The organism is Bradyrhizobium sp. CCBAU 51753 (genome assembly GCF_015291565.1).
Taxonomy (GTDB): Bacteria; Pseudomonadota; Alphaproteobacteria; order Rhizobiales; family Xanthobacteraceae; genus Bradyrhizobium; species Bradyrhizobium ivorense.
The window spans coordinates 3,260,190-3,490,875 of the sequence record NZ_CP030037.1 but is presented as its reverse complement, the minus strand read 5'-3'; the positions used below and the strand labels follow the sequence as shown (position 1 = coordinate 3,490,875).

Sequence of the window (230,686 nt, the reverse complement as noted above, 5' to 3'; positions counted from 1 at the left end):
TGAAGATCCTGCAGGCCTCGACCTCCGAGATTTATGGCGATCCTTCAACGCATCCTCAAACCGAAGCGTATTGGGGGAACGTCAACCCGATCGGGCCCCGCTCGTGCTACGACGAGGGAAAACGCTGTGCCGAAACCCTGTTCTTCGATTATCGACGTCAACATGGCATGCCCATCAAGGTTGCGCGCATCTTCAATACCTATGGACCGCGCATGCACCCGAACGACGGTCGCGTGGTTTCGAATTTCATCGTCCAGGCGTTGCGTGGGCAGGACATCACGGTTTACGGCGATGGCCTGCAGAGCCGGGCGTTCTGCTACGTCGACGATCTGATCGATGGGCTGGTGCGCCTGATGCAGTCGCCTGACGAGGTCACCGGACCATTGAATCTCGGCAATCCGCATGAGATCACCATGCGCGAGCTCGCGGAACTGACGATCGAATTGACCGGCTCTCACTCGAAAATCGTCCATCGTCCGCTCCCGCAAGACGATCCGCGGCAACGCCAACCTGACATTTCGCGCGCCAAGGCCATGCTCGGGTGGGCGCCACGGACGGCGATCCGCCAAGGTCTCGCACGCACGGTCGCCTATTTTGAGGGACTGCTCACGGATGCCGACGGCCGGCTCGCTCATGGTCCGTCGAGGCGTCCGCATGCAGGCAGCCGGGGCATCGCGATCCCGGCAACTTAGGTAACCGGGCCAGGACCGAAGGGTCCGGCTCGGCCTGATGCACGGCGGCGTCCGGCCTCATGGTGACGCGCGAGCCCGCGCCGTGGCCCGCGGTGACTCCTCGCGCGACAAGCACGGTTGCCCCGCTCGCTGCGAAAGCTTAGGATCGCGGCGATCCGGCGGAGCCAAGGTCATGTCGCTCGCTTGCACCAAGGCCTGACATGCGCATAACGATGGTCGGGACAGGTTACGTCGGCCTGGTCTCCGGAGCCTGCTTTGCCGATTTCGGCCATCAGGTCATCTGTGTCGACAAGAACGCCGACAAGATCGCGGCGCTCCATCGCGGTGAGATTCCGATCTTCGAGCCGGACCTCGACCGCCTGGTGGCGACCAATGTCGGCGCCGGCCGCCTGACCTTCTCGACCGAACTCGCCGACCCCGTCAGCAAGTCGGACGCGGTGTTCATCGCGGTCGGAACGCCCTCGCGGCGCGGCGACGGCCATGCCGACCTCAGCTATGTCTACGCCGCCGCGCGCGAGGTCGCGGCGAGCCTCAAGGATTTCACCGTCGTGATCACCAAGTCGACGGTGCCGGTCGGCACCGGCGACGAGGTCGAGCGGCTGATCCGCGAGGCCAATCCCGCGGCCGACGTCGCGGTCGCATCCAATCCGGAATTTCTGCGCGAAGGCGCCGCGATCCGCGACTTCAAGCACCCCGATCGTATCGTCGCCGGCACCGACGACGAGCGCGCGCGCAAGGTGATCGCCGAAATCTATCGCCCGCTCTATCTCAACCGGGCGCCGGTGATGTTCACCGGGCGGCGCACCGCCGAGCTGATCAAATATGCGGCGAACGCCTTCCTCGCCACCAAGATCACCTTCATTAACGAGATCGCGGACCTCGCCGAGAAGGTCGGCGCCGACGTGCAGGAGATCGCGCGCGGCATCGGCCTCGACAACCGGATCGGCACCAAGTTCCTGCACGCCGGTCCCGGTTTCGGCGGATCGTGCTTCCCGAAGGACACCCGCGCCCTGATCAAGACGGCGCAGGATTACGAGGCGCCGGTCCGCATCGTCGAAGCGGTGATTGCGGTCAACGAGAACCGCAAGCGCGCGATGGCCCGCAAGGTCGCCGCCGTGTTCGGCGGATCGCTGCGCGGCAAGACCGTGGCGCTGCTCGGCCTGACCTTCAAGCCGAACACCGACGACATGCGCGAGTCGCCGTCGATTCCCTTGGTCACCGCGCTGCAGGATCTCGGCGCCACCATCAAGGCTTATGACCCCGAGGGCATGGAGCAGGCGCGCAGCGAGCTGTCCGACGTGACCTACTGCGACGGCCCCTACGAATGCGCCAAGGACGCCGACGCGCTGGTGATCGTGACCGAATGGGAGCAGTTCCGCGCGCTCGACCTCGCGCGGCTGAAGCGGGAGATGGCCTGCCCGGTGATCGTCGACCTCCGCAACATCTACCGTCCGGACGAGGTCACCGGCCACGGTTTTCAGTACGAAAGCGTCGGCCGCCGCTCTCGGCCGCAGATGTAACGAGCCCTTTAGACGCGGTGATAGTCGCGATACCAGGCGACGAATTTCGCCACGCCGTCCTCGATCCTGGTCTGCGGCCGGAAGCCGATATCGCGCGCAAGGTCGGTGATGTCGGCGAAGGTTGCGGGCACGTCGCCCGGCTGCATCGGCAGCAGATTCTTCTCGGCTTGCCGGCCGAGCCCCTGCTCGAGCAGCCCGACCACGTGCATCAGCTCTTCCGGCTTGTTGTTGCCGATATTGTAGATCCGCCACGGCGCCTTGCTCGTGCCCGGATCGGGATGGTCGCCCGACCAGGCGGGATCACCCTGCGGCGCACGGTCGAGCAAGCGGACCATCGCTTCGGCGACGTCGTCGACATAGGTGAAGTCGCGGCGCATGTTGCCGTTGTTGAACAGATTGATCGGCTGTCCCTTGGTGATGGCGTTCGCGAACAGATAGAGCGCCATGTCGGGCCGATACCACGGCCCGTACACGGTGAAGAAGCGCAGGCCGGTGGTCGGCAGCCGATACAGATGACTGTAGGAATGCGCCAGCAGCTCGTTGGCCCTCTTGGTCGCCGCATACAGGCTGACCGGATGATCGACATTGTCGTGGACCGAGAACGGCAGCTTGGTGTTGGCGCCGTAGACCGACGAGGACGAGGCGAACAGCAAATGCCGGCACGCATTGTGCCGGCAGCCTTCCAGCACGTTGAGGAAGCCTTCCAGGTTGGAATCCGCGTAAGCATGCGGGTTCTGCAGCGAATAGCGCACCCCGGCCTGCGCCGCGAGATGAACCACAACCTCGAAACGGTGGCGCTCGAACAATTCGCGCATCGCCGCCCGGTCGGCCAGATCAACCTGCAGGAAGCTGAAGCCGGCCCCCTGATTGAGGCGATCGAGCCGCGCGCGCTTGAGCGCGGGATCGTAATAGTCGTTGAGGTTGTCGACGCCGACGACGGGCTGCCCTGCCCGCAACAGATGCTCGACCAGGTGAAAACCGATGAAGCCGGCACACCCCGTGACCAGCAGATTGCCTTGAAGCGCTAAGCCTTGGATCGCCATATCTCTGCTCGCACCCTCGCCTGCGGGCTCGCGACCGCCACCGACACGCGGGGTCACGCGAAGCGCACCTGCGCATCAACATGGCGGACGAAGGACGCGGAACTTGGTAATCGGGCGGCGCGGCCGGTTCAAGGCTTGAAATCGGGAAACCGGCTCAGCACCGCGGCTTTCATGAACTTGAAATGCGAAATTTCGGTCGCCAATTCCTTCAGGCGGCGCTGCCCGTTCAGGATCTCCTTATCGAAGAGATCCTGGTGGTAGTTGTCGAGCGCCTCACGCTCCAGATATTCGTCGGTGCCGTTGCCAAGCGTCACGGCCGCGCGGGCCAGCACGTCCTCGACCCGGCGGCTGAGCCCGGCCTGCTCGCTTTCAGCCGCCTCCAAAGCCGCGTCGATCGCAGCCATGATCGAGCCGATCCGGCCGCGGTCGGTCTCGGCATCCCGCTCCGGCGAGCGCGCCTTGAAGGCCTCGCCGCCAAGCCGCGACTTGACGAGGTTTTGCGCGCGGGACTGCAAAAACAGCTGAAACATCTGGGCAAAATCCGATTCAGGCCTGGTCGGTCTGCGTCTTCCAAAATCACCCGGCCTTAGTTAAGGACTGGTAAATTCCGCTCCCGGCGCCCGCGTAGGTCGGCGATCCATCGGAGCCAGGCCACGTCGTGCTTGCCGTACAGTTCGCGCCATCGCCGTTCCGGGTTCGACAGCGGTTGATCGGGCCCCGCGCCATCCCGCTGCAGCACCTGGAAGCTGGCCTCGAGCCGTTCGAATTCCGAGGTCTCCTCACGGGAGAGACCGACCAGAACACGGTGGCCATTGCCGTCGACGACATAACGCCTGGGCGCGTTACTGGCCGGATCACTCATCGTGCGACACCTCTCGTGCGACCGAGGCTGCGTTCCGCGATCATGCGTCAGGCCACGCTAGTGGTCAAACCTGCGCTCGCCCCGCATGATCCTCTCGTTCTCGTCCAGATAGTAGCTGTGCAATTTGCCCAGGATCAGGACAATTGCACCAGCCAGGATCACGATCAGCACGGTATGCAAGCAACTCACTCCACCGAACACTACACAACCTTGACGCGCGCTGATGTGGCTTACTCGTTGGCTCAATCCGATTGATCAGCAAGTGTCATGCCAATCGCAGTTCACCGACGAGTTCGATCCATTCGATCTAGAACGCGCGCCGCGGATGGCCGAACGTGCTGCTCTTGGCGTTCGGCTTCGGCGCGCCGCCCGACGACATCTGATACGGCGCATACATCTGGTAGTGGGCACGGCGCTTGTGGGAGCGCAAGGCACGCATCCAATAGCCGGCGAAGAATCCCGCAGCAAACGCTGCTGCAAGGGTGAGGAGAGCAGTAGCCATCGCAGTTGTCCCGGTTCGGAATTTTAGTTTGTTGAACTTAGAGTCCGAAGATGTGACCACATGATGGTTCAGCGCGCCGAAAGATTGTTCATCGGTTGAATTTATTGTGCAACCGAGCGCTGCAAAAGTGATCAATGCAAATGATGCCGATTCTCAGGAAAAGAACCAGAGAACGAATCTAACAAACATCGAACTCAGCAGATAAATCCATCCCACCATCGCGAGCACCGTCAGCGCGACGAAAGCGCCGGAAAGCCCCTTCTCCTTGAACCGCAACAGCAGCGATATCTTTTCCGGTTGAGACGACATGGTGAAGCTCGGGTGCAACGATTCGGGTGTCCTATCAGTCAAATCCGATAGTCTCGTGACGCAATTGTGCGCAAGCCGGCCCGCTTCGAGTTGCGAGTCGGAAAAGCAAAATCGATCTCGACGCTAGCGTTGAGAAACAGCCCCTCGAAGAGATCTGCAATTCAACCTGACTGATCGTGGTTACCGGAGAGACGGAGCTGATGCTTCGACAAGCTAGCGGCGATCATTCCGAAGCGATGTGAGCGCGTCCACACCTCAGCATGCTTAAGCGCGCGGCGTGTTGGAATGCGCGACATGCGCACCGGAATCTCACCTCGGCAACGAACGGCGGCATTGCACATGCTACGGCGGGCGGGCGCGGTCCGGCCTGACGCACGCAGCAAGCCCCGGCGGGGCCCACGGGCGACGGCAAATCCGGCCAACAGCCCCCTTCCGCAGGTAAAATCTGTGCTAGAGCTTAGGCTTGGGGCAACCCTCAATCCTGAGGCGAGAGGTGAGATGAAGGGGATAATTCTTGCGGGCGGAACCGGGACACGGCTCTATCCCGTGACCACGGTGGTCTCCAAGCAATTGCTGCCGGTGTTCGACAAGCCGATGATTTACTATCCGCTGTCGACGCTGATGCTCGCGGGAATCAAGGATATCCTGATCATCACCACGCCGGAGGATCAGCACCTGTTCCGCCGGCTGCTCGGCGAAGGCAGCGAGATCGGCCTCAAATTCTCCTATGCGGCGCAGGAGCGGCCGCGCGGCCTCGCCGACGCCTTCGTGGTCGGGCGCGAGTTCGTCGGCGACGACAGCGTCGCCCTGATCCTGGGCGACAACATCTTTTATGGTCACGGGCTGGGCGACAAGCTGAAGCGGGCCGGCGACCGGGCCAAGGGCGCGACGATCTTCGGCTACACGGTATCCTCGCCGCAGAGCTACGGCGTCGTCGAGCTCGACGCGCGGGGCCGGCCGATCTCGATCGAGGAGAAGCCGGCGCATCCGAAATCGGATGTCGCGGTGACCGGCCTGTATTTCTACGACAACACCATCCTCGATATCGCGGCCTCGGTGAAACCGTCGGTCCGCGGCGAAGTCGAGATCACCGACGTCAACCGCGTCTACCTGGAACGCGGCGAGCTCTCGGTCGAGATGCTCCATCGCGGCTTTGCCTGGCTCGACACCGGCACGCACGCCTCGCTGGTCGAAGCCAGCCATTTCGTCCAGATCCTGGAGCAGCGGCAGGGGTTGCGGATTGCCTGCATCGAGGAGATCGCGCTGCGGATGGGAAACATCACGCTCGATCAATTCCACGATCTGGCGCAGCGATCGGCCAGGAGCAGCTATGGCGAATATCTGCTGTCGGTCTATCACAGTTTCGCGAAGTCGCAGCGATAGCGGTGCTCGGGCATGAGCCAGAACCGATCAACGATCTTCGTGACGGGCGGAGCCGGCTTCATTGGTTCCGCCGTGATCAGGCATTTTCTCGACACCACCGATGTTGCGATCGTCAACATCGACAAGCTGACCTATGCATCCAGCCTGGATTCGATTCCGCAGGCCGCGGCGCAGTCGGCGCGCTATGCGCTCGCCGCAACCGACATCTGCGACGGCGCGGCGCTGCAGGCGCTGTTTGCCCGCTACCGGCCACAGGCCGTGATCCATCTCGCCGCCGAAAGCCACGTCGATCGCTCGATCGATGGTCCGCAGGCGTTCATCACGACCAATATCAACGGCACCTTCACGCTGCTGCAGGAGGCACTGCGCCACTGGCGCACGCTGACGCCGGCGGAACGCAGATCGTTCCGCCTGCTGCATGTCTCCACCGACGAGGTGTTCGGCTCGCTCGGCCCGGAGGGTGCGTTCACGGAACAAAGTCCCTACGCGCCGAACTCGCCCTATTCCGCCAGCAAGGCCGCATCGGATCATCTGGTGCGCGCCTGGTGCGAGACCTACGAGCTGCCCTGCCTGATCTCGAACTGTTCCAACAATTACGGGCCGTATCAGTTTCCGGAGAAGCTGATCCCGCACATGATCATCAAGGCGCTCGCCGAGGAACCGCTTCCGGTCTATGGCGACGGGCAGAACATCCGCGACTGGCTCTTTGTCGAGGATCATGCCCGCGCGCTGCATACCATCCTCGCGCATGGGCGGATCGGCGAGACCTACAATGTCGGCGGCCGCAACGAGCGGACCAATCTCGATGTCGTCGAGACCCTGTGCGGGCTGCTCGACCGCCAGCAACCGTCAGACCACGGCGCACGGAGCCGGCTGATCTCCTTCGTGACTGACCGCCCCGGCCACGACCGCCGCTACGCGATCGACGCCACGAAGCTCGAACGCGAACTGGGCTGGCGTGCGACCGAGAACTTTGACAGCGGGCTCGCCAAGACTGTCCGCTGGTATCTCGCCAACAGGCCTTGGTGGCAGTCGATCCAGAACTCCGGCTATGAAGCGAAACGCCTCGGGCTTGCGGCACCGGACCGGCGATCCGGGGCCTGAGAATCCGGCCACCCAGCCGACCAGGGCCCCTCACGGATGGGGCCGGCAGCTGGCGTCGGCCGCTCCGCTACATGCGGAAGAACGAGAACCAGATCACGCCGAGGATCAAGACGGCGAGGCTGGTCGAAGCCGTGAGCAGCGCGAGAACCGAAGGGCCCGGCTCGGCCTGACGCGCTTCGGTCGGGGTTTCGATGGTCTGGCCGTGTCGTTCCATAGCCATGGGGATTTCTCCGCTTAAGTACCTGTTATTCCGGGCAATTGCCCGCTCCCCTTCGAACAGCCAACGCACCATCCGGTGCGATGTTCCGGCTCCACAGGCCCCTCGCCGGCATGGCGCGCTTGCGTCAAACGGGCGCAGCACCAAACCACGGTTAACGCCGTTGCGAGATTCACCGGGCCCTGTTGTTTCAAACTGGGGTTCCCGGTGTTATCCTTGACCGTTCCGTCGGTTGCGTAATCGGAGTTTTGCCATGGCCCCCCGCGCCAACTGGAAGGGCTTTTTGCGCCTTTCGCTCGTGACCTGCCCGGTTGCCCTGTACCCGGCGACGTCGGACACCGAAAAGGTCTCGTTCAACCAGATCAACCGCAAGACCGGCCACCGCATCAAATACGCCAAGGTCGACGCGGAGACCGGCGAGGAAGTGGCCTCCGAAGACATCATGAAGGGCTACAAGGTCGACACCGACAGCTACATCGAGATCACCAAGGAAGAGCTCGACGACATCGCGCTGGAGTCGACCCGCACCATCGAGATCGACGAGTTCGTGCCGCGCTCCGAGATCGACAGCCGCTATCTGATCCGTCCCTATTATCTCGTTCCCGACGGCAAGGTCGGCCACGACGCCTTCGCGGTGATCCGCGAGACCATCCGCAGCCTGAACAAGGTCGCGATCGGCCGTGTGGTGCTGACCAACCGCGAGCACATCATCGCGCTCGAGCCGCTCGACAACGGGCTGATGGGCACGCTGCTGCGCTACCCCTACGAGGTGCGCAGCGAGAAGGAATATTTCGACGACATCCAGGACGTGAAGATCACCAAGGACATGCTGGATCTCGCCAAGCACATCGTCGAGCAGAAGTCGGCCGAGTTCGATCCGGAGGAGTTCGAGGACCGCTATGAAGAGGCGTTGATCGAGCTGATCAACCAGAAGCGCAACGGCATCAAGGTGACGAAGCCCGCGGCGAAGGCCAGCGGCAACGTCATCAACCTGATGGACGCGCTGAAGAAGAGCCTCGCCAACGAGAAGGAGGCGGCGCCCGCCGCCAAGGCGGCAAAGGGCAAGAAGCCGAAGAAGCGCGCCGAGGGCCAGCGCGAAATGCTGCTGCCGATCTCGGGCAGCGGCAAGCGCGAGCCCAAGGAAGCGGCAAAACCCGAGCCGAAGAAGGCCGAGAAGCCGGCACGCGCGCAAGGCACCGCTGCGCGGAAGAAGGCGGGCTGATCGGAGCCCGCGGCGGCAAACCATGATCGCGATTTGCCGCCTCTAAGATGCCCTGGTCGACGCCCTTCGACGAACCGATCGCGCTGCGGCGCGGCAGCCTCGTGACGCTGCAGCAGGCGGCCGACTACATCATGAAACTGCCCGAGGACGCCCAGCAGGAACCGCGCTGGCAGATCGCGGTCGAGCACCTGATCAATGCGGCCGAAACCGGCGGCGGCTGGCTGATGTTCGCGCGCATCGCAATGCTGCGCGCGTTGAACGGCGACGGCGACGACTAGGCTAAATCGTATTGCGGTTGAACAGCCGCGCTTACTTCAGCGCCGAGCTGTAGGACTGGAAGCGGCCGGCCACATTGAGGCCGATGCCATTGACCACGGCGACGATCACGATGCTGATGCCGCCTGCAATGACCGCATATTCGATGGCGGTTGCAGCGCCCTCATCGCGCAAGAATCCTGCAAGCAACGCACGCATGAAAAGCTCCTGTCGACGCCTGCGGTTTTCGCTCGCGCCGTAGAAATATTCCAGCAAAACTAGGTCACATTGGTTGACGCCCCATTGATGGACAGGATGAACGATCGCTTAACGGTTGTACGGAATCACGTCACATCCTTCATGATCCGGCCGCATTCAGCCAAGCCTGCTCAGCAATTGGCCCGCATCCTTGAGGTCCGGCAGATCGACGCCGTCCGGAAATCCACGATAGACCGAAAGCAGAACCGTTCTGGCCTCCTTATTGCGGTTTTCCGAACTCCGCAGATTTGCCAGATCGTATGCGGCGCGCAATTCCCATAATTTGGCGTCCTGACTTCGTGCGCAACTCTGTGCGGCCTGGAAGCAGCTTTCCGCCTGTAGGCGGTTGTTGGGAGCCAGCTTCAGCAATATCTCGCCCCGTATTCTGTGCGCTTCGGCGGCCCACCAGCAGTCACCGGTTCGCTCCACCTCCTTGATGGCCTCATCCGCGTAGCCCAGCGCGCGATCCCCGTCACGCGTCCCGGCATAGGCCTTGGCGAGGCAAGAGAGATTGAAGCCACTCTGGAAATTCGCCCCTGTCTTTCGATGCGCGGCGAGCGCCTGCTCCATCAAGGCAATCCCCTCGCTGTCGTTCCCGCTTTCGATGAAGGTGACGGCTCTCAGAATGTTGGCCCGCGAGACGTGATAGGGACTGCGCTGCTCGGTCGCGATTGCGAGGCCTTCATCGATGGCCGCGATTGCAGCCCTTGGATCGCGTGTATGAATGCGAAACCGGGCCTCCGCCAGCAGGGCTGACACCAGTGTGAAGGGATGCGAGCGGCTTCGCGCGTCCTTGATGGCGGCCGCGATCGCTTCGGTCGCCCGCTCGATCTCGCCGAGATACAGATAGGCCAGGCTAAGCCAAATCAACGAAAATGACTGGATATGATGGCTAAGCATGCCGATGGGACGGCAGGCCGTTTCGTCGTAGAGCGAAAGGGCTTTCTCGAGATGAAATACTGCGTCCCTAAACCTGCCGATATGCAGGCAGGCAGTTCCGGACAGATGATGCACGATCGTGGCGCCCAGTCGATCGTTCTGCCTTTGCAGATACGGCTCGAGAAGACGCAGGCTTTCCATCGACTCCGATCGCATCAAACGGTAATTGAACAGCCCCCAAAGTGCGCGCAGGCCCTCGAGCGGATGAATGGATTCATCGATGAGCTCGCGCGCTTTCAACAGGGCGGCTGCGACTTCGGGCGAGGCGAATCCTCGGGTCTGAATCAGGGTGTCGCCCAGCGCGTTCTGCACCCGGCCCTCGAGTTGGCGACGCGTCGCGTCGTCCTCGATCTGCGAAAGCAGGCCCATCGCCCGTTCCACGTGCGCATGCGCCTCCGCAGCGGCTGACCGATCGAGCGACATCCGGGCCGACCTCAGCCAAAACCCGATAGCCTTCACGAAAGCGCCGGCCTCGGTGCAGTGATGGGCGAGCACGTCCGGATTGCGCTCCAGCATTTCGCGTGCTTCGCCTTCAAAGACCTCTACGATGCGAGCGTGCATCTGCTGTCGTTGACCCTTGAGCATGGTGGCATAGGCCGCCTCCTGCACCAGCGCATGCTTGAACGTATACATTGCGTGCGGAGCCGTGCCGCGCCGTCGTACCAACTCGGACGCGACAAGCTGGTCGAGCATCGGATTCAGTTCCGCATCGCTCAAGTTGCAGACGGCTCGAAGCAACGGATAAGAGAACTCGCGTCCCAGTGCCGCTCCGGCCTGCACGACCGTGCGCAGATGTGACAGCCGATCCAGCCGGGCCACCAGAGAGGCCTGCAGCGTGCCAGGCACGGAGAGAACCGGCGATCCTTCCGCGAGAACGTAAGCGCCATCCCGTTCACGCACGATGTTGCTCTCCAGGACGGACTTGGTCATCTCCTCGACGAACAGGGGTATGCCATCGGTTCGCGAAATGATCTGTTCAAGCAGGCACGATGGAAGTTCTGCTTTCGCCACGCTGCGAATGAGAGCCGCGTTGTCGCGACGGCCGAGCTTGTTCAGCGTCAGGACCGTCACATGTGACTGACCGAGCCAGGGCGGAGCAAATTCCGGCCGGTAGGTCACGATCAGCAGAACGGGAAGCGTGCGGATGCGATCAACGAGAATATCGAACAGTTCGAGACTTGTGGGATCTATCCAATGCGCGTCCTCGAATTCGATGAGTATCGGCTTGCCGGCCGCAAGGCTCGCGATCCGCTCGATGAATCGCTCTATGATCAGCTCCTTTCGCCGCTGAGGACTTGTCGAGAGAAACGGAGATTCGGCATGCCTTCCGAGGCAGAGCAGGTCGGCAAACAACGCGGCGTCATTGCCTGGCCCCTGCAACATGGCGGCGAACAGCGCCTCCAGCTTCCCGAACTTGACGGCGTCGTCATCGCCGGCCGCGAAGCCAGCCGCATGTTCGAGCTCACCGATGACCGGATGCAGCGCGGTGCGGGTTCGATGCGGTGAGCATTGAAAGCGTAGACAATGGTGCGCGCCGCTCTTGAGAGTCTCCCGGAGGGCGAAAACGAGGCGGGATTTTCCGATACCGGGCTCTCCATAAATCAGCACGACCCGACCTTCGCCTGTCCTGGCCTGTCGCCAGCGCCGCTGCAGGAGCACCAGTTCCTCCTGGCGCCCGAGCAGCTTGAGGGGTCTGGAATGCAGGGCTTCGAAGCGGCTTGCGGTGGCGCTTTCACCAAGCACCCGCCAGGTCTTGATCGGCTCGACGCTGGACCTCACACTGAATGCTGCAGGTTCACCGTAGTTGAAGAGGTCGCCGAGCAGGCGGTGCACGCCGGCTGAGATCACCAGCGTGCCGGGTGGGGCGCACGCCGCAAGTTCAGCTGCCAGCGGGAGTGCACCACCGATCGCCGTATGATCGGCCGTAAATCCGAGGTCATGAAAATCGCCGACGACGGCGAGGCCGGCTGCAACACCGACGCGCAGCTGCGGCGATTTTTGCTGTAGCTTGCCGACCGTTCCGACGGACTTGATTGCCGCCAGTCCCGCGAGCACTGCCCGTTCTGCGTCATCTTCGCGGGCACGCGGATAGCCGAAATAGACCACGATCTCGTCGCCCAGCGACTTGGCGATAAAGCCGTCATGGGCGGCGATGACTTCCTTGATTTTGCCATGGCACGCCGACACCGGTTCCAGCAGGCTCTCCGGATCCCGGCTTGAGCGAAAATCGATGTCGGCCAGTTTGCAGACCATGACCGACAGTTGCCGGCGTTCAGGCCCGCTCGCGTCGTTGAGCGGCTGTTTCGCTCCGTCCGTGCCGTCCGTGACCAGGTCGATCTTCGGATCCCCGCATCGTTCCTGTACCTCGCCGACGAAGCGAAATCCCTTGCGGGCAAAGGTACGGACAAGGTCCTGCCGCTCGCCGCTGTCACCGATGGCGGAACGGACGGCCGCGATTTGACTGCTGAGCGTGGATTCCGAAACGATGCGGCCATTCCACACCGCCGCAAGCAGGCCGTCCTTGCTGACGACGCGTTGTCGGTTTTGAATGAGATGGAGCAACAGGTCGAAGGTTTGCGGCTCTGTTCCGACGAGAACGGTGCCGCGCCGCAATTCCCGGCAATCGGTATCTAAAACAAAATCCCCAAAAACATAGATCATTGAAATTGACCGGGGTGCGCTTTGCAAACAAAACCAGCGAATTCCCAAGGCAAAGCCAAGCCTATCCCAAAGACGGGCGCGTTCCCACGGGTTTAAATGACCCCGCCCCCAAGCATGGAGGTGGCCGATGGACGCACTTCTCACCGCAATAGCGATCTGGATTTCGACCAACTACGGGCTTCCCGCCGATTTCGAGCATCCTCGCATCGAGCGCGCCCCCTCGGTTGCAATGGCAGGGTTACGAGAGAAAGGTCTCGTTTCACCGTTGCAGCGCGAAGCGTCCGTCCTCGAGACCCAGGATGATCCTCCGCGCGACGTCATCGCGGTGTACAACGATCGGACAAGGACGATCCATCTTTCGGACCGATGGTCCGGCCGTACGCCGGCAGAGCTGTCGGTTCTCGTTCACGAGATGGTCCATCATCTGCAGAACGAGGCCGGCGCCGCGTACGAATGCCCGGCAGAGCGCGAGAAGCTCGCCTATCAGGCGCAGGACAAGTGGCTGAGCCTGTTCGGCACAAGTCTCGAGAATGAGTTCAAGATTGATGGATTTACGCTGCTGATTTCGACGTCGTGCGCAATGTCAATGGGCCTTCATTAGCAGAAGGCGACCGCTTGGCTCCTCCTGACCGGGGCTGCGCTGCGGTTGCTGGTCGACGGGCCTGCTCCCCTCTGACCGCATCGTTCCGCCGGCCAGCAAGGGCGCCGGCCCCGCCATCGCTCGCAAACGCATATCAGAACTACCTGATCCGGCCCCGGCTGCGCTTTACCGAGCCTGCAAAATCCTGTTCCCTTGGCAGAGAGGACGACAACGAGGCCGGACCAAACCGGCCGCATCCAGGGGAGACCGTCATGAAGCTCGGCACAGCGATCGCGGAAATCATGAAGCGCGAGGGCATCGAGATCCTCACGGGCTATCCGGTCAACCACCTGATCGAATACGCCGCCAATGCCGACATCCGCCCGGTCATGGTGCGCCAGGAGCGCATCGGGGTGCACATGGCGGACGCGATCTCCCGCGTCACCTCGGGCCGCAGCATCGGCGCATTCTGCATGCAGCACGGCCCGGGCGCCGAGAATGCGATGGGCGGCGTCGCGCAGTGCTACGGCGAATCCGTGCCGGTGTTGGTGCTGCCGATGGGCTATGCGCGCCGGCTCGCCAACATCGACCCGAACTTCAATTCCAGCCAGGCGATGAAGGCGTTTTCGAAGTCGTCGGAGCCGATCAATATCGCGGCCGAAGTCTGCAACATCTTCCGGCGGGCGTTCACGAAACTGAAGAACGGCCGCGGCGGGCCGGTGATCGTGGAAATCCCCGCCGACATGTGGAACGAGGAGGTGCCGGAACCGCTGAACTACACGCCGGTGCTGCGCACCCGCTACGGTGCCGACCCGGTGCATGTGAAGGAGGCCGCCGCCCTCCTCGTCAACGCAAAGCGCCCGGTGATCTATGCCGGTCAGGGCGTGCACTATGCGCAGGCCTGGCCGCAACTGAAGCGTCTTGCCGAGCGGCTCGCGATCCCGGTCACCACCAGCCTCGGCGGCAAGTCGTCCTTCCCGGAGACGCATCCGCTGTCGCTCGGCTCCGGCGGCCTCGCGGTGCCGCGCGCGGTGCCGAAATTTCTCGGCGACGCCGACGTGATCTTCGGCATCGGCTGCTCCTTCACCGAGACCTCGTTCGGCATCGCGATGCCGAAGGGCAAGACCATCATCCATTCGACGCTGGATCCGAACCACATCAACAAGGATGTCGAGGCCAAGGTGGCTCTCGTCGGCGACGCCGGCCTGGTGCTCGATGCGCTCTTGGAGGAGATCGGCAAGACCGTGACCTCCGACCGCAACGCCAGCGCGGTCGCCGAGGAGATTGCGGCGTCACACAAGGAGTGGCTCGCAAAGTGGATGCCGAAGCTGACGCACAACGAGGCGCCGCTCAATCCCTACCGCGTGCTGTGGGACCTGCAGCACACCGTCGACATCCACAACACCATCATCACCCATGACGCCGGCAGCCCGCGCGACCAGCTCTCGCCGTTCTGGAAATCGGTCGAGCCGCTGTCCTACATCGGCTGGGGCAAGACCACGCAACTCGGCTACGGCTTGGGATTGGCGATGGGCGCCAAGCTGGCCAAGCCGGACAAGCTCTGCATCAACGTCTGGGGCGATGCCGCGATCGGATTCACCGGAATGGATTTCGAGACCGCGGTGCGCGAGCGCATCCCGATCATGTCGATCCTGCTCAACAATTTCTCGATGGCGATCGAATTGAAGGTGATGCCGATCTCTACGGAAAAATACCGCTCGACCGACATCTCCGGCGACTACGCCGCAATGGCCCGCGCCTTCGGCGGCTATGGCGAGCGGGTGACCAAGCCGGAAGACATCATCCCCGCCATCAAGCGCGGCATCCAGAAGACCAGGGAAGGCGTGCCGGTGCTGCTGGAGTTCATCACCAGCAAAGAGACGGAAGTCTCGCGGCCGGGGACGTGAGACTGGCCGCATCGGTGCTCTGCTCCCTCGCCCCGCTCTCTTGTCCGCCGAAGCCCGCCTTCGGGCGAAGGCGGATGCGGGGAGAGGGTTGGGGTGAGGGGCTGTCTCCGCAACGTCGGTGAGCGACGGACTGGTGGTGAGTCCCCCTCACCCGGATCGCATCTGGCGATGCGATCCGACCTCTCCCCGCAAGCGGGGCGAGGTGAGAGGACTCCCGTAGCCCGGATGAAGCGGAGCGCAATCCGGGAATCGCGCTATCCGGCGATAGCGGTCCCCGGATTTCGCTCCGCTTCATCCGGGCTACAGGTACTTGATTTGACCTTGCCCGAACGGGCAAGCTCCCTGCCGTCAGGCAGGAGGGAAAGATGGCGCGCATCCTGGTGCTGGGAGCAGGCTTTGCCGGGCTGTGGGCCGCGCTCGGCGCGGCGCGCAAGCGCGACGAGATCGGCGCGCGGGCTGATGATACCGAGATCCTGGTCGTCGACCGCAACGCCTATCACAACATCCGGGTGCGCAATTACGAGGTCGATCTCAGCGACGTCGCGCTGCCGCTGGCCGGCCTGCTCGATCCCGTCGGCGTCCATCACATGGTGGCCGAGGTCGAGGCGATCGATCCGGCCGCACGGCAAGTCGCGGTGAGCAGCAGCTCCGGTAAGCAGGTTCTCGCCTACGACCGGCTGGTGCTGACGACCGGCAGCGAGCTGGTGCGCCCCGCCATTCCAGGCCTCGCCATCCATGGCTTCGATGTCGATACCTATGACGCCGCGATCGAACTTGAAAAGCACCTCGCGGCGCTTGGCAACCAGCCGCCATCGCTGGCGCGTTCGACGGTGGTTGTTGTCGGCGCCGGCTTCACCGGGATCGAGGTCGCGACCGAGATGCCGGCCAGGCTTGCGCGCGCCGGCATCACCACTGACCGCCGCGTCATCCTGATCGATCCCAACCCGGTTGTCGGCGCGACTTTTGGCGCGCACGGACGCCCCGTGATCAACGAGGCGCTGTCGGCGCTCGGCGTCGAGACCCGGCTGAGTGTCAGGGTCAACGCCGTCGACGCCGGCAGCATCACCTTGAGCTCGGGCGAGACCATTCCGACCGAGACTGTGGTGTGGTGCGCCGGCATGCGCGCCAGTCCGCTCGCCGCGGCTCTTGCGGTCGAGCGCGACGGGCTCGGCCGCCTCGCCGTCGACCACTTCATGCGCGCCGAAGGCCTCACCGGCGTATTCGCCGCCGGCGACGTCGCCGCCTGCCTGATCGACGGCACGCATCCGACCGTGATGTCCTGCCAGTTCGCGCGGCCGATGGGCCGCTTCGCCGGCCACAATGTGGTCGCCGATCTCTTCGGCGAAAAACTGCTGCCGCTCACCATCGACTGGTATGTCACCGTGCTCGACCTCGGCGCCTGGGGCGCGCTCTACACCACCGGCTGGGACCGCGAGGTGCACACCACGGGCGCGGCAGCCAAGGTGACCAAGCAGACCATCAACCAGCAGCGCATCTATCCGCCGCGCGACGGCGACCGCGCCGCGCTGCTCGCCGCGGCGGCGCCGACGATCCAGACCGCGCCAAAGACGAAGACGTAGTTTCCGTCGCTCGTGTTCTCCCCGCCGTCATTGCGAGGAGCGAAGCGACGAAGCAATCCATCTACCCCGAGTGGAGTGATGGATTGCTTCGCTTCGCTCGCAATGACGGTGGTGAGGCTTTTCCTTACTGCGACAGCTTCACGAAGTTCGGAAACTTCATCTCGCCCTCGGCGATCGCCTTCGGCCAGACCGTGATCTGCTTGCCGCCCTGCCACTGGAACACCAGGCCGGTCACCGCGCCCGGGCCGGACTTGATGCCGTGGGTGAACTCGTCGCTCTTGCCGTAAAACTGGATCTTGCCGATCGTGCCCTCGAAATCGGTCTTCTCGAGCTCGGCGATCATCTTGTCCGGATCGGTCGAGCCGGCGCGCTGGATCGCTTCCGCGATGATGTAGACCTCGTCATAGGCGGTGTAGCCGGTATAAGCCGGCGGGGTGCCGAACTTGGCCTTGAACGCCGCCGCAAACGGTTTGGTCTTCGGCGTCACCGCAACGTCGGGGGTGGCGACCGCGAGCGACGGCACGCCCTCGGCGGCGGCGTTGGTGTCGGCCCAGAACGTCGGGCTGAGCGCCTGCGCACTGATGCCGAACATCGGGATCGGCACCTGCTGGTTCTTCCACTGCACCGTCGGCTGCACGCCGACATGCGAGATGCCGGTCACGATCACGTCGGGCTTGGCCGCCTCGATCTTGTTGAAGATCGGCGTGAAGTCGGTGGTATCGGGCGAGAAGCGGATGTGCTCGACCACCTTCAGCCCGGCCTTCGGCAGGCAGGCCTCGTAGCCGACGTCGAGCGGCTTGGTCCACGCCGCATCCTCGCTCATGATCGCCGCCGACTTGAACTTGAGCTTGTCGGCGAGCAGCTCCTTGGCGGCATCGCAGACCAGTTGCGCCTGCGCGGCCGACGTCAGGTAGCCGTGGAAGGTGTACTTGTTCTTCTCATAGTCGTTGTGAATCGCCTTGGTGATCTCGTTCGACGCGGCGCCGGGCGTGATCAGCGGCATCTTCAGCCGCGCCGCCCATGGCTCCAGCGCCAGCACCACCTCGCTGATGTAGCTCGCGATCACGGCCGAGACCTTGTCCTCGCTGACCGCGCGCTGGAAGGCGCGCACCGAGTCCGCCGACGACGACTTGTTGTCGTAGGTGACGATTTCGATCTTGCGGCCCATCACGCCGCCCTTGGCGTTGATCTCGTCGGCCGCGATCTGCGCGCCGCCCGGTGTCGCCGCGCCCGCGATCGACTGCACCTCGGCGATGACGCCGATCTTGATCGGATCCTTGGACTGCGCATAGGCCGGCGCCGCGAGGCATAGCGCGAGCGCGGAGGCCAGCAGGCTCGCGCGGGCGGCGGTTGAATGGATGGACATCATGATCTCCCTTGCTTTGCTTTGTTGTTAATCTTCCAACGTCAGAGAAAATCCTTGCCGGCCTCCGCGGCGAACCGGCCGGGATCGCCCTCCCACACGATCCGCGCGTGCTCCAGCACATAGACGCGGTCGGCATGGGGAAGCGCGAAGGTCACGTTCTGCTCGCCGAGCAGCACCGTGATCCTGGTGGTCTGCCGCAGCTTCTCCAGCGCCTTCGACAGCAGCTCGAGGATCACGGGCGCAAGCCCCAGCGTCGGCTCGTCGAGGATCAGGATCTGCGGCTGCATCATCAGCGCGCGGCCGATCGCCAGCATTTGCTGTTCGCCGCCGGACAGCGTCTGCGCCATCTGGCCCTGCCGCTCCTTCAGGATCGGGAACAGCTCGAACAGCCAGGCCAGCTGTTTGGCCCGCGCGGCGTCGTCGAGATGCTGGCCGCCAAGATCGAGATTTTCCCGCACCGTCATCTCGCCGAACAGCTCGCGCGATTCCGGGCACTGCACAAGGCCCGAGCGGGCGATCTTGGCGGGACCCCTGCCGCGCAGCTCCTGGCCGCCGCGGAGGATCTCGCCGGTGTACGGCAGGAAGCCGGAGATGGTGTTGAACAGCGTGGTCTTGCCGGCGCCGTTGAGCCCGACGATCGAGACGAACTCGCCCTCATGGACGTGGATCGAGACGTTCTCCAGCGCCTGCGCCTTGCCGTAATGCACGCTGACGTCATCGACCTGCAGCAGCGGCACCTTGTCCTTGAACGAGGTTTCGGGGCGCGCATGGGTCTCGATCGCGCCGCCGAGATAGACCCGCCGCACCGTCTCGTTCTTCATCACGTCCTCGGCGCGGCCGGTCGTGATCTCCTCGCCGAGATACATCGCGAGCACGCGGTCGACCAGTGCCGCGACGCTCTTGACGTTGTGGTCGACCAGCATCACCGCGCGGCCCTCGTCGCGGAAGCTGCGGATCAGCGCGGAGAAGGTGCCGACCTCGGCGCTGGTGAGGCCCGCAAACGGCTCGTCGACCAGCACCACCTTTGGATCGCGCGCAATGGCTTTCGCCAGCTCCAGCCGGCGCAGATCGGCGAACGGCAGCGTCGGCGGGCGGCGGTCCATCACCGCCCCGAGCCCGACGCGCTCGGCGATCCATTTGGCGCGCTCGGTCAGCGCCTTGTCGGGAAACAGCATGAACAGGCTGTCCGGCAGCAGCGCGACCATGATGTTCTCCAGCACGGTCTGCCGGTTCAGCGGCCGCGAGTGCTGGAACACCATGCCAAAGCCCTTGCGCGCGATCTTGTGCGCCGGCAGGCCGGCGACGTTCTCGCCCTCGAACAGCACTTCGCCTGCAGTCGGGCGCTCGATGCCCATCACGCTCTTCATCGCGGTCGACTTGCCGGAGCCGTTCGGCCCGATCAGGCCGAGGATCTCGCCGGGATGCAACTCGAAGGAGAGATTCTTCACGGCCGTGAGGCCGCCAAATCTCTTGGTGAGTCCGCGAACGCTGAGGGTTGCAGTGGTCACAGTCTGGTCCATCAGGAGCGCGCCTCGCGTGACAGGGCCGCTCCGAGGAAACCGCCGGGGAAGAACAGGACGACGAGCAGCGCCACCGCCGAGACGATGAAGGTGGCAAGCTCGCCGGTCGGACGCAGAAATTCACCGGCGACGATCAGGAAGATCGCCCCCAGCGCCGCGCCGAGCACGGTGCGCCTGCCGCCGAGCACGGCGGAGACGATCACGTTGACGCCGACCGCGACGTCGACGACGGTGCCGACCGAGGCGGTGCCGAAGTAGAACACGAGCAGCGCGCCCGACAATCCCGAGAAGAACGCGCTGACGATGAACGCCGCGAGCTTGTGCTTGACGATGTTGAAGCCGAGCGCGCCGGCCTGCACCGGATCCTGCCCGCTCGCCTGCAGCACCAGGCCGACCGGCGATTGCGAAAGCCCGTAGAGGATCGCGGCGCTGATGGTCATGAAGCCGAGCGCGATCCAGTAGTTGGCGCCGGCATTGATGGTGATGACGTCAGGAATGGTCAGCCCGATCTCGCCGCCGGTGAGATCTGCGAACACGACGACAAAATTCTGCAGCATCAAGACCGCGACCAGCGTGGTGAGGCCGAAATACGGCCCCCTCACCCGCAGCGCCGGCAGCGCGAGGACAAAGCCCGCGACCACCGAGGCCAACGCGCCGAGCAGGATGCAGAGATAGACCGACCAGCCGAACTGGTTGTTGAGGATGCCGGCTGTGTAGGCGCCGGTGCCAATCAAAAAGGTCGGGCCGAAATTGACCTCGCCGGCGAAGCCGAACAAGAGATCCCAGGCCATCGCGAACACGCCGAAATAGAACGCGACGGTGAGCAGCCCGAGGACATAGCCGGAGACATAGAGCGGCAGCGTCGCGGCGACCACGACGCAGGCGAGCGAGATGAAGAACAGCCGCGAGGTGAAGAACGTGGCCATCTCAGCGCCTCCCGAGCAGGCCTTGAGGCCGGATATACATCACGAACACCAGCAGCAGCAGCGCCGGAATGGTGCGGTAGGCCGGCGAGATCAGATAGGCCGTCAGCGTCTCGAGATAGCCGACCACGAACGCTGCGATCAGCGAGCCGGACACGCTGCCGAGGCCCCCTAACACCACGATCGAGAACGCGCTCGCGGTGAGCGGCCCGACGCTGTAGGAGCTTACGCCGAGGAACATGCCGAGCAGCACGCCGGCGATGCCGGCGAGGATGCCGTAGATCGCCCACACCACAATGTAGATCTGGGTGAGCTCGAGCCCGAGCAAGGTGACGCCGCGCGGGTTCATCGAGGCCGCCAGCACCGCCTTGCCGGTGCGGGTGCGGTTCACCAAGAGCCACAGCAGGCCGATCACGAGGCAGCACACCAGCGCGGTGAAGATATTGTTGCGCGGTGTGCGGTTGCCGAAGATATCGACGACGCCCTCGACGATCGGCAGCACCGTCTTGGCGTTGTTGGTGAAGAAATAGGCGATCAGCTCCTGGATCATGATGCCCCACAGCAGGGTGCCGGTGAGGACGAAGATTTCCTTCTCCTCGTTGGGGATCCGCCTGGAGTTCTGGATCGGCTTCACCACCGCGAAATAGGTCGCGAACGAGACGACCAGCGCCACGCCGACACCGAACAGCGCGCCGCTGTAGATGTCGAGGTGCAGCACGCTGGCCGCGGCCCAGGCCGCCACCGCCGCGGCCACCATGATGGCACCGTGGGAGAGATTGAGCACGCCGGAGACCCCGAAGATCAGGGTGAAGCCGGTGGCGCCGAGGGCATAGAGGGCACTGATGGCAAAGCCATCGATCAGGATTTGTAACGCAAGCATCTCATACTGGCCGCGGCAGCGGCGCTGCCTGTTGTGGAGGACGCGGAACTGAATAGCGATGCTCCCGGGCGAGGCCCGGGAGCACGATCATCAGTCAATTGGTGGTCGCCTTGACGAAGCTCGGGAACTTGAGCTCGGCCTTGGCCACTTCCTTCGGCCAGACCGCGACCTGCTTGCCGCCCTGCCACTGCAGCATCAGCCCGGTGATCAGGCCCTTGCCGTATTTGATCGAATGGGTGAACGGATCGTCCTTGCCGTAGAACTGGACGCGCCCGATGGTGCCTTCCCAATCGGTCTTTTCCAGCGCCGCGACCATCTTGTCGGCCTCAACAGAGCCGGCGCGTTTCACTGCGTCGGCGATGTAGTAGACCTCGTCATAGGCGGTGTAGCCCGCATAGGACGGATAGTTGCCGAACCGCTTCTTGAAGGCTTCCGCGAACGGCACCGACTTCGGCGTCACCGCGACGTTCGGGCCCGACACGCCCTGATACAGCACGCCCTCGGCGGCGTCGTTGGTGTCCTTGCCAAAGGTCTCGTTGGTCGCCTGCGAGGAGATGCCGAACATCGGGATCGGCACCTGCTGGTTCTTCCACTGCACCGTCGGCTGCACGCCGACATGCGAGATGCCGGTGATGATGACGTCGGGCTTCGCCGCCTCGATCTTGTTGAAGATCGGCGTGAAGTCGGTGGTGTCGGGCGAGAAGCGGATGTGGTCGACGACCTTGAGCCCGATCTTCGGCAGGCACTCCTCGTAGCCGACGTCGAGCGGCTTGGTCCAGGCGGCGTCCTCGCTCATGATCACCGCGGTCTTCATGTGCTTCTGATCGACCAGGAGATCCTTGGCGGAATCGCACACCGACAGCGCCAGCGCCGCCGAGGTCAGATAGCCGTGGAAAGTGTACTTGTTCTTCTCGTAGTCGGCGTGAACGCTCTTGCTGATCTCGTTGGAGGCCGCGCCCGGCGTCACGAACGGCGTCTTCAGCCGCGAGGCCCACGGCTCGAGCGCCAGCACCACCTCGCTGATGTAGCTGGAGATGACTGCGTTGACCTTGTCCTCGTTCACCGCGCGCTGGAACGCGCGCACCGAGTCGGCCGAGGACGAGTGATTGTCGTAGGTGACGATTTCGATCTTGCGGCCGTCGACGCCGCCCTTGGCGTTGATCTCATCGGCGGCGAGCTGCGCGGCCTGCGGGATCGACGCGCCGGCGATCGCCTGGGCTTCGGCGATCACGCCGATCTTGAGTGTATCCGCGGCCAGCGCACCACTCGGGGCTGCCGCCACCAGGCCCAGAACAGCTACTCCCGCGAGTTGTTGCAACGCATGAAACGGCACTCGGGATGTTTTTCTCACCTTGTTTCACTCCTTCTTGTTCTTCGGCTGCTTCGAGCTCTCTTGGGCCCGCTTGGGCCTTTCTTTGGGCCGCGACTATAGCCGCGACAAAATGCGCAGCAAGTGAAACCGCACGCAGATCGCCATGCGTTGATGGCAACTAAAGTAGTGGGTCGATGCCGACGGATTGAACAAGGAGTAGGCAGCACCGGACATATCGTGGGACGAGCTAGAATCGTTGGGCGGATGAACGAAGCGTAATCCGCCCGACGGAACGCGAGAGCAAGGACCGTAGGATGGGTGGAGCGAAGCGAAACCTATCATCTCACCGCGGACGAATTGATGGGTTTCGCCGAGTTTATCATCGGGCCGCGCGCAGCGCGAACCCGTTGGCTCTACTCCATCCCACAAGTGTGACGGACTGTGACCGCCCGACGGGCAAGTCAGCCCAAAAACCTGTCAATCCCCGCGCGCAAAAATATTTCGCTTTTTCGGAAGGACAACTCGGTGTATGGTCTGCCCGTCTCACCCGATCGAGGGGCGCTGCGCATCGTCATAGTGTTGCGGTGAGATGCGGTGGACGTTTCGCATGTCAGTGACGACAGCATGCGAGGCGGACGGTGAAGTCGTGCAGGCCTGACGCCCTAGTGGCAGGTGTCCTCTCGCAAAACGCGCAAGCGTTTTTGCGAAAGCGGTGACAAAAAAGCCCAGTCTCGCCGGGGAGAGCACGTATAAGCCGTAACCCATCGCGCAGGGAAAGCCGGGTTGTTTCCGGTTACACCTGTGGTCCTACCCCGGTGCTTTTTTGTTGCACCGGGCCCATGGGTGCGATCGGCACCCGGCTTTCCCTGCGCCCTCTGTTCTCAGAGCGGCGAAACGAAAAGCAAAGCTCGGACAAATCATGTCGCGAGATGGCAACACTGCGTCCCCACCCACAACTGTCATCGCCCGGCCTGTGCGCAATTGCGCACATGGACCGGGCGATCCAGTACGCCGCGGCCTCTCGGCTCAATCACGACCGTCTCTGGAATGGATCACCAGCTGTTTGAAACGTGAAGCCGCGCCAGGCGAATTTTGCGTCGCGGAAACGTGAATGTGCGCACGCAAACGACCGCAATCGCACGACAATCGCGGTCCCGTTCCGGCTTGCCCGGCGGCTATTTTTGGCGCTAAAGCCGCTGGCGCAGCATGGATTCCCAACCGGCGCGGGAGATTCGACGACCTCGGCCGGCCGGCTGTCCGCCGCCCCTGGCGTCGCACCCGCTCACGTTGCGGCGCCGAACAGACGATGAATGACCAACCCATGGACGCCGATCTGAGGCGCAGGATCGACGAGCTCGAACAGCAACTGCAATGTGCGGTGGTCGAGACCGGCCGCGTGCAAGGCGAGCTGGCGGCCGCGCGCGACCGCGAGGCCCAGGCGCTGGAATGGCAGACCGCGACCGCCGAGATCCTGAAGGTCATCGCCGCCTCACCCTCCGACGCGCAGCCGGCATTCGAGGCGATCGCCTCGAACGCCAAGCGGCTGCTGCGCGGCTTCTCGGCCACCGTGCTCCGCTTCATCGGCGACGAGCTGCATCTGGTGGCGTACACGCCGACCAGCCCCGAGGCCGACGCCGGCCTGCGGGCCTCGTTCCCGCGCCACATCGCGGCGTTCCCGACCTTCGCATTGGTCCGCGGCGGCGAGACCGTGCAATTCCCCGACAGCGAAGCCGACGAGGTTCCGGAGCCGAACAGGCGGCTGGCGCGGCTGCGCGGCTTTCGCAGCGTGCTGTTCACCCCGCTGATGAACCGCGGCACCGCCGTCGGCATGATCAGCATCACGCGCGCGGAGCCCGGCGCCTTTGCCGCCCACCACGTGCAATTGCTGCAGACCTTTGCCGACCAGGCCGTGATCGCGATCGAGAACGCGCGCCTGTTCAACGAAACGCGCGCGGCGCTGGAGCGGCAGACCGCGACCGCCGAGATCCTCAACGCCATTGCCAGTTCGCCGACCGATGTGCGCCCGGTGTTCGACGCCATCTCCGAAAGCGCGCGGCGGCTGCTCGCCGGCCAGACCGCGCTGGTGACGCGCGTCGTCGGCGACATGCTGCATCTGGCGGCGTGCACGGCCGGAAGCTCGGAGGGCGACGCCGAGATCCGGATTTCGTTCCCCTCCCCGCTCAGCTCGCGCGCGATCCACAGCCGGGTCGCAGAGACCGGGAAGATCGCATTCCGCACCGATGTCGAAACCGAACCCGACGTTCCCCAGGCCGTGAAAGACATGGCCCGCGCCCGCGGCTATCGCAGCATCCTCGTGGTGCCGATGCTCCGCGAGGGCGTCGCAATCGGCACCATCGGCGTCTCGCGCGCCGAGCCGGGTGCGTTCCCCGAGGCCCAGATCAACCTGCTCAAGACCTTCGCCGATCAGGCCGTGATCGCGATCGAGAACGCGCGGCTGTTCGAGCAGTTGCAGGCGCGCACGGCCGAGCTCGCAAGATCGCTCGACGATCTGCGCGCCGCGCAGGACCGCCTGGTGCAGACCGAGAAGCTCGCCTCGCTCGGCCAGCTCACCGCCGGCATCGCGCACGAGATCAAGAACCCGCTCAACTTCGTCAACAATTTTGCCGCGCTCTCGGCCGAACTGACGGACGAGCTGAACGAGGTGCTCGCACCCGTCGCGCTCGCGGACGGCGCCCGCGGCGAAATCGATGAGCTGACCGGGCTATTGAAGGGCAACCTGCAGAAGATCGTGCAGCACGGCAAGCGTGCCGATTCCATCGTCAAGAACATGCTGTTGCATTCGCGCAGCGGCAGCGGCGAGCACCGGCCGACCGACGTCAATGCGCTGGTCGAGGAAAGCCTCAACCTCGCCTATCACGGCGCGCGCGCCGAGAGGCCCCAGTTCAACGTCACGCTTGGGCGCGCGTTCGATCCCGAGGCCGGCGCGATCGAAGCGTTTCCGCAAGAGATCACGCGGGTGCTGCTCAATCTGATCTCCAACGGCTTCTATGCCGTGGACAAGCGTTGCAGCCGGGGCGAGGCCGGATTCGAGCCCACGGTGAGCGCCAGCACGCGAAGCCGCGGCGATTTCGTCGAGATCAGCATCCGCGACAACGGCGTCGGCATCCCGCCCGAGGTCAAGGACAAGATGTACAATCCGTTCTTCACGACCAAGCCGCCGGGCGAAGGCACGGGGCTCGGGCTCTCCATGAGTCACGACATCATCGTGAAGCAGCACGGCGGCAGGATCGATGTCGCGACCGAACCCGGAGAATTCACCGAGTTCACTATTCTGCTGCCGCGCAGGAGCAGTTTTTCCAACGGTACCAGGGGATAAACGTGAGTGTATTGGTTCTGGTGGTGGATGACGAGCCGGACATCGAGGTCCTGTTCCGGCAACAATTCCGCCGCGACCTGCGCGCCCAGCGCTTCATGATGGATTTCGCCCATTCGGCGACACAGGCGTTGAGCCGGATCGGCGATACCGGCGAGCGAACGCTGATCCTCATCCTCTCCGACATCAACATGCCCGGGATGAGCGGGCTCGAGATGCTGCCGGAGGTACGCTCCCGCCGGCCCGACGTTCCCGTCATCATGATCACCGCCTACGGCGATGCCGAGACGCGGCGCAAGGCTCTGGAGCACGGCGCCGAGGGCCTGCTGACGAAGCCGATCGATTTCGGTCAGGTCCGCCAGGAGATCGAGGCGCGACTGGAGCGGGCCGCATGACCTCGACCGTTCTCGTGGTCGACGACGAGCCCGATCTGGAAGCGCTCGTCCTGCAGCGATTCCGCCGGCAGATTCGCGACCGGCGCATCGACTTCGTATTCGCGCGCGATGGTGTCGAGGCGCTGCAGTCGATCGAGCGGCATCCGCATGTCGATCTCGTGGTGCTCGACATCAACATGCCGCGGATGGACGGGCTGTCGCTGCTGGCGCGGCTGCAGGAGCGCGAGGACAAGAAGTCGGCCATCATCGTCTCGGCCTATGGCGACATGAGCAACATCCGCACCGCGATGAATCGCGGCGCGTTCGACTTCCTGACCAAGCCGATCGATTTCGCCGACCTGGAAGCGACCATCCTGAAAACCCTCGGGCATATCGAGGTGCTGCGCGAGGCACGCCGCCGCCAGGCGGAGGCCGAACGTGCCCACGCCTCGCTGTCGCGCTATTTCTCGCCCGAACTCGCCAAGCGCCTTGCCGCCGGCGATGACGGCGATGAGATGCAGGTGCGCTGGCGCGACGTCGCCGTGATCTTCACCGACATTACCGGCTTCACCTCGCTGGTCGAGAGCGCCGAGGCCGAGGTGCTGGCGGAACTGCTCAACGAATATGTCGGCGGTCTCACCGATGTCGTGTTCGCCCATGACGGCACGGTGGCGAAGGTGATCGGCGACGCCATCCAGGTGCTGTTCAATGCGCCCGGCGACCAGGCCGATTACGCCACCCGCGCGATCGCCTGCGCGCAGGCGCTCGATCTCTGGGCGGAGGCGTTTCGCGCCCGTTGGAAAGACAAGGGCGTCGATTTCGGCGTCACGCGGATCGGCGTGCATGCCGGCCCGGCGCTGGTCGGCAATTTCGGCGGCGACCGCTTCTTCGACTACACGGCCTATGGCGACACCATCAACATCGCCGCAAGGCTCGAGGCCGCCAACAAGGTGCTGGGCACGCGGATCTGCGTCAGCGACACCGTCGCGAACACCGCCGAAAAGTTTCGGGGGCGGCCGGTCGGAGATCTCGTGCTGCGCGGCCGCAGCGAGCCGCTGCGCGCCCATGAGCCGCTATCGCCGGCCGCGTTCGACGGGGCGGCCGCGGCGCAATACGCAAGCGCCTTCGCCAAGCTCGAGTCCGGGGATATCGCGGCGATGCCGGCGTTCGCCGCGCTGGTCGGCATCCATGCCGACGATCCGCTCGCGAGCTATCATTTGCGGCGGCTGCTCAACGGCGCCAAGGGCGCGCGCGTGCAACTGGAGTGAGGCGCAATGAACCGCCGGCCCCTACTCCGCCATCTCGACCGGTGCCGTGCCGGGCCCGGCGAGCGGGCGCTCTTCCATGATGATCATGCAGACCGCGGCGGTGGTCAGCAGCGCGGCGGCGGCGGCGAACACGTAGCGAAACGCGGTGATCATGTCGGCGACCGGGATGGCGCTCACCGCGCCCGCGGCATGATGCTCGCTGGCGAGCGAGATGTCGGAGCCCAAAGTCATCAGCAGGATCGTGGTGAAGGCGGCCACCGTGAACGAGGCCAGCAGCGCGCGGAAGAAGTTCATCGCGCCGGTCACGGTGCCGACCTGCGCCCGCGCCACCGAGTTCTGCAGCGACACCACGCTGACCGGGAACGTGGTGCCGAGCCCGAGCGCGAACACGCCCATCAGCGTCAGCAGGCCCCACAGCGGCAAGGTCGTCACCGCCATGCCGACGGCGCAGATCGCGGCAACCGAGGTGCCGACGATCGCGACGCGCTTGTAGTGCTTGGCCTTCGCCATGGTCCGTCCGGCGATCGCCGCACCGCAGGTCGAGATCGCGGCGAGCGGGATCAGCGCGAGGCCGGCCTCGCTGGCGCTGAGATGGTAGACCACCTCGTAGTAGAGCGGCAGGTGCACGGTCAGCCCGACGATGGCACCGAGCGCGCAGCCGCCGGCGCACATCGCGAACGGCACCACCGAACCGCCGAGCAGCGACAGCGGCAGGAACGGCTCATCGGCCCGGCGGGCGTGCCAGACGAAGGCGCCGGCGAGCGCGATCGAGGCCCCGAGCATCGCGGTGATGGTCGGCGACAGCCAGGACAGGCGCGTGCCGCCCCAGGTCAGCACCAGCATGAACACGACGGCCGATGCCATCAGCAGGATGCCGCCAAGCCAGTCGACCTCGCGCTTGCGGTGGAACACCGGGATCTTTTTCATCTTCGGCAGCAGCAGCGCCAGCCCGGCGGCTGCAAGCGGCAGGTTGATCCAGAAGATCATCGACCAGTGCAGATGCTCGGCAAACACGCCGCCGATCACGGGACCGAGAATGCCGCCGGCCATCCAGACGCTGGAGAAATAGGCCTGGTAGCGGCCGCGCTCGCGCGGGGACACCACGTCGGAGATCACGGTCTGGACCACAGGCATGATGCCGCCGCCGCCGAGACCTTGCAGGCCGCGGGCGAGGATCAGCATCGTCATGCTCGGCGCGATCGCGCACAGGATCGACCCGACCACGAACAGGCTGAGCGAGGTGATGATCATGGCGCGGCGGCCGTAGATGTCGCTCAAGGTGCCGAACACCGGCGCCACGGCGGTGGACGCCAGCAAATAGGACGTGATCACCCAGGACAGATTGGTGACGTCGCCGAACTGGCGGCCGATGGTCGGCAGCGCGGTCGCGACGATGGTCTGGTCGAGCGCGGCCAGGAACATCGTCAGCATCAGGCTGATGACGATGGTGCGGACTTCGTCGTGGGTGAGCGGGACCGGCGGCGCCAGCGGCGGCGCGTCGCTCAGTTCGATCACCTCGCTCGGGAGACGGGACAGCTCGTCGGCAATGTCGTCAGGCAAAGTCTGCTGGTCGGCAGGAAAACGGCTCTGCCGTTCATACTTGTTCATCTGGGGCGTAATACTGGTGTCACGCAGCCCGTGGCCGCGATGGAATCATTCTCTCATCGGCAATTTACGCAGCAATTCGATGCTAAGGCAGGCCCCCGCGCGCATAGGTGCATCCCGCACCTGCAGCATCGCAAAGCCGTGATTGGACACAACAAAGTCCCTGGACCGCCGTCACCTATGACGGCCCAGGGCAAGGCGGGAGAAAGTCCTGCGTATCCGTCAGGAATACATCAGCGCGGTTTCGCCGGTCGGTCCCGGATGCACGAGGCGCAACCGCGCAATGTAGCTGCGTCCCTCGAACAGCCGGTGCGTGATCTTGGCGTTGCGCTCCTCGCCGCTGTCGTCGTCGCCGGTGAGATAGCGCGATGTCCCGTCGACGTCCTCGAACAGCACCAGCGTCGTGTCGGAAGCGCCCTTGGTCTCGACGGTGTATTTTCGTGTCGCCGTGGGCTTGATCGCGTAGTCCATCTGCTGGCCCGCGGCCAGGGTGGCCACCGCCGGCTGGAACGGCGCCAGCGTTGCCAGCGTCGGCTGCAGCGGCGGATACCATTTCTGCACCCATGTCTTGTCGCCGGCGGAGAGCGTGGCCGGCGGCGTGATGCCGTCGGTCTCATATCTCTTCGGTTCGGCGATCAGGCCGGCCTCGAACTCGTACTCCATGATCGAATCGGGATCCCAGGTCGACCCCTGGACCTGCTGCGGCGTCAGCTTCTCCAGGATGTTGTGGAAGATGGTCTGGCGATCCCAGCTGTTGGGTGGCGCGCTCAGCGATTGGTAGACGGCGTCCTCGTGCCACTTGATGCCGGCAAACGGATTCTGATGCTCGTGCTCCATGCCCAGCACGTGTCCGATCTCGTGCAGCGCAGTGCCGGCTCCGTAGTGCGAGGTCAGATCCCAGCCATAGACCGTGGTCGGCTCGTTCGCGGGCACGTCCAGCACGTCGCGTCCGACCGACGATGCGGACGAGCCGTCCGCCGTCGAGTAGCCGATCCGCACCTCGGCTTCGCTGAGCTGACTGACCTCCTTGAAATCGAGGCCGATGCCGATCGCCTTCCACTTCTTGAACGCCTCGCGCACCGCGTCCGCCTGGGTCGTGGGGACCGCGAAATGGCCTGCGGTGTAGAAGCAATAGTGCAGCACCGTTCCGTTCACCCATTTGGTCCTGGTCCCGATGATGGCGCGCGCCCGGTTGGGATCGCCCATCACGATTGGGCTGAGCGGCGGCGGGACCCGGGGTGCGTTCCGGCAGAACGGACGGGCCTGAGCTTTGACGATCGGGCTTTTGATGACCGCGGACTTCTTTGCATAGTTGCGGGTTCGGGATCGCGCCATGGCTGGCTCCATGAATATGCGCCCGACGGCGGAATCGATGTGCCCGACGGCGGGGCGCCAATGAACAATACGAGTTCAGAAAAATTGCACCCCAGGATAGCATCGATCTCAGAATGCAAGTGTGAACGCCGCCACACTCCGCTCCGCGGGAACAACGCCCGGATCTTGCGGTCAGGTCTTGTTGTGTCTGATCTTGGGACGTTACGTCTTGGGACGCTTCTTCAGCCGCGCCCGCTTCGGCAGCAGGCCCGGCCAGCGCACGATGTGATCCTCGAGGTCGGCGTCGTTGACGTCGAGCTCGGTGCCCTCCACCCGGCCGCGCACCGAGACGCCGGCCTCATGGACGGTGTTGGGATCGCCGGAGATCAGGGGATGCCACCAATAGAGGTCCCGCCCCTCGGCCACCAGCCGGTAGCCGCAACTCGGCGGCAACCAGTTCAGGGTGCGCACGTTTTCGGGCGTCAGGCGGACGCAATCCGGAACCTTGTCGGAACGGTTCGGGTAGTCCTTGCAGGTGCACAGGCCGGCGTCGAGCAGCTTGCAGGAGATGTGGGTGAAATAGATCTTGCCGGTGTCCTCGTCCTCGAGCTTCTCCAGGCAGCAGCGTGCGCAGCCGTCACACAGGCTCTCCCATTCGGCGTTGGACATCTCTTCCAACGTCTTGGTTTTCCAGAAGAATCCCGTCTGGTCCGATGGGTGCTTGGGCGGTGCGGTCATGATTCCCTGTTAAGGTCGATGCGGTTCTTCTTGGGGTGCCGGCCGCAGCCGCGCAAGGGGGTGGTTTTGCGGGGCCGCAAAAGGCGGTGGGCAGCGTTAGGGGTTTCATTAAATTCGCCAGCCGCGCCATTGGTTTATGACGGCCGCTCGGATAGAACAACGAACAAGCCCCCAACGACGCAAAAGCGCCTTGGGTTTGCCGCAACATCGAAGCATGACGCGCGTTTGAGTGCCTCGCCGGGCGCTCGGAACGCTCAACCGATCAAGGGCTCTGGTGCCTAGGTTCCTGCCAAACGACTGGATAAGGCGGTTCAACAATCTCCGCCTCGATCTGGATGCACGGTTCGACTCGGCGCTGTTCCAGTCGGCGCGCGGCCTGCGCGAGCTCTACGAGCGCTACTCCACCTTCATGGACCGCTTCTATATCGGCCGCTGGAAGCGTTGGGTGTTCATCGAGCCGCTGTCGGAGGCCGCGACCCTCGGCCTCGGCGGCATGATCCTGCTGCTGACGCTGGCGATCCCCGCCTTCCGCGAGACCGCCGACGAGGACTGGCTGAAGAAATCCGACCTCGCGGTGAGCTTCCTCGACCGTTACGGCAACCCGATCGGCAGCCGCGGCATCAAGCACAACGACTCGATCCCGCTGGAAGATTTTCCCGACAACCTGATCAAGGCGACGCTCGCCACCGAAGACCGCCGCTTCTACGATCATTTCGGCATCGACATTCCGGGCCTGGCGCGCGCGCTGGTCACCAACGCGCAGGCCGGCGGCGTCCGCCAGGGCGGTTCGTCGATCACCCAGCAGCTTGCGAAAAATCTGTTCCTGAACAATGAGCGCACCATCGAGCGCAAGGTGAAGGAAGCCTTCCTTGCGATCTGGCTGGAGACCCGCCTCACCAAGAACGAGATCCTGAAGCTCTATCTCGACCGCGCCTATATGGGCGGCGGCACCTTCGGCGTCGACGGCGCGGCGCATTTCTACTTCAACAAGTCGGTGCGCGACGTGAACCTCGCGGAGGCCGCGATGCTCGCCGGCCTGTTCAAGGCGCCGACCAAATACGCTCCGCACATCAACCTGCCGGCCGCGCGTGCCCGCGCCAACGTCGTGCTCGACAACCTCGTCGATGCCGGCTTCATGACCGAGGGCCAGGTGTTCGGCGCCCGCCGCAATCCGGCGGTGGCGGTCGACCGGCGCGACGAGAACTCGCCGAACTACTATCTCGACTACGCCTTCGACGAGATGCGCAAGCTGGTCGACACCTTCCCGAGATCCTACACCGAGCGCGTGTTCGTGGTGCGCACCGCGATCGACATGAACGTGCAGAAGGCGGCCGAGGAAGCCATCGAGAACCAGCTCCGCCAGTTCGGTCGCGATTATCACGCCACCCAGGCGGCGACCGTGGTGTCCGATCTCGACGGCGGCATCCGTGCCATGGTCGGCGGCCGCGACTACGGCGCGAGCCAGTTCAACCGCGCCACCGACGCCTATCGTCAGCCGGGTTCGTCGTTCAAGCCCTATGTCTATACGACGGCGCTGCTGAATGGCTACACGCCGAACTCGAAGATCGTCGACGGCCCGGTCTGCATCGGCAACTGGTGCCCGCAGAACTATGGCCATTCCTATTCCGGATCGGTGACGCTGACGCAGGCGATCACCCGCTCGATCAATGTGGTGCCGGTCAAGCTTTCGATCGAGCTCGGCAAGAACATCGGCGGTCCGAAGGCCGGCCGCGCCAAGATCATCGAAGTGGCGCGCCGCTTCGGCATCAAGGCGCCGCTGCCCGACACGCCGTCGCTGCCGATCGGCTCGGACGAAGTGACCGTCATCGAGCACGCGGTTGCGTATGCGACCTTCCCGAACCGCGGCAAGGCGGTGACGCCGCATTCCGTGCTGGAAGTGCGCACCGGCGCCGGCGATCTGGTGTGGCGCTGGGACCGCGACGGGCCGAAGCCGCGTCAGGCGATCCCGCCGAATATCGCCGCCGACATGGCGGGCATGATGAGCCACGTGGTCAGCGAAGGCACCGCGCGCCGCGCTGCGCTCGACGGCATTCCGACCGCGGGCAAGACCGGCACCACCAACGCCTACCGTGACGCCTGGTTCGTCGGCTACACCGGCAACTTCACCTGCGCGGTCTGGTACGGCAATGACGACTATTCGCCGACCAACCGCATGACCGGCGGCTCGCTGCCGGCGCAGACCTGGCACGACATCATGGTCGCCGCGCATCAGGGCGTCGAGGTGCGCGAGCTGGTCGGCGTCGGCATGGGCCAGAAGCTGCCGCAGCAGCCGGCGCAGGCCAATGCCCAGGCCAATGCCGCGCCGAAGATTCTGGAGACCAAGCCGGGTCCGCCGCCGGTGTTGACCAAGCGCGGCGCCGATGTCCTGGTGCGGGTCGAGAAGCTGCTCGACGACGCGGCCAGGACCGCCGACAAGGCCAGCGGCAAGACCACGCTGAACGACCCCAAGGCCGGCAAGGCTGAATCGTCGAGCGCGCTGGCGTTCCCTGAAAACTACATCGCCGCAGCCGGGCCGGACGGCGCCACCGGCACCACCACGGCGACCGTGCCACGCAAGAACTGACGTGCGGCTGATCCTCACCACCCTGCTGGCGCTCGTGATCGCCGCCGCCGTCGGGCTCGGCCTGACCTATGCGACGGCGACGCGCGGCACCGATCTCGGCACGCTGAAGATCGGCGCCTGGACCGCGCGGCCGAAGAACGGCACCTCCGACGTCGATCCCTATTCGCGCGCCACCATCGCCCGCAGCGGTGAGCTGCCGGTCGGCACCGGCGACGGCATCGCCTTCACCGCCACCACCGACGACAAGAACAAGCCGCTCGACGGCCGCTGCGACGTCGTAGTCAGCGGCGTCACCCCGGCGGCGCGGTTCTGGACGCTGACGCTGTTCGACCGCAAGGGCCATCTCGTCGCCAACTCGCTGCAGCGCTACGGCTTCACCAGCCAGGAGATCATCCGCGCCTCCGACGGCACCTTCGAGATCCACATCGCCTCGCGTTCGCGCGCCGGCAACTGGCTGCCGACCGGCGGCATCGAGCGCTACGCGCTGATGTTGCGGCTGTACGACACCCCGGTCGGGGTTGCGACCCGCACCCAGCGCGACGCGCCGATGCCGGCCGTTGCTACGACGGGGTGCCCATGATCCGCATCGTGTTCACCATCCTGGCGGGCGTGCTGCTTGGCGGCGTGGTGCATCTCGTCAGCGTGCTGGCGCTGCCGCGGATCGCTTCGCAGGACGCCTATTCGCGGCTGACGCCGATGACCAAGCTCAACGAGGTGACGCAGCTGCCGCTGGCCGATCCGAGCAACTCGCCGATGCCGCTGATGGACCCGGCGTTCGCGGTGGCGATCTGCCGCTACGATCTGTCGGGCGGACCGCTCAAGCTCACCGTGCCGGTGAGCCAGGCCTATACCTCGGTGTCGTTCTACACCCGCAACGAGGTCGCCTATTACGCCATCAACGATCGCTCCGCCGGCAAGAAGGTGATCGAGCTCGATCTGATGACGGAGGCCCAGCACAACGACATCCCCGAAGACGAGGAAGTCACGGCCGCCGACCGCCTGATCATCGACTCGCCGACGACGACGGGACTGATCCTGTTGAAGGCGCTGGCGCCCGAGCCCGGCCTGATGCCGCAGGCGCGGGCCTCGCTGGCGGCCTCGACGTGCAAGCCGCAGACCGAGCCGGTGGCAGCCAAGCAGGAGGCGCCGCCGCCCCCGCCCGCTCCGGCGCCGCCGCCGCCCGCGCCGCGCAAGCGCTAGGCCGCCGCAGCCGCGTGCCGGCCGCAGCGGCAGGTCTCGTAGTCGACGGGATCGTGGCTGTTGACGATGGTGACGGTCGCGCCATGCGCCGCCTTCAGCTGGCGCAGCCGCTCCTGGTTCCGGATGCGCGTCGCGCGATCCATGTCCGCCCGGCGCTGGAACATGCCGAGCACCAGCGGCATCCGCGGCCTGGCATCGAGCTGCGCGTGATGGAAATAGGCATCGCCGGCGTGCAGCAGCCACCCGCCATTGTGGCGCACCGCGATCCCGCAATGCCCGAGCGTGTGGCCCGGCAACGGGATCATCAAGATATCCGGCTCGCGGTCGCCGAGCGCGCGCACGCCCGCAAAGCCGAACCAGTCCTCGCCGCCCTCGCCGTATAACGCCCAGTCCGGCCCATGCTGCCATTGCGCCGTGATGTAGCGCCCCACCGGCGGCGCGACCTGACGCGTCACCGCCATCTCGTACTCGCGGCGATGGACATGCACCTTCGCGTTCGGAAAGTCCGGTACCCCACCCGCATGGTCGCGATCGAGATGCGTCAGCAACACGTGACGCACGTCGCTCGGTGCGAAGCCGAGCGCCTGCACCTGGCGGACCGCGGTCTCGGCCGGGTCGAGCCGCGGCGTAGTCTGCCGCACCCATTTGCGCCCGAGCCGCGGCGGGTCGGCGATATCGTCGAGACCGATGCCGGTATCGACCAGCACCAGGCCGTCATTGCGCTCGACCAGCAGGCAATGACAGACCATCCGCGCCCGCTGAAAGATGCTGCCGTCACCGTTCACGAGCCGCTTTCCGATCGGGCACATCGTGCCGGTGTTGAGATGATGAATGCGCATGACAGGCCCTCCGCTGAACTCGGGTGCAGGCTTGCCAGCGGCAGCGCCATAGGTAAAATATTGTCTTCCTATCCATTCAATAGGTCTGGACTATGGATATCCGCGAGCTCCGCTATTTCGCTGCGGTCTACCGCGAGCGCAACCTGACCGCGGCGGCGCGGCGCTGCTTCATCTCGCAGCCGTCGATCTCGGCGGCGATCACCGATCTCGAGGCGGAGCTCGGCACCACGCTGTTCATCCGGCACAAGAAGGGCATGGCGCCGACCGAGTCGGCCGCGCAGTTCCACAGCATTGCCCGCAGGATCATCGACGAGGCCGACGCGGCGAAGAACCTGTTTCGCAAACCGGTGACGCAGAAGGCGCTGACGCTCGGATTGTTGCGGACGCTCGATCAGGCGCGGACCATCGCCTTGCTGAAACCGCTGACCGGCAACGCCGACCTCGCGCTGCGGCTGGTCGGCGCCGGCGAGAAGGCCGACGCGCGGATCGTCGCACGGACGATGATCGGGGCAAGCGAGCACTTCATTCCGCTGTGGAGCGAGCGCTACGTCGCGGCGCTGCCGCCGTCGCATCCGCTTACCTTGAAGGAGACGCTGCGGACCACCGACTTCGCCGGCGTTCCGATGATCGACCGCTGCCATTGCGAGCAGCAGGATTTCTTCAAGCGCACCGCGCCGCCGCGCAAGCCGGTGGCGATCGCCGAATCGGAGGAATGGGCGATGGCGCTGGTTGCAGCCGGGGTCGGCGTCGCGATCGTTCCCGAGGGCGTGGCGCGCGGCAATCCCGACGTTGCGGTGCGCGCGATCGAGATCGATGTGAGGCGCGAGATCGGCCTCGCCTATCCCTCGGCCAAGCCGCCGTCGGATGCACTGAAGGAATTCATTGCCAGCCTGCCGCGGCAACAAGCGAAGCGCAGCGCGCGAGCGGCAAGGGGGAAAGCGAAGCCGACTTAACCCTTCGACACCGCCACCGCCGCCTGGCACGCGGCCGGCGGCGTGGTGCCGGCGAGCCGGGCAAGCTCGTTGATCTGGCGTTCGGCGTCGGCAGCCATGCCGTCCGGCGCCTGGATCACCAGCCGCTCCAACGCCCAGCGATAGGACGAGATCCGCCGCTCCAGGCTCACCTGCACCCATTGCACGATCAGCGCGTTCTCCTCCATCCGCGCCACCGCATCCGCCCGCTCGCGCGGCGACACGTCGGCAATCGCCTTGAGGCTGGCGCTGCGCTTGCAGTCCAGCGCGATCACCTGCGCCGCCGTGGCGAAGAACGGCTCGAACCGCGTGATGTCGTCGCGGACGTGGTCGATCAGCAGCGAATAGCGCGAGGCGAACGAGCGGTGCGGCTCGTCGATCAGATTGCGGCCGTAGGCGGTGCGGTCGAACACCACGTTCTGCCGCCACGGCGCCGGCAGCCTCTGGTAGTCGCCGAACACGCTCTTCCATGCCGGCCGCGACAGCGGCGACTCGATGAACTGGTAGGCCAGATCGCGCAGCTGCCGTTCATGCTCGGTGAGCTGGAATTGCGAGGCCTTCATGCCGACGCTGCCGTTCGCCTCGGCGCCGAGCCAGCGATGCATGTCGTCGTTGCGGAAGTCGGCGCGGGTGCGGCCGAAATCGCCGCCACTGCAGCCGCCGAGCGCCGCGCCCGCCAGCAGCAGGATCAGCGCCGGGATGATCGGCCGCGCACGCTCCGGCATTGCTCGATGTCCTAAGGGTCAGGAGCGCCGGCGCCGGCGGCGGCCCGGTGCGGTCCCCTGCTCCGGTCCGCGATCGCCGCCGGTCTCCTCGACGGTTCGCTCGATCCGCACCACGGGGAGGATCAGCACGGTGCCGACACGTTCGCCTGCGGCGTCCGTCACGCTCGGCCGCCGCGTCGCCGCATCCGCCGGAAATTCGACGATGGTGCCCATGTTCCGCTCTCTCTGGCCCCGCACGGACATGATTTGCCCCGCGCTGGCCGAGTTAAGAACGGGCATGGTTAACGACATCTTAAGCCGGCACTACGGACGGTTACGGATGTGGCGCTGTGCCCAATTCGACACGCGCAATTCGAGCGTTCGGCTTCACGACCTGTTTTCCTTAACTGCCCCTTAAAACAGCCCGCGTAGGCTCGCCTCGACAACGATTTCCAGAACTCGAAGCTTTACCCAGTCGCGTACGCCTGAATGAGCGCAGCTCCACTATTTCCGGGTTTCGATGGGCTGATGACGCTCTCCCGTCGCGAGGGCGTCGACATTCGCCCGACCCTGCTGCGCGTGCTGACCGACCTCTATGTGCAGGCAAGTGCCCACTCCGCGGACGAGGAGCGGCAATTCGTCGAGCTGACCTCGCGGTTGATCGACGAGGTCGATGACGCGACGCGCGCCGCGGTGCGTGCCCGCCTTGCGGTCTATCCGGCGACACCGGCCATCATCCTGGACAAGCTCGGGCTGCGGCGCGCCGATGCCGCGCAGCCAGCGACGGCGGCCGCGCCGATTCCGATGCCCGCGGCGGCCGCGCAATCGGCCAGGGCTCCGACCGATGTCGAGTTGCGGATGGCGGCGAGCCTGTCGATGCGGCCGAACGATGCCGCCGAAATCTCCGACATGTTCTTTGCCGCCAGCACCAGCGAGCGTGCGCAGATCCTGCACAATCTGCAGGATACGCCGCTGAAGGCCGCGGCGCGGATTCCCGCCGCCCGCGCCGCGCGCGCGATCCATATCCTGGAGATGGCCGCGTTCGCCGAGGACATCGACAATTTCGCGCTCGAGCTCGGCGAAGCCTTGATCCTGCCGTCGCGGATCGCGGCGCAGGTGGTGAGCGATCCCGGCGGCGAACCGCTGGCCTGCGCGATGCGCGCGCTCGACGTATCGGGCGCCGCGTTCCAGCGCATCCTGATGTTCCTCAATCCGGAAGCGGGTTCGTCGGTCAACTATGTCTATCGGCTGTCGCGGCTCTACGATCGCCTCAGCGAACGCTCGGCACTGGTGATGCTGGCGGCATGGCGCGGCTCGACCATGGCGGTGGCGCGCGCGAAATATCGCTCGTCGCTCTACGACGACGAGCACCATCGCGTCCGCGCGACGCCGGCACAGACGCGACCGGTGGTGCAGCCCGGCAGCGCGCCGGCAATCCGCAATCGCAAATCCTAGTTCTTCGCCAGATCGAGAAAGTGCCGCCCGGCGCGGTCCTCGGTCTCGACGATCCACGCATCGGGATCGAAGCGGAGCTCCTTGGCCAATCGCTGCTCGACCGTCGGCTCGGGCACCGGCTGCGGCGCGGTCGGCACGAACAGCCGCTCGACCGGACGGCTGTCGTCATAGACCGTCTGCGGCGCCGGCGCATACAGCACGGCGTTGCCGTCCATCAGCGCCACCTTGACGAACACCGCGCCGGCCTCCTCGGCGCCCTTCTTGCGGACCGCGCCGAACACGCCTTCGGTCTGGCAGCGGCGCAGATAGGCCGCGACCCAAATGGAAGTTTTCAATCGCATGCGGCGACCTATAGGCCAGCGACGCGGCCTCGTCCAATCATCAGATCCCAGCGCCTTGACCGTCCGACCAGCCGCTCATATCCTTCCCCTCGCGGTGCAAGCCGCACCCGGGTCCACGGGAAGGGTTGAACCCACTTGCAGCCTCCAAGCGGCAAACTAAGCCTTTGTGCAAGCCGGTTTTGTGGACCATCGGCGATTGATGCACGGAGGTTTCCATGAATCGATCGTCCGACCGATCGCCCGCGCGATTGAATCTCGAACATCTGAAGAAGCAGGCCAAGGAGCTCATTCGCCAATACCGGCGACAGGCGCCGGAGGCTTATGCGCGTTTTCGCAGCGCGCTTCCGGCGGCGACCGGGCGCAGCGACGCCGCCATCGCAGCGCTCGATCTGCGGCTCCACGATGCGCAGTCCTGCGTGGCGCGCGATCTCGGCTTTGCCTCATGGCCCGACCTCAAGCGCTATGTCGAGGCGCAGTTGCCGCTCGGCAAAAGCAAGGACGATCGGGTGCGACGCTGGCTGCAGCTGGTCTACGCCGGCGACGTCGACGGCACCGCCGATCGCGCCAATCCACGCGTTGCGGCGCGGATGCTCGCCGAGGATCTCGATCTCGCCGCTGACGATCCGTATCTTGCCTGCGCCATCGGTGATGAAGACAAGGTGCGGCAGGCTGCGGCGAACGATCCGAGTTGGGTGAACCGGCCGGGCGGTCCGCTAAAATTGCCGCCGCTGGTCGCCGTGACGCATTCCAGCCTGCTGCAGATCCCGGAATTTCGCGCGCGCCTGCATCGCTGCGCGCGCCTGCTGCTGCAGGCCGGCGCCGATCCCGATCAGCACATCAGCAGCCGCTGGCCGCCGGGTTCGCTCGAGCAGCCCGACGATCAAAATCCGCTGTCGGCGCTGTATGGCGCCGCCGGGCGCAACCACGATCTCGAGCTGACCAATCTGCTGCTCGAGGCCGGCGCCAACCCCAACGACAATGAGTCGCTGTATCACTCCCTCGAAGGCTTCGTGACGACAGGCGCCCTGCTCGCGCACGGCGCGCGGATCGCGGGCACCAATGCGATGTACAAGGTGCTCGACGGCGAAAACGTCGCGGCGCTCGAATTGCTGCTCAAGCACGGCGGCGACCCGAACGAGCCCGCCGGCACCGCGCCATTGACCGATTGCGGCTCGCCGCTGATGTGGGCGATCCGGCGGCGGCGCTCGCGCCGTTGCATCGCGACGCTGCTCGATGCCGGGGCCGATCCGCATGCCAGGACGCCCGACGGCCTCGGCGCCTACCGCTTCGCGCTGCAATTCGGACTGACCGATGTCGCCGATCTGCTGCGCGAACGCAGCGGCGCAGAGACACTCCCCGACGACGAGCGGTTCGTCGCCGCCTGCGCCCGCGGTGATGAGCGTGAGGCGCGCCGCATCCAGGCCGAACGGCCCGATCTTCCCGGCGCGCTGTCAGCGCCGCAGTTGCGTTTGCTTCCCGAGCTCGCCGCGGCCGGTGCCGATGACGGCGTGCGGCTGATGGTCAGCTTGGGCTGGCCGATCGCGGTGCGCGGCGGCGATTGGGATGGCTCTGCGCTCAATCACGCCGTGTTCCGCGGCAATGCCGGACTGACGCGCTTCCTGCTCGAGCACGGTGCGCAATGGACCGAGCAGCACGGCTTTGGCGACAACGCATCCGGCTCGCTGTCCTGGGCCTCCTGCAACGAACCGGTCGAAGGCGGCGATTGGGCCGGCTGCGCGCAGGCCCTGCTCGACCACGGCATGCCGCGCGCCACACCGGATCCCAACGATCCGGAATGGGTTTTGGTTGCCGGGCGCAGGAAGCTGTTCTCCGACGAGGTCAGAGACGTCCTGCTCGGCGACGCCGCGTAAGGGGCAGTGAATGCATTGAGCCGTCATTGCGAGGAGCGACAGCGACGGAGCAATCCATCGCTCCGCGTGACCGGTGAGATGGATTGCTTCGCTTCGCTCGCAATGACGTGGATAGAGCTCAGCGGTAACTGCCGCCGTCGCGTGAGGAGCTGAGCTACTCGATCGAATGACCGATCATCGCGGTGAGTTCGTGCACCAGGCGATCGGACATCTGACCGGTCACCGGCAGCTTGCGGGCGCGCTCGAACTTCGCGATCGCGGTCTGGGTGTCCGCGCCGATGGTGCCGGTCGGCTTGAGCTGGCCGTAGCCATATTGCGTCAGCGCGCGCTGGACCGCGGCGATCCGCTTTCCGGCCGCGTTCTGGTGCGCGGTCGGCGCGGTCGGGATCGGCGCCGGCGGACGGATGACGCTGGACGGCGCGGCAGCCGCTGCCGGGGCGGTCGACTTCGTCACCAGATTGGCCATCGGGTCGGAAGGCTTGCTCTCGGCCGGCCTGGGTTCGACCGGCTTGGCGTCCTGTCTGGCTTCGACCGGCTTGGTTTCCACGGCCCTGGTCTCGACCGGCTTCGGCAGCTCCACGGCAGCCGGCTCGGCCGGACGCGCGGCAGCTTCGGCCGGACGCGGGCGCGGCAACGGACTGGCGACGGCCGCGGCCGGCGCCGGCGGAGGCAACGTCACAACCGAACCGCCGAACATCGGCGACGGGTGACGGCCGGCCTGCAGGAACAGCGCGTTGGTCAGGATCGCGACAATGGCGGCCGCGGCGAGCACGCCTGCGACCATGTCCTTTGGACTGTACAGCAGCACGCGCAGCAGCAGGCCGCGCTCCTGCTCGGCCTCGATCGCCACCGCCTTGGCGCCGCGGCGACGGCGCGGCGCTTCATCGTCATCCAAAGTCTGTCTAGGCACTCTTCTTCACCTGCTGAGCTTGCTCTTGTAGTCCGGACCGCAGCGCGGGCTTCAGCGTCGAGACGTTGCTGGACGGCTCGCTCGCGGCCTGCGGCGTGAACGCCAACGGCAGCGCGACCGAGACCGTGGTCCCCTCGCCCACCTTGCTTTCCACATTCAGTTCGCCGTTGTGCAGGCCGACCAGCCCCTTGACGATCGACAGGCCAAGGCCGGTGCCTTCGTGGCGGCGCTGATAGGTCTTGCCGGCCTGGAAGAACGGGTCGCCGATCCGCTTGAGGTCGTCGGCGGCGATCCCGACACCGGTATCGGAGACGCGCAGCACCAGCCGCGATCCCTCGACCATGGCCGACACAGTGACCTTGCCGCCGCGTTCGGTGAACTTGATGGCGTTGGAGACGAGATTGAGCACGATCTGCTTGAACGCGCGCGGGTCGCCGTTCAGGTTCGGCAGATCGTCCGCCACGCGGGTGACGAGGTCGACGCCGCTCTCGCGCGCCTTCAAGGCCACCAGGTTGCAGCAATTGAGCAGCGCCGGCCGTGGCGCGAACGGCTCCGGCGAAATCTCGAAATTTCCGGACTCCATCTTCGACATGTCGAGGATGCCGTTGACCACCGACAGCAGATGCTGGCCGGAATCGTTGATCAGCTGCGCGTATTCCTTGCGGCGCGCGGCATCGAGCCCGAGCACGTCTTCCTGCGCGATCATCTCGGAGAAGCCGATGATGGCGTTGAGCGGCGTGCGCAGCTCGTGGCTCATGGTGGCGAGGAAGCGCGTCTTCGACGCATCGGCCTGCTCGGCGGCGTTGCGCGCCTGCTCCAGCGCCTGCTCCTGCGTCTTGCGCTCGGTGATGTCGCGGATCACGGCGACGACTTCGGCGTCGGCGTCGGCAGCGGCCTGATCGAGCGGACGGCAACGCATCTCGACCCAGATGAAGTCGGTGCCGCCGCCCTGGCTCCACGCCGCGTCGCGGCGCAGCCGAAACTCGACGCTGCGCGACTCGCCGCCGCGCGCGGCGTCCGACAGCGCGGTGAGATAGGCCGGGCGATCGGCGACGTGAACGCGGTCGAACAGGCCGTGGCCGAGCAGCCTTGATGCCGGCACGCCGAGCATGATCTCGGCCGCCGGCGAGATGAAGCGCACCGCGCCGTTGCGGCTGTGCCGCGACAGCACGTCGCTCATGTTGTGCGCCAGCAGGCGGTAGCGGTCTTCCTCGACATAAAGCAGCGCCACGCTGGTGCGCGCCAGCGACTCGGCGCCGAAGGCGAGCCCGGCCGCATAGAAGATCGCGGACACGACGCCGAAGCCGACCAGCATGCTGCTCGCCGCCACCGCCGGATCGGCGGGCGGCAGCACGTGATAGTGTCCGAGCACGCTGAGCAGCGCCGCGCAGATCATCGCCAGCGCGAAGGCAAACGCCACCACGCGCCGCGACGCCGACAGCGCCGCCTCGAGCGGAATCACGATCAGCCACACCGCGGCGAACGAGGTGATGCCGCCGGTGGTCGCGGCAATGGTCATCACGAGGCCCGCGAGCGCGAGCGACGACAGCACATGCGCGCCTTCATAGCGGCCGGTGCGCGACAGGAACCATGACAGCAGGATCGGCGCGGTCAGCCAGGCGAACGCCGCGACCTCGGTCGCGGTGGGCGCACCGCGCATCGCAAGAAACACCGGGAAGGATGCGAGCGCCGCCAGGCTGCCGAGCAGCCGCGGCGCCATGAAGGCACGATGGCGTGCGCGCGTCAGCGCATCATATTGCGCCGACGGATGCAGCAGCGCATCCAGGCAATCGCGGATCAGACTCACAATACTCACAGCACTCGCGCTTCGGCTCGATCGTCAGACAGACGCGCCGGAACGCCTCCTTCGTGATTGCAGGCCAACGTGTCAGAGCGAACTTAAGCGAACGCTAAGGCGGGGCGGCCTGCCGCCAAACACCGTGCATTGGCAGCCCTCCGGCCGGCTATTCACCGCGCATTTGTCGGGGATGGTGAACGAGGGGTTTCCGGATGCGAGGATCTATGGTTTCGAATTGGTGGACGCGGCGCAAACTGCACATCCGCCCCGCTTGCCGCCATCAATCGAAAATTTACGCCGAATCAAATCAGGCGGATTTTTCGCGATTCTTCGGCGGATTTACTTCAATGCAAATACTTCCGATTTAGCGAGCGATGCTAGGCGTAAAGCCAACCGCGGCATCGACCGCAAAAGAGAAGACAGACGACCGGGATCGCGCCATGTTTTTCCTGCTGCGTTTGGCATTCTGGCTCGGGCTAGTGCTCGTGCTGCTGCCCAGGGACAAGACACCAGAATCGGAGAAGGTGCCGCAGGTCAGCGCGTCCGACGCGGTGTCGGCGGCGACCGCGACCATCAACGACATGGGCCAGTTCTGCAAACGCCAGCCCGCGGCCTGCGAGGTCGGCGGCCAGGCCGCGACCGCGATCGGCCAGCGTGCGACCGACGGCGCGCGCAAGATCTATCAGATCATCACCGACAAGAAGCCGCCCGACCACACCGGCTCGATCGGCACCGAGGATGCCGACGTAGCCCTTGCCGCGACCCGCGACACGCTGACTTCGGACGATCAGGCGATCGAATTCCGCGCTCCGCCGACGCCCTAACTCGCAAATTTAGCCGCGGAACCGGTTCCATTTCCGTCGCTTTCGTGGCCCGCCTTCCCTATATAAGCCGGTAAGAACGGGACGGGCCACGGATGACGACGACGATCGACGAAATCAGGGACAACTTTGCGCTGCTCGACGAGTGGGACGACCGCTACCGCTATGTCATCGAGCTCGGCCGCACGCTCGAGCCGTTGTCCGAGGCGGAGCACTCGGCCGAGAACAAGGTGCAGGGCTGCGTCAGCCAGGTCTGGCTGTCGAAGCGGATCGACCGCGACGGCAAGGGCGAGCCGCGGCTGATCTATCTCGGCGACAGCGACGCTCACATCGTGCGCGGCCTGGTCGCGATCGTGCTGACGCTGTTTTCCGGCCATACGCCGAAGGAGATCCTCGGCACCGACGCGCTCGCGCTGTTCGAGGAGTTCGGCTTCCGCGACCATCTGACGCCGCAGCGCTCCAACGGCCTGCGCTCGATGGTCGAGCGCATCCGCAACGATGCGCGCGAGGCGCTGGCGTCCGCGGCGTGAGGCAAATGGCCTGACGCCTTTTCGCGAAGTGGCCTACTTCTTCTTCCGCGCCTGCTGGCCCAGCCCCATCTTCTTGGCGAGCTGCGACCGCGCCACCGCGTAGTTCGGCGCCACCATCGGATAGTCGGCCGGCAGCCCCCATTTCTCGCGGTATTGCTCGGGGGTCATGTTGTACTGCGTGCGCAGATGGCGCTTGAGCGATTTGAAGCGCTTGCCGTCCTCGAGGCACACCAGATATTCGGGCGTGATCGACTTCTTCATCGACACCGCAGGCTTGGCCGGCTCGAGCGGCGTTTCGGTGCGTCCGGTCGAGACGCGCAGCAGGGCGGCATGGACCTGGCCGATCAGGCTCGGAATATCGGAGGCCGGCGTCGGATTGTTGCTGAGATAGGCCGACACGATGTTTGCGGTCAGCTCGACCGGAGTTTTGCTTGACGTCTCGGACATGGCTCTACCTTCCCTATGCAATCGAACGGCGCGGCCCAACACGCCGGCCCGGACAGTATCCGGGCATAAAAATACATTAACAGAATCGCGTACTACTTCGCTGATATGAGCGGATTACAGGAATCGCGACAAGAACGGCCGTATTTCTGCATCGAACGGCGGCCGTTGGCAAGTATTGGCAGAACTTAAGGCCGCTGCTCCAGATGCGACCTGAGCTCGTCGATCGAGGCAAACCGCATCATGCCCTCGGGCATCTGCGCTTCGATCGATCCGTCCGAATAGAGCGAATAGGCCATGCCGTCGACGACGCCCGACTTGAGCACGGTCACCGCGGGCTGTTCCGGGGGCGCCGGCGGGTGGCTGGGCGACGGCGGAGCTGAGGGCGGGGTCTGGGCCTCGCCGAAGGTCGAAGGCGAGCGGGCGCTGCGCCGCGGGGCAACGTCGACCGATCTCGGCCGCTCCGCCCTCGGCCAGGCATCGTCAAACGTCGCCGGCGCGGGCTCTGCGGCCGGGTTGGGACGCAGCTCCGGCGACAGCAGGTCCGGCGTCAGCGGCTCCGCAGCGCGGCCCTGGGCGCGTTCGCGTTCCTTCCGTGAGGTCGAGGAAAACAGCAGGTTGCGCCGCTTGGGCGGCGCCGAGGCGTCAGCTGCGGCGGCGCTCGGCTCCGCCGCCGGGCTCTCCTCGGTATTGCCGCCACGCGCGGCGATCTCCTCGTGCCAGGGCGGTGGAGCGGCCGCCGGCGCGGGGGGCGGCGCCGGGGCCAGCGGCGGAGGCTGCAGCGGCGGGAAGGCGATCTCGCCGGCAGCCGAGCTGCGCGGGGAAGTTGCAGGCGCCGGGAACTCGGGGCTGGCGCCGGTGGCAAGCGGGCCGAGCCGCCGGGCGATGGCCTGCAGCTCCCGGATCGCCACCGCGAGCGCCAGCACGATCGCGCCGGTGCAGACGCCGGTGACGCCGGACTGGATCAACAGGCCGCCGACGCTGAATTCCTTGTATTGGATCCCGAGGCCGATCGCCGCCAAACCTGCCAGGACGAGGCCCGCGCCGACGACCAACAAAGCAACCATCATCGAACTAACCCCCGGGAGAGCCGCCGGAAAATCGGCGCAGCCACCGACGGCCACGATACCGTCATATTGCCCACACCGCCAACCGGCAATTGTGGACAGAGTTCCTGAAAAGCAGATTTTGCCGGTATTTCGGCCTCGTCGGCATCGCATCAGGCCTGCCGGACAAGTCGCTCCCGTAAATCTACTGACCTACGAAATACTGCCAATATATTGCAATGCATCTGGGAAATTACGCCACAATTGCCAATTACTTGGAAACGGAACTGCGCTATATGGATGCCGGGGAATGAGGCCCTAAAGCGCCAAAACGGGCCAAGGGACGCCGGTACCATTAGCCATGTCATCGATTACGACGTCTGCCATCGACACGCCTGCGCGTCGCTCGGTGGAGAAGACCTGCGACGATCTCGCCCTTATTGTCCTCGGCGCGGTCGCCTTGATCGCCGGTCTCACATTTCGCGATTACGGCCTGGGCTGGGACGATTACACCCACGCTGAGTATGCCGATCTGTTGCTGCGCATGTACGGTTCCGGTTTCAAGGACACCGGCGCGCTGTCGTTCGCCAATCTCTATATGTACGGCGGCGGCTTCGATATGGCCGCGGCGCTGCTGCACAAGGTGATCTCGCTGGAACTGTTCGAGACGCGCCGGCTGGTCGGCGCGATCGTCGGCGTCATCGGCCTTGCGGTCACCTGGCGGCTGGCGCGGCGCGTCGGCGGTCCGGTGGCCGGACTGGCCGCGCTGCTGCTGCTGGCGCTGTGCCCGACCTTCTACGGCCACATGTTCATGAACCCGAAGGACGCGCCGTTTGCCGTGGCAATGGTGATCCTGATCCTCGGCCTGGTCCGCCTGGTGGAGGAATATCCGGCGCCCTCGCCGCGCACCATCCTGATCGTCGGCCTCGGCGCCGGCCTGTCGATCGGCTGCCGGGTGCTCGGCGGACTGGCGCTGGTCTATGCGGTGGTCGGTTTCCTGCCGCTCGGAATCGAGGAATTCCGCAAGCAGGGCGCCCGCGAAGCGACGCACCGCTTTGCCCATGTGGTCTACGTGCTGCTGCCCGGCCTTGTGTTCGGCTATCTCGTGATGGGCCTGATCTGGCCGTGGTCGATCATGGAGCCCGGCCATCCGCTCGAGGCGGTGACCTATTTCTCGCATTTCTTCGAGAAGCCGTGGAAGGAGATGTTCGACGGCGCGCTGGTGTCGGTGCCGGACATGCCATGGTCCTATCTGCCGACGCTGTTCGCGCTGCAGCTGCCCGAGGTGCTGCTGTTCCTGCTGATCGCGGCCGTCGTCATCACCCTGACGTCGCTGTCGCGCGACGACGTGCCGGCGAAGCGCAAGACCATCATGCTGATGCTGACGCTGGCGGCGATGCTGCCGCTGGTGATCGCGATGGTGAAGCGGCCGGCGCTCTATAACGGCATCCGTCATTTCATCTTCGTGATCCCGCCGATGACGGTGCTCGCCGGCGTCGCCTTCGCGCGCGGCATGGACTGGCTCGGCGAACAGCGCCGCGCCTGGCAGCCTGCCGCCGTCGCGGTGTTCGCCTTCGGCCTGCTGCTGCCGCTCAGCGAAATGATCCGCCTGCACCCGTATCAATACACGCACTTCAACCATATCGCCGGCACGGTGCGCACCGCCGACAACTACTTCATGCTGGACTATTGGGGCCTGGCGCTGAAGCAGGCCTCCGACGGCTTGCGCGAGCAGCTCGCCGAACGGCAGGAAGTGCCGCCGCAGAACCGCAAGTGGAAGGTCGCGGTGTGCGGACCGCAGCGTCCGGCGCAGGTCGCGCTCGGGCCCGACTTCACCATCGGCTGGGACAGCAATGCCGCCGACTTCGCGATGACGCTCGGCGAGTTCTACTGCAAGGGCCTGGCCGCGCCCGTGATGGTCGAGATCAAGCGCGACGACGTCGTGTTCGCTCGCGTCTACGACATCCGGGGCCGCAGCATCTCGAGCCTGCTGGCGATCCCGGCGCCGTAAGCTACGGCAAGCCAGTCGATTCGCTGCCCACTTTCTCCGTGCCGGAGCATGATCTTTCCGGATCGTGGGCCAGCCTTCACATGCCGGCATGACTGTCACGCCGGTACGCCGCCTTGCTGCGCTAACGCGGCAGCGCTAGGCTCCGACAAATCACACCAACGGAGCAAACGGCCATGTCCCCAGCGGAAGCACGCCTGAAGGAAGTCCCCGCGGATATCAGCGCCGCGGAATGGGAGCAGCGGATCAATCTCGCCGCCTGCTATCGCCTGGTCGCGCTCTATGGCTGGGACGATCTGGTCGACACCCACATCTCGGCGCGCGTGCCGGGACCGGACCATCACTTCCTGATCAATCCCTACGGGCTGATGTTCGACGAGATCACGGCGTCGAGCCTGGTCAAGGTCGACCTCGACGGCAACCAGCTGTCCAAGAGCGACTACAGCATCAACCCGGCCGGCTTCACCATCCATTCGGCGATCCACGAGGTGCGCGAGGATGCCGGCTGCGTGCTCCATCTGCACACGATCGACGGCACCGCGGTATCGTCCGACCCCAAGGGTCTGCTGCCGCTGAACCAGACCGCGCAGCTCGTCACCCACGACCTCGCCTATCACGACTATGAAGGCATCGCGCTCGATCACGACGAACGCCCGCGCCTGCAGCGCGACCTCGGCAGCAAGAACCACATGCTGTTGCGCAACCACGGCACGCTGACGGTCGGCCGCTCGGTCGCCTCCGCGTTCGAGCGCATGTATCATCTGGAGCGGGCCTGCTCGATGCAGGTGGCGACCCGCGCGCTCGGCGGCGCCGCCTATCCGGTCGACCAGCTCGCGATCGACAAGAACACCGAGCTGCTGTCCAACCCCGACCGTGCCGAGCTGCGCTCGACCCAGCTGGTCTGGCCGCCGCTGCTGCGCAAGCTCGACCGGGTGAACCCCGGCTACCGAGATTGAATTTTCACAATCTTCGGGTAAGATTCGCGCCAACACCCTCTGCACTATCGGAATCAAAACGCCGCCCAATCCCGGGCGGCGTTTTTACGTACGGTAGCTTTCGTAGGATGGGTAGAGCGAAGCGAAACCCATCGCCTTTACCCACCGCATCAAGACCGCTCGCCGAATCCCCCATCCAGTCTCGTGCCGTCGCCAGCCCAGTCTTCGGGGTAAACTCCAAGCCGGACCATGCGATGGAACGACGAATGCGGCCAATCTTTCACTCGCTCCACAAGACCGTGTTTGAGGGGATTGATGTGGACGTAATCGATGTGACGAGCAAAATCATTCTCGTCCCGGATCGTGTGCTCCCAATACCGCCGCTGCCAGATGCCGCGTTCGCGTTTGGCAAGCCGGCTGCCGGAAATGAGCTCGCAAGCTGGGAGACTTCGCGAGAACGCCGACTTTATTTGCCGCCAACGGGTCGAAAAGTCGGCATCGTCTTCCGGCAAGGTCCACACCGTGTGGAGGTGATCTGGCAGGATGACAATCGCCTCGATCGTGAAAGGATGCCGTTCGCGCGTCTCACGGAACGCCGCGCGCAGTTGATCGATGTGTTCGGTGAGCAGTCGCAACCGCCGATCTTCCAGGTTGACCGTGAAGAAGAAGCTCGCCCCGGCAACGAAATTGCGACGATACGTGGTCATGACAGACGATGGTGGCGAGGCGATGGGTTTCGCTTCGCTCTACCCATCCTACAGCAAAATCAAACGCCGCCCAATCCCGGGCGGCGTTTTTACTTTCCGGTTCGCTTCGTAGCCCGGATGGAGCGCAGCGTAATCCGGGGCGGCGTGTCCGCGGATCGACCTGTCCAGGCTGCGCGCTGGCGGTCCGGTCGGAGTGATGGGTTTCGCTGCGCTCTACCCATCCTACGAGTGCTGCGTTCGTGCGCTAGGCGGCCTCGGCGAATGCGGCGAGGATCCGCGCCCAGGAGCGGATGCCCTTGTGAAAACTCTTGAGGTCGTACTTCTCGTTCGGCGAGTGGATGTTGTCGTCGTCGAGGCCGAAGCCGATCAAGACGCTGTCGAGGCCGAGGGTGCGCTTGAAGTCGGCGACGATCGGGATCGAGGCGCCGGAGCCGACCAGCAGCGCTTCCTTGCCCCACTCATCGGTCAGCGCGCGCTTCGCCGCCGCTAAGGGCTTCATGTTCCAGTCGAGCGCGATCGCCGGCGCGCCGGAATGCTCGGTGAACTCGGCCTTGCAGTCCGCCGGCACGCGGGCCTTCACATAGGCGCGGAACGCCTCGCGGATCTTTTCCGGGTCCTGCCCTTCGACCAGGCGGAACGAGACCTTGGCTGACGCCTCGGCCGGAATCACCGTCTTCGAGCCCTCGCCGGTGTAGCCGCCGACGATGCCGTTAATGTCGCAGGTCGGACGCGACGACACCTGCTCGATCAAGAGCCGATCCGTCTCGCCGGCCGGCAGCGACAGGCCGATCGGCTTCAGAAAACTGTCCGCCGTCATGTTGAGGTTCTTCCACTGCGCCAGAATGTCCGGCGGCAGATCCTTCACGCCGTCGTAGAAGCCGGGGATGGCGATGTGGCCGTTCTCGTCATGCAGGCCGCCGAGGATGCGCGTCAGCACGCGGATCGGATTCTGCGCGCCGCCGCCGAACACGCCGGAATGCAGGTCGCGATTGGCGGCCTTGATCTTGACCTCGTCATAGACCAGGCCGCGCAGCGCGGTGGTGATCGCCGGCGTGTTGGGATCCCACATGCCGGTGTCGCACACCAGCGCGAAGTCGGCCTTCAGCTCGTCCTTGATCGCCTCCAGGAACGGCACGAAGTTCTTCGAGCCGATTTCCTCCTCGCCCTCGATGACGATGGTGATGTCGATCGGCAGCGATCCCGTCACCGTCTTCCAGGCCCGGCAGGCTTCGACGAAGGTCATCAGCTGGCCCTTGTCGTCCTCGGCGCCGCGCGCGACGATGATCTTGCGGCCGTCGGCGTGGTCGGTCACCACCGGCTCGAACGGCGGGCGATGCCAGAGGTTCAGAGGATCGACCGGCTGCACGTCGTAATGGCCGTAGAACAGCACGTGCGGCCGCCCGTCGGTCGAGCCGTTCAGCTTGCCGACCACGGCCGGATGGCCGGCGGTCGGGCGCACCTCGGTCTTGAAGCCGAGCGAGGCGATATCCTTCGCGAGATGATCGGCGGCCGCCTTGCAGTCATCGGCAAAGGCCGGATCGGCCGAGATCGATTTGATCCGGAGCAGCGTGAACAGCCGCTCGAGGCTGTTGTCGAAATCGGCGTCGATGCGGTCGAGGACCGGCTGCAGCTTGGCGTTGGACATCGCGGATATCCTGTTGGTTGGACGGTTGCGCCGGGTTGTAGCGCGCCGGCCGCGGGAGAGCAAAGCGGCGCTCCCGCCCAACGTGTATGACTATCTGCGCAGCAACCCGCCCAGCGCGCCGCGCACCAGCGAACGGCCGATCGAGCCGCCGATCGAACCGCCGACCGACTTACCGAGATCGGCGACCACGCCGCCGATCACCTTATCGGTGACCGAACGGGTGACGTTGCGCGCAATCACCTGCCCCGTCGACAGCCGGCCGCGCTTGACGTTGGTGCCGAAGATCGTGGCGGCGATCGAGCCGATCTGGCCGAGCAGGCCGCCGCCTCCCTCGCCGTCCGCCGGCGCCGCCGTGCCGGCGATCCGCTTCTGGATGATCTCGTAGGCCGACTCGGCGTCGACCGCGGTGTCGTATTTGCCCTTCACCGGGCTCGCATCCATGATCGCCTTGCGCTCTTCCGGCGTGATCGGTCCGATCCGCGCCGATGGCGGCCGCACCATGACGCGCTCGACCATCGACGGCGTGCCGCCGCCCTCCAGGAACGACACCAGCGCCTCGCCCTTGGCGAGCTCCATGATCACGCGCGCGGTGTCGAGCTTCGGATTGGGCCGGAAGGTCTGCGCCGCCGCGGCCACCGCCTTCTGGTCGCGCGGGGTGAAGGCGCGCAGCGCGTGCTGCACGCGGTTGCCGAGCTGCGCCAGCACCTTGTCCGGCACGTCGATCGGATTCTGGGTGACGAAGTAGACGCCGACGCCCTTGGAGCGGATCAGCCGCACCACCTGCTCGATCTTGTCCATCAGCGCCTTCGGCGCATCGTTGAACAACAGATGCGCTTCGTCGAAGAAGAACACCAGCTTCGGCTTCGGCAGGTCGCCGGCCTCCGGCAATTCCTCGAACAATTCCGACAGCATCCAGAGCAGGAACGTGGCGTAAAGCCGCGGGCTCTGCATCAGCTTGTCGGCGACGAGGATGTTAACCATGCCGCGGCCGTCGCGGTCGGTCTTCATGAAATCCTTCAGCGTCAGCGCCGGCTCGCCGAAGAATTTGGTGCCGCCCTGGTTCTCGAGCACCAGCAGCTGGCGCTGAATGGTGCCGACCGTCGCCTTCGACACGTTGCCATAGCTTTGCGCCGCCTTGCGGATCGGCGCCAGCGGATCCTCCTCGTCGTCGGCGGCCTTCTTGCCGCCGTTGGGCGCGATCGCATCCAGCAGCGCGCGCAGATCCTTCATGTCGATCAGCGTCAGGCCGTTTTCGTCGGCGACGCGGAAGGCGACGTTGAGCACGCCTTCCTGCACGTCATTCAGATCGAGCATCCGCGACAGCAACAGCGGGCCCATCTCGGTGACGGTGGCGCGCACCGGATGGCCCTGCTCGCCGAACACGTCCCAGAACACGGTCGAGAACTGATCCGGCTGGAAATCGAGCCCCATCTCCTTGGCGCGCTTGACGATAAAATCCTTGGCCTCGCCGACCTCGGAGATTCCGGAGAGGTCGCCCTTGATGTCGGCCGCGAACACCGGAACGCCGGCGCGCGCAAATCCTTCCGCCATGACCTGGAGCGAGACCGTCTTGCCGGTTCCGGTCGCGCCGGTCACAAGGCCGTGCCGGTTGGCCAGCGCAAGCGTCAGCCACGCTGTCTCCTCGCCCTTGCCGATAAAAATCTTTTCATCGGTATCGGCCAGTTTATTGCCGGAGGTCGCCATCGCTTCGCCTCTTCGCGCAGATTAGATCGGTTCGAGTTCGAACCCGGTTCGATATCGAACCGGTGCCATCATAATGTATCTTGCAGGACGAATGAAACCATCGCCCGATGCCGACGTATATCGCGGCCCTATAAGTTCCTCATACTTTAATTCTTTGCCAATTGATCTTCGCCAAAAGAATTCTGACGAGCCTTATCCAAGTGAACTTTGCCAACAAAACAAAGCCATTGCGCATTGCGACAAGATGGCGTGAATCCCGGATTTACTCTTGCATCGATGCAACACCTTCAGCGCGATCGAAAAAGAAAGACGCAGTGCGTGCCCGGATCGCTTGTATTTCGCGGCACAGGCGCTCAAGATAAATCTTCAAGAAATATCCGGTAAGAACCGGTTGAGGCGGGGCAATATGGACGAATTGGTTGGACGGCTGGCCGACAAGGCCGGCATCGATGGTGCTGTCGCTGAAAAAACCATCGGTATCGTTCTGGGCTTCCTCCGGAACGAGGGGCCTTCAGACAAGGTCCAGGCTCTGATCGACCAAATCCCCGGCGCAGAAGCGGCCATTGCCGCCTCCAACAACAGCGGTGGTCTATCGCGATTGATGGGCGGCGGGCTGATGGCCGTCGGCACCCGGCTGATGGGGCTTGGTTTGAGCATGAGCGAGATTCAGAGCGTGGCGCGTGAACTTTTCAGGTTCGGCCGCGACAAAATCGGAGCGGATCAAATGGGCGAGATCATCTCGGGGACGCCGGGCCTCAGCCAGTTTGCCTGAAGCATCCCCCAACGACGCCCTGTTGCGCAGACGCGCCTTTCTACCTGCATACGAGTATCATGACATACCCCCTCTCCGAGATCGAAGGCCTGTCCGCCTATTGCGCCAACAAACTGAAGTCACAGGGAATCCGCACGACCGAAGCGCTGCTTGAAGCCGCCCGCACCGTCAAGGGACGCAAGGGGCTCGCAGCCAAGACCGGGATCAGCGAACAGCAATTGCTCGAATGGGCCAACATCTCCGACTACATGCGGATTCCCGGCATGGGCAAGGCGAAGGTTGGGCTGATGCGCGCCGCCGGCGTCACCACCGTGCGCGAGCTCGCGCACCGCAATCCGTCGCGGCTGGCGCAGAGCATGAAGGACGCCAACGTCAAGCGAAAGCTGGTCCGCGTGATGCCGTCGGAGAAGTCGGTCGAGCTCTTGATCGAACAGGCCCGCAAGCTGCAGCCCAAAATCACTTATTAAGATCACCCATTAAGGTCACCTGTTAAGGTACAGGTCGCGGCCCACCCCGGCCGCCGCTGCCCACACCTTGACTCGGCGGCGCCGCCAGCGCAAAGCCACCGCATGATGGCAACCTCGCTTATTGCGTCAGCGGCAGCCGGCTCGGCCGGACGCGCGCTGCTGCCGGCATTGCTGTCAAAGCCCTATCCGGCGGTGATGGGCGTCCTCAACGTGACGCCGGATTCATTCTCCGATGGCGGGCAATTCATCGCCCCCGAGCAGGCGCTGGCGCAGGCCCGCAGACTGGTCGCCGACGGCGCAGACATCATCGATATCGGCGCGGAATCGACCCGCCCCTACGGCTCGCAGCCGGTCACGGCGGACGACGAGCTGCGGCGGCTCGAACCGGTGCTGGCCGGCGTCATTGCACTCGGCGTGCCGGTCTCGATCGACAGCATGAAGTCGGAGGTGGTGGCCTGGGCGCTCGGCCAGGGCGCCGTGATCGCCAATGACGTCTGGGGCCTGCAGCGCGATGCCGGCATGGCCGCCCTGGTCGCCGCGCGCGGCGTGCCCGTGATCATCATGCACAACCGCGACCGTGCCGATCCGGCGATCGACATCATGCAGGATATCGCGGCGTTCTTTGCCCGCTCGCTGGAGATCGCGGCGCGCGCCGGCGTATCGACCGACCAGATCGTGCTCGATCCCGGTATCGGCTTCGGCAAGACGCCGGAGCAGAGCATGATGGCGCTGGCGCGGCTGTCCGAGCTCAGCGCGTTCGGCCTGCCGGTGCTGGTCGGCGCCTCGCGCAAGCGCTTCATCAGCACCATCGTGCCGTCGGAGCCGCAGCAGCGCATCGGCGGCTCGCTCGCCGCGCATCTGATCGCCGCTCAGAACGGCGCGCGCATCATCCGCGCGCATGATGTGGCGGAAACCGTGCAAGCGCTGCGGGTGGCCGCGGCAATCAGGGAACAGCAATGACCGACACGATCTTCATCACCGGGATCGTCATCCATGCCCGCCATGGCGTGATGGAGCATGAGACCGAGGTCGGGCAGCGCTTCGTCATCGACCTCGAGCTCTACACCGATCTCTCGGAGTCCTCGCGCACCGACCGCCTGTCCGACACGGTGTCCTATTCCAACGTGGTGGCGACCGCCACCTCGGCGTTCAAGAACACCAATTACAGGCTGCTGGAGCGCGCCGCCGGCGCGGTGGCCGACGACATCCTCGCCGCATTCCCGCGCGTCAGGGCGGTCAAGGTCACCGTGCACAAGCCGCACGCGCCGATCGCCGCGATCTTCGAGGATGTCGGCGTGGTGCTGACGCGCTCGCGGCATCAGCTTCCGCCGGCGCAAAGCTGAGCGCCCAGATTGAACACTCATGGCGAGCGTCCTGATCGCACTCGGTGGCAATGTCGGCGACGTCCGCGCGACCTTCCGCAAGGCGATCGCCAATATCTGCGGCATGACGCAGGCGGCATTGCTGGCGCGCTCCTCGGACTATTCGACGCCGCCCTGGGGCGAGGAGGCGCAAGGCAGCTTCATCAATGCCTGCGTCGAGATCGAGACCAGCCTCGACCCGCATGCGCTGCTGTTCACGCTGCACAAGATCGAGACCCGGTTCGGCCGCGACCGGGCCAACGAGCAGCGCTGGGGCCCGCGCACCCTCGACCTCGACCTGATCGCCTATGACGACGTCACGCTGAACAAGCCGGAACTGACCCTGCCGCACCCGCGTTTGTTCGAGCGCGCCTTCGTGCTGGTGCCGCTGGCCGAGATCGTTCCCGACCGCGTCATTGCCGGCCGCCGCGTCGCCGATGCCCTGGCCGGGGTTTCGACCGACGGTATTTTCCGCCTGCCGGACCTCGATTGAGGCCAAGTGAGGCCAAGTGGCCTCAGAGCGGGACCGCAAAACAACCGTTTGGCTTGGCCGCCCGCCCGTGGCAATTTCCGGCCAAATCAAGGGGCCCGCATCGGGCCGGCGAAGGATAATTTGGGCGGATGACGACCACGACCGACGATTTGCCACTTGCTGCGGATTTTCCGCCGGCGACCTATGACGACTGGCGCAAGCTGGTCGACGGCGTGCTGAAGGGCGCCCCGTTCGAGAAGCTGGTCGGCAAGACCTATGACGGCGTGAGGATCGATCCGATCTACCGCCGCGCCACCAACACCGGCCCGATTGCCGGCCGCGCCGCCGCCGCGCCCTGGCAGATCCTGCAGCGGGTCGACCATCCCGACGCCGCCGCGGCCAACGCGCAGGCGCTGCACGATCTCGAGAACGGCGCCACCGGCCTCGAATTCGAGTTCGCCGGCGGCCCCGGCGCCCGCGGTTTTGGTCTTGCCGACGCCAGCAAGGCGACGCTGGCCAGGGTTTGCGACGGCATCCATCTCGATGCCGGCATCATGATCGCGCTCAACCCGGTGCTCGGACGCGAGAACGCCGGCGAGACCTTTGCCGACCTGGTCGAAGCCCGCAAAATCGATCCGGCGAAGGTCGACCTGCACTTCAACTATCAGGCGCTGAGCACGGTTGCGGTGCGTGGCGCTGCTGCGGCGGCCTGGGCCGAGTACCAAAAGCCGTTCGGCCAGGTGGTCAGCGGACTGATCAAGCGCGGCTTCAAGGGGCCGTTCGCGCTCGCCGACGGCCGGCCGGTGCATGATGCCGGCGGCTCGGAGGTGCAGGAGCTCGCCTTCACGCTCGCGGTCGCGCTCGCCTATCTGCGCATGCTGGAGGCTGGTGGCATCGACCTCGATGCAGCGCGTGCAGCAATCTCGTTCCGGCTTTCCGCCGACGCCGACCAGTTTTTGACGATGGCAAAATTCCGCGCGCTGCGGCTGTTGTGGGCGCGGGTCGAGCAGGCCTGCGGGCTCGTGCCGAAGCCGATCTTCGTCAACGCGCAGACCGCATGGCGCATGCTGACCCAGCGCGACGCCAACGTGAACCTCCTTCGCGCCACCATGGCGACGTTTGCCGCCGGCCTCAGCGGCGCCAACGCGATCACCGTGCTGCCGCACACGCTGGCGCTCGGCCTGCCGGACGATTTTGCACGGCGCGTGGCGCGCAACACGCAGCTGGTGCTGCTCGAGGAATCCAACCTCGCAAAAGTCTCCGATCCGGCGGCGGGCTCCGGCGGCATCGAGACGCTGACGTCGCAGCTGAGCGAGGCGGCCTGGGCCCTGTTCCAGGAGATTGAGAAGGCCGGCGGCATCTTCGCTGCGCTCGAGCAAGGGCTGCTCCAAAGCAAGGTCGTCGCGACCCGCGCCCTGCGCGAGACCAACGTGGCCAAGCGCCGCGACGTGCTGACCGGCGCCAGCGAGTTCCCGAACCTGCACGAAGCCGAGATCGCGGTGCTGGATGTGAAGCCGGCTGCGCTCAGTCCCCTGCCCGAGCCGAAGATCAAGTTCGACGCACTGGCGCCGATGCGCCTTGCCGAGCCGTTCGAGGCGCTGCGCGACCGGTCGGACGCAGCGCTGAAGGCGCATGGCGCGCGGCCGCGGATCTTCTTGGCCAATCTCGGCACGCCGGCGGATTTCACCGCCCGCGCCACCTTCGCAAAGAGCTTCTTCGAGACTGGCGGCATCGAGGCGATCGACAGCGAGGGTTTTGCCGATCCGGCGGCGCTGGCGAGCGCCTTCAAGGCCTCCGGCGCCGCGGTGGCGTGCATCTGTTCCTCGGACAAGGTCTATGCCGGCAGCGCCGCTGACGCCGCCAGGGCCCTTCAAGCAGCCGGCGCAAGGCATATCTATCTGGCAGGGCGGCCCGGCGACCAGGAAGTGGCGCTGCGGGCCGCCGGCATCGGTGAGTTCGTCTTCGCCGGCGGCGATGCCCTGGCGACATTGCGCGACGCCTATCGTCGGATGGAGCGAGCATGACGGCTGAGACCCCAGCGAAACCCGTTTTGACCGGCGGCTGCCAGTGCGGCGCGGTCCGCTTTGCCGTGTCGGCGCCACCGACCCGGATCAGCATCTGCCACTGCCGGATGTGCCAGAAGGCCTCAGGCGCGCCGTTCGCCTCCTTTGCCGACATCGAGCGAACCGACTTCACCTGGACGAGGGGCAAGCCGGCGGCATTCAGATCCTCCTCGATCGCCGAGCGTGATTTCTGCGCCGCCTGCGGCACCCCGCTCAGCTTTCGCCGGATCGACGGTCCCCGCATCGAGATCATGACCGGCACCTTCGACCGGCCCGACCGGGTGGTGCCGACACGGCAATACGGAACCGAATCCCGCCTCGGCTGGGTGGTCGGCATCGCCAATCTGCCGAGCCAGACCACGATGCAGAATTACGGACCGGAGAAGATGGCGACTATCGCCAGCCACCAGCATCCGGACCATGATTGAGAGCGCCGCAAGCCGACCGCCAATGATACGATGGACACCATGACCAAAATTCCCAATTTCGCCGATGTCGCCTTCCAGCCCGTCGCCAGCGCGGCGCAGGCGGCGAGCGCCGAGCCGTGGCTGACGCCCGAGGGCATTCCGGTCAAGTCGATCTACAGCGAGGCCGACCTCGAAGGCATCGACTTCCTCGAGACCTGGCCGGGCATTGCGCCCTATCTGCGCGGCCCCTACCCGACCATGTACGTCAACCAGCCCTGGACCATCCGGCAATATGCCGGCTTCTCCACGGCGGAGGATTCCAACGCCTTCTATCGCCGTAACCTCGCGGCCGGGCAGAAGGGCCTGTCGGTCGCATTCGACCTCGCCACCCACCGCGGCTACGACTCGGATCATCCGCGCGTCTCCGGCGACGTCGGCATGGCCGGTGTCGCGATCGATTCGATCTACGACATGCGCACGCTGTTCGCCGGCATCCCGCTCGACCAGATGAGCGTGTCGATGACAATGAACGGCGCGGTGCTGCCGATCCTCGCGCTGTTCGTCGCTGCGGCCGAGGAACAGGGCGTGCCGCCGGAAAAGCTGTCGGGCACCATTCAGAACGACATTCTGAAAGAATTCATGGTGCGCAACACCTACATCTATCCGCCGGTGCCCTCGATGCGGATTATCTCGGACATCTTCGCCTACACCTCGCAGAAGATGCCGAAATACAATTCGATCTCGATCTCCGGCTATCACATGCAGGAGGCCGGCGCGACGCAGGATCTCGAGCTTGCGTACACGCTCGCCGACGGCGTCGAATATCTGCGCGCGGGCCTCGCCGCGGGCCTCGACGTCGACCGTTTTGCACCAAGGCTGTCGTTCTTCTGGGCCATCGGCATGAACTTCTTCATGGAGGTGGCAAAAATGCGCGCGGCGCGGCTGCTGTGGGCCAAGCTGCTGAAGCCGTTCAACCCGAAGGATCCGCGCTCGCTGTCGCTGCGCACGCACTGTCAGACCTCGGGCTGGTCGCTGACCGCGCAGGACGTCTTCAACAACGTGATGCGCACCACGATCGAGGCGATGGCGGCTACCCAAGGCCACACCCAGTCGCTGCACACCAATGCGCTCGACGAAGCGCTGGCGCTGCCGACCGACTTTTCCGCGCGGATCGCCCGCAACACGCAGCTGTTCCTGCAGCAGGAAAGCGGCACCAACCGCATCATCGATCCCTGGGGCGGCTCCTATTACGTCGAGCGGCTGACCCGCGATCTTGCGGCGAAGGCGTGGGGCCACATCCAGGAGGTCGAGGAGCTCGGCGGCATGGCCAAGGCGATCGAGGCCGGCGTGCCGAAACTGCGGATCGAGGAAGCCTCGGCCAAGACCCAGGCCCGCATCGATGCCGGCCGCCAGGCGGTGATCGGCGTCAACAAGTATAGGCCCGAGAACGAGAAGCCGATCGACGTGCTGAAGGTGGAGAACTCCACCGTGCGGCGGCTGCAGATCGACAAGCTGGCGCGGCTCAAGAAGGAGCGCAACCAGAAGGACGTCGACGCAGCCTTGGCCGCCCTCACCCGTTCGGCGGGCGAAGGCAACGGCAACCTGCTGGCGCTGGCGATCGACGCCGCGCGCGCCAAGGCAACCGTCGGCGAGATTTCAGACGCGATGGAAAAGGTGTTCGGCCGCCACCGCGCCGAGATCAAATCCATCACCGGCGTCTACAAGCGAGAGGCAGCGGCGATGTCCAACAAGGTCGCAAAGGTGCAGGAGCTGATCGACGCCTTCGAGGAAGCCGAAGGCCGCCGCCCGCGCATCCTGGTGGCAAAAATCGGCCAGGACGGCCATGACCGCGGCCAGAAGGTGATCGCATCGGCCTTCGCCGATGTCGGCTTCGACGTCGATATCGGACCGCTGTTTGCGACCGCGGAGGAAGCGGCCCGCCAGGCGGTCGAGAACGACGTCCACATCCTCGGCGTCTCCTCGCTCGCCGCAGCGCACCTCACCGCGGTGCCGGAGCTGAAGGCCGCGCTGAAGAAGCACGGCCGCGAGGACATCATGATCATCATCGGCGGCGTGGTGCCGCCGCAGGATTACGATGCGCTCTACGCCGCCGGCGCCGAGGCGATCTTCCCGCCCGGCACCGTGATCTCGGACGCCGCCGAGGAGCTGATCCGCAAGCTCAACGCAAGGCTCGGCCATAGCGAGGCGGCGGAGTAGGCCGCCGCTCTATTGATTGTCCTCCTTCAGGGAAGCATTCCATGCGCGCCGCTCGCTTGATGACGCCTGCCCGCATCGTGGGCCTTATCGGGACGCTTGCGTGCCTCAGCTTCCCCGCCCTCGCCGCCGACCCGAAGCCCGATGCCACGGTCAAGAGCAAGAGCATCGAAGCCAGCGTCTATCTCGACGACAAGATGAAGGCCGACCCGGCGCTGGCTGCGGATTGCCTAGCCGAAGGCAGGAAGTGGATCGACAAGCAGGCTGCGGAAGCGGCTGCCGCGCGCAAGCAGGAACCCGACCTGTTCAAGGATCGCGGCGGCTATTCATTCGAGCGCAAATACTTGGTGCGTTCCATCATCGACAGCCGCTATGTCAGCATCCTTCGCGACGACTATATGGACACGCTCGGCGCTCATCCGAACTCCGACGTCGACACGATCCTGTGGGATACGACCGCGAAGAAACGCATCAGCATCCGCACCTTCTTCACCGAGACTGCAGACAACGGCCCGACCATGAAGGCCATGCTCAAGGCCGTCATCGCGTCGCTGACCGTGGAAAAGAAGAAGCGTGCCGAAGGCGAGCCCATCGCGGCCAACTGGCACGACGGCCTGAAGCCGAGCCTGCTCAAGATCGGCGCCGTGACGCTGGCGCCCTCGACCGAAGCCGGCAAGAGCTCCGGCTTAACCTTCCACTACCCGCCCTATGCGCTCGGTGCCTATGTCGAAGGTCAATATCTCGCTTTTGTACCCTGGGAGACACTGAAGCCATATCTGAGCCCGGAAGGCGCAAAGATCTTCGGCGGCGCCCGCCCGAAGGCCGATACGGACGATCAGCAATAGTTCGTAGCCCGCATCAGCCAACGGGTCGCGCGAACGCGCGCCCGATGACAGGCTGAGCGATATGCGGGACCGGTTTCCCCGGGTATCGCTGGCGCTCACCCGGGCTACGGTGACCGCGATTGCCATAGCGCGTGCACACAGGGCTCCGCCGTTGTAAACCAAGGCCATGATCGTCTCGAAATCCGCCTCCCCTGATATCAAGACCATTGCCAAGGCGCTCCGCGCCGGCCAGCGCGCGGCGCTGGCGCGGGCGATCACGCTGGTCGAGAGTAGGCGTAGCGATCACCAGGCCTCCGCGCGCGAGCTGGTGCAGGCACTGCTGCCGGACACCGGCAAGGCGGTGCGGGTCGGCATCACCGGCTCGCCCGGGGTCGGCAAATCCACCACCATCGATGCGCTCGGCATGTTCCTGATCGAACGCGGCCACAAGGTCGCGGTGCTGGCGGTCGATCCCTCCTCGGCGCGCACCGGCGGCTCGATCCTCGGCGACAAGACGCGGATGGCGCGGCTCGCGGCCTCCGATGACGCCTATATCCGTCCCTCGCCCTCGTCGGGCACGCTCGGCGGCGTCGCGGCAAAGACCCGCGAGGCGATGCTGCTGTGCGAGGCGGCCGGCTTCGACGTGGTGCTGGTCGAGACCGTCGGCATCGGCCAGTCCGAGACCGCGGTCTGCGACATGACCGATTTCTTCCTGGCCCTGATGCTGCCCGGCGCCGGCGACGAGCTGCAGGGCATCAAGAAGGGCCTGGTCGAGCTCGCCGACATGATCGCGATCAACAAGGCCGACGGCGACAATCTCAATCGCGCCAACCTCGCCGCCGCCGACTATCGCAGCGCGCTGCATATCCTGGCGCCGCGCTCCGAACACTGGCATCCGCCGGTCGAGACCTATTCCGCGCTGACCGGCGCCGGGCTCGACAGGCTCTGGCAAAAGATCCTCGAGCACCGCACCGCAATGAACGCCTCCGGCGAATTCGCCGCGCGGCGCCGCGAGCAGCAGGTGAAATGGATGTGGTCGATGCTGGAGAGCCGGATCATGGCGCGGCTGCGCAGCGATGCTGCGATCCGCGCCAAGGTGAAGAAGATGGAAGCCGAGGTCGCCGACGGCCGCATCTCACCCGCGGTCGCCGCCGAACAGATCGCGGAGCTGCTGCGATGAGCGAGAAGCTGCGCGTCCTCGTCACCGGGTTCGGCACGTTTCCCGGCGCGCCGTTCAACCCCACCATGCCGCTGGTGCAGCGGCTGACCGCGTTGCGGCGTCCGGCCTTCGACGACGTGGCGCTGACCAGCCACATCTTCCACGTCACCTACGCGAGCGTCGATCGCGAATTGCCGGAGTTGATCGCAAGGCATCGTCCGCAGGCCCTGCTGATGTTCGGCCTCGCCGGCCGCACCCCGCATCTGCGTATCGAGACCCGGGCCCGCAACGCCGTGACGACGCGCTTTCCCGACGCCGGCCGCCAGCATGCGTGCAAGGGCTCGATCGAGGACGGCGCCGACGCGCGCGCCTTCGGGCCACACTCGGAAAAGCTGTTGCGCGCCGCGCTGGCGACCGGCATCGACGCGCAGCTGTCGCGCGATGCCGGCAGCTATCTCTGCAACTATCTGAGCTGGCGCGCCATCGAGGCGGTCAACCGCGACGACGGCCCGCGCCTTGCGCAATTCATCCACGTGCCGCCGCTCGCGCATGACGGAACGGCGGCGCGCGCCACCTCGGCGATCACGCTCGAAGCGCTGGTCGATGCCGGCGAAGCGATGCTGCTGGAGCTGGTGAAGCTGACCCGGCAGGCCGCGCGCGCCTGAGCGACGCGTCAGGCCGCGCCGCGTACAGCATGACTGATGCGATCGGACAGTTGGTCGCCATGCTGGCCGGCTGGCACGAAAATCATTTGAGCCGAGGATGAGACAAGGATATCCTGGAACCGTTCATCTGATTTGATTTTTCCGTCTCGGAAACGGCTACCCGATCGTGGCTGCGAAGTATCGCACAGAGGCGGGACAGATATTTCGAGTTGCCCCAGGCTGTTCGGCGGGAGGGTCTCATGAAGATTGCACTGTTGTCGATGGTGATGATCGGAAGCCAGCTGGTGATCCCGGTCAGTGACCGCATTCCGAAACTGGACGTCGAGGCGACATGCAAGGCAACCGTCGCGGCGGATAACGCAGCGAATCTGGTTCTTTCCCAAGATTACGCGGGTTGCATGCGCGACGAAAATGAAGCGCAAGCGCAGCTCGCGGGCGTCTGGTCTACGAGCCCAGACAGCGTCAGGAATACATGCGTGGATGAGGCGACCGCAGGCGGAAACGACAGCTACGTCGATCTGCTCGTGTGCATGCAAATGGCCGGCTGGGCGTCTCCGCCGGCCGCTCCCCTGAAAGGGGCGAGTAAAGTCCGCAACAAAAAGTGAGCTGCGCGCCGCCTGGTGAGACAACGGCGTTCGCTTCGCTTCCCCGTCCCGCAGGCGCTAATTGGCGGTAGAGCCCTCGACGGCAAACGTGTGGTACGTGGCGTATTTCTCGCCGACGGCGCGCACCTGCACGTAGGCTGGATCGTTTCGCCAGGCACGAAGCGCCTCCATGTTCGGATACACGTAGATGACGACGCGCCGGGGTGGATTTCCGTCAACCGCAACGACCTGTGAACCGGTTGCCGCAGCGCCTGCGGCCGCGACCAGCTTGCCGCCATGTGCCTTGATGATCTCCCGTGCCTTCGGCAGATACTCCCTGGCATAACCGTCGGGGTCCGTGACGTCGATCTGGCCGATCAGATAGGCCGGCGGCCTCGCCTCGCCATGGAGCGCTTCGCTGCCGAGCGCGCCGAGCGTGGTACACGTCACCATCACGAGACCGATCCTGCATCCGGAATTCATGTGGGCCTCCTCGCATGCCTTGCCGCGCGCGCTGACCGGGGACTCTCCACAGGAGTTCAATAGACGTCCAATACATATATCCTCTCAAATCCTATGCTCGAATGCTATAAGCGAGCATGAACCTTCGGCAGGCCCTCACCTTCCTGACCGTGGCCGAGCTCGGCACCGTCTCAAAGGCGGCTTTGCGGCTCCGGGTCGCGCAACCCGCTCTGTCCAGGCAAATCATCGATTTCGAGCAGGAGCTCGGCTTGCGGCTGTTCGACCGGGTCGGGCGCCGGCTGCTGTTGACCGGCGAAGGCGAGCAGTTGATCGAGGGTTGCCGGCTGCTGCTCAACAGCGTCAGTTCGCTGAAGGAGCAGGCTCAGCTGCTCCGTCAAGGAGACACCGGGGTCTTGAGGATCGCCGGCTCGCCGCAGCACATCGAGAGCGTGCTGTCGCAGTTTCTCCACCGCTACGCGGAGCGATATCCGCGGGTCGAGATCAGGATCAGGGAGGGCACGGGCAGCGAGATCATGGCGATGCTCGAACGCGGCGAAGTCCATCTCGGCCAAAACCTGCTGCACGCAGTCAGGCTGAACGAACAGCATTTTGGCAGCCTTCCGCTCGGCGCCGTGCAGTTGCTGGCGGCCGGCCATCGCTCGATGCCGCTTGGCCCACATCGCACCATCGAAATAGCCGCCCTCGCCGGGCAACCGTTGCTGCTGCTCGATAGTGGCTTCGGATTTCGCCGTGCCTTCGATGCGGCAAGCCGCATGGCGGGACTGAAGCCGACGATCATGTTCGAGAGCCGCAACCCGCACACCTTGCTGGCACTCGCCGAGGCCGGGCACGGCATCGCGATCGTTCCCTCCCAATTGCAGTGTTCGCGTTACAAATTGAGAGTTGTCGGCCTCACTCATCGACGCCGCGTCTTGCAGGAGCCGCTGACCATCTCATGGGACAAGCGGCGCCCGCTGCCGCGTTTTGCCACCGATTACTGTGCGATGCTGGCCGCGCATATGCGCGAGACGTTTCCGATCACCCGCCCGACGGAGCCGGCGAAAGCAAGACGGAGCGATCGGATCCGACCAAAGCGTGCCTCACGGACGACCTGACGTGCAACCGGGCCCGTAGGACCCGCGCGCTTCATGTCCGCTTTCGGCGTATCACCTCGTCTGCGATTGCGGTTCAGCGCTGAAACACGACCTGGCCGCCTACCAGCGTCATGTCAGCCTTGATGTCCTTGATCTGTGCGTCCGGTACCGCCATGTAGTCGGCGGAGAGCACCACGAGGTCGGCAAGTTTCCCGGGCTCGATCGTCCCCTTGCGCGTTTCCTCGAATGTGTAGCGCGCGGCCGCGCTGGTGTAGAGGCGCAGGGCCTGCTCGCGACTAATCGCTTCCGCCGCGCCGTAGACGTTTCCATTCGGGTCCTTCCTGGTCACCATGATGTACATGTTGAGGAAAGGGTCGATCGGATTGACGGGGAAGTCCGTTCCTGCGCCGAGATTGTCGAGCCCCATTTTCGCGATCAGCGTCCTGGTCGGCACGGCGCGGTCTGCGGTCGCCCGTCCCAGAAAACGCTCGACGGTCGCGGCCTTGTCCCACATGAAGACGTTCTGGAAGTCGATGCGGACTCCCAGCGCGTGCGCACGCTCCATCTGCTCCGGTCTGATCAGACTGGCGTGGATGAGGACGAAACGGCGATCCCGGATCGATTTCTCCTTGTCGGCGGCTTCGAGCGCATCGAGCACCTGGTCGACGCCGAGGTCGCCGACGACATGCACGCCGACGCGCCAGCCGTAGCGGTTGCAGATCGAGATGAGCTGCTTCAGCCGTTCGGGTGTCTGCTGCGCGATGCCGCGATAGTTGTCATGTGAATCGGGATAAGCGTCGCGCATCAGCGCCGTCTTCAGCGTCATGCCCCCGTCGTAGAAAATCTTGATCCCGGCGAATTTCAGCCAATCGTCGCCGAACCCCGACGCGGCCCCGTTGCCCGACATGATCGCTTCCCATGCGGTCAGATCGGCAGGCGGCTCCGGCCGGAACATCAAGCCGACGCGCAAAGTCGCTTTTCCCGAGGCGGCAAGTTTCTGCAACGTGCGGATATCCCGGGCTTCCGTTGCGCCTTCGACTGCGCTCGTGATTCCAAAACGGTTCAGCACGCCCTCGGCAATTGCGAACTGCCGGATTTCGTCGTCTTCCGTCCACGGCGGCACGGCTTTCTCGACCCGATCGATCGCCGTCTCGACGAGGACGCCGGTCAATTCACCGGCAGCGTCGCGCTCGAAGGATCCGCCGCTCGGATTCGCGGTGGTCTTGTCGACCCCTACCGTTTGCAGCGCCATGGTGTTTGCCATCGAAAAATGCCCGACGGTGCGCAGGTAGACCGGATTGTCAGGGGCGACGCTGTCGATCTCCTGTCTGGTCAGATAACGCTTCTCGGCGAGCTGCGACGGCGGATGCCACGCGCCACCGACGATCCACTCGCCTGGCCTCTTCCTGGCCGCGAATGCCTTGATCGTCTCGAGGGCTTCCGCGACCGTCTTTGCCCGGCCCATGGTCACGACATAGTCGGCAAGACCGGCCGCCTTGAAGTGAGCGTGGGTATCGATCAATCCGGGAATGACGGTCTTGTCGGACACGTCGAGCACGCGGGTCTTGGCGCCGGCAAGCGCCTTGATCGATGCACTGCTCCCGGTCGCGAGAATCTTTCCGTCCCTGACCGCGACCGCCTCGGCCACGGTCGATCGTTCGTCGAGCGTCAAAACCCTTCCGTTGACGAGGATGAGATCGGGTGCGTTGACATCTCCCTGCTGGGCCAGCGCCGGTGCAACGCCGGCGAACCACAGTCCCGCACCCAAAATCGCAAGCGCCCTCAACTTGCAAACCATCACGCCCTCCCGGTCCCCGTTGTTCAATAGGCGAACATTTGTTCTATTTTACGAGGGTAGCTGCAAACCGAGGGATGTTCAACGCTTCCTGGACAAAGCTGACGCAAGCCAAGCCGTGCAAGCCAAGTCCTGCAAGCCAAGTCCTGCAAGCCAAGTCCTGCAAGCCAAGTCCTGCAAGCCAAGTCGTCAGCTTGGTCAGAAACGGACTTCGCATTCAGTGTATGACTTCCTCGTCTCACCCGATCGAGGGGCGCTTCAAAGCGTCGGTCGTGCCTGACGCCAAAGGCACGCCGGATGATCGCGTTGATCGCGGCGGCGCAAGATCCTGGATAAAGTCTCTCAGTGCCTCGGTATCGAATGGCTTGCGGAGTATTCTTAGATTTGGCGGAGCTGCCTTTGCAGCATCGCTGTAGCCGGTTGTGAGGGCTATCGGCAAACCGGGATATCGCGACCTGACTTCTCTCGCGAGCCCGACGCCATCGATGGTCCCCGGCATGACGATATCGCTGAACACGAGATCGATCTTTGTTCCACCTTCGAGCAATTTGAGTGCCGCTTCGGCCGAGTCTCGATAGATCGTGTCATAGCCCAGATGCTCGAACAGCGAGGATGTCACATCCGCCACTTCGGGGCTGTCGTCGACGACGAGAACCGTCGGCCGCGGCGCTTGCCTTGCTTTCGCTCTGGCAGCGGCGAGCTCCTTGCTGGCGATCTGCTCGTCTGCGCAAGACGGCAAATAGATCGTGATCGTCGTTCCCTGTCCAACCTTGCTGTCTGCCGTCACCGTTCCGCCCGCCTGGTGCGCAAAGCCATAAACCTGGGACAAGCCGAGCCCGGTGCCCTTGCCGACCTCTTTGGTCGTGAAAAACGGATCGAACATCTTGGACAGAAGATGTGGTGGGATGCCGGTGCCGGTGTCGCCAAGCGCGATCGCAAAGAAGGCCTTGGCGCGGCGATCGCCGCCGGTTTCCTGGTCCGCGGTCACCGCATGGACGGACAGGTTGAACGTGCCGCCGCTTGGCATTGCATCGCGCGCGTTGACGGCGATGTTGACGATCGCAAGTTCCAGCTCGGCGAGGTCCACCTTGACCGGCGCCGTGCCCTCGCCGACGTTCTCGTCGTACACGATGTTCCCGCGCAGCGAACTCTCGATCATGGTCCGCATGTTCTTGATGGCCGCATTCAGATCGACGACCGTCGGGCTGAGATGCTGATGCCGCGAGAACGTCAACAATTGGCGTGTGAGGCTCTCGCCGCGCTTGGCGGCGGTCTGGATGGCTTCGATTGCTCTCGGCAGCTTTGGATCGAGCAGGCGGGTAAAGATCTGGGCACTGCCGCCGATGATCATCAATAGATTGTTGAAGTCGTGTGCAATCCCGCCGGTCAGCTTGCCGATTGCCTCCATTTTCTGCGACATCGCGAGCTGTTCGCGGGCCTGAACCAGCTTCTCCTCGGCGTCGCGGCGCTCGGTTGCATCCCGCAGGATGCTGATGAAGCCGATCAGATTTCCCGCATCATCGCGGCTCGAAGCGACCGAGCCGGTGATGAAGAACGGCGTACCATTCTTTCTGATGCGCCAACCCTCGACCTCGTGCTTGCCTCGCTCGATTGCCGACTCCAATGCGTGGGCCGGCGAACCCGCGCGGCGTTCATCCGGCCGATAGAAGATCCCAAAATGCTTGCCGATGATTTCTTCCGGGCTGTAGCCGGTGATTTTCTGAGCGGTGCTGTTCCAGCTGGTAACGTGTCCCTCTTGATCGAGGGCAAAGATTGCATAGTCGACGACGCCTTCGATCAGGCTCTGGAAGTGGCGCCTCACGTTGCCGAGCGCCACGGTCTTCCGTTCAAGCTGACTGTTCAGCTGGTCCTGAACCGAACGCAAATGGGCTTCGATGCTCTGGCGGGTCGCAATTGCCGCAGCCAGCGCAAGCGGTGGTGCCGATACGCTGATTGAGAGCACGAGCAATGACAACAGTGCTCCGTTTGGATCCACCCTCGAAAATGGATCATTCCCCACCGCGAATCCCCACACGGCCATTGCGGTGAAAACCAGCGCGGCCGTCGCCACGGTGCATCGATTGCCGTGCAGAGCAGCCCAGATCAACGGCAGCAAAGCCAGAAAGCCGAGAAGCCCGCGATGCGGCAGCGGCACGTCGAGATCGCTGCTGATGAGGTCACTGCCGATCAGCGGGCTGTAGGCGACGATCCCGATGATGCCGGCGAGAGCGGAGACTGCGATCGATTCCAACAGATCCCATCTGGAGGAAATCCGCAAAGGCATCATCGCCCAGAGCACGATGACCGGAGCAATCACCAGGGTCGCGGCTGCGTCTGCAAGCCACCAGGTCACCCCGGCGACGACGGCATCGAAAATGCCCGGTTCGTTGACGAGAATGAATCCGGCCAAAGCGATCAAGGAACTGATCATCGTGGTCGGCGCCAGGGAAAGGAGTGCAAACTTTGCGACACCGGAAGGTGTGGCAAACGTCTGGCAACCGTTCGACCAGCGGTCGATCAGCCAGGCCCCGGCAAAGGCAGCAAGGAGGGTGCCGATCCCGGCGGCGCCAAACTCCAGCAACGATCGGTCGGATATGAAGTAAGGCGCGACGGTGCCCAGCAGGATCGCGGGCCAAATCCGGTAGCCGCGCAGCAGAACCAGCGCGAGCGCAACCCCGGTCGGCGGCCACAGCGGTGTCGCGGCTGGATTGATCGCGGGAAGCAGGTGCGCGGAGGCGGCAAGGCCACCATAGATCGCGGCGACGATCAAAACCTCGACCGCGTAGGTCACAGCGCTTCGAGTATCGCCAAATGCGAATATACCGGCCTTATCGAACCTTGCCCGTTCCATCACAAGCCTTTGCGGTGGGCACCTCAAGAATGCGGCAGGGAGCGACCCGGCACCCGGTCAGATATCACCCGAACGAGGGCAATTGCATTTTTTCACCATGTCGGCGCCCCCTGCCAAACACTCAACGCAGTTTTGACCAAAGCATGGCCGCTGGATCGAGAGTAGAGGGGTACGTGGCACCTTCGGAACCAGGAACCCATCGGGCAGCACCATTGACCTAACAGTGATTGCTGCGTTCGAAATGCTCGTAAATGCAGCTATTCGATCACCCGATCGGCGCGGCCGAGCACCAATCATTCGGGCAACCCCGCTTTCCGAAGACCCTCAATCAGCAGCTTCGCGTTCAAGTACCCGCCCCGGGCGATCAACGCAGATATTGTAAAGGCGGGATCGAGCTGAAGCACGAGCGCCGCCGCCTCGCGCGCCTCGACGTCGCGCCCAAGATGGGCGAAGGCGGACGCGAGACAACGGTAAGCCGTCGAGTAGGAGGCGTTCTGACGTCGGCTCTTGTTCGCTGCGACGATGGCCTCGTCAAAGCGGCGAAGCTCAACAAAGGCCATCCCCATCGCAACAAACGTTATGGGTAGCCGCGGGTCTACCGGGCTCAGGCGGATGGCGCGTTCGAAGCTCCGGACCGCTTCCTCCGGAAGCCCTGCAATTCGATAGACTTGGCCTCTGCAGTGCCATGCGCGATATGAATTTGGGTTGAGCGCGACCGCCTGGTCAGCCATTTCGACCTCACTTTCGCTGTCGCCGACCATGTACGCCGAGATGAGGGAAACCCATGCCAACGTTTCCGAATCACCATCGTCGATGCTCAATGCCAGGCGAAGAAACCGCACGGCTTCCTTACGGTCGAATTGAGGATCGATCGCATGACCCCAAATGACGTTCCGCATGTGACAGTGACCTGCCAGAGCAGCGACAAGGCCGAACCTCGGGTCAAGCTCCAGAGCACGACGCGCCAGCCTGATCGCCTCCGCCAACCCTTCGGGGGTCATGAGGTAATACTGCTGCATGGCGCGGAGATAGAAATCATAGGCGGTGAGGTTCTCCGGTCGCCGCCGTGCCGACAGGTCGATTTCTGTCTGAAGCAGTTTTGGTTGAATGGCCGAGACAACGGCAACCGTCACCTCGTCTTGGAGAGCAAACACGTCCGTCAGGTCACGCTCGAACCTGTCTGCCCAAATGTGCGCTCCGGTCACCGCATCGATCAACTGCCCGGTGATCCGAACTTTCCCGGCCGCCTTGCGCACAGAGCCCTCAAGGACATAACGGACGCCAAGCTTGCGTCCGACCTCCTTGATGTCGACGGCTCGGCCCTTGAAGGTGAAGCTTGAATTTCGCGCGATGACGAACAGCCATTTGAAGCGGGACAGCGCGGTGATGATCTCCTCGACCATTCCGTCCGCGAAGTATTCCTGCTCGGGGTCGCCGCTCATGTTTTCGAACGGCAGCACGGCGATCGACGGCTTGTCCGGGAGCGCCAGAGCTTGCATGCTTTCGGGCGGCTCGGTTGGCGCGGCCGCCGAACCACCTGCATTGATCCTCAACCGCCACGCGCGCATCGGTTCAGCGATGTTTTTCAGGTTCTGCGAGCCCATGTCCTCGCAGGCGGCATCGATCTTGCCGCGGATTTGACGTTGCGCGTCGTCCGAGATGCAGATCCCACCGGGCTCCGCGATGCCTTCAAGGCGCGCGGCGATATTGACGCCGTCTCCAAAGATATCGTTCTCATCGACGATGATGTCGCCGACGTGGATGCCAATGCGGAATTCGATCCGCTTGACCTGCGGCACCGTGGCATTTCGCTCAGCCATACCGCGCTGAACCTCGATGGCGCAGCGCACCGCATCCACGACACTGCAGAACTCGGCAAGCACGCCATCGCCGGTGTGCTTGACGACCTTGCCACGGTGTTCGCTGATCTTGGGATCAGCGAGTCCACGCAGACGCTCCCGCAGCCGGAGGTGTGTCCCTTCCTCGTCCAAGCCGGTCAGGCGGCTATAGCCCGCCACATCAGCCGCAAGGATAGCTGCAAGCCGCCGTTCAACGCGATTGCCGGTCAAAACGGCCTCCCGAGATCGGTCGATCCGCCGGGCATATTAAAGCATAGGGCGTTGCCCTCGGGCTAGGGGCCCATGCTCGCGGGCCCATGTTCGCGCGGGTCGTAAGCGGCGATCGGCTGACGGCCACTCGCCGGCATCTGACGCTTCAAGAAAATCTCAATGGCCTGCCCGCGGTGAGATGATGAGTTTCGCTTTACTCTACCCATCCTGCGGAGCAGTCTCCCAGAGTGTTGCGCATTCGACACGACGGGCAAGTCACCGGCAAAATCCGTCAAGCCCTCATCGCAAAAATATTTCGGTTTACACGAACGGAAAATTATCCTATGGTGCGCCGGTCTCACCCGATCGAGGGGCGCTTCGCGATCGTCACGAACGTTGCGGTGAGATGCGGTGGCCGCTGCGGCGCACGAGACGAACGTGCCGCAGGGGACGGTGAAATCGTGCAGGCCTGACGCCCTAGTGGCAGGTGTCCTCTCGCAAACGCGCAAGTGTTTTTGCGAAGGCGGTGACAACAAAGCCCAGTCTCGCCGGGGTGAGCACGTATAGGCCGTAAAACCATCGCGCAGGGAATGCCGGAGTGCCTCCGCTGAACCTGTATGCTCGTGTGCGTCACTTTCTACCCACTGGCACACGAGACCGCGGGTGCAGCGCGCCCCCGGCATTCCCTGCGCCCTCTGCTTCCAGCGAGGGCGAAACGATAAACAAGGCTCGGACGAAACACGTCGCGAGAATGCAGATGCACGCTCAAACCCATCACCGTCATCGCCGCAACGATCGCAGAGCGCCGTCAGTTGCACCGGCGATTAACCCTACCGCCAACAATCGCCCTGCTGCGTCGGTGTATTCACCATGCGGCGCTGCATTTCGCGCTACCTAGCAGGGGCGAACGTCATGCTCGCTGTTCAGCGAGGACCACGGATTATGGACGTCAACCGCCGTCACCTGATCGGAGCTTCCGCCGCCGCCGGCGTCGCCGGCGCGCTTGCCATGTCGTCCGACGCCGCCCGCGCGGCGCAAGCGACCGGCTCGCTCGGCCGCGACGTCACGCAATATGGTGCTCGTCCGGGCAGCCCCGACGACCAGACCCGCAATTTGCAGCGCGCGATCGATGAGGCTGCGCGTGCGCAGGTGCCGCTGGCGTTCCCGCCCGGCGTCTATCGCACCGGGCCGCTGAGTCTCGCGCCCGGCAGCCAGCTGATCGGCGTGCGCGGCGCCAGCCGGCTGGTGTTCAATGGCGGCGCCTCCATGCTGGTTGGCGAAGGCGCCGGCGGCATCGTGCTGATGGGCCTCACCTTCGATGGCGGCAAAATTCCGCTGCCGAACCGGCGCGGCCTGGTGCATTGCCTGTCCGGCCGCGACATCCGCATCACCGACTGCCAGTTCATCGGCAGCGGCGGCAACGGCATCTGGTTCGAGCAGATCTCGGGCGACGTCAGCAACAATTTCTTCACCGACATCGCGACCACGGCGCTGGTGTCGTTCGATGCGCTCGGCCTGATGGTCGCGCGCAACACCATCAAGGGCACCAACGACAACGGCATCGAGATCCTGCGCACGGCGATCGGCGACGACGGCTCGATCGTCGCCGACAACCGCATCGAGGACATCAAGGCCGGCCCCGGCGGCTCCGGACAGTACGGCAACGCCATCAACGCCTTCCGCGCCGGCAACGTGATCGTGCGCGGCAACCGCATCAAAAACTGCGACTTCTCGGCGGTGCGCGGCAATTCGGCGTCCAACATCCACATCACAGACAACAGCGTCAGCAATGTCCGCGAGGTCGCGCTCTATTCGGAGTTCGCCTTCGAGGCCGCGGTGATCGCCAACAACACCGTCGACGGCGCCGCGATCGGCGTCTCAGTTTGCAATTTCAACGAGGGCGGCCGCATCGCGGTGGTCCAGGGCAACATCTTCCGCAATTTGCTGCCGAAACGCCCGGTCGGCACCGACCCCAACGACGGCGCCGGCATCGGCATCTATGTCGAGGCCGACACCTCGGTCACCGGCAACGTGGTGGAGAACGCGCCGACCTTCGGCATCGTCGCCGGCTGGGGCAAATATCTGCGCGACGTCGCGATCTCCGGCAACGTGATCCGCAACGCCCCTGTCGGCATCGGCGTCTCGGTGGTGCCGGGCGCCGGCACCGCGCTGATCAACAACAATGTGATCTCGGAAACCCCGCGCGGCGCGATCGTCGGGCTCGATCACGCCCGCCCGATCACGACCGACCTCGCGGCCGGCGGCGCCCAGCAATATGCGCAGCTGACGGTGGGTGCGAACGCGGTGCGGCGTTAGCGCATGATCCGGAAAATGATTGCTACAGCGTGTTGCGCAGCAGCGGATAGCGCGCCTTGATGGCGTCGAGATCGAGCACCGGCGCGGGCATCTTCAGCGGCGGCGCGTCGGCCACGGCGGGCGCCTCCTCCAGCACCGCGGTCACCGTTTCGAGCGCGGCCGCGACCGCCGTCATGGTGGCTTCAGCCAGCGCGGCCGCCTCCGGCCGGCGCTCCGGTGCCGGCGCCGGCATGACGGGGCGCAGCGGCAGCTTTGAGGTGCCGCGGCCGAGCCAGGACAGGTCGATCGGCGAATTGTCGAGCGAGGCCTCGCGGGTCAGCAATTCGCGCCAGGTATCGACCGCGGCGCGCGCTTCCTTGATGTTTTCGAGAAATGCCTGCTCGGTGTGATAGCGCCGCCAGCGCCCGGTCTCGAACAGTTCGGTGAGGTGTTCCAGACGTTGCTCGGCCAGGTTGCACCAGCGCGCAACGATCTCCTGGCCTCTGGCCACGTCAGTCCGGTGTGTCATTCCACTTTGCCCGCAGGGAGAGAAACGGACGCAGACGCAACCGAACCGAATCAACTCGACGTGACATCGATATTCTGTGGAAAAGGTAAATAAAGTCTAACTAAATTCTTAATCGACGCCGGGTGACGAAAGAAGTCCGCACCACTACGGGGTTTCTCGCCTTATCCTCAGTCAAGTCATCGGCTTGCCTGGTGGCGATGCGCAGCGCTTCCACCGCAGGGCGTCGCTGAACGATCCACACCATTTCGTCGCAGCGGGCATCACGCGACTGATGCGCGGGATCGATTGATCGGCCGCATCTCGTCTGTCGTTGCGCATGGCATACCCCAGAAATGAAAGACCCGTCCGGGGGGACAACCGGACGGGTCAAAGCCATATGGGCGCTTGGGGTGGATGGGCGCTCGCGCCTGATATAGCCGGGGAGGGTAAACCGCTCCCACGCATATAAGTCGTGAGAGCAGCGCCGACGTTCAAACCCCCCGCCATTTTTTTAACCTTCGCGCTGCGCGGTTCCAGCGCATCGTTTCGAGCGTTCAACGTCGAAAATCACTGCGCAGCAGGGCGTTTTGCGCTGGATTCGTCCAGCGCCATCGACGGTGCGGTATCATTCAACGCGCGGCTCACGGAAGTGTTATTGCCATCGGGCATCGGCGCTGGCTGCGACGGTTTGTCCACCACCGCCAGCGGAGCGCCGGCCGTGTTGATCGCCGCCATCACGGCCGCGAGAGCATCCGCCTCGCCTGCCCCGAACAGATCGTCGCGGCCGGGCGCCCTAACCCTGATGTTGAGATTGATCCGCAGCCGCGCGGCGCGGCACTCCCAATGCCTGGCTGCATGAAGTCCTGGGCGTGCGCCGAACCTGCAAGGTCGCCCAGCAATCGAGCGACAGCCGCGTCGCTTACGGCGTCTCGGCGGCGAAGTTGACGATCTTCTCCTTCTGCAGTCGGGCGATGGTCGCCGCGACGTCGTCCTTGCTCAAGGTGCGGTTGCCGAACTGCACCCGGAACACGCCGCCTTTGGCGCCATCGATCGTGGCCTGATAATTGTCGAGCAGCGCGGTGATGTCGGCGACCCGTGCATCCGGCGTGAAGCGCAGCAGCAACCGGGTCGGCGCAGCGGTTGCAGGCGCAGGTGCAGCCCGGAGGTCGCGGGTGATCGGCGCATTCGGCGCGGCGGCGCGGTCGTCAAACTGGATCGACGCTGTCTTGATCGGGGCCGGCTGGTTCTGCATCTGCATCAGCACCGCACCGATCACGCCGGCCTGCAGCAGCACGACGATAGCGCCCGCGCTGGCCGACCAGGCCAGCGTCCGCGGCGACAATTTTGCAAAGAATTCGGAAACAGAGGCCGAGATCCGTGCGGAGGCCGACGGCTTGCGCTCGGGCTCGGCATCGATCGCCGCGAACAGCTTCTGCATGGCGCGGGCCGACGGCGCACCGAGGCTCTCGTTGAGCCGGATGGTCTCGGCATATTCCTCGCGGATGACAGCATATTGCCTGGCGAGCTCCGGATCGCGGGCGAGCGCATCCTCGACGCGGCGGGCGTCGCGTGCGTTCAGCGTGCCGGCGGCATGCCAGGGCAGCAGCATCTCGATATCGCCGGGCTCTTGATCCAGCACCTTGTTGCTCGCAGCCTTCATGGCCAACCTCGTTCGATGCCCGCCGCCTTCAGCAGTTCGGCAAGTTTCTTGCGCGCATAGAACAGCCGCGTCTTCACGGTGTTCTCCGGAATCCCGACGATCTCTGCGACGTCTTCCACGGATTTCTCGTGATAGTAGACAAGATCGACGATCTCCCGATGTTCCGCGGACAGTCCCTTCAGGCACTTACGCAGCGCGTCACCGGTGTCCTTCTTCTGCACCACCGTTTCCGGATCGTCGGACGTGTCCTCGATCGCGTTCGCGGCCTCATCATCCAGCTCGGCGTCCTTCCTGCGCCGGAGCGCAGACAACGCCTTGAAGCGGGTAATCGCCAGCAGCCAGGTTGAAACGGCGGAACGTCCCTCGAACTTGCCCGCCTGACGCCACACATCGAGGAAGACCTCGCTGATGAGATCCTCTGCGACCTGTTCGTCCCGCACCAGCCGGAGCCCGAAGCGGAACACCCTGACATGGTGCCGCCCGTACAGCACCTGCATGGCGAGCCGGTCGCCTTGAGCGATCCGAGCGATCAGAACGTCGTCTGAAGCCGCCTGTGTCGCGCTCAATGGCCGTCTCGCAAAGTTGGTCTGAGGGGGATGGCGCGTGGTTCGACGCGAGAGCCAAGATTCTTCACATTACGGCAATGTCCTGACCGCATGTGTGATCTATGCCACAGACGGCGATCCGATCGCAGAAAAATCGCCGAATCCCCCAGAAACGGTATCATAGTAACGACGCTCTTCCAGATGCCACGCCAACCGGCGCGACCATAGCAAGCCTTTGCCGGCAGGCCAGTGTCAGTTGCGGAGCCCGATATCGCCCATGAAATCGGCGGGCCCGCTTCGAACCACGCGGTGGCGGTCGGATTTCCCTTATGAAACAAGGGTCTCGACCGGATAAATTCGGGTTCCGAAAGATACCAAACCTAAAGGCTTTGCCCCGTAGATTTTCGCCGCATTTCCAGCAACGGCGAGACTATGGGCAGCGCTGCATCGTCAATTCCGCGACCGGTGACGGGCACGCTGGATAGCGGCCGTCCCAAGCTGACCGCGGAGCGCCTGGCGCGCCGGACCCGGCAGCGCCGCCAGATCCAGTCGATGATCGCCAGCTGCTTCGTGCTCGATGCGGCCGTGCTGCTGCTCTACGCCCATGCCGGCACCACGTCGGTGCTGGTCGCGACCGGCTACGCGACGACCGGCCTTGCGCTGGTCGCGGCCTATGTTCTGCTCTCGGAGTTCGGCTTCCACGAGCGCTTCCGCGACCACTATCTGGTCGCGCCGCAATCGGCCATCAACATGGTGAACCTCTTGCTGTTCACCTATCTCGCGCCGGAAGTCGGCGTGCTGTTCCTCTGCAACCTGTTCGTGGTGTTCGGCTTCGGCGCGCTGCGCAGCTCGGCGCGGCAGAGCGCCGTCGTCTGGACCATCATGGTTCTGGGCCTGGCCGCGCTGTTCCTCGGAACCAACAAGCCGATCGCAATGCCGATGGGCAGCATGATCGACCGCCTGGCCACGATGCTGGTGTTCGCGCTGACCATCGGGCGCTGCATGGCGCTCGGCATCTTCTCGAGCTCGATGCAGCAGTCGCTGTATCAGAGCGGCGTCAAGCTCAAGCAGGCCTACCGCCGCATCGAGGAGCTCGCCGAGCTCGACGAGCTGACCGGCGCCTTCAACCGCCGCTGCATCATGCGCATGCTCGAGGAGGAGATCGCGCGCTGCGCCCGCAGCGGCAGCACCTCGGCGGTCGCGCTGATCGATCTCGACCATTTCAAGCGCATCAACGACGTCTACGGACATCCGATCGGCGACGAGGCGCTGCGCACCTTCGCCATCAGCATGTTCGCCAATCTGCGCAGCATCGACCGCTTCGGCCGCTACGGCGGCGAGGAATTCTTGCTGGTGCTGCCCGACCTGTCGCAGGATCAGGCGGTGCGCGCGCTCGAGCGGCTGCGCGTGATTATTGCCGATCTCGACTGGAGCGCGTTCTCGCCGGGCATGAAGCTGACGATCTCCGCCGGCGTCACCACACTGCGTCCGCACGAAAGCTCCGACACATTGCTCGCCCGCGCCGACGGCGCGCTCTATTCAGCCAAGGCCAGGGGACGCAACCGCATCGCCAGCGCCTGATCACTCGATTTCCGCACCCGGTGCCGGAGAAACCGACGCCACCGCTCCAGGACAGAAGTTCATGAGTTCGAAGACCGCGACCGCCCCCGAAAGTCTGCTCGATGAGCTGCAGACGACGCTTGCCCACGGCACCGTCGCGCGCCGTGTCGAGACGCTGCGCCGCGTAACCGATCTCTTCATCAACGGCTCGGTGAACTATTCGGACGAGCAGATCGGGTTGTTCGACGACGTCTTCCATTGCCTGCTCGAGCACATCGAGAGCTCGGCCAAGGCGCTGCTCGCCAACCGCCTCGCCCCGATCGACACCGCGCCGCCGCAGACGATCCGCACCCTCGCCTTCGACGACCTGATCGAGGTCGCCGGCCCGGTGCTGGCGCAGTCGACGCGGCTCGACGACGACACGTTGATCGAGACGGCGCGCAGCAAGAGTCAGGCGCATCTTCTGGCCATCTCCAACCGAACGACCTTGAGCGGCGCCGTCACCGACGTGCTGGTGCTGCGCGGCAATGACGAGGTGATCCAGAGCACGGTCAACAATCCCGGCGCCGAATTCACCGAGCGCGGCTTCAGCCGCCTGGTCAGCCGCGCCGAGGGCGACGACAATCTGTCGACCTGCGTTGGCCTGCGCCCGAGCATCCCGCGGCATCTCTATCTCAAGCTGGTTGCCAAGGCGTCCGACGCCGTGCGGCAGCGGCTCGAGGCCGCGATCCCGCAGCAGGCCAAGGAGATCCCGATCGCAGTGAAGGAAGCGACGCGGCGCGCCCGCTCGGCGCCGAGCGCCGTCACGGCAGACACCACGATCGCGCACGCCTTGGTCAGGTCGCTCTACCAGGACGGCCGGCTCGACGAATTCCAGCTCGCCGCGTTCGCCGAGGCCGGCAAGTTCGATGAGACCAACGCCTCGCTGGCCGCGCTCGCCAATGTCACGGTCAACGTCGCCGAGAACATGATGATGGAGACCCGCGCCGAGGGCGTGATGATCCTGGCGAAGGTGTCGGGCCTGTCATGGTCGACGGTGCGCGCGATCATCAATCTGCGCGACGACATTTCCGGCGGCGAACCGACCGACCTGCAGGCCTGCAAGGAGACCTATGAGCGGCTGCGGCCCTCGACCGCACAGCAGGTGCTGCGCTTCCACCGCATGCAGCAATCGGCGCCGGCGGCCTAATTTCCCGGATGGAGCGAAGCGTAATCCGGGATTCTGCGCCCGCGTAGGGTTCCCCGGATTTCGCTTCGCTGCATCCGGGCTACGATCAACTCAATATCTCAACACCTGCTTCCCTGCGATCGCGCCGACGCTCGCAACGATCGCGGTTGCCAGCGTGTACCAGGTCGCGACGAACAGCGGCGAGTCATCGGTGCAGTGCGACGCATAGATCGTCGCAGCCAGCCCTGCAGACAGCAGCCCCGCCACCGCGCCGGCCACCGCAGGCTGCGCCGGCGCGCCCTGCCGGAGCCCGTACAACGCGCCGGCGAGCAGCGGCAGCGACATTGCGGGGATCGCGGTCATGCAGGCCACCGAGTTCTTGCCGATCAGACGCGTCATCATCGGCGTCCGCTGCGGCATCATCATCTCGCCGCTCATGGCGGCCATCAGGATGCCGGCCGGGACCAGCAGCCACCAGCCGAAGCTGCGCAGCGAGGCTTCCGGGCGCGACAGATGCAGGCTGACCGCGATCGCCGCGGCGGCGAGCGCCAGCGTGACCGCGAACTTCAGGTCGAAGAACGGATTGCGCATCGCGGTCATCACGTCGGGCCGGACGCCGAGTTCGGCAAAGAAGATCAGCAGCGAGACCGGCGCCGCCGCGAGCAGCGCCAGCATCAGCGCGAGTCCGATCGGGCGCGGGCGATAGGCGTTGTCGGCGGTCAGAGTTCGAATGAGTTGATCGGTATCCATGCTCACTGATCCCTGAGTTTTGCGGTGAGGCTCGCCAGTCCGCGATGCAGCGCGACGCGCACCGCGCCCTCGCTCATCGAGAATTTCGCCGCCGTGTCCTTGATCGAGGCGCTGTCGACGGCGATCGACTGCAGCACCTCGCGCTGCCGCGGCGGCAAGGTCTGCAACTGGGCGGCGACCTCGCCCGCCGACGCGGTCGGTTCCGGTGCCTCCCCCGGCAGCGTCTCGGCGAAGTCATCGATATTGACGAAGATGCGCCTGCCGCGGCGGCGCAGCGCATCGATCAGCTTGTTGCGCGCGATCGCGAACAGCCACGGGGCAAACGGGGCGCTGGTGTCCCAGGTCTGCCGCTTCAAATGCACCGCAAGCAAGATATCCTGCACGATGTCCTCGGACTGATCGACCGGTTGCCCTGCGCGCGCCAAGCCGCGGCGCGCCGCAGCACGGAGTACCGGCGTGATGGCCTTGAGCAGGCGATGATACGCTGCGTCATCGCCTGAAATGGCCGACCGCATCAGGCCGGTCCATTCATCCTCACGTTCGCGCACGCAGGCTCCTGAATTGCAATTCGGCCAATCCTTCAATTCGTTACGCCGCTGCCAGTGATCACGAATTCGTGATCCCATTCGTGATCCATGGTTCGGACGGGGCCGCACCGATGACCGGCCTCAAAGAATCGCTCCGGCGGGGTTCTCCAGACACCGTGGCTCATAACATCGATCGGACCGACAAGCATCGGGGCTGCTTTCGCCACGCGCGTCCGCACGATGAAATTGCCCAGCTTTTGCCCCTGAAGGCCCGAAGATTCCCTGTTTCTGCCCCGGTGTAGACACGCGGCGGGGTCTCTGTTCGCCCGGCGGGCAGGCATAATGGGGAGATCATCAGAATGAAGATCAAAGCCAGTGGGCGCTTGGCCTTGATGGTTGCAGCAGGTTTTTTCGTGTGTCTCGCCGGTCCGTTGCCGGCCCACGCGGCCGGCGCGGACACCTCAGCGGACAAATCCGACAGCGCCACGCCGGACAAGACCGTCCGGCAGAGTTCGCGGCCAGCCAAGCGCTCCGCGCAGCACTCATCTTCCGGGACCGCCGCCAAATCAGCGACCAAGAAGGCCGTCGCGGGCGATGCCGGCAGCGTGACGTCGACGGGTATCCCCGCCTCGGTCGCCAACGCCAATGCCGAACTGACCTCCGGTGACAACGCGACAGCCATGCCGGCGCAGGCCAATGGCGTGCTGGCGGCGGCCGACAAGCCCGCCGATGACGGCAGCGTGGTCGCGTCCGATCAGCTCAATGACGTCGATCGCGCCCTGCAGCAGGAGCAGCCGGCGGAACCGCAGCAGCAGGCCCAGCAGCAGACGACCCAGCCGCAGATGGCCCAGCAAGAGACCCCGCCCGTCCAGCCGCAGGCCGCCGCGGCGGCGCCCCCCAAGCCGGCGCCGGTGCTGGCCAGCAGCGAAAGCTCGAGCCTCGACCAGACGTCGTTGATCGGAAAGATCTTCATCGGCTTCGGCGCCCTGCTGACGGTGGCCTCCGCCGCGCGCATGTTCATGGCATAGCCCGCCCTGCGCTCGCGGCTGCGGCGGGTAGCGCCGCACCGCGGGCCAAGGGCCGCGTCAAGAGACCCGTTTCAGCCACTTGAAGCGCATCCCGTCAGCGGGCACATTGCCGGGCAAATCAGGCACGGGATTGCGTCCATGGCTACGTTCGAATTCATCATCGTCGAGAGCAAGGGGCCGGTCGGCATCATCACGCTGAACCGGCCGAAAATGCTGAATGCGCTGTCGTTCGGCGTTTTCCGCGAGATCGCGGCGGCGGTCGACGATCTCGAGGCCGACGACGCCATCGGCTGTCTCCTGATCACCGGCAGCGAGAAGGCCTTCGCGGCCGGCGCCGACATCAAGGAGATGCAGCCGAAGGGCTTCATCGACATGTTCAACAGCGACTTCACCGCGATCGGCGGCGACCGCGTCGCGCGCTGCCGCAAGCCGACGATCGCGGCGGTCGCCGGCTACGCGCTGGGCGGCGGCTGCGAGCTCGCGATGATGTGCGACATCATCATCGCCGCAGACACCGCCAAGTTCGGCCAGCCGGAGATCACCCTCGGCACCATCCCGGGCATCGGCGGCACGCAGCGGCTGACGCGCGCGATCGGCAAGTCGAAGGCGATGGATCTCTGCCTCACCGGGCGGATGATGGACGCCGCCGAAGCCGAGCGCTCCGGCCTGGTGTCGCGGATCGTCCCGGCCGACAAGCTGATGGAAGAAGCGCTGGCCGCGGCGGAGAAGATCGCCTCGATGTCGCGTCCGGCGGCCGCGATGGCCAAGGAAGCCATCAACCGCGCCTTCGAGACGCCGCTGTCGGAAGGCATGAATGTCGAGCGCAATCTGTTCCACTCGACGTTTGCGCTCGAGGATCGTTCCGAAGGCATGGCGGCGTTCATCGAGAAGCGCAAGCCGGTCAACAAGAACCGCTAAAGCATGATCCGGAAAAGTGCGAAGCGGTTTTCCGAACAAGATCATGCTCAAATAACCAGCTAAAGCGCGATAATCTTATCGCGCTTTAGCGGCTCCGCTGCAGGGCTGCGTTGACCAGCGCGCGATAGGCGCGCTCGGAAAAATGCGTCGGCTTGTCGAGGTCGAGCCGCGCCAGGCATTCCCGATTCGCAACATCAGGCGGATGCCGCATGCCCTGCCAGAGCAGGCCCGCGAGTTGCAGCGGCGTGCGCTGCGCCTGCTGCAGGATCTGCAGCGCGGGGATCAGCCGCTGCTCGACATCGGTGAAATCGCTGCCGAACGGGAATAACGGCAACAGGCCCGCCTCACGCGCGGGCTTCAAAGCATCGCGAATGCGCTCTGGAAAGTTTTCGCGGTAGGCCGCGGGCAGCTCATAATTGCGCGGCAGCTTGCCGGCGTCCTTGGCCTGCCGCATCAGCTCGCCCTGGAAGCGGGAATCCGCGACCTGCAGCATCGCGGCAATCACGTCGGCATCGGACTTGCCGCGCACGTCGGCGACCCCATACTCGGTGACGAAGATGTCGCGCAGGTGCCGCGGAATGGTTTCGTGGCCGTAGGACCAGCGGATGTTCGACTGTCGTCGTTTGCCGGACGGACGCGTCGCCTCCAGCGCCAGCACCGAGCGCGCGCCTTCGAGCGCGAACGCCTGTGCCACGAAATTGTACTGGCCGCCGACGCCGCTGACGACCTGGCCGTTCTCGAGCCCGTCAGAGATCGCAGCACCGAGCAGCGTCGCCATCATCGCATTGTTGACGAAGCGTGCATCGACGCGGGCGCGGCGCTTGCTGTCCGCGTCGGCAAAGATCTCGTTGGTAAAGGACACCGGCACCATCTGGATCCGCGCCAGCTGATCGGCGGGCATCTCGCGCAGCGCGCGATAGAATGATTGCGGCCCGAGGAAAAATGCGCCGTGCAGGATCACCCCGTCGACGTCGCGCTTGAGGATGCCGGCATCGATCAACCCGAGGAATGCCTCGAACACCATCTCGCTGACGCCGTAAAGGCCTTTCTCGAACGGCGCGGTCTCTGCCGCGGCTGGCTCGGTGCCGGGCGCAAGCCGCTTCATGATGCCGTGGAACCGGGCGTTGTCGCGATGGCGAACGATCAGGCCCTGCGCCAGCGCATCGCCGACCTGGCCGATCCCGATCTGCAGCGTGCCGCCGTCACGGACCAGGCCCGCGGCGTGCAGTCCGATGGCATATTTGGTGTCGCTGATCGGCTCGGACGGTGGCGCGAACAGCGGGAAGTCGGTGTCGGGACTGTCGAGCACCGCAGCGAATTCATCGGCCGGCAGATCGCCGGCGCCCGGCATGAACGGCAGTTCTGAATTGACCTGCCCGATCAGCTTGAACGACGCGCGCCCCTGCGCGCGGGCGCGCAGCACATCGAGCGTGGTGTCGGTGTTGCAGCTCAGGCTGTAGCGCGTCGCGCCGTCGACCACGCGCTTCGCAACAAGTTGCGGCACGACGTTCAGCCCGCGCGACAACAGATACGACGCCGCATGGGTGTAGTTCGCCGAAATGAAGTTCTGTTGCGCGACCGGCCGATACAGCCATTGCCCGGCGAGGAAGAAGAACTCGATCACCTCGATGTTGGGCGGCAGCGCACCGGCGCGCAGCGCATCGGCGTAGACGAGATCGGGATAGCCGCCGAACAAACGGTCGATCACCGGACCGATGAAACGCTGCTCGAGCAGGCTTTTCGGCTTCGGCTTCTCCAGCGTCAGCGCGGAGAACAGGGTCAGCTTGATCGAGCGGTCGGCGACGGCGCGCGCATAGAGCGCATTGACGATGTGGTTGGCCTTGCCGAGGCCGAGTGGCAGCCCGACCACCAGACTGGTTCCGACATCACGAATGACATGTTCCGCGATCGCCTCCGGATCGGTGAAGATGTTCGGCATCAGCAATCAATCCAGCGGGCTGTGGATAACCGGCGACGAGCGGCCGGCGGTCCAAGCTTATACTTCATGCGGCGTTCACCTGCGCCTGTGACGTGGCGGCAACAGACAAGAACTGAAATGATGTGCTGATGTCGCGCGGCGGTTTGCCTGTGGCGGCCCCGCCCCCTAAACAGGTAGATGTGTCGAGGGCATTGGCGGGGGCGCACTGCCGGGGTTTGTTTTGCGGGATCACATGGTTGAGCGTGCCGCCACAGTTGGCGAAGTCAAGATGCGCGTACTGTTGTCGGGCATCTGCCTTGGCGCGTTGGTATGCAGCCTGCTAGCCGCACCTGCCGCCCGCGCCGAGAGCCTGCCGGAGGCACTGGCCAAGGCCTATCAGACCAATCCGCAGCTCAACGCCGAACGGGCCCGCCAGCGCGCCACCGACGAGAACGTGCCGCAGGCGCTGGCCGGCTACCGGCCGCAGATCGTCGCCGGCCTCTCGGTCGGCCTGCAGGCGGTGCGCGACCAGTTGCCTGGCAACGTGATCCAGACCGCAACGCTAAAACCCTGGCAGATCGGCGTCACGGTGACGCAGACCCTGTTCAACGGCTTCAAGACCGCCAATAGCGTGCGGGTCGCCGAGTTGCAGGTGCGGTCCGGCCGCGAGGCGCTGCGCAACGTCGGCCAAGGCGTGCTGCTCGACGCCGTCACCGCCTATACCAACGTGCTGGCCAACCAGACGCTGGTCGAGGCGCAGCGCGCCAACGTCGCCTTCCTCAAGGAGACCCGGGCGATCACCGAGCGGCGCCTCAATGCCGGCGATGTCACGCCGACCGATACCGCCCAGGCCGAAGCCCGGCTCAACCGCGGCCTCGCCGATCTCAACGCCGCCGAGGTCAACCTCGCGATCAGCCAGGCCACCTATGCGCAGGTGGTCGGCAACGCACCGTCGCAGTTGCGTCCGGCCGAGACCACCGACCGGCTGCTGCCGCGCAGCCGCGAAGACTCGATTGGGCTGGCGTTGCGCGAGCATCCGGCTGTGATGGCGGCGGGCTTCGACGTCGACGTCGCCTCGACCTCGATCCGCGTCGCCGAGAGCAGCCTGATGCCGAACGTTTCCGTGCAGGGCAGCGTCAGCCGCGCCCGCGACAACGACTCCACGCTCAGCACCTTCGGGACGGATCAAGCCTCCGTGATCGGCCAGGTGACGCAGCCGATCTATGACGGCGGCACCGCGGCATCGCAGACCCGGCAGGCCAAGGAAGTCGCAGCACAGAGCCGGCTCGTGCTGGATCAGGTCCGCAACCAGGCCAAGACCGCCGTGGTCAGCGCGTGGGTCGCCAATGAGGGCGCCAAGATCGCGGTGTCGGCTTCCGAGTCCGAAGTGAAGGCCGCCGAGGTTGCGCTGGCCGGCGTGCAGAAGGAAGCCGCCGGCGGGCAGCGCACCACGGTCGACGTGCTCAACGCGCAGCAGGATCTGATCACGGCCCGGGCGCGGCTGATCGGCGCGCAGCGCGATCGCGTGGTCGCCTCCTATACGCTGCTCAGCGCGGTCGGGCGCCTCGACGTCAAGACGCTCAATCTGAAGACGCCGGACTATTTGCCCGAGGTGCATTACCACCAGGTGCGCGACGCCTGGCACGGCCTGCGCACGCCGTCGGGGCAATAGATGTCGCGGAACCGCACGCAGCGCGCGCATCGAGCCCTTCCCGCCCGCACCGTCCCCCGATAACCTCCCCGCCGCCGGCGATGCATAACGCCGGGGCGCGGACATCGCGCATAACAGATGAGCATGCAGGGAGACGTCCAATGCTGACGCGACGCAGTATGATGCTTGCCTCCATCGCGGCGGGAGTGACCATGAACAGCAGCAACGCATTTTCCAAGGCAGCGCAGCCGGCGACGGCGGTGAACTTCGACGTGCCGCCGGGGGCGTGCGACTGCCACACCCACATCCATGGCGATCCCGAGAAATTCCCGTTCTTCGCCGGCCGCGTCTACACGCCGGAACTGGCCTCGCCGGAGGAGATGAGCGCGCTGCACAAGGCGCTGAAGATCGAGCGCGTGGTGATCGTGACGCCGAGCATCTACGGCCCCGACAATTCCTCGACGCTGTTCGGCATGACCGCGCGCGGCGCGACCGCGCGGGGCGTCGCCGTGATCGACGACAAGACCAGCGAGAGCGACCTCGACGCGATGCAGAAGGCCGGCTTCCGCGGCATCCGCCTCAACCTTGCGACCGGCGGCGTTAACGACCCCAATGTCGGCCGGCAGCGGTTCTCCGCCGCGGTCGAGCGGATGAAGGCGCGCGGCTGGCATGTGCAGCTGTTCACCAGCCTCGCGATGATATCAGCGATCAAGGAGCTGGTCTTAGCCTCCCCGGTCCCCGTCGTGTTCGACCATTTCGGCGGCGCCGAGGCCGCGCTCGGCGTAGGCCAACCGGGATTTGCCGACCTCGTCGAGCTGGTCAAGTCGGGTAAGGCTTACGTCAAGATCTCCGGCGCCTACCGCGCCTCCAAGCGAGGGCCTGACTATGAGGACGCTGCGCCGCTGGCGCAGGCGCTGATCGCGGCCAATGCCGAGCGCATCGTCTGGGGCACCGACTGGCCGCATCCGGATTCGGTGACGCCGGCCGGCAAGAAGATCAGCGATGTGACGCCGCTGTTCCAGATCGACGACGGCCGCCTGCTCAACCAGCTCGCGGTCTGGGCGCCGGACGCCGCGGTACGCAAGAGGATCCTGGTCGACAATCCGGCACGGCTCTACGGCTTCACCTGATGCTCTTTGTTTTGAGCGTGATCTTGTCGGAAAACCGCTACGCACTTTTCCGGATCACGCTCAGCGCTCCTTCGGCCGGCGCGAGAAATAGGAGATCAAGACCGGCAGCGTGATCAGGATCACCAGCGGCGCCAGCAGCATGCCGGTGACGACGACGATGGCGAGCGGCTTCTGCACCTGCGAGCCGATGCCCTCCGACACCGCCGCCGGCAGCAGGCCGACGCCGGCGACGACGCACGTCATCAGCACCGGACGCAGCTGCAGCTCGCCGGTGCGGATCACCGCGCGCATCCGGTCATAGCCCTCGTCGATCAGCTGGTTGAACTGCGACAGGATGATGATGCCGTCCATCACGGCGATGCCGAACAGCGCGATGAAGCCGATCGCCGCCGAGACGCTGAACGGGATGCCCGAGATCAACAGGCCGAGCACGCCGCCGAAGATCGCCATCGGGATCACGCTCATGGCCAGCATCGTGTCGACCATCGAACCGAAATTGAAGAACAACAGCACCGCGATCAGCGCCAGGCTGATCGGCACCACGATCGACAGCCGCTTGATGGCGTCCTGCAGATTGCCGAACTCGCCGACCCATTCGACATGGGAGCCGGGCGGCAGCTGTACCTGCTCGGCGATCTTCTGCTGCGCCTCCTGGATCGCGCTGCCGAGGTCGCGCTCGCGCACCGAGAACTTGATCGGCAGATAGCGCTCCTGCTGCTCGCGGTAGATATAGGCCGCGCCGGAGATCAGGTTGATCGAGGCGACCTCGCTGAGCGGAATCTGCGTGATCCCGCCGTTCGCATTCGCAACCCCGATCCTTAAGTTGTGGATCGCCTCCGCGCTCTTGCGATATTCCGGCGCAAGGCGAACGATGATCGGGAAGTGCCGGTCGCTGCCGGGCTCATAGAGGTCGCCCGCGGTGTCGCCGCCGACCGCGACCTTGATGGTGGCGTTGATGTCGCCCGGCGACAGGCCGTAGCGCGCGGCGCGGGCGCGATCGACGTCGATCTGGATCGTCGGCTGGCCGAGCGAGGTGAACACCGCAAGGTCGGTGACGCCCTGCACCGTCGCCAGCACGGACTTGATCTTGTTGGCGGTGTCGGTCAGCGCCTGCAGATCGTTGCCGTACAGCTTGATCGAGTTCTCGCCCTTCACGCCGGACACCGCCTCGGAGACGTTGTCCTGCAGGTATTGCGAGAAGTTGAATTCGACGCCGGGGAATTTCTCCTGCAGCTGCGCCAGCAGTTGCGCGGTGAGCACGTCCTTGTCGTGGGTATCCGGCCATTCGCTGGCCGGCTTCAGCGGCGCGAAGAACTCGGCGTTGAACAGGCCGGCCGCGTCGGTGCCGTCGTCGGGACGGCCGTGCTGCGACACCACAGACACCACCTCCGGCCGGCTGCGGATCATGCGCCGCATCTCGTTGACGTAGGCGTTGCCCTCCTGCAGCGAGATGGTCGGCGGCAGCGTGGCGCGGATCCACAGATTGCCCTCTTCCAGCTTGGGCAGGAATTCGAGGCCGAGGAACCGCGCCAGCACGATGGTGGTGACGACGAGCGCCGCGGCGCCGGCCATCACGATCTTGCGGTTGGCGATCGCCCAGTTCAGCACCGGCACGTAGATCGCATCGAGCTTCTTGACGATCCAAGTCTCGGTCTCGTGGATATGCGCCGGCAGGATGATCGCGCTCAGCGCCGGCGTCACCGTGAACGTCGCGAGCAAGCCGCCGGCCAGCGCGTAGGCATAGGTGCGCGCCATCGGGCCGAAGATGTTGCCCTCGACGCCGCTCAGCGTGAACAGCGGCAGGAAGGCGGCGATGATGATCGCGGCGGCAAAGAAGATCGAGCGCGAGACGTCGGCTGCCGCCGACAAGATCGCGTGGCTCTTCATGCCCATCACCGTGTCCTCGGAGATGTGGCTGCGCTCCTCCTCCGACAGCGCCGTGGTCTGCGACAGGCGGCGGAAGATCGCCTCCACCATGATCACGGTGGCGTCGACGATCAGGCCGAAATCGATCGCGCCGACCGACAGCAAATTGGCGGATTCGCCGCGCAGCACCAGGATGATCACGGCAAAGAACAGCGCGAACGGGATCGTCGCGCCGACGATCAGCGCGCTGCGGAGATCGCCGAGGAAGATCCACTGCAGCAGCACGATCAAGAGGATGCCGACCACCATGTTGTGCAGCACGGTGTGGGTGGTGAGCTCGATCAGGTCCTTGCGGTCGTAGATCCGTTCGATCTTCACACCCGGCGGCAGCAGCGAGGAATTGTTGATCTGGTTGACCAGCTGCTCGACGCGGGAGATCGTCGGCGAGCTCTGCTCGCCGCGGCGCATCAGGACGATGCCCTGCACGATGTCGTCGTCATTGTCGAGGCCGGCGATGCCGAGCCGCGGCTTCTCGCCGATCGTGACATGGGCGATGTCGCGCACCAGCACCGGGTTGCCGCCGGACTGCGACACCATGGTGTTGGCGAGGTCCTCGACCGAGCGGATCAGGCCGACGCCGCGCACCACCGCCGACTGCGAGCCGATGTTCACGGTGTTGCCGCCGACATTGATGTTGGCGTTGCCGACCGCCTGCAGCACCTGCGGCAGCGTCAGGCCGTTGGCGACCAGCTTGTTGAAGTCGACCTGGATCTCGTAGGTCTTGGTCTTGCCGCCCCAGCCGGTGACGTCGATCACGCCGGGCACCGCGCGGAAGCGGCGCTGCAACACCCAGTCCTGCAGCGTCTTGAGATCGAGCACGCTGTAGTTCGGCGGGCCCTTCAGGCGGTAGCGAAAAATCTCACCGATCGGGCTGAGCGGCGAGATGCCGGGCTGTACGTTGCCCGGCAGCGGCGTCAGCTGGGCCAGACGGTTGAGCACCTGCTGCAGCGCCTCGTCATAGGTGTAGTCGAACGAGAATTGCAGTTTGACGTCGGACAGGCCGTACAGCGAGATGGTGCGGATGGTGCGCAGGTTCTTCAGGCCGGCGACCTGGGTCTCGATCGGGATCGTGATGTAGCGCTCGATCTCCTCCGCCGAGAGGCCCGGGCTCTGCGTCACGATGTCGACCATCGGCGGGGTTGGATCGGGATAGGCCTCGATGTTGAGCTGCTTGAAGGCGAGCACGCCGCCGATCAGCACGGCGACGAACAGGGCCACCATCAGATAGCGGCGATTGACGGCAAGGGCGACGAGACGATCCATTCAGATCGAGGCTTTCAACTCTGAGGGGCTTTATGACTGAGCATGATGTCTTCGGAAAACCGGTTCCCACTTTTCCGGATCATGCTCTCACGTGCCTGACGCGGCGCGGTCGATGAAGAGGCTTCCCTTCGTCACGATCTGCTCGCCCGGCTTCAGATTGCCGGCGACCTCGACGAGCTCGCCGTTGATGAGACCGGGCTTGATCTGGCGCAGCTCGATGGTCTTGTCGTCGGGCCGGGCGACCCAGAGGCGGACCTGGTCGCCTTCGTAGATCAGCGCCTGCTTCGGCACCCCGACCGCCGGGTGATCGCCCTTGGAGAACAGCGTCACATTGGCGAACATCTCCGGCTTCAGCCGGTTGTCGACATTGTCGATGGTGGCGCGGACCAGCAGCCGGCGCGAGGTCGGATCGATCGCGGTGGCGACATAATTGACCCGGGCGTTCAGCACCTTGCCGGGCAGCGCCATCACGCTGAAGGTGAGGTCCTGCCCGACCGCGACGCTGTCGGCGTCGGATTCGCGGACGAAGGCGATCAGCCACACCGTCGAGAGATCGCCGATCACGTAGACCGGATCGCTGGCGCCGGTCGCAACATACTGGCCGGGACCGGCCTTGCGCTGCACCACGGTGCCGCCGATCGGCGCGTACACCGTCGTCTCCGGATTGAGGCGGCCCTTCTGCTGCAGCGTCGTGATGGCGTCGTCGCCGAAGCCGAGGATGCGCAGCTTGTTCTGCGCCGCTTCCAGCAGCGTCTGCGCCGAACGGGCATCGTTCTGCGCCTGCACCAGCGCCGCCTGCGCCTGCTGGTAATCCTTCAGCGGGATCGCCTTGCCTTCGGACAGGTCCTTGGCGCGCTTCTCCTGGATCTGGGCGAGGTCGAGCGTCGACTGCGCCTTGTTGAGGCCGTTCATCGCCGCGACATAGTCGTTTTGCGCCTGCACGGTGTCGGCGGCCTCGATCACGAACAGCGGCTGGCCCTTCACCACGGCATCGCCCGGCCGCACCAGGAGACGGGTGACGCGGCCGGTATAGGGCGAATAGACCGGGGTGGAGCGGTCCTCGTCGATCCCGATCTTGCCCTCGGTCACCAGTTCGGAGCGGAAAGTATGTTCCTTGACGGTCTGGAAGGTCAGGCTGGCCCACTCGGCCTGCGTCGGTGCGTAGCGCGAGGCGCCCTTGCGCGACTGGCTGGATACTTCTGAAGGTGTCTGTTTTGCTGTGCTGAAACGCACGTAGCCGTAGCCGCCCGCGCCAACGATCGCCAGCAGCACCACGGCCGCCGCCAGTCGCGGGCGGCTGAAGCTCTGCATTGTCCTGGTAAGGTCTTTAAGCATGCGGTCCGGGGGTCGATCGTTGCGGCTGCCGGCGTGACGGCCCCAGCGCTGCGCTAATAGTGCCGAATTGGCGTCGCGAACAATCGAAAAATCGCAGTTCCGCGGCGGCAGCCGTTAAAATCTGGATAGCATGAACGGCGCCTGAATGGCTCATCCGGGAAACTCCGGGGGATTGCTGCCGAGCGGCATGGCCGGACGGGACCAATGGGCCGGCGTTTGTGACAGCAGGGCAGCGTGCCTGACCGAGCTCAGGGTGCCAAACCCGGACGGCAGCTGCTCGATCAGGGGCGTCACCGCATCGGCCTTCAGGTCCTCGGTCGATAGCCCGCCGGCAATGCGGCCGAGATTCCACAGCCAGCGCCCGGTTTGCGCCAGCGAGACCCGGACGTGCCAGCTGCCGCCCTCGCGCGCCTGGCGGGCCTTGGCCATCATGGCGCCGAACGCCATGAAATATCCGGTGGCGTGGTCGAGCATCTGGGCCGGCAGCTCCTTGGGCCCATCGACCCCGGCGGCCTGGCCCTCGGCATGGTTGAAGCCGGTCGTGGTCTGCACCAGGGAGTCGAAGCCGCGGCGCTCCGCCCATGGCCCGGCGTGGCCATAGGCCGAGAGCGTCACATAGACGATGCCCGGGTTGATGCGGGCCGCCTGCTCCGGCGAGAAGCCAAGCCGCGCGATCGCCTGCGGGCGATAGCCCTGCGAGAGGATGTCGGCCTGCGCGACCAGGCGCTCCATGACGCGACGACCCTGCTCGCTCTTGAGTTCGAGGAAGCTCGTGAGCTTGCCGCGGCCGGTGTCGATGGTCAGCCACGGAATCGCCGGCAGATCCGGACCGGAGATCAAGAGCACGTCGGCGCCGTGCACGGCGAGCGTCCGGCCTGCAACGGGACCGGCGATCACGCGTGACAGATCGAGCACGCGGATGCCGGCCAGCGGCCGGTTGCCCGCGGGCCATGGTTTCGGCGCGGCCTCGCCGATCTTCTCGATCGAGATCAGCGGCAGCTCTGCCAGCGCCTTGGCATGCGGTGTCGCCGACCATTCATCATATGAGCGCATCAGGGCGACGACACCGCCGCTCGCATAGGCCGCGGTCTCGAACGCCTCGCCGTCCCACTGCATGAGCGCGGCCTGGACGTCGTCACGCTCGGCGTTGCAGTTCAGGACCTTGCAGACGGCCTCGCGATGATGCGGAAAGTTGGTGTGGAGGCGGACGAAGCGGTTGTCCTTGACGCGGTAGACGCCGGCGATCTTGTCCCAGGTCGGTGGCGGCGGCTTGTCGTCGACGCGCAGATAGCGCTCGCTGCGGCATTCGACGACGGCATGGCGCATGTCGACCGCGACCTGCTGGGTCGCGCCAGTGCGCGCCCGCCAGATCTCGGCGGCGGCAAGACCGGCCGCGGCGATCGAGACCTGTGCCGCCGCGCCGACGCGAAACGTCGACGGCAGTTGCGGCTCACTGCCGGTCAGCTTGACCATATCGAGTGCGGACGCTGCGCCGCCGGCGCCGGTCCAGATCCCGGCGAGGATGTCATTGACGTTTTGCATGCGCGTTTCCCTTTGCGGTTGTTCTATGCCCGAGCATGATGACAAAAAGGCGGAGTCTTATTGTCTCGTCATGTCCCGCTCTGCCCGACCTGAACAGGAGTTGCAATGGCTGTCATCGATCCCCTCACCGCCGGCGCCGTCTTCCTCGCAACCGCCGGCACCGATGCCGTCTATGTCATGTTCACCTCGGCGGTGGTCGCCCGCAAGCGGGTGCCGGCGGCAACCTGGAGCAGCATCTGGTATCTGCTCTCCTCCTATGCGGTGATCAGCTACACCGAGAACTGGGTCTACGTCGCCTTCGCCGCCGCCGGCTCCTGGGTCGGCGCCTACGCCTCGCTCACCTTCCTGCACCGCCCGCCGGGTGGGCCACCGGTCGGGGCGGCAGTGGAGTAGCGGGCGGCCAGATGTGCATATGCGCGCTACGGTCAGTCCCGTCATCCTGAGGTGCGAGCTCTTGCGAGCCTCGAAGGATCGACGGCCACCAGCGGGGCCGATTCATCCTTCGAGGCTCGCCGAAGAGGCTCGCACCTCAGGATGACGGTATTAGATCTCCATGCGTCACAGCCATCTCGTCTGCCTCAATGAAAATCCCGTGACGGCGGCAGGATGCGGACGTTGCGGGGGTGGCGGATTTTCTGCGCCGGTGTGTCGGCGTGGTCGCGGCGGTCATCGTTGAGCGGCTCGATCAGCGCGGGACCTGCAGGCACCGGGTGCTTGCGCGAGAGAGATTCGTTGGCGAGGCCGATCAGATCGTGGGAGCGGTCGATCATGCGCTGCGCCACCAGATGAGTGACGCCTTCCGGGCTGCTCTGGATGTAGCCCTCGACCAGGATCAGGCGCGCGCCCATCACCTCCTTGCGGTACTGCTCCATCACCTTCGGCCACACCACGATGTTGGCGATGCCGGTCTCGTCCTCCAGGGTCATGAACACGACGCCCTTGGCGCTGCCCGGCCGCTGCCGCACCAGCACCACGCCGGCGCAACGGACGCGGCGGCGGTCGCTGTCGCGGTTGATGGTGTGGCAGGCGACCACGCGCTCTTTCGTAAACATCTCGCGCAGAAATTCCATCGGATGGCCCTTCAGCGACAGGCGGATGGTCTGATAGTCGGCGACCACCTGCTCGGGGCGCGGCATCTCCGGCAGCGGCTGAGCGCCCTCATCCGGCTGCTCGCGCGCGACTGCCGCCTCGAACAGCGGCAGCGGCACGTCGTCGGGCAGCCGCCGCACCGCCCACAACGCCTCGCGACGGTCGAGCCCGAGCGAACGGAACGCATCGGCATCCGCAAGCAGGATCAGCGCGCGTTTCGGCAAGCCGGTGTCGCGCGCGAACTCTTCCAGCGAGGTAAAAGGTTTTCGGTTGCGCGCGGCGACGATGCGGTCGGCCCAGTCGGGTTCATCTCCATCCAAGGCCACGCGGGAGGTGGGTGGGTTCCCTCCCCCCTTGAGGGTTAGGGAGAGGGGTAAGCCGCACGGGCGGTGGTCGTGGCTTACCCCTCTCTCCAACTCTCCCCCGCAAGGGGGGAGAGAGCCCAACCGTTCGTGCCTCCCTGACGCACGCACATTTACGCTTTGCATCCTTCGCAACGCCTGATCGCGCTTCAGCCTCTCCTCATCCTCATCGAGCCAATGGAAACCGTCGATCTGGCGAAAACCCAGCCGCACCGCGCAATATTTTCCGTCGCGCTTTTCCAGCGTGTTCTGCGCGAAGCTGTAGGAGACGTCGACCTCGCGCACGGTGACGCCGTTCTTGCGGGCGTCGCCGACGATCTGGGCCGGGGCGTAAAAGCCCATCGGCTGCGAATTGAGCAGGCCGCAGCAGAAGGCGTCGGGGTGATGGTGCTTCAGCCATGAGGAGATGTAGACGAGCTGCGCGAAGCTGGCGGCGTGACTTTCCGGGAAGCCGTAACTGCCAAAGCCCTTGATCTGGTCAAAACAGCTGCGGGCGAAGTCGGGCGAGTAGCCGCGCGCGACCATGTTGCCGACCAGCTTCTCTTCGTAAGTGCCGATGGTGCCGAGGTTGCGGAAGGTCGCCATCGAGCGGCGCAGGCCGTTGGCCTCCTCGGAGGTGAACTTTGCCGCCTCGATCGCGATCCGCATCGCCTGCTCCTGGAACAGCGGCACGCCGAGCGTCTTGTGCAGAACATTGTAGAGCTCGTCCGGTGGGCCGTGCTCGGGCGCCGGCGATGGATAGGTCTCTTTTTCGACGCCGTTCCGCCGGCGCAGATAGGGATGCACCATGTCGCCCTGGATCGGGCCGGGGCGGACGATTGCGACCTCGATGACGAGATCATAGAAGGTGCGCGGCTTCAGGCGCGGTAGCATGTTCATCTGGGCGCGGCTCTCGACCTGGAACACGCCGAGCGACTCCCCGCGGCACAACATGTCGTAGACGCGCTTGTCGTCCTGCGGGACGGTGGCGAGTTCCCAACGCTCGTTCTTGTGCAGGTCGATCAGATCGAAGCATTTGCGGATGCAGGTCAGCATGCCCAGCGCCAGCACGTCGACCTTCATCATGTTGAGCGCGTCGACGTCGTCCTTGTCCCATTCTATGAAGGTGCGGTCGTCCATCGCGGCATTGCCGATCGGCACATAGGTGTCGAGCCGGTCCTGGGTCAACACATAGCCGCCGACATGCTGCGAGAGGTGGCGGGGAAACTCGATCAGCTCGGTGGCGAGCTCGACCGCGAGGTTGATCATCGCATTCTTCGGATCGAGGCCAGCCTGCCGCACCTGCATCTCGTTGAGGCCCTTGCCCCAGCTGCCCCACACGGTGTCGGCGAGCGCCGCGGTGACGTCCTCAGTCAGCCCGAGCGCCTTGCCGACGTCGCGGATCGCGCTGCGCGGGCGATAATGGATGACGGTGGCGATAACAGCGGCGCGGTGGCGGCCGTAGCGGCGGTAGACATATTGCATCACCTCCTCGCGCCTGACGTGCTCGAAATCGACGTCGATATCGGGCGGCTCCAGCCGCTCCTTGGAGATGAAGCGCTCGAACAACAGATCGACCTTGGTCGGATCGACCGAGGTGATGCCGAGCACGTAGCAGACGGCCGAATTCGCCGCCGAGCCCCGCCCCTGGCACAAAATACCCTGGCTGCGCGCGTAACGTACGATGTCGTGCACGGTGAGGAAGTAATGCGCGTATTTCAGCTCGGCGATCAGCGCGAGCTCCTTGTTGAGGGTGGCGCGCAGTCTGTCGTCGATCTGGCCGTCGAAATAGGTGTCGACGCCGGCCCAGGTCAGGTCCTCCAGATGCTGCTGCGCGGTCTTGCCCGGCGGCACCGGCTCGTCGGGATACTGGTATTTGAGCTGGTCGAGCGAGAAGTCGATGCGCGCGGCGAAGCGCATGGTCTCGGCGATCGCCTCCGGCCAGTCGCGGAACAACCTGATCATCTCATGCGCCGGCTTGAGATGCCGCTCGGCATTGGCCTCGAGCTTGCGACCAACAGCCTCGATGGTGGTCTTCTCGCGGATGCAGGTCAGCACGTCCTGCAGCGGGCGACGCGCCGGATGATGGTAGAGCACCTCGTTGGTGGCGAGCAGCGGCACATCGGCCTCCGCGGCGAGCGCATGCAGCCGCGCCAGGCGGCGCCTGTCGTCGCCGCGGTAGAGCAGGCTTGCGGCAAGCCAAACGCCGTCGGCAGCACTGGCTTTCAGTTGCGCGAGCAGGTCGAGCGCCTTTGCCGCGTCGAAGCGATGCGGCAGCGCCAGCACCAGCAGTTGGCCCTCGGCGAACTCGATGAGATCGGACAGCGTGAGACGGCAATCACCCTTCTCGATCCGCACGATATCATCGCCGCGCTTGCCGCGGGTGAGCAACTGGCACAACCGGCCATAGGCGGCGCGGTCGCGTGGGTAGACCAGAATGTCAGGCGTGCCGTCGATGAAGACGATGCGGGCGCCGATCAGGAGTTTTGGCGGATGCAAAACCTTGTCGCTATCGAGCTCCTTGTAGGCGCGCACCACGCCGGCCAGCGTGTTGTGGTCAGCGATGCCGATCACGGGAATTCCCAGCTCGCTCGCCTGATGCACATAGGCGCGCGGATCGGAGCCGCCGCGCAGGAAGGAGAAATTGCTGGTGATGCCGATCTCGGCATAGTCTGGAATTCGCTGAATTCCGGATGGCGCCTTCATGCGAACAGCCCGTGCACATACCAGTTGGCCGGCCTTGGCTCGCCGTCGTCGTCCTTCAGCTCGCTCTCATAGAGACCGTCGCGAAAAATCCAGAAGCGCTGGCCCTCGGCATCCTCGACGCGAAAATAGTCGCGCGTCAGCGACCCGCCGTCCCGCTTCCACCATTCCATCGCAATGCGCTCGGGGCCCTCGACCCGCACCACCGCATGCAGCGCGCGCCGCCAGGTGAACTGATGCGGCGGACCGTCGGGCACGGTCGCGAACGGCACTTTGATGGGCTCGGGCCGCTCGAACAGTCGCAACGGCCGCAGCGGCGGCTCGCCGGTGACGCGTTCCGGCCAGGCCGCGGCGCTGGCGGCGGCAAGATGATGCTGCGCCGGCACGGCGAGCGCTGCACGCTCCGGGATATGGCTTTCCAGCGGCAGATGCACGACGACGCGCTTGCCGCCGATGCGGGCGGCGATGCGGTCGATCAGCGCCGACAGCTGGTCATTATCGTGCACGTTGGCGTCGAGGTCGCGCTGCTGCTGCACCACGATCTCGGTACGCCCGGCGGCGAGACGAATGAGATCGAAGCCGAAGCCAGGATCGAGCGGATCATTGAGCGCCTCGAGCCGCTCGCGGAACAGGCGGTCGATCAGCTCGGGCTGCGTCACCGGACGCCCGGTCTCGACCATGATGCTGCGTACCGCGCCGTCGGTGCGGAAGAAGCTCGCTTCCAGCTGCCGAGCGCCCTTGCCCTGCTTGTCCATCGCCGCGACCAGCATTTTGGCGAGGCTTTGCAGCGTCAGCATGATCACAGTGTCGGTGGCAACAGGTTCGGGAAAGCGCTTCTCGACGATGTAATCGGGCAGCGGCTTGCGCGGGCTGATCGGGGCATCGCCGCGCCCGAGCGCGTGGCCGAGCAAGGTGGTGAAGGCGGCGCCAAACCGCGCCGAGATCTCGTGCGGCGCGCGCGCGGCGACATCGCCGATGGTCTTCAAGCCGGCGCGACGCAGGCCGGTGATGATGGCGGGATCGGCGCCGAGTGCGGACACCGGCAGCGGGCCGACCGCCGCCGCCTCCTCGCCGTCGGCCACGATCGTTCCCGAGGCGCAGCGCGTCAGCGTGCGCGCCGCGATCGAGGTGCCTGATATCGCCGCGCTGACGGCAAAGCCGCGCTGGCGCAGCGCATTGGTGACGATCTGCAGCAGCGCGCGCTCGCCGCCGAACAGATGCGCGCAGCCGGTGATGTCGAGGAACAGGCCATAGGGTGGATCGAGCGCCACCAGCGGCGTAAAGCGGTCGCACCAGTCGGCGATGTCGTTCAGCGTCTTGCTGTCGGCGGCGGGATCGGCGTCGTAGACGGTCAGCTCCGGGCAGATCGCGCGCGCATTGGCGAGCGGCAGCCCGATCGACAGCCCGGCATGCACCGCGGCCTCGTCGATGGAATGCAGCAGGATGGCGTTGTGATCCTTTGCCACGACCACGCTGGGGATGTCTTCCCTTGCCTCTCCCGCTTGCGGAGGAGGCCGGATCGCATCGCGAGATGCGATCCGGGTGGGGGCTCTCTCCTCAGCGGGACTCGTGGAGAGACCCCCACCCCAACCCTCCCCCGCAAGCGGGAGAGGGAGCCCGGCCGATGTGCTCGCCTCACAAGAAGAAGCGTTTGCCATCTCATCCGTGAGGGACGCACCAGCGGATGGGTTCCCTCCCCCCTTGCGGGGTCCGAGGCGAGCGGAGCTCGCTCTCGAGGTTAGGGAGAGGGGTGAGCCGCATACGCCGGCGTCCGTGGTACCCCTCTCTCCAACTCTCCCCCGCAAGGGGGGAGAGAGCCCTACCGGTGTGCTCACCTCACATGAAGCATCAGCTTGCGAGACGGACTGCGCGAGCTGGCGCTTGATGCGATCGATGGGCAGGCGTGGCAGCCAGAGGCTGAGGATACGCCGGCGGTTCACTGAACTGGCACTCATCACATTTCCATTCCATGATCCATCGCCCGACCGGGCCATGACGGTTGCGCACGAGTTGGGCGTCGAAGCGCGGCGCGCCCCAGGCGCTAGCGGAGGACCCCGGCGGCGAATGCGCGGCGCGCACGATCCAGCGCGTCTCCGCGGTCGAGGGGATCGGCGTCGCTGCGATCCGCAGCAGCAGCGCTGACACGCCGGAGGCTTGCGCGGCGAGCGTCAGCTTGCGGCTGGCGACGAGGTCGAGCTGGCGCACATTGCCCCAGATCTCGATCACGACCGCGCCAAGCGCATCGCAGGCGAGCGCGTCGGCCGCGGTGCGCAAGGCGGCATCGACATCGGCGGCGCGCACGGTGACGAGCAGGCGCGGATCGAGGCCGAGCTCGCACAACCCGCTCATCGACAGCGCGCCGTTTTCAACATCGGAAAAATCCTGCCGCACCCAGACCAGCGGCTTGCGCGGCGACAGCCGTCCGGCCAGCCCCGTGATGAAGCCGGTCGCAGCTCCCGCTTGATGGCCGTCGGCGAACACCTCATGCAGGGTGGCCGGCGCCAGCCCGCCGTGCAGCATCGCGTCAGCACTGGGGTGGCCGAGCGCGATGCGGTTCGACAGACCCGCATCCAACCCCGCGTCGATGGGCGCCTCGATGCGCGCGATGCTGCCGCGCAGGGACGCAAGCGTACTCATGCGTGCGCCGTTCATGATGCGCCGCTCCTTCCCAATCAAAATTTTGAGGCCGTCACTGGTCTGAACAGAGAACCAGGGACTGGCTCATTTGTTCATGATATGTTCTAATATAAAGCTAACAGGGCCGGCGGAGTCAACCGGATTGGTGGGCTCTCCGATTCATCAGCGGAATCAAAGGGATTCAGGACTGATCCGAACCGGACGCAGTGCCTCCCCGCGGCATCGGCCGCGGGCGCTCGAAACGACGGCGTGACGACAACGGAGCAATTGCATGCGCATCATCACGCTCGACAGCGACACCGATTTCGAAGGCTGGCGCAAGGCCGCGCGGCGCCTGGCGGTGAATGCGGTGAAGCCATCCGACGTCACGTGGACGGTGCGCGGTGCGGTCGGATCGTGTGCCGCATTCGGCATCGACGATCTGCCCGATGCGCCGCAGGCGTTCAACGTGCCCGCCACCTTCGTCGAGCTGGCACGGACCACGATCCTGCATCAAAGCCGCGAGCGCTTCGCCCTGCTCTATCGCCTGCTGTGGCGGCTGCGCAGCCATCATGATCTGCTCGGCGCGACCACCGATCCTGATGTCGCCGAGGCCAACGCGATGGCGCGCGCGGTCTATCGCGACATCGACAGGATGCACGCGCTGCTCCGCTTCCGCGAGATCGGCCGCGAGCAGAACGCGCATTACGTCGCCTGGTTCGAGCCCGAGCATCACATCGTCGAATGCGCCGCGCCGTTCTTCGCCAGCCGCTTCGCCGACATGCCGTGGTCGATCCTGACCCCCGACGTGTCGGCGCATTGGGATGGCCATGCGATCTCGATCACATCAGGCATCGACAAGGCCGAAGTGCCGAGCGAGGAGAAGCTCGAGGAAGCCTGGCGGCGGCATGGCAGCGGCCTGTTCAATCCGGCGCGACTGAAACTGATGGAGGCGCCGCAGGCCTATTGGAGGAACCTGCCTGAGGATTCGATCATTAGGCCCCTAATCGAAGACGCGATGCGAATGACGAGCGGCCCCTTCATCGCCCGCAAGGCGACGGAGCCGCGTCAGCCCGAGCAGCAACGGCAGGATGAGCCGATGGCGAGACGAGAGGCCCACGACACGCTTGCGGCGCTACGCCAGGAGGCCGCCGATTGCCGCGCCTGTCCGCTGTGGAAAGACGCGACCCAGACCGTGTTCGGCGAGGGCCGGCAGACCGCGTCGATGATGCTGGTCGGCGAGCAGCCCGGCGACAAGGAAGATCTCGCCGGAAAACCCTTCGTCGGCCCGGCCGGACTGATGCTCGATCGCGCGCTGGAGGAGGCCGGCATCGATCGCCGCAAAGTCTATGTCACCAACGCGGTAAAGCATTTCAAATTCGTGCCGCGCGGAAAAATCCGGCTGCACCAGAAGCCGAACACGCCGGAGATCCGCGCCTGCCGGCAATGGTACGAACGCGAGCTCGCCGCCATCAAGCCCGACCTCGTGGTGGCGCTCGGCGCCACTGCGGCGCAAAGCGTGCTGGGCAAGATCACGCCGATCAACAAAAACCGCGGCCGTCCGATCGAGCACGATGGAACCAAGGTGCTCGTGACCGTGCACCCCTCCTATTTGCTAAGACTGCCGGATGAGGAGGCCAAGGCGCGGGAGTATCAGCGTTTTATAGACGATCTAAAAATCGCGGCGGGCCTGCTGCGCCGCGCGGCGCACGCCGCGTGACATGCAACCGTATGGAATCCCTGTAGAACCAACGCTTGCGTGAGACCGTTGGTGAGAATGTTATAAAGACTCACAAACCACTACAACCTTTAATTGATCTGTGCTACGATAGCATTTCCAAGGATCGGGCGTCATGTTCACGCCATGACGTTCCCTGAGGTTCGCGCGCCGCACGGTTCGACTAGCCCCAGCTGCGCGGCGCGCGACCTCGCTTCCGCCCCCTCCCCGCGATGCCGCCGTTTCCCGCCACGGGCGCGATCTGCGCCGGATGGCGGCGCGTGTTTCATGGCAATATTCATGACGTGATGCGGCGCGTGCGGCCACGACGCTCAGACTGTGCGAACGTTATCAAGGGGAAGCACGAAGATTCAGCGCATCGAGCGCGGCGCCCGCCCAGATGCTTGCTGCAGCTGCACAAATCAACGTTGCTACTGTCATCTAACCTTCAAGTCCCTCAGTCAAAACTGGGCCTCACACTGTATGTGAGGGGCGTCAGAATGACCGATATTACAGCCAATTCTTCGATGGCCGACGGAGCGCCGATCCAACCGGCGTCACGGCCCAATCTCGACAAGGGTTTTAACCCGCTCACCATGATCATCTTCTTCGGCATTCTTGCCGTGGGGCTCTTGTACGTTGCCTACAGCATCTACGCCGACGTCGATGCCACCGGCACCAGGGTCACCTCCTACCTGCCCTACATTCTGCTGCTCGTTGCGCTGCTGATCGCGCTCGGCTTCGAGTTCGTCAACGGCTTCCACGACACCGCCAACGCGGTGGCCACCGTGATCTACACCCACTCGCTGCCGGCGGAAGCCGCGGTGATGTGGTCCGGCCTGTTCAACTTCCTCGGCGTGCTGACCTCGAGCGGCGCGGTGGCGTTCGGCATCGTCTCGCTGCTGCCGGTGGAGTTGATCCTGCAGGTCGGCTCCAGCGCCGGCTTCGCCATGGTGTTCGCGCTGTTGATCGCCGCGATCCTGTGGAATCTCGGCACCTGGTATTTCGGCCTGCCGGCCTCCTCCTCGCACACGCTGATCGGCTCGATCATCGGCGTCGGCGTCGCCAACGCGCTGCTGCGCGGCCGCGACGGCACCTCGGGCGTGGACTGGGGCAAGGCGACCGAGATCGGCTACGCGCTGCTGCTGTCGCCGCTGGTCGGCTTCATCTGCGCCGCCGTGCTGCTGCTGCTGCTCAAGATGATCGTCAAGAACCCGGCGCTGTATGCCGCCCCTGAGGGTCACAAGGCGCCGCCGCTCTGGATCCGCGGCCTCTTGATCCTGACCTGCACCGGCGTCAGCTTCGCCCACGGCTCCAACGACGGCCAGAAGGGCATGGGCCTGATCATGCTGATCCTGATCGGCACCGTGCCGACCGCCTACGCGCTGAACCGCGCGCTGCCGGACAGCCAGGTGGTCAAGTTCCAGCAGACCTCGGAGGCCGCCTCCAAGGTGATCGCGACCAAGGGCGCCGGCCACAACATCATCGGCGATCCCCGTCCGGCGGTGACGCAGTACGTCTCCTCGCACCACATCAGCGAAGGCACCTATCCCTCGCTGTCGGTGCTGGTGAAGGACATCGGCGACCAGGTGCAGAAGTACGGCTCGCTCAACAAGGTGCCGTCGGAAGCCGTCGGCAACACCCGTAACGACATGTATCTGACCTCGGAAGCGATCCGCTTCCTGATGAAGGACAAGGAAAACGATCTCAACAAGGAAGAGGTCGCGACCCTGAACGCCTACAAGGCCTCGCTCGACAGCGCCACCAAGTTCATCCCGACCTGGGTGAAGGTTGCGGTCGCGATCGCGCTCGGCCTCGGCACCATGATCGGCTGGAAGCGCATCGTCGTCACCGTCGGCGAGAAGATCGGCAAGACCCACCTGACCTACGCGCAGGGTGCCTCGGCCGAGCTGGTCGCCGCCGCCACCATCGGCGCCGCCGACGTGTTCGGCCTGCCGGTGTCCACCACCCACGTGCTGTCGTCGGGCGTCGCCGGTGCGATGGCGGCCAACGGCTCCGGCCTGCAGGTCGCCACCATCCGCAACATGGTGATGGCCTGGGTGCTGACGCTGCCCGCCGCGATCCTGCTGTCCGGCGTGCTCTACGTGATCTTCGCCCGGGTGTTCTGATCCCGCGCGAGCCACGGCTCACAGATGCGAAGGCCCGCGCCACCGGCGCGGGCCTTTTGCTTTGGGGACCACTCACATCGCCATCGCGTTCGACGCGGCCATCACGGCTTCTTCGGGGCGGGATCGGCGCGGTTCACATCCGCGGGCGGATAGGTCGCGGCGGACAGGCAGTCGCGCATCCACTCCTGGTCAGCCAGCTCAACAGACGTATCGGGGTCGTATTTCCAGAGATCACTTGCGTGCGGTGTCGGCCGTTCGTTGGAAGGAACCGGATTCGTATTCCAGCGCGCATTGGCCTTGAGTTCAGCATCGTCGTCGGCGTCCGGGCATCGCTCGGTCGTCTCGGCGTAGCCGATTGAGCAAGTCGCTACCGGCTTGGGGGCACCGTCTTTCACGATGCTGACAGTCCGGTATTCAGTCCCGTGACCGGTCGCCCAAGTCAGTTCGACGCTGCAAATCCTGTCGCTGTTTTGGCGGCGGCCCTCGCCAAAGCAGCCGTAAACCCAGCCATGAGGTGGCGGCAGCAGATAGCAGGCCGTCTTGTATCCGGCGAACGCGCCGCCGCTGTCCTTGGACGCGACACCCCGCTGTCGCTCCATTCTGCGGACCAGTTCGCCGGTCTGCAGGCTCTTCATGCGGTCGCGCGTCACCTTCAACAGCGCCTCGCGCTCCGCTATTTCTACATCGTCATCCTCCTGAGATCCGCGGGCGCCTTGCGAACGCACCTCCAACCATCGCCGCTGGCTGCGGATCAATGCGTCGTGAAATTCGCGGTCCGTGGTTGCGCGAAGCAGCTTGAAATAGGCCGCGCTCATCGCGGCGTCGGCCTTCCGCAGAGAAGGCGACGCGCAGATCACTTTGTCGACACGCGCGGGTGCCTTCGCACAATCCAGCGCGTGAGCCGGCGACACGGGGGCGACGGCCGTCATTGCGAGAAGCAAAGCGCCGAAGCAATCCATGCCCGGCAAGCGGTGCGATGGATTGCTTCGCTTCGCTCGCAATGACGGTTGGGAGGGCAGCACCGAGCCCTCACGCCGCCAGCGCGTTCTCCACGATCTTGACGAAATACGAGGTGCCGAACACGATCGCCTCGTCGTTGAAATTGTAGGCGGGGTGGTGCAGGCCGGCGCTGTCGCCGTTGCCGCAGAAGATGAAAGCGCCGGGGCGCGCTTCCAGCATGTAGGAGAAGTCCTCTGCGCCCATCAGCGGCGGCATCTCGTGCACATTGGCCTCGCCCGCCACCTCCCGCGCGATGCGGGAGGCGAATTCGGTCTGCGCATCGTGATTGACGGTGACCGGATAGCCGTGCTCGTAGGTGAGATCGATCTTGGCGCCGGTCATTTTGGCGACGCCGTCGACCACTTCGCGCACCCGCTTCTCGACCAGTTCGCGGACCTCCTTGGTCAGGGTGCGCACGGTGCCGCGCAGCTCCGCGGTCTGCGGGATCACGTTGCGGGCGTTGCCGGCGTGGAATTCGCACATCGAGATCACGGCTGAATCCAGCGGATCGATGGTGCGCGCGACGATCTGTTGCAGCGCGGTGATGAGCTGCGCGCCGACCAGCACGGAATCGATGCATTTGTGCGGCCGCGCGGCGTGGCCGCCGTGGCCCTCGATCTTGATGTCGATCGCATCGGTCGCGGCCATGATCGGGCCGGAGCGGATCGCGAACGAGCCGATCGGAATCCCCGGACCGTTGTGCATGCCGTAGACCTGCTCGATGCCGAAGCGGTCCATCAGGCCGTCCTTGATCATGGCGGCGGCACCGGCACCGCCCTCCTCGGCCGGCTGGAAGATCACCACAGCATCGCCGGCGAAATTGCGCGTCTCGGCGAGATAGCGCGCCGCGCCGAGCAACATCGCGGTGTGGCCGTCATGGCCGCAGGCGTGCATCTTGCCCGGCGTCTTCGAGGCGTATGGCAGGTTGGTCTGTTCCTCGATCGGCAGCGCATCCATGTCGGCGCGCAGGCCGATCACCTTGACGTCGCCCTTGGCGGGTCCCTTCCTGCCCTTGATCACCCCGACCACGCCGGTCTTGCCGAGGCCGGTCGCGACCTCGTCGCAGCCGAACTCCCTGAGCCGGTCGGCCACGAATGATGCAGTGCGGTGCACATCGTAGAGCAGTTCGGGATTCTCATGGATGTCGCGGCGCCAGGCCTGGATATCGGGTTGCAGATCGGCGACGCGGTTGACGATGGGCATGTGAGTTCGGACCTCGGGGTTGGACGACAGTGTCTTGTCTAGCATGCAAGAGCCGATCCACCCAACAGATGGTGGCATGCCGCAGCCCGGGGCCCGTATTCGCAAAATGTGATGGAGCGGCCAGGATCACTGCCTTCGTCGGCCGCATTCCGCGCCGATCTGACACCCATTGCCAAAATGCCGAAAAACAACCCCATGCAAAGTAGCCGGCAGCTGGCGCTCGACCAGGCACTTGACACGTCGGGCAAGTCACCAGTACCCTTCCAATATTCCGAAATTGCGCAAATGCCCCGTCGCCCGGGCTATCGCATGTGATGCTCTAGGCCAAGATCATCTGGCCGTGGATCTGCGGCGCAGCAGGAGGAGGCACGATGGCGCAAGCAGAAAGTTCTGCGGCCGGCTCGTTCGAAACCGATTTCTGGAAGGACGCGAAGCTGCGCAAGATGTGGGACGAGATCGTTCCCGGCGAACCGCGCAAGACGCTGCCCTACAGGCTGACGCAGGAGGCGATCGCGCTGTATTGCCGCGCGGTCGGCGAGACCAACCCGCTCTATCTCGACGAAGCTGCAGCGAAGGCCGGCCCCTATGGCGGGCTGGTCGCGCCGCCCGCGATCCACATCCTCCTGATGTTCGCCTGCACGCCTGCGGACGACTGGATGCGCTCGCCCGGCACCGTCAACGCCGGACAGTCCTGGAGCTACAACATCCCGGCCCGCCCCGGCGACACCATCACCCTGCAGGCCCGCGCGCTCGACAAGTTCATCAAACGCGAGCGGCTGTTCGTGGTGCACGACAACGTCTTCTTCAACCAGCATGGCGACGTGATCTGCTCGGGTCGCGGCCAGACCATCCGTCCGATGTGAGGAGCCCACGATGACCCCAGCGAATTTCGATTCCCTCAAGGCCGGCGACAGCATCGAGGGCCCGGCGTTTGCCGTGTCACGCGAATCCATCCGCCTGTTCTGCGATGCCTCGCTCGACTACAACCCGCTGCATCTCGACGACGACTACATGAAGGGCGATTTCGGCAAGACCAATTTCGGCGGCATCATCATGCACGGCATGAACAATTTTGGCCTGATCACGCGCATGCTGACCGACTGGGCAACGCCCGCGGGCGCGATCCATCGCCGGCTGGAGACGCGCTGGCTGAAGCCGGTGAAGCCCGGCGACACCATCCGCCCCGCCGGCACCATCAAGGCCAAGCAGACCACCGCCAAGTCGCGCTGGGTCGTAGTCGACGTCGCCGTGCAGAACCAGCGCGGCGAAACCGTCGCCGCCGGTGAAGCGATGCTGGAGTTTCCAACAAGCTAGCGCACATCGCGCAATTCGCGGGAACGGCCCCACTTCGCCTCTCCCCGCCTGCGGGGAGAGGCCGGAACGCATCGCAGATGCGTTCCGGGTGAGGGGGAGCCTCCGCGAACGCAGCTACCTCCGCTGATGCGGAGACAGCCCCTCACCCCAATCCTCTCCCCGCATCCGCCTTCGCCCGAAGGCGGGCTTCGGCGAGACAAGAGAACGGGGCGAGGGAGCGCAGCACCGTTGCGTCGACATCCGGCGCAAGCAACGCCCTGATCATCCAGCGCACGCCCGGCTGCATCGGCCGGGCTTGTCTCAACCGGCTGCGTCTGCCTAATAGTCGTCCAACAACAGACGTTTGCCGGGAATGAGGACATGCCGCGAAGGCTCGAGGGTGATTACGACTACATTATCGTCGGCGCGGGCACGGCGGGCTGCATCGTGGCCAACCGCCTGTCGGCCGATCCGACCAAGCGCGTGCTGCTGCTGGAGGCCGGCGGCAACGACAACTGGATCTGGTTTCACATCCCGGTCGGCTATCTCTTTGCGATCGGCAATCCGCGCTCGGACTGGATGTTCAAGACCGAGGCCGAGCCCGGCCTCAACGGCCGCGCGCTCGCCTATCCACGCGGCAAGGTGATCGGCGGCTCGTCGGCGATCAACGCCATGATCTCGATGCGCGGACAGGCCGCGGACTACGATCACTGGCGGCAGCTTGGCCTCGCCGGCTGGAGCTACAGCGACGTGCTGCCGGCGTTCAAGCGGCTCGAGGATCACTTCCTCGGCGCCAGCGAGCATCACGGTGTCGGCGGCGGCTGGCGCATCGAGGCGCCGCGGCTGTCGTGGCAGATTCTGGACGCGGTCGGCGACGCCGCGGAGGAGATGGGCATCAAGCGGATCCCCGACTTCAACACCGGCGACAATGAAGGCACCAGCTATTTCCACGTCAACCAGAAGCGCGGCCGGCGCTGGTCGTCGGCGCGCGGCTTCCTCAAGCCGGTGTTGAACCGCCACAACCTCCGGCTCGAGACCAACGTGCTGGTCGACCGCCTGGTGATCGAGAGCGGCCGCGCCGCCGGCGTCCAGTTCCGCCAGGGCGACGAGACGATCGAGGCGCGCGCCAGGGGCGAAGTGATTCTCTGCGCCGGCTCGATCGGCACCACCCAGGTGCTGCAGCGTTCCGGCATCGGCCCCTCGGAATGGCTGTCGCCGCTCGGCATCGACATCGTCGTCGATGTGCAGGGCATCGGCCGCAATCTGCAGGACCATCTGCAGCAGCGCGCGATCTACAAGGTGAGCGGCGTGCGCACGCTGAACGAGACCTATTACAATCTGTTCCGCCGCGGCCTGATGGGGCTCGACTATGCGGTGCGCCGCCGCGGTCCGCTGACCATGGCGCCGTCGCAGCTCGGCATCTTCACCCGCTCCGATCCGACGCGCTCGCGCGCCAACATCCAGTTTCACGTGCAGCCGTTGTCGCTCGATAAGTTCGGCGATCCCTTGCATCGCTTCCCCGCGATCACGGTCAGCGCCTGCAATCTGCAGCCGACCTCGCGCGGCACGGTGCGGATCCGCTCGGCCGCGGTGGACGACAAGCCGGCGATCGCGCCGAATTATCTGTCGACCGAGGACGACCGCCAGGTCGCGGCCGACGCGATCCGCACCACGCGAAAACTGATGAAGCAGAAGGCGCTGGAAAAATATCAGCCGGAGGAATTCTTGCCCGGCCCGTCCGTCGGCGACGACGATGCGTCGCTGGCCAAGGCCGCCGGCGACATCGGCACCACGATCTTCCACCCCGTCGGAACCGCGAAGATGGGTACGGCCAACGATCCCTTGGCCGTGGTCGACGAGCGCCTGCGCTTCTACGGCCTGCACGGCCTGCGTATCGCCGATGCCTCCGTGATGCCGACCATCACCTCGGGCAACACCAACACGCCGACCGCGATGATCGCCGAAAAGGGCGCCGCGATGATCTTGCAGGATGCGCGATAGCAGGCGATGACGCAGGCGCAACGCATCTTCGTTGGTGACACCGACGCGCCGGTCGCGCTGGCGCGATGGGGCGAGCCCGGCAGGCCGCCGGCACTGCTGCTGCACGGCACGGGGTTCGTGGCCGAGGTCTGGACCGAGGTGGCGGAGGCGCTGGCCGCCGATCACACCGTCTATGCAGTCGACCGCCGCGGCCACGGGCTGAGCCACAAGCCATCCGCCGACCACTATCACTTCCGGGATTTCGCCGACGACCTCTGCGCCGTGGTCGACGCGCTCGACCTGCATGACATCTACGGCATCGGCCACAGCGCCGGCGCCACCGACCTGTTGCTCGCGACCAAGCTGATGCCTGACCGCTTCGCGCGGCTGTTCGTGATGGAGCCGACGGTGATGGATCCGCACACGCCGCGCCCCGGCGGCCTGAGCGAGATGTCGGCCGCATCGGTGCAGGGCGCGCTGCGCCGCCGCGCCGAGTTCGACAGCGCCGACGCGCTGTTCCAGCGGCTGCGCACGGCGCCGGCGTTTGCGCCGTGGACCGAGCGGTCGCTGTGGGCCTATGTCAACAACGGTTTTGCAAAACTCGACGACGGCCGCATGCGGCTGCGCTGCACGCCGGAGATCGAGTCCGCGCTGCTGCGGCCAATCGTCGAGGCGATGGAACAGGTCTATGCCGGCGATGCGCGCGGCAATCCGTTTTCGTGGCTGTCCGAGATCAACTGCCCGGTGTGCATCGCGACCGCCGAGCAGTCAGGGATGGTCTACAAGATCATGGCCGACCGCGCCGCAGCGCTGATGCCGCATGCAAGCCGCATGAGCTTTGACGGCATCGGACATTGCGTCGCGCAGGAGGCGCCGGCACTGCTGCTCGAAGCGCTTCGGACATTCGCGGCGCGGCCGGATTAAAGCCGGATGGGTTTTGGTTGAATCGGCTCGCGGCGGTTTCGGTTCACCTCTCCCCGTCGGGGAGAGGTCGGATTGCGCTCGGCGATGCGAAGCATCGTCCGGTGCAATCCGGGTGAGGGCTCTTGCTCTTTCGATAGACCGACACCCCTCACCCGATTTGCTGCGCAAATCGACCTCTCCCAAGGGAGAGGTGAACCTTCAATGCCGCTCCAGCTCGCTCCAGCTCAACGTAATCTCATCACGCTTTAGCACCGGCCCAAAGAAAACGCCGTCCCCTCGCGGGGACGGCGGCACGCCACTCACGCAGTACTGGAACCGTTTCTTCGTGCTTGTCGCGATGCCCGGCGTCAGCCGGCCGGCCAAAAAGCGCGCGACGCCAAGCAATGACGAAAATAAAGCGCGCTACCCTTACACCCTGGCGCTGACACTAAGCTGACGGTTGCAAGACAGCCGTGTTGCGGCCAAGCCTGTAGCGCCGGGACAACGGCCGCCCGGCCGGCCGTCACGCATTCGCGCTAGGCCTGCGGCGGGAAGCGCTCGAAGGCCGGCAGCCGGTGCGCATCTTCCATCCAGCGCAGCCGCTCGGCGACCTGGACATGCATGGCGGCCGGCACCGCGTCGGGGTCGTCATAGGTCCCGCTCTGAATATCGATCAGCCCGGGCATGATGTTGTCATTGGTGTAGAAAAGTCCGCTGCCGCAGTTTTCGCAAAACTGCCGGCGTCCATGTTCCGAGGACTTGTAGAGCTTGGGCTGGCCCTTGGTCAGCTTGACCGCCTCCTGCGGGTACATCGCCCATCCGACCATCGGCGCGCCGGCGTGGCGCCGGCAGTCGGTGCAGTGGCACAGCGAATGGACGATGGGTTCCCCCGTCACCTCATATCGAACCGCGCCGCAATGGCAGCCGCCGCTGATGTTTCCCATGGTCGCCTCCACCTGATGCGTGTTTTGCCGGAGCGATAGACCCGGCGGATGGCGGCGGCAACGGCGCATCATGCCGTTGCGTCCACCTGTCGCGCGGCCGGCCGCGCTGCCCTCACGAAATCGTCATCGCCGCGCTCAGACCGGCGCAGGCCGACGGGAATAAAGCCCCGGCGCTTCCAATCACGTCTCCGGAAACCCAATCCCTGGGGACCACGGGAGACTTTGTCATGAGCGGACACGACCACGACCATCACGACGATACGGGCGTCAGCCGACGCAAGGTGCTGGAATGCATGACCTGGGCCGGCACCGGCGTGCTCTGGACAGTTTCGGGCGGCGTGCCGCGCTCGCTCGGCATCGTCGGCTCGGCCGCGGCCGCCGAGCCTGCCGGCATGACCTTCCTGCAGATCAGCGACAGCCATGTCGGCTTCGACAAGCCGGCCAATCCGAACGCCATCGGCACCTTGGAAGAAGCCATCAACCAGGTTCGCGGCATGCCCATGAAGCCGTCGTTCATGATCCACACCGGCGACATCACGCATCTGTCGAAGGCCAAGGAGTTCGACGACGCCGACCGCATCATCTCGCAGGCCAAGCTCGACGTGCATTACGTGCCGGGCGAGCACGACATCATCGACGAGGAGGTCAAGCTCTACAAGGAGCGTTACGGCAAGGGCACCAAGGGCGCCGGCTGGTATTCCTTCGATGCCGGCGGCGTGCACTTCATCGGCCTCGTCAATGTCGTCGACCTCAAGGGCGGCGGCCTCGGCAATCTCGGCAACGACCAGCTGGAATGGCTGGAGAACGACCTCAAGGGCCGCTCCAAGTCGACGCCGATCGTGCTGTTCGCCCACATCCCGCTGTGGACGGTGTATCCGCAATGGGGCTGGGGCACCGAGGACGGCGGCCGCGCGCTGGAATACGTCAAGGGGTTCGGCTCGGTCACCGTGCTCAACGGCCACATCCACCAGGTGATGCAGAAGGTCGAGGGCAACGTCACCTTCCACACCGCGCGCTCGACCGCGTTCCCGCAGCCGGCGCCGGGCTCGGCGCCCTCGCCCGGCCCGATGAAGGTCGAGGATGCCAAGCTGCGCAGCATGCTCGGCGTCGCCAGCATCAACTTCAAGCAGGGCACCGAGCGGCTCGCGATCATCGACACGCCGCTGCAGGGCTGAAGGGAAGACGGAAGATGAGTACGATCAGTCGCCGCGACTTCGGCATCGCCGCGGTCGCGACCATGCTCCTGCCTGTGTCCGCGGCCCGCGCCGACGATACTGCGATTCACATCGACAACTTCGTGTTCGAGCCGGCCAAGCTCGACATCAAGACCGGCACCACCGTGACCTGGACCAACCGCGACGACATCCCGCACACCGTGGTGTGCGCGGGCAAATTCCGCTCCAAGACCATGGACACCGACGACAGCTTCTCGTTCACCTTCACCGCGCCCGGCGAGTACAAGTATTTCTGCTCGCTGCATCCGCACATGACAGGCAGCATCAAGGTTGGCTAATTTGGCGAGCCAGGTCATCACACCCCTGCCCGGCCGGTGGGCTCCCGCCCCCGGCCGGGTGCGACCGTCTTCCGAAAACACCGGGCAGGACACGATGGCTGTCAAAGCGTCGGACGAAGATCCCGAAAAGGCGCGGCGCTTTCGCGAAGCCGCGCTGCCCTACCTCGACGACGCCTATACGCTGGCGCGCTATCTGCTGCGCGACGCCGCCGACGCCGAGGATGCGGTGCAGGAATGTTACCTGCGGGCGTACAAGCATTTCGACAGCTACCGGGGACCGGCGATGAAGCCGTGGCTGTTCGCGATCCTGCGCAATGTCTGCCGCGCCGAATATGCGCGGCGCAAGACCGCGCCCGCCCCGGTCGAGGAGCTGCCGGAGAGCGCCGAGCAGGCGCCGATGTGGAATGAGCCGGCCGAGACGCCGGAGCGCCAGCTGCTGCGCCGCTTCGACGGCGACACCGTGCGCCGGCTGATCGCGGCGCTCGCCGAGCCGTTCCGCGAAACCTTCGTGCTCAGGGAAATCCAGCATCTTTCATACCGCGAGATCGCCGATGTCGCCGCGGTGCCGGTCGGCACCGTGATGTCCCGCCTCGCGCGCGCCCGCGCCATGCTGCGATCGGCCTGGCTCGCGGAACAGGAGCAAGCGAAATGACATGCGAGGAAGCCGAAGTGCTGCTTCACGCGCTGATCGACGGCGAACTCGACGCCGGCCATGCGCGCGAGGTGGAGGCGCATATCGCGGGCTGCGCGCACTGCGCCGCCCTGATGCAGGAGTATCAGGAGATTCGACAGGCCATGGCCGAGAGCGACGTGCAGTACAAGGCGCCGCTCGAGCTGCGCCGCCGCATCGAACAGGCGCTACCGCAGCCAACGGCGCAAATGCAGGCCAACGTGCAGCCGCTGCCGAACCGGCGCGCGGTGCTGCGCGGTTTTGCGATGGGCTCCGCGGTCTCGGCGATCGCCGCGACCGGCCTGGTTGCAATCGTGCTGCGCAACGACGATGCGCAGCGCATCGAGGCCGAAATGGTGTCGGCGCATCTGCGCTCGCTGCAGGCCGGCCACCTCACCGACGTGATCTCGACCGATCAGCACACGGTGAAGCCGTGGTTCAACGGCAAGCTCGACGTGTCGCCGCCGGTGATCGACCTCACCGCGCAGGGCTTTACCCTGATCGGCGGCCGGCTCGATTACGTCGACGCCCGCGCCATCGGCGCCGTGGTCTATCGGCGGCGCCAGCATGTGATCAATTTGTTCGTGGCGCAGACCGCAAACACCGAGCGGCGCGCGGCGCAGACCGCGACCCTGCAGGGCTTCAACATCCGCCGCTGGAGCGACCGCGGCCTGAACTACTGGGCAGTCAGCGATCTCGGCGCCGACGAGCTCGCCGAGTTCGGCGAGAAGTTCGAAGGCGCGATGCGCGCCAACAAGGAGGGGTGAGTTTCAGGCGCTGTTTCCCCGTGTCGTCATTGTGAGCGAAGCGAAGCTATCCATCTATCCGCGCACGCGGCACGATGGATTGCTTCGCTTTCGCTCGCAATGACGGATGAAGGAGCGCGGCTTACGCCGACTTGCGCACCGCGTTGTCGACCAGGGTCTTGCCGAGCGACCAGATTGCGCCGGGGACCTTGTGGCTGCCGGCGATCACCTCGTCGAACGCCTTTTCGATCCAGGCGCAGTCGTCCTCGGTGATCGTGAGCGGCGGCAGCAGCTTGATGGTGTGGAGGCCGTGGCCGGCGACTTGCGTGAGGATCTTGTGATCCTTGAACAGCGGCACCGTGATGAGCTGGCAGAACAGGCCCTTGTTGGCGGTCTCCAAGAGATTCCACGACGCCTTCAGCCGCAGCGATTTCGGCGGGCCGAACTCGACGCCGATCATCAGGCCCTTGCCGCGGACTTCCTTCATCAGCTCGTAGCCCGGCACCATCCGGGTCAGCGCGAGGCGCAGCTCGGCGCCGCGCTTGGCGGCCTGCTCGACCAGCTTCTCGTGCTTGATGACATCGAGCGTGGCGATGCCGGCGGCCATCGCGAGATCGTTCTTGCCGAACGTCGAACCGTGCACGACGGCACGGTCCATCTGGTTGAAGATCTTGTCGAAGATGTGCTTGCGGGTCAGCAGCGCGCCGATCGGCACGTGGCCGCCGGACAGCGCCTTGGCGAGCAGCACCATGTCGGGCTCGATGCCCCAATGCTCGACCGCGAGGAATTTTCCGGTGCGGCCGATGCCGGTCTGAATCTCGTCGGCGATGAACAGCGTGCCGTATTTGCGGCACAGCGCCAGCGCGCCGGGCAGGAACTCGTCGGTGGGCAGATTGACGCCCTTGCCCTGGATCGGCTCGACGATGAAGGCGCCGACCTGGCGCGACGACAGCGCCTTCTCGAGCGCCTCGAGGTCGTTGAAGGGAACGGGGGTGCAACCGGGCAGCAGCGGCTCGAAGCCGCTGCGGAAGTTGGTGTCGTCGGTCAGCGACAGCGCGCCATAGGACAGGCCGTGGAACGAATGCGTGCAATAGACGATGCCGGGGCGACCGGTGGCGGCGCGCGCGAACTTGATCGCGGCCTCGACAGTCTCGGCGCCGGAATTGGCAAAAAACACCTTGTCCAGATATGGGACATGTTCCAAAAGGCGTTCCGCGAGCACGCCGGCGAGCGTGGAGACGTCGAGTTGCACGAGATTCGGCAGATCGGCGTCGAGCACACTCTTCAGCGCCTCGCGCAAGGCCGGATGATTCCGGCCAATCGCAAAAACGCCAAATCCACTCAATAGATCGAGATAGCGAGCCCCCTGACGATCGTAGAGGTACTGGCCTTGCCCCTTCTGGAAGCCGACGTCGTAGCCGATGGTTTTGAGAACGCGAACGAGCTGTTCGTTGAGGTGTCGCGTGTGCATGGCACCGCGCTGCCCCTCTCGCTCCACAAAAATCTCGGAAACGTCTAGATTGGAACTTACCATTCGTTACATACGTCGGTTGATGGCCATTTCGTCAACATAAAACGCTCGATAGCGGCGTTTTGCCCCCCGCTCGGATCGTCGACTTAAGCACAGGTTTGGACCATGTTGCACTGCCCAAGAACTTTCGCGCGCACAATAGCCCTCTCAAGTTTATTTTTGGCCACCGTAGTATCACCGGCACTGGCTGCGGACCCCACTGGCGACTGGAAGGTCGCTGACGGCGTTGCCATCATCCGCGTTGCCCAGTGCAATGGCAACATGTGGGGTGCGGTCTCGTGGGAAAAAACCCCCGGCGGCACCGACAAGAACAATCCCGACCAGGCGAAGCAGACCCGGCCGACGCTCGGCATGCCAATCCTGATCGAGATGAAGAAAAAGCCCGGCGTCGATGCGTGGGAAGGTCAGGTCTACAACGCCAAGGACGGCCAGCACTACAGCTCGACCATCAAGCCGGTCGGAACCGACCAGCTCGAGATCCAGGGCTGCGTGCTCGGTTTCCTCTGCGGCGGCGAGACCTGGACGCGTGTCGGCCCGCCGATCCCGGTGAGCGCCGCCGGCAACCCGGCGGCCAATCCAGCTGCAAAGGGTGCCGCGCCGAAATCGACGGCAGCTGCGCCGAAGACCACCGGCACGGCAGCCAAGAGCGCGCAGAAGCAGGGCGCCAACGCCTCAGCTGCCGATATCGGCGATATCTGCCTGCTTCCCGAGATCGCGCATCCGACGCCGACGCGCTAGCTCAAACGACCTAAGGCGCGATGACGATCCAATCCGATCGCATCGCGCTGTAGCGGCGCGCCGACGCGTCAGGTGACGTCGTCGGCCGTATCGCCCTCCTTTGCGACCTCGCGCGGCTTGCCCATCAGCGCGGGCTGGAACAGCAACACCGCCGCCAGCGTCGTGACGAGCGAGAGCGCCAGCAGCTTGCCCATGCTCGCGGTTCCGGGATGACTGGATAGCCAGAGGCTGCCGAACGCGGTTGCCGTGGTCAGCGCGCTGAAAAAGATCGCGCGGGTCAGGCTCGATTGCAGCAGATTCGTTCTGCCCTGCCGCCATGCCGTGACATAATAGATCTTGAACGCGACGCCGACGCCGAGCAGCAGCGGCAGCGCGACGATGTTGGCGAAGTTGAGCGGCAGGCCGATCAGCACGCAGATCTCCAGCGTGACGATGCCGGCGACCAAGAGCGGCACCAGCGTCAGCAGCACGTCGACCACCCGCCGCAGCGTCAGGTACAGCAGCACGCTGATCGCCACCAGCGCCAGGATGCCGGCGTGGATGAACGCATCCACCACCACATCGCCCGATTTGAGGATCGAGACCGGCCCGCCGATCGCGGTCGGCTCGGCGGCGAGCACCGCGTCGGCGAAGCGGCGCAGATTGTCGTTGTCGTTCGGGTCGCCCTTCGGCTCGACCTCGACCCGCATCAGGCCGTCCTTGGTCTTCCAGCTCGCGACCAGTTCCGGCGGCAGGTTCTGCAGCGTCACGGTCTGGGCCTGCAGCGTGTTGCGCAGCTGCTCGAACACGATCTTCATCGGCGCAACGAAGATCTCCTGCGCCTTGTCACGGGTGGCCTGGTTCGAATCGGCGAGCTTCTGCAGGTCGTCGGCGAGCCGGTGCGCGGCGACCGCGCCCGGCCCCTTGCCGTCGCCCGCGGTCTTGCGCAGGCTGTCGACCGAGCTCTTCAGCGACTCGATGTTCTCCTGATCCGACGGCGCCGGATCGACCGAATCCGGGTTGAGCGCCGGACCCAGCGTCTTGGCCGCCTGCGCGATCAGCTTCAGCTTGGCCGGCTGGTCCTCCGGCACGAAGCTGTCGAGCGACATCACGCGCGACACTTCCGGCAGCTTCTCGAGCTTGGCCTCGATCTTCCTGGCGTCGGCCTCCGAGTTCGTCATCACGTTGATGGCGTTGGCGCCGGTGTTCGGATCCTTCCTCAGGTCGAGGAAGGTCGCGATCGATTCCGCATTCTTGTTGCGCAGATTGATCGGGTTGAAGTCGAACTTCATGTAGTGGAGCAGCGGCAGGCCCGCGACCGACACCAGGATGGTGCCGACGATGATCGGGATGCGGTGCTTTTCCAGGAAGTGATCGACCGGCGCGAGGAAGGCGTAGCCGACCGGCTCCTTCTCGCCGGGCGGATTGAGCAGATCGAGCAGCGCCGGCAGCACCGTGATGCTGGAGATGAACGCCACCACCATGCCGGCGCCGGCGATCTTGCCGAGCTCGGAGATGCCCTTGTAGTCGGTCGGCAGGAAGCAGAGGAAGCCGGCGGCGGTCGCCATCGCCGCGAGCGACAGCGGCACCGCCGAGCGGCGCGCCGCGTTCTCCAGCGCCAATGTCAGATTGTCGTTCTTGAAGCGCTCGGAGCGGTAGCGCACGCTGAACTGGATGCCGAAGTCGACGCCGAGGCCGACGAACAGCACGGCAAACGCGATCGAGAGCAGGTTGAGCGATCCCACCATCATCAGACCGACCGCCGTGGTGATGGCGAGGCCGATGAACAGATTGAGGAACACCGCGAAGATGATCTTACCCGAGTGCAGCGCCATCCAGAGGATGATCAGCACGATCACCACGGTGCCGATGCCGTTGGTGATCGCGCCGTCCTGGACGGTGGCGTATTCCTCATTGGCGATCGGCACCGGCCCGGTCAGCCGCACGCGGGCGTGGAAGGCGGTCGGAAAATTCAGGTCGGCCGCCGCCTTGCGGATCGCATCGGTCGCGCCCTTGCCCGGCTCCAGCGCCGAATAGTCGATGATTGGCTTGATCTCGATGAAGGCGCGCTTGTCCGAATCGGTCAGCGGCTTGTCGCTGGTGAGCTCGCGCCAGGAGAAGGTCGCATCGCCCTTGGCGAGGATGGTCTCGATCGTTTCCGAGATCAGGTTGAACGGACGCACGGCATTGTCGAGCTTGACCTGGCCGCGCTTGACGCCGGCAAGGCCGGTCTCGAGCGCACCGGTCAGCCCGCGGATCGAAGGATCGCCGGCCATGATCTCGACCAGCGGCGCCGACTGCTCAAGCTGGGCCGTGGTCTTGGCGACCTCTTCGGTGGGCAGGAACAGCAGGCCGTTCTTCTCGAAGAACTCGCCGGAGCCGAGCGGCGTGATCGACTCGAAGTTCTTCTTGTCGCCTTGCAGCCGCTCGGTCAGCGCCTTCGCCGCCGAGCTGGTCAGCTCAGGGGTCTGCGCCTCGACCACCGCCAGGATCAGCCGCTCGCGGTCGAATGCTTCCTCGAACTGGTTGTCGCGCTTGCGCCAGTCCAGATCGGCCGAGATCAACTTGTTGATGTCGGTGTTGATCGAGAAGTTGCGCGCCGCATAGATGCCCGCGCCGATCGAGAGCAGCAGGGAAAAAATGACAACAGGAAGAGCAAAACGCGTACACGTCCGAACAACTGAGACGACAATATTTGTCAGCACTTCTTATCTTTCCAATCTCGGGGAAGCATGGCCGAAAACGCCCGCTCTCTAGCGGAGTTCCCGGGGCCGATCTAATGTTGTTTTGGTCATTCTCCTCGACGGAATGGCGAGGAGGTCCCGGACAACCGACACGGCCGTGAATGGCCGGTATAAACCGCCCCAGAGGGCGATAAAGTGACGAACAAGTGAGGGGGACGGACGGTCGCAGGGGCGATATCCCATACCATAATACCTCAGACGGCTTCTCGCACGGCCCAGCAACATTTCGTAGCACTACCTTTTTGGGGCAAAACCCTGTAGTTCCATGTGCTTGGGGCGTTCCAGCCACAGGAACTGTGATGGCACGGATGGTGCAGCTCACGCTGCGGTGTCCGGCCCGGTGAAGTGCGACGCCGAAATGGTCGCAAGCGCGTTGAACGGACTGGTGCAATTTTGCGTAACGGACGTCCTATGGAAGTGTTTCTGGCCCAGCCGCGCGGCTTCTGTGCCGGTGTCGTGCGCGCCATCGAGATCGTCGAACGTGCGCTCGAGAAGTACGGCCCGCCGGTCTATGTCCGCCACGAGATCGTGCACAACAAGTACGTGGTCGAAAGCCTGAAGAAGAAGGGTGCGATCTTTGTCGAGGACCTGTCGGAAGTGCCGGCCAAGGCGGTCACCGTGTTCAGTGCCCATGGCGTGGCCAGGAGCGTCGAGGAGGAGGCTGCCGCGCGCGACCTGCCGGTGCTCAATGCCACCTGCCCGCTCGTCACCAAGGTCCATAATCAAGGCAAGCGCTATATCTCGAAGGGCCGCGCCCTGATTTTGATCGGGCATGCCGGCCACCCCGAGGTCGAGGGAACCATGGGGCAGGTTCCCGGCCCGGTTCTGCTGGTCCAGAGCGTCGAGGACGTGGCGGAACTCACCCTTCCGACCGACACCCCGGTCGCCTATATCACCCAGACGACGTTGTCCGTGGACGACACAAGGGACATAATCGGGGCTCTTCAGGCAAAATTTACAGACATTCAAGGCCCGGACACCCGGGATATCTGCTATGCGACACAGAACCGCCAATCCGCGGTAAGGGACCTGAGCAAACTGGTGGACGTCATATTGGTGGTTGGGGCCGCCAATAGTTCCAACTCAAACAGGCTTCGCGAAATCGGCACCGAGGTCGGCGTCGCGAGTTACCTCATTGCCGATGGGAGCGAGCTCAACCCGGATTGGCTGAAGGATGCGAAGGCCGTCGGCATTACAGCGGGCGCCTCGGCGCCGGAGGTTTTGGTCGACGATGTGATCGAGGCGCTGCGGCGGATCGGACCGGTATCGGTCTCGGTGCTCCCCGGCCGCGAGGAGAATATCGAATTCCGGCTGCCGGCCGAACTGACTGCAGGCTGATCTGAACCCACTTCCGTTAAGTGCAGAAAGAAAATCGTCTAATGGCTATACCGTTCTTCAAGGAAATGCGTATCGGCGGTTATCTGATCAAGCAGAAACTGCTTGGCCGCAAACGCTATCCGCTCGTGCTGATGCTGGAACCCCTGTTCCGTTGCAACCTCGCCTGCGTCGGTTGCGGCAAGATCGACTATCCGGATGCGATCCTCAACCGCCGCATGACCGCGCAGGAATGCTGGGACGCCGCCGATGAATGCGGCGCGCCGATGGTGGCTATCCCCGGCGGCGAGCCGCTGATCCACAAGGAGATCGGCGAGATCGTGCGCGGCCTCGTCGCGCGCAAGAAGTTCGTCTCGCTTTGCACCAACGCGCTGCTGCTCGAGAAGAAGCTCGATCTGTTCGAGCCGTCGCCGTATCTGTTCTTCTCGGTGCATCTCGACGGCCTGAAGGACCATCACGACAAGGCGGTGTCGCAGAAGGGCGTGTTCGATCGCGCCGTCTCGGCGATCAAGGCGGCGAAGGCCCGCGGCTTTACCGTCAATGTCAACGCCACCATCTTCGACGGCCACCCGGCCGAGGAGATCGCCAAGTTCCTGGACTTCACCACCGAGCTCGGCGTCGGCGTCTCGATGTCGCCCGGCTATGCCTATGAGCGTGCGCCCGATCAGGAGCACTTCCTCAACCGCACCAAGACCAAGAAGCTGTTCCGCGACGTCTTTGCGCTCGGCAAGGGCAAGAAGTGGAACTTCATGCATTCCGGGCTCTTTTTGGACTTCCTCGCCGGCAACCAGGAATACGAGTGCACGCCGTGGGGCATGCCCGCGCGCAACATCTTCGGCTGGCAGAAGCCCTGCTATTTGCTCGGTGAAGGCTACGCCAAGACCTTCAAGGAGCTGATGGAGACCACCGACTGGGAGACCTACGGCACCGGCAAGTACGAGAAGTGCGCCGACTGCATGGCGCATTGCGGCTACGAGCCGACCGCGGCCACCGCTGCGATCAACAACCCGCTGAAGGCGATGTGGGTGTCGCTGCGCGGCATCAAGACCACCGGCCCGATGGCGCCGGAGATCGACATGTCGAAGCAGCGTCCGGCGCAGTACATCTTCTCGCAGCAGGTGCAGAAGAAGCTCTCGGAGATCCGCCGCGACGAGGCGCTCGCCGCCGAGCAGAAGAAGGCCGCTGCCGCCCAGAAGTCGACGGCCGCGTAAGCCGCGGCGGCAGCATCCAAATCAAAAGGCCCGATCGCATCGCGATCGGGCCTTTTGTTTTGAGCCTGTCCTGAGCCTCGGTGAGCAGCTTTTCTGCCCGCGCCTGCTATGCCTCGACCGGCACCAGCGCGTCGCTGCCGAGCAGGAAGCCGCGGCAGCCGCGCAGCGAGCGTAGCGCGCGGTTAAAGTCGATACCGGTCGACACCAGCGCCCGCAGCGTCCGCGGATTGCGCGCGATGCCGCGCAGCACCTTGCGCAGGTCGATGTCGCCGTTCGGCTTCACGGCGGATTTCGCCAGTTCCGGCAGCGCCCGGTGCGCGGGATCGCTGATCACGCGCAGCGCCGCGAACGGAATGCCCGCCCGCGCGGCATAGGCCGCCGCGATATGGCTCTCCATGTCGACGGCTGCAGCGCCCGTCACCGAGCGCAGCGCGGCCTTGCAGGCCTTCGCCGCGATCACCTGCTCCACACCGGCGAGCCCGCCGCGGACGATCCTGCGGCGCTTCAGCGCGGCGCTGGCGATCATCTCCTCGTTCAGCGCGGACGCCGCCAGGAAGCGGGTATCGCCGGCCAGCACCTCGGTCGCGACCACGACATCGCCCGACTTGAGCGAAGGATCGAGCCCGCCGGCCACGCCGAACGAAATCACGCCACGGAAAGTTGTAGGATCCAGCGTCGCCAGCAATGCGCGCAACTGCTGCGGATCGCTGGAACTGCAAATCACGATCATGCCGGGACCCGCCGCAATGCGGGCCTCCTGCACCAATCCAGTCACAATCAACACCGGCCGAGGATCAATTTGACTGCCCACGGTCTCGGCGGCCCCCGCCCCCAAAATCACATCCCGACCCCTACCACCCTGCTATTGGTGCTTCTCAGATTCCGATACCGCGCCAGTGCCCAGAGCGGAAAGAACTTCGAGTAGCCATGATATCGCAAGTAAAACACCCGCGGAAACCCCGTTGCGGTGTATCGCTGCTCGTCCCACAGTCCTTTTTCTGACTGTGTTGCCTTTAGGTACTCCACCCCGCGCACGACGGCCGGATGTTCCACCTCGCCGGCCGCCATCAGGCCAAGCAAAGCCCATGCCGTCTGTGAGGAAGTCGAGGGTGCGACCTCATAGCCCTTGTAATCCAGCCGGTAGCTGACGGCGTCCTCGCCCCAGCCGCCGTCCTGATTCTGGACCGAGACCAGCCAGTCGACCGCCTTGCGAATCATCGGGTCGTTGCGGTCGATCCCCGCGACATTTAGCGCTGAGAGTACCGACCAGGTGCCGTAGATGTAGTTCAGCCCCCAGCGGCCGTACCAGGAGCCTTCCGCGAGCTGGGTGCGGCGCAGGTAGGCGACGCCGTCGGCCATCGCCTTACTGGTCGCGGCGGTCTCGCCGAGCTGGCCCAGCATCGAGATGCAGCGCGCGGTGACGTCCTCGGTCGGCGGATCGAGCAGCGCGCCGTGATCGGAGAACGGGATGTTGTTGAGGTAATATTCGAGATTGTTGACGTCGAACGCCGCCCAGCCGCCGTCGCGGCTCTGCAGCCCCTCGATCCACTCGCGGCCGCGCGCGATCGCCGCGTCATATTCCCCGGTTCCGGTCTGGCGCCGCACCCGGTCCATCGCCATCACCACCACGGCGGTATCGTCGAGATCGGGATAGTGGTCGTTGTTGTACTGGAACGCCCAGCCGCCGGGGCGGACGTTCGGCGCCTTGACCGCCCAGTCGCCCTTCAGCTCCAGCACCTGGCGCGGCTTCAGCCAGTCGAGGCCTTCCTTGGCCCGGGCGAAGCTGTCGCCGCCCACCTCCTCCAGCGCGTGGCAGGTCAGCGCGGTGTCCCACACCGGCGAGACGCAGGGCTGGCAATAGGCCTCCTGCTCGCGGATCACCAGCAGCTTGTCGAGCCCGCGCCGCGTGGTGGCGCGCGGCGGATAGCTCTCGTCCTTGCCGAGCGCGTCGTACATCATCACGATGTTGGCCATCGGCGGATAGATCGCGCCCATGCCGTCCTCGCCGTTCAGCCGCTCCTCGGTGAAGGCGAGCGCGGCGTCGATGGCGCGCTGGCGCAGGCTTTTCGGGAACATCGGCTCGATCACGCGCAGCACGGCATCGAGCGAGCGGAACAGATAGAACCAGCTCGCGCTCTGGTGCGGCGCCTTCGGCGCCATGCGGACCGATTTCGGATCCTCGAGGAACAGCTCGTCGATGCCGATGCCCTTCGGGTTCTTGGCGCGCGGCTTCAGCGCGGCCAGCACCATCAGCGGCACCATGGTGGTGCGCGCCCAGTACGAGATCTTGTTGATATGGAACGGCGACCACATCGGCAGCAGCATGATCTCGATCGGCAGCACCGGCGTGGCGCGCCAGCTCACGACGCCATAGAGCGCAAGCAGGAAGCGGGTGAAGACGTTGCTGCCCGCGGCGCCGCCGCGCGAGCGGATCGCCTCGCGCGCCCGCACCATGTGCGGCGCGTCGACGGAATCGCCGATCATCTTCAGCGCGAAGTACGACTTCACGCTGGCGCTCATGTCGAACGGGCCGTCATGCACCAGCGGCCAACCGCCGTGCGCGCCCTGCACCCGGCGCAGGTAATTGCCGATCTTGGCCTCGAGCGCGCTGTCGACCGGCTCGGCGAGATAGTGACGCAGCAGGATGTACTCGGCCGGAATAGTGCTGTCGGCCTCGAGCTCGAACACCCAATGTCCGTCGGCCTGGCGATAGCCAAGCAGCGCCTCGGTCGCCTTTGAGATGCTGTTCTGCAGCGCGACCGGATCGACTGACGCGGTGTCGACTGTCGCGACGTCGACTGTCGCGACGGGATCAACTGCTGCTACGCTGTGATCTCTCGAAAGCATGTCGCTCGATATCCTCTTCATCGCGGGACGGCCCTCACGGCCGGCGTCGCTGCAACAGGTCAAATTGAGCGTCTGGCGAGAACCAGATCGGCGGCGCGATCACCCGACCGCACCGACCCCTCGATGGTTGCCGGCAACCCGGTAGCAGTCCAATCGCCGGCAAGAAACAGGTTTTTTTGCCCGGTTGCGGCGCCCGGACGCAGGGCATTCTGCTCCGGCGTTGCCTCAAATGTGGCACGGCGCTCCCGCACGATCTGCCAGGGCGGTAACTCGCCGGAAACTCCCGACGCCTTGCAGACATCGCGCCAGATCGCCTGCGCGAGCTCCTCGCGCGGCATGTCGACCAGGCGGTCGCCATTGCTGATCGTCACCGAGAGCCGCTGCGGGAACGCGAACAGCCACTCCACGAGGCCGCCGACGACGCCGAGAATCGGCGCGGCGTCGCGCGGCGGATCGACGCGGAAATGCGCGTTGACGATGGCGCGGAACTTGGTCGGCGTCTTCAGGCCCGGCAGCAGCGCGCTCGCCGCGCGCGGCGGCACCGCGAGCACGACGGCATCGCCCTCCGCCAGCGCGATCTTGTCGCCACTGCCGAAGTCGAGCTCGCTGACGCGATCGCCTGACATCGTGAAGGCGCGCAGCTCATGGCTGAAGCGGACGCTGTGGCCGCGATCCTGCAACAGTTTTATCGCCGGCTCGATCAGCACCGAGCTCAGGCCGTCGCGCGCGATCAGCGGACGGCAGGCCTGCCCGCCCGCCAGCAGCGTCTCGCGCACGATGGCGCCGGCAAGCCCGGCCGAGCCCTCCGGCGGATCGACGTTGAGCGCGGCGAGCAGCAGCGGCTGCACCAGGCGGTCATACAGCGTGCCCTTGCAGGGAATGGTGTTGCCGACCAGCGCCTCGGTGCCGGCCCAGGCCAGCGGCGCCAGCGCGAGATAGTCGCGCAGGCCGGTGTCGGGGACGCGGCGCGCCTCGTCGAACACCCAGAGCGGCAGACGGGAATCCCCGAGGTCGAGCTGCCAGCGCTGGCCGGTCGAAAAGTCGACGAACGGAAACTGCGCGCGCGCAGGTCCGACCAGGCCGGCCTCGGTGCCGATCGCGCGCGCATAGTCGCGCGCGTGGCGGTTGCCCGACAGCAAGAGATGATTGCCGTTGTCGATGGTCATGTTGGTGGCGGCATCGAAATAGGAGCGGCAGCGGCCGCCGGCCTGCTGCGTCGCCTCGTGGACGGCTACCTTGTAGCCGGCATTGGCGAGCCGCACGGCGGCCGAGAGGCCGGAAATACCGGCACCGATGATATGAGCGGTGTTTTGCATCAGATGATCGCGTAACGAAGAAGAATGCCGATCTTGGCCGCCTTCGACACCCGCACCGGCGCACGCGGCGCGGCAAAGCCGCGCGCGATCAACAGGTCGAGAATCGCGCGGTAGTATTTCCCCATGATCCGCGGCGCGCGCACCGCACGGCGCGAATTGCGCTTCATGATCTCGTCGGCCTTCTGGAAATGCATCTTGGCGCGCTCGGCGAGCGGCGCGCACACTTTCGGCAGCGCGCGATCGGCGATGACGCGGGCCGGATCGTTGTTGGTGATGCCGGCGTGCCAGAGCCATTCGCGCGGCAGATAGAGGCGGCCGAGGCCGGCATCCTCGTCAATGTCGCGCAGGATGTTGGTGAGCTGCAGGGCGCGGCCGAGGTGATAGGCGAGCTGCACGCCGTCATCCTCGGGCAGGCCGAACACGCGCACCGAGAGCCGGCCGACTGCGCTGGCGACGCGATCGCAATAGAGGTCGAGGGTGGCGAGGTCGGGCGCGCGGATGTCCTGCGGGACGTCCATCTCCATGCCGTCGACGATGGCGAGGAAATCCTCGCGCTTGAGACCAAAGGTCTTCACCGAGGCGGCGGTATCCTTCAGCCGCGCCGGCGGATTGCCCTGATAGAGCGCGTCGATGTCGTCGCGCCATTGCTGCAGCGCGGCCAGGCGCTCGGGCCGCGGGCCGTCCGAATCGGCAATATCGTCGACCTGCCGGCAGAAGCTGTAGATCTGGAACATCGCCTCGCGCTGCGTGCGCGGCAGAATCCGCATCGCGGCGTAGAACGAGCTGCCCGACGCGGTGCTGCCGTAGTCTCCTGCGTTGGCCGCCGCCTCGACACTCATGCGCCGGCCGCCGTCTTGGAGACCGGACGCCGTCCGGTGGCGCGCCGCGCGGTCTCGCCGGCGACGCCGCCGAGGCTCTGCAGCAGCAGCTCGACCGGGCTGAGATGCACGCGCTCGCTGAGCGGATCGCGCACCTTCAGCAGGTTGACGATCTTGTCGGCGAACGCCTGGATCACCGAGATCTCGAGGCCGAGCCTGAAATCCTTCACCTCGGCGGCGAGCGACTTGCTTTGCTCGAGCAGCGCCTCGGTGCGCACCGCGAGCCCCTGCAGGCACTTCAGCATCGCCGGCGGCGACTTCGCCCCGCCGAGCATCTCGACATCGGCACCGGCGGCGGCCAGCGCATCGCGCGGCAGGTAGACACGGTTGAGGTTGCGGTAATCCTTGCCGCAGTCCTGCAGATGATTGTTGATCTGCAGGCCGGCACACAGCGCATCCGATGCAGCCCAGGTCGAGGTATCCTCGCCGTGCACGTCGAGCATGAAGCGCCCGACCGGCATCGCCGAGTACCGGCAATAGTCGATCACGTCATCCCAGTTCTCATAGCGCAGCTTGGTGACGTCGAGGCGGAACGCCACCAGCACGTCGAGCGCGTGCCGCGGCGGCATGCCGCGCTCGGCGAGGGCGCGGCGCAACGTGACGGCTTCCTGCTGGGTGTCGCCATTGCCGAGCAGCTCGGCCTCCATGAGGTCGAGATAGCGCAGCTTCTCCTCGGGCGGCAGCGTGGCGTGATCGGCGATGTCGTCGGCGGTGCGGACGAAATTGTAGAAGGCCAGGATCAGGGCACGATGCCGCGGATGAATGATCCACGACGCGACCGGGAAATTCTCGTCGCGGTGGGTCTTTCCGGATCGCAGGTCGCTCGCGGTGGTCATCGGGAATTTGGGCTACACTGGTCATGGCACGGCGCAGGCGCGGTGGCCCGGCGCGTGCGGGGATTGCGAGCCCCATATAGGGGAATACGCCACCAAAACCAATGCTATCTGTGACCGCCAGCATATGCGACCGTGGCCGGCAGCGGTGCCGGCCACGGTCTGTTCGGCGGTCTCTTGAGGCCTTAAGGCGGCCTTACTGGCCGTGGGTCTTCAGCACCTGGTCGCAGGCGGCGCTGATCTTGGACCGGTTCTGCTGCAGGCAGGCGAGAATGGTGAAGTCGCCCTGATCGATCACGGAGCGGCAGTGACGCTGCACGTCGCGCGTGCACGCCTTCTGCTCTTCGGCCGTGCCGCGCTGCTGTTGCTGAGCGAAGGCGCCAGAGGAGAGCGGGACCGACAACAGGGCAAGTGCCAGGACAAATCTACGCATCGTATTCCTTCATTTCCGACAACACTAAACCTGACCCCGAAACGCGCTTCGGCATGACCGGGACGGATTTATGGGGATTGCAGACGCCGCGTAACGCAGCAACGGACGAACGACAAGCACTGTTAAATGCGGCTAAATTTGCGGCGCTGTAAACCCCTGCATAAGCCGTTGATTTCAAAGGTCGATTTATGTCATCACTTTGCCGCGTTTGACGATTGCAGAGGAGCCTTGCGCAAAGCTAGATGCAATCGTGGCGCGGATTTTTTTGATTCCATTCGGTGACGGAACTGGGTGGCGGGATGGCGGTTCAGTCGATTGAACCTAACATACTGCAGTGACACTAAACTTCGATGCGGCGAGACGCTTTCTTGCGATAGGGGCGTTGATTTTGATGGGAATATTCACAATGAAACTGTTTGGTTCCAGCCTTTATGGCCAGGCCCTGAAGGCTGCCGGCGTTGGCGCCGCGCTCCTGCTGTCGGTCTCCGCAGGCCACGCCCAATCCGGCGGTCCGTTTGCCGGCTTTGCCGGCTCATGGAGCGGTACCGGCACGGTCTCGTTGTCCAACGGCACCACCGAACGCATTCGTTGCAAGGCGGACTACAAGGTCGCCCCGTCGGGCATGGCCCTGAAGCAGACCCTGCATTGCGCCAGCGACAGCTACAAGTTCGACCTCTCCAGCGACGTCACCAGCCAGGGCGATCGCATCTCCGGCAACTGGAGCGAGGCGAGCCGCAACATCTTCGGCAATCTGCAGGGCACCGCGGGCGGCGGGCGGATCGACGTGTTCGTCGAGGCGGCCGGCTTCGCCGCCAACCTCAACCTGCAGACCAACGGCTCCAAGCAGGTCGTGCAGATCGACTCCAAGGGCGAGATCCGCGGCGTCACCATCACGATGACGAAGAGCTGACGCTCTCCACTATCTTCTGCCTCAAGCAAAAAGGCCCGGCTCCGAGACCATCGGAGCCGGGCCTTTTGTTACAGCTAGTTTGAGCATGATCTTTCGGAAAACCGCTTCACGCTTTTCCGGATCACGCTCGTGCATCAGGCCTTTTCGATCGGCGCCGGCTGACCGGCCTTGCCGCGCAGCTTTTGCGACAGGTTGATCAGGAACATCGAGGTCGGCCGCAGGATGAAGAGGTCGGCGACCAGCGCCGCGACCATCGAGAACGCGCTGAGCCAGCCGAACAGCCGCAGCGACGGCAGGTCGGAGAACACGGTGACGACGAGGCCGCAGGCCAGCACCACCGTGGTCAGGATCAGCGCCGGCCCGACCAGCACGGTGGCGCGTTCCACCGCAAGTTCGGACGTCACCCCGGGCTTGGTCTCGAGCCGCAGGCGGTTGAGGAAGTGGATGGTCGCGCTCAGGCCGAGGCCGAACGACACCGTCAGCGCCACGACGCTGGCGAATTGCAGCCCCTCCCCGAGCAGCCACAGCACGGTACCCGACAGCACCACCGGGAAGATGCCGGGCAGGATGCAGGAAAACAGCACCACGACCGAACGGAAGGCGAGCCCGATGAAGATCGCGACCAGCAGGAACTCGATGGTGAGGCCGTGGTTCAGCTTCTCGATCATGTTGGCGCTGTTGCGCGCGGCAATCACCGACAGGCCGGTGACCGCGATCTCGTAACCGGGATGCTCGGCGCGCACCTTGTCCAGCGAGTGATCAAGCTTGTTCACCACCGGAAGCAACTGGCTCGAGTCCACGTCCGGGACGCGGCCCGACACCACGACCGCGTCCTGATTCTTGTCGATGAACCGGCGCACCAGGTGTTCCGGGATCAGGTCGACATATTCCTTCAGCGTCGCGACGTCGTTGCTGCCGGCCTTTTCGGCGAGCCAGCGTCGCAAGGTTTCCAGCGACCAAACATTGCCGACGCCGGCCGTGTCCTCGACCATCGCATGGACTTGCGCGATCGTCTTCAGGGTCTCCGGCGAATACAGCGATTGGCCCTTGGGGAATTCGATCAGCACATCGACCGGATTGGCGCCGGTCAGCTTGGCATCGAGACGGCTCGACGCCTCGACCGCCTGGCGCTTGTCCGGCACCTGATCGGCGAGCCGGTAACGCGGCTCGAGGCTGCCATAGATGACCCCGAGCCCGCCGACCACGATCACCGCGAGCAGGCTGAACAGCCCGGGACGGCTCACCATGCGCACCGCGATCCAGTAGCAGAAATTGCGCAGCGCCTGCACGCCGGCGTCCGCGCTCTGGAACTTGACCGCAAAGATCCGCTCGTTGCGTACGAACAGGATGCCGAACACCGGCACCAGCGAGAGCACCGCGATCAGGGCGATGATGGTCGCCGCGAGGCCCGCCTCGCCGAACTTGCGGATCAGGTCGGAATCCGAGAACTGCAGCGCGATGAACGAAATGCCCGCGGTGCCGTGGGTCAGCACGCAGGCAGGTCCCACCACCAGCACCGCATTCTTGAACGCGGTGAACTTGTCCTGGCCCGCGATCAGGCGGTCGCGCGCCGCGAAGGTCAGCTGCATCGAGTCGGAGAAGCTGATCACCATGATGAGCGGCGTCATCACGTTGAGGAACATGTTGAGATTGAAATTGGCCCAGCCGAGGCCGCCGAGCGCGAGCAGGATCGCGATCATCGGCGGGAACGCCGCCGCCACCATGAAGGAAATCTTGCGGAAGAAGATGATGGCGATGATGCAGCCGGCGAGGATGCCGAGGATGTTGTAGGTCAGGCCGTCGCGCTCGACTGCGTTGCGGATCTCGAGCTGCATGACCGGCACGCCGGAGAGCTGGGCGTTGAGCCCGCTGCCCCCGAGATCGTCGGCCATGATCTTCCTGATGTCGCCGACCACCTTGCCGAGCTTGTTGCTGCCGACCACCTCGGGGTCGAGCGACAGCACGATCAGCGCCAGCGTGCCGTCCTCCGACAGCAGCTTGCCGCGGATGATCTCGTTGCTTTTGACGGTCTCGACGAACTTGTCGTAGGCCGCGCCTTCCGGCAGCTCGTTCGGGAATAGCGCCGCCGGCAGCCGGCCCTTCTCCGGCGCCTGGCGTGCCGAGAACAGCGATACCAGGCCGCGCACGCCGTCGACCAGCTGCAGGTCGGTGACCATGTCGCGCAGCTTCTGGAGATTGTCGCGCGCCAGCAGCGTCTTGCCTTCGACCACGACGAGGACGTCGAACTCGGTCGCCGGGAAGCGCTTGGTCACCGCCTCATATTGCTTGTAGTCCTTGGAATCGGAGCGGAACAGCTGGGACAGCGAGTCGTCGATCTTGATCCGCTGCACGCCGAACACTGCGCCGATCATCAAGAGAACGAGGACAATGCAGGACAGGATTGGTGCCCGCATCGGGATAAGGCCGAGCCGCTCGATGCCGAATGCGATACTCGGACCCGATCGCGGCTCCTCGACCTTCTCGACGTGGACCTGACTTTCGGAATTCTTTTCGAGCATGCCCTGTCCAGTTCTGAAGTCGGCTCAATCTGTTTCGCTGGGTCCTGCGGCGCGAATGCGGCTCACGAGCGCGGCTGATCGGCGCTAGTCCTTGAAAACACGCGAATATTGACCGGCGCCGGTTTTACAGGTCCGTCCCCCTGCTCGCAAGCGCGGGAGCCTGCCCAAATGGGTACAAAACTGCCGAAAAGGGCCGTCAAGTAGCTGATTTGCCACAGCCGGGTAACGCATTCTGGGACCATCCACCGCCGCTCTCGTCTTTCAGTGCGACACCCGTGATCTGGCGTGCCAGACCCTCGCGCACAAGCCAGGCGATCCTGAACGCGGCCTCGGCATAGCTCAGCCCAGCACGGTGGATGTTGGAGACGCAGTTGCGCTCGGCGTCGGTGAGGCCGATCCGCGGCGCAAAGGTCAGATAGGCGCCGAGGCTGTCGGGCGCCGACAGGCCCGGCCGTTCGCCGATCAGCATCACCAGCATGCGGGCGCCGAGGATGGCCCCGATCTCGTCACCCAGCGCGACACGCGCCCCGGAGGCGATGATGACAGCGCCCGGCTCGGCCTTGTCGGCGGCGAGCAGCGGCAGCAGATGGCGGAGCAATTCGACGGCGTGGACGTTGACCGCGGTCGGCGACAACCCGTCACCGATCACGATGGCGCAGCGGCACGATGTGATGCCGCTGGCCTCGAGCGATCGTCGCGATGCGGGATCGAGCATGCGCCCGAGATCGGGACGGCGCAGATAGTCGCGCCGGATCTGCGCCTGGCTCGACACCTCGCGCGGCGCAAGACCAAGACCGGCGAGACCGGCCGCGATGGCGGCGGCATCGAACGCCGCATGGACGGCGTCGCGGGCGCGGGCATGGTCGAGCGTGAAGGCGAGCAGCGCCTCGGTCGGCAGGCTGACGCCGGCGCGGCCGAGACCGACGCGCGCCGGCGTCAACTCGCGCAGATCGGTGAGCGAATCGGACGATGGGGCCGGCGGTATCGTCATGCGGCTATTCGGCAGGGACGGAGGCCTCGCGCAACCGGAGCGAGTAGTTCGATGCGTTCTGCCGGCCGCTGGAGGCTGCGCGCGCGAACGTGATCAGGTGATGCGCGACCAGCGTCGCCCCGATCAGGCCCTCGATGTCGCCGCGCTTGATCCGTCCCAGCGCGAACTTCCAGAACACCCGCCGGTAGTCACCGAGCACGCCGACCTTCCAGAAGATGTTGCGCAGCATGATCAGGCCGCGCCGGATGTTGGCCCAGGTCTTCATCTCCGGGCTGACCGGCACCTTCAGGCGGTTGGCGTAGGTGTAGTCGCATTGATGCTGGTAGCGCGCGAACAGCTTTGACGGCTCGTAGGCGATCTCCATGCATTTGCGCCACGAGCTGACCACCTCGTCATAGGGCAGCAGGAACTGGACGTTGGAATCGCGGCTGTCGTCGTCGATCAGCCGGCCGGCCTTTTCGAGGCGATCCCACAGCGGCGTCTTCGGCAAGGCCTGCAGCAGGTTGATGGTGAGCAGCGGAATCCGGGACTCGTCAACAAAGGAGAGCAGCGCATCGCCGGTCTCGGGCTTGTCGGTATCGAGCCCCATGATGATGCCGGAGACGACTTCCATGCCGAAAGAATTGATGGTGCGCACGCCCTCCAGGATCGGGACCATCATGTTCTGGTCCTTGTGCATCGCCTTCAGCGCGTCGGGATCGGGTGTCTCGATGCCGACGAAGATGGTGACGAAGCGGGCTTCGCGCATCTTCTCCAGGATCTCGGGGCGCTTGGCGATGTTGAGCGTGGCCTCGCAGGCCAGCCGAGTGACATAGCCGGTCCTCTTCTGCCACTCGATCAGATGCGGCAGCAGATCGACCGCGGCCTTGCGGTTGCCGATGAAATTGTCGTCGACGAAGTAGACCGTGTCGGTCATGCCGCATGCCCGCAGCTTGTCGAGCTCGGCAATGATCTGCTGCGGCGACTTCAGCCGCGGGTTGCGGCCGTAGAGGCCGGGGATATCGCAGAACTCGCACTGATACGGGCAGCCGGAGGAGAACTGGATGCTGCCGAGAAAGTACCGCCTGGTTTCGGCGAGCTCGTAGGCCGGTAGCGGAAACTCGGTCATCGGCAGCCGGTCGATCGTCTTCAACACCACCTGCGCGTCCGGCCGCGTGGTGTCCTCGGCGAGCCGCGCGATCAGCGCGTTGGTGGCATCGCCGAGCTCGCCGACATGGAGGTAATCGAATGCGGGATAGTAGTCCGGGCAGGCGCTAACCGACGGGCCACCGATCGCCACCGGCAAATCGTAGTCGTGCGCGCGATGGCAGATGTCGTTCATCTGCTGGCGCTGGATGTGCATGCCGCTGACGAACACCGCATCCGCCCACTCGAAATCCTCCTGCGTCGCCGGACGCAAATTCTCGTCGACGAAGCGGACCGGCCAGTTCTCGGGCAGATAGGCCGCGATCAGCAACAGGCCCTGCGGCGGCATGAAGGCCCTGACGCCGTCCGTGAGCGGATAGGAATGTTCGAAGGTCCCAAAGGACGACGTGTAGCGCGGAAAGACGCAGAGGATCCGCCGCGCCGTCTCCATGCGTTCAGCTCTCATCAAACCGCCCTCAACCGAAGCACCACAAATCTAACCATGACGGCGAACGCTGGGCCAGAAATTCTTCAACATTGTGGCACCTTTAACGTCACAAGGCTGAGATGGTTGCTCCATGCGGGAGTTCAATCTCACCTCAGGTCAGGAGCTTTGCTGCGAATTCGGGCAGCCGCCCTGCATCGGCGACGGGACGAAGGTCCGGCCCTGCGAGACCGGCACGGATCAGCCAGTCGTCGAATTCGGGCGCCCGCTTCAGGCCGAACAGGTCGCGGACATAGAGCGCATCGTGAAACGATGTCGACTGATAGTTCAGCATAACGTCATCGGCGCCGGGGACGCCCATGATGAAGTTGACGCCGGCAGCCGCAAGCAAGGTCAGGAGATTGTCCATGTCGTCCTGGTCGGCCTCGGCGTGATTGGTGTAGCAGATGTCGATGCCGATCGGCAGGCCGAGCAGCTTGCCGCAGAAATGATCCTCGAGCCCGGCGCGGATGATTTCCTTGCCGTCGTAGAGGTATTCGGGCCCGATGAAGCCGACCACGCTGTTGACGAGCAGCGGATCGAAGGCGCGCGCCACCGCGTAGGCGCGCGCCTCGCAGGTCTGCTGGTCGACCTGGTGATGGGCGTTGGCCGAGAGCGCCGAGCCCTGGCCGGTCTCGAAATACATCACATTGTCACCGACGCTGCCGCGGCGCAGCGACAGCCCGGCCTCGCGCGCTTCCCGCAGCAGCGAGAGGTCGACGCCAAAGCTGCGGTTGGCCGCCTCGGTGCCGGCGATCGACTGGAACACGAGATCGACCGGCAGCCCCTGCCCGATCAGGCCGAGCGTGGTCGTGACATGGGTGAGCACGCAGGCCTGGGTCGGGATCTGCAGCCGCGTGATGATGTCGTCGAGCAGCTTCAGCAGGGTCGCGATCACGTTGGGATCGTCGCTCGCCGGATTGATGCCGATGCAGGCATCGCCCGATCCGAGCAGCAAGCCGTCGAGGATCGAGGCGGTGATGCCCCTCGCATCGTCGAAGGGATGGTTGGGCTGCAGCCGCGTGCTCATCCGCCCGCGCAGCCCGATGGTGTTGCGGAAGCTGGTCGTCACCTCGCACTTTTTCGCGACCAGGATCAGATCCTGGTTGCGCATCAACTTCGAGACCGCCGCCACCATTTCGGGCGTGACGCCGCGTGAGATCCGTTTCAGAACATCGCCGGTGGCGGCATCCGACAGCAGCCAGTCGCGGAAACCGCCGACGGTGAGCGACGACACCGGGACGAAGCCCGCCACGTCGTGGCTGTCGAGGATCAGGCGGGTGACCTCGTCATCCTCGTAGGGGATCACCGGCTCATCGAGGAACTGCTTGAGGGGGATGTCGGCAAGCGCGCGCCGCGCGGCGACCATTTCCGCAGCGCTGTCGGCGGCGATGCCGGCCAGCCGGTCGCCGGAGCGCGGCGGCGAGGCTTTGGCGAGCAGGTCGCGCAGGCCATCGAAGGCGTAGTTGGTGGTGTCGACGGTGTGGCGGTAGAGCATGGCGAGTTCGGACCCTGGGCAGGTCGGCGTAACCTAACACCGCATTGCGAATGCCGTTCCATGTTGGGTACCGCCGCGCGATGACGACATTTGGTGAGGCCGGCGGGACGCGAAAAGGGGCTGCGCAGGGGCGCCGGAGGTTAGCTCGTGGGCGACAACAAGGTAGGTAAACGGCTGTTATTACTCGGAAAAGTTTCGAAAATCGTAACCATGCCGAGCTCGCGCGTTAAGGAAATGTCCATGAAGATTTTCCATAAATCGTAGCGGCCGAAGGTACTCCCCGGCCTTTTTGGAGTGCCCTCAATGCCTGCCCCCTATTCATCCCCTGCCTCATTTTTCCGGTCCTCGATGGCGTCCCGATTCTCGCTCACAGCGAAGCTGTACTCGACGTTTGCCCTGATCGCACTGCTGACCGCGGCGATCACCGTCCTGTCCGAATACAACGCGCGGCGCAACACCGAGCTGACCGAGGCCGTCGACCTCGCGAGCCGGGCCGCCCTCAATGTCGAGCGGATCAACTCGCTGGTCTATGCTGTCGTCATGGAGTCCCGCGGCATCTACATGTCGACCGAACAGGCGGCCGTGAAGAAGTATGGCGAAGGCTTGCTGAGGTTCAACGACCGCATCCTCGCGGTGGTCAAAAACTGGGAAGCGCTGGTCCAGGCTGACGATGCCGAACAGTTCGCGGCGTTCAAGAAGCGTGTCGAGCAGTTCGTCGAATTCCGCGCCGAGTTGGTGCGCCGCGGCGTCGAGATCGGCGCCGCCGCCGGGCGCGAATGGGGCGACAACGACGCCAACCGCGACGTGCGCACCGCGCTGAACAAGGATCTCGAGGCGCTGTCGAAGGTCTATGCCGAGCGCAGCAAGAAGCTGGCGCGGCAGACCGACCTCAACCGCAACATGGCCCTGGTGCTGACCGGGCTCGGCGCCGCGGCGCTGATCGCGGTCGTGCTCGGCGTGCTGATCATCGCCCGCTCGGTGGCGCGTCCGCTGTCGCAGATCACGACGACCATCAAGCGCGTTGCCGAGGGTGCCGATCATGTCGAGGTGCCGCATGCCGGCCGCAGCGACGAGATCGGCGCACTGGCGCGCGCCATCAAAGTGTTCCAGGAGGCGATGGACCGCAACCGCAGCCTCAACGCCCAGGTGGTGCAGGACTCCGCGGCGCGCGACGCCCGCAGCCGGCACATCGAGACCTCCGTCGAGACCTTCCGCGGCACGATCGGCTCGGTGCTTCGCGCGGTCCAGGACAACGCGACGACGATGCGCGAGACCGCGCGGACCATTGCCAGCGTCGCGGCCAATGCCAGCGGCCGTGCCGTGACGGCGGCGAGCGCGACCGAACAGGCGTCCAGCAACGTCTCGGCGGTGGCAAGCGCGGCCGAAGAACTTTCCGCCTCTGTCGAGGAGATCGGCCGGCAGGTCAAGCAGTCGTCTGGCGCGGTCGAGCAGGCCGGTGCGCGCACCGACCGGTCGATCAGCGAGATCGAGGGGCTCGCCGCCACCACCCAACGCATCGACGGCGTGCTGAGCCTGATCCAGGCGATCGCCGAGCAGACCAATCTGCTCGCGCTCAACGCCACCATCGAGGCGGCCCGCGCCGGCGAAGCCGGCCGCGGCTTTGCCGTGGTCGCGCATGAGGTCAAGGCGCTGGCCGGGCAGACCGCCAAGGCGACCGCCGAGATCGGCGAGAATGTCGGCCTGATCCAGGCATCGAGCCGCAATTCGGTTGCCGCCGTGCGCGACATCGGCCAGGCAGTGCGCGAGATCAGCAGCGTGACGACGAACATCGCCAGCGCGATCGGCCAGCAGGACGCGGCGACGCGCGAAATCTCCGCCAACGCGCAGATGGCCGCGCAGGGCAACGAAACGCTGGTGGTCAATATCGGCTCGCTGCGCGACGACATCGGCCAGACCAGCCACGCCGCCGAGTCGGTGCTATCAGCCTCGAGCGAACTGACCGCGACCGCCGAAACGCTGTCGCGCGAGGTCGAGCAGTTCTTCCGCAGCCTGCGCGCCGACGCCGCCGAGGAGCCGCGGCGGACCGGAACGTAAGTCCGGCCGCTCCGTCGTCCTGGCGAAAAGCCCTTAACACCGTCATCCTGAGAGGGTGTGAAGCTTTGTCCTCACCCACCGCTGTCATCGCCCGGCTCGACCGGGCGATCCAGTACGCCGTGGCCTCTCGCTTCTATCACCGGCGTCTCTGGAATACTGGATCACCCGGTCAAGCCGGGTGATGACACCGAGCAAGCTGAGCAAACCAACACTGTCATCCTGAGGTGCGAGCTCTTGCGAGCCTCGAAGGATGCACGGCCCGGCTGGTGGCCGATTCATCCTTCGAGGCTCGCCGAAGAGGCTCGCACCTCCAGCGACAAAGGCGGAGCCTTTGCGCGGGGATGACGGGGTGAAAGTGTGAGTCCGCGATCTCGCGACATGAATTGCCCGAGCTTTGCCATTCGTTTCTGCCCTCTCTCGAATCAGAGGGCGCATGGAAACCGGCGCTCCAGCCCCCCGCCGTGGTTAATCCTGCGTAAAGCCGCTCGAATAAATTGCGTCCGGTTCGCGCCGGGTTTCTCAATCCGATACCCCTATCAAATTCCCTGAAGCACGGGGGTGCTGGGAACTTCGGGATGCGAGCAATGCACGGGCTCATGCCACGACGGACGGCGGTACCGGCCAAACGGCTGCTCGCCCTGGGCATCGGCCTGGTGCTCTGCTTTTGCGCCGTCTGCGCCGCCATCCTCAGGGAGATGGCGCAGAAGGACTACCAGCACGCCAGGGAAGCATCCACCAACCTCGTCGCCAGCATCGCAAGCGAGATCGACCGCAACATCGAGCTCTACCATCTCTCGCTGCAGGCCGCCGCCGACGGGGTGAAACTGGCGGAAATCAACAGCATCAGCCCGGAGCTTCGGCAGGTCGTGCTGTTCGACCGCGCCGCAACGGCAAAGGATCTCGGTTCGATTCTCGTGCTGAACCCGGCCGGCGACGTCATGCTCGATTCCACGACGGCGGTGCCGCGGCAGGCCAATTTCGCCAAGCACGATTTCTTCCGGGTCCACACGCGCGCGACCATGGGATTGTACATCAGCCCGCCCTGGGTCACGCCGGAGGGGGAGTATCTGATCAGCCTGAGCCGGCGCATCAGCAACAGCGACGGCTCGTTCGCCGGCGTGGTCGCCGGCAGCATGCGGCTCAGCTACTTCCACAATCTGTTCCGCAAGCTGAACTTCGGTCCCGGCGACAGCATGGCGCTGTTCAACACCGACGGCGCGATGCTGATGCGGGCGCCGTTCGACATCACCAAGATCGGACAAAGCATCAAGGAATCGCAGGCCTTGAAGCAGTTTCCGGCACGACGATCCGGCTCCTATGTGACGAAATCGGTGGTCGATCATGTCAGCCGGCTCTACGTTTTTCAGCAGGTTGGAAATCATCCGCTGCTCATCGCCGAGGGCCTCGCGATCGACGGCATCTATGCCGACTGGTGGCAACAATTCTGGCTGATCGGCACCCTGGTGGCGGCACTCGGCGGCTTCTCGATCGTGCTGATGTTCTATTTGCTGGCAGCCGTCAAACGGCGGGCCGCGGCCGAGGAACGGCTCGCGCACCTCGCCAGCACCGATGCACTGACCGGCCTCGCCAACCGCCGCCGTCTCGACGATACGCTGGACGCCGAATGGCGCCGCGGCATGCGCGCCAAGTCGCCGGTCTCGCTGCTGATGATCGATGTCGATCATTTCAAGATTTTCAACGACACCTACGGGCACCAGGCCGGCGACGCGGTGCTTGCCACCGTGGGGCGGTGCATCGCAACCAGCACCAAGCGCGTCACCGACCTCGGCGCGCGCTATGGCGGCGAAGAGTTTTCCGTGCTGCTGCCGGGCATCGGCAAGGCGGGCGCGCTGGAGGTGGCGGAACAGATTCGCACCAGGCTGACGGCCGAGCGCGGATCCGATCCGCAGCTGCCGACCATCAGCGTCGGATTGGCCTGCCTCGTTCCGGACGACGAGCGCACGTCGCGCGATCTGATCAAGGCCGCGGACCTCGCCCTCTATGAAGCCAAGCGCGAGGGCCGCGACCGTGTCGTCGTCAGTCCGATCGGGTGGGACAAATCGGGCAAACGCCGCGTGGCCTGATCGCGGCGCCCACCTCCCCCTCACTCCACCAGCAGCACGTCGACCGCGACGTTGAGCTTTTGCTTGCGCGCGCCGACGATGACGCCGTCGACCGGCGAGACGTCGGCGAAGTCGCGGCCGATGGCGAGCACGACGTGGTCGCCTCCGACCATCAGATCATTGGTGGGATCGAAGCCAATCCAGCCGAGCTCGCTGCCGCACCAGACCGACACCCAGGCATGGGTCGCATCCGCGCCCTGCAGCCGCGGCTGGCCCGGCGGCGGGACGGTGCGCAGGTAGCCGCTGACATAGGCCGCGGGCAGGCCGAGGCCGCGGAGGCCTGCGATCATCACATGGGCGAAATCCTGGCAGACGCCGCGGCGCTTCTCGAACACGTCGCGCAGCGGCGTCGAGATCACGGTCGCCTTCGGATCGTATTTGAACTCGCTGCGGATGCGGCGCATCAGATCGGCGGCACCGGCGAGAATGCCGCGATCCGGCGGAAAGCTGGCAAAAGCATACTCCGTCACCGGCCGCAGCACCGGCACCAGCGCGCTGGCAAAGACGTAACCAACCGGCGACGCCGCTTTCAGGCTCGACGCCGCGAAGGCGGCCTCGCGCACCCGCTCCCAGGGCGGGCTTGCGGCATCGCGCGCCGGCGCCAGCCGCTCGACCGACACGCGCGAGCGGGAATCGATGCGCAGACTGCGGTGCGCGGTCTCGATCAGAACGCTTTCGGTCAGCGTCCCGAAGAAGTCGCGCCGCACGGTGCGCTCGGCAGGCCTCGGGCGGATATCGACACTGTGGGAGATCAGCCGCTGGCCGTCACCGCTCATCGGCTCCAGCCGCAGCGAGCAGCGCGCGAAACTGACAGGGGTCTCGTAGCTGTAGGTCGTGACGTGACGGACGTCGTAGATCACGCCAGCCCCGTGAGCTTCTCCGGCCGGCTGGCATTCGGACCATGCGGGAAATAATGCAGACCGATCGCATCGGCGAGCTGGAGCAGATCCTGCTCCAGGGCAAACAGCGTCCCGACATCGAGGCTGGCGGCTTCAGCCGTCGTCAACATCGCCTCGACGGCAACCGCGAGACGCTGTGGCCGTTCGATCAGGCCATGCTCCTTCAGGCTCGGCAGCGCGGCGATGTGCTCGTTGAGGCCGGCGACCTGGAATGCGACCGAGCGCGGATTGTAGGGATCGAGTACCGCGAGGTCGCGGACCGGTGAGAGCAGCGGCTGCAGCAGGTAGCGCGAGCGGTAGGTGATCTGGCAGTCGACCAGCGTGAGCAGGACGTCGAGGTCCTCGTCGCCGGCCTCGTCATAGGCGAACTGGCGGGCAAAGCGCGTGGTGTTGACGGCACGCTCCGCGCGGCGGCCCATGTCGAGGAAGCGCCAGCCGGCGGCGCGGTTCATGTTCTCCTGCGCGAGCCCGGCAAAGCTCGCCAGCTCCTGCAGGGTGAGCTCGGCGGCGCTGACCACGCCGTCGTCGTCATACACCTCGATCGCGAGCCGGTCGGCCATCTCGGTGATGACTTGCCAGGCGTCCGGCGACAGCCGCTCGCGCAGGCCGGTCGCGGTGCGCTGCGCCGATCGCACCAGCGACAGCGCCGAGCCGAACTTCTCCTCGCTCTGCAGCGCTTCGAGCGCGACCTTCGCGGGGTTGGCGCGCGCGGACTGCGAGCTCGCGCCCCAGGCCACCAGCATGCGCTGGATGCGCTCGGCCGAATGCAGCGTCGGTGCGCCGCCGCTGGAATTCGCCCGCGCCGGATCGCGCAACGGCGTGCACAGCGCGCGGATCAGCCGGATCGTTGCCTCGGCGCGCTCCAGATAGCGGCCGAGCCAGAACAGATTGTCGGCGGCACGGCTCGGCAGCACGCCGGCGATGCGGCGGATCCGCACCGTGTCGACCGCCGGCAGCAAGGTCGAGGTGGCGACTGCCTTGTCGGAGACCACCCAGACATCGGCGGACACGGCGCCATCGCCCATTGACACCGCGCGGGCATCCGGCCGTTCGGCGATCCGGCAGAAGCCGCCGGGCAGCACGGTCCAGCCATTCGGCGTCGCCGCAGCGAACACCCGCAGCACAAAGGGGCGCGGCGCGATCCGGCCATTCTCCCAGACCGGCGTCGTGGACAGCCGCACCAGCTCCTGGCCGACATAATCGATGCCGCGCTCGCTGATCGCGTGCTTCAGCCGGTCGCGATCCGGCGCCGACAACTCACCTGGCAGCACCGGGCCGTTGCTGGAAAAATCCGGAGTGCCGCGGCCATAGGCGCCTTCGATCGCGAACTCGTCGAGCCGCGACAGCACCTCCTCGCGCGCCCGCGGCTGGCCGCACCACCAGGTCGCGATGTGCGGCACCATCAGGTTCTCGCCGAGCAGGCGGCGGCAGAGATTGGGCAGGAAGCCGAGCAGCGCCTTGGCCTCCAGCACGCCCGAGCCCGGCATGTTGGCGACCACGACGCCGCCCTTGCGTAGCACCTCGACGAGGCCGGGCACGCCGAGATAGGAAGAAGCGTCGAGCTCGAGCGGGTCGAGCATGTTGGAATCGACGCGGCGCAGCAGCACGTCGAGCCGCTTCAGCCCGGCAACGGTGCGGATGTGGACGCGGTCGCCAGAGACCGCGAGATCGTCGCCCTCGACCAGCAGGAAGCCGAGATAGCGCGCCAGCGTGGCGTGCTCGAAATAGGTCTCGCTGAATGCGCCGGGCGTCAGCAGGCCGATCCGCGGCTCGTCGCGGTCGGCGCTGGCGCGCAGCGAATCGCGGAACGCTTCGAAGAACGGCGCGACGCGCTCGACATTCATCGACTTGTAGAGATTGGAGAAGGCGCGCGACAGCACCAGGCGGTTCTCCAGCGCATAGCCCGCGCCCGAGGGCGCCTGGGTGCGGTCGCCGAGCACCCACCAGCGGCCGTCGGGCCCGCGGCCGATGTCGGCCGCATAGAGATGCAGATAGCGGCCGCCGGGCGGCTTGATGCCGCTGACCGCGCGCAGATACTCGCTGCTCCCGGCGATCGCCGCGGCAGGAATCGCGCCATCGGCGACGAGACGGCCCTCCCCGTAGAGATCGGCCAGCACCATTTCCAGCAGCTGCGCGCGCTGCGCGATGCCGGCTGCCAGTTGCCGCCAGTCGGCGGCATCGATGATCAGCGGCAGATGGCTGAGCGGCCAGATCCGGTCGGCGATGTCGCCGGGCGCACGATAGGTGACGCCGGCCTCGTGCAGATGACGATCCGCCGAGGCGAACCGGCGCTCGATGTCGCCGGGCGACAGCGCGGCGAAGGCGTCAAAGAATCGGGTCCAGGCCGGCCGCGGCGCACCGTCCTGGGCGATATATTCGTCGGGAATGCCGGGCAGCCGGACATAGTCGCGCGTCCACTGCGCCATCCGGCGCCGACCGGGACGGGCCCTGCTCTCCTGACTGCCGCCTTGGCTGTCTCCCTGGCCACCCGATCCGGTCATTGCCTTTCCCTTCGAGCATGATCCGGACAAGCGCGGCGCGGCCTTCCGGAACGATCATGCTCAAACCAAGCCCTGAGGCACGATGATTCAACTCCGGCCTCATCGCGCTGTGGCCAATTACTGCAGGAGTGGGGACCGCAAGTCGAGGGTCAACGGAAACTCAATTGTGCGTTCCTCCGGCGGAATCTCGATCGTACCCGGGGTGTGGCCGTGGTCCTGGAAGCGCGCCAGCCGCCGCGCCTCGGCCTCATAGGAATTGACCGGCTTGGTCTCGTAGTTGCGGCCGCCGGGATGGGCGACATGATAGACGCAGCCGCCGAGCGAGCGGCCGTTCCAGGTGTCGATCAGATCGAATGTCAGCGGTGCATGCACCGGAATGGTCGGATGCAGGCCTGAGGGCAGCTGCCAGGCCTTGAAGCGGACGCCGGCGACCGCCTCACCTGCGCGTCCGGTCGCGGTCATCGGCATCCGCCTGCCGTTGCAGGTGATGACGTGGCGGCCCTCCACGAAGCCGGTCGCCTTGACCTGCACCCGCTCGACCGAGGAATCGACATGGCGCACGGTGCCGCCCGAGGCGCCCTCCTCGCCCAGCACATGCCAGGGCTCCAGCGCCTGCCGCAGTTCGAGGCCGACGCCGCCGTGATGGACGCGGCCGAAAGCCGGGAAACGGAGTTCGAACTGGGCCTCGAACCATTCGGCCTCGACGGCGTAGCCGGACTGCTTGAGCTCGGCCAGCACACCCAAAAAATCCTCGCGCAGGAAATGCGGCAGCATGAAGCGGTCATGCAGCGCGGTGCCCCAGCGCACGAACCTGCCCTGCTGCGGCTCGCGCCACAGTTTTGCGATCAGCGCACGGATCAGCAGCTGCTGCGCCAGCGACATGCGCGGATCGGGCGGCATCTCGAAGGCGCGGAATTCGACGAGGCCGAGCCGGCCGGTCGGGCCATCGGGCGAATAGAGCTTGTCGATGCAGATCTCGGCACGATGGGTGTTGCCGGTGATGTCGACCAGGATGTGCCGGAACAGGCGGTCGACCAGCCACAGCGGCGCGTCCGTCCCCGGCGGCGGAGTCTGCGCCAGCGCGATTTCCAGTTCATAGAGCCCGTCATGCCGCGCCTCGTCGATGCGCGGTGCCTGGCTGGTCGGGCCGATGAACATGCCGGAGAACAGATAGGACAGCGACGGATGCCGCTGCCAATACAGCACGAGGCTCTTCAGCAAATCGGGCCGGCGCAGGAATGGCGAATCCTGCGGTGTCGCGCCGCCAACCACGACGTGATTGCCGCCGCCGGTGCCGGTGTGACGGCCGTCGATCAGGAAGCGGCTGGCGCCGAGCCTCATCTTCGCGGCATCCTCATAGACGCCGAGGGTAATGTCGACGGCCTCGCGCCAGTCTTGCGCGGGCTGCACGTTGACCTCGATCACGCCGGGGTCGGGCGTCACCTTGATCACCTCGATGCGCGGATCGAACGGCGGCGGATAGCCTTCGACATGCACCTGCAACTGCAACTCCTCGGCGGTCGCCTCGATAGCGGCGACCAGATCGAGATAGTCCTCGACCTTCTCGACCGGCGGCACGAACGCGCACAGCACGCCGTCGCGAAGCTCGATCGACATCGCGGTGCGCACCGGCAGCGGTTCGGGAATCTCCTTCAGCGCCTGCAGCAGCTCCGCATCGATCTCGGCCAGCGCGTCGCGCGGCGCCATCGGATCGGGCTCGATGATGTAGGGATAATCGTCGGGCGGAATGTATTCGAGCGAGGAGATCGGCAGCCGGAGACCGAGCGGGGAATCGCCGGGAAACAGGAACAGATGGCTGCGCCGGATCTTCCAGCGCTCGCTGCGCCAGCGCGCCGGCACCCGATCGCCGAGCGGGCTCCAGCGCTGGATCGGCAGCACAAAACCCTTCGGCTCCGTAAAGCCCTCGTCGAACACCCGCGCGAGGCGCGCGCGTTCTTCCGGATCGCCGAGCCTCGAATTGGCGGGGCTGACATTGGCGGGCAGGCCCGCCTCGCGCTGCAGCCAGAACGCCGGGTCTTCGTAAGCGGGCGCGACATAGTCAGTGCTCAGGCCGAGCCTGCGCGCGACGCTCTCGGCAAAACGCCTGGCTTCGCCGATGTCGGCCTTCGAGGGATTGTCGATCGGCGCGATCAGCTCGACATTGTTCCAGATCGGCTTGCCGTCCTTGCGCCAATAGAGGCCGAACGCCCAGCGCGGCAGGCTTTCGCCCGGATACCATTTGCCCTGGCCGTAATGCAGCAGGCCGCCCGGCGCGAAGCGGGCGCGGAGCTTGCGGATCAAAGCGTCGGCGAGCGCACGCTTGGTCGGCCCCAGCGCGGCGATGTTCCACTCGGCCGCCTCCGGATCGTCGATCGCAACGAAGGTCGGCTCGCCGCCCATGGTCAGCCGCACGTCGTGCGTCTTCAGATCGGCATCGACCTGCTCGCCGAGCCGGTCGAGACGCGCCCAGGATTCATCGGAGAACGGTTTTGTGATCCGCGGCACCTCGCGGATCCGCCTGACGTTCATCTCGAAGCTGAAATCGACATTGGCGATGCCGGCGGTGCCGGTCACCGGCGCGGCCGAGCGGTAGTGCGGCGTGGCGCAGACCGGGATGTGGCCTTCGCCCGTCAGCATGCCGGAGGTGACGTCGAAGCCGATCCAGCCCGCGCCCGGCAGATATACCTCGGCCCAGGCGTGCAGATCGGTGAAATCGGTCTCGACCTCGCGCGGGCCGTCGGCCGGATCGATGTCGGGCCGCAGTTGAATCAGGTAGCCGGAGACGAAGCGCGCGGCGAGCCCGAGGTGGCGCAGCGCCTGGATCAATAGCCAGGCCGAGTCGCGGCATGAGCCCGCCCCCGCGGCAAGCGTCGCTTCCGGCGTCTGCACGCCGGACTCCATGCGGACGACGTAGCTGATCCTCTTCTGGAGCTGCGCGTTCAGCTCGACCAGGAAATTGACGGTCGAGTCGGCCGCGCGCGGGATCCCTTCCAGATAAGCGGCAAGCAGCGGACCGGGCGCTTCGGTCTCCAGATAGGGCGCGAGCTCGGTCTTGAGGTCGCCGGCGTATTCGAACGGAAAACTGTAGGCATAGGGCTCGACGAAAAAGTCGAACGGATTAATCACGGTCATCTCGGCCGTGAAATCGACCTCGATCCTGAGCTCGGTCGCCTTCTCCGGAAAGACGTAGCGCGCGAGCCAGTTGCCCTGCGGGTCCTGTTGCCAGTTCACGAAATGATTGGCGGGGGTGACCTTGAGCGAATAGCTAAGGATCGGCGTTCGCGTGTGCGGCGCAGGCCGCAGGCGAATGGTCTGGGGCCCCAGATCGATCGGCCGGTCATATTTGTAGTGCGTGACGTGATGCAGCGCGACGAAGATCGACACGGACCATGGGCTCCAGCAGCTTTTTTGAGCAGAACACTGCGACCGGTCGACATCAAGCACTAACAACGGGCATGGGGTGCCCAACGGACGGGCGAATGGCCCCTGCCCCGTAGCCCGGATGGAGCGAAGCGCAATCCGGGTTCTTTATCCGCGGTGAGAATCCCGGATTTCGCTGCGCTCCATCCGGGCTACGGGACCTCGGCTACATCGTCGCCCCTAACACCCAGGGCGCGAACTCGGCGCCGCCGAAGTCAAAGCTCTCGCTCTTGGTCGGCTGGCCGGAGGCGGTCTTGAGGATCAGGTCGAAGATGCGCTGGCCGCATTGCTGCACGCTCTCCTCGCCGTCGAGGATGGTGCCGCAATTGACGTCCATGTCGTCTTCCATCCGCTTGTACATCGGCGTGTTGGTCGCGAGCTTGATAGAGGGCGCGGGCTTGCAGCCGAACACGCTGCCGCGGCCGGTGGTGAAGCAGACGAGGTTGGCGCCGCCGGCGACCTGCCCGGTCGCCGCGACCGGGTCGTAGCCGGGCGTGTCCATGAACACGAAGCCTTTCTTGGTCACGGGCTCGGCATAGTGCAGCACGTCGACGAGGTTGGTGCTGCCGGCCTTGGCCATCGCGCCGAGCGACTTCTCCAGAATGGTGGTGAGGCCGCCGGCCTTGTTGCCGGGGCTCGGATTGGCGTTCATCTCGGCGCCTTCGCGCTGGGTGTATTCCTCCCACCAGCGCATCAGGCCGACCAGTTTTTCGCCGACCTCGCGGCTGACCGCGCGCCGGGTCAGAAGATGCTCGGCGCCGTAAGTCTCCGGCGTCTCCGACAGGATCACGGTGCCGCCATGGCGCACCAAGAGGTCACTCGCCGCGCCAAGCGCGGGATTGGCCGAGACGCCGGAATAGCCGTCGGAGCCGCCGCATTGCAGTGCGACGGTGAGCTCGCTCGCCGGCACCGCCTCGCGCTTGACCTTGTTGGCGTCGGCGAGCGCTTCCTTGACGAAGGCAACACCGGCTTCCACCGTCTTGCGCGTGCCGCCGACCTCCTGAATGTCCATCGCCCGCAGACGGCCGGCGAGTTTCTGCTCCTGCATCAGGCCGCCGATCTGGTTCACCTCGCAGCCGAGGCCGAGCACGATGACATTGGAAAAATTCACGTGCCGCGCATAGCCGCCGAGCGTGCGGCGGAGCAGCGCCAGCGGCTCGTCCTGGGTCATGCCGCAGCCGGTCTTGTGGGTCAGCGCGACGACGCCGTCGACATTGGGGAAGTCGGCGAGCGGATTCTCGCCGGTGAACGGGTTCTTCTTGAAGACGTCGGCGACGAGGCCCGCGACGTGGGCGCTGCAATTCACCGAGGTGAGGATGCCGATATAGTTGCGCGTCGCGACGCGGCCGTCGGGACGGCGGATGCCGTCGAAGGTTGTCGGCAGATCGAAGTTCGGCACCGGCTTGACGTCGACGCCATAGGCATAGTCCTTGGCGAAATCGCCCATGCCGCAGTTTTGCGTATGCACGTGCTGGCCCGGCGCGATCGGCGCCGTAGCAAAGCCGATGATCTGGCCGTAGCGCCGGATCGGCTCGCCTTGCGCGATCGGCTTGATGGCGACCTTGTGGCCGGCCGGAATGCGATCGGCCGTGATGACGCCGTCAGCCACCTCAAGCCCCGGCGGCAGGCTCGCGCGCGCAATCAGGACGCTGTCGTCAGGATGCAGGCGGATCACTTGCGTCGGGGCCATGTGGAATCTCCTTCGGAGTTCTTTCACCTCTCCCCGCCCTTTGCGGGGAGAGGTCGGATCGCGACAGCGATCCGGGTGAGGGGCGAAGCACAATGCGAGCTACAATCATGGTGCTCGCCGGATAGATGCCCCTCACCCCCCTCTCCCCGCGAAGAGCGGGGCGAGGGAGAGTATAGAGTTATGTTTACGCCTTCCCGCCGGACTTCTCGCGGGTCGCATTGACCTGCATCTTCGCGTAGGTCTGCATCAGGCCGACCTCGTTCGACAGCGTGACCAGCTTGAAGCCCATGTTGATCGCGCGCACCGCGCCGTCGGCGCCCGAGCAGTGGATGCCCGGGTTGAGGCCGCGCTTGCCGCACTCCTTGATGATCTTCTCGTAGATCTTCAGAATCTCCGGCTCGTCGCGATCGAGCTTCGGCACCAGGCCGTAGGAGAAGCCGAGATCGGACGGACCGATATAGACGCCGTCGATGCCTTCGACATCGAGGATCGCTTCCATGTTCTCGACCGCGGTCTTGGTCTCCATCATCGGCAGCAGCACGATCTCGTCATTGGCGGTCTGCTGGTAGGTGCCGGCCGATCCGTACATGCCGGCGCGGATCGGGCCGTTGGAGCGCACGCCCTTCGGCGGATATTTTGCGTAGGATACGAGATTCTTGGCTTCCTGCGGCGTGTTCACCATCGGGCAGATCACGCCATAGGCGCCGCCGTCGAGCACCTTGCCGATGATGCCGGGCTCGTTCCAGGGCACGCGGACCATCGGCGTCACCGGATGGGCGTGCATCGACTGGAAGCACTGCACCATCGAGAGATAATCCTGCACGCCATGCTGCATGTCGACGGTGACGCTGTCGAAGCCGCATTGCGCGATCACTTCGGCGGAAAACCCGGAGGGGATCGCGAGCCACGCGTTCACCACTGCCTTGCCCGATGCCCAGACCTGCTTGACCTTGTTTGCCATTGATCGCGTTCCCTTTTGCGTTCCGTTTTATGTCCGCTTTGAGTTTTCTTGGAGGGCGAGCCCTAGCTGGTCGCCCGCTGGATGGAGGCTTCACTGACGCCGACTTCGCGAGCGGTGTTCACTATCGCCGCCCAGGTGTCGTCAGGCAAGGGGATGCCGTTCTTGGTCCGGTCGGCGCGGGTCTTGCGTTCCGGATCGCCCGGTATCAGCACGGATTCGGTGCCCGCGATCGGCTTGGTGGCGCGGATGAAGTCGCTGTAGCGCGTGATCTCGCCGTCGAAGAAATTGCTGGTGTCGATCACCTTGGGGTCGATGTAGAACGCCATCATGCCGTTGGCGAAACGCCGGTCCGACGAGGTCGCGCCGGTGCCGGTCAGCGCGCCGCCGAGCAGTTCGCAGATGAACGCAAGGCCCGAGCCTTTGTGATCGCCGAAAGCGCGGATCGCGCCGGTTCCCTTGGTGTGGTCGCGCGGTCCGTCGGGCGTGTAGGCGCCATACAGCACATGCGGATCATCGCTCAGCGTGCCGTCGGCATCGACCAGCGCGCCTGACGGCAGCTTCTTGCCGCCGCGGCTTGCAACCAGGCACTTGCCCTCGGCGACGACGGAGGTGGCGAAATCGAGCACGATCGGGTCCTGGCCCTGGCGCGGAATGCCGACGCAATAGGGCGCGGTCGACAGCCGCTTCTCGACGCCGCCATAGGGCGCGACCAGCAGCGAGCCCGCCGCGGTGACGAAATGAATCGAGACGAGGCCCTCCGCAGCCGCCATTTCCGCCCAGTCGCCGACGCGGCCGAGATGACCGGAGTTGCGCAGCGCAACCGCAGCGAGTCCGGCCTTCTTGCATTTCTCGATGCCGAGCTTGACCGCGATCGGCGTGACGGTCTGGCCATAGCCGAACTTGCCGTCGACCACCGCGAGCGACGGCGTGTCGACCACGACCTCGGGGGTCTGGTTCGGCACGATCGAGCCCATCTTCTTCCACCTGACATAAACAGGCACGCGGATCACGCCGTGGCTGTCATGCCCGGTGAGGTTCGCAGTCGTCAGATAGGTCGCGATGCGCTTGGCTTCTTCGGGCGAGGACTCCGAATGGGAAAACACTTCGGCGACGAAATTGATGAGGTTCTCGACCTTGATGGTGACCATGAAGAAAAGGCTCGCTCAGTTATTGGAGCATGATCTGATCGGAAAACCAGTGCCCAGTTTTCCGGATCACGCTCAGGCGTGAGTTTTGGCGTGGCCGCCGAGATAGGCCGCGGCGATGGCTTCGTTGCCCCACAATTCGTCGGGCTTGCCGCCGAGCACGATCCGTCCGGTTTCGAGGACGAAACCGTGATCGGCGACCGAGAGTCCCATGCGCGCATTTTGCTCGACGAGCAAGACCGTGGTGTCCTTCCTGATCTGCGAGATGATGCGGAACACCGCCTGCACGATCACAGGCGCGAGCCCGAGCGAGGGCTCGTCGAGCAGCAACAGCCGCGGCTTGGCCATCAGGCCGCGTGCCACCGCGACCATCTGCAGCTGACCGCCGGACAGCGTCCAGCCGAGCGCGCCCGAGAACGCGCGGATATCCGGGAACAGGTCGAACATCGCGTCCGCCTCGCGCGAGATCTGCGACGCCGAGACCTTCCGGTTCGACGCCCCCAGCATGATGTTCTCTTTCACAGTGAGACCCGGGAACACGCGGCGGCCTTCCGGAACGTGCGAGATGCCGAGCCGCACGATCGCCTCCGGCCCGAGGCCGGCGATCGAGTGACCGTCGAACAGGATGTCGCCGGCGGCAGGCTTTGCCAGACCGGAGATCGCGCGCAGCGTGGTCGACTTGCCGGCGCCATTGGCCCCGAGCAGCGTCACCACCTGGCCCTGCTCCACGACGATAGACACGCCGCGCAGCGCCTCGATCTCGCCGTAGCGGACCACGAGATTGCGGATTTCGAGCAGCGGCATCATTCGCTCCCGAGATAGGCGGAGACGACGTCGGGATGGCGCAGCACCGCCATGGATTCGCCGTCCGCGATGCGGCGCCCGAAGTTCAGCACCGTGATGTGCTGGGCAGCTTCCGAGACCAGCGTCATGTCATGATCGATGATCAGGATGGTGAGGCCCTGTGCCGCGATGCGCTTGAGCAACTCATGCAGCTCGAGCTTCTCGGTCGAGTTGAGGCCAGCGGCGGGCTCGTCGAGCAGCAGCAGCGTCGGGTTCGACGCCAGCGCGCGGGCAATCTCGATCAGGCGCTGGTGGCCGTAGGAGAAGCTCGAGATCAGCTCGTTGGCGCGGTTGCCGAGGCCGACAAACGTCAGCGCCTCCATCGCGCGCTCGGTCAGCGCATCCTCGCCCTTCCCGATCATGGTGTTGCCGGGCCGCTCGGCGCCGATCTCGACGTTTTCCAGCGCCGTCATCGAGCGGAACAGGCGGATGTTCTGGAAGGTTCGCCCGAGGCCTGCGGCCGTGCGCTGATGGGGCGCCATGTTGGTGATGTCGGTGCCGTCGAGCACGATCCTGCCCGAGGTCGCCTTGTAGAGGCCTGACAAGACGTTGAGTGTCGTGGTCTTGCCGGAACCGTTGGGACCGATCAGTGCATGCACGCTGCCGCGCTTCACCGCGATGTCGACGCCGTCGACCGCCTTGAGGCCGCCGAAGTGCTTCGACAGACCGGTCACCTCGAGCACGATGTCGCCGCCGCTGGTTGCGGGCCTGAGCTGCAATGCGGCCGCCGCTGGCGGCGCCTTGGTCTGCGCGCGCCAGCGCGTGAAGGCGTCCGAGACAAAGCCCCAGATGCCGTCAGGCATGAAGCGGATGATCAGGATCACGAACAGGCCGTAGATCGCGAGATAAAGTCCCGGCACGCTCTTCAGGAAGCGCAGCCACTCCGGGATCAGGATCAAGAGCCCGGTGCCGATCACCGAGCCGATCGGTGAGGCCACGCCGCCGAGCAGCGACATGGTCAGGAACACGATCGATTCCGCGAACGAGAACTGATCGGGGCTGACATAGGCAAAGCCGCCGGCGAACAGGCCGCCGGCAAGGCCGCCGAGCAGCGCGCAGATGCCGAAGGCGTAGACCTTGGTGCGGAACACGTCGATGCCGTTGACCCCGGCCGCGAGCTCGTTGTCGCGCACCGCGCGCATGGCGCGGCCGATCCTGGTGTCCGGCAGGTGCCAGACCAGGTAGCCGACGATCGCGAGCATCGCGACGCAGAAGGCGAGATAGCTCTGCGAATTCTGAAACAGCTCCGGCCGGCGGATGTTGGCAACGCCGTCCGGCCCGTGGGTGATGCCAATCGCGTTGATCATCACCAGTGTCACGATCTGTTGGAACGAGATCGTCACCATCGCGAGGTAATGGCCGCCGAGCCGCAGCGTGGACATGCCGAGAAACGCGCCGGCGATCAGCGTGATCGCGCAGGCCCCGACCAGGCAGAGCCAGAAGTTCAGATGCAGATCGGCGGTGCCGAGGCCGACCGCATAGGCGCCGAAGCCGAAGAACGCGGCCTGCGCCAGGTTGATCTGGCCGCACAGGCCGAGCACGACCGACAGGCCGAACACCGCGATCGAGAACGTCGTCGCCTGCAGCAGGATGTTGAGGATGTAGCCGTCGAACCGCATGCCGGCGGCGAGCGTCACCAGCACCGCAGCGGCGATGAAGTACGGCAGATGGCGGATGAGCAGCGGCTTCGAGCGCACCGCCGGCGCCGGGATCTGGATGTTGTCGCTGGCGCTCATGCTTTCTCCGCGACGCGCTCGCCGAAGATGCCCTGCGGCCGGAAGATCAGGAAGGCGATCAGCACCAGGAAGGCAAAGCCGTCCTTGTACGGCACCGAGACGTAGGCCGCGCCAAAGGTCTCGATCACGCCGAGCGCCAGCCCGCCGACGATGGCGCCGGCGACGTCACCGAAGCCGCCGATGATGGTGGCGGCGAACGCCTTCAGCGCAATCGTCGAGCCCATCTGGATCGAGACGAACAGCACGGGCGCGACCAGGATGCCGGCAAGGCCGCCGAGCACCGCCGAATAGATGAAGGTGATCATGATCATGGTGGAGACGGAAATGCCGAGCAGCGAGGCCATTTCCTTGTCCTGCGAGGTCGCCTGCAGCTTCTTGCCGAGCAGCGTCTTCTCGAAGAACCAGAAATTGAAGAAAACCAGGAAAATGGTGACGCCGATGATCAGGAGGTACTGGCTGTCGAGATAGACCGGGCCGAGCTGGATGCCGGGCGTGTCGAACCAGCCCTGCAGCACCTGCGGCTGCGGGCCGTAGATCGCGAGCACGGAGTTCGACAGCAGGATCGAGGCGCCGATGGTGGCGATGATCACCGGCAGATAGGTGCGATGACGCAGCGGATAGTAGACGCCGAGATTGAAGAAGATGCCGAGCAGCGCCATGCCGGCCAGCGCGATCAGGAACGACAGCCAATACGGCCAGCCGAGATCGACGGAGAACACCACCATCAGATAGGCGGCGACCATCGAGAACTCGCCCTGGGCGAAGTTCACCACGTTCGTGGCGCGGAAGATCAGCACGAAACCGAGCGCGACCAGCGCGTAAACCGCGCCGATGCCGATGCCGGTGAACAGGAGTTGAAGGATCAGATCCATGACAGCGCTCGATTGGAGTTTAGGGCCACGCGGGAGGTGGTAGGGCTCGCTCCCCCTTTGCGGGGGAGAGTTGGAGAGAGGGGTAAGCCACGATCGCCGCCTGTGCGGCTTACCCCTCTCCCTAACCCTCCCCCGCAAGGGGGGAGGGAACCCATCCGTTCGGGCCTCCCTGACCCTGTCAGATCAGTCGTTGAAGTCGATGTGCTTGTCGTAGACGATCTTGCCCTTGTCGTTCTTCACGACGTTGTAGCCATGCAGGCCGTCGCCGTTCTTGTCGAAATTGTACTCGCCTTCGGCGCCGGCGAATTTCTGCGTCGCCAGGATGGCGTCGCGGATCTTGTTCGGATCGGTCGAGCCGGCCTTGTTGATCGCCGCCGACAGGATGGTGATCGCGTCATAGGGCCAGGCGCTCTGGTTGTCGGGCGCGGTCTTGTAGGCATCGCGATAGGTCTTGCTGAACGCTTTCGCGGCGTCGCTGGAGTCTTCGGCGAAGTCGGCCACACCGTAGGTGCCGTAGAGCGCGGGACCGGCCAGCTTGGTCGATGACACCGCCACCACCGAGGGCGAGCCGACCCAGGGAATGTTGACGCCGAGCTGGCGCAGCTGCCGGGCGAAGATGCCGAGATCGTTCTCGAAGGTGAAGTAGGTGCCGAGCACGTCGGCGCCAGACTGCTTCACCGCCAGCACCACCGGCGTGAAGTCCTGGCTCTGGTTGGCGTAGCCCTGGTCGAGCACCGGCGGCGCGCCGAGCTTGGTCAGCGCTTCGGAGAGCGCCTTGCCGCCGGCGGTGCCGAAGGCGTCGGTGGAATGCACGATCGCCCATTTCTTCTTGCCCAGCGTATTGACGCCGAAATCGGCGATCACGCGGCCGGAATAATTGTCATTCGGGCGGAAGCGGAACAGCCACGGATTGCCGGAATGGGTGAGATCGGGATTGGTGCCGCCGATCATCACGGGCTTGCCGACCTTGATCACGTCGGGCGCCATCGCCTGCACCTGGGTCGAGCGGATCGAGCCGAGGAAGGCGACGATGTCGGATTGCGCGGCGAGCTTGGAGAACGCCAGCACGATGCCGGGATTGGTGGTCTGGTCGTCCTCGATGACGAGCTCGACCTGCTTGCCGAGCACGCCGCCGGCCTTGTTGACAGCGGCCAGCGCCAGCTTGGCGCCGTTCTGGGCCCACAGCCCCTGCTCCGCGGCCGGGCCGGTGACCGGCACGCACATGCCGATCTTGAGGGTTGCACCCTGCGCCCACGCACTACGCATCAGTGCCGGAGCAGCGAGACCTGCCGCCAAGCCGGCGGAAAACCCACGTCTCGTCAGTTTCATCGATTCCTCCCTGTTGTATCGCGCCGAACTTGCATGTCGGCTGCATTGAGACGAGCTAGACGCAAACGTTCACACCGCTGCAGCGCACGCAACGCGCAACGGCGATCGTCAATCCAATCGTACGATCAGCTAATCATGATTGCACATTGCACGCAATGGCCAAAAATTCACCATGGCCGGTGCGTAAATGCCGGTTGTCGGCGACCTCGCCGCGATCACGTGTTAGTGTGGTTTGCGGGCAGCCATCCATGTCGATGCCGAGAGCGAAATCGCAGACCAGACGGAAACAGCCGGCCTATGCGCTGATCAAGGCGGCATTGGCGAAGCGCATCCGCGCCGGCGACGTTCCACCCGGCACCGTTCTGTCCGAGTCGGCGATCGCGACCTTGTTCGGCTCCAGCCGCTCCCCGGTGCGGCAGGCCTTCGAGCAGCTGGAGCACATCGGCCTGGTGCGCCGGTTCGATGGCCGCGGCGTCATCGCCGGCAGACGCGAGGTCGAGCCGCGGCGCGTCCCGATCACGCCCGACATGCTGGGGCTGAGCGGCGGGCCGGTCGAGGCCGTCAGAGCCGACGCCTGGGACGCGCTGTACTACAAGCTCGAACGCGAGATCATCTACCGCTCGCTGTTCGGACGCTTCCGTGTCAGCGAACTGGCGCTGGCGCGGCATTTCCGGGTCGGACGCACGGTGGCCCGCAACCTGCTGCTGCGCGCGCAGGCGATCGGCATCCTGGAGAAAGGCGCCAAGGCCCATTGGTACGTGGTGCCGCTGGACGAGGACCGCGTCCGCGACATCTTCGAGCTGCGCGCAACGCTCGAGCCGCTGCTGCTGAAATCCGCTGCGACGCAGATTCCTGCGGCGCTGCTCGACCGGATGGCGGAGCGGCTGCGCGAGGGGATCCGGTTCCGCGACCGCGTCGGTGTCGGCGAGCTCGACGAGATCGAGGGCGACCTCCACATCCGGTGCCTGGGCTACGGCATCAATCGCGAGATGATCGAGGCGCTCAAGCGCACCCACTGCGCGTTCGTGATCGGCAAGCACATTCAGGTGGCGCTGACCGCGCCGCAGATCGATTCCTTCATGGACGAGCATCTGGTGATCGTCGATGCATTGCGCGCCGGCGACGGCGACGCGGCGGCGGCGACACTGCGCCGCCATATCGAGTGGTCACACTCGAAAGTGGCCGGCTGGATTGCCGAGTTCCGCGCCATCAACGCGATTTCGCGCGTGCCCTATATGGTGTAGCCGTCTATTCGTCGGCTTCGATCTCGCCGTTGTCGGCGGACGCCATGCCGGCCAGGCTCGCCTCGAGCACGCCCAGCATTTCCTGCAGTTCCGCGAGCTTGCGTGAACCGAACCGCCGGGTGATCTCGGCGTAGATCGCCTCCGAGGTCGGCGCCACCGCCTCGATCAGCTTCAAGCCCTTGGCCGAGATCGACACCACCGCGCGGCGCGCGTCGGTCGCTGCCGCCTTGCGCTCGATCAGCTGACGGGCTTCGAGGTCGCGCAGGATCCGCGACAGGCTCGGGCCGAGCAGGAACGCCACACGCGCGAGCTCGGTGACCTCGATCTCGTCGACCGCGGTGAGCGCGCGCAGGATCCGCCACTGCTGCTCGGTCATCCCATGGTTGCGCAGCGACGGGCGGAATTGCCGCATCACGGCTTCGCGCGCACGCAGCAGCGACATCGGCAGCGAGCGCGAGAACTCGCGCATCGGCGCGCGCCGGGGCGGCGCCGTCTCGGCCGGAGCTGGTCGCGTCTCGTTCGGCGATTTCCTGCGCGCCATTATTAGTCAATCCATCGCGACAAACTTTTGCGCTGCACCATGCAGCGATTCAGTTTGCAGAAATCTACTTAACATGTTAATCATCTCCCGGCATCCACTTTCTGTGTAGCACCCAATGGCCCTCTCTCCGGACGATATCCGCGCTGCCGCAGGCAGGCTCGACCAGGCGGAAAAGACCCGCAAGCAGATCCGCCAGCTTTCGCTGCAATATCCCGGCATCACGCTGGAAGATGCCTACGCGATTCAGAAGGCCTGGGTCGAGATGAAGGTGGCGCAGGGCCGCGTCGTCAAGGGCCACAAGATCGGCCTGACCTCGAAGGCGATGCAGAGCGCGCTCAACATCGACGAGCCGGATTCCGGTATCCTGCTCGACGACATGTTCTTTGCCGATGGTGGCCTCGTGCCGAGCGACCGCTTCATCGCCACCCGCGTCGAGGCCGAGCTCGCCTTCGTGATGAAGCACCGGCTGGCCGGGCCTGATTGCACGCTGTTCGACGTGCTCAATGCCACCGACTTCGTGGTGCCGGCGCTGGAGATTCTCGATACCAGGGTCGAGCGTGTCGACCCCGAGACCAAGGCGACGCGCAAGATCTTCGACACCATCGCCGACAACGCCGCCAATGCCGGCATCGTGCTCGGCGGCCGGCCGATCCGCCCGCTGGACGCCGATCTGCGCTGGATCGGCACACTGTGCTTCCGCAACGGCCAGCTCGAGGAAACCGGATTGGCCGCCGGCGTGTTGAATCATCCGGCGACCGCGGTGGCCTGGCTCGCCAACAAGATCGCGCCGAACGGGCTGGCGCTGGAAGCCGGCCAGGTGGTGCTGGCGGGCTCCTTCATCCGCCCGATTGAGACCCGCAAGGGCGACACGATCCAGGCCGACTACGGACCGTACGGGTCCGTGAGCTGCTACTTCGCCTGATGCCTTCGATGGGAGCGCTGCATGCCGCACTTCACACTTGAATATTCCGCCAATCTCGATGGGCTCGTCGACATCGGCAAGACCGTCGAGGTGGTGCGCAAGGCGGCGGTCGAGACCGGCATCTTCCCGCTCGGCGGCATTCGCGTCCGCGCCATCAGATGCGAGCATTACGCGATCGCCGACGGACGCAGCAATTACGGCTTCCTCGACATGGTGCTGCGGCTCGGCGAAGGCCGCGACCTTGCCACCCGCAAGAAAGCCGGCGAACACATCTTCAAGGCGCTGTCGGCACATCTCGATCCGGTGTTCGCCAACAGCAAGTTCGCTCTGTCGTTCGACATGCAGATCAACGACAAGGAGACGAGCTGGAAACGCAACAACATCCACGACGCGCTGAAAGTGGAGACGGTCAATGGATAAAGCCACCCCGAAATCCGCCGACGTGTTCCAGGCCAACCGCGACCGCGCCGGCCCGCTGCTCGCGAAGCTGAAGGCGGACGGCATCGGCCACGTGATCGACGGCAAGGTCGTGCCGTCGGCCTCGAGCCAGACCTTCGAGACGAAATCGCCGATCGACGGCAGCGTGCTGGCGACGGTGGCGCGCGGCAATGCCGAGGATATCGACCGCGCCGCGACCGCTGCATCGCGCGCCTTCAAGGCCTGGCGCGACCTGCCGGCCGCCAAGCGCCGCAAGCTGCTGCACGGCGTCGCCGATGCGATCGAGGAACACGCCGACGACATCGCGGTGCTCGAATGCATCGACACCGGCCAGGCGCACCGCTTCATGGCCAAGGCCGCGATCCGCGCCGCCGAGAATTTTCGCTTCTTCGCCGACAAGTGCGCCGAGGCGCGCGACGGCCTCAACACGCCGAGCGACGAGCATTGGAACATCTCGACCCGGGTGCCGATCGGCCCAGTCGGCGTGATCACGCCGTGGAACACGCCGTTCATGCTGTCGACCTGGAAGATCGCCCCTGCGCTGGCCGCCGGCTGCACCGTGGTGCACAAGCCGGCCGAATGGTCGCCGGTGACCGCCGACCTGCTGGTGAAGCTGGCAAAGCAGGCGGGCCTGCCCGACGGCGTGCTCAACACCGTGCACGGTTTTGGCGAGGACGCCGGCAAGGCGCTGACCCAGCATCCCGCGATCAAGGCGATCGGCTTCGTCGGCGAGAGCGCGACCGGCTCGGCGATTATGGCGCAGGGCGCGCCGACCCTGAAGCGGGTGCATTTCGAGCTCGGCGGCAAGAACCCGGTGATCGTGTTCGACGACGCCGATCTCGACCGCGCGCTCGACGCCGTGGTGTTCATGATCTACTCGCTCAACGGTGAGCGCTGCACCTCATCGAGCCGCCTCTTGGTGCAGCAGAGCATCGCCGACACTTTTGTCGAGAAGCTGACCGCGCGGGTGAAGGCGCTGAAGGTCGGCCATCCCCTCGATCCCGCGACCGAGATCGGGCCGCTGATCCACGAGCGGCATCTGGCAAAGGTCTGCAGCTATTTCGACGTCGCGAAAAAGGACGGCGCGACCATCGCGGTCGGCGGCAAGCCGCATGACGGCCCCGGCGGCGGGCACTATGTGCAGCCGACGCTTGTGACCGGCGCGAATGCAAACATGCGCGTCGCGCAGGAAGAGGTGTTCGGGCCGTTCCTCACCGTGATCCCGTTCCGCGACGAGCAGGACGCGGTCGAGATCGCCAACGGTGTGCAATATGGCCTGACCGGCTATGTCTGGACCGGCGACATGGGCCGCGCGCTGCGCGTCGCCGACGCGCTGGAGGCCGGCATGATCTGGCTCAACTCGGAAAACGTCCGCCATCTGCCGACGCCGTTCGGCGGCATGAAATCATCCGGCATCGGCCGCGACGGTGGCGACTATTCGTTCGACTTCTACATGGAAACCAAGCACGTCTCGCTCGCGCGCGGGACGCACAAGATCCAGAAACTGGGAATTTGATCACCGTCGTTCCGGTGCGATGCAAAGCATCGAACCCCAATTCGCAATTGCGAATTGTGGAGCCTCGAGATGCCGGGTTCGGTCCTGACGGACCGCCCCGGAATGACGGATAAATGAGGGGAAACACCATGCCCGTTCCGAAGCACGTCTTCGATCCGCCGTTCAACATCATCCGCTGCAGCCATGCCGTGCTCGACGTCACGGATCTCGACAAGAGCGCCGCGTTCTACGAGAACACGATCGGCCTCCATATCGAGGACCGCGACGACAAGGCGGTGTACCTGCGCGCCAGCGAGGAGCACCAGCATCACTCGGTGGTGCTGCGCAAGGCGGCGAAGGCGGCCTGCAACCGGCTCGGCTTCAAGGTCGGCAATGACGGCGATCTCGACAAGGCGGCGTCGTTCTTCTCCGAGAACGGCATCGCCTACGCCTTTTCCGACCAACCGTTCCAGGGCCGCACCGTGCAGTTCACCGATCCGTTCGGCTTCCAGATCGAGCTCTACGCCACGATGGAGAAACGCCCGCATCTTTTGCGCCGCTACGACCTCTACAAGGGCTGCCATCCGCAGCGGCTCGACCATTTCAACGTGTTCGCCGCCGAAGTGCAGGACACCGTCGACTTCTACGCCCGCCTCGGCTTCCGCCTCACCGAATATGCCGAGGAGGACGGCCATGGCGGCCGCATCGCCGCGGCCTGGATGCACCGCAAGGGCAACGTCCACGACTTCGCCATCACCAATGGCCGTGGCCCGCGCCTGCACCACATCGCCTATTGGGTGCCGACCGCGATGAACATCGTGCATCTCTGCGACGTGATGGCCTCGTCGGGCTTCCTGAAGAACATCGAGCGCGGCCCCGGCCGACACGGCATCTCGAATGCGTTCTTCCTCTATGTCCGCGATCCCGACGGCCATCGCATCGAGCTCTACACCAGCGACTACTTCACCGGCGATCACGACCACGAGCCGCTGCGCTGGTCGCTGCGCGATCCGCGCCGCCAGACGCTGTGGGGCGCACCGGCGCCGCGCTCCTGGTTCGAGGAGGGCTCGCCCTTCGCCGGCCAGACCGTGCGCGAGCCGCGCTTCGTCGCCGACGTGCTGGTGGCGGATTAGTGCGCCAGCATCCAGTCGTCCCGGCGAAGGCCGGGACCCATAGCCACCGAAGTGGGTTGCCGAAAGAATGTCTAGCCGCGTACCCATTCCGAGGGCCGCGGCGTATGGGTCCAGGCCCCCGTGCGCAATTGCGCACTAGGCCGGGACGACACTGATGGATGGATTGCCAATGCCCGCCCCTCGCCTCGCCACCTACTCCGTTAACGGCACCACGAAATACGGCGCCGTGACTGACGCCGGGATCGTCGATCTCTCATCGCGTTTTGCCAAGGACTATCCGACCCTGCGCGAGGCGATCGCCGCCGGTGCGCTGACCAGGCTCGTCGAGGACGCCGCCAAGCGCGCGCCCGACCACGCGCTCGATGCGATCACCTGGCAGCCGCCGGTCCCGGCGCCGGACAAGATCATCTGCATCGGCGTCAACTATCCGGACCGCAATGCCGAGTACAAGGACGGCTCGGACGCACCAAAGTATCCCAGCATGTTCTTGCGGGTGCCGCGCTCCTTCGTCGGCCACAACACGCCGGTGGTGCGGCCGCGCATCTCGCCGCAGCTCGACTATGAGGGCGAGCTGGTGCTGGTGATCGGCAAGGCCGGCCGGCACATTCCGGAGAGTGCCGCGCTCGATCACATCGCCGCGATCACGCTGTGCAACGAGGGCACCATTCGCGACTGGGTGCGTCACGCAAAATTCAACGTCACCCAGGGCAAGAATTTTGATTCCACCGGCAGCCTCGGGCCATGGATCGTGCCCTACAGCAACGAGGCGCAGATCGCCGATATCCGCCTGACCACGCGCGTCAATGGCGAGGTCAGGCAGGACGACCGCACCTCGCGGCTGATCTTCGGCTTCCGCTACCTCATCAACTACATCTCGACCTTCACGACGCTGGTTCCCGGTGACGTCATCGTGACGGGCACGCCGACCGGCGCAGGTGCGCGGTTCGATCCGCCGCGCTATCTGAAGCCCGGCGACGTCGTCGAGGTCGAGGCCGAAGGCGTCGGCATTTTGCGCAACGGCGTCGTCGACGAAGCCAACTAAGCCCTCAATGAAATGGACAGTGCCATGACCTCAACATCCGGCGGCGAAGCGATCGTCAACGGCCTCGTCGCCCACGGCGTCGACACCGTGTTCGGCCTGCCCGGCGCGCAGATCTACGGCCTGTTCGACGCCTTCCACCAGGCGCAGCTCAAGGTGATCGGCGCGCGGCACGAGCAGGCCTGCGGCTACATGGCGTTCGGCTATTCGCGCTCGAGCGGACGGCCCGGCGTGTTCAGCGTGGTGCCCGGCCCCGGCGTACTCAACGCCTCGGCGGCGCTGCTCACCGCGTTCGGCTGCAACGAGCCGGTGCTGTGCCTGACCGGCCAGGTGCCGACGCCGTTTCTCGGCAAGGGCCGCGGCCATCTGCACGAGATGCCGGACCAGCTCGCGACCTTGCGCACCTTCGTGAAATGGGCCGAGCGGATCGAGTATCCCGACAACGCGCCCGCGATGGTGTCGCGCGCGTTCCAGGAGATGCTGTCGGGCCGGCGCGGACCGGCGTCGCTGGAGATGCCATGGGACGTGTTCACCCAGCGTGCCCAGGTCGCCCCGGCAAAGCCGTTCGACCTGTTGCCTGCGCCGCAGCCCGATCCTGACCGGATCAAGGCGGCGGCCGATCTGATCAAGGCCAGCAAGACGCCGATGATCTTCGTCGGCAGCGGCGCCATCGAGGCGAGCGCGGAGATTCTCGAACTCGCCGAGATGATCGACGCGCCGGTCGTCGCCTTCCGCAGCGGCCGCGGCATCGTCTCCAATGCGCATGAGCTCGGGCTGACGATGGCGGCGGCGTACAAATTGTGGCCGAAGACCGATCTGATGATCGGCATCGGCACCCGCCTGGAGTTGCCGACGATGTCGCGCTGGCCCTATCGGCCGGACGGCCTGAAATGCGTGCGCATCGATATCGACCCGGTGGAGATGCGGCGCTGGCCGGCCGATGCCGCCGTGATCGCCGACGCCAAGGCTGCTACAGCCGATCTCGCGGCCGCCGTGCGCAAGGCCGGCTACAGCAAGACCAGCGGCCGCCGCGGCGCGATCCGCGAGGCGACGGCCGCCGCCGAGCGGGAGATCCAGCGCATCCAACCGCAGATGGCCTACTTAAAAATCCTGCGCGAGGTGCTGCCGGCGAATGCGATCGTGACCGACGAGCTGTCGCAGGTCGGCTTCGCCTCCTGGTACGGTTTTCCGATCTACCAGCCGCGGACCTTCGTCACCTCGGGCTATCAGGGCACGCTCGGCTCCGGCTTCCCGACCGCGCTCGGCGCCAAGGTCGCCAATCCGGACAAGCCTGTTGTCGCGATCACCGGCGACGGCGGCTTCATGTTCGGCGTGCAGGAGCTCGCCACCGCCGTTCAGTTCAAGATCGGCGTGGTGACGCTGGTGTTCAACAACAACGCCTATGGCAATGTCCGCCGCGACCAGCAGGAGCGTTTTGACGGCCGCGTCGTCGCCTCGGATCTGGTCAATCCGGATTTCGTCAAGCTCGCGGAATCCTTCGGCGTCGGCGCCGCGCGTGTCACCTCGCCGGACCATTTCCGACCGGTGCTGGAGAAGGCTCTCGCCGACGGCGGGCCCTATGTGATCTCGGTGGAAGTGCCGACCGGCTCCGAGGTCAGTCCCTGGGCGTTCATCCACCCCGCGAAGAACATCTGAGGCGCCGTTAACGCCTCAGCGCACCTTGCGAAAAGTCAGGTTGATGCGCTGGCGGCCGAGCACGCCGTGCTCGCCGTCGGCAAGCGGCGCGACGCCGTGATAAAACAGCCGTGACGGCCCGCCCCATACCGCGACGTCGCCATGCTCGAGCCGGTAGCGGCGCGGTGTGTCACTGCGCTTCAGGCCGCCGAACAGGAAGATCGCGGGCAACCCGAGCGAGACCGAGACGATCGGCGCGGCGTAGTCGAGCTCGTCCTTGTCCTGATGCAGCGACAGCTTTGCGCCCGGCATATAACGATTGATCAGGCAGGCCTCCGGCGCAAAGCCGTTGAAGCCGCCCTGCTCCGCCGCGCTGGCCGCTAGCTTGCGCATTACGTCCGGGAGTGGCGGCCAGGGGTTTCCGGAGTCCGGATCGATCGGGTCATAGCGATAGCCGCTGGGATCAGAGACCCAGCCGAGGCTGCCGCAATTGGTCATCGCGACCGACATTCGATGGCCGCCCGGCGTGATCAGATGGCGGAACGGCGCCTGCTTCACGATTACGCGCAATGCAGGGATGAGTTCGGCCTCGAATGCCCTGGCAAAGCCGCGCAGCAGCACCGCGCCCTCCGCGATCGTCTCGCGCGAGGGGCGTGCGTCGCCGACAGCCTCGAACAGATCAGCAGTCACGTTCGCGGGCACTCACTTTGCGTCGTGGAAGATCACGCCGACGGTGTGGCGATGGCCGGACCTGATCCGGCTAACGCCGTGGCGCAGATTGACACGATACGGCCCGCGCGTCCCCTGCACCGGACGGTGATGCACGGCAAACGCCACTGCATCGCCCTGCGTCAGCGGCACCACCTCGGGACGCGACTGCATCCGCGGCCGCTGCTCGGTCAGCACGAACTCGCCGCCGGTGAAATCGCGCCCCGGCTGCGACAGCAAGATCGCGACCTGGATCGGGAACACGTGCTCGCCATAGAGGTCCTGGTGCAAGCAGTTGTAGTCGCCCTCGCCGTATTGCAGCAGCAGCGGCGTCGGCCGGGTCTGCCCGGCGTCATGGCATCGCTTCAGGAACGCCGCATGCGATGCGGGATAGCTGATATCGATCCCCATCGTCTGGTTCCAGCGATTGGCGGTGGCGATGAGATGCGCATAGAGCACCGGCCGCAGCTCGGCGATCAGGCCCGGCAGCGGATAGGAGAAGTACTTGTACTCGCCGCGGCCAAAGCCGTGGCGGCCCATCACGACCGTGCTGCGGAATTGGCTGTCGTCGGGATACAGCGCAGCGACGGCATCGCATTCCTGCGGCGTCAGCAGGCCGCTGAGGACGGCGCAACCCTGGGCGTGGAGCTCGGCCGTGATCTGATCCCAGCCGAGCGCGTCGACGCGGGCGGGGATGCCGGGGGTGGTGCGGGCGATGGTTTTGGCTGTTGCTGTCATGGGACTGAATCTGGCCCATGATCGCGATCGGCGCCACCCGATTTCCGATAGTTCCGCCGTCATTGCGAGCGAAGCGAAGCAATCCATCGGACCGCATATGCCGCGCGGTGGATTGCTTCGTCGCTTCACTCCTCGCAATGACGGCGGAGAGACCCGTCAGCCTCGCACCGGCAGGGTGATCACGTCGTAGCCGTGGCTGATCTTCCGCTTCAGCACCGGGTCTTCCAGCTCGAAATCGAAGCGGCTGGCGGGGCGGATGCCGCCCTTGGCGGCAAACGTGCCGCCGAACATGGCGCAGCCGTCGGGCAGGCCGGCGTCGCCGAAGCCGCGCGCGATCAAATCCCTGACCGGCAGCATGTGGTCGAGCGTGCCTTCCTGGTAGAGCACGCGCTCGCCGCCGATCGTGGCCCAGGAACGCAGCACCAGCTGGTCCCAGTGGCCGATGACGTCCTCGAGCTCCCACAGTTCGGACGCCATCGGCTTGTCGCACATCTGCTTCGACACCGTGACGCTGTAGCTTTCGACCTTGCGGTCGGTGTGGTCGGAGCCGCAGCCGACGAAGATGCGGCCCTGCCAGCCGATCAGCACGAACTCGACCTCGCCGCTGGAATCCTCGCCGCAGGCCTCGATCGTATCGGCGAAGGTGATCCGGCGCGCCGAGCAGCGGTAGTAGATCGGCGTGGTCGCGGGTCGCGCGATGCCGAGCGCCTCGAGCTCGGCGATGTGCTTGTCGCGCGCCACCGGATCGCGGCCGGTCCAGCCGGCGATCACGGCCTGCTTGATTTCCAGCGTGAGCGGCGTGGCGAGGCCCTTGTCGTCGATGGTGAAGGTGAGATCAAACACGGATGACGGCCTCCATTCCGGCGGCAAGCTCGAAGATGCGGCGATCCGAACCGCCGGCTGCGGCGAGCATCAGGCCGACCGGCGCCTCGCCCTCGCGATGCGCGGGCAGCGAGATGGCGCAGCCGTCGAGCACGTTGATCAGTGTGCAGTTGCGCAGCGCGCGCAGGTTTTGCACGGTGAACGCCTTGTCGTCGGCGAGGTCGGCAATGACGGGCGGCAGGTTCGCGGTGGTCGGCAGCACCATCGCATCATAGGGCGCGATCCGCTGCCCGGTCCGCGCGATGAAGGAGCGGCGCGCGTTGAGCAGATCGATGTAGTCGGCCGCGAGAAATCCCTCACCGCGCGCGATCCGCGACGAGACACGCGGATCGTAGATGTCGCCCTTGCTGGCAAGCAGGAAGCGATGCCAGGCATAGCTTTCCGCCGCAGCGAAGCCGCCCTTGGCCTGCATCACGCCCACGTCGAGCAACTCCGGCACCTCGATGCGCTCGATCAGGGCGCCCGCGCGCGACAGCGACGCCAGCGCCCGCTCGAAGGTCTTGGCGACGCCATCGTCGAGATCGTCGAGCGCCACGGTGGTCGGCACCGCAAGCCGCATGCCCTTCACCGGGCGCGGCGTCAGCGGCTTGACCGGCTCATCGGCCAGCACCGCATCGAGCGCCGCGCAGCAGGCCACCGAATTGGCCAGCGGCCCATAGCTGTCGAGCGTGAACGAGAGCGGCACGCCGCCGTCGAGCGGGATCCGGCGTTGCGTCGGCTTGTAGCCGACGATGCCATTGAAGGCCGCGGGGATCCGGCAGGAGCCGCCGGTGTCGGTGCCGAGTGCGCCGAAGGCCATGCCGTCGGCGATCGAGACTGCGGCGCCCGAGGACGAGCCGCCGGGCACGTGGCCGACGCTCCGGTTCCAGGCGCTTTTCGGCGTGCCGTAATGCGGATTGATGCCGATGCCCGAATAGGCGAACTCGGTCATGTTGGTGCGGCCGATCACGACAAAGCCGGCCCGCTTGAGCCGCGCCACCACGGGCGCATCGGCCTCCGCCGGCGCCGAATCCTCCAGCGCCCGAGAGCCGGCCCGCGTCACCTGCCCCTTGATGTCGAACAGGTCCTTGACCGAGACTGGGATGCCGGCAAACGGCGACGGCGCGGCTTGCGCTTTACGCAGCCGGTCCATGGCGTCGGCGGCCGCCAGCGCGGTGTCCTTGTCGACGTGGATGAAGGTGCGCTGGCCCTCGCCGACGGGATCGGCGATTTTGGCGATGCATTGCTCGACGAGCTTGCGGGCGGTGGTCGCGCCGCTGTCGAGATCGGCGGCAAGGGAGGCGAGTGTCGGATTGTTCGGCATGGCTTTCCGGTCGGTGTTATCCCAGCGGCGTCACGCGTCGAGGCGATTTGCCGTGGCGCGGACTATCGTCGATGATGCGTTGGCATACAAGCGTCCTCAACGGTCGGCATACCGCCATGCGGCAACGCTGCTGGACCGTTGACGAGGAATAGCTGATTGTCGGATCAAGTCGCAAATATTCATGGGAGGATCAGCCGACATGGCCGAGGCCGCGCGCGCCAAACCAAAACCGACACCGGAAACCCAGCATTTCTGGGATGGCACCAAAGCGGGCGAACTGCGCCTGCAGCGCTGCGATGCCTGCGCCAATGTCTACTTTCCGCCGCGGCCGTTCTGCCCCTCCTGCGCCTCGCGCAAGGTCTCGGTGTTCAAGGCCAGCGGCAAGGGCAAGCTCTACAGCTATGTCATCAACCACCGCCCCGCCGCGCCCGGCTTCACGCCGCCCTACGCCATCGCCGTGGTCGAGCTCGACGAGGGCCCGCGCATGATGAGCAACATCATCGATTGTCCGCAGACGCCGGAAGCGCTCGAGCTCGACATGAAGCTCGAGGTCGCGTTCCAGGCGCTCGACGACAAGATCACCCTTCCCGTGTTCCGTCCGGCCAAGGGGTAACGCAATGCGCAGGAACCAGGTTGCCGTCGTCGGTGCGGCCGAAACCACCGAGCTCGGCGTCATCCCGAACATGTCGCAGCTCCAGCTCCATGCCGACGCAGCGCTGAACGCGATCGCGGATGCGGGACTAAAACTGTCCGACATCGACGGCTTTGCGACGGCGGTCGAGACGCCGCAGCAGGTCGCGCACTATCTCGGCATCACGCCGACCTGGGTCGACGGCACCTCGGTCGGCGGCTGCTCCTTCATGCTGCATGTCCGCCACGCCGCCGCGGCGATCGAGGCCGGGCTGTGCAAGACCGTGCTGATCACCCACGCCGAGAGCGGCAAGTCGATGATCGGCAAGCAGCCGCGCTTCACGGCACCCGACAGCCTCAACGGCCAGTTCGAGGCGCCCTACGGCGTCTACGGCCCGCCGAGCATGTTCCCGATCCCGGTGCTGCGCTTCATGAAGACGCACGGCATTACCCATGAGCAGCTGGCGATGGTCGCGGTGGTGCAGCGCGAATGGGCGGCGAAGAATCCGCGCGCCACCATGAAGGACCCGATCACGGTCGCCGACGTCTTGAACTCGCGGATGATCGCCTATCCGTTCCGCCTGCTTCAGTGCTGCCTCGTCACCGACGGCGGCGGCGCGCTGATCCTGACCTCGGCCGACCGCGCCAAGGACTTTCCGAAGAAACCGGTCTACATCCTCGGCACTGGCGAGAGCGTGGAAACGCCGATGGTCAGCCAGATGAAGACGTTTGATAGTTCGCGCGCCTTCAAGGTCGCGGGCCCCCTCGCCTTCAAGGAGGCCGGCATCGCGCACAAGGACGTCGATCATTTGATGATCTACGACGCCTTCGCGCATCTGCCGCTGTACGGGCTCGGCGACCTCGGCTTCATGCCCTATGAGGAAACCGGCAGGTTCATCGCCGACGGCAACACCCGCCCCGGCGGCAAGCTGCCGCTCAACACCAATGGCGGCGGGCTCAGCTACATGCACTCCGGCATGTACGGCATGTACGCGCTGCAGGAGAGCGTGCGGCAGATGCGCGGCATCGCGCCGGCGCAGGTGCCGAATGCGAAGATCTCGGTCTGCCACGGCGTCGGCGGCATGTTCGCGGCGAGTGGCACGATTATCTTTACGAACGAGAAATGAGCGGCTGCTCGCCTCTCCCTCTCGCCGTTCTCACGGGAGAGGGTTGGGGTGAGGCGCTGTTTCCACACATTCGGACTCACCGAGAGTCCCCCTCACCCGGATCGCCCGCTGGCGCGCGCGATCCGACCTCTTCCCGCAAGCGGGGCGAGGTAAGCAAGCAACAAGGAGCACCACATGGCAAAATCATTGCAAGACAAAGTCATTATCGTTACCGGCGCGGGCCGCGGCATCGGCCGCGAGATCGCGCTGCTGTGCGCCGCTGAGGGCGCCAAGGTCGTCGTCAACGATCCCGGCGGCGCGGCTGATGGCGCCGGCTCGAGCGCGGCGCCGGCCGAGGAAGTGGTCGAGGAGATCAAGAAGCGCGGCGGCACGGCCGTGGCCAATTTCGAGTCGGTGGCTGAAGCGATCCCGGCCAGCAAGATCGTAAAGACCGCGACCGACGCCTACGGCCGGCTCGACGGCGTCGTCAACAATGCCGGCATTTTGCGCGACATGATCTTCCACAAGATGAGCGTGGAAGCGTTCGAGGCGGTCATCAAGGTGCACCTGATGGGCTCGTTCTACGTCTCGCACGCCGCGGCGCGCATCTACCGCGAGCAGGAGTCGGGTTCCTTCGTGCACTTCACCTCGACCTCCGGCCTGATCGGCAATTACGGCCAGGCCAATTACGCCGCCGCCAAGCTCGGCATCGTCGGCCTGTCGAAGTCGATCGCGCTCGACATGGGCCGCTTCAACGTGCGCTCGAACTGCGTGTCGCCGTTCGCCTGGACCCGCATGATCGGCACCATCCCGACCGAGACCGACGCCGAGAAGGCGCGGGTCGAGAAGATCAAGCAGATGGGCCCGGAGAAGATCGCGCCGGTCTGCGCCTATCTACTCTCGGACGCCGCCAAGGACGTCACCGGGCAGATCTTTGGCGTGCGCATGAACGAGATCTTCCTGTTCGGCCAGCACCGTCCGGTGCGCTCGGTGCATCGCGGCGAAGGCTGGACGCCCGAGACGATCGCCGAACACGGCATGCCGGCGCTGAAGGGATCGTTCGCCAAGCTCGACCGCTCGGCCGACGTCTTCACCTGGGATCCGATCTGAACTTTGATCTGAGCTTGGGATCAGATCTGACGGTTTTATGAAACGTCGCTCCGGCGCGAATGCCGGGGCGGCACGCTCTTTGGTTGTTTCATCACAGCGTGCCCGCATTGTGCCAGATTTGCGGGCGCATGATCGTCTCCCCGATAACAAAAAACCTGGGAGGACGTTCGTGACAAATCCGAGCAACATTCAGAAACATCAAGACGACGGCGCGAAGGCGTTCGACCGTCGCACGCTCTTGCGCGGCGCAACCGCGCTTGCTGCAACTGCACTCGCCGCATCGGATGCTGCGGCGCGCGACTTCGGCCCGAACGCGGAGCCGCAGCGCTATCCCGACCCTGACATTGTCGTGATCGACGACAAGCGCTTCAAGGCCAAGGTCGGCAACACCGCGATCAAGCGGCTCTACACCGGCTGCCTGTGGGCGGAAGGTCCGGCCTGGAACGCGCAGGGCCAATATCTCGTGTGGAGCGACATTCCGGCCAACCGGCAGCTGCGCTATCTCGACGATGACGGCCACATCTCCGAGCAGTTCCACAAACCGTCGAACGAGGCCAACGGCTCGACCTTCGATTTCGAGGGCCGCCAGATCACCGCCGAGCGCACCCGCCTGGTGCGCTACGAGCACGATGGAACCGTGACGACTTTGGCGGAGAAGGCCAATGACAAGCCGCTCAACGGGCCGAACGACATGGTGGTGCATCCCAACGACACGTCGATCTGGTTCACCGATCCCGGCTATGGCGCGATCTCGATCTATGAGGGCCAGTTGGCCAAGACCGGCTCGAACCAGCCCTACCAGAAGGAAGCGGTCTATCGCCTCGACGCCACGACCGGCCAGGTCACCAAGGTCGCCGACGAGCCGTTCAAGCCGAACGGCATCGCCTTCAGCCACGACTACAAGAAGGTTTATGTCTGCGACACCGGCATCACGCACTACCCGAACGCGAAGAACATCGTCTGGCAGTACGACCTCAACGGCGACAAGCTCTCCAACCCGCGCACGCTGATCGACATGACGCTGGACGGCAAGTCGGGCTTCCCCGACGGCCTGCGTGTCGACGTCGACGGCAATGTGTGGGTCGGCGCCGGCTGGGTCGGCCCCGGCTATGACGGCGTGCAGATATTTTCGCCCGACGGTGCGCGCATCGGCCAGATCCTGCTGCCGGAGACCTGCGCCAACCTCACCTTCGGCGGCAAGAAGCGCAACCGCCTGTTCATGACCGCGAGCCAGTCGCTGTATGCGGTCTATGTGGAGACCAAGGGCGCGCACATCTGCTGAGGTGTCTGCCCATCCACCGTCATTGCGAGACGCGAAGCGACGAAGCAATCCATCTCACCGCTTGCGGCACCATGGATTGCTTCGCTGCGCTCGCAATGACGGGGGGTATCGCGGGTTCACCCGCTATTCCGCAGCCCCGCCGAAATGCCGTTGATCGTGATCTGGATTCCGCGCAGAATCTGGTCATCCGGGTTCTGCGCGCGGTACTCCTTGAGCAGCTCCACCTGCACGTGGTTGAGCGGATCCATATAGGGGAAGCGGTTGCGGATGCCGCGCTCCAGCAGCGGGTTACCCTGCAGCAGCCGGTCATGGCCCATGATGTCGAGCAGCGTCTCGATCGACAGGTGCCATTCGCGGCGGATCCGGCCGAAGATCTTTTCGCGCAAGGTCACGTCGGGCACCAGCTCGGCATAGCGCGAGGCGATCGCGATCGAGCTCTTCGCCAGCACCATGTCCATGTTTGACAGCAGCGTGCGGAAGAACGGCCATTCCCTGTAGAGTTCCTGCAGGAACGGCATGCCCTGCTCCGGATGCTCGGATATCCAGGTTTCGACCGCCGCGCCAAACCCGTACCAGCCCGGCAGCATCAGCCGGCACTGCGCCCAGGAGAACACCCAGGGAATCGCGCGCAGGTCCTCGATCTCGCGGGTCTTCTTGCGCGACGCCGGGCGGCTGCCGATGTTCAAGGTCGCGATCTCGTTGATGACGGTCGAGCCCCAGAAATAATCGGCAAAGCCTTCGGTCTCGTAGACGAGGCCGCGATAGGCCTTGAAGGCGAGCGCGGAGATTTCCTCCATCGCCTTGAGATATTCGGGGCGCGGCGCGCTCTGCCGCGGCTGCAGCAGGCTGGTCTCCAGCGTCGCCGCGGCGAGGATTTCCAGATTGCTGCGGCCGACCTCGGCATTGGAATATTTCGAGGAGATGATCTCGCCCTGTTCGGTGATGCGGATCTGGCCGTTCACCGCGCCGCCGGGCTGCGCGATGATCGCATCATAGCTCGGGCCGCCGCCGCGGCCGACCGAACCGCCGCGGCCGTGGAACAGCCGCAACCGCACGCCGTGTCGCTCGAACACCTCGACGAGGCCGATCTCGGCCTTGTAGAGTTCCCAGCCCGAGGTGACGAAGCCGCCGTCCTTGTTGCTGTCGGAATAACCGAGCATCACCTCCTGCACGCTGCCGAGGCTGTCGACCAGCTTGCGATAGTCGTGCAGCGCCAGCATGCGGTCCATGATGGCGCTCGAGGCCTGCAGGTCCTCGATGGTCTCGAACAGCGGCACGATGTTGATCGCGCTGCGGCCGGACGGATTGACCAGCCCGACCTCCTTGAGCAGCACCGCGACCTCGAGCATGTCGGACATGCCCTTGCACATCGAGATGATGCATTGCGGGATCACCTCGGCGCCGAATTTTGCGTGCGCCTCGGCGGCGGCACGGAACACCGCGAGCTCGCTCTGGGTCTCCTCCGAATATTTCACGAACGGCGACGCCAGCGGCCGCGCGCTGCGCAGCTCGCCGAGCAGCAGGCTGACGCGCGCTTCCTCGCCGAGCGCCAGATAGGACATTCCCGGCGAGGCGGCATCGAGCAACTCGGCAATGGTGCGCTCGTGCACCGCCGAGTTCTGCCGGATGTCGAGCCGCGCCAGATGGAAGCCGAAGCAATCGACGGCCCGCCGCAGCAGCCGCAGCCGGCCGCGCGCGATCACGCCGGAATTGTTCGCGATCAGCGAGCGGTTCAGCACATCGAGATCGGCCTGGAATTCCCCGACTCTGGCATAGGGCTCGGCCTTGCCGACCGGCGGGCGCGTGGTCTCGACCTCGAGCTTCGCCGCCGTCGCGCTCAGCCTGGCATAGATGCCGGAGACCGCGAGCCGGTACGGTTCGCCGCTGCGGTGCGGCGAGGTGTCGGGCGAACGCTCGGCGAGCGCGCGCAGCTCGTCCGAGACGTCGGCGAGATGCGCCGCCAGCGACAGCTCGGCGCCGAGTGCGTGCAGCTCTTCCAGATAGAAGCTGAGCACCCGGCTCGACTGCAGCCGCAGTGTGCCGCGCATCACTTCGGCGGTGACGAACGGGTTGCCGTCGCGATCGCCGCCGATCCAGCTTCCCATCCGGAGGAACGAGGCGAGCTCGCCGGCCTCGCCGCCCTCCTTGTTCAGGCGGTCCTCCAGCGCGCAATGCAGCCGCGGCACCTCCTGCAGGAAGGTGTAGTCGTAGAACGACAGGCCGTTGCCGACCTCGTCGAGCACGGTCAGCTTCGTCCGGCGCAGCAGGTTGGTCTGCCACAGCGTCACCACGGCGCGGCGGAGCTGCTCGTCGCTAGCCTCGCGCTCCTCTGGCGTCATCTGCAGCCGCTCGCGGCGATCGAGCAGCTCGGCGATCTCCATCTCGCGGTCCATCGTGCTCTTGCGGCGGACCTCGGTCGGATGCGCCGTCAGCACCGGGCTGACCAGCGCGCCCTTGAAGAAGTTGCGCAGCTCGGCCGCGCCGATGCCGGCTTCGCGGGCGTGGACCAGCGTCTGCTCCAGCGTGCTCGGCCGCGGCGTCCCGCCGGGGCCACTTCTGCGCATCTGGCGGATGTTGTTCTGGTCCTCGGCGATGTTGGCGAGGTGGGAAAAATAGCTGAAGGCGCGCACGATCCGCAGCGTCTCGGCGATCGACATGCCATCGAGGATGCCCTCCAGTTCCTGCCGCGCCGACCTGTCTTCGTCGCGGTGGAACCGGACCGAGGTCTGGCGTATGCGCTCGACCAGGTCGAACGCGTCGGCCCCCTCCTGGTCGCGCACGGTATCGCCGAGCACGCGTCCGAGCAGGCGGATGTCGTTGCGGAGCCGCGCATCCTCCTCCTGCGCCGCTTTCTCAAGCAGGCTGGCCTCTGCGGCACTCCGGGCGCGGGTGTCGGTCTCGGAAGGCATGGTCTGGGGAGGCATAGGCTGGCTACTCCAGAGGCTTGCCCGGCTCCTCCCAAGTGTGCGCTTTTTTTGCCGCAGCGCAAGATGAACTTGGAGGCGGTGCACACCAACCCTATGGTGCTAGATCCGCCTGCCCGCCCTTTCCCAATACGGATCGCGCAGCCGGCGCTTGAAGATCTTTCCGGAATCCTCGCGCGGCAGGTTGCTCTGGATCTCGACGTGCTTTGGCACCTTGTAGTCGGCGAGCGCAGTCTTCAGCTGGGCCCGGATCGCACCGATTTCGAGCGTCACGCCCGGCTGCGGCTCGATCACCGCCATCAGCGCCTCGCCGAATTCGGCGTCGGGGATGCCGAACACCGCGCAGTCGTGCACGCCGGGGACGGCATGCAGCACCGCCTCGATCTCGGCCGGGTAGATGTTGACGCCGCCCGAGATCACCATGTCGCGCTTGCGGTCGCAGATGAAGACATAGCCGTCCGCGTCGATGTAGCCGACGTCGCCGGAGGTGATGAAGCCCTCGCGCTCGATCTCGGCGCGCTTCTCCGGCTTGTTGTGATAGGTGAAGTCGGGGTTGCCTGATATCCGCGAATAGATTTCGCCGATCTGCCCTTGCGGCACCTCACGGCCGTCATCGCCGATGAAGCGGAGCTCGGCGCCGGGCGAGATCTTTCCGACCGTGCCGGGCTTCTTCAGCGCATCCTCGGAATTGGCGAAGGTCACCGCGCCGGACTCGGTCGAGCCGTAGAATTCGTAGATCACCGGGCCCCACCACTCGATCATCGCGCGCTTGACGTCGGGCGGACATGGCGCCGCGGCATGGATGATGTGGCGCAGCGACGACATGTCGTATTTGCGGCGCACCTCTTCCGGCAGCTTCATGAGGCGGATGAACATGGTCGGCACCATGAAGATAGTGTCGATCCTCTCACGCTCGATCAGCCGTAGAAATTCCTCCGCATCGAAGCGCGGCATCAACACCAGCGCGCCGCCGAGCTTTCCAGAGCGCAGGCCGAAGGAGTTCGGCGCGGAATGATACAGCGGCCCGGGCAGGATCGCGCGCGCGCCGGGTTTCAGGCCGTAGATCATCGCCCGCATCGCCTCCGCATTGGCGGTCTGCGCGGGCGTCGGCGCGAAGCGGCGCACGCCCTTGGGATGGCCCGTGGTGCCGGACGTGTAGATCATGTTCTGCGGCTGCGGCAGCGCCGGCCCATCATAGCGCGGGAATTGCGCCAGCCAGGGTTCGAAATCGATCGCGAAATCGGGCGTCGCGAGCTGGTCACGATCGATCTTGTAGTTCGCGAGGATTTCCGGCGGCGTCGGCACGCTGAGCACGGTGACGTCGGGCGGGATCGCGCCGCGCAGCGGATGCAGCATGTCGGCATGACCGATCAGGACGCGGCTGCCGGAGTCGGTCAGCACGTAGTTGATCTCTTCCGGCTTGAAGTGCCAGTTGATCGGCACGCCATAGGCGCCGAGCCGCATCGCCGCATAGGCCGCCTCGATGAAGGCGATGTCGTTGCGCATCAGCATGCAGACGCTGTCGCCCGGCTTGACGCCGAGCCTGCTTAGCCCGCTGGCGATGCGGTCGGTGCGCTCGGCGACGGCGCCATGATCGCGCCGGCGCTCGCCGCTGATGATGCCGAGGAAGGGTTTTGGCGTTTCCATTTGTCGTGGTCCGATCTTTCGTCGGTTTCATCGGTCATTCCGGGGCGCACGAAGTGCGAACCCGGAATGACAGTCATCACACATCCACAAACTTCGGCGCGCGCTTGTCGAGGTTGGCGCGCACCGACTCCGTCTGGTTCGCACTGCCGATCAGCTTCTGCTGCTCGACCGACTCCGCAAGCAGCGCGGGGCCGGGATCGACCGAGAGATTGTTCAGCATGCGCTTCGCGGCGCGGATCGCATCCGGGCTCTTGCCGGCGATTTCGCGCGCGACCTCGAACGCTGTGGCGCGCGGATCGTCGCAGATGCGGGTAGCGAGGCCGTAAGTCTGGGCCTCCTGCGCCGAGAAGATGCGGCCGGTGTAGGTGAGCTCGCGCAGAATATCGTCGCGCACCAGGCTCGCGAGGATCGGCGTGCCCGCCATGTCGGGCACCAGGCCCCATTTGATCTCCATGATCGACATCCGCGCATCGGGGCTAAGGAAGCGCATGTCGGCACCGAGCGCGAGCTGGAAGCCGCCGCCAAAGGCAACGCCATGCACCGCGGCGATCACAGGCACCGGCAGCTGGCGCCAGCCCCAGACCGCCTGCTGTGCGAAATTGGCCTTGCCGTGGGTGCGCGCCGTGAGGTCGCGGTTCTCGCCGCCCGGCACTCCATTACCGCCCTTTTCCTTCATCTCGGCAAAGCGCCCCATGTCGAGACCGGCGCAGAAGGCGCGGCCCTCGCCGGACAGCACCACCACCCGCAGGCCTTTTTCGTTGGAAAGCCGCGCGGTTGCGGCCACCAGCGCCTCGAACATCGCGGCGTCGAGCGCGTTCATCTTGTCGGCCCGCACCAGGCGGACATCGGCGATACCGTCCGAAATCGATATCGAAACGCGATCTTCCATTGAAATCTCCTCCGCTGTTCGTCGTTGGCGCTTTACAGAAAGGCCGTTGTCCGGTTTTAGTCAATCGACCAATTAACACAACCCCGAGGGAGGGAACGATGTTCAGCGACCAGCTTCTCGCCGGACGCCGCATTCTGGTAACCGGAGGCGGCACCGGGCTCGGCAAATCCATGGCGTCGCGCTTCCTGCAGCTCGGGGCCGAGGTCCATATCTGCGGCCGCCGCAAGATTGTCTGCGACGAGACCGCGACCGAACTGATGGCCGAATATGGCGGCCGCGTCGTCAGCCACGGCGTCGACATCCGCAACGCCATGGCAGTCGACGAGATGATCGAGGCGATCTGGACCACCAGCGGTCCGCTCACCGATCTGATCAACAACGCCGCCGGCAATTTCATCTCGCGCTCCGAAGAGCTGTCGCCGCGCGGCTTCGACGCGGTCGCCAACATCGTGATGCACGGCACCTTCTACGTGACGCATGCGGTCGGCCGCCGCTGGATCGCCGGTGGTCATCGCGGCAACGTGGTGTCGATCACGGTGACCTGGGTGCGCAACGGCTCGCCCTATGTGGTGCCGTCGGCGATGAGCAAGTCGGCGATCCACGCCATGACGATGTCGCTGGCGACCGAATGGGGCCGCCACGGCATCCGCCTCAACACCATCGCGCCGGGCGAAATCCCGACCGAAGGCATGAGCAAGCGCATCAAGCCCGGCGACGAGGCCGGCGCGCGCACCAAGGCGCTGAACCCGATGGGCCGGGTCGGCACCATGGAGGAGTTGCAGAACCTCGCCGTGTTCCTGATCTCCGGCGGTTGCGACTGGATCAACGGCGAGACCATCGCGATGGACGGCGCGCAGGCGCTGGCGATGGGCGGCAACTTCTACCAGCTGCGCGACTGGAGCGACCAGGACTGGACCAACGCCCGCGACTCGATCAAGGCGCAGAACGAGAAGGACCGCGCAGCGCGAGGGTGAGGCCGCCGCGTGCCACTGTCGTCCCGGCGAAGGCCGGGACGACGATGTTGAAACGGCGTGCGTACTTCCCCCGTATTGTCTTTGCTGCCGGATGCCGCCACACTCCGCGCAAGCAAAAAACATCTCGGGGGAAACATGTCCGCTGCGCCGAAACTGACCAACCTTGCCGACATGGTGCGCGACCGCGCGACCAGCCGCGGCGATGCGCTGGCCTATGAATTCGAGGGCCGGCAGACGACCTTCGCCGAGTTCGACAGCAAGACCAACCGGGTCGCCAATGCGCTGATCGCCATGGGCCTCAAGAAGGGCGAGCGCATCGCCTATCTCGGCAAGAACAGCGATTTCTATTTCGAACTGCTGATGGGCGCGATGAAGGCCGGCGTGGTGATGGCGCCGGTGAACTGGCGGCTCGCCGGACCCGAGGTCGCCTTCATCGTCGACGACTGCAGGGCGCCGGTGCTGTTCGTCGGCCCCGAGTTCATCACCCAGGTCCGTAATATCAGAGACAAGCTGCCGAGCGTCCGCACCGTCATCACTACCGAAGGCGGCGCGCCGGAATGGCCCGACTACCTCGCCTGGCGCGACGCGCAGAGCAGCAACGACCCGCGCGTTCCGATCGAGCCGAAGGACATCGCGATCCAGCTCTACACCTCCGGCACGACAGGCAAGCCGAAGGGCGCGATGCTGTCGCACGCCAACTTCCTCAATTTGGTGCAGACCGGCAACGAGGACGACAAGCCGGAATGGAACCGATGGACCACCGACGACGTCTCGCTGGTCGCGATGCCGATCTTCCACATCGGCGGCTCCGGCTGGGGCGTGATGGGCCTCTATCACGGCGCCCGTGGCGTGATCGCGCGCGAGTTCGATCCGACCAAGGTGCTGGATTTCTTCGAGCAGTCCGGCATCACAAAGCTGTTCATGGTGCCGGCCGCGATGCAGTTCGTGGTGCGCCAGCCGCGGGCGCGGCAGGTCGATTTCTCGCGCCTGAAATACATGCTCTATGGCGCCTCGCCGATCCCGGCGGCGCTGCTCAAGGAGTGCATCGAGGTCTTCAAATGCGGCTTCGTGCAGATGTACGGCATGACCGAGACCACCGGCACCATCGTCGCGCTGCCGCCGGAGGACCACATCGAAGGTCTTGATCGCATGCGCTCGGCCGGCAAGGCGCTGCCCGGCATCGAGCTTGCGATCCTTGATCCCGAGGGCAAGCCGCTGCCGCCCGGCGAAGTCGGCGAGATCGCCACCCGCTCCGGCTCCAACATGGCCGGCTACTGGAACCTGCCCGAGGCGACCGCGCGCACCATCGACGCCGACGGCTGGCTGCGCACCGGCGATGCCGGCTACATGGACAAGGACGGCTATCTCTACATCCACGACCGTATCAAGGACATGATCATCTCCGGCGGCGAGAATATCTATCCGGCCGAGGTCGAGAGCGCGCTGTGCGATCACCCCGATGTCGCGGAAGCCGCCGTGATCGGGATCCCCGACGACAAATGGGGCGAGGCGGTGAAGGCCGTGGTGGTGATGAAGCCGGGCAAGAGCGCTGATGCAACCGACATCATCAACTTCACCCGCGAGCGGATCGCCGGCTACAAGACGCCGAAATCGGTCGACTTCATCGCCGCGCTGCCGCGCAACCCGTCGGGCAAGATCTTGCGGCGGAGCCTGCGTGAGCCGTATTGGGTGGGGAAAGACCGGCAGGTGAATTGAACTCACGTCGTCCCGGCGAAAGCCGGAACGACGATGGGGAGAGACCTGCGCGTCACGTCTTCTTCATCTTCTCCCGCAGGATCCGCCAGCGCTCCTGCGCTTCCTGCGGCCAGACGTCCCGGCGATCGTAGTACTCGGCGAACACTTTTGCGCCGGGCGGGAACGTCACCCAGTGCTGCTTTGACGAGGTGAAGATGTGGACGTCGGGCGGACACTGGTTCGGATCATCCATGGTGCCGACGCGGACGAAGCGCACTGCGGGCCCGGAGCCCGGATAGTTGCTCCACACCGCGACCTTGCAGACCGGGCAACGCGCGATCTTCTGGCCCTTGCCGCTCGCTGATGGCGTATCGATGATCTCGGGCTCGGCCGCGATATGCTCGACCCGCTCCGCCTCGTACATCGCGTTCAGCGCGTGCACGGTGCCGGTCTCGCGCTGGCACCAGGTACAGTGGCAGGCATGCACGATCAGCGGTCTGCCGTTCAGGCGGTAGCGAATATGTCTGCAGGTGCATCCACCTTCCATGCTCATGCCGCCTCCTCCGCAATCTCCTTAGTGCTTCCCCGCTCCCATGTAGCCGAACAGGAAGCCCGCGACCTTGCGCTTCTGGATCTCCTCGCTGCCCTCGGTGATGCGATAGCGGCGGTGGTGGCGATAGATGTGCTCGAACGGCTTGTGTCGGGAATAGCCCATGCCACCATGTACCTGCATGGCTCGATCGGCGGCCTCGCAGCACAGCCGGTTTGCCCAGAAGTTGCACATCGAGACCCGGTCCGACAGCGTGTGCTCGACCTGCGCCTGGGTCAGCTGGTCCATCTCCCAGGCGGTCTTGCGGATCAAGAGGCGGAGCATCTCGGCCTGGGTCGCAAGCTCGACCAGCGGCCACTGGATTGCCTGGTTCTCGGCCAGCGCCTTGCCGAACGGCTTTCGCTCGCGCGCGTATTTCACGCTCTCGTTGATGCAATAGACCGCGGCGCCCAGCGAGCTCGCGGCCTGGCGGATGCGGTTCTCGTGCACAAAGCATTGCGCCAGCGACAGGCCGCGGCCGACCTCGCCGAACAGCGCATCCTCCGGCACGAACACGTCGGTGAAGCTGACGCGCGGATGATCGGTCGGCATGTTGAAGGTCCACATATACTGCTCGACCTTCACGCCTGGCGATTTCGCCGGCACCAGGAAGCAGGTGATGCCGCGGGCGTCGCCGTCGTTGCCCGAGGTGCGGGCGAACAGCGCGCAGTGGGTGGCGACATGCATCCCGGTCGTCCACATCTTCTCGCCGTTGATGACCCAGCCCTTGACGTTGTCGCGCGTCGCCGGTGCCGCTCTGGTCTCCATGTGGGTGGCATCGGAGCCGTGCTCGGGCTCTGTCAGCCCGAAGGTGATGCGGTACTTGCCGGTGATGGAACCATCGATCATCGCCTTCTGCTGGTCGGTTCCGTAGCGATCGAGCATGGTCACGATCGGCAGGTTGCCGACGATCGAGTGCTCGTTCTGCAGATCGTTGTGCAGGCCGAGACCTTTTGAGGCAAAATGCTCGCGGATCACCGCCATCCAGAGATTGGAGCCGTCCTTGCCGCCATAGCGCTTCGGGATCGCGAAGCGCAGATGGCCGGCGGCATCGGCAAGGTTTTTCGCCTTGCGCAGCAGCGCCTCCCACTCGTGACGCGGCAGGCCGCCATTGTCGAAATCGGTGCGCGCCCATTCGCGGCGGTGATCGAAGAAGCGGATGTTGTCGTCGGCTTCTTCGAGCGGCTTGATCTCGCGTTCGATGAAGCGGTCAAGCTCGGCGAGATAAGCTGTGAGGTCAGCCGGCAGGTTGAAATCCAAGGCGGTCTCTCCCGAAGAATTCGTTGATTCCGGTTTTGCGTTTAGGCGCTATCGCGCGCACGCGTTCGGGTCGATTAAGGTGAGAAGCGGCAGGCCAAGTCAAGCTGGCCGATGCCGCCGGCGCGCGCGGACGCCTTGCGGAATTGGATGGCACGGCACCGCGCAGTGGCGCTAAGATAGTGGCCATATTCTTCGCCGCAGAAAATCCACGGGAGCAAACATGGATCTGAAATTCTCCACGGTGACGCGCGAGGGTCCCATCACCATCGTGACGCTGTCGCGGCCGGAGGTTTACAACGCGCTGCACATCGACGCGCATTTCGAGCTCAACAAGGTGTTCGACGAATTCTCCGCCGATCCCGAGCAGTGGGTGGCGATCGTCACCGGCGCCGGCGACAAGGCATTCTGCGCCGGCAACGATCTGAAGTGGCAGGCCGCGGGCGGCAAGCGCGGCTGGGACAAGGGCGGTTTCGGCGGTCTCACCACCCGCTTCGACTGCGACAAGCCGATCATCGCCGCCGTCAACGGCGTCGCGATGGGCGGCGGGTTCGAGATCGCGCTGGCCTGCGACCTGATCATCGCCTCCGAGAACGCGACCTTCGCTCTGCCCGAGCCGCGCGTCGGCCTCGCCGCGCTTGCCGGCGGCCTGCAGCGGCTGCCGCGGCAGATCGGGCTGAAGCGCGCCATGGGCATGATCCTCACCGCGCGCCATGTCAGCGCCAAGGAGGGTTTTGAGCTCGGCTTCGTCAACGAGGTGGTGCCGCAGGGCGAGGCGCTCGCCGCCGCCGAGCGCTGGGCCGAGACCATCGCCAAGAACTCGCCGATGTCGATCCGCGCCTCCAAGCAGGCGATCCAGAAGGGCCTCGAAGTCTCGCTGGAGCAGGCGATGACCGAGCAGCGCGAATATCCGGCGGTGAAGGCGATGGCCGCCTCGCAGGATTACATCGAGGGGCCGAAGGCGTTTGCGGAGAAACGGCCGCCGAAGTGGCTGGGGCGTTGACGCGTTTACCGCGTCATTTCGGGGCGCGAAGCGAACCCGGAATCTCGAGATTCCGGGTCTGGTGCTTGCGCACCATCCCGGAATGACGATGCGTAGGATGGGTAGAGCGCAGCGAAACCCGTCGGCTCTTGCGCCAGTGTCGCGATGGGTTTCGCTGCGCTCTACCCATCCTACGTTCCTGACTCCCTCTTGTAGGACGCGTAGTTCGGCTGATCGACGGCGAGCTTGTCCAGCGTGGTCTGCCAGAGATGCTCCGGCAGGCCCGGCGTGGTCAGATCCACCGCGCCGCTTGCGATCTTCTCCGACAGCGTGCGGTTCAGCTCCATCAGTGTCCCGTCCGCGCCGAGCAACTGCTTGAGCCGCGCGACCTCGGCCGCATCGCTGCTCTCGGCCAGCGCGAGCTGCCGCGTCACCAGATCGAGCGCGTTGATGCCGACGCGCAGCTTGAAGGCATTGTGACCCTTGATGACGGGCGTGATCTCGCTGCGCAGGAAGTCGGCGACAGCCTTGATCAGTTCGGTGGTGGTCGGTTCGTCCTGCATGGTCATTTTCCTCGCGGAGCCAGCAACCGCAACAAATCGATCTCGGTCTCCGACGCGCGCCGTCCGATCATCGCGCGCTCCATCGAGTGGTCGGGGCCGCTGCGGAAACGCTGCATCATGCCGCAGCACATCACGCCCCAGCGCAAGGTGCCCATCACCTCCCAGAACATCACGCGCTCGGGATCGGCCTTGCGGCCGGCTTCTTCATAGCCCGCGAACAGCTCCTCGCGCGTGCCGAAGCCGCCGACCGGCTTGTCGATCTCGCCGAAGCGCCAGGAGTTGACGCAGATCCACCCCAAGTCCTCCATCGGGTCGCCGAAATGGGCGAGCTCCCAGTCGAGCACCGCGCGCACGCCGTCGGGACCGATGATCAGGTTGCCGTGGCGGAAATCGCCATGCACCAGCGTCACCTCGGACGACGGCCCGGGATCGTGATCGCGCAGCCAGCGCAGCGCCAGCTCGAACACCGGCCGCGGCCAGTTGAAGCTGCGATACTCGCGTTCGAGATCCTCGATCTCCTTGGTCGCCGTCATGCTGCGCAGCTTCGGCAGCTTGGCCTGCGGCAGGCCATGAATGCCGGCGATGACGCGGCCGAGCTGGCGGGCGAGCAGCGGCCGCGCACTGGCAAATTCCTCGTCGCGCAAAATCTTGCGCGCGATGGTTTCGCCCTCGACCCGCGCCATGATGAAGCCGCGGCCGAGGCCGTCCTCCGGCCTCAAGACATGCATCACCTTCGGCGACGGCAGGCCGGCGTCATGCGCGAGCTGCATCAGCGTGGCCTCGGCATCGAGGCCAGCGGCGCGGCCCGGTGCGGCGCCATAGCCCGGCGGCGCGCGGCGCAGGATCGCGCCGACGTTGCCGCCGGGATGGACGATGTCGAACGTCCAGGTCTCCTGGCTGGCGCCGCCGGACAGTTTTGCGGCGCCGGTGACGCCGGTCGCGCCGGGATAAACCGACGCAACGCAGCGTCCGAGTTCGGCCTCGATCATTTGCCCCGAAACTTCGCCGGACGCTTCTCGAGGAACGCGCCGACGCCTTCCTTGAAATCCTCGGTGCTACCAGCGATGCGCTGCGACTCGAATTCGAGGTTGAGCTGCTCCTCAAAGCTGTTTTCCGGGCTGTCCCAATACATCTTGCGGATCAGCGACAGCGCGACCGTTGGCCCGCTGGCGAGGTCTTGCGCAAGCTTCATCGCCTCCTCCATCAGCACGCCGTCGTCGTAGACGCGGTTGACGAGGCCCCATTCCAGCGCCTTCTCGGCCGGCAGCTTTTCGCCAAGCAGCGACAGCTCGACCGAGCGCGCCTTGCCGATCAGCCGCGGCAGCAGCCAGGTCGAGCCGCAATCCGGCACCAGGCCGATGCGGCGGAACGCCTGCAGGAAATAGGACGAGCGCGCGCACAGGATCATGTCGCCCATCAAGGCAAAGCTCATCCCGGCGCCGGCGGCCGGGCCGTTCACCGCTGTCACGATCGGGCAATGCAGCCGGCGCAGGCGGCGCAGGAACGGGTGGAAGCCGATCTCGAGCGAGGCGCCGGCGTTGCTCTTGCCGGGCTTCGCTTGCGCGTTGCGGCCCTGCAGATTGGCGCCGGTGCAGAAGGCACGGCCGGCGCCGGTGATGACGAGACAGCGCACCTCGTCGCGCTTGTCCTCGATCGCATCCAGCGCCTCGGCGAGCCCGCCCAGCATGTCCATCGAAACCGCGTTCATGACTTCCTGATGGTCGAGCTTGAGGATCGCGACCGATCCGTCGAAGTCGAGCGTGACGTGCTTGAACTGCATGGTTTCCTCTCATCTGTTGCGGCGGGCGGATCCCGCGGCCGGTCGATTGCTGCCTCGACCATATTTGATTTTTGCGCCGCGCTTGTCCATGCTTGGTCCAAGCCCGTCCTCGGATGCGTGATTAACGCGCGCCAAAGCAAATGGAAACCCCAATGAGTGGCATCTTCGATCTTACCGGCCGCGTCGCCGTCATCACCGGCGGCAATGGCGGCATCGGCCTCGGCATCGCGCAGGCACTCAACGCCGCCGGCTGCAACGTCTCGATCTGGGGCCGCAACGCGGAAAAGAACGCGAACGCCGCGGCCTCGATGGCGGCCGGCCCCGGCAAGGTCGCCACCGAATTCTGCGACGTCAGCGACCCCGGCTCGGTCAAGACCGCGATGAAGGCGACGCTGGAGAAATTCGGCCGGGTCGACGGCTGCTTCGCCAATGCCGGCATCGGCGGCGGCGGACGGCGTGCCTTCATCGACCGCACCGAAGAAGAGTGGCGACGGATGTTCGCGACCAATCTCGATGGCGTCTTCCACGTCTTCCAGGTCGCGGCGCGGCACATGACCGAGCGCTCGGAGGCCGGCGACAGATTCGGCCGGCTGGTTGCGACATCGAGTCTCGCTTCGCTGTTCGGCACCGCGCGCAACGAGCACTATGCCGGCACCAAGGCAGCGCTGAACGCGCTATGCCGCGCGCTCGCCGTCGAGCTCGCCCGCCACGGCGTCACCGCGAACGCGATCCTGCCCGGCTGGATCAAGAGCGACATGACCGCCGGCATCATGGCCAACGACAAGTTCGTCGCCAACGTGATGCCGCGCATCCCGGTGCGCCGCTTCGGCGAGCCAAGCGATTTCGGCGGCATCGCGGTGTACCTCATGAGCAAGGCGTCGTCGTATCATACGGCGGACTGCTTCGTGATCGACGGCGGGTATACGGCGTTTTAGGCCCGGCTCTCTCACAACCGTCGTCCCTGCGAAAGCACGGACGACACTGAGCTTGTTGCACCGCTGTTCGTCCCGTCATCCTGAGGTGGCCGCTTCTTCAGCGGCCCTCGAAGGATCGACGGCCACCAGCCGGGCCGATTCATCCTTCGAGGCTCGCCGAAGAGGCTCGCACCTCCAGCGACAAAGGCAAAGCCTTTGCGCGGGGATGACGGTACGGGGGCAATGACCATCGAAAACCACGTCGCTTCCGTCACGGCAAGACTGCTGCTACCGTTTGCGCGATACTCAAATAATCAGGGAGGATTTTTCAGATGTTTTCGCACGTGATGGTTGGCACCAACGACCTGGACAGGGCCAAGGCGTTTTACGATGCGCTGCTGGCCACGCTCAATGTCCGGCCGGCCCGGGTCGACGGTCACCGGATCATGTACCTCACCAAGACCGGCATTTTCATGGTGTCCAAGCCGATCAACGGCGAACCGGCAACGCACGCCAATGGCGGCACCATCGGCTTCGCCTGCTCGTCGCCCGAGCAGGTCGAGGCTTGGCACGCGGCCGGCGTCGCCAATGGCGGTAAGTCCTGCGAGGACCCGCCGGGCGTGCGAGAAGGCAACGGCATCAAGCTCTATCTCGCCTACCTGCGCGATCTCGACGGCAACAAGATCTGCGCGATGCACCGGCTGCCCTGACGGGCGTCGCGCTCGATTGCGTGCCATGACCGGCGGCGTTCAAACAACGTTTGAAACGCCGTCGCGAAATTCCGCGATGCGGTAGAGATCGTTCGAAAATCGGTGCTCGCGCTTGCCATCGCCCGCGTCTATTGTCCGCGGCGAAACGCGCCTTTGCCGATGGGAGAAACGAAAATGAAGCATGCCTATGTGCCGCGCACGACCAACTACACGCTCAACCCGGGCGACGAGCTCAACGACCTCAGGATGTCGGACCAGGTCCGCCCGCTCTACGATCACGTCAAGCAGTTCATCCGCGAGGTGGTCGAGCCGATGTCGGTCGAGTTCTATCGCGCCGGCGAGAAGAAGACCGACCGCTGGAGCTTCACCCAAGAGCAGCTCGCGATCCTGCAGAAGGCCAAGGACAAGGCCAAGGAAGTCGGCCTCTGGAACTTCTTCCTGCCCGACGCTGAGACCGGCGAAGGCCTGAACAACCTCGACTACGCCTACATCGCCGCCGAGCTCGGCAAGAGCCCGCTGGCGTCCGAGACCATGAACTGCTCGGCGCCCGATACCGGCAACATGGAGGTGCTGGAGCGCGTCGGCACCAAGGAGCAGAAGGAGAAGTGGCTGAAGCCGCTGCTCAACGGCGAAATCCGCTCGGCGTATGCGATGACCGAGCCGAACATCGCCTCCTCCGACGCCAAGAACATCTCGACCACCGCCAAGCTGGTCGGCGACGAATGGGTGATCAACGGCGAGAAGTACTACATCTCCGGCGCCGGCGATCCGCGCTGCAAGATCATGATCGTGATGGTGAAGACCAATCCCGACGCGCCGCCGTCCAAGCAGCAGTCGCAGATCCTGGTGCCGACCGACAATCCCGGCGTGGAGATTCTCGGCCCGATGCAGGTGTTCGGCCACGATCACGCGCCGCGCGGCCACATGCATCTGCGCTTCAACAATTGCCGGGTGCCGAAGGAGAACATGCTGCTCGGCGAAGGCCGCGGCTTCGAGATCTCGCAGGTCCGTCTCGGCCCGGGCCGCATCCATCACTGCATGCGCACCATCGGCAAGGCCGAGAAGGCGCTCGACCTGATGGTGCAGCGTGGCCTGACTCGCGAGGCGTTCGGCAAGAAGATCGCCCATCTCGGCGGCAACACCCAGATCATCGCGCAGGCGCGCTGCGAGATCGAGTCGATGCGGCTGATGGTGCTGAAGGCGGCCAAGGCGATGGACGTGCTCGGCAACAAGGAGGCCCGCGTCTGGGTCTCGATGGTCAAGGCGATGATCCCCGAGCGCGCCTGCAAGGTGATCGACCAGGCGATCCAGATGCACGGCGCCACCGGCATCTCGCAATGGACCCCGCTCGCCGAAATGTACCAGGACGTCCGTCACCTCCGCTTCGCCGACGGTCCGGACGAGGTGCACTGGATGGTGGTCGGCCGGCACGAGCTGAGCATGCCGTAATCTTCTCCTTCTCCCCGCAGTATCTCCTCCCCCTCTCCCCGCCCTTCGCGGGGAGAGGGTTGGGGTGAGGGGCTGCTTCGGCAAAGACGGTGAGAGACGGACTCGCGGAAGCTCCCCCTCACCCGGAATTCAAGCTAGGCTTGAATTCCGACCTCTCCCCGCAAGCGGGGCGAGGTAAGCAAGAGAGTCCCCCATGGAATACGCCCCCGAAAATCTCAGTCAGCGCGAACGCTACAAGGTGCTGACCTCGTTCGTGCTGCCGCGGCCGATTGCCTGGGTGACGAGCCTCGGCGAAGGCGGCGTGGTCAATGCGGCGCCGTTCTCGTTCTTCAATGCGATGTGCGAGGACCCGCCGCTCTGCGTGTTCGCGGTGAACCGGCGGCCGGACCACCGAGAAAAGGACACGCTGGTCAACATCCGACGCACCGGCGAGTTCGTGGTCAACCTCACCGACGAGCCCTTGGCGCGCGCGATGCACGAGAGCAGCGGCGACTTTCCGCCCGAGATCGGCGAGCCCGACTATCTCGGGCTGAAGCTCGCGCCGTCGCGCCGGGTCGCGGTGCCCCGGCTTGCGGATGCGCCGTGGGCGATGGAGTGCAAGACCTGGAAGCTGATCGACGTCAACGGCGACCGTCAGCTGATCATGGGCGAAGGCATCCACTTCTACATCCGCGACGATCTGTGGGATCACGACGCCATGCGCGTGCACATGGAGCGCTATCATCCGATCGGGCGCATGTTCGCCGACCGCTATTGCCGCACCGACGACCGCGTGGTGTTTCCGGCAGCCGAGGGCGCCATGACGAAGTAGACGGCACGGAGCGGAGCCGCGCCGACGGGGATCACCACCATGTTGAGAATTCTCGCGCTCGTGTTCGTCGTCGCCATCTGCGGCAGTCGCGCCGCCGATGCGCAGATCGTGGCGCTCGGTGCCAGCAGTACCGCGGGCTATGGCGTCGGCGCGTCGGCGGCGTTTCCGGCGCTGCTGGAGGCAATGTTGCGGGCGCGCGGCCGTCCGATGAGCGTGAGCAATGCCGGGGTCAGCGGCGACACCACCGGCGGCATGCTCGCGCGACTGTCGAGCGTGGTGCCGGCGGGGACCAAGATCGTGATCCTGCAGATCGCCGGCAACGACGCCATGAAGGGCATGAGCGCCACGGCGGCGGCCGCCAACCGCGCCGAGATCCGCAGGCAGTTGCACGCCCGCGGCATCAGGACAATCGAGGCCGATGGCTACGTGGCCGCGGCGTTGCGCAGCGGCCTGCGCCAGGCGGACGGCATTCACATGACCGCCGAGGGCCATCGCAGGGTTGCCGAGCAGTTGGCCGCCCAGATACGCTGAGCCAAATCAGCAAGGAATGTCCGCATGACCGAGAGCTTTCACGACAACGCGCAGCAGAGCCGGTTCGAGCTCACAGTCGACGGCGCGATCGCGTTCGTCGCCTATCGCAAGACGCCGGACACGATCACGCTTGTTCATACCGAAGTGCCGCCGGAGCTCGGCGGCCGCGGCATCGGCTCAAAGCTCGCCCGCGCCACGCTGGATGCGGTGCGCGCGCAGCGCATCAAGCTCATTGTCAAATGCGAGTTCATCCAGGGTTTTATGAAGAAGCATCCGGAGTACAATGATCTGCTGACATGACTTGAGGCTACCTCCACATCAGCAGACACAGTCGGATTCGCGGAGACCCCCCTCACCCGAAATTCAGGCTGCGCCTGAATTCGACCTCTCCCCGCAAGCGGGGCGAGGTGAAGATCGCTACGTCGCTGCCGGCTCGCCGATCTTGTCCTGCGTCCTGGTGTCGAAATCGCTTGCGTCGTGGCGCTCGTGGAGCTGGCTCGACGGGTCGCCCGAAATGCGGTTGACCATGCGGCCGCGCTTCACCGCGGGCCGCGCCGCGATGGCGTTGGTCCAGCGCTGCACGTTCTTGTAGTCCTGCACCGAGAGGAATTCGCCGGCGCCGTAGACCAGGCCTTTTGCAAGCGCGCCGTACCACGGCCACACCGCCATGTCGGCGATGGTGTAGACATTGCCGGCGAGATATTCGTTGTCGGCGAGCCGGCGGTCGAGCACGTCGAGCTGGCGCTTCACCTCCATCGCATAGCGGTCGATGGCGTATTCGATCTTGGTCGGCGCGTAGGCGTAGAAATGGCCGAAGCCGCCGCCGAGGAACGGCGCGGAGCCCATCTGCCAGAACAGCCATGACAGGGTTTCCGCGCGGGTCTTGGCGTCGGTCGGCAGGAACGCGCCGAATTTTTCCGCGAGGTGGAGCATGATCGCGCCCGACTCGAACACCCGGATCGGCTCCGGCCCGCTGCGATCCATCAGCGCCGGGATCTTCGAGTTCGGATTGACCGCGACAAAGCCGCTGCCGAACTGGTTGCCGTCGATCTTGATCAGCCAGGCATCGTATTCCGCGCCCTTGTGGCCCGCGGCCAACAACTCTTCCAGCATCACCGTGACCTTGACGCCGTTCGGCGTCGCCAGCGAATAAAGCTGCAGCGGATGGCGGCCGACCGGCAGCTCCTGCTCATGGGTGGGGCCGGCGATCGGCCGGTTGATGCTGGCAAAGCGCCCGCCGCTCTCCTTGTTCCAGGTCCAGACTTTCGGCGGCTCGTAGGCAGGGGTATCGGTCACTGGGTGGCTCCCGGTTGCGGTTTCTCGAAATGGAGCGATGGCGCGCCCATCCCCCACATGTCCGCACTAGATGGTGGGCACGCTTTGCTTTGCCCACCCCCACGAAGCCCGCTTTTTTCTATGGAGCGGAATGCCAAAATGAGGCAGCGCCTGCACGCAAGATCGCAGCAGGCGAAACCCGCTTGGCTTGGCCGCGGCTGATGCGCTAGCGTCGCGCAAGCCGATGCCAAAGAAGCACAACAAGCGGCTGCCGGGAGAGATCTAGCCCATGAAGTCACCGATCTGCGACATGCTGGGAATCGAATTCCCCCTGCTCGCCTTCAGCCATTGCCGCGACGTGGTGGCGGCGGTCAGCCGCGCCGGCGGCTTTGGCGTGCTCGGCGCCACCGCGCATTCGCCCGAGACGCTGGAGCAGGAGCTGAACTGGATCGACGCGCATGTCGACGGCAAGCCGTACGGCGTCGACGTGTTGATTCCGGAAAACATCTCGACCGCGGGCGAGAAGAACGTCACCTGGAAGAGTCTCGAGGCGCGGATCTCGCCGGAGCATCGCGACTACACCCGCACGCTGCTGAAGAAGTACGACATCGAGCTGACCGCGACCAACGTCGCCGACAACCAGCCGCAGCCGTTCGACGGCGAGACCGCGCTGCAGTTGCTCGACGTCTCGTTCCGGCATCCGATCAAGCTGATCGCCAACGCGCTCGGCGTGCCGCCGAAGGCGATGATCGATCGCGGCCGTGCCCACGGCGTGCCGGTGGCGGCGCTGGTCGGCGCCAAGGAGCATGCGCTGCGCCAGGTCGCGGCCGGCATCGATATTCTCGTGGTGCAAGGCACCGAGGCCGGCGGCCATTGCGGCGAAGTGTCGACCATGGTGCTGGTGCCCGAGGTGATCAAGGCGATCAAGCCGATCCGCGACGTGCCGGTGCTGGCGGCCGGCGGCATCATGACGGGACGGCAGATGGCGGCCTGCATGGCGATGGGCGCCGCCGGGGTGTGGACCGGCTCGGTGTGGCTCGCCACCGTCGAGTCCGAAACCTCGGAGATCTTCCGCGAAAAGATGATCGCGGCGTCCTCGCGCGACGCGGTGCGCTCGAAGGGCCGCACCGGAAAGCCGGCGCGGCAGCTCCGCTCGGTGTGGACCGATGCGTGGGACCGCGCACCGGAGTCGCCCGGCGCATTGCCGATGCCGCTGCAGAGCATCATCAGCCGCGACGCCTTCAACGCGATCGACCGCGCAGCCGCCGGCGGCAACGCCAAGGCGCGCGACCTCGTCAGTTACTTCGTCGGCCAGGGCGTCGGGCTGATCGACAGCGTGAAATCTGCGACCGCCGTGGTGCAGGAATTCAAGGAAGAATTCGCCGAAGCCGTCGAGCACATGAACGCGCTGGTGGCGGAGTGACGACGCTCCCTCCCCGTCATTGCGAGCGACGCGAAGCAATCCATCTTTCCCCGCGTTGAGGCATGGATTGCTTCGCTTCGCTCGCAATGACGCCTAGACCAGGTATCGAGCCTATTTCTGAAAGTGAACAACAAGAATGTCGAACAGCATCCCCGAAGACCGCATTCCCGTGATCGTCGGCGTCGGCGAGATCGTCGATCGTCCGAAAGATATTGCCGCCGGCCTCGAGCCGCTGACCCTGCTCGCAGAGGCGCTGAAGCGCGCGGAGGCGGACAGCGGCGCAAAGCTGCTCGGCGACATTCAGTCGCTCGACGTCGTCAACTTCCTGAGCTGGCGCTACCGCGATCCCGAGAAGCAGCTGGCGCAGCGGCTCGGCATTGCGCCGACGCATCTCTATTACGGGCCGGTCGGCGGCGAGAGCCCGATCCGCTATCTGCACGAGGCGGCGCAGCGGATTGCGCGCGGCGAGTGCAGCGTCGCGGCGGTGTGCGGCGCCGAGGCGCAGTCGACCGCGACCAAGGCGCAGCGCGCCGGCGTGGAATTGCCGTGGACGCCGTTCGCGCATGACGTCGAGGAGCCGAAGCGCGGCGCCGCGTTCCAGAAGCCGATGGCGGTGACGCTCGGCGTGTTCCGGCCGATCACGGTCTATCCGCTCTACGAGTCCGCGACATCGGCCGCATGGGGCCAGACGCCGCACGAGGCGCTGAAGGAGTCGGGCGAACTGTGGTCGACCTATGCGCGGGTCGCCGCAGACAATCCCAATTCCTGGCTCAAGAAGCAATTCACGGGCGAGGAGATCACGACGGCGACGCCGGATAACCGGATGATCGCCTGGCCCTACACAAAGCTGATGGTGGCGAACCCGACGGTGAACATGGGCGGCGCGCTGATCCTGACCAGCCTCGCCAAGGCGCGCGCCGCCGGCGTGCCGGAGGACAAGCTGATCTACCCGCTCGGCGGCGCCTCGGCGGAAGAGCCGCGCGACTATCTGATCCGCGACCAGTTCGTCGAGAGCCACGCGCAGACCGCGGTGCTGAAGGCGGTGATGGATCTCGTCGAGGGCGACGGCAAAAAGTTCGACGCGATCGAGCTCTATAGCTGCTTCCCCTGCGTGCCGAAGATGGCGCGGCGGACGCTGGGCTTAGGGGCCGACGTGCAGCCGACCGTGACCGGCGGCCTCACCTTCTTCGGCGCCCCGCTCAACACCTACATGACGCATGCGGCTTGCGCGATGGTGCGCAAGCTGCGCGATGGCGGCACGCTCGGCCTGCTCTACGGCCAGGGCGGTTTTGTCACCAAGCACCATGGCCTGGTGCTGTCGCGGGCAGCGCCGAAGGCGGAGCTGAAGCAGCAGACCAGCGTGCAGGCCGAGGCGGATCGCAACCGAGGCAATGTGCCTGACTTCACCACCGAGGCGACCGGCAAGGGCAAGGTCGAGGCCTTCACGGTGATCTATCGCGGCAATGGCGAGGTCGAGCACGGCGTCACCATGCTGCGGACGGAAGATGGCAGGCGCACACTCGGCCGCATTCCCGCAAGCGACACGGCGACACTGGCATATCTGCAGAATTTAGACCGCACGCCGGTGGGTTCGCTGGGCGACATCGTCACCGCTGCCGACGGCATGCTGGAGTGGCGGGTGCGCTGACCTCCTTCTCCCCGCTTGCGGGGAGAAGGTCGGGATGAGGGGGAGTCTCCGCGAGTTCGGTGGCAGACGTGTTGCGGAGACTCCCCCTCACCCGGATCGCATCTGCGATGCGATCCGACCTCTCCCCGCAAGCGGGGCGAGGTGAAGCGAGCGCGTAGCCCGGATGGAGCGCAGCGCAATCCGGGAAACAGCATCGCCAGCGGAAGGATTGCCCCGATTTCGCTTCGCTTCATCCGGGCTACTTTTCTGCCGTCGCAGGGGGCGTCCTACCCAATCAGCGAAAACAACCCCATGCAAAGTAGCCGGCGGGTGCCGGCGCTCGACCTGGCACTTGACACGTCGGGCAACTCACCGGTATTCTTCCAATATTCCGAAATGTTGCAGACGCGCCCTCACCCCGCAAGCGGGGCGAGCTGAAGCGAGCACGTAGCCCGGATGGAGCGCAGCGCAATCCGGGGAACAGCATCGCCGGGGGACGCACCGGCCCCGGATTTCGCTTCGCTTCATCCGGGCTACGGGAGCAGCGTCCGCGCCCCTAACCCTTCACGTCCTGCTTTTCGGAGGCCGTGGTCGGCTTGCCCTTGGCACCGGCGCCGGTGACGCGGACCTGGTCGCCGTCGGAAAGGCCGTCCGGCGGGGCGGAGATGACGCGGTCGTCGGGCGAAATGCCGGAGGCGAGTTCGATCTCCTTGCCGAGATCGCGGCCGATCTTCACGGTCTTGAACAGCACCTTGTCGTCGGGGCCGACGGTCGCGACCCGCAGGCCGTTGCTGTTGAAGATCAGCGCGCTGGCGGGAATGCTCAGCGGCGTCGAGTCGCGCTGCAGGTTGAGCTTCACGCTGGCATAGCTGCCCGGCATCAGTTCGCCGGAGGAATTGTCGAGCCCGAGTTGCATCCGCGTGGTGCCGGAGGAGACGTCGACCGCCTGCGATGACGCTTCGACCGTCGCCTGGAAGGTGCGGTTGGGATATTCCGGCATCGCCAGCGTCGCCTTGGCGCCGATCTTGATCGCCGGCACGTAGTTCTGCGGCACGTTGACGTAGACGCGCAGCTTGGTGATGTCAGAGATCGTGAACATCGCCGGGCCCGAGCCGCCGCCGGCATTGATCAGCGCGCCGACGTCGGTGTCGCGCGAGGTCACCACGCCGTCGAACGGCGCCGTGATCTTCTTGTAGCCGGCGAGCGCTTCCAACCGTTCGACATTGGCCTGGCCGGCCTTCACCGCGCCGTTCTTGTTGGAGAGATCGGCGGTGCGCTCGTCGATCTCCTGGGCGGAGACGAAGTTCGAGGCCACCAGCGTCTTGCGCCGGTTCAGCGTCGCTTCGGAGAGTTTAGCGCTGGCCTGGGCGCTGGCGAGATCGGCGCGCGCCTGCAGCAATTGCTGGTCGAGGTCGGGAGCTTCGATCTCGGCGATCACCTGGCCGGCCTTGACGCGGGCGCCGATGTCGGCGTCCCAGGTCTTCAGGTAACCGGACACCCGGGCGAAGATCGGCGCACGGTAATAGGCCTCGAGCCGGCCCGGCAGGTCGATGGTCGGGCTGAGTGCCCGAGCGTTCGGCAGCGCCACGGCCACGGTCGGAATGGCCTGGTCGTCGGTCCATTGCTTCAGCTTGCCGCCCTGCTCCTCGCGAGCGCGGATCCCGGTGCCGACGATCAGGCCCGCGCCGACCAGCGCAACCACGCCGAAGATGCCCAGTTTCCGGCGGGAAACCGACGGGCGCTGTTCAGTGGGCGGCATGCGGGATCTCCGATGAGGCGGCGGCTTTGGCGCCTTCCTTCTTGTGTACCATACTGAATACCACGGGAACAAACATCAGGGTCGCGAAGGTCGCGAAGATCAGGCCGCCGATCACGGCGCGGCCCAGCGGCGCGTTCTGCTCGCCGCCTTCGCCGAGCCCGAGCGCCATCGGCGCCATGCCGATGATCATGGCGAGCGCGGTCATCAGCACCGGGCGGAAGCGGACGAAACCGGCCTCCAGCGCCGCTGCGACGGGATCGCCGAGCTCCTCATAGCGCTCGCGGGCGAAGCTGATCACCAGCACGCTGTTCGCGGTCGCAACACCCATGCACATGATGGCGCCGGTCAGCGCCGGCACCGACAGCGTGGTCTCGGTGGTGAACAGCATCCAGACGATGCCGGCGAGCGCGGCCGGCAGCGCGGTGATGATCACGAACGGATCGGACCAGGATTGGAAGTTCACCACGATCAGGAAGTAGATCAGCACCACGGCGCCGAGCAGGCCGAACAGCAGGCCGGTGAAGGCCGAGTTCATGGTCTGCACCTGGCCGAGCAGCACCACGGAGGAGCCCTTCGGCACCTCCTTGGCGGTGTCGGCGATCAGCTTGCGGACGTCGGTGGCGACGCCGCCGAGATCGCGGCCCTGCGTCGTCGCATAGATCTGCACCAGCGACTGGATGTCGTATTGCGACACCACCGCGCTCGAGGTCGCGCGCTTGATGTCGGCGATGCCGCCGAGGATCGGCGCCTGGGTGTTGCCGGTCGCGGTGATCGGCAGGGTCTGCAGCGCGCTCAAGGAGTCGATCTGGTACTGCGGCGTCTGCATCACGATCGAGTAGGACACGCCGTTGTCGGGGTTGAGGTAGTAGGTCGGCGCCACCTGCGAGGAGCCGGCGAGGTTGACCACCAGCGAGTTGGTGACGTCGCGCTCGGTCAGGCCGACATATTGCGCGCGGGTGCGGTCGACATCGATATTGAAGGTCGGATTGTTCGGCGACTGCTGGATCCGCGCATCGGCGATGCCGGGGATGCGCTTGATCTGCGCCAGCAGCTTGTTGGCATAGGCGAAGTTAGCCTCGAGATTGGCGCCGCGGATCTGCAGGTCGATCGGCGCCGGCGCGCCGAAATTGAGAATCTGGCTGACGATGTCGGCCGGCAGGAACGAGAAGCTGGTGCCCGGGAACAGCCGCGGCAGCTGCTCACGCAGCGTGCGGACATGCTCCTCGGTCGGCTTGTGATCCTCCTTGAGGCGGATCTGGATGTCGCCGTCCTGCGGGCCGATCACACCGGTGTTGTTGTAGGTCATGTTGATGCCGGAGATCGGCATGCCGATGTTGTCGGTCATGGTCTCGATCTCGCCGGGGATCAGCTTGCGGATCGCCTTCTGGACGTCGGCGAGCTGGTTGGCGGTCTCCTCGACGCGGGTGCCGACCTGGGTGCGGACATGCAGCAGGATGTTGCCGGCATCGACCGCGGGGAAGAAGTTGCGCCCGAGGAACGGCACCAAAAGGAACGACGCGGCGACGATCACAAGGAAGCTGGTCACGAATGTCGGGCGGTGGCCGAGCGCCAGCGCCAGCAGATTGCGGTAGCCGCCGCGGATGTGCTCGAAGCGCGCCTCGAAGCCGCGCTGGAACCAGACCAGGGGATTGCGCGACTTCGGCGGCTCGCCCTCGTGATGCACATGCGCCTGCAGCAGATAGTTCGCCATGGTCGGCACCAGCGTGCGCGACAGGATGAACGACCAGATCATCGCGAACATCACGGCTTCGGCCATCGGCACGAACAGGAAGCGCGCGACGCCGGTGAGGAAGAACATCGGCACGAACACGATGCAGATGCAGAGCAGCGAGACGAACGCCGGCGTCACGATCTGGTTGGCGCCGTCGAGGATCGACTGCTCGACCGGTTTGCCCTGCTCGAGGTGGTAGTTGATGTTCTCGATCGTCACCGTGGCGTCGTCGACCAGGATGCCGACCGCGAGCGCCAGGCCGCCGAGCGTCATGATGTTCAGCGTCTCGCCGATCAGCGACAGCATGATGATGGCGCCGAGCACCGACAACGGGATCGACACTGCGATGATGACGGTGGAGCGCCAGCTGCCGAGGAACAGCAGGATCATCACGCTGGTGAGCAGCGCGGCGATCACGCCCTCGAAGGCGACGCCGGTGATCGCGCCGCGGACGAACAGCGACTGGTCGCCGATGAAGCCGATCTTGAGCGCGTCCGGCATCTGGTCCTTGACGTCGATCACCTTCTGCTTGATGCCGGAGATGATATCGAGCGTCGAGGTGGCGCCGGCCTTCAGCACCATCATCAGCACCGAACGGTTGCCGTCGACATGGACGATGTTGGTCTGCGGCGGGTTGCCGTCGCGCACGCTGGCGACGTCGCGCACATAGACCATCGCGCCGTTGACCTGCTTGACCGGGAGGTCACCGAGCTCCTCGAGCCGGAGCGGCGAATTGTTGAGGTTGACGGTGTATTCGAAGTTGCCGATCTTCTGGGTGCCGACCGGCGTGATCAGGTTCTGCGCGGCGAGCGCGTTGGCGACGTCCTGGCCCGACAGGCCGCGCGCCTGCAATGCGGTCGAATTGAGATCGATCTGGACCTGGCGCTGCTTGCCGCCGAACGGATAAGGGATCGCGGCGCCCGGCACCGTCACCAGCGGCGTGCGCAGCTGGTTGATGCCGATGTCGGCGAGGTTCTGCTCGGTCAAGCCCTCGCCGGACAGCGCGACCTGGATGATCGGCACCGTCGAGGCGCTGTAGTTCAGGATCAGCGGCGGCGTTGCGCCGGGCGGCATCTGCTTCAGCAGCGTCTGCGAGATCGCGGTGACCTGCGCATTGGCGGTGCGGATGTCGACATTGGGCTGGAAGAAGATCTTGATGATGCCGACGCCGTTATAGGAATTGGCGACGATGTGCTCGATGTCGTTGACCGTCGTGGTCAGCGCGCGCTGGAACGGCGTGGTGATGCGCCCGCTCATCTGGTCCGGCGGCAAGCCGGTGTACTGCCAGACCACGCCGATCACGGGGATGCGGATGTCGGGAAAGATGTCGGTCGGCGTGCGCAGCGCCGCCAGCGGTCCGATGATCAACAGGAGCAGCGCGAGCACGACGAAAGTATATGGCCGGCTCAGCGCGATACGGACCAGTGCGATCATAAAAGCGGCGTTCCCGAAATGAGCCTGCCCAGGCAGCGGAATCGGCGGCCCGAAAAGGGATTGTTCCGCTGCGCCGATTTACCCGATGCAGGGCAAAAGGCCAACCCGCGCGGCCGCGATGCGCTTTCACATCCTTGGCATAGTCCGTGAAGCTGCCAGCATCCGGCGATCATGACGACCGCGGCGGCCCGGAACAGAGACGCTCCATGCTCTCCGAACCGGCGGATTTGGGACATTCGGTCGGCTGTATCGCGCCAACGCATCGCAGGTCTGCGAAAACGTGATGCGCCCGGCCCACCACGCTGGCTCATCAGTTGCCCGGGCAACGGCCCGCCCGGACTGCCGGCTCAGGATGACGGTGATGGTTTGCTCAGCTTGTTCGGTGTCATCACCCGGCTTGACCGGGTGATCCAGTATTCCAGAGACGCCGATGATAGAAGCGAGAGGCCGCGGCGTACTGGATCGCCCGGTCCATGTGCGCAATTGCGCACAGGCCGGGCGATGACAACGGTAGATGAGGGCAATGCTTCACATTCTCTCAGGCGGCGCGCACGGCGTCGAGGAATTTGCCGACCTCGGACTTCAGACGGTTGCTGTCGCCCGACAGCGACTGCGCCGCCGACAGCACCTGGCTCGAGGCCGAGCCGGTTTCGGTCGCGCCGTGCTGCACGTCGGTGATGTTGGCCGAAACCTGCTGGGTGCCCTGCGCCGCCTGCTGCACGTTGCGCGAAATCTCCTGCGTCGCCGCGCCCTGCTCTTCCACAGCGGCGGCGATGGTCGAGGAAATCTCCGACAGCCGCTCGATGGTCGAGGAAATCTCCTTGATCGCGCCGACCGACTCCTGGGTCGCGGTCTGGATCCCGGCGATCTGCTGGCCGATCTCGCCGGTCGCCTTCGCGGTCTGCTCCGCCAGCGCCTTCACTTCCGACGCCACCACGGCGAAGCCGCGGCCGGCCTCGCCGGCGCGCGCCGCCTCGATGGTGGCGTTCAGCGCCAAGAGGTTGGTCTGGCCGGCGATGGTGTTGATCAATTCGACGACGTCGCCGATGCGGGCGGCCGCCTTCGACAGCTCGCTGACGCGGTCATTGGTGGTGCGCGCCTGGCCGACGGCGTCGCCGGCCATCCGCGCCGATTCCTGCACCTGGCGGCTGATCTCGGTCACCGAGGACGACAGCTCCTCGGTGGCGGAAGCCACTGACTGCACGTTGGTCGAGGCTTCCTCGGAGGCGACGGCGACCGTGGTGGTCAATTCCTGCGCCCGCTTGGCAGTCGACGACAGGGTGCCGGCCGAGGCCTCGAGCTGGGTCGAGGCCGACGAGACGGTCTGCACGATCTCGCCGATCATCTGCTCGAAATTGCGGGTGATGGCGTCGACCCGGCGGCCGCGCTCGATCTTGGCCTCGGCGTCGGCCGCGGCGGCCTCGTCGGCGGCCTTCTTGGCGATCAGCGCCTGCTTGAACACCTGCAGCGTGTCGGCCATGGCACCGATCTCGGTCTTCTCGCCCTGATGCGGCACCTCGGCGGTGAGGTCGCCGCGGCCCAACGCCTGCATCGGCGTCACGATCGAGGCGATGCCGGATGAAATGTCGCGAACGGTGTAGATGCTGACGCCGACACCGATGATGATGGCGCCGCCGATGATCAGGGCGAGCAGCATCAGGGCCGACGCGTAGCTGCTCGCCGCATCCTGCGCGGCCTTGTCGGCGCCGGCGTTGTTGAGCTCGATGTCCTTGCGCAGGATCTCGTCCGCCTCGAGCCCGATCTTGTTCACGGTCTTGGCATTCAGCTCATGCGCTTCATGCGGAATCTTGCCGGCGTCCTTGCGCGACAGTTCCATGACCTGCTCGGTGCCCTTCTTGTAACGGGTCCAGGCATCGACCCATTGATTGTAGAGCGCGCGCTCCTCCGGCGAGGTGATCATCGGCTCATAGGTCGCGCGGATCTTGGTGTTGGATTCCACCACCATCGCAAGGGTCTTTTCCTGCGCCTGCTTGTCCTCCAGCGTCTCGGCCAGCATGTGCTCGCGGATCACGTTGCGGTAGGTGATGACACCGGCGCGCAGATCGCCCAGCGCCCGCACGCTCGGCAGCCAGCTCGTTGTGATGTCCACCGTGTTGGCGTTGATCGACCGCATGCTGGTGACCGCCAGCAGGCCGACGCCCGCCATCGCGACAAGCAGAAACGCAACCGCGGCAATCAGCTTGGCGCGGATCGAGAATTTGGCGAACATCGGGAAATCTCTTGATGCCGGGCTCGCGAGGCCCGGTTGAACGGAAGGCTGCTGGCGCGGCGGGACGCCGCATCCATCAAAGCCAGCATGCCTCCTTCGGTAGGGTTAATTTGCTTCCCCGTTCAACTACGGAGGCAGCCGTCATCACCGTGACATCACGCGCGACGGCACGCGTCAGCGCATCAGGGCGAGCGCGTCGGAGAAGAACTGCGGCCCGCCGAAATTGCCCGATTTCAGGGCAAGCAACATCGCGCCGTTGTTGGCGCCGACGGCGCGCAAAACCGGCACGCCCGCGGCGATTTCGGCGCCGACCAGGAAGCCCGGGATGCGCAGCCGATCGACCACGGCGCCTGATGTTTCACCACCGGCGACCACCAGCCTGCGTACGCCCGACTGCACCAGACCTTCGGCGATGTCGGCCATCGCCTGCTCGATGGCATGTCCGGCTGCATCGCGGCCATGTCGGGATTGCAGAGCTACAACCTGGTCCGGCGTCGAGCTGCTCGCGATCAGCACCGGCCCCTCACCCAGCCGATCTTTCGCCCAGCCGAGCGCGCGTTGCGCCTCGTCCTTGCCGGCGACCACCCTGTCAGGATCGAGATGCAGCACCGGCATCACTTTCTCGGCGCTGGCGATCTGCTGCAGGGTCGCCTGCGAGCAGCTGCCGGCCAGGCACGCTGCCGGGCCGCCGATCGCGGTCTCAGGCATCGCGCCCTCCGTTTTCGACTTGGCCTTCCCCGCGGCGACCAGCGCCCGCGCGAGGCCAAGCCCGATGCCGGAGGCGCCGACCGAGACGCGGTGATCCAGCGCCACCTGGCCGATGGTTTCGAGGTCGCGGTCGAACACGGCGTCGATAATTGCAGCGCCGATCTCCCTGGCGGCGAGATCCTTGAGCTTGGCGCGGACCGCATCCGCGCCGCGGCTCAGCGTCGCGAGATCGACCAGGCCGACCCTGGTCTTGCTCTGGCGCGCCAGCACCCGGACCAGATTGGAGTCGTGCATCGGATTGAGCGGATGGTCCTTCAGCGGGCTCTCGTTCAGCGGCACGGCGCCGACGAACAGATTGCCCTGGTAGACGGTGCGGCCGGTCTCCGGGAAAGCCGGCGTCACCAGCACGATGTGATCTGCGGAATCGGCGCGCAGCGCGTCCATCACCGGGCCGATATTGCCGGCATCGGTGGAATCGAAGGTCGAGCAGATCTTGAACAGGACGTGCTGCGCACCGCGGCCGCGCAGCCATTTCTCCGCCGCGCGGGAGCGCGTCACGGCGAGGCCGGCCTCGATCGAGCGGCTCTTCAACGACACCACGACGGCGTCGACTTCGGGCAGCGCCAGATCGTCCGGCGGCACGCCGATGGTCTGCACGGTGCGCAGGCCGGCACGGGTCAGCGTGTTGGCGAGGTCGGAGGCGCCGGTGTAGTCGTCGGCGATGCAGCCGAGCGACAATTTTGTGGCTGACGTCACGGCTTCACTCCGGCATAGGGCTTGAACCAGGCGAGACCATCCGTGGTCTTGCCGCGCGGATTGTATTCGCAGCCGACGAAGCCGCCATAGCCGAGCCGGTCGAGCTCGTCGAACAGGAACGGATAGTTCAGCTCCTCGCCGTCGGGCTCGTTGCGCGACGGGATCGAGGCGATCTGAATGTGGCCAGTGATCGGCATCATCTCGCGCAGCCGCATCGTGACGTCGCCATGGATGATCTGGCAGTGATAGATGTCGAACTGCAGCTTCAGGTTCGGCATCTTCAGCTCGTTGATCAGGTCGCGGGCGAAGATGAAATCGTTGAGGAAGTAGCCGGGCACATTGCGTGCGTTGATCGGCTCGATCACGACGTCGAGGCCGAAGGCGGCGAAGAATTCCGCGGCATAGGCGACCGATTTGCGGAACGCCGCCACCGCGCCGGGATCGCTGCGGCTGGCGATGCCGGCCATCAGATGCAGCCGCTTGACGCCGGTCGCCTCGGCATAGGGCAGCGCGGTCTTCAGGCTCGCCTGCAGATCCGCAAAGCGGTCCGGCAGCGCGGCAAACCCCTTCTCGCCGGCGTTCCAGTCGCCCGGCGGCAGGTTGAACAGCGCCTGAGTCAGCCCGGCGTCCTTGAGCCGCTTGCCGACCTCCGCGGCCGGATGGTCGTAGGGGAACAGGAATTCGACCGCGGTGAAGCCGGCTTTCGCGGCGGCCTCGAAGCGATCGAGGAACGGGACCTCGTTGAACATCATGGAGAGGTTGGCGGCAAAGCGGGGCATGGGTTCCTCTTATTTATCGCCGGGGAGCTTGGTGCCGGTGACCTGCGCATACATCCGCGCCACCGACGCGTCGTCGTCGCGGCCCATGCCGGCGGCCGACGTCATCAGGAACATCTGCAGCGCGGCGGCCGACACCGGCACCGGGAAGCGGGCGCTGCGCGCCATGTCCTGGATGATGCCGAGATCTTTCACAAAAATCTCCACCGCACTGCGCGGCGCATAGTCGCCGTCAAGCACATGCGGAATACGATTCTCGAACATCCAGGAATTGCCGGCGGAGGCCGTGATCACCTCATAGACCTTGCGGATATCGAGGCCTTGCTTGGCGGCAAAGGCAATCGCCTCCGAGGCGGCGGCGATGTGCACGCCGGCCAGCAGCTGGTTGATCATCTTGAAGGCGGCGCCCTGCCCCGCGGCGTCGCCGAGCTCGTAGAGCTTTGCCGCCATCGCATCCAGCGCCGGCCGCGCCTTGGCGAACGCCGCCGCGCTGCCGGAGGCGAGGATGGTGAGCTCGCCCTGCGCGGCACGCTGCGCGCCGCCGGAGATCGGGGCATCGAGATAATGCCGACCGGTCGCCTCGAGCTGTTTTGCCAGCCGCCGCGCGATGTCGGGGTCCATGGTTGCCGAGGAGATGAACACGGCGTCCTTGGCCAGCGTCTCGGCGACGCCATCCTTGCCGAACAGGATCGCCTCGGTCTGCGCGGCGTTGACGACCACGCTGACGACAATGTCGGCCTCTTTCGCCGCCTCGGCCGGCGCGCTGGCGCCCTTGCCGCCGTCCTTGACGAAGCGCGCCACGGCATCGGCCGAGACGTCGCAGCCGGTCACCGTAAAACCGGCCCGCTTCAGCGAGGTCGCCATGCCGTATCCCATCGAACCGAGCCCGATGACGGCGACACGCGGTGGTGTGGAACTGGGCATGCGGCGATCCCTCGATTTTTATCTCTATTGCGCATGATCTTATCGGAAAACCGGCTTCCACTTTTCCGGATCATGCTGCCCCCGCTTGCCTATCACGGCTTGGCCGCGCTGCCAAAGCATGAGACAAGTCGGAAAACGAATAGCGTCATGAGCGAAACCAGATGAGCGAAACAAAGCTTCGTGAGGACATCTGCCGCTTCGGCCGTTCGCTGTTCGAGCGCGGGCTGACGCCGGGCTCCTCGGGCAATATCAGCGTCCGGCTCGACGACGGCGGCTGGCTGGTGACGCCGACCAACGCCTCGCTCGGCTTCCTCGATCCCGGCAAAATGTCGCGGCTCGACGCCAACGGGAAGCTCGTTTCCGGCGACGCGCCGACCAAGGAAGTGCCGCTGCATACCGCGCTCTACCAGACGCGGAGCGCCGCCCGCGCCGTGGTGCACCTGCACTCGACCCATTCGGTGGCGCTGTCGATGCTGCCCGAGATCGACCCGCGCGCCGTGCTGCCGCCGATGACGGCGTATTACATGATGAAATGCGCACCGACCGCGCTGGTGCCGTATTATCGGCCGGGCGATCCTGCGGTGGCCGACGCTATCAAGGGACTGGCGGGCCAGTATTCATCCGTGCTGCTCGCCAATCACGGCCCCGTGGTGTCGGGCGACACGCTGGAAGGGGCGGTGTTCGCGACCGAAGAGCTGGAAGAGACCGCAAAGCTCTATCTGCTGCTGCGCGGGCTCAACCCGCGCTATCTGTCGCCCGAGCAGGTTACGGACTTGGCCAGGACGTTTGGACTCGTGCTACCGGATCACCCTCACTAGATCTGTGGAGGAATGCATATGCGGAGAATAGTCATGATGCGGTTCACAGGGTCGGCGTTCGCGGTTCTGGTCGTCAGCGGCGTGGCGGGATCGACCGCCCGGGCCGACCCGACCCTGCAGGACCTGCTGGCGATCCAGCTGCGCGCGCAAGGCTATGCCTGCGACAAGCCGCTGAAAGCCGAACGCGACGACAAGCTCTCCAAGCCCGACAACGAGGCCTGGACGCTGACCTGCAGCAACGCCACCTACCGCGTCAGCCGCGTGCCCGACCTCGCCGCCAAGGTCGAGGAGATCAAGCCGGAGCAGCAGGGCAAGAAGTGAAGAACTGGCCACGTCGTCATCCCCGCGCAAAGGCTTCGCCTTTGTCGCTGGAGGTGCGAGCCTTGCGGCGCGCTTGCGCCGCTGGGCGAGCCTCGAAGGATGGGCTACAAGCGCGCTCGCGGCCATCCTTCGAGGCGCGCCGAAGAGGCGCGCACCTCAGGATGACGGTGTTGGTTTGCTCAACTTGCTCGGTGTCATCGCCCGGCTTGACCGGGCGATCCAGTATTCCAGAGACAGTCGTTATTGAGCCGATAGGCCGCGGCGTACTGGATCGCCCGGTCCATGTGCGCAATTGCGCACAGGCCGGGCGATGACAGCGGTGGGTGGGACAAAGCTTCACACCGTCTCGGGATGACGGCGGAGTATGTGGAGATACTTGTCCCCGCTACAGCCCCAGATACGCCTTGCGCACGTCGGGATTGCCGCTGATTTCGGCGGCGGTGCCCTGCATCAGGACGCGGCCGGTCTGCAGGATGTAGGCGCGGTCGGCGATCTCCAGGCACTCGGCCATGCGCTGCTCGACGATCAGGACTGTCATGCCGGCATCGCGGATGCGTTTGACGGCCTGAAAGATCTCGTCGACCAGCTTCGGCATGATGCCCTGCGACGGCTCGTCGAGCATCAGGAGCCGCGGCCGCGTCATCAATGCGCGGCCGATCGCGAGCATCTGCTGCTCGCCGCCGGACAGCGTCTCGGCGCGCTGGTCGAGCCGCTCGGAGAGCCGCGGGAACAGCTGGAACACGAGGTCGAGCGGCGCATCGCGGTCGCCCTGGCTGCGATAGAGATAGCTGCCGAGCCGCAGGTTGTCGCGCACCGAGAGCCGCGGAAACAAGCGGCGGTTCTCCGGCACGAAGGCGATGCCATCAGAGGTGATGACGTGCTGCGGCTGGCCGTCGATGCGCTTGCCGTCGAAGCTGACGCTGCCGGAGCGCGGCCGCTCGGCGCCGGCGATCGACTTGAGCAGCGTCGACTTGCCCGCGCCGTTGGCGCCGGCGACGCAGACGATCTCGCCCTTGGCGACGTCGATCGACACCGCGGAGATCGCAACCAGGCCCTGATAGGCGGTGGTGACTTCACGCACCGACAGCATGACGATCCCCGAGATAGGCAGTGATGACCTCTGGATTGCGGACGACGTCCGCCGGCTTGCCCTCGACCAGCACCTTGCCGAGATTGAGCACGATGGCGCGGTCGACCAGCGGCATCACGATCTCCATGACGTGCTCGACCATCAGCACGGTGACGCCGGTGGCGCGCACCTTGCGTACCAGCTCGACGCCGGTCTGCGCCTCGACCGGCGTCAGGCCGGTGAGGACTTCGTCGAGCAATAGCAACTTCGGTTCGGTCGCGAGCGCGCGGGCAACCTCGAGCCGGCGCTTCTCCGACGGCACGAGGTCGGCGGCAAGCTTCTCGGCGCGCGCCGCAAGCCCGCAGAACTCCAGCACCTCATAGGCCTTCTGCCGCGCGATGCGCATCTTGGTATTGCGGATCAGCGCGCCGACAATGACGTTGTCGATCACCGTCATGGTCTCGAAGCTTTTCACGACCTGGAAGGTGCGGCCGATGCCGCGCTGGCAGCGCTCGGCCGCCGGCAGCTTTGTGACGTCCTCGCCGTCGAAGATGATCGAGCCTTGCGTGGGCGGCAGCACGCCGGCGATCAGGTTGAACAGCGTCGACTTGCCGGCGCCGTTCGGGCCGATCAGGCCGACGATCTCGCCGCGCCCGACCGAGATCGAGACGTCGCTGTTGGCGACGAGGCCGCCGAAGCGCTGCCAGACGCCGCGGGTCTCTAACAGCGCGGTCATCGTGCGGCCCCCTTGCGTAGCGAGAACACGCTGACCAGGCCGCGCGGCAGCGCCAGCGAGATCGCGACGATCAGCGCGCCGTAGACGATCAGGTCGACGCCGCGGCCGGAGCCGCCAACGAAGGAGCGCGTCAGCTCGGTGAGCGGGATCAGGATGACGGCGCCGAGCACCGGTCCCCACAGCGTGCCGATGCCGCCAAGCACCGCAGGCAGCGCCATCAGCAGCGAGAACTGAAAACCCATCACGCTTTCGGGGTCGATATAGGACACGAACTGGGCATAGAAGCTGCCGCCGACGGCAACCAGGAAGGCGGAGACCGCGGCTGCGCCCATCTTGGAGTTGAACACGACCACGCCGAGGCTTTCCGCCGCGTCGGGATTGTCCTTCACCGCGCGCCACCAATAGCCCCATTTGGAATCTTCCAGCCACCAGGTGACGAGCCAGGCGACGCAGGCCAGCGCCAGCGCGAAATAGAAGTACGGCAGTTTTGAGCGGGTGAACTGGAATTTCAGCCAGCTGTCGCCGCGCACGGGAATGTCGATGCCGAGCGCGGCGCCGGCCCAGTCCCAGTTCTGGATCAAGAGCAGCGCGATCTCGGCGATCACGATGGTCGCGATCACGAAGTAATGGCCGCGCAGGCGGAAGCAGGGATAGCCGAGCGCCATCGCGATGACGGCCGAGATCGCCCCGCCCGCCAGCATGCCGAACCACGGCAGCACGCCGAACTTGGTGAACAGCAGCGCGGTAGTGTAGGCCCCGAGCCCGAAATACAATGCATGGCCGAGCGAGATCTGCCCGCAATAGCCGGACAGGATATTCCAGCTCTGCGACAGCGCCGCATACATCAGCGTCAGGATCATGATGTTCTGGACGTAGACATCCTTGACGAACAGCGGCACCAGCGCGGCGATCACCGCGAAGCAAATCGCCATGACCAGGTCACGCCTGCGGCGTTGGGCGAAGTGGGTATCCATCACATCGATCCGAACAGGCCGCGCGGGCGGATGAAGACGACCAGCAAATAGACCGCGTAGATGCCGACCGATTTCAGCGACGGCGGCAGGATCAGCGCGGTGGTCGCCTCGACCAGGCCGACGATGATGCCACCGGCAAAGGCGCCGAACACGCTGCCGAAGCCGCCGAGCGCCACGGTGACGTAGGCGATCAGCGCAAACGACGCGCCGACGTCGGGATAGATGTAGAAGAAGATCGCCATGATGGCGCCGGCAAGGCCGACCAGCGCGGCGCCGAGGCCCCAGCCGAGCGCAAACACCCGGTTCTTGTCGATGCCGACGAGGGCCACCGCGCCGGCGTCCTCGCGGGTCGCCTCCAGCGCCCGGCCGAAATCGGTGCGGTTGATGAAGAAGTAGAGCGCGACGAAAGCCGCGATCGAGAGCATCGCGCCGATCAGCTGCGGCTCCGGCAGATAGATGCCGGCGATCGACACCGTCTTGCCGCCGAGCCAGGATTGCGGGATGCTGCGGTAGTCGGGCGTGAAGAAGTACTGCGCGAGGCCGCGCATCACGATCGCAAGGCCGAAGGTCGAGAAGATCTGCACCATGCCGGCATTGGCCTTGGCGCGCATCGCGAAGCGAACGATCAAGAGATAGACCACTGCGCCGAACAAGAACAATGCCGCGGCGACCAACGGCGCCGACAGCAAGGGATCGATCGCGAAGAACGCGAACAGGAAGAAGGTCACGTACATCGCGATCATCAGGAACTCGCCGTGCGCGAAGTTCACGACGTCCATCAGGCCGAAGATCAGGGCGAGCCCGGCGGCGATCAGTCCGTAGAGCAGCCCCATCAAGAGGCCGCTCGCCAGACTTTGGATAATGGTCTCGGCTGTCACCGCCGTATGCCCCCTCTAGGTGTCCGACCGATTACTTGTTCATCGGCCAGATCGCCTCGGAGACGGCGGCCTGTTCCGGGAAGATCGTCACGAAATTCTTCGCGGCGTATTGCAGCAGCACCGGATCGGCAAAATTGTTCTGCCCCATCTCGTCGAACTTGACGCGCTTCCAGGGCATGATGGTCTGATCGCCCGGCATGTCGGTCGCGACCAGGGCCTCGCGGATCTTCTCGCCGTCGGTCGACTTGGCGCGGTTGATGGCGTCCGCCATCACGATCAGGCCCATGAACTGGCGCGACGAGTAGTCGTTGAAGTCCTTGCCGGACTTGGCGCGGAACATCTCGTTGATGAGTCCGACCATCGGCCGCTTGGAGGCGAGGTCGAGCGAGAAGCTGCCGCGCGAGATCACGCCCTCGAGCTTGTCGCCGACCGCGTCATAGGTCGCCTTCTCGGAGAAGCCGGCGTCCTGCGCCATGATGTTCTTCGGCTTGTAGCCGAGCTCGGCCATGGTCTTGACCAAGAGGATCGCGTCGGTGGTGTAGCTCGACGGCATCAGCACGTCGGCATTCGCCGCCTTGAGCTGCTGCACTTCGGCGGTCAGCGACGGCGAGTTGGCGCGGTACTTGATGTCGGCGACGATCTTGTAACCGCGCTCGCCGGCGAGCTTGGTCTGCGCGTTGGCCGAATCGGTGCCGAAGATGGTGTCCTCGTGGAACAGCGCCAGCGTCTCGATCTTCTGGCCTTTCTTCTTCATCGCGTCGAAGAAGTCGAACATCGCGGTCGAGAACATCTCGTCATGCGGCGAGGCGCGGAAATAGTATTTCAGGCCGCGGCGATGCAGGCTCGGCGAGGAGTTGTCGGCGGAGAGGAACGGCACGCCGTAGCGTTCGCAGATCTGGCTGACGGTGACGGCGACCGCGCTCTGATAGGTGCCGATCACGGCGCAGACCTTGTCCTGGGTGATCAGGCGCTCGGCTTCGGCGCGGCCCTTCTGCGGATCGGCCTGGTGGTCGGCGAACACCAGCTTGACCTTGGCGCCGCCGAGGCCGGAGAGGCCCTCGCCCTTGGCGAGCGGCAACGCGAAATCATAGTTCTTGTTGATGATGTCGGCCGCGGTCTCGAACGCGCGCTGCGCGTCGACGCCGATCTGGGCGCTGGCACCGGACAGCGGATAGATCACGCCGATGGCCACTTCACTGGTCTGCGCGCGTGCGGCCATCGGACCGAGCGCGGCGGCGGCCGTGGCACCCAGCAACACGTTGCGGCGAGAGATCGTCATGCGAAATTCCCCTTGGTCAGTTCGTTTTTATCGATGAAACGCTTGTAGCGCGCAGTAAAGCCCGAATGAATTGCACGAATTGCCTACTCAGAGCACAGCGAGCGCCTTGTTCTTGAGATCGGTGACGAGCATCAGGCCCGGCGAATGCGTGATTGCGAACGGCAGTTTTGCACTTGCGATCACCGATTGCGGTGTCACCCCGCAGGCCCAGAATACCGGGATCTCGTCGTCGGCGACAGGAACCGGATCGCCGTAATCGGGCTTAGCGATATCCTCGATGCCGATCAGATGCGGATGACCGAGATGCACCGGCGCGCCGTGCACCGAGGGAAAGCGCGAGGTGATCTGCACCGCGCGGATCGCATCCGCCGGCTTGAACGGCCGCATCGACACCACCATGGGTCCGGCGAACGGGCCCGACGGGCTGCATGCAATGTTGGTGCGGTACATTGGCACACGCAGATTGCGTTCGATGTGACGGATCGGCAGCCCGTCCTCTAGCAGCGCCTCCTCGAACGAGTACGAGCAGCCGAGCACGAAGGTGACGAGATCGTCGCGCCAGTAGTTCATGATGTCGGTCGGCTCGTCCGCCACCTCGCCGTCGCGCCAGACCCGGTAGCGCGGCACGTCGGTGCGGATGTCGAGGTCGAGGCCGAGCGAAGGGATGCGCGGGTCGCCGACATCGGACATGCCGATGATCGGGCACGGTTTGGGATTGAGCTGGCAGAACCGGTGGAAGGCGCCGGCGAGCTTTTCCGGCAGGATCGCGAGGTTGCCCTGGACGAAACCGTTGGCGACGCCGGCCGTGGTCGAGGCCATGCCGGAGCGGAAGGCGCGGCGCGCTTCCGCGCTCGCAAGCACCGGATCCCCTTGCTGCACTGCCGCAAAAACAGTCATGGGTGCCTCCTGCCCATAATCTCGACAAGGACAAACCAACACCAAGCGTGATATAATGTCTAATCGTCCTTTCTAATCAAAATCGATAAATAGGATTTATCGATCGGGAATATGCTTCCAATGACGGACTTTCGCTCGATCGAAACCTTCCTCTGGGTCGTCAAGCTCGGCAGCTTCCGCGGCGCCGCGGCGCGGCTCAACACCACCCAGCCGGCGATCTCGCAGCGCATCGCCCAGCTCGAGCGCGAGATGGGCGTCAAGCTATTGAACCGCGACCATCGCGTCGCCTCGCCGACCCCGAGCGGACGGCTGATGATGATCTACGCCGAAAAGCTGATCGGGCTGCGCTCGGAGATGATGGCGGAGGTCGGCGACCGCTCGGCGATGCGCGGCGCGCTCCGGCTCGGCGTCGCCGAGACCATCGTCCACACCTGGCTGCCGCGCCTCGTCAAGAGCGTCAACGAGGTCTACCCGAACCTGTCGCTGGAGATCGAGGTCGACATCACGCCGAACCTCACCGCGCGGCTGCTCGCGCAGGAGATCGAGCTCGCCTTCGTGCTCGGACCGGTGTCGGCCTCCGGCGCGCATAACCACGTGCTGTGCGATTACCCGATCGGTTTCCTGGCGAGCCCGGCGCTCGGCCTCGGCGACGGTCCGGTGGCGCGGCAGGATCTGGCGCGGTTTCCGATCATCACCTTCCCGCGCAAGACCCAGCCCTATGAGACGGTGCGCGCGCTGTTCAATCAGCCCGATCTGCCGCCGATCCGGCTGCATGCCTCGACGTCGCTCGCGACCGTGATCCACATGGCCAATGAAGGCCTCGGCATCGCGGTGATCCCGTCGGCGATCGTCGAGAACGAGCTGGCCGACGGACGGCTGCTGCTGCTCGACACCGACCTCAAGCTGCCGCCCCTCACCTTCACGGCAAGCTGGCTCGCCTCGCCCGATGCGGTCGCAATCGAACGCGTCGCCGATCTCGCCCGGCAGATCGCGCAAGCGAGCGTGGCGGTTGACGGGATGGATGCGGCGCGCCATTGAACGAGAGCCGGACAATCAACCAACCGTCATTCCGGGGCGGCTCGAAGAGCCGAACCCGGAATCTCGAGATTCCGGGTCTGGTCCTTCGGACCATCCCGGAATGACGGAATGCAAATGGAACGAGTATGAGCCGAGCCGCAACCAACCTGCAGATCGATTCCGCCCGCCTCTGGGGCACCATCCACGAAACCGCGCAGTTTGGTGCGACGCCGAAGGGCGGCGTGCGGCGGCTGACGCTGAGCGCCGAGGACAAGCAGGTCCGCGACTGGTTCCGCAAGGCCTGCGAGGCGGCCGGTCTCGAAGTGCATGTCGACGCGCTGGGCTCGATGTTCGGCTTGCGGAAGGGACGGGATATGTCGAAGCCGCCGATCGGCGTCGGCTCGCATCTCGACACCCAGCCGACCGGCGGCAAGTATGACGGCATCCTCGGCACGCTGGCCGCGCTGGAAATGGTGCGCACGCTCAACGATGCCGGAATCGAGACCGAGCTGCCGATCTGCATCTGCAACTGGACCAATGAGGAAGGCTCGCGCTTCGCCCCGGCGATGATGGCCTCCGCCGCCTATGTCGGCGACTTCACCACCGACGACATTTTGTCGCGCAAGGACGCCGAGGGCGTTACGGTGGCGCAGGCGCTGGACTTGATCGGCTATCGCGGCGATGCGCCGGTCGGCCGCCAGAAGTTCACCAGCTTCGTCGAGTTGCATATCGAGCAGGGACCGATCCTGGAGGCCGAGAACAAGACCATCGGCGTGGTCGATTCCGGCCAGGGCGTGTTGTGGTATGACGGCAAGATCACAGGCTTCGAGAGCCATGCGGGTTCGACCCCGATGCCGCTGCGCCGCGACGCGCTGGCGACGCTGTCCGAAATCGTGCTGGCGATGGAGAGCATCGCCAGGAAGCACGGCCCGAAGGCGGTCGGCACCATCGGCGAGGCGGTGATTGCGGCGCCCTCGCGCAACGTCATTCCCGGCGAGATCGCCTTCACGGTGGACTGCCGCAGCGCCGATGCGGCGATCATGGATGCGCTGGACCGCGACCTGCGCGCGGCCTGCGCCGAGATCGCGGTGCGGCGCAAGGTCGACGTCAAGCTCGACCTGGTCTGGCGCAAGGCGCCGACCCATTTCGATCCAAGACTGGTCGATGCGGTGGAGAACGCGGCAACGCAGCTCGGCTATTCGCACCGTCGCATCACCTCCGGCGCCGGCCATGACGCCTGCAACCTCAACACCCTGATGCCGGCGGCGATGGTGTTCGTGCCCTGCAAGGACGGCATCAGTCACAACGAGCTGGAGGATGCCACGCAGGCCGACTGCGCCGCGGGCGCCAACGTCCTGATGCACACGGTGCTGGCGCTCGCCGGCGTCGCGTCCTGACTGTTTATTCCCCTTCAGTGGAGATTCGCATGCGCGGAGTTTTCGTCGACGCCAATGAGTCGCTCGCGGTCATCATGGAGCGTCTGGAAAAACCCGGCGATCCCAAGATGCGGATCAACCGCAATCCCGACATCAAGCCCGAGGACTATCCGGCGGTGCTCGACGGCGCCGAGATCGCGGTGGTCGACCACACCGCACTGCCGACCGACATTGCGAAGAAGTGCGCCGGGTTGAAGCACGTCGTGTTTCTCGGCACCGGCGCGCGCAGCTACATGAATCCCGAAGAACTCGCCGGGCTCGGCATCGCCGTGCATTTGATCAAGGGCTATGGCGACACCGCCGTTGCCGAGTCTGCCATCGCGCTGATGTGGTCGTCGGCGCGGGTGATCGCAATGATGGACCGCGAGATGCGCGCCGGCAACTGGCTGCGCGAGGACGGCATGCAGCTCACCAGCAAGACGCTCGGCCTGGTCGGCTTCGGCGGCATCGCCGCGGAGGTCGCGCGCATCGCGCTCGGCAGCGGCATGAAGGTGATCGCCTGGAATCGCTCGCCGAAGAACCATCCCGGCGTCGACTTCGTCGATCTCGATACCGTGCTCGCAAAGAGCGACGTGGTCTCGATCCATCTGCTGCTCAATGACGAGACCCGCGGCATGATCACCCGCGAAAAAATCGCGCAGATGAAGCAGGGCGTGATCCTGGTCAACACCGCGCGCGCCGCCATCGTCGACGAGCAGGCGATGATCGACGCGCTGAAGTCCGGCCACATCCGCCATGCCGGCCTCGACGTCTTCAACACCGAGCCGCTGCCGCAGGATCACCCGCTGACCAAGATCCCCAATGTGACGCTCTCGGCACATTCCGCCTTCCGCACGCCCGAAGCGAGCGAGAATTTGATTCACGCCGCGTGGGAACACTGCCGGCGGATCGTGAAGGGATAATTTCCGCTCTCTCGTTCAGGTCAGAACGGTTCCAGCTTTGGTGCGGCAACAGCGCGCGCCAAAGCCATTTACGCGCACGCGCGTCTGTACTATCATTGATTGTACAGTGTCATATTAGTTTACCTGAAGTTTGATAATAATATTCCGATAGATGCGCTCATTCCGGGAGGCCTGCCATGGCTCGCGTGCGCAAAGACGTCTGGCAATTGCCGGCAAACGACAAAACCCTGTTCTGGTACGGCGAGGCGATCAAGGACGCCCAAGCCAAACCGATCACCGACATCACGAGCTGGTGGTCGCTTGCGGCGATGCACGGCATTGACCGGCAGCTCTGGATCGATCTCGGCTATCTCGATGCCAATGTGACGCTGCCGTTCGACCCGGACGCCATCGGCTTCTGGAATCAATGCCAGCACGGCTCGTGGTATTTCCTGTCGTGGCACCGCGCCTATCTCGCCGCGTTCGAAGCCATCCTGCTCGATGCCATCGTGAAGAAGGGCGGGCCGGCGGACTGGGCGCTGCCCTACTGGAACTACGATCCGACCAAGCCCAACACGCTGAAATTCCCCGCCGCCTTCGCGCCCGAGTTGCTCGACGACGGCAGCAAGAACCCGCTGTGGGTCAAGGAGCGCTATGGCCGCCGCGGCAACGGCGTGATCAGCATCCGCCCCTCCGACGTTCCGGTTTCCCCGCTCTGGCAGGAGCCGGAATTCTTCAACGAGCCGCAGGACCTGCCGACCTCGTTTGGCGGCACCCGCACCGCGTTCAGCCACGGCGGACGCGGCGCCGGCCTGCTGGAACAGCAGCCGCACGGCCCGGTCCACGTCCTGGTGGGCGGCACCAAGGAAGGCACCGACCCGGACATCACCAAGAACAACGGACTGATGGCGATGTTCGAAACCGCCGGCATCGATCCGATCTTCTGGCTGCATCATTCCAACATCGATCGGCTCTGGGAATCCTGGCTGACGGTCCGCCGGCATGCTTCCGACCCGGCGGATGCCTACAAGAATCCGACCGATACCGACTGGCTAAACGAGCCGGCGGGCGAGTTCGTGATGCCGCGGCCGAACGGCACGACGTTCACGACCACGGCAAAAGACGTCTTGAACACCAAGGCGCCCGCGCTCAATTATGAGTATCAGGACATTTCGGTGCCCGGTCAGCAGGTCGTGCTCGCGGCGCGCCTCGGCAGGCTGGGTATCGCGCCGGCCGATGCCAACACACTCGCTGGAGCAATGGCCATGGCTTCGCAGAAAACCACGGAACTGGTCGGGCAGAGCCGCAGCGCAATCCGGCTTGCCGGCACCGCCACCGATGCCAGCGTCCAGCTCGATGGCCCGGCAACCAGCAATCTGTCCGCCAGCCTCAGGGTCCGTTCGCTGGCCCCGGCCCATGCGCCGAAAGCGCCGGATCGCGTCTATCTGGTGCTGGAAAACGTCACCAGCACCACCGACGCCGGCGTGTTCGATGTCTATGTCAACCTGCCGAAGGATGCCACCCCGGCGCAGCATCCCGAACACCTTGCAGGCGTGCTGTCGCTGTTCGGCGCGCGCGCAGCCAGCAAGGCCGGCGGTGCTCACGCCGGCGACGGCCTGACGCAGACGCTGGAGATCACCGACATCGTCGATGCCATGCATCTCAAGGGCCAGCTCAACGCGCAGTCCGTCGACGTCAAATTCGTGCCGCAGACGGCGATCTCCGCCAACAGCCAGATCGACGTCGGCCGGGTGAGAATCTACCGCCAGAGCCGGTGACGTCGTGACATCGCGCGGGGTGCTGCCTGCGATGGTGCGAGAGGCATCGCCGCGGCTGCTGCTGGTCAGCCTGTGCGGCTGGGTGCTGCTCGCGGCGGGCGAAGGGCTGTGGTCAGTGCCGCTCTGCTCGCCGTCGCCGACGCTGGTGACATCCGGCGCCGCATTCTCGACCGTCTACGGCGTCGGCGCCACCGCGGTGCTCGCTGCGCTGCTCTGGCTGCTCATGATCGTGGCGATGACCGCGCCGCTGCTGGCGCAGCCGATCGCGCAATTGCGGCTGCGCAGCCTCGCGCGCCGGCGCAACCGTTCGGCCGGTCTGTTCACGGTTGCCTATCTGCTGGTCTGGATCGCCGTCGGTCCGATTTTGTTGGCGGCGCCGAACGCCATCGCGGTGATGGCCGGCGCCGTGGGGGTGCCTGCGTGGCTGATCGCCGTCGTGATCGCCGCGGTGTGGCAGGCCGCGCCGCTGCGTCAGAGCGCGCTCAACCGCTGCCATCGCGTACCGAACCTCGCCGCATTCGGGCCCGAGGCCGACCGCGACTGCATCCGGTATGGCCTGCTCCAGGGCCTGCTCTGTGCGGCGACCTGCGCGCCGGCGATGCTGCTGCCGCTGACCGCGCCGCAATTGCATCTTTCCCTGATGTTCGTGCTGTCCGTCGCGCTGCAGATCGAGCGGCTGGCGCCGCCGCGGACGCCACGCTGGACACTCCGCGTCGTACCGGGCCAGGCGGCGGCGCCGGTCGTCTTCAGATCGATCAGAGGGAGCTTGCGATGATCATTGGCATTCCCGTTTACGACGATGTCGACCTGCTCGATGTCGCCGGCCCGCGCGAAGTGCTGACCTGGATGGATCCGAAAGTGGAGGTCCGCCTGATCGCGCGGCAGCCCGGCCCGATCACGACGCGCGACGGCCTGACCATGATCGCGCCGTTTGGCTTTGCCGACACGCCGCAGCTCGACGTGCTCTGGGTGCCCGGCGCCAACCCCGGCGCGCTGAAGGAGATCATGACCGGCAGCGGCCGCGACTATCTCGAATTCTTCAAGGCGCAGGCCACGAACGCGAAATATGTCTGCTCGGTCTGCGAGGGCGCGCTGCTGCTGGCGCAGGCCGGGCTGCTCGACGGCTATGAGGTCACGACGCACTGGGCGTTCATTCCGTGCCTGCGGCGGTTTCCGAACATTCGCGTCGCGCCGGGCACGCCGCGCTTCGTGCTCGACCGCAATCGCCTGACCGGCGGCGGCATCTCGTCCGGCATCGACGAGGCGCTGAAACTGGTCGAGCTGTTGAGCAGCGCCGAGACCGCGCAGGATGTGCAGCGCGTGATGCAATATTATCCGGATCCGCCGGTGACCAGCACGTTGGAGGAGGCGCGGCAATGCCCGTTCAGCTGGTGAACTCGAACGGCCGCGAGCAAGGGAGATCGTGATGACCGATATCGGCGGCAAATGGACCTATCGCAGCTTTCACAATGATCCCGCCCCGGTCGGCGACGATGCCGACAAGGCGCTCGGCCTGATCTTCGCCGAGGCCGAGTTCACCTTCGAGATATCAGGGACATCGCTGACCGGCACGATCCGCTGGGGCCACGACGGCCTGGATCTCAAGGGCACGATCCAACCCGCCAGCGCAACGACGCCGCTCTCGGTCCAGATTGTCGGCACGGGCCGGTCGGACATCGGCACCGAGGGTTGGGAGTACGACTACAACGCTTGCCTCGCCCATCAATGGCCCAACGGCATCGATCAGGTGCCCGCACTGGTCGGATCGGTCATTCGCGCCAAGCCGCACGGGTCCTCGCCCGCGGGCTATGTCGCATCGTTTATCGCGGTGAAGCAGCCGTGAGGCTTCTTCCCTTCTCTCCTTGTGGGAGAAGGTGGCCATAGGCGGCCTGCGGCCGCCGTGCTTGAAGGACGCCGATGCTGCGCATCGGCTATGCGAAATCCGCGACGGATGAGGGGTCTGTATCCGCGGAGAGAACCCCTCACCCGGCTTCGATGCTTCCGCATCGAAGCCACCCTCTCCCACAGGGGGAGAGGGTGACAGAAATCAATCCACCATGTCCGCGACGGCCTTGCCGCACGCCGTGGTGTCGGCGTTGCCGCCGAGGTCGCGGGTGCGCAGCGTGCGTTCGCCGAGCGTGCGCTCGATGGCGCCGACGATGGCGTCGGCGGCCTGCTTCTCGCCGAGATGCTCCAGCATCATCGCGCCGGACCAGATCATGCCGATCGGGTTGGCGATGCCCTGCCCTGCGATATCGGGCGCCGAGCCGTGCACCGGCTCGAACACGCTCGGGAAATTGCCTTCCGGATTGATGTTGCCCGACGGCGCGATCCCGATCGTGCCGGTGCAGGCCGGGCCGAGGTCGGACAGGATGTCGCCGAACAAATTGGAGCCCACCACGACGTCGAACCAGTCCGGATGCAGCACGAAGTTCGCGGTCAGAATGTCGATGTGGTACTTGTCCCACTTCACGCCCGGATACTTCTTGGCCATCGCCTCCACGCGCTCGTCCCAATAGGGCATGGTGATGGAGATGCCGTTCGACTTGGTCGCCGAGGTCAGATGCTTCTTTGGTCGCGATTGCGCGAGGTCGAAGGCGAATTTCAGGATGCGGTCGACGCCGGTGCGGGTCATCACCGTCTGCTGCGTCACGAATTCGCGGTCGGTATCCGGGAACATGCGGCCGCCGACCGAGGAATACTCGCCCTCGGTGTTCTCGCGCACCACCCAGAAATCGATGTCGCCGGGCTTGCGGCCCGCCAGCGGCGACGGCACGCCGGGCATCAGCCGCACCGGGCGAAGGTTGACATACTGGTCGAACTCGCGGCGGAATTTGATCAGCGAGCCCCACAGCGAGATATGGTCGGGGATCTTCGCCGGCCAGCCGACCGCGCCGAAATAGATCGCGTCGTGCTTGCCGATCTGCGCCTTCCAGTCCTCCGGCATCATCTCGCCGTGCTTCTCGTAATAGTCGTAGGAGGCGAAGTCGAAATGATCGAACTGCACCGTGACGCCGTGCTTCTTCGCCGCCGCCTCGACGACGCGCAGCCCCTCCGGCATCACTTCCTTGCCGATGCCGTCACCGGGAATGACCGCAATCCGATACTGCTTCTTTGCGCTAACCATCGAGAACACCTTTGTGATTTGCCCGGCCGGCGATGCCGCCTATCCTGATCGCCCTGCAATGGACCAAACCGCGCGCCAGCGCAACGCTGCAGTGCAGTGTTGACCGCAGCGCGACCCTGCCCCACCAAATTCGCCGACACCCCGTTCCTCATACCAAGCGAGACATCCCATGGATCTGCATCTGCGCGGCAAACGAGTCCTGATCACCGGCGCCTCCAAGGGCATTGGCGCCGCAGCCGCCGAAGCCTTTGCCGAGGAAGGCGCCCATCTGTTGCTGGCCGCCCGCAACGGCGAGCAGCTCAAGGCACTGGCGGAACGGCTGCGCTCGGCGCATCAGATTGATGCGGCGATCAGCGTCGTCGACCTGCGCAAGTCCGAAGATCTGGCGCGATTGGCAAAAGAGGCCGCCGACATCGACATCCTCGTCAACAATGCCGGCGACATTCCGGGCGGCTCGATCGACAAGATCGACGAGGCGACCTGGCGGCACGCCTGGGAGCTCAAGGTGTTCGGCTACATCAACCTGACACGCGCGGTCTACGCCCAGATGAAGGCGCGCGGCGGCGGCGTCATCGTCAACGACATCGGCGCGGCCGGCGAGCGGTTCGATGCCAACTACATCTGCGGCAGCGCCGGCAACGCCGCGCTGATGGCCTTTACCCGCGCGCTCGGCGGCAAGAGCCTCGCCGACAACATCCGCGTCGTCGGCATCAATCCGGGCCCGGTCGGCACCGACCGCCACGTCACGCTGCTCAAGACCCGCGCAAAACATCAGTTCGGCGACGAGAACCGCTACAAGGAATTCCAGAAGGGCATGCCGCTCGGCCGCCCCGCGCATGCGCGCGAGATCGGCGACCTGATGGCGTTCCTGGCCTCGGACCGCGCCGGCTATACGTCGGGCGTGATCTACTCGGTGGACGGCGGACTGACCTCGGGGTGGGGTTAGGCCCCCGCTCTCTCCCCGTCATTGCGAGCAAAGCGAAGCAATCTATCTTTCCCCATATGCCGGACCGATGGATTGCTTCGCTTTCGCTCGCAATGACGGCTCATCCAGTATCGTGCCTTTGTAGCCCGGATGCAGCGAAGCGAAATCCGGGACCGGCCTCTCCGCGCGCAAGAATCCCGGATTACGCTTCGCTGCATCCGGGCTACGATCTGTCGGCGTCGTTGCCGACTCAGCTGCCCGTCCGCTCGAACAACTGCCGGATCAGCGTCGTGATCCGGCCCTGCGGCGCCAGCATCTGGTTCAGAATCGAGAAATGGTCGGCGCCGGCGATCTCCTCATAGGTCACCGGCAGGCCGTAGCGGGCGCGATGGCCGGCGAAATCCGCGGTCTGCTTGCGCAGCAGCGGCAGTTCGGCACTGCCGACCACCAGCGACAGCGGTTTTGCCGGGCCGCCCTCCTGCATCATCGGCGAGTTGCGCCGCGACGTCGCTTCATCGAGCTTGAGCTTCTCGTTGAGATAGGAGTGCCTGATCACCTCGAGATCGTAGATACCCGAGATCGCCATGCCCGCCCGGACATGCTGATGCGACAGCGCCATCGCCGTCAAATGTCCGCCCGCGGACCAGCCCGACACCACGATGCCGCCGGCCGCGGCGCCAAGGCCGGGCAAGCGGCCGGCCAGGAAATCGATCCCGGCATGAATTTCCGCGACGATCGCATCGAGCGTCGCGTCCGGCGCCAGCGTGTAGCCGATCAGCGCGACGTTGATGCCGTGCGCCATCGGCCCCTCGGCGAAGATCGAAAACACCTCCTTGGCGCGGCTCTGCCAATAGCCGCCGTGGATGAACAGCAGCGTCGGCGCACCGTCGCGTGCTTTGAGGAAATCGATCCGGTTGCGCTCGCGCGGGCCGTATCTGAGGTCGAGATGCTCGGGATGCTGGCGGCGCAGCGCGGCCGAGCGCTGCTCCCAGCCGGCGACGAGCTCGGCGCTGCCGGCCACCGCGGCACTGTTGTTGAGGCCGAGATCACGCGCCTCTTGGCTCATTCCGCGCCAGTCGAGCGCGGAAAACAATGCTGCCATTCGCCTCTCCCTCGTTTGCGTCGCATTGCCACGACCGCCGAAAATGTTCTACAGCAAACTCAAACAGAAAACACAGGAGCAACGGCGCATGGCTGACCAGGGCTTGGTGAAGGAAACGGCATGCGCCGTCGTGGATAAACTGAAGGCCGGCGACGTCACCCCGCTCGAGCTGCTCGACGTGCTGGAGGCGCGCATCGCCGCGGTCGACGGCCAAGTCAATGCGCTGCCGACGCTCTGCTTCGACCGCGCCCGTGCCCACGCGAAAAAGCTGATGCAGAAGCCGGCCGCCGAGCGCGGGCTGCTTGCGGGCCTGCCGGTCCCGATCAAGGACCTCACCAATGTCGCGGGCGTGCTGACCACGCAGGGCTCGCCGATCTTCAAGGACACCGTCCCGGCGAAATCCGACATCCTGGTCGAACGTCTCGAAGACAATGGCGCGGTGATCTACGCCAAGTCGAACACGCCGGAGTTCGGCGCCGGCGCCAACACCTTCAACGAGGTGTTCGGCTTTACCCGCAATCCCTGGGATACGTCGCGCTCAGCCGCTGGCTCCTCCGGCGGCGCCGCGGCAGCACTGGCCAGCGGCACCGCGTGGCTCGCGCACGGCTCCGACATGGGCGGCAGCCTGCGCAATCCGGCGAGCTTCTGCGGCATCGTTGGCCTCCGGCCGAGCATCGGCCGCGTCGCGCATACCGTCGCCGCCGCGGTCGACCGCAATCTCGGCGTCCAGGGCCCGATGGCGCGCAACGTCGAGGATCTCGCGCTGCTGCTCGACGCCATGAGCGGCGAACATCCCGGCGATCCGCTGTCGCTGCCCTCGCCCGCGGCGTCGTTCTTGTCTGCCGCGCGCTCCGGCAACAAGCCGAAGCGCATCGCCTATTCGCCCGATCTCGGCATCACGCCAGTTGATCCCGAGGTCAAGGCCGTCACCCGCAAGGCGGCGGAGCGTTTTGCCGAGCTAGGTGCCATCGTCGAGGAAGCCCATCCCGACTTGCGCGAGGCCCATGAATGCTTCCACGTGCTGCGCGCCTTCGACTTCGCGATCAGCAAGGCCCAGCTGCTGCGCACCAAGCGCGACCTGCTCAAGCCGGAAGTGATCTGGAATATCGAGGAGGGCCTGAAGCTCACGGTCGAGCAGCTCGAGCGCGCCGAGGCGCAGCGCGTGGCGCTGGCCGCGCGCACGCTCGAATTCTTCGACAGCTACGACCTGCTGCTGGCGCCTGCGACCATCGTGCCGCCGTTCCCGGTCGAGAACCGCTATGTCGCCGAATGCGACGGCAAGAAGTTCGACAATTACGTCGAGTGGCTCGGCATCGTCTATGCGATCACGCTGGCCTGCTGTCCCGCGCTGTCCCTGCCCTGCGGCTTCACGGCATCGGGCCTGCCGGTCGGCTTGCAGATGGTGGCAAAGCCGCGCGCCGAGGCGCAGCTCTTGGCCGGCGCGAAAGTGCTGGAGGATATTCTGGGCGTGCGCGGCACCACCCCGATCGATCCGCGTCCGCCGAGATAAGCGGGCCTACGCCTGCTCCTCGGCCGCCTTCAGCGCGATGGTGAGCGCCTGCTTGGTCTGCTCGACGATCTCGTCGGCCAGTTCCTCGATGCTGATCTGGGCGACCTCACCGGTGAGCAGCCCCTGCTCGGCCAGCATCACGATGCCGTGCAGGCCGGCCCAGATCTTCAGGGCCTGCCGCTCGCGCAACAGCCCGACGGCCGGGGCCTCGAACGACTCGATCAGCAGCGCCAGCGTTTCCATCGCCGCGGTGTGCAGCTCGCTGCCCTCAGGCGCGCAGGCCATGGTGCGCGAAGCAAACATCAGACGGTAGATGCCGTGGCGCTGCAGCCCGAACGCAAGCGACGCCTGGGCAAAGCGCGACAATTTCGACCCCTTGCCCGGTGCCTCGATCACCTCGCGCATCATCACGTTGAACTGCCGGAACGCTTCCGCCGTCACCGCCTGCAGCAGCGCGTCGCGGTCGGCAAAGTGCCGATAAGGCGCCGGCTGCGACACGCCGAGCTGCTTGGCCAGCGCCTTGATGCTGATCGCTTCCGGTCCGCCGAGCTCGACCTCCTGCAGCGCGGCCTGGATCAGGGCCTCGCGAAGATCGCCATGGTGGTAGGTCTTGAACGGCTTGCGAACGATTTGTCCCATTGCGGCACTGGTTAAGGGAGTCCGGCAGTCACGGATGGCGATCATCATGCCTGCGTATTCAGGCACTTAGCCTTCCTTAACAGCAATTAAGCAGGAAACGCGAAATGACGCTACCCATTCCCGGCATCGCCGAGGTGGATGGGTTAACGGGGTCCGCCCTGGTCCCAGAAGGACGCCGGTTTCCGTGGCGGAGCAATTAGATAGCCAGCAGCCGATGCTGTCCTAGGCCTTCTCGCCGAGCGCCTTCAGGACCGCGAGACATTCGCATTTCATGCCGGCCATGATGTCGCGGACAGGCTGCTCCTGCTTGATCCGGCCGACAATCTGCCCGGACATGTAGCCCATGTAGTCGACCGCATTGGCGAGCTCGAGCCGCTTCAGCGCGGGGGCAACCAGCAGCTTCTGGGCGGCGAGCGGCAACGGCTGCGGCGCGCCGGGCGCGTCCCAGGCATCGGTCCACTTGCTGCGCAGGCCACGCAACGGCTTGCCGGTGTCGTACTTGCGCTGAATCGCGTCTTGTGACCGCGCCGCCAAAAACCGCTTGCGCATGTCGGGCGACAGCTCGCTCTGCGACGAGCCCAGCCAGATGGTGCCGCACCAGACGCCCTCGGCGCCGAGCGCGAAGGCGGCGGCGACGTGCCGCCCGCTGCCGACGCCGCCTGCGGCAAGCACCGGGATCGGCGCGACCGCGTCGACCACGTCGGGCCAGAGCACCATTGAGGAGATCGTGCCGGTGTGTCCGCCCGCCTCGCTGCCCTGCGCCACGATCAGATCGACGCCCGCCTGCACATGCTTGAGCGCATGCTCGGCGCTCCCGGCCATCGCGCCGACCTTGATGCCGCGGCTGTGCAGCCGATCGACGACATAGGCCGGCGGCGCCCCCATCGCGCTCAGCACGAACTTCGCCTGCGGATGGCGAACCACGATCTCCAGCACCTCGAGCACGCCCTCTTCGGTGTGACCATGGCCCGGCGGCTTCTCGCGCAGCATCTCCGCTTCGACCTCCGGCGGCAGCGGCGGAATTCCGGCGTCATCCAGCAGCTTCTCGACGAAGTCGATATGCTGCTTCGGCAGCGCCTTGAGGCGCTCCGACATCGGAACCACCTGACCGACCTTGTTGGCAAACAGCACGTCGATGCAGTACGGACGCCCTCCCGTCTTCGCATCCATGTCGGTCAGGATGCGCTCGAGCTCGTCCGGCTGATAATAGCTTGCCGCCAGCGCGCCCATGCCGCCGGCATTGGTCACCTCGATCGCGACTTCCGGCTTGTGCGTGAAGCCGAAGATCGGGACCTCGATCCCGAACATCTCGGTGATACGATTCTGCATGTGCGTTCCAGTCTTCAATTGATGCGCGACGTCAGAGCCTGGACTCGCGCTGTCGTTTCTTCGTCCACTGCCATTGCCTGCATCGCCTCGTTGATCATCACAACGCGCGTGCAATCAGCTCCTTCATGACCTCATTGGAGCCGCCCCAGATCTTCTGGATGCGGCCGTCGCTCCACATCCGCGCGATCGGATAGTCGAGCATGTAGCCGTAGCCGCCGTGCAGCTGCATGCAGTTGTCGATGATCTCGCACTGCTTCTCGGTCGCCCACCATTTCGCCATCGCGGCGGTCTCCGCATCGAGCGTTCCGGCGATCAGCCGCTCGATGCAGCTCTCGACGAATGTGCGGGTGACCGACAGGGCAGTCTTGGCCTCGGCCAGCACCATCCGCGTGTTCTGGAATTCGATCAGCCGTTTGCCGAACACCTCGCGCTGCTTGACGTAGGCGACGGTTTCATCGAGCGCGGCTTCGCTCAGAGCGAGCGCCTGCATGGCGATATTGATGCGCTCCTTGGCGAGTTGCTCCATCAGCTGATAGAAGCCGCGGCCCTCGACAGCGCCGAGCAGATTGTCGGCCGGCACGCGCGCATCGTCGAAGAACAACTCCGCGGTGTCCTGGGCCTTGAGGCCGACCTTGTCGAGTCGGCGGCCGCGCCGGAACCCGGCGGTCTTCTCGGTTTCGACGACCAAGAGGCTGAAGCCGCGAACGCCGTTCCCCTCGGTCGTATCGGTCTTGACCGCGAGGCAGATCAGATCGGCGGTATGGCCGTGGGTGATGAAGGTCTTCTGGCCGTTGACGATGTAGTCGTTGCCGTCGCGGCGCGCGTGGGTCCTGATCGCCCTGACGTCGGATCCCGCGCCCGGCTCGCTCATGGCGAGCGCGGCAACCAGATCGCCGCACGCCATCCGCGGCAGCCAGCGGCGCTTCTGCGCCTCGGTGCCATATTGTGCGAAATACGGCGCAAGGATCACGTTCTGCAGCGGGATGCTGAAATCGGGAAACGCGATCCGCGCCAGCTCCTCGATGATGACGGCCTCGTGCCAGAAATTGCCACCACCGCCGCCAAACTCTTCCGGCGCACTGGCGCAGAGCAGACCGAGCGCGCCTGCCTTCCGCCACAGATCGCGGTCGATGTATCCTCTCGTACGCCATGCATCCGCATTCGGCGCGACCTGATCCGTCAGGAAGCGGCGAACATTCGCACGGAAGAGATCGAGTTCGGCGCTATCGCGCGTCGCGGTCATGCACTTGGTCCGCAATCATTGACTGGCGAGCGGGCAACCGCCCTGGTCGAGCGGCCGCACCGCCTTGTCGGCAGGGATCACGGCGATCTGCTTGTAATAGTCCCACGCGGCCTTGGATTCCTTCGGCGACTTGACCTCGAACAGATAGAGGTCGCGCAGCACGCGGCCATCGGCGCGGAGCTTGGCGTTGTGCGACATGAAGTCGTTGATCGGCAGCTCCCGCATCTTGGCCATCACCTTGTCGGGATCCTTCGAGCCGACCGCCTTGACCGCCTTCAGATAGTGGTTGACGACGCTGTAGGCGCCGGCCTGCACCTGCGTCGGCATCGCCTTCATCCGCTCGTAAAACCGTTTTGCAAATGCGCGCGTCTCGTCGTTCTGGTCCCAATAGAACGCTTCGGCGACGATGATGCCCTGGGAGTCCTTGAGGCCGACGCCATGGATGGCGTCGATCGTGGCCATCAGCGCCGCAAAACGCTGGCCCTGCGCCTTCAGGCCGAACTCCTCGCCCTGCTTGAGCACGGTTGCGAGATCGGCGCCGGCTTCGACGACGCCGATCACCTTCGCCTTGGAGGACTGCGCCTGCAGCAGGAACGACGAGAAATCCGTGGCGCCGGTCGGCGTGCGCACCGAGCCGATCACCGTGCCGCCGCCGGCCTTGACCGCGGCCTTTGCGTCGCCTTCGAGGCTCGCGCCGAACACGGTGTCGTTGGTCAGGAAGAACCAGGAGTTTTCACCGCGGCTGACCAGCCCGCTGGTCGGCCCGTGCCCCAGCGAATAGGTGTCGTAGGTCCACTGCGCGACATAAGGTGAGCATTTCGCGCCGGTCAACTCCGAGCTCGCCGCCGCGTTGAACAGCGCCAGCTTCTTCCTGGTCTTGGTCATCTCGGCAATCGCCAGTGCAAGACCGGAGAACGGCACGTCAATGATCGCGTCGACATTCTCCTCGTCGTACCACTTCCTGGCGATCGCGACGCCGACATCGACCTTAAGCTGGAAATCCGCGGAGACGATCTCGACCGGCTTGCCGAGCACGAGCCCGGCATCCTCCGCGGCGAGCTTTGCCGCCTCGACACTGCCGCGTCCGCCGGCCGCGGAATAGACCGACGACTGGTCGCCGAGGACGCCGATCTTGATCGGGGTGTCTTCGCCCGCCAGCACGGCCGCCGGCCCCGCGACGAGTAGCGCCATGACCACCGCGCCCGTCCATCTCCAAAGCATCCGCACCTCCCCGCCATTGTTTGATTATTGGCCTTCCATTGCCATGATGGCATAATTTGTCGGACGTTCAACAAAAATATTGTTGCCTTCTTTCAGGGCCGCCTTAGGATCGGTCTCGACGCCAGAATAAAGCGGAGGCCAACGTGCCTGCCCGCACGGAGGGAACCCGCACGTCGATGCGTTCCATCGAAAGACCAAGACGGCGGCTCGTTGGAATCCGGCCTGGCTCGAGCACCGGACCTGCGAGCAAGGAAGCGGAAGAAGGACGACAGGTGGCCGAGACGATCTTCGAAGCATTTCGCGCGAGCGTGGCAGCGGCGCCGCGCAATGCCTTTATCTGCGTTCCCGCCGGCACGTCCTACGCATCCGACGGACTGGAATGGACCTACGACGAGGTCATGCAACTCGTTGCGCCGCTTGCCGAACGCTACAGGCAGGCGGGATACGGGCTCGGGCACCGCGTCGCCCTGCTGGTCGAGAACCGGCCGGACTATTTCGTGCACCTGCTCGCGCTCAACGCCGTCGGCGCGAGCGTGGTGCCGGTCAATCCCGACCATCGGCACGCCGAGTTGCTCTACCAGATGCAGCACAGCGGCGTGGTTCTCGCGGTCACCCTTCGCCACCACGTCGAGCGATTGACGGCGGTCGCGCGCGAACTGGCGGACCAATTCGCCGTCGTCACCGCGGAAGAATTACCGGAACGTTTGCCCTCGCCGTCACGACCGGCGGCATCGGGATCGCTGGATCGGACCACCGAGGCCGGCGTGTTCTACACATCCGGCACCACCGGCCGCCCCAAGGGCTGCCTGGTCACCAACGACTACTGGCTCTCCGCCGGCGAATGGTTCTTCACGCTGGCAAACAGCGGCGGCGGCTTTTCGATCGAGCCGGGCACCGATCGCTTGTTCAATCCGATGCCGGTCTTCCATGTCCACGCCGGCGTCGTCGCGCTGATGCCGATGCTGCTGTCGCAGGGCTGCGTGATCCGACCCGAGTATTTTTCGGCGAAGCGCTGGTGGAACGAGGTGTCGAGCAGCCGCGCCACCATCGTTCACTACATCGGGGCCGTGCCGCAGGCATTGGTCGCGCTGGAACGATCCGCCGACGAGCGCGCGCACAAAGTCCGGTTCGGCTTCGGTGCCGGCATGGAGCCCGCCATTCACCGCGAATTCGAACAGCGCTTCGGCATCCCCCATCTCGAGGTCTGGGGCATGACCGAGGTCGGCCGCTGGACCGCAAACGATCACGAGCCGCGGCCGATCGGCGTCCGCGCGATCGGACGCGCCGTTGCGCCGCTGCAGGCCAAGGTGATCGACGAAGATGGCCGCGACGTTGCCGCAGGAGCCGAGGGCGAGCTCGTGGTTCGACTGGCGGGCGACGATCCGCGCAAGGGCTTTTTCGCCGGGTACCTCGACGACGAAGCGGCGACGGAAGGCGGCTGGCGCGGCGGCTGGTGGCATTCGGGCGACGTCGTCCGCCAGGACGAAGGCGGCATCATCTATTTTGTCGACCGCCGCAAGAACATGATCCGGCGCTCCGGCGAGAACATCGCCGCCACCGAGGTGGAAACCGTGCTGTGCAGGCATCCCGGCGTCGCGCAGATCGCGATCCTCGCCGTACCTGACGAGAAGGCAGACGAAGAAATCTTTGCCTGCGTGGTTCCTGCCTCCGGCCGCACGGCAGATCGTGTGCTTGCCCACGACATCGTCGATTACTGCAACACGCAGCTGGCCTACTACAAGGCGCCGGGCTGGATGCTGTTCATGGACCGTATGCCGGTGACAGCAACGCAGAAGATCAACAAGGCACAGATCTTCGAGCCCGGACTGGATCCGCGGACGATCGTCGGAACGATCGATCTGCGCGCGATGAAGAAGCGCAGGTAGGGACAGCCGTCAGCTTGGCATCGGGCGATGCACGCCGCGCCCCTATGATTTGCCCGGCTTGCGAAAGAACGCATTCAGCAGGTCATGGCAGGCCGCCTCGCCTTCCGCTGACGACACCGT

196 protein-coding genes (2 of these 196 only partly in view) are annotated in these 230,686 nt (G+C 65.3%); 93 read left to right on the top strand and 103 right to left on the bottom strand.

What is annotated here, in order from left to right; translation table 11 throughout:
* On the top strand, positions 1–692 hold the 3' portion of the coding sequence (locus XH93_RS15470; RefSeq protein ID WP_194474182.1) for a UDP-glucuronic acid decarboxylase family protein. It extends 337 nt beyond the left edge of the window; 692 of the gene's 1,029 nt are visible here — the last part of the coding sequence; its start codon lies off the left edge, out of view; the stop codon is at positions 690–692.
* A gap of 200 nt (positions 693–892) precedes the next feature.
* Positions 893–2,212 (top strand): UDP-glucose/GDP-mannose dehydrogenase family protein, encoded by a 1,320-nt coding sequence (locus XH93_RS15465; RefSeq protein WP_194474181.1) that lies wholly within the window; start codon positions 893–895, stop codon positions 2,210–2,212.
* Between the two features lie 8 nt (positions 2,213–2,220).
* Here the strand turns inward: XH93_RS15465 and XH93_RS15460 are convergent, their stop codons facing one another.
* The 6 genes from XH93_RS15460 to XH93_RS15440 all read right to left on the bottom strand — a co-directional run bounded on the left by XH93_RS15460 (position 2,221) and on the right by XH93_RS15440 (position 4,928).
* On the bottom strand, positions 2,221–3,255 hold the full coding sequence (locus XH93_RS15460) for an NAD-dependent epimerase (RefSeq protein WP_194474180.1): 1,035 nt from the start codon (positions 3,253–3,255) through the stop codon (positions 2,221–2,223).
* A 128-nt stretch (positions 3,256–3,383) separates the two neighbouring features.
* A complete protein-coding gene (locus XH93_RS15455; protein WP_139482351.1) occupies positions 3,384–3,785 on the bottom strand; it encodes a hypothetical protein in 402 nt (133 codons plus the stop codon).
* A gap of 56 nt (positions 3,786–3,841) precedes the next feature.
* A complete protein-coding gene (locus XH93_RS15450) occupies positions 3,842–4,117 on the bottom strand; it encodes a hypothetical protein (protein WP_139857561.1) in 276 nt (91 codons plus the stop codon).
* Positions 4,118–4,174: 57 nt separating this feature from the next.
* The gene (locus tag XH93_RS42740; protein ID WP_256436620.1) at positions 4,175–4,297 is read right to left on the bottom strand and encodes a hypothetical protein; all 123 of its coding nucleotides are present in this window, start codon (positions 4,295–4,297) and stop codon (positions 4,175–4,177) included.
* 127 nt (positions 4,298–4,424) lie between these two features.
* On the bottom strand, positions 4,425–4,619 hold the full coding sequence (locus XH93_RS15445; RefSeq protein ID WP_194474179.1) for a hypothetical protein: 195 nt from the start codon (positions 4,617–4,619) through the stop codon (positions 4,425–4,427).
* 153 nt (positions 4,620–4,772) lie between these two features.
* The gene (locus tag XH93_RS15440; RefSeq protein WP_194474178.1) at positions 4,773–4,928 is read right to left on the bottom strand and encodes a hypothetical protein; all 156 of its coding nucleotides are present in this window, start codon (positions 4,926–4,928) and stop codon (positions 4,773–4,775) included.
* 498 nt (positions 4,929–5,426) lie between these two features.
* On the opposite strand from XH93_RS15440, the gene rfbA reads away from it, so the two are divergent.
* Positions 5,427–6,311 (top strand): glucose-1-phosphate thymidylyltransferase RfbA, encoded by an 885-nt coding sequence (gene rfbA / locus XH93_RS15435; protein WP_194474177.1) that lies wholly within the window; start codon positions 5,427–5,429, stop codon positions 6,309–6,311.
* Between the two features lie 12 nt (positions 6,312–6,323).
* Complete coding sequence (gene rfbB, locus XH93_RS15430; RefSeq protein WP_194474176.1) at positions 6,324–7,415, top strand: dTDP-glucose 4,6-dehydratase; 1,092 nt, start codon at positions 6,324–6,326, stop codon at positions 7,413–7,415.
* A 67-nt stretch (positions 7,416–7,482) separates the two neighbouring features.
* On the opposite strand, the gene XH93_RS15425 is transcribed toward rfbB, so the two are convergent.
* On the bottom strand, positions 7,483–7,635 hold the full coding sequence (locus XH93_RS15425; RefSeq protein ID WP_194474175.1) for a hypothetical protein: 153 nt from the start codon (positions 7,633–7,635) through the stop codon (positions 7,483–7,485).
* A gap of 250 nt (positions 7,636–7,885) precedes the next feature.
* Here XH93_RS15425 and XH93_RS15420 point away from each other — a divergent pair, with 250 nt between their 5' ends.
* Together XH93_RS15420 and XH93_RS15415 are read left to right on the top strand one after the other, a co-directional pair.
* A complete protein-coding gene (locus tag XH93_RS15420; RefSeq protein ID WP_139482346.1) occupies positions 7,886–8,854 on the top strand; it encodes a Ku protein in 969 nt (322 codons plus the stop codon).
* 47 nt (positions 8,855–8,901) lie between these two features.
* Positions 8,902–9,132: a hypothetical protein gene (locus XH93_RS15415; RefSeq protein WP_194474174.1), complete on the top strand. Its 231-nt coding sequence runs from the start codon at positions 8,902–8,904 to the stop codon at positions 9,130–9,132.
* Between the two features lie 31 nt (positions 9,133–9,163).
* Here XH93_RS15415 and XH93_RS15410 read toward each other — a convergent pair whose 3' ends face one another.
* A complete protein-coding gene (locus XH93_RS15410; RefSeq protein ID WP_139858558.1) occupies positions 9,164–9,328 on the bottom strand; it encodes a Flp family type IVb pilin in 165 nt (54 codons plus the stop codon).
* Between the two features lie 156 nt (positions 9,329–9,484).
* Positions 9,485–12,967: an AAA family ATPase gene (locus tag XH93_RS15405; RefSeq protein ID WP_194474173.1), complete on the bottom strand. Its 3,483-nt coding sequence runs from the start codon at positions 12,965–12,967 to the stop codon at positions 9,485–9,487.
* 127 nt (positions 12,968–13,094) lie between these two features.
* Between XH93_RS15405 and XH93_RS15400 the strand changes: the two genes are divergently transcribed.
* The 3 genes from XH93_RS15400 (at position 13,095) to XH93_RS15390 (ending at position 17,034) form a co-directional block, all read left to right on the top strand.
* A complete protein-coding gene (locus tag XH93_RS15400) occupies positions 13,095–13,568 on the top strand; it encodes a DUF6647 family protein (RefSeq protein ID WP_194474172.1) in 474 nt (157 codons plus the stop codon).
* Positions 13,569–13,819: 251 nt separating this feature from the next.
* Positions 13,820–15,454, top strand: a complete 1,635-nt coding sequence (locus XH93_RS15395; RefSeq protein WP_194474171.1) for a thiamine pyrophosphate-requiring protein — start codon at positions 13,820–13,822, stop codon at positions 15,452–15,454.
* Positions 15,455–15,819: 365 nt separating this feature from the next.
* Positions 15,820–17,034: an NAD(P)/FAD-dependent oxidoreductase gene (locus XH93_RS15390; protein ID WP_194474170.1), complete on the top strand. Its 1,215-nt coding sequence runs from the start codon at positions 15,820–15,822 to the stop codon at positions 17,032–17,034.
* A 124-nt stretch (positions 17,035–17,158) separates the two neighbouring features.
* On the opposite strand, the gene XH93_RS15385 is transcribed toward XH93_RS15390, so the two are convergent.
* The 5 genes from XH93_RS15385 to XH93_RS15365 all read right to left on the bottom strand — a co-directional run bounded on the left by XH93_RS15385 (position 17,159) and on the right by XH93_RS15365 (position 23,041).
* Positions 17,159–18,403 carry an ABC transporter substrate-binding protein gene (locus XH93_RS15385; protein ID WP_194474169.1) on the bottom strand — a complete coding sequence of 415 codons (1,245 nt, stop codon included), beginning with the start codon at positions 18,401–18,403 and terminating at the stop codon, positions 17,159–17,161.
* 38 nt (positions 18,404–18,441) lie between these two features.
* Positions 18,442–19,920, bottom strand: a complete 1,479-nt coding sequence (locus tag XH93_RS15380; RefSeq protein WP_194474168.1) for an ATP-binding cassette domain-containing protein — start codon at positions 19,918–19,920, stop codon at positions 18,442–18,444.
* Complete coding sequence (locus XH93_RS15375; protein WP_139482337.1) at positions 19,920–20,846, bottom strand: branched-chain amino acid ABC transporter permease; 927 nt, start codon at positions 20,844–20,846, stop codon at positions 19,920–19,922. Before XH93_RS15375 ends, XH93_RS15380 begins: the two co-directional genes overlap by 1 nt.
* Position 20,847: 1 nt before the next feature.
* Positions 20,848–21,723 carry a branched-chain amino acid ABC transporter permease gene (locus tag XH93_RS15370; protein ID WP_194474167.1) on the bottom strand — a complete coding sequence of 292 codons (876 nt, stop codon included), beginning with the start codon at positions 21,721–21,723 and terminating at the stop codon, positions 20,848–20,850.
* A 94-nt stretch (positions 21,724–21,817) separates the two neighbouring features.
* On the bottom strand, positions 21,818–23,041 hold the full coding sequence (locus tag XH93_RS15365) for an ABC transporter substrate-binding protein (protein ID WP_194475155.1): 1,224 nt from the start codon (positions 23,039–23,041) through the stop codon (positions 21,818–21,820).
* 1,300 nt (positions 23,042–24,341) lie between these two features.
* Between XH93_RS15365 and XH93_RS15360 the strand changes: the two genes are divergently transcribed.
* From XH93_RS15360 to XH93_RS15350, 3 genes are read left to right on the top strand one after another with little or no spacing between them, the layout of a single operon-like run.
* Entirely contained in the window at positions 24,342–26,372 is a 2,031-nt protein-coding gene (locus XH93_RS15360; RefSeq protein ID WP_246799628.1) for a GAF domain-containing protein, read from the top strand.
* 2 nt (positions 26,373–26,374) lie between these two features.
* Entirely contained in the window at positions 26,375–26,764 is a 390-nt protein-coding gene (locus XH93_RS15355) for a response regulator (RefSeq protein WP_194474166.1), read from the top strand.
* On the top strand, positions 26,761–28,011 hold the full coding sequence (locus XH93_RS15350; protein ID WP_194474165.1) for an adenylate/guanylate cyclase domain-containing protein: 1,251 nt from the start codon (positions 26,761–26,763) through the stop codon (positions 28,009–28,011). Before XH93_RS15355 ends, XH93_RS15350 begins: the two co-directional genes overlap by 4 nt.
* Positions 28,012–28,032: 21 nt before the next feature.
* Here XH93_RS15350 and XH93_RS15345 read toward each other — a convergent pair whose 3' ends face one another.
* The 3 genes from XH93_RS15345 to XH93_RS15335 all read right to left on the bottom strand — a co-directional run bounded on the left by XH93_RS15345 (position 28,033) and on the right by XH93_RS15335 (position 31,668).
* Positions 28,033–29,619: an MDR family MFS transporter gene (locus XH93_RS15345; RefSeq protein ID WP_194474164.1), complete on the bottom strand. Its 1,587-nt coding sequence runs from the start codon at positions 29,617–29,619 to the stop codon at positions 28,033–28,035.
* Between the two features lie 219 nt (positions 29,620–29,838).
* Entirely contained in the window at positions 29,839–30,951 is a 1,113-nt protein-coding gene (locus XH93_RS15340; RefSeq protein ID WP_210340486.1) for a M12 family metallopeptidase, read from the bottom strand.
* A gap of 201 nt (positions 30,952–31,152) precedes the next feature.
* Complete coding sequence (locus XH93_RS15335; protein WP_139857545.1) at positions 31,153–31,668, bottom strand: YcgN family cysteine cluster protein; 516 nt, start codon at positions 31,666–31,668, stop codon at positions 31,153–31,155.
* A 274-nt stretch (positions 31,669–31,942) separates the two neighbouring features.
* Here XH93_RS15335 and XH93_RS15330 point away from each other — a divergent pair, with 274 nt between their 5' ends.
* The 3 genes from XH93_RS15330 to XH93_RS15320 are packed head-to-tail and all read left to right on the top strand — an operon-like array spanning position 31,943 to position 35,452.
* Positions 31,943–34,252 carry a transglycosylase domain-containing protein gene (locus XH93_RS15330; RefSeq protein ID WP_194474163.1) on the top strand — a complete coding sequence of 770 codons (2,310 nt, stop codon included), beginning with the start codon at positions 31,943–31,945 and terminating at the stop codon, positions 34,250–34,252.
* A gap of 1 nt (position 34,253) precedes the next feature.
* Entirely contained in the window at positions 34,254–34,832 is a 579-nt protein-coding gene (locus XH93_RS15325; RefSeq protein WP_194474162.1) for a DUF1214 domain-containing protein, read from the top strand.
* Positions 34,829–35,452, top strand: coding sequence for a DUF1254 domain-containing protein (locus tag XH93_RS15320; protein WP_139857542.1), 624 nt, complete (start codon positions 34,829–34,831; stop codon positions 35,450–35,452). Before XH93_RS15325 ends, XH93_RS15320 begins: the two co-directional genes overlap by 4 nt.
* Here XH93_RS15320 and XH93_RS15315 read toward each other — a convergent pair.
* Positions 35,449–36,291 carry an MBL fold metallo-hydrolase gene (locus tag XH93_RS15315; RefSeq protein WP_194474161.1) on the bottom strand — a complete coding sequence of 281 codons (843 nt, stop codon included), beginning with the start codon at positions 36,289–36,291 and terminating at the stop codon, positions 35,449–35,451. The genes XH93_RS15320 and XH93_RS15315 overlap by 4 nt on opposite strands.
* A gap of 92 nt (positions 36,292–36,383) precedes the next feature.
* Here XH93_RS15315 and XH93_RS15310 point away from each other — a divergent pair, with 92 nt between their 5' ends.
* Positions 36,384–37,244, top strand: a complete 861-nt coding sequence (locus XH93_RS15310; RefSeq protein ID WP_194474160.1) for a LysR family transcriptional regulator — start codon at positions 36,384–36,386, stop codon at positions 37,242–37,244.
* On the opposite strand, the gene XH93_RS15305 is transcribed toward XH93_RS15310, so the two are convergent.
* Both XH93_RS15305 and XH93_RS15300 read right to left on the bottom strand, forming a co-directional pair.
* Positions 37,241–37,987, bottom strand: coding sequence for a hypothetical protein (locus XH93_RS15305; protein WP_194474159.1), 747 nt, complete (start codon positions 37,985–37,987; stop codon positions 37,241–37,243). The two genes, XH93_RS15310 and XH93_RS15305, sit on opposite strands and share 4 nt — an antisense overlap.
* A gap of 18 nt (positions 37,988–38,005) precedes the next feature.
* Positions 38,006–38,200: a hypothetical protein gene (locus XH93_RS15300; RefSeq protein WP_139857538.1), complete on the bottom strand. Its 195-nt coding sequence runs from the start codon at positions 38,198–38,200 to the stop codon at positions 38,006–38,008.
* A gap of 294 nt (positions 38,201–38,494) precedes the next feature.
* Between XH93_RS15300 and XH93_RS15295 the strand changes: the two genes are divergently transcribed.
* Positions 38,495–39,421 carry a DUF2336 domain-containing protein gene (locus XH93_RS15295; protein ID WP_246799627.1) on the top strand — a complete coding sequence of 309 codons (927 nt, stop codon included), beginning with the start codon at positions 38,495–38,497 and terminating at the stop codon, positions 39,419–39,421.
* On the opposite strand, the gene XH93_RS15290 is transcribed toward XH93_RS15295, so the two are convergent.
* Positions 39,418–39,762 (bottom strand): DUF1491 family protein, encoded by a 345-nt coding sequence (locus tag XH93_RS15290; RefSeq protein ID WP_194474157.1) that lies wholly within the window; start codon positions 39,760–39,762, stop codon positions 39,418–39,420. The genes XH93_RS15295 and XH93_RS15290 overlap by 4 nt on opposite strands.
* 215 nt (positions 39,763–39,977) lie before the next feature.
* Here XH93_RS15290 and XH93_RS15285 point away from each other — a divergent pair, with 215 nt between their 5' ends.
* Positions 39,978–41,633, top strand: coding sequence for an ankyrin repeat domain-containing protein (locus XH93_RS15285; protein ID WP_194474156.1), 1,656 nt, complete (start codon positions 39,978–39,980; stop codon positions 41,631–41,633).
* Positions 41,634–41,787: 154 nt separating this feature from the next.
* On the opposite strand, the gene XH93_RS15280 is transcribed toward XH93_RS15285, so the two are convergent.
* Positions 41,788–42,543, bottom strand: coding sequence for a peptidoglycan-binding domain-containing protein (locus XH93_RS15280; protein WP_194474155.1), 756 nt, complete (start codon positions 42,541–42,543; stop codon positions 41,788–41,790).
* On the bottom strand, positions 42,536–44,350 hold the full coding sequence (locus XH93_RS15275) for a PAS domain-containing sensor histidine kinase (RefSeq protein WP_194475152.1): 1,815 nt from the start codon (positions 44,348–44,350) through the stop codon (positions 42,536–42,538). The genes XH93_RS15280 and XH93_RS15275 overlap by 8 nt, the downstream gene beginning before the upstream one ends.
* A gap of 431 nt (positions 44,351–44,781) precedes the next feature.
* Between XH93_RS15275 and XH93_RS15270 the strand changes: the two genes are divergently transcribed.
* Both XH93_RS15270 and XH93_RS15265 read left to right on the top strand, forming a co-directional pair.
* Positions 44,782–45,165 (top strand): DUF5330 domain-containing protein, encoded by a 384-nt coding sequence (locus tag XH93_RS15270; protein WP_194474154.1) that lies wholly within the window; start codon positions 44,782–44,784, stop codon positions 45,163–45,165.
* Positions 45,166–45,257: 92 nt separating this feature from the next.
* Positions 45,258–45,692, top strand: coding sequence for a SufE family protein (locus XH93_RS15265; protein WP_194474153.1), 435 nt, complete (start codon positions 45,258–45,260; stop codon positions 45,690–45,692).
* Positions 45,693–45,725: 33 nt separating this feature from the next.
* Here the strand turns inward: XH93_RS15265 and XH93_RS15260 are convergent, their stop codons facing one another.
* Together XH93_RS15260 and XH93_RS15255 are read right to left on the bottom strand one after the other, a co-directional pair.
* Complete coding sequence (locus XH93_RS15260) at positions 45,726–46,139, bottom strand: MucR family transcriptional regulator (RefSeq protein ID WP_139481904.1); 414 nt, start codon at positions 46,137–46,139, stop codon at positions 45,726–45,728.
* 185 nt (positions 46,140–46,324) lie between these two features.
* Positions 46,325–47,206: a DUF308 domain-containing protein gene (locus tag XH93_RS15255; protein ID WP_194474152.1), complete on the bottom strand. Its 882-nt coding sequence runs from the start codon at positions 47,204–47,206 to the stop codon at positions 46,325–46,327.
* 337 nt (positions 47,207–47,543) lie between these two features.
* On the opposite strand from XH93_RS15255, the gene XH93_RS15250 reads away from it, so the two are divergent.
* Both XH93_RS15250 and XH93_RS15245 read left to right on the top strand, forming a co-directional pair.
* Positions 47,544–49,193 (top strand): glycosyltransferase family 39 protein, encoded by a 1,650-nt coding sequence (locus XH93_RS15250; RefSeq protein ID WP_139857527.1) that lies wholly within the window; start codon positions 47,544–47,546, stop codon positions 49,191–49,193.
* 173 nt (positions 49,194–49,366) lie between these two features.
* Positions 49,367–50,146 carry a class II aldolase/adducin family protein gene (locus XH93_RS15245; RefSeq protein ID WP_139857526.1) on the top strand — a complete coding sequence of 260 codons (780 nt, stop codon included), beginning with the start codon at positions 49,367–49,369 and terminating at the stop codon, positions 50,144–50,146.
* Positions 50,147–50,295: 149 nt separating this feature from the next.
* Here the strand turns inward: XH93_RS15245 and XH93_RS15240 are convergent, their stop codons facing one another.
* The 3 genes from XH93_RS15240 to XH93_RS15230 all read right to left on the bottom strand — a co-directional run bounded on the left by XH93_RS15240 (position 50,296) and on the right by XH93_RS15230 (position 54,181).
* On the bottom strand, positions 50,296–50,832 hold the full coding sequence (locus tag XH93_RS15240) for a transposase (RefSeq protein WP_194474151.1): 537 nt from the start codon (positions 50,830–50,832) through the stop codon (positions 50,296–50,298).
* Positions 50,833–51,076: 244 nt separating this feature from the next.
* Positions 51,077–52,477: a M20/M25/M40 family metallo-hydrolase gene (locus tag XH93_RS15235; protein ID WP_194474150.1), complete on the bottom strand. Its 1,401-nt coding sequence runs from the start codon at positions 52,475–52,477 to the stop codon at positions 51,077–51,079.
* Positions 52,478–52,567: 90 nt separating this feature from the next.
* Entirely contained in the window at positions 52,568–54,181 is a 1,614-nt protein-coding gene (locus XH93_RS15230; RefSeq protein WP_194474149.1) for a helicase HerA-like domain-containing protein, read from the bottom strand.
* A 406-nt stretch (positions 54,182–54,587) separates the two neighbouring features.
* Here XH93_RS15230 and XH93_RS15225 point away from each other — a divergent pair, with 406 nt between their 5' ends.
* The 12 genes from XH93_RS15225 to XH93_RS15170 all read left to right on the top strand — a co-directional run bounded on the left by XH93_RS15225 (position 54,588) and on the right by XH93_RS15170 (position 65,190).
* Positions 54,588–54,953 carry a DUF2267 domain-containing protein gene (locus tag XH93_RS15225; RefSeq protein ID WP_194475151.1) on the top strand — a complete coding sequence of 122 codons (366 nt, stop codon included), beginning with the start codon at positions 54,588–54,590 and terminating at the stop codon, positions 54,951–54,953.
* 59 nt (positions 54,954–55,012) lie between these two features.
* Positions 55,013–55,420: a DUF4332 domain-containing protein gene (locus tag XH93_RS15220; RefSeq protein WP_139481910.1), complete on the top strand. Its 408-nt coding sequence runs from the start codon at positions 55,013–55,015 to the stop codon at positions 55,418–55,420.
* A gap of 102 nt (positions 55,421–55,522) precedes the next feature.
* Positions 55,523–56,380 carry a dihydropteroate synthase gene (folP, locus tag XH93_RS15215; protein WP_194474148.1) on the top strand — a complete coding sequence of 286 codons (858 nt, stop codon included), beginning with the start codon at positions 55,523–55,525 and terminating at the stop codon, positions 56,378–56,380.
* Positions 56,377–56,763, top strand: coding sequence for a dihydroneopterin aldolase (gene folB, locus XH93_RS15210; protein WP_139481912.1), 387 nt, complete (start codon positions 56,377–56,379; stop codon positions 56,761–56,763). The genes folP and folB overlap by 4 nt, the downstream gene beginning before the upstream one ends.
* Positions 56,764–56,782: 19 nt before the next feature.
* Positions 56,783–57,274, top strand: coding sequence for a 2-amino-4-hydroxy-6-hydroxymethyldihydropteridine diphosphokinase (gene folK / locus XH93_RS15205; RefSeq protein ID WP_194474147.1), 492 nt, complete (start codon positions 56,783–56,785; stop codon positions 57,272–57,274).
* A gap of 128 nt (positions 57,275–57,402) precedes the next feature.
* Complete coding sequence (locus XH93_RS15200) at positions 57,403–59,277, top strand: methylmalonyl-CoA mutase family protein (RefSeq protein ID WP_194474146.1); 1,875 nt, start codon at positions 57,403–57,405, stop codon at positions 59,275–59,277.
* Entirely contained in the window at positions 59,274–59,744 is a 471-nt protein-coding gene (locus XH93_RS15195) for a GFA family protein (protein WP_139481915.1), read from the top strand. The genes XH93_RS15200 and XH93_RS15195 overlap by 4 nt, the downstream gene beginning before the upstream one ends.
* A 39-nt stretch (positions 59,745–59,783) precedes the next feature.
* On the top strand, positions 59,784–61,940 hold the full coding sequence (scpA, locus tag XH93_RS15190; protein WP_194474145.1) for a methylmalonyl-CoA mutase: 2,157 nt from the start codon (positions 59,784–59,786) through the stop codon (positions 61,938–61,940).
* Between the two features lie 59 nt (positions 61,941–61,999).
* Positions 62,000–62,782: an RsiV family protein gene (locus XH93_RS15185; protein WP_194475150.1), complete on the top strand. Its 783-nt coding sequence runs from the start codon at positions 62,000–62,002 to the stop codon at positions 62,780–62,782.
* A 166-nt stretch (positions 62,783–62,948) separates the two neighbouring features.
* Positions 62,949–63,941, top strand: a complete 993-nt coding sequence (gene meaB / locus XH93_RS15180; RefSeq protein ID WP_371815030.1) for a methylmalonyl Co-A mutase-associated GTPase MeaB — start codon at positions 62,949–62,951, stop codon at positions 63,939–63,941.
* On the top strand, positions 63,938–64,585 hold the full coding sequence (locus tag XH93_RS15175; RefSeq protein ID WP_194474144.1) for a pyroglutamyl-peptidase I: 648 nt from the start codon (positions 63,938–63,940) through the stop codon (positions 64,583–64,585). Before meaB ends, XH93_RS15175 begins: the two co-directional genes overlap by 4 nt.
* A 239-nt stretch (positions 64,586–64,824) precedes the next feature.
* Complete coding sequence (locus XH93_RS15170) at positions 64,825–65,190, top strand: hypothetical protein (RefSeq protein ID WP_194474143.1); 366 nt, start codon at positions 64,825–64,827, stop codon at positions 65,188–65,190.
* A 57-nt stretch (positions 65,191–65,247) separates the two neighbouring features.
* Here XH93_RS15170 and XH93_RS15165 read toward each other — a convergent pair whose 3' ends face one another.
* Positions 65,248–65,652 (bottom strand): DUF1330 domain-containing protein, encoded by a 405-nt coding sequence (locus XH93_RS15165; RefSeq protein WP_246799624.1) that lies wholly within the window; start codon positions 65,650–65,652, stop codon positions 65,248–65,250.
* 116 nt (positions 65,653–65,768) lie between these two features.
* Between XH93_RS15165 and XH93_RS15160 the strand changes: the two genes are divergently transcribed.
* On the top strand, positions 65,769–66,746 hold the full coding sequence (locus XH93_RS15160) for a LysR family transcriptional regulator (RefSeq protein ID WP_194474142.1): 978 nt from the start codon (positions 65,769–65,771) through the stop codon (positions 66,744–66,746).
* 73 nt (positions 66,747–66,819) lie between these two features.
* Here the strand turns inward: XH93_RS15160 and XH93_RS15155 are convergent, their stop codons facing one another.
* The 3 genes from XH93_RS15155 to XH93_RS15145 all read right to left on the bottom strand — a co-directional run bounded on the left by XH93_RS15155 (position 66,820) and on the right by XH93_RS15145 (position 73,440).
* Positions 66,820–68,523: an amidohydrolase gene (locus tag XH93_RS15155; protein WP_194474141.1), complete on the bottom strand. Its 1,704-nt coding sequence runs from the start codon at positions 68,521–68,523 to the stop codon at positions 66,820–66,822.
* 235 nt (positions 68,524–68,758) lie between these two features.
* Complete coding sequence (locus XH93_RS15150; RefSeq protein WP_246799623.1) at positions 68,759–71,311, bottom strand: MASE1 domain-containing protein; 2,553 nt, start codon at positions 71,309–71,311, stop codon at positions 68,759–68,761.
* 353 nt (positions 71,312–71,664) lie between these two features.
* Positions 71,665–73,440, bottom strand: coding sequence for an adenylate/guanylate cyclase domain-containing protein (locus tag XH93_RS15145; protein ID WP_194474139.1), 1,776 nt, complete (start codon positions 73,438–73,440; stop codon positions 71,665–71,667).
* Positions 73,441–74,361: 921 nt separating this feature from the next.
* Here XH93_RS15145 and XH93_RS15140 point away from each other — a divergent pair.
* Positions 74,362–75,735, top strand: a complete 1,374-nt coding sequence (locus tag XH93_RS15140) for a TIGR03808 family TAT-translocated repetitive protein (protein WP_194474138.1) — start codon at positions 74,362–74,364, stop codon at positions 75,733–75,735.
* Between the two features lie 22 nt (positions 75,736–75,757).
* Here the strand turns inward: XH93_RS15140 and XH93_RS15135 are convergent, their stop codons facing one another.
* The 4 genes from XH93_RS15135 to XH93_RS15120 all read right to left on the bottom strand — a co-directional run bounded on the left by XH93_RS15135 (position 75,758) and on the right by XH93_RS15120 (position 78,448).
* Complete coding sequence (locus tag XH93_RS15135) at positions 75,758–76,243, bottom strand: TIGR03809 family protein (RefSeq protein ID WP_194474137.1); 486 nt, start codon at positions 76,241–76,243, stop codon at positions 75,758–75,760.
* 546 nt (positions 76,244–76,789) lie between these two features.
* Complete coding sequence (locus tag XH93_RS41890; protein ID WP_210340485.1) at positions 76,790–76,957, bottom strand: hypothetical protein; 168 nt, start codon at positions 76,955–76,957, stop codon at positions 76,790–76,792.
* A 184-nt stretch (positions 76,958–77,141) separates the two neighbouring features.
* Complete coding sequence (locus XH93_RS15125) at positions 77,142–77,882, bottom strand: hypothetical protein (RefSeq protein ID WP_194474135.1); 741 nt, start codon at positions 77,880–77,882, stop codon at positions 77,142–77,144.
* Positions 77,879–78,448, bottom strand: a complete 570-nt coding sequence (locus XH93_RS15120; RefSeq protein WP_139481930.1) for a sigma-70 family RNA polymerase sigma factor — start codon at positions 78,446–78,448, stop codon at positions 77,879–77,881. Before XH93_RS15120 ends, XH93_RS15125 begins: the two co-directional genes overlap by 4 nt.
* A 411-nt stretch (positions 78,449–78,859) precedes the next feature.
* Between XH93_RS15120 and XH93_RS15115 the strand changes: the two genes are divergently transcribed.
* Together XH93_RS15115 and XH93_RS15110 are read left to right on the top strand one after the other, a co-directional pair.
* Complete coding sequence (locus tag XH93_RS15115; protein WP_194474134.1) at positions 78,860–80,008, top strand: GGDEF domain-containing protein; 1,149 nt, start codon at positions 78,860–78,862, stop codon at positions 80,006–80,008.
* 61 nt (positions 80,009–80,069) lie between these two features.
* On the top strand, positions 80,070–81,176 hold the full coding sequence (locus XH93_RS15110; protein ID WP_194474133.1) for a DUF2336 domain-containing protein: 1,107 nt from the start codon (positions 80,070–80,072) through the stop codon (positions 81,174–81,176).
* Between the two features lie 90 nt (positions 81,177–81,266).
* Here the strand turns inward: XH93_RS15110 and XH93_RS15105 are convergent, their stop codons facing one another.
* Together XH93_RS15105 and XH93_RS15100 are read right to left on the bottom strand one after the other, a co-directional pair.
* Positions 81,267–81,905, bottom strand: coding sequence for an NrsF family protein (locus XH93_RS15105; RefSeq protein ID WP_139857503.1), 639 nt, complete (start codon positions 81,903–81,905; stop codon positions 81,267–81,269).
* A 2-nt stretch (positions 81,906–81,907) separates the two neighbouring features.
* Positions 81,908–82,453 (bottom strand): sigma-70 family RNA polymerase sigma factor, encoded by a 546-nt coding sequence (locus XH93_RS15100; protein WP_139481934.1) that lies wholly within the window; start codon positions 82,451–82,453, stop codon positions 81,908–81,910.
* 338 nt (positions 82,454–82,791) lie between these two features.
* On the opposite strand from XH93_RS15100, the gene XH93_RS15095 reads away from it, so the two are divergent.
* Both XH93_RS15095 and XH93_RS15090 read left to right on the top strand, forming a co-directional pair.
* Positions 82,792–83,460 (top strand): hypothetical protein, encoded by a 669-nt coding sequence (locus XH93_RS15095; RefSeq protein ID WP_194474132.1) that lies wholly within the window; start codon positions 82,792–82,794, stop codon positions 83,458–83,460.
* Positions 83,461–83,598: 138 nt separating this feature from the next.
* Complete coding sequence (locus XH93_RS15090; protein WP_194474131.1) at positions 83,599–84,378, top strand: enoyl-CoA hydratase; 780 nt, start codon at positions 83,599–83,601, stop codon at positions 84,376–84,378.
* 85 nt (positions 84,379–84,463) lie between these two features.
* On the opposite strand, the gene XH93_RS15085 is transcribed toward XH93_RS15090, so the two are convergent.
* Positions 84,464–86,317 (bottom strand): acetyl-CoA hydrolase/transferase C-terminal domain-containing protein, encoded by a 1,854-nt coding sequence (locus XH93_RS15085; protein WP_194474130.1) that lies wholly within the window; start codon positions 86,315–86,317, stop codon positions 84,464–84,466.
* Positions 86,318–86,585: 268 nt separating this feature from the next.
* Between XH93_RS15085 and XH93_RS15080 the strand changes: the two genes are divergently transcribed.
* Both XH93_RS15080 and XH93_RS15075 read left to right on the top strand, forming a co-directional pair.
* The gene (locus tag XH93_RS15080; protein ID WP_246799622.1) at positions 86,586–87,968 is read left to right on the top strand and encodes a TolC family outer membrane protein; all 1,383 of its coding nucleotides are present in this window, start codon (positions 86,586–86,588) and stop codon (positions 87,966–87,968) included.
* Positions 87,969–88,108: 140 nt separating this feature from the next.
* On the top strand, positions 88,109–89,077 hold the full coding sequence (locus XH93_RS15075; protein WP_194474128.1) for an amidohydrolase family protein: 969 nt from the start codon (positions 88,109–88,111) through the stop codon (positions 89,075–89,077).
* A 60-nt stretch (positions 89,078–89,137) separates the two neighbouring features.
* Here the strand turns inward: XH93_RS15075 and XH93_RS15070 are convergent, their stop codons facing one another.
* The 3 genes from XH93_RS15070 to XH93_RS15060 form a co-directional block, all read right to left on the bottom strand.
* The gene (locus tag XH93_RS15070; RefSeq protein WP_139481940.1) at positions 89,138–92,266 is read right to left on the bottom strand and encodes an efflux RND transporter permease subunit; all 3,129 of its coding nucleotides are present in this window, start codon (positions 92,264–92,266) and stop codon (positions 89,138–89,140) included.
* 87 nt (positions 92,267–92,353) lie between these two features.
* The gene (locus XH93_RS15065; RefSeq protein WP_139857499.1) at positions 92,354–93,601 is read right to left on the bottom strand and encodes an efflux RND transporter periplasmic adaptor subunit; all 1,248 of its coding nucleotides are present in this window, start codon (positions 93,599–93,601) and stop codon (positions 92,354–92,356) included.
* 150 nt (positions 93,602–93,751) lie between these two features.
* Complete coding sequence (locus tag XH93_RS15060; protein WP_194474127.1) at positions 93,752–95,143, bottom strand: CoA transferase; 1,392 nt, start codon at positions 95,141–95,143, stop codon at positions 93,752–93,754.
* Between the two features lie 105 nt (positions 95,144–95,248).
* Between XH93_RS15060 and XH93_RS15055 the strand changes: the two genes are divergently transcribed.
* The gene (locus XH93_RS15055) at positions 95,249–95,536 is read left to right on the top strand and encodes a hypothetical protein (RefSeq protein ID WP_139481943.1); all 288 of its coding nucleotides are present in this window, start codon (positions 95,249–95,251) and stop codon (positions 95,534–95,536) included.
* 185 nt (positions 95,537–95,721) lie between these two features.
* Here XH93_RS15055 and XH93_RS15050 read toward each other — a convergent pair whose 3' ends face one another.
* The 3 genes from XH93_RS15050 to XH93_RS15040 all read right to left on the bottom strand — a co-directional run bounded on the left by XH93_RS15050 (position 95,722) and on the right by XH93_RS15040 (position 101,928).
* Positions 95,722–99,279: an error-prone DNA polymerase gene (locus XH93_RS15050; protein WP_194474126.1), complete on the bottom strand. Its 3,558-nt coding sequence runs from the start codon at positions 99,277–99,279 to the stop codon at positions 95,722–95,724.
* Positions 99,276–100,814 (bottom strand): DNA polymerase Y family protein, encoded by a 1,539-nt coding sequence (locus tag XH93_RS15045; RefSeq protein ID WP_246799710.1) that lies wholly within the window; start codon positions 100,812–100,814, stop codon positions 99,276–99,278. Before XH93_RS15045 ends, XH93_RS15050 begins: the two co-directional genes overlap by 4 nt.
* A gap of 310 nt (positions 100,815–101,124) precedes the next feature.
* Entirely contained in the window at positions 101,125–101,928 is an 804-nt protein-coding gene (locus XH93_RS15040) for an ImuA family protein (protein ID WP_194474124.1), read from the bottom strand.
* A gap of 256 nt (positions 101,929–102,184) precedes the next feature.
* Here XH93_RS15040 and XH93_RS15035 point away from each other — a divergent pair, with 256 nt between their 5' ends.
* Entirely contained in the window at positions 102,185–103,612 is a 1,428-nt protein-coding gene (locus XH93_RS15035; RefSeq protein ID WP_194474123.1) for a UdgX family uracil-DNA binding protein, read from the top strand.
* Positions 103,613–104,109: 497 nt separating this feature from the next.
* Positions 104,110–105,738, top strand: a complete 1,629-nt coding sequence (locus tag XH93_RS15030; protein ID WP_194474122.1) for an inorganic phosphate transporter — start codon at positions 104,110–104,112, stop codon at positions 105,736–105,738.
* 101 nt (positions 105,739–105,839) lie between these two features.
* On the opposite strand, the gene XH93_RS15025 is transcribed toward XH93_RS15030, so the two are convergent.
* Together XH93_RS15025 and XH93_RS15020 are read right to left on the bottom strand one after the other, a co-directional pair.
* The gene (locus tag XH93_RS15025; RefSeq protein WP_246799621.1) at positions 105,840–106,667 is read right to left on the bottom strand and encodes a lysozyme inhibitor LprI family protein; all 828 of its coding nucleotides are present in this window, start codon (positions 106,665–106,667) and stop codon (positions 105,840–105,842) included.
* Positions 106,668–106,767: 100 nt separating this feature from the next.
* Positions 106,768–107,940, bottom strand: a complete 1,173-nt coding sequence (locus XH93_RS15020) for a M20 aminoacylase family protein (RefSeq protein ID WP_194475146.1) — start codon at positions 107,938–107,940, stop codon at positions 106,768–106,770.
* 371 nt (positions 107,941–108,311) lie between these two features.
* Between XH93_RS15020 and XH93_RS15015 the strand changes: the two genes are divergently transcribed.
* The 4 genes from XH93_RS15015 to XH93_RS15000 all read left to right on the top strand — a co-directional run bounded on the left by XH93_RS15015 (position 108,312) and on the right by XH93_RS15000 (position 112,137).
* Positions 108,312–108,803 carry a MaoC family dehydratase gene (locus tag XH93_RS15015; protein WP_194474121.1) on the top strand — a complete coding sequence of 164 codons (492 nt, stop codon included), beginning with the start codon at positions 108,312–108,314 and terminating at the stop codon, positions 108,801–108,803.
* A 10-nt stretch (positions 108,804–108,813) separates the two neighbouring features.
* Positions 108,814–109,254: a MaoC family dehydratase gene (locus XH93_RS15010; protein WP_194474120.1), complete on the top strand. Its 441-nt coding sequence runs from the start codon at positions 108,814–108,816 to the stop codon at positions 109,252–109,254.
* Positions 109,255–109,614: 360 nt separating this feature from the next.
* Positions 109,615–111,234 carry a GMC family oxidoreductase gene (locus tag XH93_RS15005; protein ID WP_194474119.1) on the top strand — a complete coding sequence of 540 codons (1,620 nt, stop codon included), beginning with the start codon at positions 109,615–109,617 and terminating at the stop codon, positions 111,232–111,234.
* A 6-nt stretch (positions 111,235–111,240) separates the two neighbouring features.
* Positions 111,241–112,137, top strand: a complete 897-nt coding sequence (locus XH93_RS15000) for an alpha/beta fold hydrolase (RefSeq protein WP_194474118.1) — start codon at positions 111,241–111,243, stop codon at positions 112,135–112,137.
* 515 nt (positions 112,138–112,652) lie between these two features.
* Here the strand turns inward: XH93_RS15000 and XH93_RS14995 are convergent.
* Positions 112,653–113,060, bottom strand: a complete 408-nt coding sequence (locus XH93_RS14995) for a GFA family protein (protein WP_194474117.1) — start codon at positions 113,058–113,060, stop codon at positions 112,653–112,655.
* A gap of 227 nt (positions 113,061–113,287) precedes the next feature.
* On the opposite strand from XH93_RS14995, the gene XH93_RS14990 reads away from it, so the two are divergent.
* The 4 genes from XH93_RS14990 to XH93_RS14975 all read left to right on the top strand — a co-directional run bounded on the left by XH93_RS14990 (position 113,288) and on the right by XH93_RS14975 (position 116,010).
* A complete protein-coding gene (locus XH93_RS14990) occupies positions 113,288–114,235 on the top strand; it encodes a metallophosphoesterase (RefSeq protein WP_194474116.1) in 948 nt (315 codons plus the stop codon).
* Between the two features lie 14 nt (positions 114,236–114,249).
* On the top strand, positions 114,250–114,573 hold the full coding sequence (locus tag XH93_RS14985) for a cupredoxin family copper-binding protein (protein ID WP_139857484.1): 324 nt from the start codon (positions 114,250–114,252) through the stop codon (positions 114,571–114,573).
* A 94-nt stretch (positions 114,574–114,667) separates the two neighbouring features.
* On the top strand, positions 114,668–115,225 hold the full coding sequence (locus XH93_RS14980; RefSeq protein ID WP_194474115.1) for a sigma-70 family RNA polymerase sigma factor: 558 nt from the start codon (positions 114,668–114,670) through the stop codon (positions 115,223–115,225).
* Positions 115,222–116,010, top strand: coding sequence for an anti-sigma factor (locus tag XH93_RS14975; RefSeq protein ID WP_194474114.1), 789 nt, complete (start codon positions 115,222–115,224; stop codon positions 116,008–116,010). Before XH93_RS14980 ends, XH93_RS14975 begins: the two co-directional genes overlap by 4 nt.
* Positions 116,011–116,131: 121 nt before the next feature.
* Here XH93_RS14975 and hpnO read toward each other — a convergent pair whose 3' ends face one another.
* Positions 116,132–117,523 (bottom strand): aminobacteriohopanetriol synthase HpnO, encoded by a 1,392-nt coding sequence (gene hpnO / locus XH93_RS14970; RefSeq protein WP_139481960.1) that lies wholly within the window; start codon positions 117,521–117,523, stop codon positions 116,132–116,134.
* A 102-nt stretch (positions 117,524–117,625) separates the two neighbouring features.
* Between hpnO and XH93_RS14965 the strand changes: the two genes are divergently transcribed.
* Positions 117,626–118,258: a DUF2147 domain-containing protein gene (locus XH93_RS14965; protein ID WP_194474113.1), complete on the top strand. Its 633-nt coding sequence runs from the start codon at positions 117,626–117,628 to the stop codon at positions 118,256–118,258.
* 68 nt (positions 118,259–118,326) lie between these two features.
* Here the strand turns inward: XH93_RS14965 and XH93_RS14960 are convergent, their stop codons facing one another.
* Positions 118,327–120,942 carry an MMPL family transporter gene (locus XH93_RS14960; RefSeq protein WP_194474112.1) on the bottom strand — a complete coding sequence of 872 codons (2,616 nt, stop codon included), beginning with the start codon at positions 120,940–120,942 and terminating at the stop codon, positions 118,327–118,329.
* 450 nt (positions 120,943–121,392) lie between these two features.
* On the opposite strand from XH93_RS14960, the gene ispH reads away from it, so the two are divergent.
* Together ispH and hpnH are read left to right on the top strand one after the other, a co-directional pair.
* Entirely contained in the window at positions 121,393–122,319 is a 927-nt protein-coding gene (ispH, locus tag XH93_RS14955) for a 4-hydroxy-3-methylbut-2-enyl diphosphate reductase (RefSeq protein WP_139857479.1), read from the top strand.
* Positions 122,320–122,360: 41 nt separating this feature from the next.
* Positions 122,361–123,527 (top strand): adenosyl-hopene transferase HpnH, encoded by a 1,167-nt coding sequence (gene hpnH / locus XH93_RS14950; protein WP_139481964.1) that lies wholly within the window; start codon positions 122,361–122,363, stop codon positions 123,525–123,527.
* 106 nt (positions 123,528–123,633) lie between these two features.
* Here the strand turns inward: hpnH and XH93_RS14945 are convergent, their stop codons facing one another.
* From XH93_RS14945 to XH93_RS14920, 6 genes are all read right to left on the bottom strand, one after another.
* Positions 123,634–124,368: a phosphorylase gene (locus XH93_RS14945; protein WP_371815022.1), complete on the bottom strand. Its 735-nt coding sequence runs from the start codon at positions 124,366–124,368 to the stop codon at positions 123,634–123,636.
* On the bottom strand, positions 124,365–126,374 hold the full coding sequence (gene shc / locus XH93_RS14940) for a squalene--hopene cyclase (protein ID WP_246799620.1): 2,010 nt from the start codon (positions 126,372–126,374) through the stop codon (positions 124,365–124,367). The genes XH93_RS14945 and shc overlap by 4 nt, the downstream gene beginning before the upstream one ends.
* A gap of 59 nt (positions 126,375–126,433) precedes the next feature.
* Positions 126,434–127,690, bottom strand: a complete 1,257-nt coding sequence (hpnE, locus tag XH93_RS14935) for a hydroxysqualene dehydroxylase HpnE (protein WP_194474111.1) — start codon at positions 127,688–127,690, stop codon at positions 126,434–126,436.
* A complete protein-coding gene (gene hpnD, locus XH93_RS14930) occupies positions 127,690–128,529 on the bottom strand; it encodes a presqualene diphosphate synthase HpnD (RefSeq protein WP_194474110.1) in 840 nt (279 codons plus the stop codon). The genes hpnE and hpnD overlap by 1 nt, the downstream gene beginning before the upstream one ends.
* On the bottom strand, positions 128,526–129,404 hold the full coding sequence (gene hpnC / locus XH93_RS14925; RefSeq protein ID WP_194474109.1) for a squalene synthase HpnC: 879 nt from the start codon (positions 129,402–129,404) through the stop codon (positions 128,526–128,528). Before hpnC ends, hpnD begins: the two co-directional genes overlap by 4 nt.
* A gap of 193 nt (positions 129,405–129,597) precedes the next feature.
* Positions 129,598–129,834 carry a hypothetical protein gene (locus XH93_RS14920; protein WP_139481969.1) on the bottom strand — a complete coding sequence of 79 codons (237 nt, stop codon included), beginning with the start codon at positions 129,832–129,834 and terminating at the stop codon, positions 129,598–129,600.
* A 406-nt stretch (positions 129,835–130,240) separates the two neighbouring features.
* Between XH93_RS14920 and XH93_RS14915 the strand changes: the two genes are divergently transcribed.
* On the top strand, positions 130,241–130,744 hold the full coding sequence (locus tag XH93_RS14915; RefSeq protein WP_139481970.1) for a hypothetical protein: 504 nt from the start codon (positions 130,241–130,243) through the stop codon (positions 130,742–130,744).
* 134 nt (positions 130,745–130,878) lie between these two features.
* Here the strand turns inward: XH93_RS14915 and XH93_RS14910 are convergent, their stop codons facing one another.
* The 4 genes from XH93_RS14910 to XH93_RS14895 all read right to left on the bottom strand — a co-directional run bounded on the left by XH93_RS14910 (position 130,879) and on the right by XH93_RS14895 (position 137,361).
* On the bottom strand, positions 130,879–133,263 hold the full coding sequence (locus XH93_RS14910; RefSeq protein WP_194474108.1) for an RND family transporter: 2,385 nt from the start codon (positions 133,261–133,263) through the stop codon (positions 130,879–130,881).
* 196 nt (positions 133,264–133,459) lie between these two features.
* Entirely contained in the window at positions 133,460–134,254 is a 795-nt protein-coding gene (gene eutC / locus XH93_RS14905; RefSeq protein ID WP_194474107.1) for an ethanolamine ammonia-lyase subunit EutC, read from the bottom strand.
* Positions 134,255–134,258: 4 nt separating this feature from the next.
* Positions 134,259–135,845 (bottom strand): B12-binding domain-containing radical SAM protein, encoded by a 1,587-nt coding sequence (locus XH93_RS14900; RefSeq protein WP_194474106.1) that lies wholly within the window; start codon positions 135,843–135,845, stop codon positions 134,259–134,261.
* A 133-nt stretch (positions 135,846–135,978) separates the two neighbouring features.
* Positions 135,979–137,361, bottom strand: a complete 1,383-nt coding sequence (locus XH93_RS14895; RefSeq protein ID WP_194474105.1) for an ethanolamine ammonia-lyase subunit EutB — start codon at positions 137,359–137,361, stop codon at positions 135,979–135,981.
* 348 nt (positions 137,362–137,709) lie between these two features.
* Between XH93_RS14895 and XH93_RS14890 the strand changes: the two genes are divergently transcribed.
* Together XH93_RS14890 and XH93_RS14885 are read left to right on the top strand one after the other, a co-directional pair.
* Complete coding sequence (locus XH93_RS14890; RefSeq protein ID WP_194474104.1) at positions 137,710–139,416, top strand: methyl-accepting chemotaxis protein; 1,707 nt, start codon at positions 137,710–137,712, stop codon at positions 139,414–139,416.
* A 596-nt stretch (positions 139,417–140,012) separates the two neighbouring features.
* Positions 140,013–141,500: a sensor domain-containing diguanylate cyclase gene (locus XH93_RS14885; RefSeq protein ID WP_246799619.1), complete on the top strand. Its 1,488-nt coding sequence runs from the start codon at positions 140,013–140,015 to the stop codon at positions 141,498–141,500.
* Between the two features lie 20 nt (positions 141,501–141,520).
* Here the strand turns inward: XH93_RS14885 and XH93_RS14880 are convergent, their stop codons facing one another.
* From XH93_RS14880 to XH93_RS14835, 10 genes are all read right to left on the bottom strand, one after another.
* Positions 141,521–142,399 (bottom strand): transglutaminase family protein, encoded by an 879-nt coding sequence (locus XH93_RS14880; RefSeq protein ID WP_139481977.1) that lies wholly within the window; start codon positions 142,397–142,399, stop codon positions 141,521–141,523.
* Entirely contained in the window at positions 142,396–144,939 is a 2,544-nt protein-coding gene (locus tag XH93_RS14875) for a circularly permuted type 2 ATP-grasp protein (RefSeq protein WP_194474102.1), read from the bottom strand. The genes XH93_RS14880 and XH93_RS14875 overlap by 4 nt, the downstream gene beginning before the upstream one ends.
* Positions 144,940–145,056: 117 nt before the next feature.
* On the bottom strand, positions 145,057–148,323 hold the full coding sequence (locus XH93_RS14870) for a DUF2126 domain-containing protein (RefSeq protein WP_194474101.1): 3,267 nt from the start codon (positions 148,321–148,323) through the stop codon (positions 145,057–145,059).
* A gap of 202 nt (positions 148,324–148,525) precedes the next feature.
* Positions 148,526–150,049 (bottom strand): UxaA family hydrolase, encoded by a 1,524-nt coding sequence (locus XH93_RS14865; RefSeq protein WP_194474100.1) that lies wholly within the window; start codon positions 150,047–150,049, stop codon positions 148,526–148,528.
* Between the two features lie 184 nt (positions 150,050–150,233).
* Positions 150,234–151,010 (bottom strand): HpcH/HpaI aldolase/citrate lyase family protein, encoded by a 777-nt coding sequence (locus XH93_RS14860; protein ID WP_139481981.1) that lies wholly within the window; start codon positions 151,008–151,010, stop codon positions 150,234–150,236.
* Positions 151,011–151,072: 62 nt separating this feature from the next.
* Positions 151,073–152,158 (bottom strand): malate/lactate/ureidoglycolate dehydrogenase, encoded by a 1,086-nt coding sequence (locus tag XH93_RS14855; protein ID WP_139481982.1) that lies wholly within the window; start codon positions 152,156–152,158, stop codon positions 151,073–151,075.
* Between the two features lie 72 nt (positions 152,159–152,230).
* Positions 152,231–152,959, bottom strand: a complete 729-nt coding sequence (locus tag XH93_RS14850) for an ABC transporter ATP-binding protein (protein ID WP_194474099.1) — start codon at positions 152,957–152,959, stop codon at positions 152,231–152,233.
* Positions 152,959–154,734 carry an ATP-binding cassette domain-containing protein gene (locus tag XH93_RS14845; RefSeq protein WP_139481984.1) on the bottom strand — a complete coding sequence of 592 codons (1,776 nt, stop codon included), beginning with the start codon at positions 154,732–154,734 and terminating at the stop codon, positions 152,959–152,961. Before XH93_RS14845 ends, XH93_RS14850 begins: the two co-directional genes overlap by 1 nt.
* The gene (locus XH93_RS14840; protein WP_139481985.1) at positions 154,731–155,606 is read right to left on the bottom strand and encodes a branched-chain amino acid ABC transporter permease; all 876 of its coding nucleotides are present in this window, start codon (positions 155,604–155,606) and stop codon (positions 154,731–154,733) included. The genes XH93_RS14845 and XH93_RS14840 overlap by 4 nt, the downstream gene beginning before the upstream one ends.
* 183 nt (positions 155,607–155,789) lie before the next feature.
* Positions 155,790–156,935 (bottom strand): ABC transporter substrate-binding protein, encoded by a 1,146-nt coding sequence (locus XH93_RS14835; protein WP_139481986.1) that lies wholly within the window; start codon positions 156,933–156,935, stop codon positions 155,790–155,792.
* A 248-nt stretch (positions 156,936–157,183) separates the two neighbouring features.
* Here XH93_RS14835 and XH93_RS14830 point away from each other — a divergent pair, with 248 nt between their 5' ends.
* Positions 157,184–158,179: a GntR family transcriptional regulator gene (locus XH93_RS14830; protein ID WP_194474098.1), complete on the top strand. Its 996-nt coding sequence runs from the start codon at positions 157,184–157,186 to the stop codon at positions 158,177–158,179.
* 4 nt (positions 158,180–158,183) lie between these two features.
* On the opposite strand, the gene hpaR is transcribed toward XH93_RS14830, so the two are convergent.
* Positions 158,184–158,720, bottom strand: a complete 537-nt coding sequence (gene hpaR, locus XH93_RS14825; protein ID WP_194474097.1) for a homoprotocatechuate degradation operon regulator HpaR — start codon at positions 158,718–158,720, stop codon at positions 158,184–158,186.
* 115 nt (positions 158,721–158,835) lie between these two features.
* Here hpaR and hpaH point away from each other — a divergent pair, with 115 nt between their 5' ends.
* The 6 genes from hpaH to XH93_RS14795 all read left to right on the top strand — a co-directional run bounded on the left by hpaH (position 158,836) and on the right by XH93_RS14795 (position 165,403).
* Entirely contained in the window at positions 158,836–159,642 is an 807-nt protein-coding gene (hpaH, locus tag XH93_RS14820; RefSeq protein ID WP_194474096.1) for a 2-oxo-hept-4-ene-1,7-dioate hydratase, read from the top strand.
* A 21-nt stretch (positions 159,643–159,663) separates the two neighbouring features.
* Complete coding sequence (locus XH93_RS14815; RefSeq protein WP_194474095.1) at positions 159,664–160,062, top strand: 5-carboxymethyl-2-hydroxymuconate Delta-isomerase; 399 nt, start codon at positions 159,664–159,666, stop codon at positions 160,060–160,062.
* On the top strand, positions 160,055–161,596 hold the full coding sequence (gene hpaE / locus XH93_RS14810; protein WP_194474094.1) for a 5-carboxymethyl-2-hydroxymuconate semialdehyde dehydrogenase: 1,542 nt from the start codon (positions 160,055–160,057) through the stop codon (positions 161,594–161,596). The genes XH93_RS14815 and hpaE overlap by 8 nt, the downstream gene beginning before the upstream one ends.
* A 128-nt stretch (positions 161,597–161,724) precedes the next feature.
* Entirely contained in the window at positions 161,725–162,708 is a 984-nt protein-coding gene (hpaD, locus tag XH93_RS14805; RefSeq protein WP_194474093.1) for a 3,4-dihydroxyphenylacetate 2,3-dioxygenase, read from the top strand.
* 169 nt (positions 162,709–162,877) lie between these two features.
* The gene (locus XH93_RS14800; protein ID WP_194474092.1) at positions 162,878–163,750 is read left to right on the top strand and encodes a fumarylacetoacetate hydrolase family protein; all 873 of its coding nucleotides are present in this window, start codon (positions 162,878–162,880) and stop codon (positions 163,748–163,750) included.
* Between the two features lie 24 nt (positions 163,751–163,774).
* A complete protein-coding gene (locus tag XH93_RS14795; RefSeq protein ID WP_194474091.1) occupies positions 163,775–165,403 on the top strand; it encodes a thiamine pyrophosphate-dependent enzyme in 1,629 nt (542 codons plus the stop codon).
* 15 nt (positions 165,404–165,418) lie between these two features.
* On the opposite strand, the gene alkB is transcribed toward XH93_RS14795, so the two are convergent.
* The 4 genes from alkB to XH93_RS14775 all read right to left on the bottom strand — a co-directional run bounded on the left by alkB (position 165,419) and on the right by XH93_RS14775 (position 169,013).
* Entirely contained in the window at positions 165,419–166,072 is a 654-nt protein-coding gene (gene alkB, locus XH93_RS14790; protein WP_194474090.1) for a DNA oxidative demethylase AlkB, read from the bottom strand.
* A gap of 12 nt (positions 166,073–166,084) precedes the next feature.
* The gene (locus tag XH93_RS14785; RefSeq protein ID WP_194474089.1) at positions 166,085–166,828 is read right to left on the bottom strand and encodes a 2OG-Fe(II) oxygenase; all 744 of its coding nucleotides are present in this window, start codon (positions 166,826–166,828) and stop codon (positions 166,085–166,087) included.
* Positions 166,829–166,984: 156 nt separating this feature from the next.
* Positions 166,985–167,671 carry a DUF2848 domain-containing protein gene (locus tag XH93_RS14780; protein ID WP_194474088.1) on the bottom strand — a complete coding sequence of 229 codons (687 nt, stop codon included), beginning with the start codon at positions 167,669–167,671 and terminating at the stop codon, positions 166,985–166,987.
* Positions 167,664–169,013 (bottom strand): amidase, encoded by a 1,350-nt coding sequence (locus XH93_RS14775; protein ID WP_194474087.1) that lies wholly within the window; start codon positions 169,011–169,013, stop codon positions 167,664–167,666. Before XH93_RS14775 ends, XH93_RS14780 begins: the two co-directional genes overlap by 8 nt.
* A 199-nt stretch (positions 169,014–169,212) precedes the next feature.
* Here XH93_RS14775 and XH93_RS14770 point away from each other — a divergent pair, with 199 nt between their 5' ends.
* From XH93_RS14770 to XH93_RS14755, 4 genes are all read left to right on the top strand, one after another.
* The gene (locus XH93_RS14770) at positions 169,213–169,626 is read left to right on the top strand and encodes a Zn-ribbon domain-containing OB-fold protein (protein ID WP_139481999.1); all 414 of its coding nucleotides are present in this window, start codon (positions 169,213–169,215) and stop codon (positions 169,624–169,626) included.
* A 4-nt stretch (positions 169,627–169,630) separates the two neighbouring features.
* The gene (locus tag XH93_RS14765) at positions 169,631–170,770 is read left to right on the top strand and encodes a thiolase (RefSeq protein ID WP_194474086.1); all 1,140 of its coding nucleotides are present in this window, start codon (positions 169,631–169,633) and stop codon (positions 170,768–170,770) included.
* Between the two features lie 174 nt (positions 170,771–170,944).
* Entirely contained in the window at positions 170,945–171,859 is a 915-nt protein-coding gene (locus XH93_RS14760) for an SDR family oxidoreductase (protein ID WP_139482001.1), read from the top strand.
* Positions 171,860–172,028: 169 nt separating this feature from the next.
* Positions 172,029–173,141 (top strand): SMP-30/gluconolactonase/LRE family protein, encoded by a 1,113-nt coding sequence (locus XH93_RS14755; RefSeq protein ID WP_194474085.1) that lies wholly within the window; start codon positions 172,029–172,031, stop codon positions 173,139–173,141.
* A 116-nt stretch (positions 173,142–173,257) separates the two neighbouring features.
* Here XH93_RS14755 and ppc read toward each other — a convergent pair whose 3' ends face one another.
* The 3 genes from ppc to XH93_RS14740 all read right to left on the bottom strand — a co-directional run bounded on the left by ppc (position 173,258) and on the right by XH93_RS14740 (position 178,601).
* A complete protein-coding gene (gene ppc / locus XH93_RS14750; RefSeq protein ID WP_194474084.1) occupies positions 173,258–176,065 on the bottom strand; it encodes a phosphoenolpyruvate carboxylase in 2,808 nt (935 codons plus the stop codon).
* Positions 176,066–176,167: 102 nt separating this feature from the next.
* Positions 176,168–177,712, bottom strand: coding sequence for an acyl-CoA synthetase (locus XH93_RS14745; RefSeq protein WP_194474083.1), 1,545 nt, complete (start codon positions 177,710–177,712; stop codon positions 176,168–176,170).
* Positions 177,713–177,788: 76 nt separating this feature from the next.
* Positions 177,789–178,601 carry a crotonase/enoyl-CoA hydratase family protein gene (locus XH93_RS14740; protein ID WP_194474082.1) on the bottom strand — a complete coding sequence of 271 codons (813 nt, stop codon included), beginning with the start codon at positions 178,599–178,601 and terminating at the stop codon, positions 177,789–177,791.
* Between the two features lie 98 nt (positions 178,602–178,699).
* Here XH93_RS14740 and XH93_RS14735 point away from each other — a divergent pair, with 98 nt between their 5' ends.
* A complete protein-coding gene (locus XH93_RS14735; protein WP_194474081.1) occupies positions 178,700–179,575 on the top strand; it encodes an SDR family oxidoreductase in 876 nt (291 codons plus the stop codon).
* A gap of 135 nt (positions 179,576–179,710) precedes the next feature.
* Positions 179,711–181,291 (top strand): fatty acid--CoA ligase, encoded by a 1,581-nt coding sequence (locus XH93_RS14730; protein ID WP_194474080.1) that lies wholly within the window; start codon positions 179,711–179,713, stop codon positions 181,289–181,291.
* A 52-nt stretch (positions 181,292–181,343) separates the two neighbouring features.
* On the opposite strand, the gene XH93_RS14725 is transcribed toward XH93_RS14730, so the two are convergent.
* Together XH93_RS14725 and XH93_RS14720 are read right to left on the bottom strand one after the other, a co-directional pair.
* On the bottom strand, positions 181,344–181,823 hold the full coding sequence (locus XH93_RS14725; RefSeq protein WP_194474079.1) for a GFA family protein: 480 nt from the start codon (positions 181,821–181,823) through the stop codon (positions 181,344–181,346).
* 21 nt (positions 181,824–181,844) lie between these two features.
* Positions 181,845–183,119, bottom strand: a complete 1,275-nt coding sequence (locus tag XH93_RS14720) for an acyl-CoA dehydrogenase family protein (protein WP_194474078.1) — start codon at positions 183,117–183,119, stop codon at positions 181,845–181,847.
* Between the two features lie 220 nt (positions 183,120–183,339).
* On the opposite strand from XH93_RS14720, the gene XH93_RS14715 reads away from it, so the two are divergent.
* Positions 183,340–184,119 carry an enoyl-CoA hydratase-related protein gene (locus XH93_RS14715; RefSeq protein WP_194474077.1) on the top strand — a complete coding sequence of 260 codons (780 nt, stop codon included), beginning with the start codon at positions 183,340–183,342 and terminating at the stop codon, positions 184,117–184,119.
* 170 nt (positions 184,120–184,289) lie between these two features.
* Here XH93_RS14715 and XH93_RS14710 read toward each other — a convergent pair whose 3' ends face one another.
* From XH93_RS14710 to XH93_RS14700, 3 genes are read right to left on the bottom strand one after another with little or no spacing between them, the layout of a single operon-like run.
* Positions 184,290–184,661 carry a DUF6285 domain-containing protein gene (locus XH93_RS14710; protein ID WP_194474076.1) on the bottom strand — a complete coding sequence of 124 codons (372 nt, stop codon included), beginning with the start codon at positions 184,659–184,661 and terminating at the stop codon, positions 184,290–184,292.
* 2 nt (positions 184,662–184,663) lie between these two features.
* The gene (locus XH93_RS14705) at positions 184,664–185,650 is read right to left on the bottom strand and encodes a phosphotransferase family protein (RefSeq protein ID WP_194474075.1); all 987 of its coding nucleotides are present in this window, start codon (positions 185,648–185,650) and stop codon (positions 184,664–184,666) included.
* Positions 185,647–186,441, bottom strand: a complete 795-nt coding sequence (locus tag XH93_RS14700; RefSeq protein ID WP_194474074.1) for an enoyl-CoA hydratase/isomerase — start codon at positions 186,439–186,441, stop codon at positions 185,647–185,649. Before XH93_RS14700 ends, XH93_RS14705 begins: the two co-directional genes overlap by 4 nt.
* A 152-nt stretch (positions 186,442–186,593) precedes the next feature.
* Here XH93_RS14700 and XH93_RS14695 point away from each other — a divergent pair, with 152 nt between their 5' ends.
* The 6 genes from XH93_RS14695 to XH93_RS14670 all read left to right on the top strand — a co-directional run bounded on the left by XH93_RS14695 (position 186,594) and on the right by XH93_RS14670 (position 191,156).
* Positions 186,594–187,376, top strand: a complete 783-nt coding sequence (locus tag XH93_RS14695) for an SDR family NAD(P)-dependent oxidoreductase (protein WP_194474073.1) — start codon at positions 186,594–186,596, stop codon at positions 187,374–187,376.
* 311 nt (positions 187,377–187,687) lie between these two features.
* On the top strand, positions 187,688–188,065 hold the full coding sequence (locus tag XH93_RS14690; RefSeq protein WP_139482015.1) for a VOC family protein: 378 nt from the start codon (positions 187,688–187,690) through the stop codon (positions 188,063–188,065).
* 174 nt (positions 188,066–188,239) lie between these two features.
* Positions 188,240–189,514 (top strand): acyl-CoA dehydrogenase family protein, encoded by a 1,275-nt coding sequence (locus XH93_RS14685; RefSeq protein WP_194474072.1) that lies wholly within the window; start codon positions 188,240–188,242, stop codon positions 189,512–189,514.
* A gap of 193 nt (positions 189,515–189,707) precedes the next feature.
* The gene (locus XH93_RS14680; RefSeq protein ID WP_194474071.1) at positions 189,708–190,325 is read left to right on the top strand and encodes a flavin reductase family protein; all 618 of its coding nucleotides are present in this window, start codon (positions 189,708–189,710) and stop codon (positions 190,323–190,325) included.
* A gap of 39 nt (positions 190,326–190,364) precedes the next feature.
* The gene (locus XH93_RS14675; protein ID WP_139482018.1) at positions 190,365–190,856 is read left to right on the top strand and encodes a GDSL-type esterase/lipase family protein; all 492 of its coding nucleotides are present in this window, start codon (positions 190,365–190,367) and stop codon (positions 190,854–190,856) included.
* A gap of 24 nt (positions 190,857–190,880) precedes the next feature.
* The gene (locus tag XH93_RS14670; protein WP_194474070.1) at positions 190,881–191,156 is read left to right on the top strand and encodes a GNAT family N-acetyltransferase; all 276 of its coding nucleotides are present in this window, start codon (positions 190,881–190,883) and stop codon (positions 191,154–191,156) included.
* A gap of 117 nt (positions 191,157–191,273) precedes the next feature.
* Here XH93_RS14670 and yghU read toward each other — a convergent pair whose 3' ends face one another.
* Positions 191,274–192,152: a glutathione-dependent disulfide-bond oxidoreductase gene (gene yghU / locus XH93_RS14665; RefSeq protein ID WP_194474069.1), complete on the bottom strand. Its 879-nt coding sequence runs from the start codon at positions 192,150–192,152 to the stop codon at positions 191,274–191,276.
* Between the two features lie 268 nt (positions 192,153–192,420).
* Between yghU and XH93_RS14660 the strand changes: the two genes are divergently transcribed.
* A complete protein-coding gene (locus XH93_RS14660; protein WP_194474068.1) occupies positions 192,421–193,554 on the top strand; it encodes a nitronate monooxygenase in 1,134 nt (377 codons plus the stop codon).
* A 136-nt stretch (positions 193,555–193,690) separates the two neighbouring features.
* Positions 193,691–195,202: an acetyl-CoA acetyltransferase gene (locus XH93_RS14655; protein ID WP_194474067.1), complete on the top strand. Its 1,512-nt coding sequence runs from the start codon at positions 193,691–193,693 to the stop codon at positions 195,200–195,202.
* A 535-nt stretch (positions 195,203–195,737) separates the two neighbouring features.
* On the opposite strand, the gene XH93_RS14650 is transcribed toward XH93_RS14655, so the two are convergent.
* From XH93_RS14650 to ltnD, 6 genes are all read right to left on the bottom strand, one after another.
* Positions 195,738–196,940 (bottom strand): efflux RND transporter periplasmic adaptor subunit, encoded by a 1,203-nt coding sequence (locus tag XH93_RS14650; RefSeq protein WP_194474066.1) that lies wholly within the window; start codon positions 196,938–196,940, stop codon positions 195,738–195,740.
* Complete coding sequence (locus XH93_RS14645; protein ID WP_194474065.1) at positions 196,927–200,106, bottom strand: efflux RND transporter permease subunit; 3,180 nt, start codon at positions 200,104–200,106, stop codon at positions 196,927–196,929. Before XH93_RS14645 ends, XH93_RS14650 begins: the two co-directional genes overlap by 14 nt.
* A gap of 538 nt (positions 200,107–200,644) precedes the next feature.
* Positions 200,645–202,336 (bottom strand): methyl-accepting chemotaxis protein, encoded by a 1,692-nt coding sequence (locus XH93_RS14640; RefSeq protein WP_194474064.1) that lies wholly within the window; start codon positions 202,334–202,336, stop codon positions 200,645–200,647.
* A gap of 174 nt (positions 202,337–202,510) precedes the next feature.
* A complete protein-coding gene (gene otnK / locus XH93_RS14635; RefSeq protein ID WP_194474063.1) occupies positions 202,511–203,800 on the bottom strand; it encodes a 3-oxo-tetronate kinase in 1,290 nt (429 codons plus the stop codon).
* Positions 203,797–204,579 (bottom strand): 2-oxo-tetronate isomerase, encoded by a 783-nt coding sequence (gene otnI / locus XH93_RS14630; RefSeq protein ID WP_194474062.1) that lies wholly within the window; start codon positions 204,577–204,579, stop codon positions 203,797–203,799. Before otnI ends, otnK begins: the two co-directional genes overlap by 4 nt.
* Positions 204,580–204,588: 9 nt before the next feature.
* Positions 204,589–205,500: an L-threonate dehydrogenase gene (ltnD, locus tag XH93_RS14625; RefSeq protein ID WP_194474061.1), complete on the bottom strand. Its 912-nt coding sequence runs from the start codon at positions 205,498–205,500 to the stop codon at positions 204,589–204,591.
* A 161-nt stretch (positions 205,501–205,661) separates the two neighbouring features.
* Between ltnD and XH93_RS14620 the strand changes: the two genes are divergently transcribed.
* Positions 205,662–206,318: an aldolase gene (locus tag XH93_RS14620; RefSeq protein WP_194474060.1), complete on the top strand. Its 657-nt coding sequence runs from the start codon at positions 205,662–205,664 to the stop codon at positions 206,316–206,318.
* Positions 206,319–206,351: 33 nt separating this feature from the next.
* Positions 206,352–206,639: a hypothetical protein gene (locus XH93_RS14615; RefSeq protein ID WP_194474059.1), complete on the top strand. Its 288-nt coding sequence runs from the start codon at positions 206,352–206,354 to the stop codon at positions 206,637–206,639.
* Positions 206,640–207,024: 385 nt separating this feature from the next.
* On the opposite strand, the gene XH93_RS14610 is transcribed toward XH93_RS14615, so the two are convergent.
* The 6 genes from XH93_RS14610 to XH93_RS14585 all read right to left on the bottom strand — a co-directional run bounded on the left by XH93_RS14610 (position 207,025) and on the right by XH93_RS14585 (position 212,472).
* On the bottom strand, positions 207,025–207,729 hold the full coding sequence (locus XH93_RS14610) for an ABC transporter ATP-binding protein (RefSeq protein ID WP_194474058.1): 705 nt from the start codon (positions 207,727–207,729) through the stop codon (positions 207,025–207,027).
* Complete coding sequence (locus XH93_RS14605) at positions 207,713–208,444, bottom strand: ABC transporter ATP-binding protein (RefSeq protein WP_139482032.1); 732 nt, start codon at positions 208,442–208,444, stop codon at positions 207,713–207,715. Before XH93_RS14605 ends, XH93_RS14610 begins: the two co-directional genes overlap by 17 nt.
* Complete coding sequence (locus XH93_RS14600; protein ID WP_194474057.1) at positions 208,441–209,418, bottom strand: branched-chain amino acid ABC transporter permease; 978 nt, start codon at positions 209,416–209,418, stop codon at positions 208,441–208,443. The genes XH93_RS14605 and XH93_RS14600 overlap by 4 nt, the downstream gene beginning before the upstream one ends.
* Entirely contained in the window at positions 209,418–210,251 is an 834-nt protein-coding gene (locus XH93_RS14595; protein WP_246799709.1) for a branched-chain amino acid ABC transporter permease, read from the bottom strand. The genes XH93_RS14600 and XH93_RS14595 overlap by 1 nt, the downstream gene beginning before the upstream one ends.
* A 76-nt stretch (positions 210,252–210,327) precedes the next feature.
* Positions 210,328–211,575, bottom strand: coding sequence for an ABC transporter substrate-binding protein (locus XH93_RS14590; protein ID WP_139482035.1), 1,248 nt, complete (start codon positions 211,573–211,575; stop codon positions 210,328–210,330).
* Positions 211,576–211,662: 87 nt separating this feature from the next.
* Positions 211,663–212,472: a putative hydro-lyase gene (locus tag XH93_RS14585; RefSeq protein WP_194474055.1), complete on the bottom strand. Its 810-nt coding sequence runs from the start codon at positions 212,470–212,472 to the stop codon at positions 211,663–211,665.
* A gap of 120 nt (positions 212,473–212,592) precedes the next feature.
* On the opposite strand from XH93_RS14585, the gene XH93_RS14580 reads away from it, so the two are divergent.
* From XH93_RS14580 to XH93_RS14550, 7 genes are all read left to right on the top strand, one after another.
* Entirely contained in the window at positions 212,593–213,510 is a 918-nt protein-coding gene (locus tag XH93_RS14580; protein ID WP_194474054.1) for a LysR family transcriptional regulator, read from the top strand.
* A 125-nt stretch (positions 213,511–213,635) separates the two neighbouring features.
* On the top strand, positions 213,636–214,886 hold the full coding sequence (locus tag XH93_RS14575; protein ID WP_194474053.1) for a Zn-dependent hydrolase: 1,251 nt from the start codon (positions 213,636–213,638) through the stop codon (positions 214,884–214,886).
* A gap of 29 nt (positions 214,887–214,915) precedes the next feature.
* Positions 214,916–215,827, top strand: a complete 912-nt coding sequence (locus XH93_RS14570; RefSeq protein WP_194474052.1) for an NAD(P)-dependent oxidoreductase — start codon at positions 214,916–214,918, stop codon at positions 215,825–215,827.
* A 176-nt stretch (positions 215,828–216,003) separates the two neighbouring features.
* Positions 216,004–217,584, top strand: coding sequence for a tyrosinase family protein (locus XH93_RS14565; protein WP_194474051.1), 1,581 nt, complete (start codon positions 216,004–216,006; stop codon positions 217,582–217,584).
* Between the two features lie 4 nt (positions 217,585–217,588).
* Positions 217,589–218,359, top strand: a complete 771-nt coding sequence (locus XH93_RS14560; protein WP_194474050.1) for a DUF2182 domain-containing protein — start codon at positions 217,589–217,591, stop codon at positions 218,357–218,359.
* Positions 218,356–218,979, top strand: coding sequence for a DJ-1/PfpI family protein (locus XH93_RS14555; RefSeq protein ID WP_194474049.1), 624 nt, complete (start codon positions 218,356–218,358; stop codon positions 218,977–218,979). Before XH93_RS14560 ends, XH93_RS14555 begins: the two co-directional genes overlap by 4 nt.
* A gap of 31 nt (positions 218,980–219,010) precedes the next feature.
* Positions 219,011–219,427: a hypothetical protein gene (locus XH93_RS14550; RefSeq protein ID WP_194474048.1), complete on the top strand. Its 417-nt coding sequence runs from the start codon at positions 219,011–219,013 to the stop codon at positions 219,425–219,427.
* A gap of 204 nt (positions 219,428–219,631) precedes the next feature.
* Here the strand turns inward: XH93_RS14550 and XH93_RS14545 are convergent, their stop codons facing one another.
* The gene (locus XH93_RS14545) at positions 219,632–220,711 is read right to left on the bottom strand and encodes a tartrate dehydrogenase (RefSeq protein ID WP_139860873.1); all 1,080 of its coding nucleotides are present in this window, start codon (positions 220,709–220,711) and stop codon (positions 219,632–219,634) included.
* A gap of 169 nt (positions 220,712–220,880) precedes the next feature.
* Between XH93_RS14545 and XH93_RS14540 the strand changes: the two genes are divergently transcribed.
* Positions 220,881–221,657 (top strand): SDR family oxidoreductase, encoded by a 777-nt coding sequence (locus tag XH93_RS14540; RefSeq protein ID WP_194474047.1) that lies wholly within the window; start codon positions 220,881–220,883, stop codon positions 221,655–221,657.
* A gap of 229 nt (positions 221,658–221,886) precedes the next feature.
* On the opposite strand, the gene XH93_RS14535 is transcribed toward XH93_RS14540, so the two are convergent.
* On the bottom strand, positions 221,887–222,738 hold the full coding sequence (locus XH93_RS14535; RefSeq protein ID WP_194474046.1) for an alpha/beta hydrolase: 852 nt from the start codon (positions 222,736–222,738) through the stop codon (positions 221,887–221,889).
* Positions 222,739–222,826: 88 nt separating this feature from the next.
* On the opposite strand from XH93_RS14535, the gene XH93_RS14530 reads away from it, so the two are divergent.
* On the top strand, positions 222,827–224,248 hold the full coding sequence (locus tag XH93_RS14530; protein ID WP_194474045.1) for an amidase: 1,422 nt from the start codon (positions 222,827–222,829) through the stop codon (positions 224,246–224,248).
* Between the two features lie 6 nt (positions 224,249–224,254).
* Here XH93_RS14530 and XH93_RS14525 read toward each other — a convergent pair whose 3' ends face one another.
* From XH93_RS14525 to XH93_RS14510, 4 genes are all read right to left on the bottom strand, one after another.
* A complete protein-coding gene (locus XH93_RS14525) occupies positions 224,255–224,887 on the bottom strand; it encodes a TetR/AcrR family transcriptional regulator (protein ID WP_194474044.1) in 633 nt (210 codons plus the stop codon).
* A gap of 222 nt (positions 224,888–225,109) precedes the next feature.
* On the bottom strand, positions 225,110–226,216 hold the full coding sequence (locus tag XH93_RS14520; RefSeq protein ID WP_210340484.1) for a nitronate monooxygenase family protein: 1,107 nt from the start codon (positions 226,214–226,216) through the stop codon (positions 225,110–225,112).
* 97 nt (positions 226,217–226,313) lie between these two features.
* Positions 226,314–227,459, bottom strand: a complete 1,146-nt coding sequence (locus XH93_RS14515; RefSeq protein ID WP_194474043.1) for an acyl-CoA dehydrogenase family protein — start codon at positions 227,457–227,459, stop codon at positions 226,314–226,316.
* Positions 227,460–227,474: 15 nt separating this feature from the next.
* On the bottom strand, positions 227,475–228,680 hold the full coding sequence (locus XH93_RS14510) for an ABC transporter substrate-binding protein (RefSeq protein ID WP_194474042.1): 1,206 nt from the start codon (positions 228,678–228,680) through the stop codon (positions 227,475–227,477).
* Positions 228,681–228,952: 272 nt separating this feature from the next.
* Between XH93_RS14510 and XH93_RS14505 the strand changes: the two genes are divergently transcribed.
* A complete protein-coding gene (locus XH93_RS14505) occupies positions 228,953–230,566 on the top strand; it encodes an AMP-binding protein (protein WP_194474041.1) in 1,614 nt (537 codons plus the stop codon).
* A gap of 42 nt (positions 230,567–230,608) precedes the next feature.
* Here XH93_RS14505 and XH93_RS14500 read toward each other — a convergent pair whose 3' ends face one another.
* A protein-coding gene (locus tag XH93_RS14500; protein ID WP_194474040.1) for a TetR family transcriptional regulator C-terminal domain-containing protein crosses the window boundary here: on the bottom strand, positions 230,609–230,686 show its 3' portion. It continues 561 nt past the right edge of the window; the window shows 78 of its 639 coding nt (coding positions 562–639); its start codon lies beyond the right edge, outside the window; it ends in the stop codon at positions 230,609–230,611.

Coding starts and splice junctions, on each gene's coding strand:
- XH93_RS15465 (WP_194474181.1), top strand. CDS start 893: ATGCGCATAACGATGGTCGGGACAGGTTACGTCGGCCTGGTCTCCGGA.
- XH93_RS15460 (WP_194474180.1), bottom strand. CDS start 3,255: ATGGCGATCCAAGGCTTAGCGCTTCAAGGCAATCTGCTGGTCACGGGG.
- XH93_RS15455 (WP_139482351.1), bottom strand. CDS start 3,785: ATGTTTCAGCTGTTTTTGCAGTCCCGCGCGCAAAACCTCGTCAAGTCG.
- XH93_RS15450 (WP_139857561.1), bottom strand. CDS start 4,117: ATGAGTGATCCGGCCAGTAACGCGCCCAGGCGTTATGTCGTCGACGGC.
- XH93_RS15445 (WP_194474179.1), bottom strand. CDS start 4,619: ATGGCTACTGCTCTCCTCACCCTTGCAGCAGCGTTTGCTGCGGGATTC.
- XH93_RS15440 (WP_194474178.1), bottom strand. CDS start 4,928: ATGTCGTCTCAACCGGAAAAGATATCGCTGCTGTTGCGGTTCAAGGAG.
- rfbA (WP_194474177.1), top strand. CDS start 5,427: ATGAAGGGGATAATTCTTGCGGGCGGAACCGGGACACGGCTCTATCCC.
- rfbB (WP_194474176.1), top strand. CDS start 6,324: ATGAGCCAGAACCGATCAACGATCTTCGTGACGGGCGGAGCCGGCTTC.
- XH93_RS15425 (WP_194474175.1), bottom strand. CDS start 7,635: ATGGCTATGGAACGACACGGCCAGACCATCGAAACCCCGACCGAAGCG.
- XH93_RS15420 (WP_139482346.1), top strand. CDS start 7,886: ATGGCCCCCCGCGCCAACTGGAAGGGCTTTTTGCGCCTTTCGCTCGTG.
- XH93_RS15415 (WP_194474174.1), top strand. CDS start 8,902: ATGCCCTGGTCGACGCCCTTCGACGAACCGATCGCGCTGCGGCGCGGC.
- XH93_RS15410 (WP_139858558.1), bottom strand. CDS start 9,328: ATGCGTGCGTTGCTTGCAGGATTCTTGCGCGATGAGGGCGCTGCAACC.
- XH93_RS15405 (WP_194474173.1), bottom strand. CDS start 12,967: ATGATCTATGTTTTTGGGGATTTTGTTTTAGATACCGATTGCCGGGAA.
- XH93_RS15400 (WP_194474172.1), top strand. CDS start 13,095: ATGGACGCACTTCTCACCGCAATAGCGATCTGGATTTCGACCAACTAC.
- XH93_RS15395 (WP_194474171.1), top strand. CDS start 13,820: ATGAAGCTCGGCACAGCGATCGCGGAAATCATGAAGCGCGAGGGCATC.
- XH93_RS15390 (WP_194474170.1), top strand. CDS start 15,820: ATGGCGCGCATCCTGGTGCTGGGAGCAGGCTTTGCCGGGCTGTGGGCC.
- XH93_RS15385 (WP_194474169.1), bottom strand. CDS start 18,403: ATGATGTCCATCCATTCAACCGCCGCCCGCGCGAGCCTGCTGGCCTCC.
- XH93_RS15380 (WP_194474168.1), bottom strand. CDS start 19,920: ATGGACCAGACTGTGACCACTGCAACCCTCAGCGTTCGCGGACTCACC.
- XH93_RS15375 (WP_139482337.1), bottom strand. CDS start 20,846: ATGGCCACGTTCTTCACCTCGCGGCTGTTCTTCATCTCGCTCGCCTGC.
- XH93_RS15370 (WP_194474167.1), bottom strand. CDS start 21,723: ATGCTTGCGTTACAAATCCTGATCGATGGCTTTGCCATCAGTGCCCTC.
- XH93_RS15360 (WP_246799628.1), top strand. CDS start 24,342: ATGAATGACCAACCCATGGACGCCGATCTGAGGCGCAGGATCGACGAG.
- XH93_RS15350 (WP_194474165.1), top strand. CDS start 26,761: ATGACCTCGACCGTTCTCGTGGTCGACGACGAGCCCGATCTGGAAGCG.
- XH93_RS15345 (WP_194474164.1), bottom strand. CDS start 29,619: ATGAACAAGTATGAACGGCAGAGCCGTTTTCCTGCCGACCAGCAGACT.
- XH93_RS15340 (WP_210340486.1), bottom strand. CDS start 30,951: ATGGCGCGATCCCGAACCCGCAACTATGCAAAGAAGTCCGCGGTCATC.
- XH93_RS15335 (WP_139857545.1), bottom strand. CDS start 31,668: ATGACCGCACCGCCCAAGCACCCATCGGACCAGACGGGATTCTTCTGG.
- XH93_RS15320 (WP_139857542.1), top strand. CDS start 34,829: ATGATCCGCATCGTGTTCACCATCCTGGCGGGCGTGCTGCTTGGCGGC.
- XH93_RS15315 (WP_194474161.1), bottom strand. CDS start 36,291: ATGCGCATTCATCATCTCAACACCGGCACGATGTGCCCGATCGGAAAG.
- XH93_RS15310 (WP_194474160.1), top strand. CDS start 36,384: ATGGATATCCGCGAGCTCCGCTATTTCGCTGCGGTCTACCGCGAGCGC.
- XH93_RS15305 (WP_194474159.1), bottom strand. CDS start 37,987: ATGCCGGAGCGTGCGCGGCCGATCATCCCGGCGCTGATCCTGCTGCTG.
- XH93_RS15300 (WP_139857538.1), bottom strand. CDS start 38,200: ATGGGCACCATCGTCGAATTTCCGGCGGATGCGGCGACGCGGCGGCCG.
- XH93_RS15295 (WP_246799627.1), top strand. CDS start 38,495: ATGACGCTCTCCCGTCGCGAGGGCGTCGACATTCGCCCGACCCTGCTG.
- XH93_RS15290 (WP_194474157.1), bottom strand. CDS start 39,762: ATGCGATTGAAAACTTCCATTTGGGTCGCGGCCTATCTGCGCCGCTGC.
- XH93_RS15285 (WP_194474156.1), top strand. CDS start 39,978: ATGAATCGATCGTCCGACCGATCGCCCGCGCGATTGAATCTCGAACAT.
- XH93_RS15270 (WP_194474154.1), top strand. CDS start 44,782: ATGTTTTTCCTGCTGCGTTTGGCATTCTGGCTCGGGCTAGTGCTCGTG.
- XH93_RS15265 (WP_194474153.1), top strand. CDS start 45,258: ATGACGACGACGATCGACGAAATCAGGGACAACTTTGCGCTGCTCGAC.
- XH93_RS15260 (WP_139481904.1), bottom strand. CDS start 46,139: ATGTCCGAGACGTCAAGCAAAACTCCGGTCGAGCTGACCGCAAACATC.
- XH93_RS15255 (WP_194474152.1), bottom strand. CDS start 47,206: ATGATGGTTGCTTTGTTGGTCGTCGGCGCGGGCCTCGTCCTGGCAGGT.
- XH93_RS15250 (WP_139857527.1), top strand. CDS start 47,544: ATGTCATCGATTACGACGTCTGCCATCGACACGCCTGCGCGTCGCTCG.
- XH93_RS15245 (WP_139857526.1), top strand. CDS start 49,367: ATGTCCCCAGCGGAAGCACGCCTGAAGGAAGTCCCCGCGGATATCAGC.
- XH93_RS15240 (WP_194474151.1), bottom strand. CDS start 50,832: ATGACCACGTATCGTCGCAATTTCGTTGCCGGGGCGAGCTTCTTCTTC.
- XH93_RS15235 (WP_194474150.1), bottom strand. CDS start 52,477: ATGTCCAACGCCAAGCTGCAGCCGGTCCTCGACCGCATCGACGCCGAT.
- XH93_RS15230 (WP_194474149.1), bottom strand. CDS start 54,181: ATGGCGACCTCCGGCAATAAACTGGCCGATACCGATGAAAAGATTTTT.
- XH93_RS15225 (WP_194475151.1), top strand. CDS start 54,588: ATGGACGAATTGGTTGGACGGCTGGCCGACAAGGCCGGCATCGATGGT.
- XH93_RS15220 (WP_139481910.1), top strand. CDS start 55,013: ATGACATACCCCCTCTCCGAGATCGAAGGCCTGTCCGCCTATTGCGCC.
- folP (WP_194474148.1), top strand. CDS start 55,523: ATGATGGCAACCTCGCTTATTGCGTCAGCGGCAGCCGGCTCGGCCGGA.
- folB (WP_139481912.1), top strand. CDS start 56,377: ATGACCGACACGATCTTCATCACCGGGATCGTCATCCATGCCCGCCAT.
- folK (WP_194474147.1), top strand. CDS start 56,783: ATGGCGAGCGTCCTGATCGCACTCGGTGGCAATGTCGGCGACGTCCGC.
- XH93_RS15200 (WP_194474146.1), top strand. CDS start 57,403: ATGACGACCACGACCGACGATTTGCCACTTGCTGCGGATTTTCCGCCG.
- XH93_RS15195 (WP_139481915.1), top strand. CDS start 59,274: ATGACGGCTGAGACCCCAGCGAAACCCGTTTTGACCGGCGGCTGCCAG.
- scpA (WP_194474145.1), top strand. CDS start 59,784: ATGACCAAAATTCCCAATTTCGCCGATGTCGCCTTCCAGCCCGTCGCC.
- XH93_RS15185 (WP_194475150.1), top strand. CDS start 62,000: ATGACGCCTGCCCGCATCGTGGGCCTTATCGGGACGCTTGCGTGCCTC.
- meaB (WP_371815030.1), top strand. CDS start 62,949: ATGATCGTCTCGAAATCCGCCTCCCCTGATATCAAGACCATTGCCAAG.
- XH93_RS15175 (WP_194474144.1), top strand. CDS start 63,938: ATGAGCGAGAAGCTGCGCGTCCTCGTCACCGGGTTCGGCACGTTTCCC.
- XH93_RS15170 (WP_194474143.1), top strand. CDS start 64,825: ATGAAGATTGCACTGTTGTCGATGGTGATGATCGGAAGCCAGCTGGTG.
- XH93_RS15165 (WP_246799624.1), bottom strand. CDS start 65,652: ATGAATTCCGGATGCAGGATCGGTCTCGTGATGGTGACGTGTACCACG.
- XH93_RS15160 (WP_194474142.1), top strand. CDS start 65,769: ATGAACCTTCGGCAGGCCCTCACCTTCCTGACCGTGGCCGAGCTCGGC.
- XH93_RS15155 (WP_194474141.1), bottom strand. CDS start 68,523: ATGGTTTGCAAGTTGAGGGCGCTTGCGATTTTGGGTGCGGGACTGTGG.
- XH93_RS15140 (WP_194474138.1), top strand. CDS start 74,362: ATGGACGTCAACCGCCGTCACCTGATCGGAGCTTCCGCCGCCGCCGGC.
- XH93_RS15135 (WP_194474137.1), bottom strand. CDS start 76,243: ATGACACACCGGACTGACGTGGCCAGAGGCCAGGAGATCGTTGCGCGC.
- XH93_RS41890 (WP_210340485.1), bottom strand. CDS start 76,957: ATGGCGGCGATCAACACGGCCGGCGCTCCGCTGGCGGTGGTGGACAAA.
- XH93_RS15125 (WP_194474135.1), bottom strand. CDS start 77,882: ATGAAGGCTGCGAGCAACAAGGTGCTGGATCAAGAGCCCGGCGATATC.
- XH93_RS15115 (WP_194474134.1), top strand. CDS start 78,860: ATGGGCAGCGCTGCATCGTCAATTCCGCGACCGGTGACGGGCACGCTG.
- XH93_RS15110 (WP_194474133.1), top strand. CDS start 80,070: ATGAGTTCGAAGACCGCGACCGCCCCCGAAAGTCTGCTCGATGAGCTG.
- XH93_RS15105 (WP_139857503.1), bottom strand. CDS start 81,905: ATGGATACCGATCAACTCATTCGAACTCTGACCGCCGACAACGCCTAT.
- XH93_RS15095 (WP_194474132.1), top strand. CDS start 82,792: ATGAAGATCAAAGCCAGTGGGCGCTTGGCCTTGATGGTTGCAGCAGGT.
- XH93_RS15090 (WP_194474131.1), top strand. CDS start 83,599: ATGGCTACGTTCGAATTCATCATCGTCGAGAGCAAGGGGCCGGTCGGC.
- XH93_RS15085 (WP_194474130.1), bottom strand. CDS start 86,317: ATGCCGAACATCTTCACCGATCCGGAGGCGATCGCGGAACATGTCATT.
- XH93_RS15080 (WP_246799622.1), top strand. CDS start 86,586: ATGCGCGTACTGTTGTCGGGCATCTGCCTTGGCGCGTTGGTATGCAGC.
- XH93_RS15075 (WP_194474128.1), top strand. CDS start 88,109: ATGCTGACGCGACGCAGTATGATGCTTGCCTCCATCGCGGCGGGAGTG.
- XH93_RS15070 (WP_139481940.1), bottom strand. CDS start 92,266: ATGGATCGTCTCGTCGCCCTTGCCGTCAATCGCCGCTATCTGATGGTG.
- XH93_RS15065 (WP_139857499.1), bottom strand. CDS start 93,601: ATGCTTAAAGACCTTACCAGGACAATGCAGAGCTTCAGCCGCCCGCGA.
- XH93_RS15060 (WP_194474127.1), bottom strand. CDS start 95,143: ATGCAAAACGTCAATGACATCCTCGCCGGGATCTGGACCGGCGCCGGC.
- XH93_RS15055 (WP_139481943.1), top strand. CDS start 95,249: ATGGCTGTCATCGATCCCCTCACCGCCGGCGCCGTCTTCCTCGCAACC.
- XH93_RS15050 (WP_194474126.1), bottom strand. CDS start 99,279: ATGAAGGCGCCATCCGGAATTCAGCGAATTCCAGACTATGCCGAGATC.
- XH93_RS15040 (WP_194474124.1), bottom strand. CDS start 101,928: ATGAACGGCGCACGCATGAGTACGCTTGCGTCCCTGCGCGGCAGCATC.
- XH93_RS15035 (WP_194474123.1), top strand. CDS start 102,185: ATGCGCATCATCACGCTCGACAGCGACACCGATTTCGAAGGCTGGCGC.
- XH93_RS15030 (WP_194474122.1), top strand. CDS start 104,110: ATGACCGATATTACAGCCAATTCTTCGATGGCCGACGGAGCGCCGATC.
- XH93_RS15025 (WP_246799621.1), bottom strand. CDS start 106,667: ATGACGGCCGTCGCCCCCGTGTCGCCGGCTCACGCGCTGGATTGTGCG.
- XH93_RS15020 (WP_194475146.1), bottom strand. CDS start 107,940: ATGCCCATCGTCAACCGCGTCGCCGATCTGCAACCCGATATCCAGGCC.
- XH93_RS15015 (WP_194474121.1), top strand. CDS start 108,312: ATGGCGCAAGCAGAAAGTTCTGCGGCCGGCTCGTTCGAAACCGATTTC.
- XH93_RS15010 (WP_194474120.1), top strand. CDS start 108,814: ATGACCCCAGCGAATTTCGATTCCCTCAAGGCCGGCGACAGCATCGAG.
- XH93_RS15005 (WP_194474119.1), top strand. CDS start 109,615: ATGCCGCGAAGGCTCGAGGGTGATTACGACTACATTATCGTCGGCGCG.
- XH93_RS15000 (WP_194474118.1), top strand. CDS start 111,241: ATGACGCAGGCGCAACGCATCTTCGTTGGTGACACCGACGCGCCGGTC.
- XH93_RS14995 (WP_194474117.1), bottom strand. CDS start 113,060: ATGGGAAACATCAGCGGCGGCTGCCATTGCGGCGCGGTTCGATATGAG.
- XH93_RS14990 (WP_194474116.1), top strand. CDS start 113,288: ATGAGCGGACACGACCACGACCATCACGACGATACGGGCGTCAGCCGA.
- XH93_RS14985 (WP_139857484.1), top strand. CDS start 114,250: ATGAGTACGATCAGTCGCCGCGACTTCGGCATCGCCGCGGTCGCGACC.
- XH93_RS14980 (WP_194474115.1), top strand. CDS start 114,668: ATGGCTGTCAAAGCGTCGGACGAAGATCCCGAAAAGGCGCGGCGCTTT.
- XH93_RS14975 (WP_194474114.1), top strand. CDS start 115,222: ATGACATGCGAGGAAGCCGAAGTGCTGCTTCACGCGCTGATCGACGGC.
- hpnO (WP_139481960.1), bottom strand. CDS start 117,523: ATGGTAAGTTCCAATCTAGACGTTTCCGAGATTTTTGTGGAGCGAGAG.
- XH93_RS14965 (WP_194474113.1), top strand. CDS start 117,626: ATGTTGCACTGCCCAAGAACTTTCGCGCGCACAATAGCCCTCTCAAGT.
- ispH (WP_139857479.1), top strand. CDS start 121,393: ATGGAAGTGTTTCTGGCCCAGCCGCGCGGCTTCTGTGCCGGTGTCGTG.
- hpnH (WP_139481964.1), top strand. CDS start 122,361: ATGGCTATACCGTTCTTCAAGGAAATGCGTATCGGCGGTTATCTGATC.
- shc (WP_246799620.1), bottom strand. CDS start 126,374: ATGCTTTCGAGAGATCACAGCGTAGCAGCAGTTGATCCCGTCGCGACA.
- hpnE (WP_194474111.1), bottom strand. CDS start 127,690: ATGCAAAACACCGCTCATATCATCGGTGCCGGTATTTCCGGCCTCTCG.
- hpnD (WP_194474110.1), bottom strand. CDS start 128,529: ATGAGTGTCGAGGCGGCGGCCAACGCAGGAGACTACGGCAGCACCGCG.
- hpnC (WP_194474109.1), bottom strand. CDS start 129,404: ATGACCACCGCGAGCGACCTGCGATCCGGAAAGACCCACCGCGACGAG.
- XH93_RS14920 (WP_139481969.1), bottom strand. CDS start 129,834: ATGCGTAGATTTGTCCTGGCACTTGCCCTGTTGTCGGTCCCGCTCTCC.
- XH93_RS14915 (WP_139481970.1), top strand. CDS start 130,241: ATGAAACTGTTTGGTTCCAGCCTTTATGGCCAGGCCCTGAAGGCTGCC.
- XH93_RS14910 (WP_194474108.1), bottom strand. CDS start 133,263: ATGCTCGAAAAGAATTCCGAAAGTCAGGTCCACGTCGAGAAGGTCGAG.
- eutC (WP_194474107.1), bottom strand. CDS start 134,254: ATGACGATACCGCCGGCCCCATCGTCCGATTCGCTCACCGATCTGCGC.
- XH93_RS14900 (WP_194474106.1), bottom strand. CDS start 135,845: ATGAGAGCTGAACGCATGGAGACGGCGCGGCGGATCCTCTGCGTCTTT.
- XH93_RS14895 (WP_194474105.1), bottom strand. CDS start 137,361: ATGCTCTACCGCCACACCGTCGACACCACCAACTACGCCTTCGATGGC.
- XH93_RS14890 (WP_194474104.1), top strand. CDS start 137,710: ATGGCGTCCCGATTCTCGCTCACAGCGAAGCTGTACTCGACGTTTGCC.
- XH93_RS14885 (WP_246799619.1), top strand. CDS start 140,013: ATGCCACGACGGACGGCGGTACCGGCCAAACGGCTGCTCGCCCTGGGC.
- XH93_RS14875 (WP_194474102.1), bottom strand. CDS start 144,939: ATGACCGGATCGGGTGGCCAGGGAGACAGCCAAGGCGGCAGTCAGGAG.
- XH93_RS14865 (WP_194474100.1), bottom strand. CDS start 150,049: ATGGCCCCGACGCAAGTGATCCGCCTGCATCCTGACGACAGCGTCCTG.
- XH93_RS14860 (WP_139481981.1), bottom strand. CDS start 151,010: ATGGCAAACAAGGTCAAGCAGGTCTGGGCATCGGGCAAGGCAGTGGTG.
- XH93_RS14855 (WP_139481982.1), bottom strand. CDS start 152,158: ATGGTCACCATCAAGGTCGAGAACCTCATCAATTTCGTCGCCGAAGTG.
- XH93_RS14850 (WP_194474099.1), bottom strand. CDS start 152,959: ATGCCGCTGCTCGAAATCCGCAATCTCGTGGTCCGCTACGGCGAGATC.
- XH93_RS14845 (WP_139481984.1), bottom strand. CDS start 154,734: ATGAGCGCCAGCGACAACATCCAGATCCCGGCGCCGGCGGTGCGCTCG.
- XH93_RS14840 (WP_139481985.1), bottom strand. CDS start 155,606: ATGGATCTGATCCTTCAACTCCTGTTCACCGGCATCGGCATCGGCGCG.
- XH93_RS14835 (WP_139481986.1), bottom strand. CDS start 156,935: ATGAAACTGACGAGACGTGGGTTTTCCGCCGGCTTGGCGGCAGGTCTC.
- XH93_RS14830 (WP_194474098.1), top strand. CDS start 157,184: ATGTCGATGCCGAGAGCGAAATCGCAGACCAGACGGAAACAGCCGGCC.
- hpaR (WP_194474097.1), bottom strand. CDS start 158,720: ATGGCGCGCAGGAAATCGCCGAACGAGACGCGACCAGCTCCGGCCGAG.
- hpaH (WP_194474096.1), top strand. CDS start 158,836: ATGGCCCTCTCTCCGGACGATATCCGCGCTGCCGCAGGCAGGCTCGAC.
- XH93_RS14815 (WP_194474095.1), top strand. CDS start 159,664: ATGCCGCACTTCACACTTGAATATTCCGCCAATCTCGATGGGCTCGTC.
- hpaE (WP_194474094.1), top strand. CDS start 160,055: ATGGATAAAGCCACCCCGAAATCCGCCGACGTGTTCCAGGCCAACCGC.
- hpaD (WP_194474093.1), top strand. CDS start 161,725: ATGCCCGTTCCGAAGCACGTCTTCGATCCGCCGTTCAACATCATCCGC.
- XH93_RS14800 (WP_194474092.1), top strand. CDS start 162,878: ATGCCCGCCCCTCGCCTCGCCACCTACTCCGTTAACGGCACCACGAAA.
- XH93_RS14795 (WP_194474091.1), top strand. CDS start 163,775: ATGACCTCAACATCCGGCGGCGAAGCGATCGTCAACGGCCTCGTCGCC.
- XH93_RS14785 (WP_194474089.1), bottom strand. CDS start 166,828: ATGACAGCAACAGCCAAAACCATCGCCCGCACCACCCCCGGCATCCCC.
- XH93_RS14775 (WP_194474087.1), bottom strand. CDS start 169,013: ATGCCGAACAATCCGACACTCGCCTCCCTTGCCGCCGATCTCGACAGC.
- XH93_RS14770 (WP_139481999.1), top strand. CDS start 169,213: ATGGCCGAGGCCGCGCGCGCCAAACCAAAACCGACACCGGAAACCCAG.
- XH93_RS14765 (WP_194474086.1), top strand. CDS start 169,631: ATGCGCAGGAACCAGGTTGCCGTCGTCGGTGCGGCCGAAACCACCGAG.
- XH93_RS14760 (WP_139482001.1), top strand. CDS start 170,945: ATGGCAAAATCATTGCAAGACAAAGTCATTATCGTTACCGGCGCGGGC.
- ppc (WP_194474084.1), bottom strand. CDS start 176,065: ATGCCTCCCCAGACCATGCCTTCCGAGACCGACACCCGCGCCCGGAGT.
- XH93_RS14745 (WP_194474083.1), bottom strand. CDS start 177,712: ATGGAAACGCCAAAACCCTTCCTCGGCATCATCAGCGGCGAGCGCCGG.
- XH93_RS14740 (WP_194474082.1), bottom strand. CDS start 178,601: ATGGAAGATCGCGTTTCGATATCGATTTCGGACGGTATCGCCGATGTC.
- XH93_RS14735 (WP_194474081.1), top strand. CDS start 178,700: ATGTTCAGCGACCAGCTTCTCGCCGGACGCCGCATTCTGGTAACCGGA.
- XH93_RS14730 (WP_194474080.1), top strand. CDS start 179,711: ATGTCCGCTGCGCCGAAACTGACCAACCTTGCCGACATGGTGCGCGAC.
- XH93_RS14725 (WP_194474079.1), bottom strand. CDS start 181,823: ATGAGCATGGAAGGTGGATGCACCTGCAGACATATTCGCTACCGCCTG.
- XH93_RS14715 (WP_194474077.1), top strand. CDS start 183,340: ATGGATCTGAAATTCTCCACGGTGACGCGCGAGGGTCCCATCACCATC.
- XH93_RS14710 (WP_194474076.1), bottom strand. CDS start 184,661: ATGCAGGACGAACCGACCACCACCGAACTGATCAAGGCTGTCGCCGAC.
- XH93_RS14705 (WP_194474075.1), bottom strand. CDS start 185,650: ATGATCGAGGCCGAACTCGGACGCTGCGTTGCGTCGGTTTATCCCGGC.
- XH93_RS14700 (WP_194474074.1), bottom strand. CDS start 186,441: ATGCAGTTCAAGCACGTCACGCTCGACTTCGACGGATCGGTCGCGATC.
- XH93_RS14695 (WP_194474073.1), top strand. CDS start 186,594: ATGAGTGGCATCTTCGATCTTACCGGCCGCGTCGCCGTCATCACCGGC.
- XH93_RS14690 (WP_139482015.1), top strand. CDS start 187,688: ATGTTTTCGCACGTGATGGTTGGCACCAACGACCTGGACAGGGCCAAG.
- XH93_RS14685 (WP_194474072.1), top strand. CDS start 188,240: ATGAAGCATGCCTATGTGCCGCGCACGACCAACTACACGCTCAACCCG.
- XH93_RS14680 (WP_194474071.1), top strand. CDS start 189,708: ATGGAATACGCCCCCGAAAATCTCAGTCAGCGCGAACGCTACAAGGTG.
- XH93_RS14675 (WP_139482018.1), top strand. CDS start 190,365: ATGTTGAGAATTCTCGCGCTCGTGTTCGTCGTCGCCATCTGCGGCAGT.
- XH93_RS14670 (WP_194474070.1), top strand. CDS start 190,881: ATGACCGAGAGCTTTCACGACAACGCGCAGCAGAGCCGGTTCGAGCTC.
- XH93_RS14660 (WP_194474068.1), top strand. CDS start 192,421: ATGAAGTCACCGATCTGCGACATGCTGGGAATCGAATTCCCCCTGCTC.
- XH93_RS14655 (WP_194474067.1), top strand. CDS start 193,691: ATGTCGAACAGCATCCCCGAAGACCGCATTCCCGTGATCGTCGGCGTC.
- XH93_RS14650 (WP_194474066.1), bottom strand. CDS start 196,940: ATGCCGCCCACTGAACAGCGCCCGTCGGTTTCCCGCCGGAAACTGGGC.
- XH93_RS14645 (WP_194474065.1), bottom strand. CDS start 200,106: ATGATCGCACTGGTCCGTATCGCGCTGAGCCGGCCATATACTTTCGTC.
- XH93_RS14640 (WP_194474064.1), bottom strand. CDS start 202,336: ATGTTCGCCAAATTCTCGATCCGCGCCAAGCTGATTGCCGCGGTTGCG.
- otnI (WP_194474062.1), bottom strand. CDS start 204,579: ATGCCCCGCTTTGCCGCCAACCTCTCCATGATGTTCAACGAGGTCCCG.
- ltnD (WP_194474061.1), bottom strand. CDS start 205,500: ATGCCCAGTTCCACACCACCGCGTGTCGCCGTCATCGGGCTCGGTTCG.
- XH93_RS14620 (WP_194474060.1), top strand. CDS start 205,662: ATGAGCGAAACAAAGCTTCGTGAGGACATCTGCCGCTTCGGCCGTTCG.
- XH93_RS14615 (WP_194474059.1), top strand. CDS start 206,352: ATGATGCGGTTCACAGGGTCGGCGTTCGCGGTTCTGGTCGTCAGCGGC.
- XH93_RS14610 (WP_194474058.1), bottom strand. CDS start 207,729: ATGCTGTCGGTGCGTGAAGTCACCACCGCCTATCAGGGCCTGGTTGCG.
- XH93_RS14605 (WP_139482032.1), bottom strand. CDS start 208,444: ATGACCGCGCTGTTAGAGACCCGCGGCGTCTGGCAGCGCTTCGGCGGC.
- XH93_RS14600 (WP_194474057.1), bottom strand. CDS start 209,418: ATGGATACCCACTTCGCCCAACGCCGCAGGCGTGACCTGGTCATGGCG.
- XH93_RS14595 (WP_246799709.1), bottom strand. CDS start 210,251: ATGGGGCTGCTCTACGGACTGATCGCCGCCGGGCTCGCCCTGATCTTC.
- XH93_RS14590 (WP_139482035.1), bottom strand. CDS start 211,575: ATGACGATCTCTCGCCGCAACGTGTTGCTGGGTGCCACGGCCGCCGCC.
- XH93_RS14585 (WP_194474055.1), bottom strand. CDS start 212,472: ATGACTGTTTTTGCGGCAGTGCAGCAAGGGGATCCGGTGCTTGCGAGC.
- XH93_RS14580 (WP_194474054.1), top strand. CDS start 212,593: ATGACGGACTTTCGCTCGATCGAAACCTTCCTCTGGGTCGTCAAGCTC.
- XH93_RS14575 (WP_194474053.1), top strand. CDS start 213,636: ATGAGCCGAGCCGCAACCAACCTGCAGATCGATTCCGCCCGCCTCTGG.
- XH93_RS14570 (WP_194474052.1), top strand. CDS start 214,916: ATGCGCGGAGTTTTCGTCGACGCCAATGAGTCGCTCGCGGTCATCATG.
- XH93_RS14565 (WP_194474051.1), top strand. CDS start 216,004: ATGGCTCGCGTGCGCAAAGACGTCTGGCAATTGCCGGCAAACGACAAA.
- XH93_RS14555 (WP_194474049.1), top strand. CDS start 218,356: ATGATCATTGGCATTCCCGTTTACGACGATGTCGACCTGCTCGATGTC.
- XH93_RS14550 (WP_194474048.1), top strand. CDS start 219,011: ATGACCGATATCGGCGGCAAATGGACCTATCGCAGCTTTCACAATGAT.
- XH93_RS14545 (WP_139860873.1), bottom strand. CDS start 220,711: ATGGTTAGCGCAAAGAAGCAGTATCGGATTGCGGTCATTCCCGGTGAC.
- XH93_RS14540 (WP_194474047.1), top strand. CDS start 220,881: ATGGATCTGCATCTGCGCGGCAAACGAGTCCTGATCACCGGCGCCTCC.
- XH93_RS14535 (WP_194474046.1), bottom strand. CDS start 222,738: ATGGCAGCATTGTTTTCCGCGCTCGACTGGCGCGGAATGAGCCAAGAG.
- XH93_RS14530 (WP_194474045.1), top strand. CDS start 222,827: ATGGCTGACCAGGGCTTGGTGAAGGAAACGGCATGCGCCGTCGTGGAT.
- XH93_RS14525 (WP_194474044.1), bottom strand. CDS start 224,887: ATGGGACAAATCGTTCGCAAGCCGTTCAAGACCTACCACCATGGCGAT.
- XH93_RS14520 (WP_210340484.1), bottom strand. CDS start 226,216: ATGCAGAATCGTATCACCGAGATGTTCGGGATCGAGGTCCCGATCTTC.
- XH93_RS14515 (WP_194474043.1), bottom strand. CDS start 227,459: ATGACCGCGACGCGCGATAGCGCCGAACTCGATCTCTTCCGTGCGAAT.
- XH93_RS14510 (WP_194474042.1), bottom strand. CDS start 228,680: ATGCTTTGGAGATGGACGGGCGCGGTGGTCATGGCGCTACTCGTCGCG.